This is a genomic window from Bradyrhizobium hereditatis (genome assembly GCF_020329435.1).
GTDB lineage: Bacteria > Pseudomonadota > Alphaproteobacteria > Rhizobiales > Xanthobacteraceae > Bradyrhizobium > Bradyrhizobium hereditatis.
The window spans coordinates 112,479-342,029 of record NZ_JAGKJK010000007.1; the positions used below are offsets into that span (position 1 = coordinate 112,479).

At 60.0% G+C, this 229,551-nt stretch carries 208 protein-coding genes, 15 pseudogenes and 3 riboswitches (2 of these 226 running past the window's edge); of the genes and pseudogenes, 149 read left to right on the top strand and 74 right to left on the bottom strand.

The genetic code is table 11. From position 1 onward, the window contains the following. The 7 genes from fliR to J6524_RS17775 all read left to right on the top strand — a co-directional run. Positions 1-759: the 3' portion of a flagellar biosynthetic protein FliR gene (fliR, locus tag J6524_RS17745; protein WP_225672803.1), read on the top strand. The gene continues 12 nt to the left of window position 1, outside the view; only the last 759 of its 771 coding nucleotides appear in the window; its start codon lies beyond the left edge, outside the window; it ends in the stop codon at positions 757-759. 50 nt (positions 760-809) lie between these two features. Next, complete coding sequence (gene flhB / locus J6524_RS17750) at positions 810-1,883, top strand: flagellar biosynthesis protein FlhB (protein WP_225672805.1); 1,074 nt, start codon at positions 810-812, stop codon at positions 1,881-1,883. 146 nt (positions 1,884-2,029) lie between these two features. Then, positions 2,030-4,594, top strand: a complete 2,565-nt coding sequence (gene cckA / locus J6524_RS17755; RefSeq protein WP_225672807.1) for a cell cycle histidine kinase CckA — start codon at positions 2,030-2,032, stop codon at positions 4,592-4,594. A gap of 203 nt (positions 4,595-4,797) precedes the next feature. Continuing rightward, positions 4,798-5,769 carry a Tim44 domain-containing protein gene (locus J6524_RS17760; RefSeq protein ID WP_225672810.1) on the top strand — a complete coding sequence of 324 codons (972 nt, stop codon included), beginning with the start codon at positions 4,798-4,800 and terminating at the stop codon, positions 5,767-5,769. Positions 5,770-6,108: 339 nt separating this feature from the next. Next, positions 6,109-6,753 (top strand): lectin, encoded by a 645-nt coding sequence (locus J6524_RS17765; protein WP_225673219.1) that lies wholly within the window; start codon positions 6,109-6,111, stop codon positions 6,751-6,753. A 216-nt stretch (positions 6,754-6,969) separates the two neighbouring features. Next, the gene (locus J6524_RS17770) at positions 6,970-7,251 is read left to right on the top strand and encodes a hypothetical protein (RefSeq protein WP_225672813.1); all 282 of its coding nucleotides are present in this window, start codon (positions 6,970-6,972) and stop codon (positions 7,249-7,251) included. A gap of 250 nt (positions 7,252-7,501) precedes the next feature. Continuing rightward, positions 7,502-8,209, top strand: a complete 708-nt coding sequence (locus J6524_RS17775; RefSeq protein ID WP_225673221.1) for a glutathione S-transferase — start codon at positions 7,502-7,504, stop codon at positions 8,207-8,209. Between the two features lie 138 nt (positions 8,210-8,347). Here J6524_RS17775 and J6524_RS17780 read toward each other — a convergent pair whose 3' ends face one another. The 5 genes from J6524_RS17780 to J6524_RS17800 form a co-directional block, all read right to left on the bottom strand. After that, positions 8,348-8,707, bottom strand: coding sequence for a GFA family protein (locus J6524_RS17780; RefSeq protein WP_225672815.1), 360 nt, complete (start codon positions 8,705-8,707; stop codon positions 8,348-8,350). Between the two features lie 21 nt (positions 8,708-8,728). Then, the gene (locus J6524_RS17785) at positions 8,729-9,397 is read right to left on the bottom strand and encodes a methyltransferase family protein (RefSeq protein WP_225672817.1); all 669 of its coding nucleotides are present in this window, start codon (positions 9,395-9,397) and stop codon (positions 8,729-8,731) included. A 94-nt stretch (positions 9,398-9,491) separates the two neighbouring features. Next, complete coding sequence (locus tag J6524_RS17790) at positions 9,492-9,677, bottom strand: hypothetical protein (RefSeq protein ID WP_225672819.1); 186 nt, start codon at positions 9,675-9,677, stop codon at positions 9,492-9,494. Positions 9,678-9,831: 154 nt separating this feature from the next. After that, positions 9,832-10,308 (bottom strand): hypothetical protein, encoded by a 477-nt coding sequence (locus J6524_RS17795; RefSeq protein ID WP_225672821.1) that lies wholly within the window; start codon positions 10,306-10,308, stop codon positions 9,832-9,834. Between the two features lie 74 nt (positions 10,309-10,382). After that, the gene (locus J6524_RS17800) at positions 10,383-10,907 is read right to left on the bottom strand and encodes a hypothetical protein (RefSeq protein ID WP_225672823.1); all 525 of its coding nucleotides are present in this window, start codon (positions 10,905-10,907) and stop codon (positions 10,383-10,385) included. A 215-nt stretch (positions 10,908-11,122) separates the two neighbouring features. On the opposite strand from J6524_RS17800, the gene J6524_RS17805 reads away from it, so the two are divergent. Next, complete coding sequence (locus J6524_RS17805; protein ID WP_225672825.1) at positions 11,123-12,775, top strand: fumarate hydratase; 1,653 nt, start codon at positions 11,123-11,125, stop codon at positions 12,773-12,775. Next, positions 12,772-13,446 (top strand): DUF429 domain-containing protein, encoded by a 675-nt coding sequence (locus J6524_RS17810; protein ID WP_225672827.1) that lies wholly within the window; start codon positions 12,772-12,774, stop codon positions 13,444-13,446. The genes J6524_RS17805 and J6524_RS17810 overlap by 4 nt, the downstream gene beginning before the upstream one ends. A gap of 152 nt (positions 13,447-13,598) precedes the next feature. Here J6524_RS17810 and J6524_RS17815 read toward each other — a convergent pair whose 3' ends face one another. The 4 genes from J6524_RS17815 to J6524_RS17830 form a co-directional block, all read right to left on the bottom strand. Next, complete coding sequence (locus J6524_RS17815) at positions 13,599-13,895, bottom strand: hypothetical protein (RefSeq protein WP_225672829.1); 297 nt, start codon at positions 13,893-13,895, stop codon at positions 13,599-13,601. A 128-nt stretch (positions 13,896-14,023) separates the two neighbouring features. Beyond that, complete coding sequence (locus J6524_RS17820) at positions 14,024-14,581, bottom strand: inner membrane-spanning protein YciB (protein ID WP_225672831.1); 558 nt, start codon at positions 14,579-14,581, stop codon at positions 14,024-14,026. A 42-nt stretch (positions 14,582-14,623) separates the two neighbouring features. Continuing rightward, positions 14,624-15,202, bottom strand: a complete 579-nt coding sequence (locus tag J6524_RS17825) for a hypothetical protein (RefSeq protein WP_225672833.1) — start codon at positions 15,200-15,202, stop codon at positions 14,624-14,626. Positions 15,203-15,448: 246 nt separating this feature from the next. Beyond that, entirely contained in the window at positions 15,449-16,849 is a 1,401-nt protein-coding gene (locus J6524_RS17830) for a carotenoid oxygenase family protein (protein ID WP_225672835.1), read from the bottom strand. Between the two features lie 114 nt (positions 16,850-16,963). On the opposite strand from J6524_RS17830, the gene J6524_RS17835 reads away from it, so the two are divergent. Beyond that, the gene (locus J6524_RS17835; RefSeq protein ID WP_376712037.1) at positions 16,964-17,698 is read left to right on the top strand and encodes a TetR/AcrR family transcriptional regulator; all 735 of its coding nucleotides are present in this window, start codon (positions 16,964-16,966) and stop codon (positions 17,696-17,698) included. A 495-nt stretch (positions 17,699-18,193) separates the two neighbouring features. Here J6524_RS17835 and J6524_RS17840 read toward each other — a convergent pair whose 3' ends face one another. After that, entirely contained in the window at positions 18,194-18,775 is a 582-nt protein-coding gene (locus J6524_RS17840; RefSeq protein WP_225673223.1) for a hypothetical protein, read from the bottom strand. Between the two features lie 202 nt (positions 18,776-18,977). On the opposite strand from J6524_RS17840, the gene J6524_RS17845 reads away from it, so the two are divergent. Beyond that, positions 18,978-19,658 (top strand): SET domain-containing protein, encoded by a 681-nt coding sequence (locus J6524_RS17845; protein ID WP_225672838.1) that lies wholly within the window; start codon positions 18,978-18,980, stop codon positions 19,656-19,658. Here the strand turns inward: J6524_RS17845 and J6524_RS17850 are convergent. Beyond that, positions 19,655-19,951 (bottom strand): DUF6522 family protein, encoded by a 297-nt coding sequence (locus J6524_RS17850; protein ID WP_225672840.1) that lies wholly within the window; start codon positions 19,949-19,951, stop codon positions 19,655-19,657. The genes J6524_RS17845 and J6524_RS17850 overlap by 4 nt on opposite strands. Before the next feature lie 26 nt (positions 19,952-19,977). Further along, complete coding sequence (locus J6524_RS17855) at positions 19,978-20,406, bottom strand: RrF2 family transcriptional regulator (protein WP_225672842.1); 429 nt, start codon at positions 20,404-20,406, stop codon at positions 19,978-19,980. An 87-nt stretch (positions 20,407-20,493) separates the two neighbouring features. Between J6524_RS17855 and J6524_RS17860 the strand changes: the two genes are divergently transcribed. Continuing rightward, on the top strand, positions 20,494-20,964 hold the full coding sequence (locus J6524_RS17860; RefSeq protein ID WP_225672844.1) for a group III truncated hemoglobin: 471 nt from the start codon (positions 20,494-20,496) through the stop codon (positions 20,962-20,964). Further along, positions 20,964-21,098 (top strand): hypothetical protein, encoded by a 135-nt coding sequence (locus J6524_RS37380; protein ID WP_283843322.1) that lies wholly within the window; start codon positions 20,964-20,966, stop codon positions 21,096-21,098. The genes J6524_RS17860 and J6524_RS37380 overlap by 1 nt, the downstream gene beginning before the upstream one ends. A 103-nt stretch (positions 21,099-21,201) precedes the next feature. Here J6524_RS37380 and J6524_RS17865 read toward each other — a convergent pair whose 3' ends face one another. Together J6524_RS17865 and J6524_RS17870 are read right to left on the bottom strand one after the other, a co-directional pair. Continuing rightward, positions 21,202-21,600, bottom strand: coding sequence for a hypothetical protein (locus J6524_RS17865; protein ID WP_225672846.1), 399 nt, complete (start codon positions 21,598-21,600; stop codon positions 21,202-21,204). A gap of 38 nt (positions 21,601-21,638) precedes the next feature. After that, positions 21,639-21,860 (bottom strand): hypothetical protein, encoded by a 222-nt coding sequence (locus J6524_RS17870; RefSeq protein WP_225672848.1) that lies wholly within the window; start codon positions 21,858-21,860, stop codon positions 21,639-21,641. Between the two features lie 280 nt (positions 21,861-22,140). Between J6524_RS17870 and J6524_RS17875 the strand changes: the two genes are divergently transcribed. Then, positions 22,141-23,526 (top strand): tyrosine-type recombinase/integrase, encoded by a 1,386-nt coding sequence (locus J6524_RS17875; RefSeq protein WP_225672851.1) that lies wholly within the window; start codon positions 22,141-22,143, stop codon positions 23,524-23,526. Between the two features lie 8 nt (positions 23,527-23,534). Here the strand turns inward: J6524_RS17875 and J6524_RS17880 are convergent, their stop codons facing one another. Continuing rightward, positions 23,535-23,744 (bottom strand): helix-turn-helix domain-containing protein, encoded by a 210-nt coding sequence (locus tag J6524_RS17880; protein ID WP_225672853.1) that lies wholly within the window; start codon positions 23,742-23,744, stop codon positions 23,535-23,537. Positions 23,745-24,792: 1,048 nt separating this feature from the next. Next, positions 24,793-25,074: a hypothetical protein gene (locus J6524_RS17885; RefSeq protein WP_225672855.1), complete on the bottom strand. Its 282-nt coding sequence runs from the start codon at positions 25,072-25,074 to the stop codon at positions 24,793-24,795. Positions 25,075-25,115: 41 nt separating this feature from the next. On the opposite strand from J6524_RS17885, the gene J6524_RS17890 reads away from it, so the two are divergent. Next, positions 25,116-25,295, top strand: a complete 180-nt coding sequence (locus J6524_RS17890; RefSeq protein WP_084029968.1) for a hypothetical protein — start codon at positions 25,116-25,118, stop codon at positions 25,293-25,295. A gap of 308 nt (positions 25,296-25,603) precedes the next feature. Here the strand turns inward: J6524_RS17890 and J6524_RS17895 are convergent, their stop codons facing one another. Together J6524_RS17895 and J6524_RS17905 are read right to left on the bottom strand one after the other, a co-directional pair. Continuing rightward, the gene (locus tag J6524_RS17895) at positions 25,604-25,966 is read right to left on the bottom strand and encodes a metallophosphoesterase family protein (RefSeq protein ID WP_225673263.1); all 363 of its coding nucleotides are present in this window, start codon (positions 25,964-25,966) and stop codon (positions 25,604-25,606) included. A 252-nt stretch (positions 25,967-26,218) separates the two neighbouring features. Then, the gene (locus tag J6524_RS17905) at positions 26,219-26,707 is read right to left on the bottom strand and encodes a hydrogenase maturation nickel metallochaperone HypA (RefSeq protein ID WP_225672859.1); all 489 of its coding nucleotides are present in this window, start codon (positions 26,705-26,707) and stop codon (positions 26,219-26,221) included. A 247-nt stretch (positions 26,708-26,954) separates the two neighbouring features. Here J6524_RS17905 and J6524_RS37385 point away from each other — a divergent pair, with 247 nt between their 5' ends. The 9 genes from J6524_RS37385 (at position 26,955) to J6524_RS17945 (ending at position 41,920) form a co-directional block, all read left to right on the top strand. Continuing rightward, positions 26,955-27,083, top strand: a complete 129-nt coding sequence (locus tag J6524_RS37385; protein ID WP_283843323.1) for a hypothetical protein — start codon at positions 26,955-26,957, stop codon at positions 27,081-27,083. Between the two features lie 148 nt (positions 27,084-27,231). After that, complete coding sequence (locus J6524_RS17910) at positions 27,232-28,566, top strand: Wadjet anti-phage system protein JetA family protein (protein ID WP_225673225.1); 1,335 nt, start codon at positions 27,232-27,234, stop codon at positions 28,564-28,566. After that, a complete protein-coding gene (locus J6524_RS17915; protein ID WP_225672861.1) occupies positions 28,556-29,197 on the top strand; it encodes a DUF4194 domain-containing protein in 642 nt (213 codons plus the stop codon). The genes J6524_RS17910 and J6524_RS17915 overlap by 11 nt, the downstream gene beginning before the upstream one ends. Beyond that, complete coding sequence (locus J6524_RS17920; protein ID WP_225672863.1) at positions 29,194-32,694, top strand: SbcC/MukB-like Walker B domain-containing protein; 3,501 nt, start codon at positions 29,194-29,196, stop codon at positions 32,692-32,694. Before J6524_RS17915 ends, J6524_RS17920 begins: the two co-directional genes overlap by 4 nt. Then, entirely contained in the window at positions 32,691-33,902 is a 1,212-nt protein-coding gene (locus tag J6524_RS17925; protein WP_225672865.1) for a Wadjet anti-phage system protein JetD domain-containing protein, read from the top strand. The genes J6524_RS17920 and J6524_RS17925 overlap by 4 nt, the downstream gene beginning before the upstream one ends. A 282-nt stretch (positions 33,903-34,184) precedes the next feature. After that, positions 34,185-36,548, top strand: coding sequence for a TerB N-terminal domain-containing protein (locus tag J6524_RS17930; protein ID WP_225673227.1), 2,364 nt, complete (start codon positions 34,185-34,187; stop codon positions 36,546-36,548). Further along, positions 36,545-37,879: an ATP-binding protein gene (locus J6524_RS17935; protein ID WP_225672867.1), complete on the top strand. Its 1,335-nt coding sequence runs from the start codon at positions 36,545-36,547 to the stop codon at positions 37,877-37,879. Before J6524_RS17930 ends, J6524_RS17935 begins: the two co-directional genes overlap by 4 nt. After that, on the top strand, positions 37,848-40,085 hold the full coding sequence (locus tag J6524_RS17940; RefSeq protein WP_225672868.1) for a DEAD/DEAH box helicase: 2,238 nt from the start codon (positions 37,848-37,850) through the stop codon (positions 40,083-40,085). The genes J6524_RS17935 and J6524_RS17940 overlap by 32 nt, the downstream gene beginning before the upstream one ends. Before the next feature lie 641 nt (positions 40,086-40,726). Continuing rightward, the gene (locus tag J6524_RS17945) at positions 40,727-41,920 is read left to right on the top strand and encodes a Fic family protein (RefSeq protein ID WP_028348691.1); all 1,194 of its coding nucleotides are present in this window, start codon (positions 40,727-40,729) and stop codon (positions 41,918-41,920) included. A gap of 573 nt (positions 41,921-42,493) precedes the next feature. Here J6524_RS17945 and J6524_RS17950 read toward each other — a convergent pair. The 5 genes from J6524_RS17950 to J6524_RS17970 form a co-directional block, all read right to left on the bottom strand. After that, a complete protein-coding gene (locus tag J6524_RS17950) occupies positions 42,494-44,377 on the bottom strand; it encodes a TRAP transporter large permease (protein WP_225672870.1) in 1,884 nt (627 codons plus the stop codon). A gap of 5 nt (positions 44,378-44,382) precedes the next feature. Beyond that, positions 44,383-45,408, bottom strand: coding sequence for a TRAP transporter substrate-binding protein (locus J6524_RS17955; protein WP_225672872.1), 1,026 nt, complete (start codon positions 45,406-45,408; stop codon positions 44,383-44,385). Positions 45,409-45,571: 163 nt separating this feature from the next. Continuing rightward, positions 45,572-46,582 (bottom strand): transketolase family protein, encoded by a 1,011-nt coding sequence (locus J6524_RS17960; protein WP_225672874.1) that lies wholly within the window; start codon positions 46,580-46,582, stop codon positions 45,572-45,574. Further along, entirely contained in the window at positions 46,579-47,424 is an 846-nt protein-coding gene (locus J6524_RS17965; protein WP_225672876.1) for a transketolase, read from the bottom strand. The genes J6524_RS17960 and J6524_RS17965 overlap by 4 nt, the downstream gene beginning before the upstream one ends. A gap of 18 nt (positions 47,425-47,442) precedes the next feature. Then, positions 47,443-48,192 (bottom strand): SDR family NAD(P)-dependent oxidoreductase, encoded by a 750-nt coding sequence (locus J6524_RS17970; protein ID WP_225672878.1) that lies wholly within the window; start codon positions 48,190-48,192, stop codon positions 47,443-47,445. Between the two features lie 138 nt (positions 48,193-48,330). On the opposite strand from J6524_RS17970, the gene J6524_RS17975 reads away from it, so the two are divergent. Both J6524_RS17975 and J6524_RS17980 read left to right on the top strand, forming a co-directional pair. Beyond that, on the top strand, positions 48,331-49,221 hold the full coding sequence (locus J6524_RS17975) for a LysR substrate-binding domain-containing protein (protein WP_225673229.1): 891 nt from the start codon (positions 48,331-48,333) through the stop codon (positions 49,219-49,221). A 752-nt stretch (positions 49,222-49,973) separates the two neighbouring features. Continuing rightward, positions 49,974-50,150, top strand: coding sequence for a hypothetical protein (locus J6524_RS17980; RefSeq protein ID WP_225672880.1), 177 nt, complete (start codon positions 49,974-49,976; stop codon positions 50,148-50,150). 1,024 nt (positions 50,151-51,174) lie between these two features. Here J6524_RS17980 and J6524_RS17985 read toward each other — a convergent pair. Then, a complete protein-coding gene (locus J6524_RS17985; RefSeq protein WP_028348705.1) occupies positions 51,175-51,864 on the bottom strand; it encodes an IclR family transcriptional regulator in 690 nt (229 codons plus the stop codon). Between the two features lie 47 nt (positions 51,865-51,911). After that, positions 51,912-52,202, bottom strand: coding sequence for a hypothetical protein (locus J6524_RS17990; protein WP_225673265.1), 291 nt, complete (start codon positions 52,200-52,202; stop codon positions 51,912-51,914). On the opposite strand from J6524_RS17990, the gene J6524_RS17995 reads away from it, so the two are divergent. Next, complete coding sequence (locus J6524_RS17995; RefSeq protein ID WP_225672882.1) at positions 52,140-52,286, top strand: hypothetical protein; 147 nt, start codon at positions 52,140-52,142, stop codon at positions 52,284-52,286. The two genes, J6524_RS17990 and J6524_RS17995, sit on opposite strands and share 63 nt — an antisense overlap. A gap of 128 nt (positions 52,287-52,414) precedes the next feature. On the opposite strand, the gene J6524_RS18000 is transcribed toward J6524_RS17995, so the two are convergent. Beyond that, the gene (locus tag J6524_RS18000) at positions 52,415-52,618 is read right to left on the bottom strand and encodes a hypothetical protein (protein ID WP_225672884.1); all 204 of its coding nucleotides are present in this window, start codon (positions 52,616-52,618) and stop codon (positions 52,415-52,417) included. Positions 52,619-52,650: 32 nt separating this feature from the next. Between J6524_RS18000 and J6524_RS18005 the strand changes: the two genes are divergently transcribed. From J6524_RS18005 to J6524_RS18020, 4 genes are all read left to right on the top strand, one after another. Further along, positions 52,651-52,794, top strand: a complete 144-nt coding sequence (locus J6524_RS18005) for a hypothetical protein (RefSeq protein ID WP_225672886.1) — start codon at positions 52,651-52,653, stop codon at positions 52,792-52,794. Continuing rightward, positions 52,778-53,041 carry a hypothetical protein gene (locus J6524_RS18010; RefSeq protein ID WP_225672889.1) on the top strand — a complete coding sequence of 88 codons (264 nt, stop codon included), beginning with the start codon at positions 52,778-52,780 and terminating at the stop codon, positions 53,039-53,041. Before J6524_RS18005 ends, J6524_RS18010 begins: the two co-directional genes overlap by 17 nt. A gap of 42 nt (positions 53,042-53,083) precedes the next feature. Further along, positions 53,084-54,346 (top strand): CaiB/BaiF CoA transferase family protein, encoded by a 1,263-nt coding sequence (locus J6524_RS18015; protein ID WP_225672891.1) that lies wholly within the window; start codon positions 53,084-53,086, stop codon positions 54,344-54,346. A gap of 63 nt (positions 54,347-54,409) precedes the next feature. After that, positions 54,410-55,237 (top strand): citryl-CoA lyase, encoded by an 828-nt coding sequence (locus tag J6524_RS18020; protein WP_225672893.1) that lies wholly within the window; start codon positions 54,410-54,412, stop codon positions 55,235-55,237. A gap of 824 nt (positions 55,238-56,061) precedes the next feature. Here the strand turns inward: J6524_RS18020 and J6524_RS18025 are convergent. The 4 genes and pseudogenes from J6524_RS18025 to J6524_RS18040 form a co-directional block, all read right to left on the bottom strand. Further along, positions 56,062-56,645 (bottom strand): annotated as a pseudogene (locus J6524_RS18025) (anthranilate synthase component II). After that, positions 56,642-58,036, bottom strand: coding sequence for an aminodeoxychorismate synthase component I (gene pabB / locus J6524_RS18030; RefSeq protein WP_225673230.1), 1,395 nt, complete (start codon positions 58,034-58,036; stop codon positions 56,642-56,644). Before pabB ends, J6524_RS18025 begins: the two are co-directional and overlap by 4 nt. 102 nt (positions 58,037-58,138) lie before the next feature. Beyond that, positions 58,139-58,498 (bottom strand): Dabb family protein, encoded by a 360-nt coding sequence (locus tag J6524_RS18035; protein ID WP_028348711.1) that lies wholly within the window; start codon positions 58,496-58,498, stop codon positions 58,139-58,141. 173 nt (positions 58,499-58,671) lie between these two features. Then, positions 58,672-59,307, bottom strand: coding sequence for a GntR family transcriptional regulator (locus tag J6524_RS18040; protein ID WP_156908677.1), 636 nt, complete (start codon positions 59,305-59,307; stop codon positions 58,672-58,674). Between the two features lie 312 nt (positions 59,308-59,619). Here J6524_RS18040 and bioB point away from each other — a divergent pair. The 10 genes and pseudogenes from bioB (at position 59,620) to J6524_RS18090 (ending at position 71,275) form a co-directional block, all read left to right on the top strand. Then, positions 59,620-60,613: pseudogene (gene bioB, locus J6524_RS18045) on the top strand (biotin synthase BioB). A 54-nt stretch (positions 60,614-60,667) separates the two neighbouring features. Further along, a complete protein-coding gene (gene panD, locus J6524_RS18050) occupies positions 60,668-61,021 on the top strand; it encodes an aspartate 1-decarboxylase (protein WP_065749189.1) in 354 nt (117 codons plus the stop codon). Between the two features lie 78 nt (positions 61,022-61,099). After that, positions 61,100-62,254 carry an 8-amino-7-oxononanoate synthase gene (locus J6524_RS18055; protein WP_225672895.1) on the top strand — a complete coding sequence of 385 codons (1,155 nt, stop codon included), beginning with the start codon at positions 61,100-61,102 and terminating at the stop codon, positions 62,252-62,254. After that, the gene (bioD, locus tag J6524_RS18060; protein WP_225672896.1) at positions 62,251-62,883 is read left to right on the top strand and encodes a dethiobiotin synthase; all 633 of its coding nucleotides are present in this window, start codon (positions 62,251-62,253) and stop codon (positions 62,881-62,883) included. The genes J6524_RS18055 and bioD overlap by 4 nt, the downstream gene beginning before the upstream one ends. Next, positions 62,880-64,142 carry an adenosylmethionine--8-amino-7-oxononanoate transaminase gene (locus tag J6524_RS18065; protein ID WP_225672898.1) on the top strand — a complete coding sequence of 421 codons (1,263 nt, stop codon included), beginning with the start codon at positions 62,880-62,882 and terminating at the stop codon, positions 64,140-64,142. The genes bioD and J6524_RS18065 overlap by 4 nt, the downstream gene beginning before the upstream one ends. 1,071 nt (positions 64,143-65,213) lie before the next feature. After that, entirely contained in the window at positions 65,214-65,414 is a 201-nt protein-coding gene (locus tag J6524_RS18070) for a hypothetical protein (RefSeq protein ID WP_225672900.1), read from the top strand. A 2,400-nt stretch (positions 65,415-67,814) separates the two neighbouring features. Beyond that, positions 67,815-68,010: riboswitch (cobalamin riboswitch) on the top strand. Positions 68,011-68,112: 102 nt separating this feature from the next. After that, positions 68,113-70,440: a 5-methyltetrahydropteroyltriglutamate--homocysteine S-methyltransferase gene (metE, locus tag J6524_RS18075; protein WP_225672902.1), complete on the top strand. Its 2,328-nt coding sequence runs from the start codon at positions 68,113-68,115 to the stop codon at positions 70,438-70,440. Between the two features lie 101 nt (positions 70,441-70,541). Beyond that, on the top strand, positions 70,542-70,778 hold the full coding sequence (locus J6524_RS18080; RefSeq protein WP_225672904.1) for a hypothetical protein: 237 nt from the start codon (positions 70,542-70,544) through the stop codon (positions 70,776-70,778). After that, positions 70,765-71,037 (top strand): Rieske 2Fe-2S domain-containing protein, encoded by a 273-nt coding sequence (locus J6524_RS37970; RefSeq protein ID WP_225672907.1) that lies wholly within the window; start codon positions 70,765-70,767, stop codon positions 71,035-71,037. Before J6524_RS18080 ends, J6524_RS37970 begins: the two co-directional genes overlap by 14 nt. Before the next feature lie 34 nt (positions 71,038-71,071). Then, positions 71,072-71,275, top strand: a complete 204-nt coding sequence (locus J6524_RS18090; RefSeq protein ID WP_028348719.1) for a cold-shock protein — start codon at positions 71,072-71,074, stop codon at positions 71,273-71,275. 424 nt (positions 71,276-71,699) lie between these two features. On the opposite strand, the gene J6524_RS18095 is transcribed toward J6524_RS18090, so the two are convergent. The 4 genes from J6524_RS18095 to fixL all read right to left on the bottom strand — a co-directional run bounded on the left by J6524_RS18095 (position 71,700) and on the right by fixL (position 75,120). Further along, the gene (locus tag J6524_RS18095; RefSeq protein ID WP_225672909.1) at positions 71,700-72,389 is read right to left on the bottom strand and encodes a helix-turn-helix domain-containing protein; all 690 of its coding nucleotides are present in this window, start codon (positions 72,387-72,389) and stop codon (positions 71,700-71,702) included. Positions 72,390-72,505: 116 nt separating this feature from the next. Beyond that, positions 72,506-72,901: a response regulator gene (locus tag J6524_RS18100; protein ID WP_225672911.1), complete on the bottom strand. Its 396-nt coding sequence runs from the start codon at positions 72,899-72,901 to the stop codon at positions 72,506-72,508. Positions 72,902-72,986: 85 nt separating this feature from the next. Next, entirely contained in the window at positions 72,987-73,604 is a 618-nt protein-coding gene (gene fixJ, locus J6524_RS18105) for a response regulator FixJ (RefSeq protein WP_225672913.1), read from the bottom strand. Continuing rightward, positions 73,594-75,120: a sensor protein FixL gene (fixL, locus tag J6524_RS18110; protein WP_225672915.1), complete on the bottom strand. Its 1,527-nt coding sequence runs from the start codon at positions 75,118-75,120 to the stop codon at positions 73,594-73,596. The genes fixJ and fixL overlap by 11 nt, the downstream gene beginning before the upstream one ends. A 195-nt stretch (positions 75,121-75,315) precedes the next feature. Between fixL and J6524_RS18115 the strand changes: the two genes are divergently transcribed. The 11 genes from J6524_RS18115 (at position 75,316) to J6524_RS18165 (ending at position 86,581) form a co-directional block, all read left to right on the top strand. After that, entirely contained in the window at positions 75,316-75,756 is a 441-nt protein-coding gene (locus J6524_RS18115; RefSeq protein WP_225672917.1) for a CBS domain-containing protein, read from the top strand. Positions 75,757-77,027: 1,271 nt separating this feature from the next. Then, positions 77,028-77,747, top strand: a complete 720-nt coding sequence (locus tag J6524_RS18120; RefSeq protein WP_376712038.1) for a cyclic nucleotide-binding domain-containing protein — start codon at positions 77,028-77,030, stop codon at positions 77,745-77,747. Between the two features lie 402 nt (positions 77,748-78,149). Continuing rightward, the gene (gene ccoN / locus J6524_RS18125) at positions 78,150-79,772 is read left to right on the top strand and encodes a cytochrome-c oxidase, cbb3-type subunit I (protein ID WP_225673234.1); all 1,623 of its coding nucleotides are present in this window, start codon (positions 78,150-78,152) and stop codon (positions 79,770-79,772) included. An 11-nt stretch (positions 79,773-79,783) separates the two neighbouring features. Beyond that, complete coding sequence (ccoO, locus tag J6524_RS18130; RefSeq protein ID WP_225672920.1) at positions 79,784-80,518, top strand: cytochrome-c oxidase, cbb3-type subunit II; 735 nt, start codon at positions 79,784-79,786, stop codon at positions 80,516-80,518. 11 nt (positions 80,519-80,529) lie between these two features. Next, a complete protein-coding gene (locus tag J6524_RS18135) occupies positions 80,530-80,694 on the top strand; it encodes a cbb3-type cytochrome c oxidase subunit 3 (protein ID WP_225672922.1) in 165 nt (54 codons plus the stop codon). 6 nt (positions 80,695-80,700) lie between these two features. Then, positions 80,701-81,570: a cytochrome-c oxidase, cbb3-type subunit III gene (gene ccoP / locus J6524_RS18140; protein WP_225672924.1), complete on the top strand. Its 870-nt coding sequence runs from the start codon at positions 80,701-80,703 to the stop codon at positions 81,568-81,570. 77 nt (positions 81,571-81,647) lie between these two features. Next, positions 81,648-83,111 (top strand): cytochrome c oxidase accessory protein CcoG, encoded by a 1,464-nt coding sequence (ccoG, locus tag J6524_RS18145; RefSeq protein WP_225672926.1) that lies wholly within the window; start codon positions 81,648-81,650, stop codon positions 83,109-83,111. Beyond that, entirely contained in the window at positions 83,108-83,629 is a 522-nt protein-coding gene (locus J6524_RS18150) for a FixH family protein (RefSeq protein ID WP_051379508.1), read from the top strand. The genes ccoG and J6524_RS18150 overlap by 4 nt, the downstream gene beginning before the upstream one ends. Positions 83,630-83,640: 11 nt before the next feature. Beyond that, positions 83,641-85,833 carry a heavy metal translocating P-type ATPase gene (locus tag J6524_RS18155; RefSeq protein WP_225672928.1) on the top strand — a complete coding sequence of 731 codons (2,193 nt, stop codon included), beginning with the start codon at positions 83,641-83,643 and terminating at the stop codon, positions 85,831-85,833. Then, a complete protein-coding gene (ccoS, locus tag J6524_RS18160; RefSeq protein WP_028348734.1) occupies positions 85,833-86,018 on the top strand; it encodes a cbb3-type cytochrome oxidase assembly protein CcoS in 186 nt (61 codons plus the stop codon). Before J6524_RS18155 ends, ccoS begins: the two co-directional genes overlap by 1 nt. A 155-nt stretch (positions 86,019-86,173) precedes the next feature. Then, positions 86,174-86,581 carry a DUF6455 family protein gene (locus J6524_RS18165; RefSeq protein WP_051379509.1) on the top strand — a complete coding sequence of 136 codons (408 nt, stop codon included), beginning with the start codon at positions 86,174-86,176 and terminating at the stop codon, positions 86,579-86,581. A 32-nt stretch (positions 86,582-86,613) separates the two neighbouring features. Here J6524_RS18165 and hemN (J6524_RS18170) read toward each other — a convergent pair whose 3' ends face one another. Continuing rightward, positions 86,614-87,966, bottom strand: coding sequence for an oxygen-independent coproporphyrinogen III oxidase (gene hemN, locus J6524_RS18170; protein ID WP_225672930.1), 1,353 nt, complete (start codon positions 87,964-87,966; stop codon positions 86,614-86,616). A gap of 546 nt (positions 87,967-88,512) precedes the next feature. Here hemN (J6524_RS18170) and J6524_RS18175 point away from each other — a divergent pair. After that, a complete protein-coding gene (locus J6524_RS18175; protein WP_225672932.1) occupies positions 88,513-88,833 on the top strand; it encodes an ATP-binding cassette domain-containing protein in 321 nt (106 codons plus the stop codon). 176 nt (positions 88,834-89,009) lie between these two features. Beyond that, positions 89,010-89,585, top strand: coding sequence for a hypothetical protein (locus J6524_RS18180; protein ID WP_156908680.1), 576 nt, complete (start codon positions 89,010-89,012; stop codon positions 89,583-89,585). A 2,158-nt stretch (positions 89,586-91,743) separates the two neighbouring features. On the opposite strand, the gene bluB is transcribed toward J6524_RS18180, so the two are convergent. The 3 genes from bluB to cobU form a co-directional block, all read right to left on the bottom strand. Further along, positions 91,744-92,376 (bottom strand): 5,6-dimethylbenzimidazole synthase, encoded by a 633-nt coding sequence (gene bluB / locus J6524_RS18185; protein WP_225672934.1) that lies wholly within the window; start codon positions 92,374-92,376, stop codon positions 91,744-91,746. Continuing rightward, positions 92,376-93,164, bottom strand: coding sequence for an adenosylcobinamide-GDP ribazoletransferase (gene cobS / locus J6524_RS18190; protein ID WP_028348738.1), 789 nt, complete (start codon positions 93,162-93,164; stop codon positions 92,376-92,378). Before cobS ends, bluB begins: the two co-directional genes overlap by 1 nt. Positions 93,165-93,236: 72 nt before the next feature. Then, on the bottom strand, positions 93,237-93,740 hold the full coding sequence (gene cobU, locus J6524_RS18195; RefSeq protein ID WP_028348739.1) for a bifunctional adenosylcobinamide kinase/adenosylcobinamide-phosphate guanylyltransferase: 504 nt from the start codon (positions 93,738-93,740) through the stop codon (positions 93,237-93,239). Positions 93,741-93,870: 130 nt separating this feature from the next. On the opposite strand from cobU, the gene cbiB reads away from it, so the two are divergent. Both cbiB and cobD read left to right on the top strand, forming a co-directional pair. Then, positions 93,871-94,812 (top strand): adenosylcobinamide-phosphate synthase CbiB, encoded by a 942-nt coding sequence (gene cbiB, locus J6524_RS18200; protein WP_225672936.1) that lies wholly within the window; start codon positions 93,871-93,873, stop codon positions 94,810-94,812. Between the two features lie 11 nt (positions 94,813-94,823). Next, the gene (gene cobD, locus J6524_RS18205; protein WP_225672938.1) at positions 94,824-95,789 is read left to right on the top strand and encodes a threonine-phosphate decarboxylase CobD; all 966 of its coding nucleotides are present in this window, start codon (positions 94,824-94,826) and stop codon (positions 95,787-95,789) included. A 10-nt stretch (positions 95,790-95,799) separates the two neighbouring features. On the opposite strand, the gene J6524_RS18210 is transcribed toward cobD, so the two are convergent. Together J6524_RS18210 and cobO are read right to left on the bottom strand one after the other, a co-directional pair. Continuing rightward, the gene (locus J6524_RS18210) at positions 95,800-97,248 is read right to left on the bottom strand and encodes a cobyric acid synthase (protein ID WP_225672940.1); all 1,449 of its coding nucleotides are present in this window, start codon (positions 97,246-97,248) and stop codon (positions 95,800-95,802) included. Positions 97,249-97,273: 25 nt separating this feature from the next. Beyond that, on the bottom strand, positions 97,274-97,927 hold the full coding sequence (cobO, locus tag J6524_RS18215; protein ID WP_225672941.1) for a cob(I)yrinic acid a,c-diamide adenosyltransferase: 654 nt from the start codon (positions 97,925-97,927) through the stop codon (positions 97,274-97,276). Between the two features lie 39 nt (positions 97,928-97,966). Beyond that, positions 97,967-98,183, top strand: a riboswitch (cobalamin riboswitch). 90 nt (positions 98,184-98,273) lie between these two features. On the opposite strand from cobO, the gene J6524_RS18220 reads away from it, so the two are divergent. Genes J6524_RS18220 through cobJ form a run of 7 tightly spaced genes read left to right on the top strand, consistent with a single transcriptional unit; the run spans position 98,274 to position 106,172 of the window. Continuing rightward, positions 98,274-98,645 (top strand): DUF1636 family protein, encoded by a 372-nt coding sequence (locus tag J6524_RS18220; protein ID WP_225672943.1) that lies wholly within the window; start codon positions 98,274-98,276, stop codon positions 98,643-98,645. Continuing rightward, positions 98,642-99,676, top strand: coding sequence for a cobalamin biosynthesis protein CobW (cobW, locus tag J6524_RS18225; protein ID WP_225672945.1), 1,035 nt, complete (start codon positions 98,642-98,644; stop codon positions 99,674-99,676). Before J6524_RS18220 ends, cobW begins: the two co-directional genes overlap by 4 nt. Continuing rightward, positions 99,676-102,918 carry a cobaltochelatase subunit CobN gene (cobN, locus tag J6524_RS18230; protein ID WP_225672946.1) on the top strand — a complete coding sequence of 1,081 codons (3,243 nt, stop codon included), beginning with the start codon at positions 99,676-99,678 and terminating at the stop codon, positions 102,916-102,918. Before cobW ends, cobN begins: the two co-directional genes overlap by 1 nt. Beyond that, the gene (gene cobG, locus J6524_RS18235; protein WP_225672948.1) at positions 102,915-104,078 is read left to right on the top strand and encodes a precorrin-3B synthase; all 1,164 of its coding nucleotides are present in this window, start codon (positions 102,915-102,917) and stop codon (positions 104,076-104,078) included. Before cobN ends, cobG begins: the two co-directional genes overlap by 4 nt. After that, a complete protein-coding gene (locus J6524_RS18240) occupies positions 104,078-104,707 on the top strand; it encodes a precorrin-8X methylmutase (RefSeq protein ID WP_028348748.1) in 630 nt (209 codons plus the stop codon). Before cobG ends, J6524_RS18240 begins: the two co-directional genes overlap by 1 nt. A gap of 2 nt (positions 104,708-104,709) precedes the next feature. Beyond that, complete coding sequence (gene cobI, locus J6524_RS18245; protein ID WP_225672951.1) at positions 104,710-105,441, top strand: precorrin-2 C(20)-methyltransferase; 732 nt, start codon at positions 104,710-104,712, stop codon at positions 105,439-105,441. Then, positions 105,438-106,172 (top strand): precorrin-3B C(17)-methyltransferase, encoded by a 735-nt coding sequence (gene cobJ / locus J6524_RS18250; protein ID WP_225672953.1) that lies wholly within the window; start codon positions 105,438-105,440, stop codon positions 106,170-106,172. The genes cobI and cobJ overlap by 4 nt, the downstream gene beginning before the upstream one ends. On the opposite strand, the gene J6524_RS18255 is transcribed toward cobJ, so the two are convergent. Further along, positions 106,148-106,897, bottom strand: coding sequence for a cobalt-precorrin-6A reductase (locus J6524_RS18255; protein ID WP_225672955.1), 750 nt, complete (start codon positions 106,895-106,897; stop codon positions 106,148-106,150). The two genes, cobJ and J6524_RS18255, sit on opposite strands and share 25 nt — an antisense overlap. Here J6524_RS18255 and cbiE point away from each other — a divergent pair. From cbiE to cobT, 8 genes are all read left to right on the top strand, one after another. Further along, positions 106,896-108,077 carry a precorrin-6y C5,15-methyltransferase (decarboxylating) subunit CbiE gene (gene cbiE / locus J6524_RS18260; RefSeq protein WP_225672956.1) on the top strand — a complete coding sequence of 394 codons (1,182 nt, stop codon included), beginning with the start codon at positions 106,896-106,898 and terminating at the stop codon, positions 108,075-108,077. The two genes, J6524_RS18255 and cbiE, sit on opposite strands and share 2 nt — an antisense overlap. After that, positions 108,074-108,442, top strand: coding sequence for a cobalamin biosynthesis protein (locus J6524_RS18265; protein ID WP_225672958.1), 369 nt, complete (start codon positions 108,074-108,076; stop codon positions 108,440-108,442). The genes cbiE and J6524_RS18265 overlap by 4 nt, the downstream gene beginning before the upstream one ends. After that, the gene (gene cobM, locus J6524_RS18270; protein WP_225672961.1) at positions 108,439-109,221 is read left to right on the top strand and encodes a precorrin-4 C(11)-methyltransferase; all 783 of its coding nucleotides are present in this window, start codon (positions 108,439-108,441) and stop codon (positions 109,219-109,221) included. The genes J6524_RS18265 and cobM overlap by 4 nt, the downstream gene beginning before the upstream one ends. After that, complete coding sequence (locus tag J6524_RS18275) at positions 109,221-110,531, top strand: cobyrinic acid a,c-diamide synthase CobB (protein WP_225672963.1); 1,311 nt, start codon at positions 109,221-109,223, stop codon at positions 110,529-110,531. The genes cobM and J6524_RS18275 overlap by 1 nt, the downstream gene beginning before the upstream one ends. After that, on the top strand, positions 110,528-111,256 hold the full coding sequence (cobA, locus tag J6524_RS18280; RefSeq protein ID WP_225672966.1) for a uroporphyrinogen-III C-methyltransferase: 729 nt from the start codon (positions 110,528-110,530) through the stop codon (positions 111,254-111,256). Before J6524_RS18275 ends, cobA begins: the two co-directional genes overlap by 4 nt. Before the next feature lie 48 nt (positions 111,257-111,304). Then, positions 111,305-111,522, top strand: a riboswitch (cobalamin riboswitch). 37 nt (positions 111,523-111,559) lie between these two features. Beyond that, positions 111,560-112,237: an energy-coupling factor ABC transporter permease gene (locus J6524_RS18285; RefSeq protein ID WP_225672968.1), complete on the top strand. Its 678-nt coding sequence runs from the start codon at positions 111,560-111,562 to the stop codon at positions 112,235-112,237. A 50-nt stretch (positions 112,238-112,287) separates the two neighbouring features. Continuing rightward, on the top strand, positions 112,288-113,037 hold the full coding sequence (gene cobF / locus J6524_RS18290) for a precorrin-6A synthase (deacetylating) (RefSeq protein WP_225672969.1): 750 nt from the start codon (positions 112,288-112,290) through the stop codon (positions 113,035-113,037). 52 nt (positions 113,038-113,089) lie between these two features. Next, positions 113,090-114,145 carry a nicotinate-nucleotide--dimethylbenzimidazole phosphoribosyltransferase gene (cobT, locus tag J6524_RS18295; protein ID WP_225673236.1) on the top strand — a complete coding sequence of 352 codons (1,056 nt, stop codon included), beginning with the start codon at positions 113,090-113,092 and terminating at the stop codon, positions 114,143-114,145. Here cobT and J6524_RS18300 read toward each other — a convergent pair. Beyond that, positions 114,140-114,715: a histidine phosphatase family protein gene (locus J6524_RS18300; RefSeq protein ID WP_028348759.1), complete on the bottom strand. Its 576-nt coding sequence runs from the start codon at positions 114,713-114,715 to the stop codon at positions 114,140-114,142. The two genes, cobT and J6524_RS18300, sit on opposite strands and share 6 nt — an antisense overlap. A gap of 2,581 nt (positions 114,716-117,296) precedes the next feature. Between J6524_RS18300 and J6524_RS18305 the strand changes: the two genes are divergently transcribed. The 20 genes from J6524_RS18305 to J6524_RS18400 all read left to right on the top strand — a co-directional run bounded on the left by J6524_RS18305 (position 117,297) and on the right by J6524_RS18400 (position 137,896). Next, positions 117,297-118,772 (top strand): coproporphyrinogen-III oxidase family protein, encoded by a 1,476-nt coding sequence (locus tag J6524_RS18305; protein WP_225672972.1) that lies wholly within the window; start codon positions 117,297-117,299, stop codon positions 118,770-118,772. Positions 118,773-118,791: 19 nt separating this feature from the next. After that, a complete protein-coding gene (locus tag J6524_RS18310; RefSeq protein ID WP_028348761.1) occupies positions 118,792-119,982 on the top strand; it encodes a hypothetical protein in 1,191 nt (396 codons plus the stop codon). Positions 119,983-120,038: 56 nt separating this feature from the next. Beyond that, complete coding sequence (locus J6524_RS18315) at positions 120,039-120,566, top strand: GNAT family N-acetyltransferase (RefSeq protein ID WP_051379510.1); 528 nt, start codon at positions 120,039-120,041, stop codon at positions 120,564-120,566. A gap of 463 nt (positions 120,567-121,029) precedes the next feature. After that, complete coding sequence (locus tag J6524_RS18320; RefSeq protein WP_225672974.1) at positions 121,030-122,121, top strand: hydrogenase small subunit; 1,092 nt, start codon at positions 121,030-121,032, stop codon at positions 122,119-122,121. Positions 122,122-122,142: 21 nt separating this feature from the next. Then, positions 122,143-123,933 (top strand): nickel-dependent hydrogenase large subunit, encoded by a 1,791-nt coding sequence (locus J6524_RS18325; RefSeq protein WP_225672976.1) that lies wholly within the window; start codon positions 122,143-122,145, stop codon positions 123,931-123,933. A gap of 10 nt (positions 123,934-123,943) precedes the next feature. Continuing rightward, positions 123,944-124,672: a Ni/Fe-hydrogenase, b-type cytochrome subunit gene (cybH, locus tag J6524_RS18330; RefSeq protein ID WP_225672978.1), complete on the top strand. Its 729-nt coding sequence runs from the start codon at positions 123,944-123,946 to the stop codon at positions 124,670-124,672. 12 nt (positions 124,673-124,684) lie between these two features. Further along, on the top strand, positions 124,685-125,269 hold the full coding sequence (locus J6524_RS18335) for a HyaD/HybD family hydrogenase maturation endopeptidase (protein ID WP_028348765.1): 585 nt from the start codon (positions 124,685-124,687) through the stop codon (positions 125,267-125,269). Between the two features lie 16 nt (positions 125,270-125,285). After that, a complete protein-coding gene (locus J6524_RS18340) occupies positions 125,286-125,576 on the top strand; it encodes a HypC/HybG/HupF family hydrogenase formation chaperone (protein WP_028348766.1) in 291 nt (96 codons plus the stop codon). A gap of 472 nt (positions 125,577-126,048) precedes the next feature. Beyond that, positions 126,049-126,867: a hydrogenase expression/formation protein gene (locus J6524_RS18345; protein WP_225673238.1), complete on the top strand. Its 819-nt coding sequence runs from the start codon at positions 126,049-126,051 to the stop codon at positions 126,865-126,867. Continuing rightward, positions 126,864-127,079 (top strand): rubredoxin, encoded by a 216-nt coding sequence (locus J6524_RS18350; protein WP_225672980.1) that lies wholly within the window; start codon positions 126,864-126,866, stop codon positions 127,077-127,079. Before J6524_RS18345 ends, J6524_RS18350 begins: the two co-directional genes overlap by 4 nt. Then, a complete protein-coding gene (hybE, locus tag J6524_RS18355; protein ID WP_225672983.1) occupies positions 127,069-127,599 on the top strand; it encodes a [NiFe]-hydrogenase assembly chaperone HybE in 531 nt (176 codons plus the stop codon). The genes J6524_RS18350 and hybE overlap by 11 nt, the downstream gene beginning before the upstream one ends. A 137-nt stretch (positions 127,600-127,736) precedes the next feature. Further along, positions 127,737-128,690, top strand: coding sequence for a nickel-dependent hydrogenase large subunit (locus tag J6524_RS18360; RefSeq protein WP_312002416.1), 954 nt, complete (start codon positions 127,737-127,739; stop codon positions 128,688-128,690). Next, positions 128,683-129,024, top strand: a complete 342-nt coding sequence (gene hypA / locus J6524_RS18365; RefSeq protein WP_028348771.1) for a hydrogenase maturation nickel metallochaperone HypA — start codon at positions 128,683-128,685, stop codon at positions 129,022-129,024. Before J6524_RS18360 ends, hypA begins: the two co-directional genes overlap by 8 nt. Beyond that, on the top strand, positions 129,024-129,983 hold the full coding sequence (hypB, locus tag J6524_RS18370; RefSeq protein ID WP_225672988.1) for a hydrogenase nickel incorporation protein HypB: 960 nt from the start codon (positions 129,024-129,026) through the stop codon (positions 129,981-129,983). Before hypA ends, hypB begins: the two co-directional genes overlap by 1 nt. Next, positions 129,980-132,244, top strand: coding sequence for a carbamoyltransferase HypF (gene hypF, locus J6524_RS18375; protein ID WP_225672990.1), 2,265 nt, complete (start codon positions 129,980-129,982; stop codon positions 132,242-132,244). Before hypB ends, hypF begins: the two co-directional genes overlap by 4 nt. Position 132,245: 1 nt before the next feature. Further along, on the top strand, positions 132,246-132,482 hold the full coding sequence (locus J6524_RS18380; protein WP_225672992.1) for a HypC/HybG/HupF family hydrogenase formation chaperone: 237 nt from the start codon (positions 132,246-132,248) through the stop codon (positions 132,480-132,482). Next, a complete protein-coding gene (gene hypD, locus J6524_RS18385) occupies positions 132,479-133,618 on the top strand; it encodes a hydrogenase formation protein HypD (protein WP_225672997.1) in 1,140 nt (379 codons plus the stop codon). Before J6524_RS18380 ends, hypD begins: the two co-directional genes overlap by 4 nt. Further along, a complete protein-coding gene (gene hypE, locus J6524_RS18390) occupies positions 133,618-134,664 on the top strand; it encodes a hydrogenase expression/formation protein HypE (RefSeq protein ID WP_225672999.1) in 1,047 nt (348 codons plus the stop codon). The genes hypD and hypE overlap by 1 nt, the downstream gene beginning before the upstream one ends. Before the next feature lie 384 nt (positions 134,665-135,048). After that, positions 135,049-136,383 (top strand): oxygen-independent coproporphyrinogen III oxidase, encoded by a 1,335-nt coding sequence (gene hemN, locus J6524_RS18395; protein WP_225673000.1) that lies wholly within the window; start codon positions 135,049-135,051, stop codon positions 136,381-136,383. A gap of 1,312 nt (positions 136,384-137,695) precedes the next feature. Further along, entirely contained in the window at positions 137,696-137,896 is a 201-nt protein-coding gene (locus tag J6524_RS18400; RefSeq protein ID WP_225673240.1) for a hypothetical protein, read from the top strand. A 528-nt stretch (positions 137,897-138,424) separates the two neighbouring features. Here the strand turns inward: J6524_RS18400 and J6524_RS18405 are convergent. Then, a complete protein-coding gene (locus J6524_RS18405) occupies positions 138,425-138,721 on the bottom strand; it encodes a hypothetical protein (RefSeq protein WP_225673003.1) in 297 nt (98 codons plus the stop codon). Between the two features lie 104 nt (positions 138,722-138,825). Here J6524_RS18405 and J6524_RS18410 point away from each other — a divergent pair, with 104 nt between their 5' ends. Further along, positions 138,826-140,418, top strand: a complete 1,593-nt coding sequence (locus J6524_RS18410) for a carbohydrate porin (protein ID WP_225673006.1) — start codon at positions 138,826-138,828, stop codon at positions 140,416-140,418. A 21-nt stretch (positions 140,419-140,439) separates the two neighbouring features. On the opposite strand, the pseudogene J6524_RS18415 reads toward J6524_RS18410, so the two are convergent. The 4 genes and pseudogenes from J6524_RS18415 to J6524_RS18425 all read right to left on the bottom strand — a co-directional run. After that, positions 140,440-140,756, bottom strand: a pseudogene (locus tag J6524_RS18415) (IS630 family transposase); the annotation flags it as partial. A 518-nt stretch (positions 140,757-141,274) separates the two neighbouring features. Then, positions 141,275-141,730 carry a hypothetical protein gene (locus J6524_RS18420; protein ID WP_225673008.1) on the bottom strand — a complete coding sequence of 152 codons (456 nt, stop codon included), beginning with the start codon at positions 141,728-141,730 and terminating at the stop codon, positions 141,275-141,277. A gap of 163 nt (positions 141,731-141,893) precedes the next feature. Continuing rightward, positions 141,894-142,112 carry a thioesterase, FlK family gene (locus J6524_RS37975; protein WP_376712039.1) on the bottom strand — a complete coding sequence of 73 codons (219 nt, stop codon included), beginning with the start codon at positions 142,110-142,112 and terminating at the stop codon, positions 141,894-141,896. Between the two features lie 80 nt (positions 142,113-142,192). Further along, a pseudogene (locus tag J6524_RS18425) lies at positions 142,193-143,098 on the bottom strand (TauD/TfdA dioxygenase family protein); the annotation flags it as partial. 1,424 nt (positions 143,099-144,522) lie between these two features. Here J6524_RS18425 and J6524_RS18430 point away from each other — a divergent pair. Both J6524_RS18430 and J6524_RS18435 read left to right on the top strand, forming a co-directional pair. Continuing rightward, positions 144,523-144,933, top strand: coding sequence for a hypothetical protein (locus J6524_RS18430; RefSeq protein ID WP_225673012.1), 411 nt, complete (start codon positions 144,523-144,525; stop codon positions 144,931-144,933). A 1,143-nt stretch (positions 144,934-146,076) separates the two neighbouring features. Next, the gene (locus J6524_RS18435) at positions 146,077-146,244 is read left to right on the top strand and encodes a hypothetical protein (protein ID WP_156908684.1); all 168 of its coding nucleotides are present in this window, start codon (positions 146,077-146,079) and stop codon (positions 146,242-146,244) included. Positions 146,245-146,537: 293 nt separating this feature from the next. Here J6524_RS18435 and J6524_RS18440 read toward each other — a convergent pair whose 3' ends face one another. From J6524_RS18440 to cysD, 6 genes are all read right to left on the bottom strand, one after another. After that, positions 146,538-146,927, bottom strand: coding sequence for a response regulator transcription factor (locus tag J6524_RS18440; RefSeq protein ID WP_028348784.1), 390 nt, complete (start codon positions 146,925-146,927; stop codon positions 146,538-146,540). A 97-nt stretch (positions 146,928-147,024) separates the two neighbouring features. Next, a complete protein-coding gene (locus J6524_RS18445; protein ID WP_376712040.1) occupies positions 147,025-147,699 on the bottom strand; it encodes a response regulator transcription factor in 675 nt (224 codons plus the stop codon). After that, positions 147,696-150,230 (bottom strand): PAS domain S-box protein, encoded by a 2,535-nt coding sequence (locus J6524_RS18450; RefSeq protein WP_376712041.1) that lies wholly within the window; start codon positions 150,228-150,230, stop codon positions 147,696-147,698. Before J6524_RS18450 ends, J6524_RS18445 begins: the two co-directional genes overlap by 4 nt. Before the next feature lie 924 nt (positions 150,231-151,154). Next, complete coding sequence (locus J6524_RS18455) at positions 151,155-151,610, bottom strand: transposase (RefSeq protein ID WP_312002414.1); 456 nt, start codon at positions 151,608-151,610, stop codon at positions 151,155-151,157. Positions 151,611-151,853: 243 nt separating this feature from the next. Next, the gene (cysN, locus tag J6524_RS18460) at positions 151,854-153,740 is read right to left on the bottom strand and encodes a sulfate adenylyltransferase subunit CysN (RefSeq protein ID WP_225673017.1); all 1,887 of its coding nucleotides are present in this window, start codon (positions 153,738-153,740) and stop codon (positions 151,854-151,856) included. Next, complete coding sequence (gene cysD, locus J6524_RS18465) at positions 153,740-154,765, bottom strand: sulfate adenylyltransferase subunit CysD (protein ID WP_283843324.1); 1,026 nt, start codon at positions 154,763-154,765, stop codon at positions 153,740-153,742. The genes cysN and cysD overlap by 1 nt, the downstream gene beginning before the upstream one ends. A gap of 1,316 nt (positions 154,766-156,081) precedes the next feature. On the opposite strand from cysD, the pseudogene J6524_RS18470 reads away from it, so the two are divergent. The 3 genes and pseudogenes from J6524_RS18470 to J6524_RS18480 all read left to right on the top strand — a co-directional run bounded on the left by J6524_RS18470 (position 156,082) and on the right by J6524_RS18480 (position 162,167). After that, a pseudogene (locus tag J6524_RS18470) lies at positions 156,082-157,322 on the top strand (cytochrome P450). Between the two features lie 505 nt (positions 157,323-157,827). After that, positions 157,828-159,924 carry a prolyl oligopeptidase family serine peptidase gene (locus J6524_RS18475; protein WP_225673019.1) on the top strand — a complete coding sequence of 699 codons (2,097 nt, stop codon included), beginning with the start codon at positions 157,828-157,830 and terminating at the stop codon, positions 159,922-159,924. A 278-nt stretch (positions 159,925-160,202) separates the two neighbouring features. Further along, a complete protein-coding gene (locus J6524_RS18480) occupies positions 160,203-162,167 on the top strand; it encodes a glycoside hydrolase family 127 protein (RefSeq protein WP_225673021.1) in 1,965 nt (654 codons plus the stop codon). Positions 162,168-162,199: 32 nt separating this feature from the next. Here J6524_RS18480 and J6524_RS18485 read toward each other — a convergent pair whose 3' ends face one another. Next, complete coding sequence (locus J6524_RS18485; RefSeq protein ID WP_225673023.1) at positions 162,200-163,279, bottom strand: hypothetical protein; 1,080 nt, start codon at positions 163,277-163,279, stop codon at positions 162,200-162,202. Between the two features lie 2,646 nt (positions 163,280-165,925). On the opposite strand from J6524_RS18485, the gene J6524_RS18490 reads away from it, so the two are divergent. From J6524_RS18490 to J6524_RS18525, 8 genes are all read left to right on the top strand, one after another. Beyond that, complete coding sequence (locus tag J6524_RS18490) at positions 165,926-166,114, top strand: hypothetical protein (protein ID WP_198028115.1); 189 nt, start codon at positions 165,926-165,928, stop codon at positions 166,112-166,114. A gap of 277 nt (positions 166,115-166,391) precedes the next feature. Continuing rightward, a complete protein-coding gene (locus J6524_RS18495; RefSeq protein WP_225673025.1) occupies positions 166,392-166,784 on the top strand; it encodes a hypothetical protein in 393 nt (130 codons plus the stop codon). Positions 166,785-167,951: 1,167 nt separating this feature from the next. Beyond that, positions 167,952-168,146: a 4Fe-4S binding protein gene (locus tag J6524_RS18500; RefSeq protein ID WP_225673245.1), complete on the top strand. Its 195-nt coding sequence runs from the start codon at positions 167,952-167,954 to the stop codon at positions 168,144-168,146. A 10-nt stretch (positions 168,147-168,156) separates the two neighbouring features. Beyond that, a complete protein-coding gene (locus J6524_RS18505) occupies positions 168,157-168,342 on the top strand; it encodes a hypothetical protein (RefSeq protein ID WP_225673027.1) in 186 nt (61 codons plus the stop codon). Then, positions 168,336-169,832, top strand: coding sequence for a Fe-S cluster assembly protein SufB (sufB, locus tag J6524_RS18510; RefSeq protein WP_225673029.1), 1,497 nt, complete (start codon positions 168,336-168,338; stop codon positions 169,830-169,832). Before J6524_RS18505 ends, sufB begins: the two co-directional genes overlap by 7 nt. Positions 169,833-170,050: 218 nt before the next feature. Beyond that, positions 170,051-170,806, top strand: coding sequence for a Fe-S cluster assembly ATPase SufC (gene sufC, locus J6524_RS18515; RefSeq protein ID WP_225673031.1), 756 nt, complete (start codon positions 170,051-170,053; stop codon positions 170,804-170,806). 17 nt (positions 170,807-170,823) lie between these two features. Then, entirely contained in the window at positions 170,824-172,149 is a 1,326-nt protein-coding gene (sufD, locus tag J6524_RS18520; RefSeq protein WP_225673033.1) for a Fe-S cluster assembly protein SufD, read from the top strand. A 2-nt stretch (positions 172,150-172,151) separates the two neighbouring features. Further along, entirely contained in the window at positions 172,152-173,393 is a 1,242-nt protein-coding gene (locus J6524_RS18525) for a cysteine desulfurase (RefSeq protein WP_225673247.1), read from the top strand. A gap of 950 nt (positions 173,394-174,343) precedes the next feature. Here the strand turns inward: J6524_RS18525 and J6524_RS18530 are convergent. Together J6524_RS18530 and J6524_RS18535 are read right to left on the bottom strand one after the other, a co-directional pair. After that, positions 174,344-174,634: a hypothetical protein gene (locus J6524_RS18530; RefSeq protein WP_225673035.1), complete on the bottom strand. Its 291-nt coding sequence runs from the start codon at positions 174,632-174,634 to the stop codon at positions 174,344-174,346. Positions 174,635-174,671: 37 nt separating this feature from the next. Then, complete coding sequence (locus J6524_RS18535; protein WP_225673038.1) at positions 174,672-176,969, bottom strand: NADP-dependent malic enzyme; 2,298 nt, start codon at positions 176,967-176,969, stop codon at positions 174,672-174,674. A gap of 722 nt (positions 176,970-177,691) precedes the next feature. On the opposite strand from J6524_RS18535, the gene nifD reads away from it, so the two are divergent. From nifD to fdxB, 8 genes are all read left to right on the top strand, one after another. Continuing rightward, positions 177,692-179,194, top strand: coding sequence for a nitrogenase molybdenum-iron protein alpha chain (gene nifD / locus J6524_RS18540; protein ID WP_028350531.1), 1,503 nt, complete (start codon positions 177,692-177,694; stop codon positions 179,192-179,194). Positions 179,195-179,265: 71 nt separating this feature from the next. Then, positions 179,266-180,825 (top strand): nitrogenase molybdenum-iron protein subunit beta, encoded by a 1,560-nt coding sequence (gene nifK / locus J6524_RS18545; protein WP_225673039.1) that lies wholly within the window; start codon positions 179,266-179,268, stop codon positions 180,823-180,825. A gap of 98 nt (positions 180,826-180,923) precedes the next feature. After that, the gene (gene nifE / locus J6524_RS18550; RefSeq protein WP_225673042.1) at positions 180,924-182,588 is read left to right on the top strand and encodes a nitrogenase iron-molybdenum cofactor biosynthesis protein NifE; all 1,665 of its coding nucleotides are present in this window, start codon (positions 180,924-180,926) and stop codon (positions 182,586-182,588) included. A 9-nt stretch (positions 182,589-182,597) separates the two neighbouring features. Further along, positions 182,598-184,004: a nitrogenase iron-molybdenum cofactor biosynthesis protein NifN gene (nifN, locus tag J6524_RS18555; RefSeq protein ID WP_225673044.1), complete on the top strand. Its 1,407-nt coding sequence runs from the start codon at positions 182,598-182,600 to the stop codon at positions 184,002-184,004. Continuing rightward, entirely contained in the window at positions 184,001-184,396 is a 396-nt protein-coding gene (gene nifX, locus J6524_RS18560) for a nitrogen fixation protein NifX (RefSeq protein ID WP_225673046.1), read from the top strand. The genes nifN and nifX overlap by 4 nt, the downstream gene beginning before the upstream one ends. Positions 184,397-184,403: 7 nt before the next feature. Next, on the top strand, positions 184,404-184,874 hold the full coding sequence (locus J6524_RS18565; protein ID WP_225673048.1) for a NifX-associated nitrogen fixation protein: 471 nt from the start codon (positions 184,404-184,406) through the stop codon (positions 184,872-184,874). 9 nt (positions 184,875-184,883) lie between these two features. After that, positions 184,884-185,084 carry a CCE_0567 family metalloprotein gene (locus J6524_RS18570; RefSeq protein ID WP_171580741.1) on the top strand — a complete coding sequence of 67 codons (201 nt, stop codon included), beginning with the start codon at positions 184,884-184,886 and terminating at the stop codon, positions 185,082-185,084. 13 nt (positions 185,085-185,097) lie between these two features. Continuing rightward, a complete protein-coding gene (fdxB, locus tag J6524_RS18575) occupies positions 185,098-185,397 on the top strand; it encodes a ferredoxin III, nif-specific (protein WP_225673049.1) in 300 nt (99 codons plus the stop codon). Positions 185,398-185,581: 184 nt separating this feature from the next. On the opposite strand, the gene J6524_RS37980 is transcribed toward fdxB, so the two are convergent. The 5 genes and pseudogenes from J6524_RS37980 to J6524_RS18590 all read right to left on the bottom strand — a co-directional run. Next, positions 185,582-185,785 carry a DUF6894 family protein gene (locus J6524_RS37980; RefSeq protein WP_035727945.1) on the bottom strand — a complete coding sequence of 68 codons (204 nt, stop codon included), beginning with the start codon at positions 185,783-185,785 and terminating at the stop codon, positions 185,582-185,584. Positions 185,786-186,637: 852 nt separating this feature from the next. Further along, positions 186,638-186,775 (bottom strand): hypothetical protein, encoded by a 138-nt coding sequence (locus tag J6524_RS18580; protein ID WP_249789522.1) that lies wholly within the window; start codon positions 186,773-186,775, stop codon positions 186,638-186,640. A gap of 3 nt (positions 186,776-186,778) precedes the next feature. Then, positions 186,779-186,829 (bottom strand): annotated as a pseudogene (locus tag J6524_RS37720) (hypothetical protein); the annotation flags it as partial. Positions 186,830-187,164: 335 nt separating this feature from the next. Then, a complete protein-coding gene (locus J6524_RS18585) occupies positions 187,165-188,829 on the bottom strand; it encodes an MFS transporter (protein ID WP_225673051.1) in 1,665 nt (554 codons plus the stop codon). A gap of 760 nt (positions 188,830-189,589) precedes the next feature. Further along, positions 189,590-189,836 (bottom strand): annotated as a pseudogene (locus tag J6524_RS18590) (IS5/IS1182 family transposase); the annotation flags it as partial. 1,559 nt (positions 189,837-191,395) lie between these two features. Between J6524_RS18590 and J6524_RS18595 the strand changes: the two are divergent. The 3 pseudogenes from J6524_RS18595 to J6524_RS37985 all read left to right on the top strand — a co-directional run. Beyond that, positions 191,396-191,933 (top strand): annotated as a pseudogene (locus tag J6524_RS18595) (biotin synthase BioB); the annotation flags it as partial. 459 nt (positions 191,934-192,392) lie between these two features. After that, a pseudogene (locus tag J6524_RS18600) lies at positions 192,393-192,614 on the top strand (dimethylsulfone monooxygenase SfnG); the annotation flags it as partial. 417 nt (positions 192,615-193,031) lie between these two features. Continuing rightward, a pseudogene (locus J6524_RS37985) lies at positions 193,032-193,205 on the top strand (GNAT family N-acetyltransferase); the annotation flags it as partial. Positions 193,206-193,359: 154 nt separating this feature from the next. Here J6524_RS37985 and J6524_RS37990 read toward each other — a convergent pair. Beyond that, positions 193,360-193,467: a hypothetical protein gene (locus tag J6524_RS37990; RefSeq protein WP_376712050.1), complete on the bottom strand. Its 108-nt coding sequence runs from the start codon at positions 193,465-193,467 to the stop codon at positions 193,360-193,362. 95 nt (positions 193,468-193,562) lie between these two features. Between J6524_RS37990 and J6524_RS18615 the strand changes: the two genes are divergently transcribed. From J6524_RS18615 to J6524_RS18635, 5 genes and pseudogenes are all read left to right on the top strand, one after another. Continuing rightward, positions 193,563-196,292: a DUF5695 domain-containing protein gene (locus J6524_RS18615; protein WP_225673054.1), complete on the top strand. Its 2,730-nt coding sequence runs from the start codon at positions 193,563-193,565 to the stop codon at positions 196,290-196,292. A 30-nt stretch (positions 196,293-196,322) separates the two neighbouring features. Then, positions 196,323-196,478: pseudogene (locus J6524_RS18620) on the top strand (transposase); the annotation flags it as partial. A gap of 811 nt (positions 196,479-197,289) precedes the next feature. Next, positions 197,290-197,514: a hypothetical protein gene (locus J6524_RS18625; protein ID WP_225673056.1), complete on the top strand. Its 225-nt coding sequence runs from the start codon at positions 197,290-197,292 to the stop codon at positions 197,512-197,514. 265 nt (positions 197,515-197,779) lie between these two features. Continuing rightward, positions 197,780-198,040, top strand: coding sequence for a hypothetical protein (locus tag J6524_RS18630; protein WP_225673058.1), 261 nt, complete (start codon positions 197,780-197,782; stop codon positions 198,038-198,040). After that, positions 198,016-198,627, top strand: coding sequence for a Fic family protein (locus tag J6524_RS18635; RefSeq protein ID WP_312002417.1), 612 nt, complete (start codon positions 198,016-198,018; stop codon positions 198,625-198,627). Before J6524_RS18630 ends, J6524_RS18635 begins: the two co-directional genes overlap by 25 nt. Before the next feature lie 113 nt (positions 198,628-198,740). On the opposite strand, the pseudogene J6524_RS37995 reads toward J6524_RS18635, so the two are convergent. Together J6524_RS37995 and J6524_RS37390 are read right to left on the bottom strand one after the other, a co-directional pair. Next, positions 198,741-199,067, bottom strand: a pseudogene (locus J6524_RS37995) (hypothetical protein); the annotation flags it as partial. Between the two features lie 918 nt (positions 199,068-199,985). Next, on the bottom strand, positions 199,986-200,108 hold the full coding sequence (locus J6524_RS37390) for a hypothetical protein (protein ID WP_283843325.1): 123 nt from the start codon (positions 200,106-200,108) through the stop codon (positions 199,986-199,988). A gap of 580 nt (positions 200,109-200,688) precedes the next feature. On the opposite strand from J6524_RS37390, the gene J6524_RS18640 reads away from it, so the two are divergent. Together J6524_RS18640 and J6524_RS18645 are read left to right on the top strand one after the other, a co-directional pair. Beyond that, a complete protein-coding gene (locus tag J6524_RS18640; RefSeq protein WP_225673059.1) occupies positions 200,689-200,925 on the top strand; it encodes a DUF6894 family protein in 237 nt (78 codons plus the stop codon). Between the two features lie 271 nt (positions 200,926-201,196). Next, positions 201,197-201,652 (top strand): GNAT family N-acetyltransferase, encoded by a 456-nt coding sequence (locus J6524_RS18645; RefSeq protein WP_225673062.1) that lies wholly within the window; start codon positions 201,197-201,199, stop codon positions 201,650-201,652. A gap of 687 nt (positions 201,653-202,339) precedes the next feature. Here J6524_RS18645 and J6524_RS18650 read toward each other — a convergent pair. The 4 genes from J6524_RS18650 to pdxR form a co-directional block, all read right to left on the bottom strand. After that, positions 202,340-202,939: a hypothetical protein gene (locus tag J6524_RS18650; RefSeq protein ID WP_225673064.1), complete on the bottom strand. Its 600-nt coding sequence runs from the start codon at positions 202,937-202,939 to the stop codon at positions 202,340-202,342. Positions 202,940-203,313: 374 nt separating this feature from the next. Beyond that, positions 203,314-203,934: a LysE family translocator gene (locus tag J6524_RS18655; RefSeq protein WP_225673065.1), complete on the bottom strand. Its 621-nt coding sequence runs from the start codon at positions 203,932-203,934 to the stop codon at positions 203,314-203,316. 70 nt (positions 203,935-204,004) lie between these two features. Next, on the bottom strand, positions 204,005-204,634 hold the full coding sequence (locus J6524_RS18660) for an FMN-binding negative transcriptional regulator (protein ID WP_225673067.1): 630 nt from the start codon (positions 204,632-204,634) through the stop codon (positions 204,005-204,007). Between the two features lie 100 nt (positions 204,635-204,734). After that, the gene (pdxR, locus tag J6524_RS18665) at positions 204,735-206,207 is read right to left on the bottom strand and encodes a MocR-like pyridoxine biosynthesis transcription factor PdxR (RefSeq protein ID WP_225673070.1); all 1,473 of its coding nucleotides are present in this window, start codon (positions 206,205-206,207) and stop codon (positions 204,735-204,737) included. A 356-nt stretch (positions 206,208-206,563) separates the two neighbouring features. Here pdxR and J6524_RS18670 point away from each other — a divergent pair. From J6524_RS18670 to J6524_RS18680, 3 genes and pseudogenes are all read left to right on the top strand, one after another. Next, positions 206,564-206,659 (top strand): annotated as a pseudogene (locus J6524_RS18670) (HipA domain-containing protein); the annotation flags it as partial. A gap of 209 nt (positions 206,660-206,868) precedes the next feature. Next, the gene (locus J6524_RS18675) at positions 206,869-207,654 is read left to right on the top strand and encodes a YopT-type cysteine protease domain-containing protein (protein ID WP_225673072.1); all 786 of its coding nucleotides are present in this window, start codon (positions 206,869-206,871) and stop codon (positions 207,652-207,654) included. Between the two features lie 1,034 nt (positions 207,655-208,688). Further along, a complete protein-coding gene (locus tag J6524_RS18680) occupies positions 208,689-209,468 on the top strand; it encodes a TlpA disulfide reductase family protein (RefSeq protein ID WP_225673074.1) in 780 nt (259 codons plus the stop codon). Positions 209,469-210,154: 686 nt separating this feature from the next. On the opposite strand, the gene J6524_RS18685 is transcribed toward J6524_RS18680, so the two are convergent. Both J6524_RS18685 and J6524_RS18690 read right to left on the bottom strand, forming a co-directional pair. Beyond that, positions 210,155-211,462, bottom strand: a complete 1,308-nt coding sequence (locus tag J6524_RS18685; RefSeq protein WP_225673076.1) for a type II toxin-antitoxin system HipA family toxin — start codon at positions 211,460-211,462, stop codon at positions 210,155-210,157. Further along, complete coding sequence (locus tag J6524_RS18690) at positions 211,462-211,713, bottom strand: helix-turn-helix transcriptional regulator (protein ID WP_225673078.1); 252 nt, start codon at positions 211,711-211,713, stop codon at positions 211,462-211,464. Before J6524_RS18690 ends, J6524_RS18685 begins: the two co-directional genes overlap by 1 nt. A 528-nt stretch (positions 211,714-212,241) precedes the next feature. Between J6524_RS18690 and J6524_RS18695 the strand changes: the two genes are divergently transcribed. Then, entirely contained in the window at positions 212,242-212,445 is a 204-nt protein-coding gene (locus J6524_RS18695) for a hypothetical protein (RefSeq protein ID WP_225673080.1), read from the top strand. A 262-nt stretch (positions 212,446-212,707) separates the two neighbouring features. Then, positions 212,708-212,980 (top strand): hypothetical protein, encoded by a 273-nt coding sequence (locus tag J6524_RS18700; RefSeq protein WP_225673082.1) that lies wholly within the window; start codon positions 212,708-212,710, stop codon positions 212,978-212,980. 379 nt (positions 212,981-213,359) lie between these two features. Here the strand turns inward: J6524_RS18700 and J6524_RS18705 are convergent, their stop codons facing one another. Then, positions 213,360-213,605 (bottom strand): hypothetical protein, encoded by a 246-nt coding sequence (locus tag J6524_RS18705; protein ID WP_225673085.1) that lies wholly within the window; start codon positions 213,603-213,605, stop codon positions 213,360-213,362. A 221-nt stretch (positions 213,606-213,826) separates the two neighbouring features. Here J6524_RS18705 and J6524_RS18710 point away from each other — a divergent pair, with 221 nt between their 5' ends. Then, positions 213,827-214,234, top strand: coding sequence for a Rieske (2Fe-2S) protein (locus J6524_RS18710; protein ID WP_225673087.1), 408 nt, complete (start codon positions 213,827-213,829; stop codon positions 214,232-214,234). 14 nt (positions 214,235-214,248) lie between these two features. Here the strand turns inward: J6524_RS18710 and J6524_RS18715 are convergent, their stop codons facing one another. Beyond that, on the bottom strand, positions 214,249-214,839 hold the full coding sequence (locus tag J6524_RS18715; protein WP_225673089.1) for a hypothetical protein: 591 nt from the start codon (positions 214,837-214,839) through the stop codon (positions 214,249-214,251). Positions 214,840-215,117: 278 nt separating this feature from the next. Between J6524_RS18715 and J6524_RS18720 the strand changes: the two genes are divergently transcribed. From J6524_RS18720 to J6524_RS18810, 19 genes and pseudogenes are all read left to right on the top strand, one after another. Further along, the gene (locus J6524_RS18720) at positions 215,118-215,441 is read left to right on the top strand and encodes a HesB/IscA family protein (RefSeq protein WP_225673091.1); all 324 of its coding nucleotides are present in this window, start codon (positions 215,118-215,120) and stop codon (positions 215,439-215,441) included. Positions 215,442-215,457: 16 nt separating this feature from the next. Next, positions 215,458-215,748 carry a NifU family protein gene (locus J6524_RS18725; protein ID WP_171707710.1) on the top strand — a complete coding sequence of 97 codons (291 nt, stop codon included), beginning with the start codon at positions 215,458-215,460 and terminating at the stop codon, positions 215,746-215,748. Between the two features lie 11 nt (positions 215,749-215,759). Beyond that, positions 215,760-216,944 (top strand): cysteine desulfurase NifS, encoded by a 1,185-nt coding sequence (gene nifS, locus J6524_RS18730; RefSeq protein WP_376712042.1) that lies wholly within the window; start codon positions 215,760-215,762, stop codon positions 216,942-216,944. Positions 216,945-216,948: 4 nt separating this feature from the next. Continuing rightward, positions 216,949-217,173, top strand: a complete 225-nt coding sequence (gene nifT, locus J6524_RS18735; protein WP_225673094.1) for a putative nitrogen fixation protein NifT — start codon at positions 216,949-216,951, stop codon at positions 217,171-217,173. Beyond that, positions 217,170-218,033 carry an SIR2 family NAD-dependent protein deacylase gene (locus J6524_RS18740; protein WP_225673096.1) on the top strand — a complete coding sequence of 288 codons (864 nt, stop codon included), beginning with the start codon at positions 217,170-217,172 and terminating at the stop codon, positions 218,031-218,033. Before nifT ends, J6524_RS18740 begins: the two co-directional genes overlap by 4 nt. 340 nt (positions 218,034-218,373) lie before the next feature. Next, complete coding sequence (gene nifB, locus J6524_RS18745; protein WP_376712051.1) at positions 218,374-219,873, top strand: nitrogenase cofactor biosynthesis protein NifB; 1,500 nt, start codon at positions 218,374-218,376, stop codon at positions 219,871-219,873. A gap of 11 nt (positions 219,874-219,884) precedes the next feature. Continuing rightward, positions 219,885-220,097, top strand: a complete 213-nt coding sequence (locus tag J6524_RS18750; protein WP_028350583.1) for a 4Fe-4S binding protein — start codon at positions 219,885-219,887, stop codon at positions 220,095-220,097. A 26-nt stretch (positions 220,098-220,123) separates the two neighbouring features. After that, the gene (locus J6524_RS18755) at positions 220,124-220,465 is read left to right on the top strand and encodes a HesB/IscA family protein (protein WP_225673100.1); all 342 of its coding nucleotides are present in this window, start codon (positions 220,124-220,126) and stop codon (positions 220,463-220,465) included. Beyond that, positions 220,462-220,988, top strand: a pseudogene (locus J6524_RS18760) (hypothetical protein). The gene J6524_RS18755 and the pseudogene J6524_RS18760 overlap by 4 nt, the downstream one beginning before the upstream one ends. Beyond that, positions 220,978-221,751 (top strand): 4Fe4S-binding leucine-rich repeat protein, encoded by a 774-nt coding sequence (locus J6524_RS18765; RefSeq protein WP_225673102.1) that lies wholly within the window; start codon positions 220,978-220,980, stop codon positions 221,749-221,751. Before J6524_RS18760 ends, J6524_RS18765 begins: the two are co-directional and overlap by 11 nt. Next, positions 221,748-222,068 carry a nitrogen fixation protein NifZ gene (locus J6524_RS18770; RefSeq protein WP_225673104.1) on the top strand — a complete coding sequence of 107 codons (321 nt, stop codon included), beginning with the start codon at positions 221,748-221,750 and terminating at the stop codon, positions 222,066-222,068. Before J6524_RS18765 ends, J6524_RS18770 begins: the two co-directional genes overlap by 4 nt. Continuing rightward, positions 222,065-222,304 carry a nitrogen fixation protein NifZ gene (locus J6524_RS18775; RefSeq protein WP_225673106.1) on the top strand — a complete coding sequence of 80 codons (240 nt, stop codon included), beginning with the start codon at positions 222,065-222,067 and terminating at the stop codon, positions 222,302-222,304. The genes J6524_RS18770 and J6524_RS18775 overlap by 4 nt, the downstream gene beginning before the upstream one ends. A 15-nt stretch (positions 222,305-222,319) precedes the next feature. After that, positions 222,320-222,679, top strand: coding sequence for a DUF3024 domain-containing protein (locus tag J6524_RS18780; protein WP_225673108.1), 360 nt, complete (start codon positions 222,320-222,322; stop codon positions 222,677-222,679). Positions 222,680-222,713: 34 nt separating this feature from the next. Next, positions 222,714-222,983, top strand: a complete 270-nt coding sequence (locus J6524_RS18785) for a DUF6129 family protein (RefSeq protein WP_225673110.1) — start codon at positions 222,714-222,716, stop codon at positions 222,981-222,983. Positions 222,984-223,048: 65 nt separating this feature from the next. Next, entirely contained in the window at positions 223,049-224,182 is a 1,134-nt protein-coding gene (locus J6524_RS18790; RefSeq protein ID WP_225673255.1) for a DegT/DnrJ/EryC1/StrS family aminotransferase, read from the top strand. Positions 224,183-224,780: 598 nt separating this feature from the next. Further along, on the top strand, positions 224,781-225,230 hold the full coding sequence (locus J6524_RS18795) for a Rieske (2Fe-2S) protein (RefSeq protein ID WP_225673112.1): 450 nt from the start codon (positions 224,781-224,783) through the stop codon (positions 225,228-225,230). A gap of 1,384 nt (positions 225,231-226,614) precedes the next feature. Continuing rightward, a complete protein-coding gene (locus J6524_RS18800; protein WP_225673114.1) occupies positions 226,615-226,866 on the top strand; it encodes a hypothetical protein in 252 nt (83 codons plus the stop codon). A gap of 141 nt (positions 226,867-227,007) precedes the next feature. Beyond that, on the top strand, positions 227,008-227,211 hold the full coding sequence (locus J6524_RS18805; protein ID WP_376712043.1) for a hypothetical protein: 204 nt from the start codon (positions 227,008-227,010) through the stop codon (positions 227,209-227,211). A 75-nt stretch (positions 227,212-227,286) separates the two neighbouring features. Next, positions 227,287-227,633, top strand: a pseudogene (locus J6524_RS18810) ((2Fe-2S) ferredoxin domain-containing protein). Between the two features lie 86 nt (positions 227,634-227,719). Here the strand turns inward: J6524_RS18810 and J6524_RS38000 are convergent. Next, positions 227,720-227,860 carry a hypothetical protein gene (locus J6524_RS38000; RefSeq protein WP_376712044.1) on the bottom strand — a complete coding sequence of 47 codons (141 nt, stop codon included), beginning with the start codon at positions 227,858-227,860 and terminating at the stop codon, positions 227,720-227,722. 337 nt (positions 227,861-228,197) lie between these two features. Then, on the bottom strand, positions 228,198-228,935 hold the full coding sequence (locus tag J6524_RS18820; RefSeq protein ID WP_376712045.1) for an OmpW/AlkL family protein: 738 nt from the start codon (positions 228,933-228,935) through the stop codon (positions 228,198-228,200). 502 nt (positions 228,936-229,437) lie between these two features. On the opposite strand from J6524_RS18820, the gene J6524_RS18825 reads away from it, so the two are divergent. After that, positions 229,438-229,551: the start of a hypothetical protein gene (locus J6524_RS18825; RefSeq protein ID WP_225673116.1), read on the top strand. Its footprint extends 126 nt past the window's final position; 114 of the gene's 240 nt are visible here — the first part of the coding sequence; it begins with the start codon at positions 229,438-229,440; its stop codon lies beyond the right edge, outside the window.

Genomic DNA, 229,551 nt, shown 5'->3' on the forward strand with positions numbered 1-229,551 from the left:
ATATCGTTCCTGCCGGCTCTTGCCGCCACCTTCATGCTGGTTTTTGCGCGTGTGGGAGCGATGGTGATGCTGTTGCCGGGATTTGGCGAAAGCAATATCCCGGTGCGCATCAAGCTCGCGATCGCGCTTCTGTTGACGCTGATCATCCTGCCGCTGCACCGCACCGCCTACCAGGTCGACCTGACGTCGATGGCCGCGCTCGGCGTGCTCCTGGTGCACGAGATCGCCATCGGCATCGTGCTCGGCGCCACCGCGCGCGTGACGCTGGCGGCGCTTGCGGTGGCGGGCTCGGTGATTGCCCAGCAGCTCGGCCTCGGCTTCGTCACCGCCGTCGATCCGACCCAGGGCCAGCAGGGCGTGCTGATCGGCAACTTCCTCTCCATTCTCGGCATGACGCTGCTGTTTGCCACCGATACGCATCATCTCGTCATCGCCGCCCTCAACGAGAGCTACCGGATCTTTGCGCCGGGCCAACTGATGCCGAGCGGCGACGTGGCGGCGCTCGCCACACGCGCCTTCGCCACCGCTTTCAAGATCGGCCTGCAGCTCTCGGCGCCATTCCTGGTGTTCGGCCTCGTCTTCAATATCGGGCTTGGCGTGCTGGCGCGGCTGATGCCGGCGATGCAAGTCTATTTCGTCGGCGTGCCGCTTTCGATCATGGCGGGCTTTCTGATCTTCGCCCTCGTCCTCACAGGAATGATGGCAACTTATCTCAACTACTTCATCGGCGTGATGCACGAGCTGACGCCGCTGAAATAGAGCATGATTCCGAGAGGATCATGCTCAAACAAAAATGCTAGGACGCCGCGATGGCCGAGGATACCGACGACAAAACAGAAGACCCTACGCAAAAACGTCTCGATGACGCGCTTGCCAAGGGCGATGTCGCCAAGAGCCAGGAAGTCAACACCTGGTTCATCATCGCGGGCGGCACGCTGATATTGTCGACATTCTCGGGATCGATCGGCGGCGGCATCCTGATGCCGCTGCGCAACCTGATCGCCAATGCGGGCCAGCTTCGCACCGATGGCGCAGCGCTGCTCGCACTCGGCAATACGCTCGGCTATGCCGTGCTCGGGGCGATCGGTGTGCCGCTGCTGATGCTGGCTCTCGCCGCGATCGCCGGCAACATGATCCAGCACCGGCTGGTGTGGTCATCGGAATCGCTGAAGCCGAAGTTCAGCAAGGTCTCTCCCGGCGCCGGGCTGAAGCGCATCTTCGGCAAGCAGGCGCTGGCGAATTTCTTCAAGGGGCTATTCAAGCTGATCGCGCTCGGCGCGGTCATGATGGCGGTGCTGTGGCCCGAACGGCATCGGCTGGAATCCTTCCTGATGTTCGATCCGTCGGCGATCCTCGGGGTGACCACCAACCTGACCCTGCAACTGATGGGCGCGGTAGCGGCGATGCTGGCCGCGGTCGCGATCGCCGATTACTTCTTTCAATACCGGCAATGGTACCAGCGGCAGAAGATGTCGCTGCAGGAGATCAAGGACGAGTTCAAGCAGTCCGAAGGCGATCCCCACATCAAGGGCCGCATCAGGCAGTTGCGGGTCCAGCGGATGAAGAAGCGAATGATGGCCGCCGTTCCCAACGCCAGCGTGGTCATCACCAACCCGACCCACTATTCGGTGGCACTGTCCTACGACCGCGGCATGTCGGCCCCGGTCTGCGTCGCCAAGGGTGTCGACAACGTCGCGTTCAAGATCAGGGAAATCGCCAAAAAGCACGACATTCCCATCGTTGAGAACGTCCCGCTGGCGCGCGCGCTCTATGCAACGGTCGATATCGATGAGGAGATCCCGGTCGAGCACTATCACGCGGTCGCCGAGGTCATCGGCTACGTCATGCGCCTGAAGAACGGCCTTTCCAGGCGGCAAATGTGAGGGAACAGCCAGAAATCCCCTTGAAATACCTTCAATACGCCAAATTGCTGCCTGATGGACTTGCGTTTGCGGGTCCGATTCAGGCACTCAGGAGGGGCGCGCAAATCGGCGCGTTACCCTCCATGCCGGAAGGCGGCGCCTCTTTCATGACCGTCGAAACCGATAGCCATTCGCCGACCGAGCCCCTCGCGGCCCACGAACCGGTGCGGCGGGGCGGTAGCATCGTGCTGGTGCTGCTGGTGGCAGCCGGCATTGTCGCGGTGGCGGTGGCGCTGATGACCATCGGCCGCGCCCAGGCCCAGCCCTATATTCTCGGCGTGCTAGCGCTGCTGGCCATGGTCGGCCTGTTCAATCTGTTCGCCTTTGCCGCCGGGATCATCCGCTTCACCGACCGCACCGCCGACGACCCGGTAATGGGGCGCATTGCCGATCATGCCTATGATGGGTTGGCAGTAACAGATCCCAAGGGTCATGTGGTCTATTCAAACGCCGCCTATCTGGCACTGACGGGCGCTGCGAGCCCGCAGGATGTGCGGCCGGTCGAACGTGTCTTCATCGGCAATCCCGACGTCTCGGAAGCCGTGTTCCGGCTGCTCAAGGCGGCGCGCGAAGGCAAGCGGCAGCAGGAGGAGGTCCGTACTGCGGGCTCCGACGGCGCACAGGGCCGGTGGCTCAGGATGCGGGTTCGCCCGCTTGGCCAGGGCAAGCGCGAAGCAAAATACGCGGTGTGGTCGATCGCCGACATCACGCGCGACCGCGAGCGTCAGGAAGACGTGTTCCGGGAACTGCAGCACGCGATCGAATATCTCGACCACGCGCCATGCGGCTTCTTCTCGGTCAATCCGGCCGGCGACGTCATCTATGTCAACGCTACGCTCGCGAACTGGCTCGACTACGATCTCGCCGAGATTGGCTCGGGCGGGCTGAAGCTCACCGATATCGTGTCCGGCGACGGCGCTGCGCTCTTGACCTCGATCGTGGCGGTGCCGGGCGAGGTCAAGACCGAAGTGTTCGACATCGACCTGCGCATGCGCGGCGGCAAGACCATGCCGGTGCGGCTCTATCACAAGCTCGCCTTCGGCGCCGATGGCTCGCCGGGCTCCTCGCGCACGCTCGTGATCAGCCGTACGCGCGACGAGCATTCCGACCCCGAACGCGCCGCCGAAGTCCGCTTCATGCGCTTCTTCGACCATACGCCGATGGCGATTGCGACGGTTGACCGCGGCGGCACGGTGGTGCGCGCCAATGCGCGCTTCGCCAAGCTTGCGCAGAGCCTGAGCGCGGATGGCGCCGCCAACAAATCGATCTTCCGCACGGTGAACGCGCGCGACCGCAGCCTGTTGATCTCAGCGATCAACCAGGCGGCCGAAGGGCAGGGGGATATCGCGCCGGTCGAAGTCATGCTCGACGGTGCCAAGGAGCGCTGGGGGCAGTTCTTCGTCACTGCGGTTGAGGAAGACGAACGCGATACCGAAGCTGCCATCGTCTATCTGCTCGAGACCACCGAGCGGCGGACGCTGGAAAACCAGATCAACCAGTCGCAGAAGATGGACATGGTCGGCCAGCTCGCCGGCGGCATCGCGCACGACTTCAACAACGTGCTTTCCGCCATCATGATGGCGAACGACTTCCTGCTGAACGCGCACAAGCCGACCGATCCGTCGTTCCAGGACATCATGCAGATCAAGCAGAACGCGACCCGTGCGGCGACGCTGGTGCGACAGCTGCTCGCGTTCTCACGGCGCCAGACGCTGCGGCCGCAGGTCCTCGACCTCGGCGACGCGCTCTCCGATCTCACCATGCTGCTGCGGCGGCTGATCGGCGAGAAGGTCAAGCTCGACCTCGTGCATGGCCGCGATCTCTGGCCGGTCAAGGTCGACGTCTCGCAGTTCGAGCAGGTGGTGGTTAACCTCGCGGTCAACGCGCGCGACGCGATGGCCGATGGTGGCAAGCTGACGGTGCGAACCGCCAATGTGACGGCGGAGGAAGCCGCCCAGCTTTCGCACAAGGGCATGCCGGCCGCCGATTATGTGCGGATCGACATTTCCGATACCGGCACCGGAATCCCGCCCGACATCGTCGACAAGATCTTCGAGCCGTTCTTCTCGACCAAGGAGGTCGGCAAGGGCACCGGTCTCGGGCTCTCCACGGTGTACGGCATCGTCAAACAGACCGGCGGCTTCGTCTATGTCGACTCGACGCCGGGCGAAGGCACCACCTTCCATATCTTCCTGCCGCGGCATCGGCCCGAGCTGGAAGCACAGCCCGAGCCGCAGGCCACCAGTGGGGCAGCCAAGGAAGGGGCAGCCGAGCCGCCGAAGCCGCGACCCGACCTGACCGGGCAGGGCACCATCCTCCTGGTGGAAGACGAGGACGGGCTGCGCTCGCTGAATGCACGCGGCCTTCGTTCGCGCGGCTACAGCGTGATCGAGGCCTCCAACGGCATCGAGGCGATGGACGCGCTCGACGAAAAGGACGGCGCGGTCGATCTCGTTGTCTCCGACGTCGTCATGCCGGAAATGGACGGTCCGACGATGTTGCGTGAAATGCGCAAGCGCAATCCGAACCTCAAGATCATCTTCGTCTCCGGCTATGCCGAGGAGGCCTTCGACAAGAGCCTGCCGGAGAACGAGCAGTTTGCCTTCCTGCCGAAGCCATTTGCGCTGAGCGCGCTGGTCGAGAAGGTTAAGGAGACCATGACGGCGTCGTGAGCCCGGAACTGGCCGGCAACCCCAAGAAAACCGCAAGAATGTGACTGGTCCTGGAAATCTCCTGGAAATCACAACTCTCTGCCAAATCGTCACATCCCCGCGACTGAGGGCCGCAGCGGCAGTTCCTGATAATGGCTTCACTTTTGAGCAGCTGTGCCCATCTTAGGGGCGCTTCCCCATCCTGGGAATTGAGGAAAAAGCACATGAATTTCTCGCAAGGCACGCGCGGAATTATCCGGACACTGGCGATCGTCCTGTCCGTGGCGCTCCCGTTGGCGATCACGATCTCCGAAGCCGACGCCCGCGTTGGCGGCGGCGGCAACTCGGGTTCGCGCGGGTCGCGTACCTATTCGGCGCCCCCCAGCACGACCACCGCGCCGGGCACGGCGCAGCCCATGAACCGTTCGTTTACCCAGCCGGGCACTCCGAACGTAGGCACGCCCGCGGCGGGCGCGGCCAACAAGGGCGGCTTCTTCAACCGGCCCGGCATGGGCATGCTCGGCGGTCTCGCCGCGGGCTTCCTCGGCGCCGGCCTGCTCGGCATGCTGTTCGGCGGTGGCCTGTTCTCCGGTCTCGGCAGCTTGTCTTCGATTATCGGCCTGCTGTTGCAGATCGCGCTGATCGTCATCGTGGTACGTCTGGCAATGTCCTGGTGGCAGCGTCGCCATACGCCAGCCTCCGCCTATGCCGGCGGACCTGCCGAAGGCCCGGGCGCGCAGACCAGCTTCCGTACCGGACTGAGCGGCTTCGGGCTGGGATCGAGCCAGCCGGCGCTGGAAATCCAGCCGGCTGACTACGAAGCCTTCGAGCGGCTGCTCGGCGAAGTCCAGGCGGCATGGTCGAACGAGGATGTCGAGAAGCTTCATACGCTCGCGACGCCGGAGATGGTGTCCTACTTCTCCAAGGACCTCGAGGAGAACAAGGCCCGCAACGACATCAACAAGGTGTCCGACGTCAAGCTGCTGCAGGGCGACCTCGCAGAGGCCTGGCGCGAAGGCGAAACCGACTATGCCAGCGTGGCGATGCGGTTCTCGCTGGTCGACAAGACCCTGGAGCGCACCACCGGCCGTCTGGTCGCGGGCAGCGAAACCCCGATCGAGGCCACCGAGGTCTGGACCTTCGCCCGCCGACGCGGCGGCGATTGGGAACTCTCGGCGATCCAGCAGACTAGCTAATCGCCCCTGCACACGACGACGAAGGCGCTGCGGTTCATTCCGCGGCGCCTTTTTCTTTGTCGTGGTGTCCCGGACGCGGTGGAGCGTTCTCTCGGCGATGCGGATCATCGTCCGAACGCTGCATTGCCGGCCCTGAGCGAGCTTGGGTCCCGGCTCTGCGCGGCGACACTTCGTGCCGCGCCGCATCGAGAATCCGAGATGGGTTCCGTAATCCATTGATTTCACGATCAGGTCACCGCGACCGGAATAATGGAGTCGCCTTGGGTTTGATCTCAACGAACAAAAAACACAGGGAGAAACCAGATGAACAAGCTTGCCAGGATCGTCGCACCGGCCGGCATGATGCTTGGCGCCATGTCGATTATATCGCCCGCGCCCGCGCAGGCGCAGTCCGCCGACATCAGCTTCTTCGTCACCAGCAACGGCATCGGCAATGGCGGCAATCTCGGCGGTCTCGCCGGCGCCGACAATCATTGTCAGACGCTGGCGCAGGCGGCGGGAGCAGGGGGCAAGACCTGGCGCGCCTATCTCTCGACCCAAGCCGCTGATGGTCAACCGGCCGTTAATGCGCGCGACCGCATCGGCAAGGGACCGTGGAAGAATGCAAAGGGCCAGGTCGTCGCCAAGGACGTAGCAGAATTACACGGCGCCAACGGTCTGACCAAGCAGACCGCGCTCAGCGAGAAGGGCGAGGTCATCAATGGCCGCGGCGATACGCCCAATCGCCACGACGTGTTGACCGGATCGCAAGCGGACGGCACCGCGTTTGCGGCCGGCGAGGATCGCACCTGCAAGAACTGGACGAGCTCGACGCAGGGCGCGGCAATGGTCGGTCATTCCGACCGCGTCGGTTTGCGTGATGACGATGCCTCGAAATCCTGGAACTCCTCGCATCCCTCGCGCGGTCCCGACGGCGGCTGCTCGCAGGCCGATTTGAAGAGCACTGGCGGCGATGGGTTGTTCTACTGCTTCGCTGCGAACTGATGGCGGCAGACCCTTGTGCTCGCACGGCGAGTGACGCAACGGGTCGACCAATCGAGGTCCGTTCGCGCGAATGCGCGTCCGACGACGGTGACATCCGAGTGTTCGTCTCGATGTCGCGAAACTCCCGCAGCCTCCTTGTTCATTCGGGAAACCCGGCAGTCGATCACGGAACTTCTGAGTGCATGGCGGGTTCTAATCGGGATCGGAGACCTTGCGATGAAACGTCTGTTTGTCCCGTTAATTTTGACCGTGGCGTTCACGTCGGCGGCGCTGGCCGGCAGCACGTCGTCGAATTCCAGCTCCAACTCATCGAACGGTGTTCACACCCGTGTCGATACAATCACAACCCACGACGGCCGGGGGCGGACAGTTTACGAGCGGCGCAGCGTCCGCATCGATGCTGATCGTGGACGACCGACCTATATGCGCAACTCTGTCCACGAAGGCTACGGCTATCGCTCGATGCGCCGCTGGCACCCTGTTGACGATGACGATTGAGACCGAGGGGCACTGCCCAAACGGTCATTGGAGGTTTCGTTCGCTACTGGGCGATGCACTCGTGAAAAGCCGCGGGTGCTGATGGCGATAACCGTTCGGGTTTGGGGCCGTCGTTAGGCGGCCTTTTTCTTTGCGCCTGTCACGTAGAGCGAATCGACCGCGCAAGCCGTCCAACCGACACCGCATTCGGCGCAGCCAACGAGCCGCGCGATGATGTGCTATGGTCAAACCGGCAGCGGAGGTGTCATTGATGGGTTATGAGCTCTACTACTGGCCGATGATTCAGGGCCGCGGTGAATATATTCGCCTCGCGCTCGAAGAGGCGGGCGCCCGCTACGCCGATGTTGCGCGCCATGGCAACGGCATGGCTGCAATGATGCGCATGATGGAAGCGGGAAAGGGGACGCCGCCATTCGCGCCGCCGTTCCTCAAAGACGGAAAGCTCGTGATCGGGCAGACCGCCAACATCCTGCTTTACCTGGGATCGCGCCACGGGCTGGCGCCGAAGTCGGAGGCCGGCAAATTGTGGGTGCATCAGTTGCAGCTCACGATCGCCGATCTGGTGCTCGAAATTCACGACACCCATCACCCGCTCGGGCCGTCGCTCTACTACGAAGACCAGAAGGCGCCGGCGAAGAAACGCACGGACGAATTCTGGAAATCGCGCGTGCCGAAATACATGGGCTATTTCGAAGACCTGCTGAAGGCCAATGGCGGGACTTACGTCACCGGCCGTCGCCTGACCTATGTCGACCTGTCGCTGTTTCAGATCGTCGAGGGACTGCGCTATGCTTTCCCGAAACGCATGAAGGCTTTTGAGCGCAAGATTCCCGGTCTGGTCGAACTGCGCGACCGCGTCGCGGCGCGGCCGAACATCAAGACGTATCTGGCGAGCGATCGAAGGATTCCGTTCAACGAGGAGGGGATCTTCCGCAGGTACAAGGCGCTGGATGCCTAGTCTGCATAATTCCAGGATGGTCCGTTAGGACCAAACCACAAATGCGCATCGCGCATCGGGGAATCTCGAGAATCATAGCTGCGCAACTGCGCACCATAGTTCGATGCTACGCATCGCCCCGGAATGACCGCTCTGCCGTCACAGGCTCCGCCCATCGATGGGCGTCATCTGCAGCTTGGACAGCTCGATGCCGTCGATGCAGCTCACATTCAGCGCCACAACATCACTGCCGTCGGGCTTCTTGCCGCGTGCGAACACCTCGACCCCGCAGTCGACGCAGAGCTGGTGATGGATCGCGTGCTTGTTGAAGAGATATTCCTTCAAATTCTCTTCACCGGCGCGGAGATGAAAGCTCTTCGGATCAAGGAAGGTGAAATGCAGCCCCTTCTTGGTGCAGATCGAGCAGTTGCAGGCGGTGACCATCGCAAGATCGGTGGTGCATTCGAAGCGTACCTGTCCGCAATGGCAGCCGCCGGTGTAGGTCTTGCTTTCGGGCATCGCGACTATACTTTCGTTGTCTCACCAAAGTCCGGGCACTAGACGATAGCGCATGCGCGCCACATAGTCAGCCGGCAAGCCCTCGACCAGCGCGCGCTCCTCGATGCGGGCTCGAATCGCGAACAGGACAGCGAACACCGGCGCGATCGCGACGCCCCACCATGATCCCAGCAGCAGCGGCACGCCGAAGAAGAACAGCATGATGCCGCTATACATGGGGTGACGGACGAACGCATAGGGCCCGCTCGAGATGACATGATGGTGACGCTCGGTCTGTACCTTCACGATCGGGGCGGCAAAGGAGTTTTCGCGGAACACCCACATGATGAAGGCGGTCGAGAGCAGGTACATCGCAAGTCCGAGCGCCTGCAGCACAAGCGGAACGTCGGAGGCGTGAGTGCGCCGGTCAAGCTCGATCGCAATCAGCCAGACCAGCGCCACCACCACGAAGACAAGCATGAACTTCTTGTCGGCGGCCGGCTGGTCTGCCTGAAACGTCGGCCGCATGCGCTCGGCGAGCAGGGCAGGATCGGTTTTCGCCAGCCACAATCCGCAGGCAGGGCCGATGATGGCGCTAACGATCAGGAACACCCATGCGGCCGGCCAATGCAGCGAGCCGGCCGTGGCGAACAAGAGCGCGCCGAGCGCAACGACCCAGATGGTATTTTGCAGCAAAAGTTTTGCGATCATGTCCGGGTTCCGTTCCCCCCGTGGCGACACGATCGCGCAATTCTTCGGCGAACTTGCGGCGCTGGTTTTCGTCCCTGGCCGGGACGTTTAGTCGTTACGCTAGCTGGTCGATGCGCGTTCCCTGACCGGGCGGCAAGGGAGCGATCAGCGTCGGCTGCGCCTTGCGGGTGCCGTCGGCCGGCGCGCCGTTCTGGACGTCAGACGTCTTGTCGGGGGCCTTGAACACCGGGACTTCGGGCGCTTTGACCACCACCGTTGCGGGGACAGCAGACACATTCATCGGAAGCATCCTGTTGGTTGCCTCCGACCCTGGCTGGGTTGAAACGAACGATTGGTGAATCCGGCAAAGCAATCCCGCGCCGACGCCGTCAATCCCGTCCAATGGTGAAAGGGCGGCTCGCGGAATCGTTAGAATGCGACTGATCGGGTTAGGCCTATTCGTCCTTGCCGCGGGTCACCACGATCGAGGCCTCGGTCTTGGTGCGCGTGCATTCCATGTTGAGCCGGCGAAAGCGCATGGAAACCTTGTCACCGCGGAGTAAGCCCATGCGCTTGATGCAGCGCGAGGAGCCGGTCGCAACGTCCTGCTTTGGGATGGTGAAGATGATGGCGCCGGCCGATGCGACCAGAGCGAAGAATTCCGGCTTCGGCTTGCGGTCGGCCTTGGCATAGAGCTCGTTGGTGTAATTGCGTCCGCGGCAGCCAAGCGACAGCTCCTTCGCCGCCGGGTGCGTCAGATAGATCATGTTGCCGGTGTTGACGCTGATCTTCAACCCGTCGATCTGGTTCTTCAGCTCCTTGGCGATATCCTCGCAGCGGTCTGCGCGCGCGGGCGAAGTACTAACCGCTGCGGCCAGTGCCAGCGTTGCGGCAAACAGGATTGGTCCTCGAAGTCGTGATCCCAAAGCCATTGTGAATTCCCCCATGCGCATAAGCCCGCGCGCAGATTTCCTGCAAGGAGCGCGCACGGAAGTCAACTTTGTTGTCAGAAACCGTAGAGGATGACGCCGATCCCGAAGGCGATCACGGCGAGGACGCCGAACAGGGTGGGGATGCTGACCAGTATTGCGGCAAGCCCCAGCCGCTGGCCGCGTGCGGCGAGCGCGATGGCGCAGGCGCCCATCAGCGGAAACGCGATGATCTGGACCGGAGTCTGGAAGGAGGAAAAACCGTCGAAATCGAGGCCATGCCGCACCACCGAGGGCATGTAGTTCAGCCAGTTCATCAGCACCAGCGCACCAAGCGCCATGATCGCGTAACGCAGCCGACCGACGGTGGCGAAGGCCAGCGCGGCGAGCGCCAGCACAGGGTGACTGGCAATATAGGCCTTAATGATTGTGCCGCCGACACCCGGGCCCGGAATTGCCGACGTGTCGCCGAACAACATTGGCGCATGCGACAGCCCCTCGAACGCTTCGATCGCGGCCACGATGATCAGAAGCAGATATAGCCCAAGCAGCCGCGCAGGGCGGGTCGGGCTAGCGTCAGGCACTGTCGTTGCGGAGCTCATTACAATCGCAAGTCTGTTCCGGAACCATCGAAAATCTCGGGTTTGTCTGAAGAGGGTCCGGAACGGTTCAATCGCCGACTCGCGGCCGCAAATGGCTGGATTCGGCCGGATCTGGCAGGCAAGCAAAACCTTCCTTTTGGTCGAAAAATGCTTAGAACGGGTCTGTCTCCGCCGCGCCGTTCCGGCCGCTGCCGGCTCCAACCCGAGATGTCAACATGAACGCCCCGACTGCTTTTCCCGACCAGAAGCCCGTTCCGCCTTACAAGCACACGCCGCTATTTCCGCTGGGGCCGGACACCACGCCCTACAAGAAGATTTCGACCGAGGGCGTGCGGGTCGAGAAGGTGCTCGGCAAGGATATGCTGGTGGTGTCGCGCGAGGCGTTGCGGGCGCTGTCGGAAGCCGCCTTCGGCGACATCAATCACTATCTGCGGCCGGGTCATCTGAAGCAGCTTCGCTCGATCCTGGACGACAAGGAAGCCAGCGACAACGACAAGTTCGTTGCCTTCGACTTCCTGAAGAATGCCAACATCGCCGCCGGCGGCGTGCTGCCGATGTGCCAGGACACCGGCACCGCGATCATTATGGGCAAGAAGGGCTGCAACGTCATCACCGATGGCGACGACGAGGCGGCGCTCAGCGAAGGCGCGCGTGACGCGTACTTGCGCCGTAACCTGCGCTATTCGCAGGTGGCTCCGCTCTCGATGTACGAGGAAAAGAACACCGCCAACAACATGCCGGCGCAGTGTGAGATCTACGCTGAGGGTGATGACGCCTATAAGTTCATGTTCATGGCCAAGGGCGGCGGCTCTGCCAACAAGAGCTTCCTGTTCCAGGCGACGCCCTCGGTGCTGACCAAGGATCGCCTGCTGGCGTTCCTGAAGGAGAAGGTGCTGACCCTCGGCACCGCGGCGTGTCCGCCATATCACCTCGCCATCGTCATCGGCGGCACTTCGGCCGAGCTCTGCATGAAGACGGTGAAGCTCGCCTCCGCGCGCTATCTGGATGCGCTGCCGACCCACGGCTCGGCCGACGGCAACGCATTCCGCGATCTGGAGATGGAGCAGGAAATTCTGAGGATGACGCAGTCGCTCGGCGTCGGCGCGCAGTTCGGCGGCAAGTATTTCTGCCACGATGTGCGCGTGATCCGGATGCCGCGCCATGGCGCGTCGCTCCCGATCGGGCTTGGCGTTTCCTGCTCGGCGGACCGCCAGGTGCTCGGCAAGATTACGAAGGACGGCATCTATCTCGAAGAGCTCGAGCATAACCCGGCGCAGTATCTGCCCGCGGTCGAGCAGTCGCTCGGCGGCGAGGTCGTCAAGATCGATCTCAACAAGCCGATGAAGGAGATCCTGGCGACGCTGTCGAAATATCCGATCAAGACGCGGGTCTCGATGACCGGCACGATGATCGTCGCGCGCGATTCCGCGCATGCGAAGCTGCGCGAGCGGCTGGAGAAGGGCGAGCCGCTGCCGGATTACTTCAAGAACCACCCGGTGTATTACGCCGGCCCCGCCAAGACGCCCGATGGCTATGCCTCCGGCGCGTTCGGCCCGACCACCGCCGGGCGAATGGACTCCTTCGTCGATCAGTTCCAGGCGGCAGGCGGCTCGATGGTAATGGTCGCCAAGGGCAACCGCGCCGTCGCGGTACGCGAGGCCTGCAAGAAGCACGGCGGCTTCTATCTCGGCTCGATCGGTGGTGCGGCGGCAAACCTCGCCGAGCACTGTATCAAGAAGGTCGAGGTCGTCGAATATCCCGAGCTCGGCATGGAAGCGATCTGGCGCATCGAGGTCGTGGACTTCCCCGCCTTCATCATCATCGACGACAAGGGCAACGACTTCTTCAAGGAGCTGAACCTGGGGTGAGGGCGCTCGGCCTCGATGGATTCAGCAAAGGCTGGGTCGCCGTGCTTCTTGACGGCGACCTTCACGAAATCAGGTTCTGTCGCGACATCGCCGAGGCGCTGTCTGTTCGCTTCGATCGCGCTGCGATCGACATTCCCATCGGCATGACCAATGATGGCGAGCGGGCTTGTGACCTGCTCGCCCGCGAGCGGTTGCGGCCGCATTCTTCGCGCGTGTTCACCGGCGCACGCCGCCGGCTATGGCTCGAATTCTCCGATCCCGACAGCGCCAATCGAGATGCCTTGCAGCGCGGTCAAAAGCGCGTGTCGCGCCAGCTCTGGCATCTCGGGCCGAAGATCATGGAAGTGGATACGTTCGTGCAGGCCAATCGCGCGCACGACATTCGCGAGGCTCACCCGGAACTGGTTTTCTTGCGCCTTAACGATCGCAAGCCGCTACCGGCGAAGAAGTCGGAGGCTGGAATTCGTATCCGCCGGCTGCTGCTGAAGCGGGCAGGGATCAGGGCGATCGACAAATGGTTGGCCAATGAACGCCTCGGTACCGGCGCAAAATGCGATGACGTGCTGGACGCTTGCGCCGTTGCGATCGCTGCACGCGATGCGACTGGCTGCTTTCCGGAAGGCGTGGCGCCACGCGATGCCCACGGCCTGCCGATGCAGATCTGGTCGTGATCCCATCGATCGCAGCTCAACGGCAGTTCGTCACCTGGTTCGAACACAACGAACGCCACCAGCCGCCCCCGCCAGCGAGACGAGGGCGACCATTGAACCCTGCGCTTTTGCATGAGTTAGAGGACAAGGAGGCGCGGCGGCCTCCTCATCCGTCAGGCGCGCGATCCCGTGAAGGGGAAGCTGCCCATCGGGCCGATGCCCATTTCGCCGGACATGCTGTCGCCGGAAACCTTGCCGGTGAAGGCGAGGGTGAGCGGCATTGGGTTGGTAATCGAAATCTTCCAGGCGACGTCGTCGCCGTTGACGGTGCCGTCAAAAATCTCACCGGAATTGCCGTCGGCGCCCTGCGTGCCCGTCAGCGTGTTGCCCGAGCTCTGCAGCGATAGCGTCGCCTTGCGCTCGCCCATCGGCGTGCTCATGGTGATGTTCCAGTTTCCGTCCACGGCCATTGCTGTCTCCCCGACATTTGTCCCGGCAAACCTGAATGGCTTGCGAGATCCGCTACACTCGATCGGCGGTATAGCCTATCTCGCCACACAAGCCCAACCGTCTCAAGCATCCTTTTGACGCGTATTGCCTAGGCCTGTTGGACGGCAGCACGAAGGCGGCTGCCGACCAAAACACGAAACGCGATGTATTGAACTGCAAAGGCCGCGATCTTGGCGCCGACCAGAACGACCGTCACGTAGAACGTCCACAGCTTCATGTCGCCGGTCATGGCAATGCCGATGGTGCCGGCGGCGAGCGCGAAACACAGCGCGGCCCAGGCATAGCCCGCGAAGGTGACGTATTCGGGGATAGTCTGCGACACGATCGGCGGCATATAGCGCAGCATCCAGCCGCGCTTGAGCATGATGAGGCCTATCGCGAAATGCCCGATCGCAGGCTTCGCGAGCACGAAGCGCGGATCGTGGGTCAGGAGCGTCGCACTGCCGAGCACGATAACGAGCGCGAGGCTGGCCCATGTCATGTAGCCGAGCTCCTTGCCCCTGGTGCGCGAGTAGATCACCTGGCCTATGGCGCCCGCGATCGCCACGCCCGTTGCCAGTAAGACGTTGTCGGTCGCGAGATAGATCGCGATGAACACGATGGTAGAGAAAAAATCGGCGCCCAGTCTGGCGAATACGTCCTTCATCGTGTTGCTCTCTGCTGATCGTGTTGCGGCTGGTGATCTGGCTTAGTTGGTGCCGGGGAGGGCGTTCGCAGGCGGCGCACCATACTTTGACTTGCGATATTGCGGATACCATGTCGTGAAATAGGCGGCACCGTTGCGGGCGGCGAAGGCGATCACGAGGCTCGACCAGAGCGGCAGGCCCGGCACGTAGATTGTCAGCACGTTGCCGATGATCATCAGGACGAACGCAGCATTCCAGGCCCAGGTGATGAGATAGACTGCCTTCAGAAAACCGGGCTGCTTCGTCGTCTCGGCGTCGACCGCTTCAATCGCATATTGCAGGATGAACGGCTTGCGGATGATCAGCGAGGCCAGCGAGATCGCGAGCACGCCAACATCGACCGAAAGCTTCACGGCGGAGCTGCTCAGGAGCGGATCGATCAGCGCGACATAGGCGCCCAGCCCGCTGAACAGGATGACACTACAGGCGCCGAGTATCTTGATTGAGCGGCCCCGATAAATGTCGATGCCGATAACCGCAAGACAGATCGCGGCCGCAGCGAAGAGGCTGATCTCGGCCGTGGTCACCAGCATCAGCAGGGCGAACGAACCGAACGGCGCGAGGATCAGGAAGATGGTCATGAGAGCCTCTCGAGGCTAATCTTTACATCGTAAAGATACCGTAAGGCTGCGAGTTGGAGCCGTCAAGGAAAATCTTTACAGTGTCAAAATTAAGTGAGGGCTGAAAAAAGCTTTATTACAACAGCATAACGGCGTCATCCGGGGCGCGTGTTAGCGCCGAACGCGGAATTTCGAGATTCTCAGGGGCGCAATTGCCCACCACAGCTCGATGCTGACGCATCGCCCCGGAATGACGAACGTGTACGCTTACTCCGCGCTGACCCAATTACCGTGAAAGCCATCGGGCACGCGGTGGCCGAGATGCACCAGCGCAATGGGGCCGGCTTCGACATCCTGCGCGTTGAATACCGCAAGATCACTGCGGTTCTCTCGCGCGCGCCAGACGGCGGCGAGTAGCCAGCCATCTCCCTCGGCGGCGTCAGGCCCGCCCACGAACACCGGCTCGGAAATCGTGTCGCCGGCGGGCAGCCGGTAGTGGCCGAGACGTTTGCCCTTGCCGTCGACATGGACGATGCCGGACAGCGCGCCGAACATCGGCAGCTCTGGATTGGCGCAGGCGTACCAGCCATGGCGGTTCGCCAGCCCTGCGCGACGATCGTCGATGCGCGGAAATTCGCCGGTGAGATCGTCGAGATAGGTTTGCTTGAAGCGATCGGTATTCCCTCCGAGATCGAAGGTCCAGCGGCAGTACCGCGCCCGCGATTTCTGCGGATCCGTCTTCGTGCCGTCGGGATGATTGAACAGCGGAGCTTCCTCGAACTGCATCACGTCGGCAATGATGCGGCTCTCTTCCTCCCACGCGTTCATGACGTGGAAGACATAGCAGCTTTCGGCACGGAACCAGACGATATCCTTCGCCGAACCGTTGCGCTTCATGACACCGACATAGGCGCCTTTCTCCGGCTCCCAGGCGTAAGGCGCCTTGCCGCGCATCGCCCGCTCCATGCTGCCGGTAATGGGAAGGATCGGAAACAACAGATGATTTTCGGTGACGATGAAGTCGTGCACCATGCTGGCATAGGGTGCCTCGAAGCGATCGAACCGCGTCACGACGCCAGAGGCATTGACCGAACCGAAGGAGAGGGCGGGCGTGAGCGGGCCCATCGCATTGTAACCGAAGAATACCAGCTCGCCCGTTACGGGATCGATCTTGGGGTGCGCCGTGAAGGGGCCTTTGATGGCGCCGTTGTAGTCGCAATAGCCGAGACGATTGAGCGTGCCGGGCTCAATCTCGGTCGGCAGATGGCCTTCTTCGAGCGCCAGGAGCTTTCCGGCATGGAAAATGACGTTGGTGTTCGCGACGCCGCCATCGTCGGTGATCCCGGCCGGCGCGTCCGGCAGCTTGCGGCCGAAACCGCCGAATAGCGCGCGGCCGGCATCGTGCTCCGCTAGCCATTTCGGAGTGCGGACCCAGCGATTGCGGTAGCTGGCGCGGCCGTTCTCCAGATGAAATGCGTGCAGCATGCCATCGCCGACGAACCAGTGGGCGCCTGGCGCATCGAACTGCGGATTGGGACCATTGCGATAGAGCGTGCCGTTGAGTTCGCGCGGCAACTCGCCGGTCACCTTGAGATGCGGCGCGTCGCATTCCATCGGAATCGGTGCCAGATTGGTCCGTGCCCATTCGGTATTTACCTCGTCGAGCATCTCACATCCTCCTCCGGTTATAATCTTTACATCGTAAAGATATCAGTAGGGACGTTGCGCATCTTCGTCAAGCAAAATCTTTACACTGTAAAAATTGCGGCTATAAAGAGTCGTATGGCAGGAACATCAAGAGAAACCAAAGTGAATCGTCCCGCCGCCAGGCGCAGGCCGGCAAGGACCGCGACCGAAAGGCCGGCCAGCCGCCGTCGCCGGCCGGCAGGCGAGAGTCCTTATCATCACGGCGATCTGCATGACGCCTTGCTGGCCGCGGCCGAGCGGGTGTTGGAGCGCGATGGATTGCCGGGCCTGACGCTACGGGCGGTGGCGCGCGAGGCCGGCGTGTCGCACGCCGCCCCGACCCATCATTTCGGCGATCTCACCGGGCTGTTGAGCGAGCTTGCCGCCATCGGTTTCCGCCGCTTCAACGAGGCGATGATCGCAGCGGGGAACACCGAAACGCTGCCGCTGATGAAGGCGATGGCGCGCGCCAAGGCCTATGTCGCCTATGCGCAGGCGCGCCCGGGCATGTACGGGCTGATGTTCCGGACCGAGCGGCTCGACATGACGCGGCCATCGCTGCACGAGGCGGCAACGGCTTCGTTCGAAGGACTTGCGACCGCCGTGAGGCTGAGCCGCAACGAGAAGGTGACGGGCGAGGCATTGGAAAAGCTGTCGCTCGAGCAGGCGGCGGCGATCGCGCGGGCGTGGTCGTTGGTGCACGGCTTCACCACGCTGCTGCTGGACGGGCGACTGAAGGACATTTTGCACCGGCTGCCCGAAGGCACCGGGGTAGACCAGCTCCTGGATGCCATGCTGCGCTCGACCGTGCCGCGACCGCCGGCGTCGTAGGATGTGTCAGGACGGAGCTGCGCGACGGCGTTGTGTATGGCGTGCCGCTCAGCAACCCCTGCAAATCTTAGTTTGCCGCGCGAGCCTTGCGTCGGCTTCCGCGTCTTCGTTAGGCTGCCGCGTCCAATCGTCATACCGCGCTTTGGCATCCGATGTCGGAGCAGTCTCATTCAGCGGGCCAAGAACGATCTCGCGATCGCGATTGCGCGCCGTCCTTCGCTTCGGCTTCGCCGGCCCGGCTTGCTCGCCATCTGCCGTCGGTGGTTCACCCAGCCCGTCCCAGGCGATCGGCACGCCGGCGCCGGCCGTCGGAGTCGAGCAGCCGGTGCCTGAGGCGCAGCAGCCAGTGAGGGCGGTGCCCGCGATGAGGAGAACCAGAAGTTTCATGTGCATTAATGCCCCGCGTGACGCCGCAGCGAAATATCAGATATGAAAGCACTCAATCTTGAAGCTTTGACGTTAATACGGCGAAAACACGCCGGGCAACCGACGTGATCAGCGTTTGGCGAGGCTCACGGCCGCGCCCTTTTCGCCGACAACTTTGACCTCGTCCTTCCCGCACTTGAAATCACGCGCAAATTCGTCTGCCGCCTGGCGCGCGAGCTCGTTGGCGTTGCGGTTGGCCTGGCCGTCGATATAGGCGACGTGGCAGACCGGCCCCGGTGGTAGCCTGGTGACGGCCAGCATCGGCTTGGAGGTCGGGCGGCCGTTCTTGTCCAGGTCGCCATTGTCAGCGATCAGCCAGCGCTGGATGATGGCGAACGGCTTGCCATCAGCGACTCGCCACTCGACGGTGTGTGCCGTGGAGTTGAACGGCCCAAACCAGAGTTCTGCGGCGGGTTCCTTGGCGGCGGCCATGCGGCTACGGCCGACCGAGACGATTTCGCGCAGATCGTCCTCGCTGATCAGTACCACCGGGCCCGACTTGCCCGGACATACCCGCGTGACGCTGCCGTCGACATCGCTCGGCTTGCCGATCGTCCGGCAATCCTTCGGCGCGGTGGACGTGTAACTGCTGCTGAATGTTTGGGCGTTGGCCGGTGCTGCCAGACCCGCCACGGCGCTGAAAAGGGCCATCGCGGCCAGCCCCGCAAGTCGCCGATAGGGAACGAATTTCATCTGCCGCCCTTGCTGTGGAAGCCCTTCGGCCAATGTGACGTGTGCAATCTGGGGAAGGTTCAATGGAACAGCGCGAAACACCTGACATTGCCGCGGATTCGTCCTAGAAGAGCGGCTTCGCAGCTCCTCGTTTCATAAGCGTGCAGTTCATTCAGTCGTCATGCCGTCCATACCTTCGCACAAGCCCTATCGCGTCGGGCGCTCCCGCACCGGACTTGGCCTCTTTGCCACCAAGCCGATCAAGAAGGGCACCAAGATCATCCGCTACTTCGGGCCGCTTCTTGACTCCAAGAAGAAGGAGGAGGACGCGATTGAGAACAAATATCTGTTCGAGCTGACCAACCGCTGGACCATCGACGGCTCGGTGCGCGAGAACATCGCCCGCTACATCAACCACGCCTGCAAACCCAACGCGGAGTCGGACGTCAAGCCTCGCAAGCGCAAGGTGTTCATCCGTGCCATCAAGGACATCGAGCCGGGCGAGGAGATCAACTACGACTATGGTACCGATTACTTCAAGGCCTATCTGAAGCCGATCGGCTGCAAGTGCGACGCTTGCGAGAAGAAGCGCAAGAAGAAGCGTGCCGAGGCACGGGCGGAGCGTGCGCGTCTGAAAGCCAAGGCCGAGCGCAAAGCGCTGAAGAAGGCAGAAAAGCAGGCGAAAGCGGAAGCCGAGCTGAAAGAGAAGTTGAGAGCGAAAGCTGCGCGGAAGCTGAAGAAGAAGCTCAATGGCCACGCGCTGGACGGCAAGTCGCTGAACGGCGGCAGCCGGGCCAAGGTTGCCGGTAAGAAGTCGGTGGGACGTAAGCGACCGGCCCCGGCGCCCGCCCTTCAGGCCTAAGCCTCATCCACTGGTCTGCGCGCCGATTTCGGCAGCAGCGCATCGCCGAAGTCCACCGCCGTACGCTGAATGATCGCGCCGGTCGCGTCGACCACGACGCGAAACCGCCGGTGCCCGGAGAAAAAGGTCAGGCGATGCCGGCCGGCATCTGCATCGACCCCGCGTTCAGCCAGGCTCGTGACCCTGCGGGCCTGCATCTCTTGTCGCAGCAGGGACGGCGTCAGGCCGAGGCCCTCGGCAACGATGGAAGCGTCGATCTGGACGGCGCCATTTTCAAATTCGATCGGTTTCATGCATACCTGATGCTTTGTTGTAGCCCTCATGCATGGGCTGGGCTTCGCTTGGCCGGCGCGGGATAGGCGCACTCCGCCAGGGTCGTGGTGTCGAGTTCGCGCATAAAGGCCTCGCGCGCGGCAGCGAGTTTGGCTTTCAAACGGCAGCGCGGCTTCAGCACGCAACTGCCGCCGTCCTCGCGAAAACATTCGACCAGCGGCGGCCCCTCCAGCGCGCGCACGACTTCGCCGATCGTGATCGAATGGGCCGGGCGGGCCAGCATGAAGCCACCGCCGACACCGCGCTGGGTCGAGATGAAGCCGCTATCGGCGAGGTCGCGCACCACCTTGGCCAGGTGGTTGCGGGATATGCCGAACTCGGCCGCAATTTCGTTGGTCGCGAAGGAGCGGTCGGGCTCGCCCGCCAGCCGCATCAGGGCGCGCAAGGCAAAATCCGTAAACGACGTCAGGCGCATGGGAGCCCTTTCAAAAGATCTGCTTGCAAATCATCTATAGCCATCTAAATAGGCATTTGAAATACCTATTTAGGGGCAAGCCTGGAAATGGAAGCGATCGTGGCAGGGCCGGCGCGTCGAGAGCAGTTGACCGCCGAGATCATGGAGCGGACGGGCATCGATGAGGCGATGATTGAGCGCCTGGTGCGAGGCTTCTACGCCAAGGTGCGCGAGGATGCCGTGCTGGGGCCGATCTTCGACGCCCGTATCAAGGATTGGGAACCGCATCTGGCCCAGATGTGCGCGTTCTGGTCGTCGGTCGCGCTGATGACGGGCCGCTACCACGGCACCCCAATGGCCAAGCACCTCCCGCTGCCGGTCGATGGCGGCCATTTCGACCGTTGGCTCGCGCTGTTCGAGGAAACCGCCCGCGAGATCTGTCCGGGCGAAGCCGAAGCGCATTTTGTTGAGCGGGCGCGGCGGATTGCACAGAGCCTCGAGCTCGGCATCGCCGGCGTCCATGGCGTCATGCTGGGCAAGGGCGAACGATTTCGACGCAAGCAGGCAGGAGCAGTCTAATGGCCTATCGTACGCATGCCGTCACCAGCAAGGAGCAGGCCAATCCATATTCCGGTACCAGCCTGGTGCCGATGCTGGTGATCGGGTTGGTATTGACGTTTGCGGGAATGATCGCGGCGTTGGTATTGAGCTGAGGTGCTTCCACCGTCATTGCGAGGAGCAAAGCGACGAAGCAATCCATGCCGCCGCAAGTGGAGAAGTGGATTGCTTCGCTTCGCTCGCAATGACGGCTGATGCTTACGCCGTCACCGTCTCACCGCTCTTGCGCAGCCCGATATACTGCAGCTCCGCAAATACGCCGGTGGCAATCGCCTGCGCCACGATGAAGACCTGTCCGAGCAGGTTCGGCGACACCGCGCCGGAGAACAATAGTGCGATGCTGCCCAGCGTCCACGCGGCGTTGCCTACGATCACCAATAGCACCAGCGCCTTCGCCACCGTTGACCGCGAGGCGAGCCAGCCGACCAGCCCGGTATAGGCGATCAGGAACAGGCCGGTTTCGCGCAACAAGACTTCCGGCAGATTGAGGAACGGCGCCAGCGCGCTGGCGCCCAGCGTCAACGTAACAGCGGCGACGCCGCTGAAGATGGCGTCGGCGAGCAGAGCGCGACTCAGGAAGGTGGACGGACGGATCATGACGATTCTCCTTTGCTTGGGGTGGCTTCCATAAGGGATCAGCGTTGCAGCAGCGACCGGAACTGTCGCAACAGCCGCATGGAGCAGAGCGCCTTGCCGATCTTGTTCTCGATCGTCTGCACTCGCACGAACACGAAGACGCCAGTGTCGTGCACGACCGGCTGCGGCATGTTCAGCGAACGCGCCAGCAACCAGGTGGCCAGATTGATCACAAAGGGGATCACGGTGGCAGCGAGACGGAAGAGGATAAGCATCAGCATGGGTCATCTCCTGTGTCCCCAACATGAGCCAGCCCGTGATCCGTTTCGATTACCTCGGACGTAAGAAGGCAGACTGTTCGAAGACGTTCTAAGATGTTCGATGGTGTTCGCACACGCTCGGAAACGCTTGAAAAATAGGGGTTTCCGCGTACATTCATGTTCGTCACTGTTTGTTCTCGTTCGCGTCCAACCGCCGACTTTGTTGGTATTTTTGTTGGTATCGGAAGAACAAACGTCGCGGCACAATTCCGATCTTCCGAGACGCGAGAAGTCGAAGCAGATGGCACGCAGTCAGGTTGGCGAGCACGCAAACCCCCAGCAGATAAGGACCGACGTCGACTGTCGCGCCGCCAAACCGAAATTCGAGAACGGCGCTTGGACCGCCACGAAAATTTCTGACGTGACAGGCGGCGGTCTCTATCTCTTCATCAAGCCGGACCTGAACAGGCCGGGCAAAGCCGCCTCCAAGCTCTGGCAGATGGCCTATCGCTTTCATGGCCGACAGAAGACCTACTCCATCGGGCCTTACGGCGATGGCAACGACGGCACCTTTTCACTCGCCACTGCACGTCAGAAGCGCGACGTCGCAAAGGCGCTGCTCGCCCAAAGCCCACCAGTCGATCCCTCCGTCGAAAAACAATTCGAAAGACATCGTCGGGCGGCCGAACGCCCTCTGGGCGTGTGGATCGATGAATGGCTTGCAGAGAAGAAGATCGAGAAGATCAAGCGCGGCAGACTTGTCACAGTTCGCAGTCCTGAAACCATCGCGCTGCTCGAAAGATGGGCTGGTTATCTGAAGGGTCGTTTCGGCAAGCTCTGTCGGAAAGACATCAAACGCCCCGACGTTCTCGCTTTCTTTCGGGCGATGCAGGCTGAAGGCAGACTAGAGACCCGTGACCGAGTTCACAGTATCGGTTCGCAAGTTTGCGACTACGCTGACCTCGAAGGGGATGGCTACAATCCGTTCCGTGCCTGCAAGAAGCAGCTTATTGCCAACGTCTCGACGCCGCGGCCCGGCGTCACTGATCCGCAGGATGTGATTCGCCTGTTCAGGCTGATCATGCCGACATGGGCGAAGGCCAGATTTGGTGATGTCGTCGGTGATGCCCTTCGGCTCGATGCACTTACCATCCCGCGCCCCGGCATGATCAACAACATGGAATGGTCAGAAGTCGACTGGGATGCCGAACGGTGGACTATTCCTGCTGCTAAGATGAAGACCGGCTGGGATCATGTCGTGCCCCTGTCGCGACAAGCCGTCGCTATCCTGCGACGCGTGCGGAAAATCAACGGCAATCGGCGCTACGTCTTCGCTTGTGCCGAAGATGCGCCCTTGTCCGGTAGATCGCTTTGTTCTCGGCTGCGTGCACTCGGCATCGACACCAAGACCGAACATTGCGCCCATGGCTTCCGCACTACATTCTCGACCCTTTGTCACCATGAGGAGATCAAGGAAGCCAAGGCGTGGGATGGCGACGTCATCGAGTTGCAGCTTGCGCATCTCGAAAGTGACTCGGTGAAGGCGATCTACAAACGGCACGGACCGCTGGCTCTGATCGGCTCGCGGACCAAGCTGATGCAGCATTGGGCTGACCGGATCGATCGCTTTGCCCTCCCAAAAAAGATTCTGCCGATCAAGGAAATCCTTGAAAGCTGTGCGAACTAAGAGCGCCTTCACGTTTTCGGCTCAATGCGAGGGAGGGTCATATGATAGGCCTCGATGGAATCGGCATCGACCATGGTCTGGCCCTCCATTTTGTAGGCGATGATCTTTCCCTTCTTGATCAGCTTGTAGGCCTTGGTCCGGCCGAAACCACCCCGCTCCAACGCCTTTTTCAACGGAATCAGGTTCCGTTTTTGGCGGGGCTCATCCGTCATCGCCATCGATCGCTCCCTGCTCGGTTGTTCGTTCTTCTCCGTCGCCCAATTGAATCAGCATCGGCGGTCTCGTGCGGCTAACGGCCGCGCTTTCGGAACAGCGCGCGCCTGACTTGCCTTTGTGAGTTTGGTTCTCGACACCAGATTGGTGACCGCAAGATTGGTGACCGCAACATAAAAACGAGTGGCAGGGAAGAACGCTCCGCGTCGATTCATTCAATCACGGCGTTCGCTCCTCTCTCCAGTGAAAGCTAAGAAAGCTTCGAGTATTATGGGACAGCTGAAGGAGCCGAGGATCATTGAGACCCGGTGAGATCGGAGAAGAACACAGCGATCATTTTCCGGTGACTGGATTTTCGCATCATTTTTGGGTGTGACCAATTTTGCTGAACGCGCATCAAGCCGTCGCCTTTGTTGCTTTAGCTCGCACAATTTTGGTCATGATGAACTGGACAGGCCGACGGCTGGCCTAGCTGGCTGCTCTTGGATCACGTGAAGTGATGATGTGGTGCGGAGAGATGGCCAAAAAATGCGCGTGATGATTCACCGGCAGAGAATTTGCCCATGGTCGTGTTTGAGAGAGCCAATGCTCCAAGTTGCCAGAGGGGCCGTAATTGTCCTGCTGAGTGCTATTTGGATTGGTCGCTATCTAAGGCTAATCGTAAGGGGGCAGATGGCCCGCCGGGCGCAGCACTAAGGGTGATGGCGCGATCAGGCCAGACGGGAAGAAAGTGCAGGTACAAACAAACTATGCCGCGTCGCAAATTGGCTTATTTAGATCGACTTGAACGGTGACTGCACCGAAATCTACTATAGCCATTTTGAGCTTGTGAAAGCGACGGCGCGATATACGGCGCGCGATAGTAAGCACATGGTGCCGGTAAGCGCGCTGCTCAAAATCGCGACTCTGGATGCCGCCGGAAATCTTGCCATTTGTTGAGGCAGGTCGAGGTCGCCCATTTTGCGGATATGAATAATTTTCGACCCGCCGTTCGATGCCCGACGACACTACACAGCAAAAAGGGTCGGCTAATCTGCGGCCTGACTTTCGAATTTAGAACTGCTGGCTTTTTTTCACGTGATCACGCGTTGTCTGCTTTCGCATGCCGTCGTCATTATTCGCAAGGCGCAGAAGCCGTTTCTTGACCAAGGGGTCTGCCTCCTCCGCAAGCGCCTGAACGACGCGCGCTCTAAAAATCGCTCGCCCATGCTGGTCTCCCTTGATATGAGAGGGCACATGCCCGTTTTTGCGCCCGACAATAGTAATCCAAATCTCAGGCGACGAAGTCGCATTCACATTCTCGCCTTGTTCATTGTCGCCAATGCAGACTGTCATGATAGAAGCCCGGCTCTGTCCCAATCCGATTCGGAGAAAGAATGGCAAAAGCAAAGAAAGTAGTTCGCCGCGCGTGGACGAAAGACGATGTTCGAACAATGAAGACCATGGCAAAAGCAAAGTTAGGCGTCGCCAGGATCGCAAAAGCGCTAAAGCGGACTCCCGCTGCCACCACTGCGATGGCAGCAAAGCTAGGCGTTTCATTATCAACGCGCGCTTAACCTGTAGGCGACCGGCCGGAGTGCGGCCTGTCGCCCATTTCCCGCATCGGTGATTCTGAGCGATTGGTGGCGGTCACGTCGGGGCCAATCAAATGTGAGTCGGCTAAGCTGCCGAGCATTCGGAACCTCGCCGCCCTTGTGAGGCGTTCGTTGAAGTCGGGGTGGTCCCAGGTGCCACAGCCCGTATCCCTTCGCGTTGGATACCACACGGCTTTCGCTGATCGTGGCGTCGAAGGACTCGTGCGTGTGGCCATAGAGCCAGAGGTCGGCCGGGCGCAGCGCGCCCCGTCCGTCGTCACGCAGTCGCGTTAGATCGCTGCGGTAGGCGGCGTCGAGGGCGAGGTCGCTCTCCGGACGCTACGCTGTGGCGGCATCTGTCGCACCGGCGCATGGTGCATGACGAGGACCAGGCGGTCCCCGCCGCGGGGCTTGCGCATTTCGGCGTCCAAAAACGCCACAGAATTGAGATGCCTCATGAGGACGTTATGCGGCAGGAAGCGCGGCTCATAGTTTGAAATCCGGATCTTCTTGAAGTCGTTCATCCGGTCGCCGGCGGTCATCATCGCGCGATGCGCGTGGCCGTTGAGGCCGACGTCCGTCCAGAGGGTCGCACCCGCGAACGTGACATCGCCGACGCGGACGGTCTCGTTCTCCGCAACGTGCACGTGCATTCCGTCAGCCGCAGCCCTGGCCTTCTCAAGCGTCCTTCCCAGGTCGTGCCGTAACCTTCGTGATTGCCCATGAGGTAGATGTGGGGCCGGTCTGTCATGCGGTCGAGCAACCAGCGGACGCCGCGCTCAGCCCTGGGGACCACGTCGCCGGCGACGATCAGCCCGTCGTAATCCGGACGCACCGCGTCGGACGCAGGTCCCAGCCCCGCGTGAGCTCGAGATGGAGGTCGGACATGACCCACAAGCGCATGGTCAGTCCTCCTCGCCTTCGCGGTCGAGGGGTTCGGCCCGGCTCAGGCTTTCGATGATCTCATACACGAGCTGGTCGGGAGCGCGAAACTGCACCTCGCGCGAGCCGCAGCGCGGGCACTCGTGCCGCTTCGGGTCGTAGACGAAATCGCCTTCCTGGCCGCAAGCGCGACAGCGGAATCTGGTCATCCCATTCCTCCTCGATTCCGGGGTAGGCGGGATCGACGTCCACGAACGCATCGTTCTCCCGGTCGTAGCGTCGGCAGGTGGTCCGGCGCTGATCGCCGATGCCGTACCGGACGATGCCGATGTTCTCGAAGCCGGGCGGACCTCGGCAGGGGGCCGGCCCTCGGCGTACCGGTAGCAGCGAGTCGTCAGCCAGCCGCCGCCGCGGAGGACGCCGACCTCGCCGCACACTTCACAGGTGCAGGCGCTGCGGGCCTCGGCCAGATCGATCGCCTCCTCGACCTGGCCGTTCGCGTCAAGAGACAATCGGTCCGTCCAATACGGGGGGCGAGCCATATTCTCTCTGATTTGCGTCAACTGGAAGGTGCCGCCGTCGGCTTGGACAGCCGTCCGGATCTGGACGCAGCACCGGTCGATGAGATGCTGCCATCCGGGCCCGCGCCCCCGCTATGGTTAACGAAAGGCTTCTCGCAGCGGAGGGGTCAATGGTCGGAAGGAAGAGCCGAAAAAGGGCAAACGAACCCCCATAGGGGCCCGGGTTACGTTCATTGCGATGATGGACAAGGACGTCATCGCGGACATCAAGCAGGTGGCCATCGACGAGCATCGGGCAGCCTGGGATATCATTGAGCAGGCCGCGACGGAGTTTCTGAAGCGGAGGAAAGCAAGGAGAACGCCCTGAAACTCTACTGTTTTTCCTTGCAGTTGAAGGAGCGTAACGGTTCAATCCATCGGCTGAAGGACCGATGATGAAGCTGTTTGGTTATCTTCCGGAGACCCTCTTCAAGCCTCTATCGGGGCCGAAGAAGCACGTCTACGCGCGCCTGCTGATGCGTCTCTACGAGAGGGTCTATTCGGCACGGATCCTCGAGACGCCGCTCAGGGAAGAGGTCGTGAAGCAGATCGAAATCGGCCTCTCGGAGTTCGGCATCGGATCGATGGGCGAGCTTTCCGAGGGCGACCCTGAGGAAGATCAGACCACGAGCCAAGCTCATTACCTTGCCTACTATCGACTGCGCGACACCGGTTGGCTCACGGAAGAGACCGAGAAGTGGCGCACCTACGTTGACATGAATCCGGACGCGTTCATGGTCCTGGGCGCGATCACCGACTTCGGCAACAGCCGGGTGCGCGTCGCCGGAGCCGTTGTCGACGTCAAGAACAACCTTGAGGCCGCGAACCGCGAGCCGGAGACCATGGCCCAAGGTCTGGCCAACGCGCACGACACGGCCCTGCGGTTCGCCCGCAGCATGCGCCGGATTCTCGCCGGCATGCGCGAGATCGAGGACCGCATTCTGGGCAATGCAAACGCGGCGGCCATCCTCCGCACTTTCTTCCAGGACTTTGTCGACGGGCTGCTGATCGCTGACTACAAGCAACTCAAGACGTCCAACAACCCCTACCGTCATCGCCGCACGATCGCATCGCTCGCGGGCGACATGCTTGCGGACGCCCAGTGTCTCGGCAAGATCGCGCGCGCCTACATCGAGCAGGGTGTGATGGCTGCGGGCGCCACGATCGCCACAGCCGAGGAACGAGTCATCGCGGAGCTCGAGAAGATCAAGAGCGTGTTCGAGGACGTCGGACCGTTCATGGACAAGATCGAGGACTTCCGGGACCGCCTCGAGCGCCGCATCCGCACCACCGTCCACTACATGGACGTCATGGGGGAGGGGTCCGCCGAGCGGATCGTCCGGCTGATCGAGCAGATCTCGAAAGTCGACAGCGACGAGGTCGAGATCCGTTTGAGGTCGCCGGATGTCGCACTTCCGATCACATCACTCGCGCTGTACACCCCGCCGCCGCCGAAGGCTCCGCCCGAGCGGACGCGTTTCAAAGTGCCGAAGCAGGATCCCTATCTGCGCGCCTATGTCCAGGCCACGACCGAGTTCGACCGGATGGTGCGCGTGTCCGATCAGAAGCTGCTCGAGTTCGCTCGCCGGCAGATGCAAGGTCGAGATGCAATGTCCTCTTCCGAGATCGAGATCCAGAGCGTTCCGGATCTCTTTGCTTACCGAGCCCTTCCGAATCTGGCGGCGGTGGGCCGCTCTGTGCGTTTGGGTGAATTCACGATCGCGCTCGAGGAGGAGCGCACCTCTAACGACTGGATTGACGTGACCGCATTCCGTATCGAGAGAACGAGGACCTCGGCCGATGCTGCGTGATCTTTCAAAACTGATCGACGACGAGGATTCCGAGGGCGGCGACGGCGACCGGTTGCAGAAGGATCTGCGCCAGGCCGCGCAGTCGCTCTGGCGCGCCCAATTCATCTATGAAAACGACTGGGGCATGAAGACCTCTTACGAGGTGCTCCGTCGCTACATTGGCTACTTCGAGAACCTGTTTGACGCCCTGGGTTACCGCGTCGTGGGCAGGCCGAACGACGGATACGTCGGCCTCGTGACGAACGAACTGCCTCCCCGTCAGAGCATGAAACTCGACGAGAGCCTGCTCCTGCTGGTGCTGCGGCTCCATTACGAGGAGGCGTTCACGCGGTTCGAGGCTAAAGAATTCGGCGAGGTGGAGGTCGAGAGCGAGCAGATCCTGCAGATCTACGAAGACCGGACCCATCGGGAGCGACCGAACTTCGGGCGCGTGAAGGAAATCCTGGCCGGCTTCAGGCAGCGCGGGCTCGTCCGGATTGAGGATCGTGACGATAGGAACTTCACCCTGTTCCTGCGGCCTGCCCTGCCGATCGTGGTCTCAAAGGACACCCTCGGCTCTCTGGAGGAGTTTGTCTCGCGCTCCACCGCGGCGACGGCAAAGACCGACGCCGCGAGCGAGGTGCAGGCGTGATCGAACTGCGTCGCATCATCCTGATCGACTGGTACCTGTTCCGGGCACAGCAGGTCGACATGCGCGGCATGACCGCGATCATCGGCCCGAACGGGGCGGGGAAATCGGCGATCATCGACGCCGTGCAGACCGTGCTCTCCGGCGCGAGTATGGCCAGCATCCGGTTCAATCCGAGCGCCCAGAGCAACGTCAGGAGCAAGCGGACGCTGCGAGACTATTGCCTTGGCGTGGTCTCGCTCGACGAGAAGGGCGAGCGGTCGGAGCCGACTCGCCAGCATGCCTACACCTACATCATCCTGGGCTTCGAGAATCTGGAAGACGGCTCGGCGGTAAGCCTGGGTGTGGCTTTTTCGGCATCGGCATCGAGGAGCGACGAGTTCTGCGAGGCGCGATTCATTGCCAAGGGTGCGATGATGAAGGAAGACATCCTCGCTGCGGTTGGCGACGATGAGGTCGAGACGCTGCAGTGGCATGCGGTGCGCACCGCGTTGCGCGCCCGGAATATCGAAGTGGACGACGCGTTCTCCAGCGCCACGGACTTCATGGCGGAATCGCTCCGGGTCTTATCGCCGACAGGCTTCCCGCTCGACCCGAGGCGCTTCCAGAAGGCGTTCCGGAACGCGCTGCTGTTGAAGCCGGTGGACAATCCCACGGACTTTGTCCGGAACTACGTTCTCGACGTTCAGCCCCTCCAGGTCGACAGGCTTCGGCGCGGGATCGAACATTGGCGTTCGCTGACCCGCCGTATCGAGGAGTTGAGGGCGCAGAGCGCGAGCCTCGCCGGAATCCTCCGCATCGTCGGCCGCGCCGTCGAAAACGAACGGGTTATCGCGGTCACCAATTGGCAGATTGCCTGCCTTGAGTGGGAGAAGTTCCGGCGGGATGCGCGACGTCAGGAAGAGAACATTGCGCAGCTCAAGAGCGTCGCTGCAAAAGCGGAAGTGGAAGCCGTCGCTGCCTCGACCCGGCACTCGACGCTCGAAACGGAGCTCAAGGCCGTCGAGTTGTCGATCAACACTAGTGACGGCGAACAACTTGCCCAAATGTATGAATCGGACAAGAATTTCACCCTAGGTCAGCGGGCCAATGCAATGGCGCCGATCAACGAGATCGATGGGCTCATCGCTTCGATCAAAAAGGCCGTCGAGCGCAATCTGCTGGTCCGCCGGGACGATCTACTGCATGCACTGCTGAGTGCAGTCGTGGTCGCTCGTGGAAGGGCGCCACTTTCCGAATGGGACAAGACGCTCCCGGAAGACTGGAAGGATAGCGCCTCGCATCTGGATGCGGCGCTCGCCGCAGTCGATCAGGAAAGGCTCGTGACGGTCCGCAAGACGTTCTCAGATGTCCATCTCAACGCCCGCATCGCGACCAAGGATCTTCAGGATCGCATTGATCAAATCGACAGCAATCTCAAGCGAATGGACCAGGGACTGAGCCCCATCGAGCGCGGCACCCGGGAGCTGATCGACCAGCTTCGTTCGCATGGCATCGAAGCTGAACCCTTGTGCGATCTGGTGGAAATCCGCGACGATAAGTGGCGGATGGCGGCTGAAGCCGTCTTGGGGCGGTCCCGGGAGGCGCTGATCGTCGACCCTAGTCGGGCGGTGCGCGCCCTCGAAATCTATCGGGAAGGCGGGGAGTACTCGTTTCAGCACGCTGAGGTCATCAACACGACGAAGACCGACAGTACCAGGCCGCCCGAAAAGGGCTCGCTGGCACAGATCATCAGCACGGATAACCGGCACGCGCGGGCCTTCCTCAACTATCGCCTCGGCCGACTGATGATGGTGGAGACCATGGACAGGATGGTTGCCGCTGAGAACGCCATTACGCCCGATCGCATGATGCAGGGCGGCAGGACGGTCCGGCGGCTTCCTAAGCCGGAGTACCTGAAACTCGGTCGCGCCACCCAGGCCCAAATGCGCCAGCAACTTCAGACCGAGCGGGAAGAGCTCGAGCTCAAGCTCGCCGAACAGGCTCGCGAGGTGGGGCGCTTGGAAGAAGAGGACCGTCTCTTCGAGGGCATGTTCGCGCAATTCCAGAAAGTACAGGGCGCGGGGCTGAGCTGCTTGTTGTGCGGCGCTACGTTGGTCGAATTCGATCGCAAGATCTCGGATGCTGAGAAGAATATCCAGGATGCCAGGCGTAATCGCGATCCCAAGCTCATATCAGGGCGAGATCGTCTGCGGTCTGAAGCGGCGATGGTCGCCCGGCTGAAAAACACGACTCAAGTGACCTTCAACGGGGCACAAACGGCGCGGGACCGCGCCGAGGGCGCATACGAAATCTATGTGAAGGAGAACCGCGACCACTTGTCGTCGGTCCGGCGCGGTCGCGCGCGCCAGATGCGGGATAGCTTTCCGCAGTCGACGGCCATGCGCGAGTACCGGGGGCAGGTCCCTGCGATCGCCACTGAATCTATACAAAACCTCATCGCTGGCTTCGTGGCCGATCGGGATCGCCGCTCGACGGATCGCCGCTCGAGTCTCATGCGCGAAATGACCGGCGCAATGAACAAGCATGGTCAGGAATTCCATGTCGTGCCGCCATTCACGGCTGAAGAAGCGACGCCGGCGGCCGTTGAGAAGTGGGCCGCGGCGGAAAAGCAGCGCCTCGACGCACATGAACTGGTCCAATACGAGGAGCAGTGCCGGAACGCCGCGACCGAGATGACCTCGGCATTCCGCGATGATCTCCTGCATCGCCTCGACGACGCCTTCACCGGCATTAAGGCCACCCTGAACGAGCTCAATCGTCACCTCAAGGATCGTCAGTTCCACGGGCGCGACTACTACTCGTTCAAGGCGCTGGATGCCCCGACCCATGTCGACATGATCGAGCTCGTCGCGGAATCCAGGAAGCCAGAGTTCAATCTGTCTCTCTTCGGGGATCGCAGCGGCGACGCGAACTCTGCCATGATCCGGGCGGTTCGCCAGATCGAGGAGATCCTGTCGAATGTGGAGGCGCGGACCGAGGATATCGAGGACCCGCGCAAGTATTTCAATTTCGAACTCTACATCCAGGATGCCGAAGGCAAGATCCGATCGTCGCTGACGAGCCGTGCGGGCACGGGATCCGGTGGTGAAGGCCAGTTGCCCTTCTACATCGCCATCGGTGCCTCGTTGGCCGCCACGTACCAGAACCGGCGCACCGGCGAGAGCGGACTGTCGCTCGCCATCTTCGACGAGGCCTTCAATCGACTGGACACGAAGGCGATCGGTCAGTGCTCGGAATTCATGCGGGATCTCGGGCTCCAGGTCATGCTGGCCACCCCCGACGAAAAGCGTCACGTGTTCATGGAAGTGGTCGACACCGTCGTGAATGTGAACCGGCTCGGCAACCAGGTGATGATCGACACTGAATTCCTGACCGAGAAGGCCCGCGACGCGATCGTTGCGATCGACCCATACCGGAAGGGCTTCGACGTGTTCAAATCCGAGCTGATTGCTGTCGAGAAGGCTGCGGTCATCCCCCAGGACCAGGCGGCGGAATGACCGACGTTCGTACACCGGATGCCGGCGTCGAATTCCTTGACCGGCTGCTGGAGCGGAGCGAGCGCAACCCTGATCGCTCCCGGCCGGCTTCCGCGGCTCCGGAGTACGACAGGCTATCGACCGCGCAGCAGGTCAGCCGCTTCCACGATCAGATGGCGGCGGCGGAGAGGTTCGGCGCCGTCGAACTGCTGCAGGGCAAGAGAGACCGGAGCCATCTGATCGAGCGGGTTCGCGTGCGCGATCCTAAACTGCTGGCCAGACACCTGGGGCGTCCGCCGGCGCCAGCGACCGCGCAGCGCGTCAGGAACGAGCTGCTTCCGGTCGCTACGGCCGGTGAGCCGTGGGTGGTCGGCCTATTGGATGAAATGACGGCTCGGTGGACCCGCAACGAGCCCGCCTATCGCCTGACGGCCGGCCAGGCCGATGCCTCCAAGGAGTTCTTCACGCTGTTGGCGTCCATCTCGCGGCAGGAGGCCAAAGGACTGGACGCGCGAACCTTCTCCCAAAAGGCGACGAACGACACGAAGGCGTTCGATCGGCACGCTTCGCGGCTCGCCGCCGTTCTCGGCGTCCAGATCGGGCAGCCCGGTGCAGCGGCGGACGTAGTCTGGGCGCACATCGGCCTGGAGCGTTTCAGCCACCCTGTTCATCTGAAAGGGCCTATTGCCGTGGACGGGGCCAGTGGCCGCGTGGTCGACGGTCGCGCCAAGCCGTTCGCATCAATCCATCCGGAGATGCTCTCGCAGCTATCGGTCTTGGTGCGGCCGACGGCCGTCCTGACGATCGAGAACTACGCAAGTTTCAATCGGCAGGTTCGCGAGATCGAGGACGGCAGCTTGGTCGTCTACACCGGCGGTTTCCCGGCGGCGGGAGTCATCGAGCTCCTGTCGAAGGTTCTGGTGACCGTGCCGGCCGAGGTGCCGTTCCTTCACTGGGGCGATGTAGATGCCGGCGGTCTGCGGATTTTCAGGTATTTGGAGGAAAACTTGCCGCGTGGGCCGCGGCCGCACCTGATGACCAAAGAGCTGGCGGAGAAGGCCGGGCAGCCGGCCGACCCGGAACCGAGCCTAGGGTCGATCGCGAGATCCGAAAGCGCTATCCGCAATTTGGCTGACTGGCTGGCGTTTGGATCCGATGTGCGCCACCTGGAGCAGGAGGCGCTGGAGCCGCGGTCCGTCGTGCCAGCTGCGGATCACGGCCTAGGCTGAGCGTCAGGAAAACAGGCGCAAGGGGGAGCAGGTGTGCAGATGGAAACGAAACGGTTTTGGGGCATGACGGCCGATCGTTCGCGCCTAATCTTCTTATGAAGTCAAAGTCATACATCGCATAGGCCTTCAAAACAGGTGGAAACGGCAGTGGAGTTTCTCGATTGCGCTTGCGACAATCGGCAACTCCATGGGACGGTCTCGTAATTACGGCGCCCATTTGATCGGTGCCTGCATTTATGACGAAACTGAGCGATGGGGCGACGTAGCAATAATTCGGCGGGGATGGGCCTATTGATCGTTTTGGGTCTCGTTTATTGGGCCCTGAGCGCGGCGTATCACTTCGTCCTGCAAAATGGCGCCGCCATCGCAGGGTTTGCAATTGTTGTGGGGGTGCTACTCCTGATCTGGGCGATAGGGTCGCGGGCGCTGTTTTCGGGCAAAGCTCCCCCGCCGTTCCTCGCGCAGACCGACCAGGGATCAGTCGCCGCGCCGATGAACCGGCAGGCAGCAAAGCGGGCTCCAGCGCGGTGGGTTGATCCTTCGGAAACTGTGGTCGTGCAGGGCGCGCAGATCTCGGGCGGGTTGTTCTATCTGGGCGATTTCGTGCAGCTGGACGACCGGCGCTCGACTGATCAGTACGCGATCAATCCGAAGCTCTCCGCGAGGGCAACTCGGCCTGACGTCGAAGGAAGTTCGATGCCCTATTGGCCGTCCTATGCCGCCATCACTCCTGCCGCCCGCCGCGGCTTCCTGAACTGGATGGCCGAAGGGCGCAGCAGCCGAGCTTACGGCGTGGGACACGTGTTCCTTTTTTTCTACGGTCTGGAGCACCGCGCCTTCATCGAGACGAATCTTGCGTCGTTGCCTGCTCTCATTCAGGAAGTGGAGCGGCTGCTGACTGTCTATGCGGACAACAACTCCTTCCGCGGCTACGCCATGCGCTTTTTGAGCTATGCCAGAATAGCCGCCGGGATTCCGATCTTGCCGCCAACTCCTTCCCCGGAGCGGACAGTCTCCTCGGAAGTGGATGTCGCGATCCGACTGCACCTCGGGCGGGCGCTTCAGCAGGATGGAGCGCTCGGCCCCCACGACGCCTTGCTGTGGGCGCTTGCAATTCCGGACGTCTATCTTCGGACGCCCGCAGTCCGGTGCTTCGAGGAATTCGAGCGGCTCTTCCGCTATCGGTTCAACGAGCGCTATCCCAGCGGCCTTGCGCTTCGAGCAACAGGCAACATCCGCCTCAGCTATAAGGCCGCGAGCGGCGCGTTCGAGGTTCTCATACCGGGTAGTCACGAGAGATATCCGGACATTTGCCAGACTTCGGGAAAGGGGCCGGCCGATCTGAAGAGGATCGTTCAGGAGTGCACGGACGAACTCGACAGCTTCAGTCGCTTCGTCGGACGGCGTCCCGACTCCCGCGAGTCTATGCAGGCCGCGCTTTTGTTACCGGAACCGCTGCAACGAGACCCTGCGGATGGACGCATTCACCTCTTTGGCCAGAAGATGCACCGCTCGATGGGCGAACACAAACGCGCCAGCACGAAGATGCGCAACATGCTGGAGGCGGCGGGCTTCGACATGCCCGCAAACGGGAAAGTCACGCCCACGCTTGCCGACCAGCTCGGCTCGGCTCTGGACCGCATCGACATCGCGATAGAGCCGGATCGCCGCTATGGGAGCGGCGTCCCTCAACTCGAGGATCAGGTCATCATCTTCAAAGCGGATGGCGGTGGAAAGGTCGATTCCGACCGATCCAGCTACAGAGCCGTGAAGGCTCAGGTCGAGGTGGCCGTGTTGGCCGCGGCCGCTGACGGCGGTGCCTCCGCCGACGAGTTGAAGCGCGTGGTCGCAGGAGTTCGAGACGCCTCGGATCTATCCCCGATCGAGCAGGCACGGCTGATCGCCTACGCCGCGACCGTGTTCAACAGTCCGCCCAAGCAGGACCGGGTAATGCGCAAGCTGGGCGAGCGCAGCCCAGCGGAGCGTACGATCATCGCCGATGCCGCACTAGCGATCATCGCTGGCAACGAGAACGTGGATCCGAGCGAAGTGCGCTTTCTGGAGCGGCTCCACAAGGCGCTCGGTCTTCCGAAGGAACGAGTGTATTCCGCCTTGCATCGCGCAAGTCCAACCCAGGCAGCCGACGAGCCCGTTGCCATCTCACAAGAAGTCCGTGCCGAGGGGGTACCGATCCCCGTCTCGGAGAATGCGCCCATTCCGGCCGAGACGGCCAAGGCGCAGGCGGAGTCGGCCCCGGCATCGACGATCCGCATCGATGCCGCCCGGCTTGCACGTACGCAGCGCGAGACCCAAACGGTTTCGGCGCTCCTGGCGAATATTTTCGAAGAAGACGCGCCATCGCTGCCCGAACCATCCCCCGCCGTCTCCGGCACGACCGGCTCGCTCGATGGGCTCGACGCCGCCCATGCCGAATTGGTCGAGCTCCTCGAAATTAAGGGATCCCTGCCGAGGGCGGAGTTCGAGCAGCGCGCGAAGGACCTCAAGCTGCTGCCGGACGGGGCCATCGAACGGATCAACGATTGGGCCTTTGACCGGTTCGAGGAGGCAATCATCGAGGAAGGCGAGGACGTCGTCATGGTAGAGCACCTGCGCAACAGGCTGGCTGAACTGAGAGAAGCGGCATGAATCCATCCACTGCACGCCCGATCAAAGCGAAGGACCGGGACACCATCATCCAGGCGCTCGCCGCCGGCGTGGTGCCACGCATAGGGCTGCCGCACATCCAGGTCGGCCGCGCGGCGGAGATCACCGCGCTGGTTCGCGACATCGAACGGATCTCCGACGGCGGCGCCGGCGTGCGCTTCATCATCGGCGAATACGGTGCCGGCAAGACGTTCTTCGCGAACCTGATCCGTCTCATCGCGTTGGAGCGGAAGTGCGTCACCGTCCACGCCGATCTTGCGCCGGATAGACGCATCCACGCGGGCGGCGGACAGGCGCGGGCGCTGTACTCCGAGGCCATTCGCAATATGGCCACTCGCACGAAGCCGGACGGCGGCGCGCTGGGTGCGGTAATCGAAAGGCTGGTCACGGACTCCGTTAAGGAGGCCGCCGATCGGCAGCTTTCGGTCGAGACCATGATCGATCAGAAGCTCGCTCCCATTCAGGATTTCGTCGGGGGATACGATTTCGCCGTCGTGCTGAAGGCCTATTGGCGCGGCAGCGAACATTCCGACGAGTCTTTGAAAACTTCGGCCCTGAGGTGGCTCCGCGGGGAGTTCTCGACCAAGACGGAAGCCCGCCAGGCGCTTGGGGTGCGGACCATCATCGACGATGATAACGTCTACGACTCGCTGAAATCCCTCGCCTGTCTGACGCGGTTGGCAGGATATGCCGGCCTGATCGTGATGTTCGACGAGATGGTCAACATCTACAAGCTGCAGAATTCCCAGGCCCGCAATCAGAACTTCGAGGAAATCCTTCGCATCGTGAACGATGCCTTGCAGGGCAATACCACCGGCATCGGCTTCATGATGTGCGGTACGCCGGAATTCCTCCTAGACACGCGGCGCGGCCTGTACAGCTACGAAGCGCTTCAATCGCGTTTGTCCGAAAACCGCTTCGCGGCGAACGGGCTAGTCGACTATAGCGGTCCGGTCATCCGACTGCAGAGCCTCACGCCGGAAGATCTCCTCGTGCTTCTGTCCAACATCAGGAACGTCTTTGCTGGCGGTGACCCCGCGAAGTTTCTGGTGCCGGACGAGGCCTTGACCGCTTTCATGGATCACTGCAATCGCCGCATCGGAGAGGCGTATTTCCGGACGCCACGCACCACCGTCCGCGCGTTCGTGCAGATGCTCGCCGTTCTTGAACAGAACCCAGGCGCACGCTGGCAGGACCTGATCGGCGGGATCCAGATTGCGCCCGATGCGCCCGATATCGCCGTCACGGAGGAAACGACGCAGTCCGCGGGAGGGGAGGGCGATGAGCTCACCAATCTCCGTATCGGCAACTGAAGGGGCCTTCGATCGGCTTCATCCGAAGATCAGACGTTGGATACGCGACCAGGGCTGGGATGAACTTCGCGAAATCCAGGCACGCTCCATTGGCACCATTCTCGACGGGGCGGGGGACGTCGTAATCGCTGCTGCGACCGCCGCCGGAAAGACGGAGGCGGCGTTCCTGCCGATCCTGACTTTGATCGCGGAAAGGAAGGGCGGCGGATTCTCTGCAATCTACGTTAGCCCTCTGAAGGCGTTGATCAACGACCAATTCCGGCGGCTGGATGAAGTCTGCGAAACGATGGAGATTCCTGTCGTGAAATGGCATGGGGACGCCTCTCAGGCGGAAAAGCGGAAAGCCATCGCGAAACCTTCGGGTATCGCGCTGATTACGCCTGAATCGATCGAGGCGATGTTGACGCGGCGCCCGGGCGATGCGCATCGCCTTTTTGCGTCGGCAGACTTTATCGTCGTCGACGAACTCCACGCATTCCTGCAGGGTCCGCGCGGACTGCATGTGGCCAGCCTCCTGAAGCGCATCGACGCGATGGCTCAGAAGCCAGCCCGCAGAGTCGGATTGTCGGCTACCATCGGTGATCTGACCCAAGCTACGGCCTGGCTTCGTCCGTCGGCTCCGCAAAATGTCGACCTTCTCGTCGCGAAGGCGGATTCTCCAGAGTTGCGGCTCCAGATACGTGGCTACGTCGAGCCGCCGGATCTCGACGATCCCGATCATGCGGAAGGAAGCAGCCAAGACGCTCAACCGCCTAAGCGCATCGCGCTGGACGCGATCTGTGACCATCTATTCTCGACCTTGCGCGGCACGAACAATCTGGTCTTCGGCGGGTCTCGGCGAACCGTGGAGTCGGCCGCCGACCGTCTTAGGCGTCGATGCGAGAAAGCGGGCGTTTCGAATGAGTTCTATCCTCATCACGGCAGTCTTTCGAAGGTTCTCCGAGAGGATCTCGAGATTCGGCTGAAGGACGGCAGCCTGCCGACGACGGCGGTATGTACGTCGACCCTCGAGCTTGGCGTCGACATCGGCTCCGTCAAATCGGTCGCCCAGGTTGGCGCGCCTCGCTCTCTTTCGTCTCTGCGACAGCGTCTCGGCCGAACTGGTCGGCGGCGCGGGACCCCGTCGATCCTACGCGTGTACGTTCGCGAGCCCTACGTCGACGTCAAGTCGGGCATCCTCGACCAATTGCGTCCGAATACTATCCGGTCGGTGGCTGTGGTCCGCTTGCTGCTGGCTGGGTTCGTCGAGCCTGCTGCGCCCAGCCCGGAAATGACCTCCACGCTGATCCATCAAGTTCTGTCCGTCATCGCCGAACGGGGCGGCATCCGTCCGAAGCCGTTGTTCGATCTGCTGTGCGGGCCGGGACCGTTCAACTCGATCGATACGGCGGACTTCGCGCAGCTGCTGCGTCATCTGGGATCCGGTGAGGTCCGGATGATCGAACAGGCGCCAGACGGCGTCCTGATGCTCGGTTCGGAGGGCGAGAAGATCGTGCAGTCGCGCGATTTCTTCGCTGTGTTCGAGAGTTCGGAGGAATGGCGTCTCACCGCGGCCGGGCGCACGCTCGGCACTCTCCCGATCTCGTTCCCGGTTCACAAGGACAGCCTGGTGGTCTTCGCCGGGCAACGGTGGATCGTTCTCGACGTCGACGAGGCCGGAAAGGTCCTGTCGGTCGCTCCGCATCCGGGAGGCATGGTGCCACGGTTCGAGCCATCTCACGGTGAGGCCGCGCACGACCGATTGTTGGCCGAGATGAGGGCGGTCTACCTCGACAACGATGTTCCGGAATACCTGGACAAGGCAGCCCAACAACTGTTGGCCGAAGGGCGCGATACCTTTCGGGCGCTCGACCTCGATCGGCGCTCCCTCATCCAGGAAGAGCGCGACCTCCACCTCTTCGTCTGGAGGGGCTCGCAGACGACGGCCGTCTTCAGCGCTGCGCTCGGAATGGCCGGCTTGGAGTGCGGTGTCCACGATTTGGGAGTGACCGTGCCCGAGACCACGCCGGCGCAGATGGTGCCGATTCTCGAGAAACTCGGCTGCATGTCCGCGCTCGACCCTATGGACGTCGCAGCTTTCGTGAAGAACGTACGCTCAGGGAAGTTTCAGGACTTCGTGCCGGAGGCGCTCGCTCAGAAGCAGTGGGCACTTCAGAACGGGCAGTTCGTTGGCACGGCCACGGCAATCGCCAAGACTTTGCGCTGACCATCCGACGATCCTCACTGGACGCGTGTGTAGCTCCGGGAAAGGAGATCGAATTCCCCGGAAGCCGCGGTAAAGCCGTAGGACTGGCTTTTCGGATTTCGAGCGGCATGCTTTTTACCGATCACGGCATCGAGTCCTTAAAAGTGATGCAAACCGGCGCCGTCTTGATCGGGCGAAGTTGCCGAAGAGTTCAACCGATGAGAGTGCTCCACGCTTTTGAAGATTCAGGCTGCGCCAAAGTACTGTCAATTCGAGGCGCACCAAAGGCGGGACTTTTTGTCGGCAGATGTAATTGTGCAGAAGGGTGGTCGTTCATACGACTCTCGTGCGCGTTGCAACGAACCCGGCGTGCACGTCATGACCATGGGCCAGCTTGCCGAGAGGCTTGCAGGTGGCACGAGGTGCGGGTAAGGGCGTGCTGCACCCCCAAGTGACCGGGTGGTCTGGGGCAGGATCCCGGAGCGCTGAAGGGAGACCTGCAGGCATGTTGCCGCTGGCAAGTTTGATGGAACGTATCGGGAACAGAGCCCGTTGAAACTTTCGAAAAGCCAAAACAAGCGCCCCTGCGATCGCAGCCTGTTGTGGCTTTTTGCAGGAACCCAAAATATAAATAGGAAAATATGACCTTATTTTGGGTTCCCATGAAGCGCAGCGATCTCAGCCACACGATCCGCGAGACCCTTAAGAGGCTACCGCCGCCCTACGACTCCCATTACGGGATCGTCCCGCCTGCCCCCCCGGAGGCCGGCGTCTTCGTTGGAGGAGCGACGAAGGCCTTGGAAGCCGCTCAAGCGGCCTTCGGCAAGGTCGACGCCATCGCGGCCCAGATGAAGGACCCCTACATCGTCAGTCGGGTCCTTACCAGACGCGAGGCAGTCAGTTCCTCGTCGATCGAGGGTACCCAGAGCACTCTCGACGAACTGCTTTCCGTCGAAGAGTCGGGTGACGACGGCGCCCGGGACGAAACGCGCCAAGTCCGCAACTACGCCGTTGCCTTGGACGGATTCATCCCGAGAGCCGCCAAGGACGGCTACAGCGTCTTCACGATGGACCTGATCAAGGATCTCCATCGCGCCGTGATGAAGGACGACCCCGACTACCAGGACGTTCCCGGCGACCTCCGCACGCGCGTTGTGTGGATCGGCGGAAACAAAGACATCGCATATTCTAGTTTGAATCCTCCCCCTCCTGCCGACGTCCCCGACTGCCTCGCCCAAACGGTCGATTACCTACGGAACGAGGGGATGCAGCAGATGACGCAAGGGTTCATCACGCGCATGGCGATCGCGCACACCCATTTCGAGGCAGTGCACCCCTTTCGCGACGGCAACGGACGTGTCGGTCGCCTTCTACTTCCACTCATGATGGCGGCGGAGAAGCATGTGCCTCTGTACCTTTCGCCTTACATCGAAAGCAAAAAGGGCGCGTACTACGCTTCGCTTAAGGATGCTCAACAACGGCTCGACTGGGAGCCCATCATCACCTTCATGGCCGACGCCGTGACCGGTACCGTCGAAGAACTCATCCGAACCCGGACGGCACTTTCGGAATTGTCCGAGCGCTGGAGGCAGCGCCGAAAATTCCGAAAGGGATCTGCGGCCATGCGAGCCTTGGACGAACTTCATAACTATCCGGTCGTGACTGCGAAGCGGCTCGGCCAACTGCTCGATATCTCGCCTGCACAGATAAATCAGGGCATTGCGCAATTGCAAGAAGCCGGCATTCTGCAAGAGAGGACCGGATACGCGCGCAATCGAATCTACGCCGCTCCCGAAGCTCTCACTATCATCAACCGTCCGTTCGGCGAAGAGCCTATCTTTGCCGAGGTCGATTGATCCGGACGCGGTTTCGGCCGGCCCAAAAGGGCCGTGATCCGCGTTACATTCGAGGACCAGGCAGTCGATCTTCCCTGAGGTCGGGGGCTAGTAGAAGCGACGGCACGCTGACGATCATCACCGGCACGATCGAGATGCTGGCATCACGATCATGGTGGCCGGCACCAGACGATCATCATCATCGGTGGTGCCGCCGGCGATCAGTAGCGCCTGATTCATCGAGTTCGATCTTCCTAGCACTGAGCGGATCGGCGTGGTGCCTGCCGGCGGGAGTCATTCTCCGGTAACCCTGCACGATCGTTGATGCGCGGGTGAGGGCGCCCCGAATTCAGGTCGGGTCTTTGTTCCAAGAGTTGCACGGCGATCTGATCGATACGTGATCCCTAGTCGCGGATGTCCCTGAACGCGCTGCGTCGCTTCGTGCCCGGAGGAAGGCGAATCGTTGCCTCGACTAGGGCAAAGAACTGCTCGAACAGGCTGTCAAGCTCGCCGAAGCTCACCTTTTATCCTTCCCAAGCTGCAGGGAACGCGGAAAGGTGCGGACGATCTCCGCACCTCAAGCTTTTCGCGGACTTACAAGAACCCGACGGAAATCCATGGCACTGCAGCCACTATAAGTGTGCCGAGGAGCAAGGCCACTATGTAGGCGACGATCGGACCCATGCCTTCGTCGGGATGAATCCGACTGATAGCGCACGCCGCGTAGTAGCCGACCCCAAATGGCGGCGCGAAAAGCCCAATTCCCATCGCCAGAACGACGACCATCGCGTAGTGGACCTCATGCACGCCGACTTGACGCGCAATGGGGAAGAGCAGCGGGCCAAAGAGCACGATGGCAGGAATGCCTTCGAGGACGCTGCCCAGGATGACGAAGGCAATGATGGTGACGATCAGAAAAACCGGCACACCACCAGGCAAGGAGGTCATGAACTTCGCAAGCGACGCCGAGAAACCCGACTGGGTTAAGGCCCAGGCCATCCCTGTCGCCGCACCGATGATGAAGAGGATCGCGCCGGAGAGAGCCGCGGTCTCAACTAACATCGGATAGAGGCGACGCCAGTCAAACTGGCGATAGATGAGAAGCCCAGCCAATATGGAATAGACGATGCCTATCGTCGAGACCTCGGTGGCAGTCGCGACCCCTTCGACAACCGCGGCGCGGATCACAAAAGGAAGGGCGATAGCGGGAATCGCAATCAGGAACGCACGACCAATTTCTCGGCCCGTCGCCCGCTGAACGTGCGATAGGTCCTCCCGACGATATCGCCACCACACGACTGCACACAGTCCTATTGCGAGCACGATGGCTGGTAGCAACCCGCCGGTGAACAGGGCCGCGATTGACACGCCGGTCACCGATCCGATCGTGATCAGCACCAATGACGGCGGGATCGTCTCGGTCTGGGCACCGGTGGCCGCCAACAGTGCGACGAGGTCGCCGCGCTTGGCGCCGCGCTTGGTCATTTCGGGGAAAAGCACGGGGGCTACTGCCGCCATGTCGGCCGCCTTGGATCCTGAAATACCTGAGACCAAGTACATCGCACCGACCAGCACATACTGGAGCCCACCCCGAACGTGGCCGAGCAGGCTGGCAAGGAACCCCACCATGGCGCGGGCCATGCCGGTCATTTCGATCAGCAAGCCGAGGAACACGAACAGCGGCACCGCCAGAAGAATGAGATGGCTCATGCCTTCGTCCATGCGGCCGATGACCACAACATCTGGCGTGCTCGTGGTCAGCGAGATGTAGCCGATGGTGGCAAGGCCGAACGCGAAAGCAATCGGTACCGCAGCAAAAACCATCGCTCCAACGATGAATACAAAGAAGATCAGCAAGTTGAGATTGCCAAGCGGCTTCAACACCGGCCCCAAGAGTGCGAGAATCCCGATCAGCGCTCCGACCGCGGCGACGGCCGCCAGGAGGTGCTTGAGATCGGCCGTGGCCACCAATCTCAGAGTTGCGACGATCAACATCAAGCCAATGCCGACGGGAAGCGCGGCGGCGCGCCAAGTGTTGACTATTCCCAAAGCGGGAGTGGTCACAAACACCTCGTCGGCCGCGAACTCATACGCTGGGTGAATGACCAAAAGCAGGAACACGAACGATGCGGCCGTAGCGAAGACGTCAAGGAACAACCTCGCTTCCGGTCGGATCATGCCAACGATTGCCGTCATCCGCATATGCTCGGCTCGCTGGAAGGCGACAACCGAGCCCAGCATCGCGAGCCACAAGAACAGAATGCCGGCAAGCTCGTCGGACCAGACGATCGGCGCGTGGAGTACGTAGCGGGAGATGATGCCTACAAAAAGGACGATCACCTCCGCAACGACCAGTAGCGCGGCTGGAATGGCGACGACAGGCTTGAGAGCTTTGTTCAGGTCCACAATGGCCTTACGCCACCCGATGGTCGGCTCAGGGAGGGCAAGTCTCGCTCCGTCTACGTGTGCGTGCTCCATGGTGCTCACCCCAACTTGCCGGCGGCTTTTTCGAGTTGAACCCAGGCTTCCTCACCGAACTTGGTTTTCCAGTCGGCATAGAAGCTCGTCTTCGCCAGCGCCTGGCGGAAGATGGACCGGTCGACCTCGAGAAATTGCATTCCCTTGGCGGTCAAGTCGGCACGCAACGACTGACTGAGCTTCGCGATGTCTGCTCGTTCATCTTCGGCCGAGCGGTCGAACGCGCGCGTCACGATTGCCTGCACGTCCTGAGGCAGCTTCTGGAACGCGCGCTTGTTGCCGAGGATCCAGTAGTTGTCCCAGACATGGCCCGTCAGGCTGCAGGTCTTCTGCACTTCGTAAAGGCGAGCGGTCGCGATAATCGGAAGGGGATTTTCCTGACCGTCGACGACCTTGGTCTGCAACGCGGAATAGACCTCGTTGAAGTTGATCGGCGCCGGTCCTGCCCCGAGCGCAAGGAACAGCGAGGTCAGATTGGGGGCGGCAGGTACCCTGAGCTTGAAACCCTTGAGGTCCTCCGGCGTCCTGATCTCTCGACCGGACGATGTGATGTGGCGGAAGCCGTTGTCCCACGGCTTGGAGACCGTCATGATCGGCGTCTTGGCGATCTGCACCCGGATGTAAGCACCGAGCTCACCATCCATGGCTCTCCAGACCGCATCGTAGTTCGGAAAGAGGAAGCCCAGGTTCACGATCCCGGCGGCCGGCACGAGGGTGGCGAGGATCAGCGAAGACAGGTTGAAGAACTCGACGCTACCGTTGCGGACCTGCGTCAGCAAATCGGTATCCGAGCCGAGCTGATTGGCCGGAAAGAGATTGATCTCCAGGCGCCCGCCCGTCGCTTCCTTGATGCGATCGGCGGCCTCTTTGGCTCGAACATTCACCGGATGCGTCGGGTCCTGCCCGGTCGCGAGCTTGTAAGTAAACTCCGCCGCCGCAGCGGGGCGGCTGAGTACGGCGCACAACGGAACGGCTGCGCCGGCCAGGAGCAACTTGCGACGAGTTATGCCAGTTGGTCTGCGTTGGGTCATTGCTTCCTCCTTGTTGAAACGAATCGGTTCATCGGCAGCTGCACTTGTCTGCAGCTCCGGCCGGTTCTCGGACGCCGCCGTCAGGGCAGTGGCCATTGTTCTCCGCGGCGATGCCGCGTAGGCGATGTTTCCTCAATCGAACTTGACGAATGGCGCTGCGTGCTTAGCGCAGCCACCACTTGATCTGCCGCGCAACTTCGGCAGTAGAAATGCCGTAGCGATCATGCAGTGTAGGCAGTGCCCCGGCGGCAAGAAACTCGTCCGGCAATGCGATCTGGCGGAAAGCCGGATGGACGCCGGAGCGCATCAACAATGCTGCAACCGCCTCTCCAAGGCCGCCGATGATCGTATGGTTCTCTGCGACGACGACGAGACGACCGGGCTTGCCGGCTTCGCGCAAGATCGCTTCGTGATCGAGCGGCTTAATGGTCGGTACATGCAGCACGGCCGCATCCACGCCGTCGCCGGCGAGTTCCTTTGCGGCTTCCAGCGCACGCATGGTCATGATCCCAGAGGAGATGATCAGGACTTCCCGACCGTCGCGAATGAGGGACGCCTTGCCGAGCTTGAACTGATAGTTGTACTCGTCCAGTACAAGCGGCACCTGACCACGCAAGAGCCGCATGTATACCGGCCCATGATGGGCCGCGATGGCCGGAACGATCTGTTCGATTTCAAGAGCGTCGCAGGGATCGATCACGGTCATGTTCGGCATTGCGCGGAAAAGGGCGAGGTCTTCCGCCGCCTGGTGGCTCGGGCCGTAACCGGAGGTGAGGCCGGGCAAGGCGCAGACGATCTTCACGTTGCGGTCTTCTTCCGCGATGGTCTGATGGATGAAATCGTACGCCCGGCGCGAAGCGAACACCGCATATGTCGTGGCAAAGGGCATGAAGCCTTCGGCCGCCATGCCTGAAGCTGCACCGTAAAGCAGCTGTTCCGCCATACCCATCTGATAGTAGCGATCGGGAAACTCCCTCGCGAAAATATGCAGATCAGTGTACTTGCCGAGGTCGGCGGTGAGTCCCACGACCTCGAGGCGGCTCCGCGCCAGCTCGACCAGTGCGTGACCGAACGGTGCAGGCTTCGTCTTTTGGCCCTCGGCCGCGATCGAGGCGATCATGGCAGAGGTGGTGAGCCGCGGTTTTCCGGGCGTAGCTGAGATTGCTGATTTCATGACCTGTCTCCCGCATCAAGTTCTGCCAACGCCAGCTTCCATTCGTGCGCCTCGACCCGAATGAAATGATTCTTCTCTCGCTGCTCCAGGAATGGAACTCCCTTTCCCATGAGGGTGTCAGCGACGATCACGCGCGGTTGCGGTTGGGGGTGCGAACTCGCCGCATCGAAGGCGGCCACGACGGCGTCGAGGTCATTGCCGTCAACCCGGCGTACGAACCAGCCAAAAGCCTCGAGCTTGTCGACCAGCGGCTCAAATCCCATCATTTGCTTCGAGGGGCCGTCGGCCTGCTGGTTGTTTACGTCGATGATCGCGATCAGATTGTCGAGCTTGTGGTGTGCAGCCGACATCATGGCTTCCCACTTCGAACCCTCGTCGAGTTCTCCGTCGGAGAACAGCGTGAAGACGCGGCTCTTGGAGCCCTTCCGCTTCAATCCGAGGCCCATGCCGACCGCGATACTCAGTCCGAGCCCCAGGGACCCGCCGGACATTTCCATGCCGGGCGTGTAGGAGGCCATGCCCGACATCGGAAGACGGCTTTCGTCGAAGCCGTACGTCTCGAGTTCGGTTTGGGGGATGATGCCGGCCTCGATCAGTGCGGCATAAAGGGCGATGGCGTAGTGGCCGTTGGAAAGAAGCAAACGGTCGCGATCTTCCCAGGTGGGCTCCTCGGGCCGGTAGCGCATCGCGTGAAAGTATGCGACCGCCAACACGTCGGAGATGTCGAGCGCCTGCGCGATGTAACCCTGGCCTTGAACTTCGCCCATGCGCAGGGCGTTTCGGCGAATGTTGCGCGCGCGCTGCGCAAGGGTCGGCGCGTTGACAAGCGTATTTGTGGACATCCTTCTCTCCATCGCCCCCTAGTGAATGAGCATCCCGCCGTTGACGTCGATCACGGCGCCGGTGACGTAGGACGAAAGGTCCGAAGCGAGGAACGTGTAGATTCCCGCGACGTCCTTCGCTTCCCCGAGCCTTCCGAGCGGAATGCCCTCCAGGATCTTTGCCCGCATATCCTCTGTGAGCTTGCCGGACGTGATGTCGGTGCCGATCAATCCCGGCGTGACGCAGTTGACGCGAATTCCATCGGGACCGAATTCCCGCGCCATCGCCTTGGCAAGCCCAAGAACGCCCGCCTTCGCGGCCGAGTAGTGTGGACCACCGAAAATGCCGCCGCCGCGCTGGGCTGATACCGACGACATGCACGCAATCGATCCGGCCTTTCGCTTCTGCATGTGTGGAATCACCGCCTGAGAGAGGAACAGTATGCCCTTGAGGTTGACGTCCTGGATCAGATCCCAGTCGCCCGGCTTGATGTCGAGGAATCTGACCGGCTGGGTAATGCCGGCGTTGTTGATCAAGATGTCGATCTGACCGAAGGCGCCGGCAACGATTTCGACTGCCTTCAGGCAAGAAGCCTGGTCGGCGACGTCACACGCAACACCGATATGAGCGTCGCCAAGGTCTTGTGCGGCGGCTTGGGCAGCGGGCCCATCGATATCGAGGATGGCTACCCGAGCTCCCTCTTCGACAAACCGTCTGGCCGTCGCGAGGCCAATGCCGCGGGGCGAAGCCGCACCTGTAATGATGGCTGTTTTGCCGCGAAGCAGCATTCGATCCTCCCTTTGTCTATTCTTCCAGGCGCTGCGGTAGGCAGCCGGCCCTCTTGATCCCATTCCTAGGTCCGAGGCGCTTCAGGGACAAACGCACTGTTGTCTTGCATATGTGAATCTGGTTCACTCATGGGCATGTTGCTGTCAAGTATCCCGATCTCGGCCATCCGAGCCTTCGAAGCGGCTGCGCGCACTGGCTCGTTCAGCGACGCGGCAGACGAATTGCATTTGACGCCGAGCGCAGTCAGCCATGCTATCCGCAAGCTGGAAAGCACGATGAGCACCACTCTATTCGAGCGAAGTGCCCGTTCCGTCCGTCTAACGCCCGCGGGCGAAAACCTGATGCGTCACGCGGGCGCGGCTTTTGACAATCTGCGACGCGGCATCGAAGAGGTTGCCGGTCGCGGGCCGCAGCTCCTGAGGGTGCACTGTGCGCCAAGTTTCGCAGCGCAATGGCTGGCTCCGCGCCTGACCAAATTTCTGGCTGCCGAACCGAAACTGGAGGTTCGTCTCGCCGCCAACACCGAGTACGCCCGCTTCACGAACGACGATTTCGATCTGGACATCATCTACGGTTCGCCTCGCGGCGAGGGTCTCGAAGCGATCCCACTTGGTGAGGAGACCGTCACCCCGCTGTGCGTTCCTCAGATCGCAAAGAGAATTCGCCAGCCAACGGATCTGTTGAGCCAGGTGCTGATCCGCTCGGACGTTAAGCAGGTTCAGTGGCATCAATGGTTCACCGCGAACGGACTTGAAGCCCCAGCGATCCACGGAATGCGATTCGACCGCAGCTTCCTCGCCATAGCTATGGCATGTGGCGGCGTTGGCGTGACTTTGGAATCAACTCGCTTGGCCGAGCGCGAAATGGAATCGGGGCGCCTGATCGCGCCGCTGGCCGGTCGCTCCACCGACATCCGCTATGTCGGCCATCATCTCGTCTTCCCTCGCGCGGGCCGTCAGCGTCGCGCCCTGCGAACCTTCGTGGAATGGATCACGTCTGAACTCGCGCAGGCCGATAAGAAGGCGTAGTGCAAGCCCGGCCACTGGCCCACGTCAATGCCGGCGCAAAGCTTTGGCGGACATGGCGTCGAGCTGAGGTCGACTTCTGACCCTGGCTGTGTAAAAACGCAATAAGTCGAAACGCGACGAGAATGACATTCTTCAGATCGATTTCTAAGTTGAATGCGCTTGCGAATCGAAGGCCTAATGCGGCCTTGGACGAACAACTTCTTCTATAACCATTGAGCGTCTTCGGTTTTTCACACAGGTGCGCCGGGAGACCGGCAAGGAGTAGGTGGTGCAAGTCCACTACGATGAAGGAATAGCGAACCGCATCGACCCCAAGCCGTGCGCAGGCATCCGCGAGGATGCCGGCGAAGCGTCGGTAGGGGACGTGCAGGCCAACCATTGAGCCGCGATAGAAAACTAATTCCGGGTGCCGACGCTGTCTGTGTAGCGGAAGGCAACATGCCCAAGAGCGTGATCGCAAGCGCTTGGGTGACCCGGCGTGGTCGAAGAACCTGGCATGCACGCACGCTCCTCGCACGGGAACCGGGAGATCTCCGGGTCGGCCGAAAGCCCCCTTGGGCGGACGGTCCGCGGCGGGAAGGCGAGGAGCCGTAGCCGCCGATGCACGATCCGGAGAGGTCAGACTCTGCCGTAGTAGCTGGGAAGTCGCCGAACAAAGCCGGGCCTCCGGCAGCGGAGGTGGCGGAGCAAAGGGCAGGGACCAAGAGGAACGCGTATCAGCAAAGCACCACCGGACGCAGACCCGGACGCGCGTGACCCAGGCGCTGAACCGCGTACGGCAATCCGCAAGGCAAAGGAAGAAGGAGCGGTTCACTGCGCTTCTCCACCATGTCAACGTCGACACGCTCTCGGCAGCATTCTACGCGCTCAAACGCAAAGCCGCCGCTGGAGTCGACGGGGTGACCTGGCAGGACTACGAGGTGACCTGATCTTCTTCCCACTGTCGATCGCCGCTTTGTAGAACTTGCGCGCGGCGTGTTTTGGTTGGCCGAACGTCGGTGGTTTGCGCATCGCCCTTTGGCGCAACAACGCTGATTTGATGACGAAATCCCGGGCGCAACGTCGCCCTTTGGCAGATCGCGCGATTTCACTTCAGTTACGAACGACCAGCGCGATTTGCCTCAAGGCGCTGACTCAGCTGACGGCACTGGAGTTCGCCGCGCGTTCGATTTGGTTGATCAATCGGGCGGACTCAGCAGGCAGGGCAAGGCCTCTACGGCGTCATCATCACCCTCAGCTCCTCGCGATGGGCACCACCACCATCATGGCAATGGGAAGACGACACTCAGAGGACCCGCCGCGCGGACGGGACAGTTCGTGGCTGGGACGGTCGGCACAAGACGCGCAGCGGGCAGCTGCATGTGCTTCGAATAAGGGCCAGTGTTCCGGCTAGCCGGTCTCAAGGACGAAGTCGGCACTGACCTACGGCTCTGCTTTCGAGGGCGAAGCGGAAATGTTGTCCTTGATCTGAGACGCACCGATTTTGAGGCTGACCTTCGCCTGGTCCAGAAGTGCCGACAGGAACATCCCGATCAGAGGAAACTTCGGAATCTGGCGAGTTCCGTGATGTGATCGGCTAACAAGATTTCCGTTACGAGCGGAGGCTGTGGCGCTGTGTGGATCTCGTAAAGATGACGTGTGACCTCAGGCTTCGTCATAAACTCTCGTATGCAGTCGTCCAGCGTGCCTTCCGCCAGCAGATAGGTGCTTCTGTCTGCACGACGTTCGTTGTTTATGGACGGCCATTTGCGAAGCATGGCGGGCGCATCGAATCGCATGTGAATGTCATTCGCCTCCATCATCTCTGTTGTCGATCGTTCAACGTGGCTGCTCCGCCTCTGAACAGTCGGGAACTGCCTGATTGCCTCATGCTGCGCCATAAGACATTGCTAGCCATGGCCGAAGCCGCGTCTGCTTCTTTACAAAATGGCGCAAAGCGGACGCCCTCAATGATTAGCATTCGCTTGCGGGCAGTAACCCCGCTAAGGCCTTGGCTTCCGATTTGAGAGCATCGATTGCCGACTTGCGGGCTACAGCATCGAAGCGCGTCTTGATCGCTGATAGCGAAAGGGCGCCCCTCAGTTTGCCGTGTACGTCCATCAACGGCACGGCTGCCGCGGCGACCTCCGGATCCCGCTCTCCGATCGAAACATAAAAGCCTCTATCGCGGATCTTCTTCCCTTCTACGTTCGTTGGCTCGCGGTATGCAGTGAGAATTCGACCGGCGGCGCCGCAATCAATCGGCAATCGCTGGCCTTCTTCGAGGTGGTGTCGAACTGAACGTGGAGAATTGACGCGGTAAAGACAGATGCGTTCGTCGCCATCTGCAACATAAAAGGATGCAGTTTCTCCCGTTGCCTCAACCAGACGCCGAAGGGATGGCCGGATGACTTCGCCAAGATCCAGACCGCGCTGATAGAGCGCCCCAAGACGCCACAATTCCGGTCCCGGTCGAAACAACCGGTCCGCGCCGCGGACGAGAAAGCCATCAGCTTCCAAGGAAGAGGCCAATCGGAGCACTGTGCTCTTGTAGAGGTCTGTCATTTCCGCAATCTGCGTCAGCGTCATCGCAGACTGCTCCGCGTCGAAACTTTTCAGGATCGCGAGCGCTCTCCTTACCGCGTCAACTCCTATCTTGCTCATCTCTGCTCCAGGTTCTGAAGAGTAGAACCGTCATAAAAATTGAGGTGTTAGAGGCCATCGGGTAGGGAGGATGTTGGTTCTGTACGCCAGAACAGATTGACTTTTTTCACACGCAGGACTATGGGTGCACATAACAGAACGAGTTCTGAAATGCGAGACAATGGAAGGCCACCAACGCTGGCCGCTGACTTGCGCGAGGTGATGATCCGCTTCGGCGCATTCATCGCAGCCAAAAGCATGAACTTCCAGGTACGCGACGCGAGTTCGTTGCGGTCGTGGGCCCAACCGGTTGCGGCAAGTCCACCATCCTGAACACTGTCACAGGTCTCTTCAAACACTCGTCGGAGACGTTCAGATCTTCCGCAAGCCGCTCACGGGACTCAATGATCGGTCCGGCTACATGCTCCAACAGGCGGGCCTAATGCCGTGGAAGATCGCGCAGGACAACATTGGGCTCCGGCTCGTTCTTCAGGGCAAGTCAGTCGAGGAGGCGTGCGCCGAGGCTCGGTTCGGCCCGACGGGGTTTGAGCAGCGTTATCCGCATCAGCTATCAAGGCGGCAACGCAAGTGCGCGGCGATGCAGACGCTCATCACGGAGCCGAGAATTGTTCTTCTGGACGAGACCTTCTCGGCGCTCGACGTTCACACGCGCCGGTTGATGCACCGCATCCTGCTTGATCTCTGGCAGGCCGAGCGCCGCTCCTTGATCTTCATCACCCATGATCTCGATGAGGCGATCACGCTGGCTGACCAAGTCGGCGTGACGTCCGCGGGGACTGCAAGCGGGTGGTCGGCGAGGTCAGGATCTCGCTGCCTGATCGCCGGGACGTCTCCGCGCTGCAGACCACGGACGAGTTCGTCGCGCTCTATCGCGAAATCTGGTCGCCGCCTGGCGCTGAAGTGGAGAAGAGCTATGCCGACCGGAACTAAGCTCGTTGTCACGCAAGTCGCCATATTTGTTGATCTTGTCCCGATCTCGGAGCTCGGGGTGCGATCAGGTCTCATCGACGCCTTGTTTCCGGCGCCGTCGACCCTCGTCGGCAGGATGAGGAAGTGGACGTCGACGCCGGATTTCCGGGGCGATGTTGGCATAACGCTGGTCGAGACGATCCTGTCGACTTCAGCCAAAAACTTCACCAATCGCTTCGCCGAGCTTGCGGCCCAGCAACTGAAGTAGCGACCGCAGCGGCCGAAGATACCGCAAAGAAGGCTTCGTCGGATGTCCCTGCCGCTCACCGGTATCCGTGTCCTCGACCTTTCGAACGTATTGGCAGGCCCGTTCTGCGGCTACCATCTCGCGCGCCTCGGCTCGGAGGTTATCAAGATCGAAAACTCCAATGGAGGCGATCTCGCGCGGCGCCTTGGCGCAGATCCGCAAAGGGCAGAGCGCCTTCAGGGGCTCTCGTTCGTCGCCGTGAACGCCGGTAAGCAGTCGGTGGCGCTCGATCTGAAGTCTGAAGCGGGCAGAGAAGTGTTTTTCAGGCTGGTGTCCAAGGCCGACGTCCTTCTCGAAAACTTCCGGCCCAAGGTCATGGAGCGGCTTGGTCTCGGTTTTGACGCGTTGTGCAAGCGCAACCCGCGGCTCATCTATTGTGCGATCTCAGGCTTTGGGCAAAACGGTCCTTGGTCCGCCCGCCCGGCCTACGACCAGATCGTCCAGGGCCTTTCCGGCGCGATGAGTATAACCGGTGATGCAGCCACGGCTCCGCTGCGGACCGGCTTCCCGATCTCTGACACCATCGCCGGGCTAACGGCCGCCTTTGCCATCTCCGCCGCCCTCGTCGAGCAGCAGCAAATGGGCAGGGGCCGGTTCATCGACGTGTCGCTGCTCGAGGCGACAATCGCAGCCATGGGATGGGTGGTTTCCAATCACCTGAACGGCGGAGTCGAGCCGCGGCCGATGGGGAACGAGAATTTCACGGCCGCACCCTCCGGCACGTTCCGCACGGCGACCGGCCCGCTGAATATAGCCGCTAACGAGCAGAAACAGTACCGGACCCTTTGCGATCTGATCGGCCGGCCGGATCTGAAGACAGATCCGCGCTTCGCTAAGCGCGAAGCACGTAAAATGAACCGCGGGGCGCTTAGCGATGAGTTGAATGCGGCCTTGAGCTGCAGGCCTGCGGAGGAGTGGGAGGCACTGTTGAATGCCGCCGGCGTTCCCGCTGGCTGTGTGCTGACCGTTCCGCAAGTTTTGCGCGAGCCGCAGTTGCTGGAGCGCGGCTTTGTCGAGACGCTTGCGCTCGACAGGGCTGGCGAACCACCATTACGCATTACGCGCCCTGGTTTTCGGTTGGATGAGGCGTTTCCTGTCCCCGCACTCCCTCCGTCGCTCGGTGCGGACACAGAGCGATGGCTGGCTCGGCTCGGTTATACCTATCCGGAAATTGAGCACCTGATCGCAAGCGGTGCCGCCGGAACTGCACGTCAAGGAGGAGCGGATTCTCCGCGGGTCCGCCCGGCGACGGATGGAGCAGCGTGACGGGCAGGTAGTTGCGCCAAGCAAGCTTCGGCCGGACATAGCCTGACGAGATTGGAGAACAGAATGAGCGAAACGCAGCTGCGAGAGCAGGCCGCCCATTGGTGGCGGACCTCCATATGCGACATTGCGCCCGGGCGGATCGCCTATCGCGGATACACGATCGAGGAATTGATTGATCAGATTTCCTTCCCCGCAATGATCTGGTTGATGCTGCGCGGCGAGTTACCCACACCGGCGCAGGAGCGGCTGTTGCAGGCTGCACTGGTTGCATCAGTGGATCATGGCCCGCATGCACCTTCTATCGCCATCGCGCAGATGGCTGTCAGTTGTGGGCTGCCGCTCAATGGCGCGATGGCTTCCGCGATCAACACGCTCGGCGACCTGCATGGCGGAGCGGGGGAGCAGGCGATCGAGCTCTACGACGAGGTCCTACGACGGAGCGAGACCAAGGATATGGATGAGGCTGCCGCTGAGGCAATCGATCATTTCACCACCACGCGAAGCAAATATCTGCCCGGCTTCGGTCACCGGTTTCATCCCGTCGACCCGCGCGCTGACCCGCTGCTCGCACTAGTCGATGCCGCGGTCAGTGATGCTGCCGTCAGCGGTCGCTACGCCAGCGCTGCGCGCGCGATCGAGCGCGTCATGCGCGAGCGCAAAGGTAAGCTCATCCCGATGAACGTCGATGGAGCCACTGCAGTCATCTACGCGGAGCTGGGCTTTGCTCCACCCCTAGCCCGCGGCATCTTCTGCTTGTCACGCGCGGTAGGCATCCTGGCGCATGCATGGGAGCAGACCGGACGCAAGGACCGCAATAAAGGGCCAATGCCCAAGCAGTTCGCCTACAAATATCAGGGGCAGCCAAAGCGCAGCCTGAAAGAAGCGCCATGATCTACCTTGAGGGACTGCCCCAACTCATCCAAACCCGCGCCTTTCAGCCGTGCCGCCAAATTTCGCCGGCCCGGAGTCCGCTCCGATTGGACGGACGTCAACCGTGGAGGCAAGCCCGGCTGACTGCTTCATCGAGGAGCTGTCGTTCGATGCGTCTGGAAATCTTCATCTTGTCGATGTTCCCTTGGCCGCATCTTCAGCATTGCACCCGATAGCTTCTGATCCTTGATCATCGAATCGAGGTTGGCCGAATGGGTTGAAGATTGCGCTGATGGCCACGTTCTGGTCGCCGACTACATGAATGGGCTCATGCGAGCTTAATGCTGGTCGCGGCATAATCCATTACTCGGTCACCTGTATTCCGAGTCGTTCATGGGCGCAACGGCCTGTGTATCGCCTCAATCGTCGACATCTACTTTAACGATCAAGGTTACGAAGACTATGACTAAGATCTTATCGTCTGAATCGGTGAGCCGCTCAAAAAGGTTGTGATCCAGGCTGAGCGCATCGCAGCGCCGGGACCGATATTAAGCTGAAAAACGTTCGCCCTGCGACTTGGCGGGGTTGCGCGAGCCAACGCCGTGCCGCGGGCCACTGGTCACTAACGTCCGTAACACCCGCGCACTGGCGCATCTGGCTCAAGGCGCAGAGCCGCCGCTTAGTGCCCGCCAAAGCTTCGCCGGGTGATCGCGGCACGGATTTGATCTAATTTGATGCCATTACCTGCCCTAAGGCATCTGCTTAGTATCTATCAGACTCGTAGAAGGTGACGATTCGCTTCCGTGCGTTGAGCTGGCAAGTGTGCGACACGCTCTCCGATATGCTCACGATTGGCAAATCTCTGCGAGTCGCAAGAAGTTCATCAGTAGCACCTGCCCTTGTTGGGTAAGTATCGATTCCGGGTGGAACTGTACGCCATAGGTCGGGTGGGAGCGATGTGCGAGGGCCATGATCTCGCCCTCATCCGAACGCGCTGTTACCGTTAGTTGCAGTGCGCATGACTCATCGAGCTCAACAACAAGAGAATGGTAGCGGCCAACGCAAAGTGGGAGGGGAGGTCCTTGAACAGTCCGCGGCCGTCATGGGTGACGTATGAGGACCGGCCGTGCATCGGACGACGGGCACGCGCGACGCGTCCGCCGAACACGCTCCCAATACACTGATGTCCGAGGCAGATGCCGAGAATTGGGAGATGACCTGACAGCTCGCGGATTACGGTTGTCGACAGTCCGGCCTCCATTGGCGTGCAGGGACCGGGGGAGAGGACCAGGGCGTGCGGCTTGAGGCAGGCAAGATCGCTGACGCTGACGACGTCATTCCGGATCACTGCCGTTGCGGCACCCAGCTGGCGAAAATAGCGGGCAATGTTGAAGACAAAGGAGTCGTAGTTGTCGATGATGACAATCAAGATGCACCAGGTGTGTCAGCACGAAACGCGTCAAATATGCGCTGCGCCTTGGCGAGCGTCTCCTCGTATTCGGCCTCTGGATCCGACATGGCCGTGATCCCGCTCCCTGCATGAAATAGAGCCAAGTCATCGTCGATCGTGACCGTGCGGATCGCGATATTTGTATCCATGTGCCCGTTGAAGCCGATAAAGCCGATCGCCCCGCAATAGACCTCTCGCGCCAACCGCTCGATCTCTGCAATGATCTCCATCGATCGCACCTTGGGCGCCCCGGTGATGGAGCCGCCGGGAAAGCAAGCTCGCAATAAGGTGACGGCGTCTTCAGCTACGGCAAGTTCACCCGTCACGGTGGACACGAGGTGGTGCACTGAGGCATAGGATTCCAGGGCACACAGCGCTGGAACCTCGACCGAGTGCGGCGTGCAAACGCGTGACAGATCGTTGCGCAGGAGGTCGACGATCATGGTGTTCTCGGCACGGTCCTTTTCGGACGCGAGGAGGAGTTCAGCGCGGCGCCGGTCGTCTTCGGAATCAGCGGAGCGCGCGATCGTGCCCTTGATCGGCCGCGTTTCGACCTGCCGTCCATCAAGCTTGAGGAATCGTTCCGGCGAGCTCGAGGCAATGGTCAGCTTGCCGTACCGCAGGAGGGCTGCAAAGGGAGCCGGGTTCAATGACCGCAACTGGCAATAGAAGGCCAGCGGATCAAATGAGCTCGATAAGCGGGCGCTGAAGCGCTGCGCAATGTTCGCTTGGAAGACGTCGCCAGCCAGAATCAAGTCGATGACGCGCTGCACCGCCGCAATGTAGCCCTCACGGCTGAAGTTAGAATGCCATGCGCCCGCTGTGGCGGGGAAGTCATTCCGCGGCGTCCTTGGGCGGTCGAGCAGCGCTGCAAACTCATCGGCCCGACGACGTGCACGCTCGCGCCGTCGTGCGGGATCCTGCTCCGGCCATCCGGTCGAGACGATCCAGCATCTGTCGTCACGGTGGTCGAAGCTGATGACCACGTCATAGAAATGCAGGATAGATTGCGGAAACCTCTGACCGGAGATTGCCGGCGCGGGCAGTCGCTCCAGTGTCCTGTTCAGATCATAAGCAAAGAAGCCGGCCGCACCGCCCTGGAACGGCGGCAGATCAGGACGATGCTCTTCTGGGCACCTCGCGAGCAGGGTGCGAAGAGCTCGCCACGGATCGCCCGCGAGAGCCTCTGTGTTGTAACTCGCCTGTCCGTCCGTGACCGTATAGGTGCTGAACGGCTCGCAGCTCAGATAGGAATAGCGCCCAAGCAGCTCATGCGTTGCCGCGCTGTCAAGAAACGTCAGGTGCGCTCGATGCGCGAGACAGCGCATCGCGGTGACAGGCTCAATCCACCGCAGTTCGCGGACGTGCATCGCCTTGTCAGTCACCGACAACGGGCGTGCTGGTGGGACGCGCTGCGATTGCGAATCCCACCCTCGTCTGGCACCCACAAGCTTTTGAGACCGATTGCCAGATTAACCCCCGCCAGTTGACCCGAAGCGCTCACTAACTTCGCTTATCGCTGCCGTCGAGGCGAACCGCGCATCGGCTGATACATTATAGTCGGCCGCGAACCGTAGCTCCCGAAGGGGGCGTACCCGCCTGATCGATTCCTGATACAGATCATGCGCTTTGTACGCCGCCAGCTCCGTCTCGTTGTCGAACTCACCATACACCACCACGTCGATCTCGTTACCGAGCTGGTCGGTCTTGCAATTGCGCGCAATCTCGAGCCGACGTGCATGCGGGATTGTGGTGAGAACCGATAGGCCTTCGATGATTTGCTCGATATGGGCCTGATCCTTGGCGCTGAACAAGACGATGTGACGAATCATGGGTGGCCTTAAGGAGTGATGTCGCAAGGAGGTCGCTTTACTATCTTGGGACCGACCCCGCTGCAACGGGGCCGCAGCCGCAAGCCGCGTCGCGCGGCAAAAAGGTCGGAGGTTTGGCGCTCTTGCGCTTTGCCCCGGGGTTTGCAACGGACCTCGCCAGATCTCGTTCGCGGTCATGACGAGGGAAGGGCAAGGCGCTCAATGGTTTGAATGTGGCGCGCGAGCAGACTACAGGCTTGATCGACGTTGCGCGCCCGCAGGGCTTGCAAAATCAGGCGGTGATCCTGATTGGACCGCGGTCGCCAGCCGCTACTGCGCGCCATCGCGAACACGAGTCGTGAATTTGCAAGCTGTAGTCCGTCAAGGCTCGCGAGCAGGCGCGGCATCGCGCAGGGCGCCACCAGCGCGTGGTGAAAAGCGCGGTTGGCCATTTCAAACTCCTGAATGGTCTGGGCGGCGTCTCCTTCAATCAGAGCGAGCTCGATCCGTGCCAAATGGCTAGAGGTGAGCTTTGGCGCCGCATTGCGCAACGCGACCACTTCGAGCGCGGCGCGCATCTCGGCGATCTCCTTCACGGAATTGATATTAAGTGGGGCAACTCGCACACCGCGACGGGGCACGGCGACGACAAGATGTTGGGCCTGAAGTTGCCGAAAGGCCTCGCGCACCGGGACGTGGCTCGAATTGAATTCTCGCGCAATATGGTCCTGCCGGAGTGGGGCGTCCGGCTGCAGCTCGCCGCTGATGATGCGCTCGCCGATTGCCTCTGCGATGCGCCCCGCGGTCGTCGTATTCTCGTCGTCAGTCATTATAGATTATCTATCATAAACGTTTGCACTCGGGAAGCAGGCGAGTGCCCGGCCATGCGCAATGGCCAGGCGTCAAGATCTAAGAGGTGCCCTCATTTTGCGGCATTTCTCCAAACTTTGGCTGATTTCGCGGTCTTTACGCGCCAACACACTTTACACCATTGCGTTGAGCGCTAATTGGGGCGCCTGCACGCCGCTCCAAGAGTTCTTGAAGGTCATCTCCTGAACGTCCAAGTACTGTTGCCGTGAGCAGTTGTCATAGATTATAGCTTCCATTATCTACGGTAATCGCTGATGGGAAAGCAAATCTTAATGGTTGGTGGAGCGGGAGCGCAACGGAACGAAGGCGGCAACAACGCGCCGGTTCGCAGTAACTGGGAGCGCGCCGAGGCCGAAGCACTTTATGGCCTGCCGTTTGCCGACCTGATGTTTCGGGCGCAGAGCGTTCATCGCGAGAACTTCGATCCAAATCACGTCGAAACCGCAAGCCTGCTCAGCATCAAGACCGGCGGCTGTCCCGAAGACTGCGGCTACTGCGCCCAGAGCGCGTATTATGACACTGGCCTGAAAGCCAGCCGCCTCAAGGCTCGCGCCGATGTGGTCGCCACCGCCCAGCGCGCCAAGGAGGCCGGCGCGAGCCGCTTCTGCATGGCCGCCGCCTGGCGCAGTCCAAAAGACCGTGATCTCGATCAGGTCTGCGAGATGGTTAGCGCGGTCAAGGCTCTAGGCATGGAGACCTGCGTCACGCTTGGCATGCTGACGTTGAGGCAGGCCGCGCGGCTCGCTGAGGCCGGGCTCGACTTCTACAATCACAACGTCGACACCTCGCCGGAGTTCTACGGCAGAGTCATCACCACTCGCACCTTGCAAGACCGCATCGACACTGGCGCAGGTGCGCAAGGCCGGCATCAAGGTGTGCAGCGGCGGCATCATCGGCATGGGCGAGTGCGTCGAGGACCGACTCGGCATGCTTGTGCTGCTCGCCAATCTCCAAAAGCATCCGGAAAGCGTGCCGATCAACCTCTGGAACGAGGTCAAGGGAGTACCGGTCTACGCCACCGCCGAGCGCCCCGATCCGATCACGCACGTGCGCCTGGTGGCGACGGCCCGGATCATGATGCCCAAGAGCGTGGTGCGGTTGTCCGCCGGACGGCAATACATGACCGATGAACTACAGGCGCTGTGTTTTTTGGCCGGCGCGAATTCAATCTTCATTGGCGATGTGCTGTTGACCACCGAAAACCCGAAAGCCGACCGGGATGCCAATTTGCTGAACCGGCTCGGTATCACGTCCGGGCTTGCCTGAGTAAAGCAGACCAGCGGCGAGCACCCCCCGCGGAAACTTCAGTCTAGGTGAACAATGCAGATTACTTTGATGAAAGGTAAAATCCATCGCGCGTCGGTAACCGAAGCCGATCTACACTACGACGGCTCGATATCGATCGATCGTACGCTGCTGGATGCGGCGGGATTTTTGATAAACGAACGCGTTGAAATCTATAATATCGAAACCGGAGCACGCTTTGCTACTTATGTGATCGAGGCGCCCAAGGGCTCTGGCACGATAAGCCTCAACGGTGCGGCCGCTCGAATCGCGATGCCCGGAGAGAAAATCATCATCGTTGCATATGCCTCCTTCGATGAGGCGGAAGCGAAAATCTTCAGACCACGCGTTGTTCTGGTTGATCAAGAAAATCGCATCTTACCAGGTTGAAAACATGAAGGCCGATGGATGAAGCCTTCTTGGCTGCCAATGGAATATCTGCGCGTAAATGCGACGTGGGAGTGAAGGATGAGCTCGACCCATGCGGCCAAAATGAGAAATTTTGCCACGGCCCTGCATGCCTTAAAAGAGGACGACCGGCTGCGCTGCCTCAAGCCGCGCGCTGGCGTCGACTTTTCTTCGAACGATTATCTTGCGCTGGCGAGCGCGCCTCGTATGAAAATGGCCGTCGTGGCCGCGCTCGAAGCCGGCACCCCAGTAGGAGCCGGCGGCTCGCGGCTCTTACGCGGCAATTGCGAGGAACACGAAAGTCTGGAAGCAGATGCAGCTCAGTTCTTTGGGGCGAAGACGGCCCTTTTCTTTAGCGGCGGCTACTTTGCAAATTTTGCCGTCCTGACAACGCTGCCGCAGCGGGGCGATCTGCTCGTTCTCGATTCTCTTGTGCACGCGAGCATTCATGAAGGCGCGCGCGCTGGCCGGGCGCAGTTTCGGATAAGCGATCACAACGACGCCCAGTCGGTCGAAGACAAAATTCGTGACTGGCGGGTCAAGGGCGGAACGGGCCGGGTCTGGATCGTGGCCGAAAGTCTCTACAGCATGGATGGCGATTTCGCACCACTTAAAGATTTGGTCGCGATCGCGGACCGGCACGACGCCTTCCTGATCGTGGATGAGGCCCATGCCACAGGCGTCTACGGCAGGCAGGGACGGGGGCTCACCGCGCCGTACGAGGGGAGCGAAAATCTCCTGGTCGTTCATACCTGCGGCAAGGCGCTGGGCGCTGCCGGTGCGCTCGTCACTTGCACACGCGTGCTGCGCGACTTCTTGGTCAATCGTTGTCGCCCGTTTATCTTCGCCACCGCTCCCCCACCGTTGATGGCTGTCGCCGTGCGGGAAGCACTCTCAATTCTGCAGGAGGAACCTGAGCGTCAGCAGCGTCTGGCCAAGCTGGTCGCCTTCACGCATCGGGAGATTCGTTTGCGCGGTCTGCGCAGTCCTTCGGACTCGCAGATCGTGCCCTACATCACTGGCGACAACGCCCATACGATGCGGCTCGCCTCTGCACTGCAGGCGCGCGGCTTCGACATACGTGGAATCCGGCCGCCAACCGTGCCGGCGGGAACGGCACGATTGCGAATTTCACTCACGCTTAACGTCAGGGAAGGTGATGTATCCGAGATGCTTGATGCGTTGGTCGAAGAGACGTGGGGCGATTCGCGATGACTCAGCGGATCGTGGTGACAGGCACAGATACCGGGATTGGGAAATCGGTCTTTTCCGCAGGGCTCGCCAATCTCCTCGGCGCAAACTATTGGAAACCGATTCAGGCCGGCCTTGAAGGAGAGACTGATAGCGAGCTCGTGGCGCGGCTGGGCAGTCTCTCACCCGATCGCATCGTGCCGGAGCTTTACCGGCTTCGAACGCCCGCTTCGCCCCATTACTCAGCCGAAATCGACGGAGTTCGCATCGACGCAGATGCGATTGATGTGCCGGACAGCGCGGAGCGCCCGCTCGTGATCGAGGGCGCCGGCGGGCTAATGGTCCCGCTGAGTGGCGGCACACTTTTTGTCGACGTCTTCGAGCGCTGGCGGCTTCCCGTGGTGCTTTGCGCAAGAACGCGACTTGGCACCATCAATCACGCGCTGCTGTCGATAGAGGCTCTGCGAAAGCGCCAGATCAGCATTCTCGGAATTGCATTCATTGGCGAACGAAATTTTGAGCCGGAGAGGGCAATTTGCGAAATTGGACGCGTGCGTTGGTTGGGGCGATTGCCTTGGCTTTCTCCTCTCACGGCAAACGCGCTGCAGGCGGTCTTCAAAGACTCGTTTGTCCCTTGGGACTTCAAACCATGATCAAGACGAAGTCGCCGATCTGGCATCCTTTCACGCAGCACGCGCTTCAGGATGAAATGATCAAGATCGTGCGTGGTGACGGCGCTTATCTCCACACCGCGGACGGTCGCCGTATCATAGATGCAATCTCATCTTGGTGGGTCGTGACCCATGGTCATTGCCATCCACATATCGTGCGCGCGATTCAGAAGCAGGCAGGCAAGCTCAACCAGATGATCTTCGCCGGCTACACCCATGATCCAGCTGAAGAGGTTGCTGCGCTAGTTTTGAAACTCGCGCCTCGCGGCCTCGACCATGTCTTCTTTTCCGATAGTGGCTCAGCCAGTGTGGAAGTAGCTTTAAAAATGGCACTCGGTTATTGGCATAACATCGGCAAGCAGCGAATACGCATTGTCGTGATGCAACATTCCTATCACGGCGACACGGTTGGGGCCATGTCGGTAGGTGCTAGAAGCGTGTTCAACGCGGCGTACGGGCCCCTTCTATTCGAGGTTACCTCAATCCCGTTCCCCGCGAGAGGTCGTGAGCAGGTGACGCTTGATGCGCTCGAGTCCGTTTGTCGAAACGAAATTCCGGCCGCCTTTATTGTGGAGCCTCTGGTATTGGGTGCGGGCGGAATGCTGATGTACCCAGCCTGGGTGCTAAAAGAGATGAAGCGAATCTGCGAAGCATCCGAGGTTCTGTTCATAGCCGATGAGGTCATGACGGGCTGGGGCCGTACCGGAACCTTATTCGCCTGCGAGCAGGCCAATGTGACGCCCGATATTGCCTGCTATTCAAAGGGCCTCACGGGAGGAGCGCTTCCGCTCGCGGTAACAATCTGCCGCGCGGATATTTTTGATGCGCATTATTCGAAGGACCGTACACGTACGTTCTTTCATTCGAGTTCATATACCGCCAATCCAATTGCCTGCGCCGCCGCAAAGGCCAACCTGGATCTCTGGCAAAGTCAGGAACCTCGCCAGCTCGTGGCGTCGGTTGCCGCCATGCAAGAGCGGGCCATTGAGCCATTCCGCGCCGACCCGCGCTTTGCAAACGTCCGTCGGGCGGGCACCATCACAGCACTCGATCTGCAAACGAGCGATGCCGGCTATCTCGCTAGCACCGGACCGAAGCTTCAGGCCTTCTTTAAAGACCGAAATCTGTTGCTGCGTCCGCTCGGCAATACGATCTATGTGATGCCGCCTTACTGCGTCACGGCGACAGATCTTGACCAAATCTATGCCGCCATCAGGGATTCTGCTGATGCGCTGGCTTGAGGATGCGCTTGGTGCGTGTAGCCACTAGGAGCTTTTAACCGTTTCGGCGCTTGGCCGATCGTTATCTAGCTGAATATCAATCTACAGCAAGCTTTAGAACCGATCTGAGAGAGTGTTGCTGATACACCAGATACCAAACGCACCTGTAGATGGCGTGAATTCTGCTAGTGTTGCTGGTAGCGCTCCCACAGGGTGTACGGCAGCGCGACCCAAAGACGCTCCCCATGAGGAAAGCGCGGCTGAGAAGTTCTTATTCGATGGTCCGCGGTCAAAACGTCTCCGCACGTTCTTGTGAGGAACGCGAACACCTCGGCTCCCCAAGGCAGCCGCAATATCTACATCTTACCCAGCCCACAGTGCCCATGCATTTCGAGCAGCAGAACGTAAATATCGAATTGCCGCCCTTTGACAGCGCAAAAGGATGAGGCGGCAGTCACGAGATCGGGCGAGCGCTGCCACACGCCCCCTCAGTTCGGGTAGTTGAAATTCGTCGAAGGAAGTCGTTCGATCGCAGGATTTAACCGCCGACGCGACGCTCATTGCATTAATCAAGACGAATACATTCGTTACAAATTGGAAATCTCAGCGAAGCACTCCGATTGAGCGGTCGCTTCACCAAAGCGGCGCACATCAGGGTCAAACTCTTGCGCCCAGTGCCCGTACGCTACCGGGAGACTTGGCATCGCCGACGCGGCATTTCACGTGCGGGCGTCGTGCTGAGGCGAAGAAAGTGCAGGGGCTATCCACCTAACTCCGACAGGAGGCGAAATGCGCAACACCTCCCATATTTCCTACCACGGTCCAGTGAGGTGCTGTGCGATATGCGGCGGAAAGTTCGGGCTGATCCGCTACTACTGCTGGCGAACGGCCCTTTGTTCCATGAAATGCGTCGACCGCTTCAAGGCGCGGCGGGAGGCCGACCACAAATGGCTTCGCTGGTTGCGAGCGGCTTAATACGTGGCACCGAGACGCCGCGGGAGACGGGCTCGGGGCAGAAGTGCATTAGCGCAGTTGAAAAAGTCGTCATTAGAATTCGGTGTGACGCGTTAAAGAGTAGCATGGAAGTATCAAGTGACAGAGACGTCAGCAACAATCATCGACTTTACTGCTTACAGGATGAACAAGCGTGCTGCGGCTGACCTGTCGCGCGACGAAATTTGGTTGACCGCGCCGTATCCAGCAGTCGCATCCTTCTATTTCTTCTGGCCATTTCTGGCCTGGATCCCGTTTGGTTTGCTGGATCCGTCCGTGTCGGAACAGGAAACTTCGTGAGCAGTCCCCGGACGCGGCGCAAGGAGCTAGTGACCGGAGATGGATGCGCCACTGTTAACTTTGTGCGTAGGTCACCAATTTTGGAGACGAGATCGTTCTTGCCACCATTGACGGTTTTCTCTCGACTTCCATAGGACGCACTGACTGCAGGGATACGAGACAAGCGATCGATCGAGATCTAAAATAAGTCACAGTTAAGAGCAGCCTCCTTGAACGTGTCGCGATTCCAGTGCTGCAGCGGTGGATGGTGGAGGGACGTCGTGTCGCCTGGGCCACCGCGTACGACATTATACGGCACGCATGGCCGATACCATCGTCGAAGTATGGTCGGAGATAGTCGGCAACGTCGGCCTGGGATTCGGCAAGACAGCGTCTGTCGGCATGGCCTAGGGAATTATCACTTAGATGCGGCTGCCGCCCAGACAGGCAGACCCATGCCTTGCTTCTGGCGGAACGCCGGAGGACCATCTCGGTCTCACCCCCGGAGCGTTAATGTCATGCGTATATCCGAGGTGCAGGGAATGAAAGCCGACCAAACGACTGAGTGTGTGTGCTAAGATATACGTAGACTTGCACTGAATAGGTGTTTTCGTGGATGAGCAGTTTTTAAAGGACCGGGCCCAGATCATTCGCGATCTAGCGGACAAAGCAGACCCTTTCACTAGAAAAAGGCCGCTTGACCTAGCGGAACGGTATGACAGACGTATGAGACCGACGGTCTCAGATGACAAAGCGCGGCGAAACTAATTGGTCGTGGAAGTGTTCCGACCGATCTGGCGGCTCACCATTGATTGCACGTGGCAGATTTCGTGGTCGACATACATGAGCAACGCTCTGGAGTCCGCCTGAAGAGACCCGACCGCACCTTTTCTTGCTGAGTCGCTCGCCTGAAAGACGCGGAAGCGGCTTATTACATTACGAGGACGTCAATCGCCGGTCTTGCGGAGGCGTCCTCTTCTCGAAATTAGGATGGGTGACCGTGCGCCGGCATTTATCAACAACTGTTCGCCGAGGCTAATGACCCTGTATCTGCGCGAGAACCTACTCGCACCATGCGTTTTTGCGTTCAAAGCCCATTAAATCCTGCAAATCGATCTCTTGCCGGATACAGAAAAAAGGCCGCGCGAACGGTACGCGCGGCCAAGTCAGGGAGGAACGCCCCAAGGGGCCGCTGAAGGAGCATCGAGATGAGTAGATCGATCACTCATCGAGAACTCCAAGCTTGTGAGAGCATCAGTGCTACGAGATGCCTTTTTATTCGTCTCTAGTCGCGCGAAGTGATCGAATACTTGGGTTCTTGCGCGGTTTGGCGGTAATTTTTGTGCATGTCTCGCATCTTTTGTGCAAAGATGATCAACTGGACGCAGCGTGCAGCTCAACGTATCGATCGGTCTACTGCGATAAGCCCGGATACCTAGGGAGGTCACCGTTCCCTTCTTTGTTCAGGCGGGATGTCGTTTCGGCGACACTCATCACGGGTTTCGGTGATCTATTATAAGTCTGTACGTGACGTGCATTGCGAGTTCAGAATCGTGAGCAGCTACAGGCCGATGGGAATGTCAACGTAGCGCATCGATGGCTCGTCGGCGTCCGCCGGACCGAGCTGATTCGAGGCTGACAGGCAAGCCGCAAGCACTGCCGATGTGTGCTCCATGGCCTGCAACTGGCGAAGCGTCACGCGGATATGGCGCGGGCAAAAAAGGTCGTTTCGGAGTGCGACGGTGGACGGTTCAAGTCCGCAGACGACAGAATGGATGACATGCCGCTCGAAGGCCACGAGATCGGAATTGCCCGTAACTTTCAAGCAAGGGCCCGGAAGGTGATGCGGCAGTCATGCCTGGATGGCGTTTTTTGGCCTAGTTGGTTGCGGAACGGATGCAGGGGATAGATATGCGCGCAGGTGGGCAACCCTCGGGCATTGGGCATGGGTACGGCGATGCGACAGTAGTTTCGGCAAGATATGGGTGTGACTCGCGATACAGCACATAAGCGCGTGCAGAGTTGAAGGCGGGCGCCTACCGAGTTTCCTGGCGCGCTCAACACCGCGGAAATGGGCGTGCCTTTGCCGAGCTGATGCCGGGCGTGCCGCTGCTCGCCAACATGACCGTTTTTCGACAAGACGCCGCTTCCTGGCGGTGGGAGAATTCGAGGTAACTATTCAATGGTGATCTCACCGGTGTCTGCGCTGCGGTTGGCGAATAAGGCGCAGGAAGATGTGTAAGCTGCGATCGAGTCACCGCCGCACCCACAAGATTGTCGATCGAATCCAGACGTGCGCCAAATCTATGCCACGATCGGGCCGCACGACGACGAGGCACTAGATGCCTCCGTTCTCCAGACAATCGCTCCCGAGAACCGCACAAGCAATTATCGAGAGGTTGACGGAACAGTCCTCTTGCAGGTAATCGGAGATGTCGAGGTTCTCCGGATCAATCCGGAGCTAAGAGGGAAGCCGGTGCGATGCCGGCGCTGCCCCCGCAACTGTAAGCGGCGAGCCACTGTCCAATAGAAGTCACTGAAGCCACGCGGCTTTGGGAAGGCCGGATAGCGGCGACGACCCGCGAGCCAGGAGACCTGGCCCGACAACATATTCGTCCACGGGCGGGGTGTCCCGGTGGTGCGCCAAGCAGTTGCCGCTTCGGCGGCTTTTTCTGCACGCGTCCGCCATGGCCTTTGCTCCTAACATGGAGTTGAAGCTATGTCTCTTCTCTCGATTCCTGTCGCTACACTCGGCACGCCGCGCATCGGTCCGCGCCGCGAACTGAAACTCGCGCTCGAGAGCTATTGGGCCGGAAAGTCTGACGAAACGCAGCTTCTTGAGACTGCGGCTGCGCTTCGCGCCGCTAACTGGTCGCGGCAGAAATCGCTCGGCGTAACCGTTATTCCTTCAAACGACTTCTCGCTTTATGACCATGTGCTCGATACCAGCGTGATGGTCGGTGCCATTCCGGAAATTTACGGTTGGAGTGCAGGCCCTGTTTCGCTCAAGACCTACTTTGCGATGGCACGGGGCGCACAGCGCGATGACCATGATGCGAATTGCGGTCACGCCGAGCACGGCGCGGCAGCGCAGCAGATGACCAAATGGTTCGACACTAATTATCACTACATCGTGCCGGAATATCACAAGGACCAGACCTTCACGCTTTCCTCTCGCAAGCCGATCGAGGAGTATGAAGAAGCGAAAAGCCTGGGTTATCAGACGCGCCCGGTGCTGGTTGGTCCAGTCACCTTTCTCAAGCTCGGCAAGAGCGCCGATCCTGCATTCGATCCGCTGTTGCTACTCGATAGGCTGCTGCCGGTCTATGTAGATGTTCTCCGCGAACTCGCCTTAAGGGGCGCCGAGTGGGTGCAACTGGACGAGCCATGTTTGGTCCTGGACCTCGATGATGCCACACGCGACGCGCTGCGCCGGACCTACGCCCATCTGGCCAAGGAAGTTCCCGACATCAAGATCATGCTCGCTACCTATTTTGGAACGATCGGCGACAACCTGGAAACCGCTTTGACGTTGTCGGTCGCGGGCCTTCACATCGACCTGGTCCGCGCCCCGGAGCAGTTGAACGCGATCGTCACCGACGCTCGAAGGGATCTTGTCATCTCCCTCGGCGTCGTCGATGGCCGCAATGTCTGGCGTTCGAACCTTCCAGCGGTGCTCGATCGGCTCGAACTTGCGATCGCAAAGCTCGGCAAAGACCGCGTGCAGATTGCACCCTCATGCTCGCTGCTTCACGTCCCGATCGACCTCGAACTCGAGATGGATCTTGATCCCGATGTGAAAAGCTGGCTTGCTTTCTCCGTCCAGAAGATCGGAGAACTCGCAACGCTGGGGCGCGTGCTGGCTAAAGGTTGGGAGGAAGCGGCGGATGTACTTGAGGCCTCGGAAGGCGCGGCCATCGCGCGCGAAACGTCACCCAACGTTCACAATGCGAACGTCGCCAAGCGAATGGCTGCAATCGATGACAGCATGCGGCGTCGTCACAGTCCTTTCGCCCGGCGCGCCGAGGTTCAGCGCGCGCGGTTCGGATTGCCGACATTTCCCACGACGACGATCGGATCGTTCCCGCAGACGGTGGAGGTTCGCAACGCTCGCGCAGCCTATGCGCGGGGAAGGATGAGCGAAGCACAATACGAGCAGTTTCTCAAAGTGGAGACGGCGCGCGCGGTGCGCTGGCAGGAAGACATTGGTCTCGACGTTCTCGTGCATGGCGAGTTCGAGCGCAATGACATGGTGCAGTATTTCGGTGAGCGGCTGTCCGGCTTCGCATTCACCAAACATGGCTGGGTTCAGTCCTACGGCTCGCGTTATGTCCGGCCGCCCATCCTGTTTGGCGATGTCTCCCGGCCGAAGCCGATGGCGATGGAGTGGTGGCGCTTCGCGCAATCGCTGACCAAGAAGCCGCTGAAGGCGATGCTGACAGGGCCGGTGACGATCCTGAACTGGTCATTCGTCCGTGATGATATTCCACGGAGCGAAGCATGCCATCAGATCGCGCTAGCGATACGTGACGAGGTGATCGATCTGGAGAGGTCCGGCGCGATGATGATCCAGATTGACGAGGCTGCGCTCCGAGAAGGACTGCCGCTGCGCAAGTCACAATGGAAGACCTATCTCGGCTGGGCCGTAGACAGCTTCCGCATCTGCTCGTCGGGCGTGGCCGACGAGACCCAGATCCACACGCATATGTGTTATTCCGAGTTCAACGACATCATCGATGCGATCGCGGCAATGGATGCCGACGTCATTTCGATCGAGACGTCGCGGTCAAAAATGCAACTGCTTGATGCCTTCAAGAGCTACAAATATCCAAACGAGATCGGACCCGGCGTTTACGACATCCATTCGCCGCGCGTGCCGGACGTAGCCGAGATGAAAAACCTCATTGCGCTGGCGCGGCAGCGGCTTTCCGATGCGCAGCTCTGGATTAATCCCGACTGCGGCCTGAAAACGCGCCGATGGGAGGAGGTGCGTCCCGCGCTCATCAATATGGTCGCGGCTGCCCGTGAATTGCGGGCGGTGTCCTGATCCCGAGGCAGCCGCCGATCTCCAACGTCTTTTTTCACAGGGAGCCCCGATGCGTTTCTGAATCAAATGCACCCCGCTTTGGAAAGGAGGAGCCCTGTTGCGTGAATTTCTCGCTTGTCAGGGCGATGTGGCGTGACGGCGAGAAAACGATCCTGGAGTTCGTCGGAAGCAACGCCCAAACGATCGAGGTGGACGAGGCGCCGGGACGAAATCTCTCGATCCGTGTCAGTCGGGTTATTGAGTCGATTGTTGCAGACTTCGGGAACCGGAACCGGCGAAGTGTCGGTCGGTTGCGAACGGGCGATGCGCATCCGGACCATTGGCATGCTCTTGCCTAGTCGCGTGAGATCAGGCCGGAGAACGGTTTTTGCTCCCTCGTCTCGCGAGGGAACCGTTGTCGTTCGCCTGATACAGGGTGAACTGTTCGCGCTGGAACATCGCTGCGCCTATCGGCAGGTGCCATTGTCGAAAGGCCTCGTCAGAAACCGGCTGCATTGCTGCTATCACGGCTCAACGCGGCGGAGCTGGCGCACTAAAGCTAATCCTAATTCCGCAAATCACTTGAGGCGAGCAGGTCTGTCGAGTTTAATGGTCTGATACGCCGTTAATTAGGTGATTCGGAGAGAAGAACATGCCCCAAGGCAAGGTGAAGATGTTTAAGGACGATAAGGGTTTCGGCTTTATAGCGCCTGATACCGGCGGTGAAGACCTATTCTTCCACGTGAGCAGCTTGTTGCCCGGTGTAACGCCCAAGCAAGGAGACCGCGTCAGCTATGAAATTGGTGTAGACCGCAGGAGTGGACGTAGTCGAGCCGAAAAGGTCGTGATCGGTTGATCATAGAGACTTGGGCTGATTCATTTCCCGGCCGCCATACGAAGGCTTTCTTATCATCGCGGGCGTTTCAAAGCGCCTCTAGCTTCTCCCACTCCATGAACCCGCAATCCCGGTCGCCCCGCAATCACGCCTTTTCATCAGGACCGAGCAAGTCATTATGATTTCGGATAGGCATTTGCGGTTACCTCGCAAGGTAAGTGGCCAGGTCTGGGCAGGCGGTGCAACATCAAGCCCCTGCTCGCGGACCAAGCGGGCGGAGGCGAGGCGGCGGTGGCGTAATTTCGATCTCCCGTCGGCCGCGCTCCCGTTACCTCGAGCCGATCGGATGCAACGTCCAATCGCGGAACGCTTCAGGTTGGATTGACTGCTTATTCACATCGACCAACCTGAATTCACTCGACTTGGCCTCGCCATATGAGGCCGATCAGATATCCATGTTGCGCAGGCGCTGGCGGTTGCGAAGCACGATCTGGCGGGCGCCGGAAAAGCCCAACACGCCTTCGTCGTTCAATTGCGACAGGGCACGTGACACCGTTTCCAGCGTAAGGCCGAGATAATCGCCGATGTCCCGGCGGCACATCGGGAGCGCCATCGTGCCGGCCACCGTAAGGCGGCGATCCATCTCCAGGAGGAAGTTGGCGACTCGTTCGATCGCGCTTTTGCGACCAAGCAGCAGGATGTGCTCCTCGGCGCGCTTGAGGTCATCAGCCGTCATGGTCCAAAGCTTGTGGGCGACACGGACGTCGGTGCCAGCCGCCTGTTCAAGGCTGCGGCGCTTCACCAGGCGCACGGTGCTGTCGATGATGGCTTCGGCGGCCAGGCGGTGCTTGGTGCCGGACTCCAGCCCGAACACGTCGCCAGGCAAATGAAACGCGCCGATTTGACGACGTCCGTCGGACAGCAGCTTGTAGGTGCGCACCGCGCCGCGAACGACTTGGTAAACATATTCCGCCGGCTCCTCCTCACCATAGATTTCCTCGTCCTTGCGGTAGGTGAACTCCGCGGCGATCAGGCCAGCATGGCCTGTGATGCCGAAAAACGGTTCGACAGGCCCAAAAGCGCCGGGAGCGGCTCGGTTGACGTTGAGGGACGGGGCAGTCGATCGAGTGAGCATGAGCCATCTCCTGTGCAGCGGATGGCGAATTCGTAAGTGGAACAAAACGGCTGGGAAATTTCGCTCCATCCCTTAAGGGCAATGCCTTACGTAGGATCCCGGAGCTGTGCCGGTTTTCAGGACGCAGAGGGCCGCTCCGTATTGATCGCGTCCCAGATATGGGAGGAAAGGCTGTCCTCGACATGCGGCTTGACCAGCACATGGCGAATACCGGCAACTGCTGCTTTGGCCGGAATGGACGCGTCGGGGTGACCGGTGATCAGGATGATAGGCGTATCGATATCGCGCCGGCGCAAGAGACCGGCAAGGTCGATGCCGCTCATGCCCGGCATCTTGTAGTCGATCACGAGGCAGTCGGCGCCGCTCATAGTCATGGCGTTCAGGAGCGCCTCGCCGCTGCGGAAAGTGCGTACACAAAAACCGTCGGCTTCCAGGAGAAAGCGCAGCGATCGGAGCACGTCGGTGTCATCATCGACGACGTAGACAAGGGGCGTTCTGCTAAGTGAGGGCATCACAGGTTTTATGCGGCTTTCTGATCAGCCATGCGGTCGATCAGAGCATCCATAAGGTCTTCCTGCGGGGCCGACTTGATCCAGCTCAATCTTTAAGCGCCCCGGCTCGCATGGCGAGGCGGACGAGTTCCGAAAGATTCGAAGCCTGCATCTTGGTCATCACGTTGGCTCGGTAGACCTCGATGGTGCGCGGGCTGATATTGTAGTCGCGTGCGATCATCTTATTGGACAGGCCAGCCACCAATCCCTCCATCACCTGCCGCTCGCGCGGGCTCAGCGAGGCGACCCGCGCGGCGATGTCCTGCGTCATTGCCTCGTCGCGGGCGCCGGCTTCAGCCTGCCGGAGCGCGGCGTCGATCATCGCAACCAGGCGGTCATCCTCGAACGGCTTCTCCAGGAAATCGACCGCACCGAGTTTCATCGCCTCGACGGCGAGGGGGACGTCGCCATGGCCGGTCATGATGATGACGGCCAAGGAGGCGCGGCTCACCTTCAGGCGCTTTAGCAACTCGACGCCATCGATGCCGGGCATGCGGACATCCGAGACCACACAGCCGAATTCGATGCTGGAAAGGTGATCGAGGAATTTCTGCGCAGTCTCGAATAGACTGACATCAAAGTCCGCGGAATCGAGCAAGAAGTGCAGCGAGTCACGCATCGCCTCATCATCGTCGATGACGTAGACATTTCCTCTAGTTGCCATCAGTCAAAATCTCGTTGGGTGCAGCCGGCAGAGTGAAGCGAAACGTCGCGCCGAATGCGTGATTGGATTCGGCCCACATCCTGCCGCCATGGGCCTCGATGATGGAGCGGCTGATCGACAGCCCGACTCCCATGCCGGTTTCTTTGGTCGTAAAGAAGGTCTGGAACAGGTGCTTCTCCACATCTTCGGGGAATCCGTGACCGGTGTCGAACACCGAGACTTCTGTCATATCGTCGTCGATCGGCCGGTTAGAGACGATGAGCTCGCGCCGTGCGGACTGGGCCATGGCTTCCAGCGCGTTACGAAACAGATTGACCAGCACCTGCTGGATCTGAACGCGGTCGACCAGGACATGGTCATGCTGCGGGTCCAGGCTGAAGCGGATCCGCACGTCCTGTTCGCGCGCACCGGCCAGGCCAAGCGCGCCGGCTTCTTCAACCATCTTCGAAAGGCTCTCGACGCGCTTTTCGGATTCGCCGCGGGCGACGAAATCGCGCAGCCGCCGGATGATCTGCCCGGCGCGGATCGCCTGTTCCGCCGCGCGAGCCATCGCGTTCTCGATTCTTGCGCGGTTCGGATCGGGGCTCGTGGCAAGCAGCCGGCGCGAGCCCTTCACGTAGTTGCTGATGGCAGCAAGCGGCTGGTTAAGCTCATGTGCCAATGCAGAACCCATCTCTCCCATCGCGCTCAGCCGTGACATGTGGACGAGCTCCGACTGCAGTTCCTGCAGCCGCGCCTGGGTCTGCTGATGCTCGGTGAGGTCACGGACGAAGCCGGTAAAATAGGGCATGCCGCCGGATTGCATCTCGCCGATCGACAGGTGCATCGGGAAGGTGGTACCGTCCTTTCGCTGACCGGTGACGATGCGGCCGATGCCGATGATGTGCCGTTCGCCGGTGGCGACGTATCGTGCCATATAGCCGTCATGGCGTGAACGGTCGGGCTCGGGCATCAGGATGCTGACATTCTGCCCGATTGCCTCGCTCTGGAGGTAGCCGAACTGGCGTTCCGCCGCGCTCGAGAAGAACTGCATGATGCCGAGGCCGTTGATGACGATCATCGCGTCCGGAATGGTCTCCAGTATCAATTGCAGGTGCCTTTCGCGCGTGCGCAGGTCCTCCTCGAGCCGCTTCTCCTCGTCGAGGTCGAGCACGACCCCGGAAAGGTGGGACGGAATGCCATCCTTGTCCCTGATGACGCTGCCGCGGGCGCGGACCCAATGGCTGCCGCCGTCCTCGGGTCTTAACCGGTAGGAGAGGTCAAACGAGGCGCCGGTCTCGAGTGAACGGGAGATCGCCTGCTCGGTTCGCTCGCGGTCCTCAGGCTCGAGCAGCGAAAGGAACAGATCGTAGCTGACCGCAGCGGCATTGGAAACGCCGAACAGTTTTCGCGCGGTATTCGACCAGAACAACTCTCTGGTGGACAGGTCCATATCCCAGCCGCCGACGCCAGCGCCGTCGGCACCCAGCCGAAAGCGCTGATCGTGGCTGCCGTCGTCACACGGGAAGGGCGCCATGCCGCTCAATTGTCCTTTTCCAATTCCGGAGCGCGGATTCGGTTGAGATTTTCCCGATTATGGGCCGAATGCCCGGCCCTACTCAAGGGCGAGAAAATTTGTACGATCGCGCTGATTTCATCCGTTTGACCTTGCTCAATGTGCGCGGCCGCCCCGCGTGCTTGAAGTGGCGCCGTCGACAGCGAGGATTTCGCCTTGTACAAGTTTATCGAGCAGACGGTTGCCAATTACATGACGCGCGAGCCTAGGACGGTTGCCCGCGATATGACGATGTGTGAACTCGGCGATCTTTTCGAGAAGCAAGATTTCAACGCCTATCCGGTCATGGACGAATCGCAGGTGGTCGGCGTCATCTCGAAGTTTGACTACCTGTCCTGCTTCGTTTTCACGCCGCCGCGCATCATCCCGCGCTACCGCGACCTGATGCAGCGGGCCGCCGTTGATCTGATGACAGCGGAATTCATTTATGTCGCTCCCGAAACTAGGCTGACCCGCGTGCTGGAGCTGATGGTCAACCACCGACTCCGCAGCATGCCAGTGCTCGACAACGAGCAGCGGCTTGCCGGCATTATTTCGCGGAAGGACGTGATGCGGGCGCTGCAGGATTGCGCCGCGGCGGACGCTGACCGAGTCTGATCGCAGCAGTGCCGCGTATGACCGGCAGTCGCTTGAGGTCAATGAGTTGAGCAGCGTTCGGATCGGGCGCGCCATCCTCCGAACTATCCCGGCGGGGAATGTGGGCCATCCGGATTGTCGTCTTGAACTGCGACGTCTGGTGGAGCATTGGTTCGTATGGGTCTATAGCGGCCTGCCCTCTCCGGGGGCCAGGAGTTCAGTCGATTCCGAGCAACGTAGCCAAACGTTAGCGCTCCGGTGAGCACGAATCGGGTGCTCGCCAGGCATGCTTGATCGGTCGTTTCTCCCAAGAGGTGCTGCGCTGTCGATTTATCCAGTACAACACCAGGGTGACTGGAACCACCGGTAGCATAGCCTCGAAAGGATAGTCGCGCACTGGCCGGTGACTCCAACACGAAATCCGAGATTGGATTGATCCGGGCAATCCAAACCAACACAACTTCCACAATTCGGATTTGTGAGGTGAATGGCACTGCCGCCTTCCTTGCTCCTCGCGGACCCGGCAGGGCGGCGACGCGATCAGACCGTCGATCGAGGCATATTCGCCGGGAGCGAACGCTCGTCCTTGAATGAATCGGACTTCGTGGGGGCCGGCGGAGTGAGGAATCATAGTGCAACACCAGCCGCCTCCTTGACGGCGAACGAGTTGGCCGAGCGCGTTTGCCTCATAGGGCCGCAGTCTTGCGAAGCGGCACGCTGCGCGGCGGGCCCGCCAGAGTTTGGCGTCGATCCTGAAGTCATCGTCCAGCGGCGCAACGATCACATGGCCCGTGCCCTCACCGCCTTCGGGGTGACCCGACTGTCGCCCAGGCTCCAGCCGGATGTTGCGAAAACTGCGATGGGAGGGAGGATCAAGGATCGGCTTCAGGGAGGGTTTCTTCGTGGCGATCTTGCTCTGTTCAACAGGCAGCTTAAGTGGGATCTTTAAGTGGGAGCTGGCTAGCTGCGGGCTTGGTCAGGCCTTGATAATGATGCTGACCAGCGGCACGAGCAGGCTGACCGTCCGTTCAAGGGATGGTGCAGCAGGCCCGAGACCCACGATAGCGGGGCGCCTCGATCTGGAGCGCGTCAAGGGAGGTACCGTGGATCTCATTGGCAAGCTCGAGCTCGCGCCCTTAACGACCTCCGCGGGGCGCGGAACGACGCAGCCTCAGGGCTTCTCCGGCGATTGATCTGCATCAACAACATCTCATCCCTACGGACGCTACACTGCATCGACCCGCAGGGAAACGCGCCCATGAGGCGCCTGCAGGCGGCAATCGGAGGGACGTGTGAAGATTTCGGTTTTGGGGGAAGGAATGCATTTTCGATCGTGTCACGATTGCACGGCGAGGGGCTTTGCCATCTGCGCAGCGCTCGACAAGACTGAATTGCGCGAATTGGCGCAGCTGTCGCGGCATGTTCGTTTCGAATCAGGCGCCACCGTGTTCGCACAGGCAAACATAGCAACGTCGTTCTTCAGCGTGCATGCGGGTACCCTGCGCCTCTACAAGCTGTTGCCGGACAGTCGGCGGCAGATCGTCGGTTTTGCATTGCCAGGCGATTTCCTCGGGCTCCCCGGCTTGCCGCACCACGAATTCTCCGCTGACGCGGTCGGCCGTGTCACGCTGTGTCAGTTCCCCAAGGAGTCATTCGCGACATTCGCCGAGAAACGGCCGCAGTTGCTGCGCCGCATGGTCGAATTGGCGGGCCACGAGCTGGCCCGGGCACACGAACATATGGTCTTGCTCGGACGGCGCTCCGCCGAAGAGAAGATAGCGAGCTTCCTGATCGGCTGGCGCGACCGACTGAGTGGAATTGGACGTGGCGGAGAAATTCTGCCGCTGCCGATGAAAAGGCTGGACATCGCGGATCATCTGGGGCTCACCATCGAGACGGTGAGCCGCACCTTCTCGAAGCTCGAACGTGATGGTGTGATCCAAACCTTTGCGAGTGGCGTCGTCCTGTTGGATGCCCCGCGCGCCGAAGCGTTGTCTGCGGGCGTAAGTTGAAGCGCGTCGCGTAGGGTTCTTTTGTCCTGGTTTGATCAAGGTCAAAGACGTCTCTGTTGAAACGGCGTTATATCCGCATCAGCTTTAATGGAGGTCGTCATGCCCGCCGATGCGCTCTTGGTTTCCGCAGCCGTCATCTCGGTCTTCATGATTTTCGCCGCTGCTCTTGCTTGGGCCAGTGTCCAATCACCAAGGTCGCATCAGGCAACACCGGGAGCGCGCAAGCGTCGTCCATTCTGATTCCTTCAGGCAGCTGCTGGAGCTGGTGCAAAACGCTCGCCGGCCGCAGGGGTAGCTGACGGGTTGATCTCAATCAAGGACAACACAGCGAGACCCGGGCTGACGGGGCAGGCGTCCATGCAAAGAGAATCACACATGCAGCAATCTCAATGCACGAAATGGATGACTCACGGCGAAGCCGGGCTGATGCTATTCTTCTCGATGGCGGCCTTCGTCTGCGCGTTCGCAGCCGCCAAGGCGCTGGACGCGCCGTTCGCGTTTCATGCTTCGCTCGCTGCCGTGGCAAGCGGCGTCGCCTCCTTCGCCATCATGAATCGGTATCTCGACCGCCCCGCGTCGTTGCCGCCGGAGGAGATCAACGGGAAGCCGAACTATAATGTCGGTCCGATCAAGTTTGCTTCCTTCATGGCGATGTTCTGGGGCATCGCCGGCTTCGCCGTCGGGCTCTTGATCGCATCGCAGCTCGCCTGGCCGGCGCTGAACTTCGATCTACCGTGGACCAGCTTCGGCCGGCTCCGGCCGCTGCACACCTCGGCGGTGATCTTCGCCTTCGGTGGCAACGTGCTGATCGCGACCTCGTTCTATGTGGTGCAGCGGACCTGCCGGACGCGGCTCGTGGGCGATCTCGCGCCATGGTTCGTCGTGCTCGGCTACAACTTCTTCATTTTGATCGCGGGCACCGGCTATCTACTTGGCGTGACGCAATCCAAGGAATATGCCGAGCCCGAATGGTACGCCGATCTGTGGCTAACGATCGTCTGGGTCGTCTATCTCGTCGTGTTCGTGATGACGCTGGTGAAGCGCAAGGAGCCGCACATCTTTGTCGCCAACTGGTTTTATCTCGCCTTCATCGTCACCATCGCCGTGCTGCATCTCGGCAATAACCCGGCGCTGCCGGTCTCGGTGTTCGGCTCGAAGTCCTACATCGCCTGGGGCGGTGTGCAGGATGCGATGTTCCAGTGGTGGTACGGGCATAACGCGGTCGGCTTCTTCCTGACGGCCGGCTTCCTCGCCATCATGTACTACTTCATCCCGAAACGCGCCGAGCGGCCGGTCTATTCCTATCGACTGTCGATCATTCACTTCTGGGCCCTGATCTTTCTCTACATCTGGGCCGGCCCGCACCATCTGCACCACACGGCGCTGCCGGATTGGACGCAGACGCTCGGCATGACCTTCTCGATCATGTTGTGGATGCCGTCCTGGGGCGGCATGATCAATGGCCTGATGACGCTGTCCGGCGCCTGGGACAAGCTCCGCACCGATCCCGTGCTGCGCATGCTCGTGGTGTCGGTCGCCTTCTACGGCATGTCGACCTTCGAAGGGCCGATGATGTCAATCAAGGTCGTGAACTCGCTGAGCCACTATACCGACTGGACCATCGGCCATGTGCATTCCGGCGCGCTGGGCTGGGTCGGCTTCGTTTCCTTTGGCGCGCTGTACTGCCTGATTCCATGGCTATGGGATCGCAAGGGTCTCTACAGCTTGAAGCTGGTCAACTGGCACTTCTGGACCGCCACCATCGGCATCGTGCTCTACATCTCCGCGATGTGGGTCTCCGGAATTCTGCAGGGCCTGATGTGGCGTGCCTACACCTCGCTCGGCTTTCTCGAATATTCTTTCCTCGAGACGGTGGAAGCGATGCACCCGTTCTACGTTATCCGTGCCGCCGGCGGCGCGCTGTTCCTGATTGGCGCGCTGATCATGGCCTATAATCTATGGATGACGGTGCGGGCAAGCGAGGCGGATGTCGGCACAGAGCTCGCGTTGCAGGCGGCGGAATAAGGAGCGATCGGATGTCCTTCTGGACCCGCCATCAAATCTTCGAGAAGAATTCGGTCATCCTGATCGCGGGCATTCTGGTTGTGATTGCGATCGGCGGCCTGGTCGAGATCACGCCGTTGTTCTACCTGAAAAGCACGATCGAGGTGGTCGATGGCGTCAGGCCCTACACACCGCTCGAACTAGCTGGCCGCAATATCTATGTCCGCGAGGGCTGCTATCTCTGCCACTCGCAGATGGTCCGGCCGCTCCGCGATGAGGTTGAGCGCTATGGCCACTTCTCGCTGGCTGCCGAGAGCATGTACGACCATCCATTCCAGTGGGGTTCGAAGCGCACTGGGCCGGATCTCGCGCGGGTCGGCGCAAAGTATTCCGATGAGTGGCACGTCACTCACCTAACCAATCCGCGCGCCATTGTGCCGCAGTCGGTGATGCCGGGCTATCCGTTCCTCGCCCAGACCGAGGTCGACACCGCTGTTGTCGCCGATAACCTCAAGGCCAGCCGCGTCGTTGGCGTGCCCTATTCGGACGAGCAAATCAGGAACGCGGTCGCCGACCTGAAGGCGCAGGCCGATCCGGACAATGTCGGCACCGATGCGCTCGCGAAGCGCTATCCAAAAGCTGTGATCCGCAATTTCGACAGCAAGGCCGGTGCGCCGACCGAGATGGATGCGCTGGTCGCATATCTGCAGATGCTCGGCACGCTGGTCGACTTCAAGCTCTACAACGAAAAGGCCAATCTTCGCTGAGAGGCAGGACGATGAAAGCAATCTTGACCGTGCACAACATCGCGTCGGACCTCGTCACCAGCGTGTGGACGCCGGTCTTCGTCGGCCTGTTCATTGCGATCGTGATCTACGCGCTTTGGCCGCGCAACCAGGCGGTTTTCGACCAGGCATCTCGGATGCCGTTGCGGGAGGACTGAGAGGTCATGGCGGAAAGCGAACTCGACAAGGTTTCCGGCAAGACCACCACCGGTCACCAGTGGGACGGCATCAAGGAACTCAATACACCGCTGCCGCGCTGGTGGCTGATCACCTTCTACGCCACCATACTGTGGGCGATGGGCTATTGGGTTGTGTACCCGGCTTGGCCGCTTCTGTGGAGCTACACCAGGGGCGCGCTCAACTATTCGACGCGCGCCGCGGTCGCCGTCGAGCTTGCCAATCTGGAAAAGATCCGCGGCGACAAGATGATTGCGCTGGGTGCGGCTTCGCTCGCCGATATCGAAAAGGATCCGGCGCTGTTGGCGCTGGCGCGCGCTCGCGGCAAGGCCGCGTTCGGCGACAATTGCGCGCCTTGCCACGGCTCGGGCGGCGCCGGCGCAAAAGGCTATCCCAACCTGAACGATGACGACTGGTTGTGGGGCGGCTCGCTCGACCAGATTGTGCAGACCATCCAGTTCGGCGCGCGCTCGGGTCACACCAAGACCCATGAGGGGGCGATGCTCGCCTTCGGCAAGGATGGCATCTTGAAGCCGGACGAGATTGGCACGGTCGCCAACTATGTGCGCTCGCTCTCGGGCTTGTCGACGCGCCAGGGTTACGATGTCGCCGCCGGCGCAAAAATTTTCGTCGAGAATTGCACGAGCTGTCATGGTGAGGCGGGCAAGGGCAACCAGGAGCTCGGCGCGCCCAATCTCACTGACAAGATCTGGCTCTACGGATCGGATGAGGCGACCCTGATTGAGACCATCACGATTGGTCGGGCCGGCGTGATGCCGGCGTGGGTGGGCCGGCTTGATCCCTCCACCATCAAGGCGCTGGCGGTCTACGTCCACACGCTCGGCGGCGGCAAGTAGCGGAGCAAAGGGAAGCGGCGTTGGGTTTGCGCTGGATCAACCTGGCAGAGAGGAGGAGACTAGGAGAGCGCGGGCCCATGAACAAGATCGTCCAAATAAAACCCGACCAAGTCCAAGATGTTGGGTCGCTTTACGCGGCCCGCAAGAAGGTCTACCCGCAGAGTGTTTTCGGGACTTTCCGTCGGATTAAATGGGGCCTGATGGCGTTCTGCCTGGGCGTCTACTACGTGTTGCCTTTCGTGCGCTGGAATCGCGGCCTTGGCGCCCCAGATCAGGCGGTGCTGATCGATCTGCCGAACAGTCGCTTCTATTTCTTTTTTATCGAGCTGTGGCCGCAGGAGGTCTATTACTTCACCGGCCTCCTCATCATCGCCGCGCTCACACTATTCCTGATGAATTCGGTCGGCGGCCGCATCTGGTGCGGCTATCTCTGCCCGCAAACGGTCTGGACCGACCTGTTCTATGCGGTAGAGCGCCTGATCGAGGGCGACCGGCGCGAGCGCATGAGGAAGGCGGCTTCCGCCGATCCCCTAAAACTCGAGCGCATCTCCGAAATCATGCTCAAGCATTCGATCTGGCTCTTGATCGCCTGGTGGACGGGCGGCGGCTGGGTGCTCTATTTCACCGATGCGCCGACGCTGGTGAAGGAGCTCGTCACCTTCCAGGCGCCGGCGATCGCCTATATCTGGATCGCAATCCTCACCGCGACAACCTATCTGCTCGCTGGCTTCATGCGCGAGCAGGTCTGCGTCTACATGTGCCCCTGGCCACGTATCCAGGCGGCGCTGACCGATGAGTGGGCGCTGAACGTCACCTATCGCTACGACCGCGGCGAAAAGCGCAGGTCGGTAAAGAAGGCGAACGAGCTGCGGGCGCTCGGCCTGCCTGCCGGCGACTGCGTCAATTGCTATCAATGCGTGGCGGCCTGCCCGACCGGCATCGATATCCGCAATGGCCCGCAGATCGATTGCATCCAGTGCGGCCTGTGCATCGACGCATGCGACAACGTGATGAAGAAGATCGGTCGGCCGACTCGGCTGATCGGCTACGACAATGACATTAACATCCAGCGCCGGATGGCCGGCAAGCCGCCGATCTACGGTATCGTGCGGCCACGCACGATCATCTACACCGCGCTGATCGCACTCGTCGGTGGGATCATGCTGTATGCGCTGCTCACCCGTTCGCTGCTCGACATCAACGTGCTGCACGATCGCAACCCGGTTGCTGTGAAGCTCAGCGACGGCTCGATCCGCAACGCCTACACGGTCCGTTTCCTCAACAAGCGCAGTCTTGACCGCGTGGTGACGATCGATGTCGATGGTCCGCCGTATGCTGTGCTGCACGTCGTGGGCGACGATTCGATCATACCTGATAGGCCGATGGTCGTGCTCGGACGCGACGGCACCACGGAATTGCGCGTGCTGGTGACCGCCCCATCTGAGAAGAACTCCGAAAGATCGATCCCGATCAAATTCCGGATCACCGATATCGGTCTAGGCGAGGTCGCTTCCGCGATCGACAATTTCGTCTTGCCATGAGAACAAGTGGAGCTGTCGTGAACAGAGCCAGTGCATCGCCAAAGCCGCTCACCGGTCGCAAGGTGCTTTTCATGCTGCTTGCGTTCTTTGGCGTCGTCATCGGCGTCAACCTCACCATAATAAGTCTTGCTTCCATGACGCTGCCCGGCACTGACGTCGAAAGCGCCTATGCGGCGAGCCTTGCCTATGAGAAGGAGATCGCCGCCGCACGCGAGCAGGATGTGCGCAGCTGGAAGGTGGACGCGCATCTTGCGCGCAGTGCGGACGGCGACACCGCGCTGGAAGTCAAGGCACGCGACGGGAGCGGAAAGGCGCTGACCGGACTAAAGTTCACCGGTCGCCTAGAACGGCCGACCGATCGGCGGGCGGACCGGGTGATCGCGCTGTCGGAGGTGACGGGCGGCGTTTATCGGGGCAGCGGCGGCGCGGTCGGGCCGGGACAATGGAATCTGGTGCTGGAAAGCGAAGCCGACGGCCGGCGTCTGTTCATGTCTAGGAACCGCGTGGTACTGAACTAAGGGAACTCTTCATGCAGGCGACGCGGGACTTTTCGCATTATGTCAAGCATCTCGGCTCCGGACTGGCGCATATTGATCTCGCGGTCGAAGGCGTCAGCTGCGCCGGCTGCATCTCGAAGATCGAGCGAGGCCTTTCAGCCATCCCGGACGTGACGCTGGCGCGCGTCAACCTGACCGACCGCCGTGTCGCGCTGGAGTGGAAGGAGGGCGCGCTCGATCCGGCGCGCTTCATTGATCGCCTGGCCGAGCTCGGCTACAAGGCCTATCCGTTCGAGGCTGTCACCGCCGAAGCAGTAGAGGCCGAGAACTCCCGCTTCCTGCTACGCTGCCTGGGTGTTGCGGCATTCGCGACCATGAACGTCATGATGCTGTCGATCCCGGTGTGGTCCGGCAATGTCAGCGATATGCTGCCGGAGCAGCGAGATTTCTTCCACTGGATCTCGGCGCTGATCGCGCTGCCCGCGGCAGCCTATGCCGGCCAGCCTTTCTTTCGCTCGGCGTTCAACGCGCTGCGCACTGGCAACGTCAACATGGATGTGCCGATCAGCATCGGCGTGATCCTGGCGCTTGCGACCTCGATCGTCGAGACCATCGGCCATGCCGAGCACGCCTATTTCGACGCCCCGATTATGCTGCTCACCTTTCTCCTGGTCGGGCGATACCTTGACCAGAACATGCGGCGGCGGACCCGCGCGGTGGCCGGCAATCTCGCCGCGCTGAAAGCCGAGACGGCGACCAAATTCGTCGGTCCAGACGAGATATCCGTGGTGCCGGCCGCGGCGGTCATGGCCGGCGACATTGTGCTGCTGCGGCCGGGCGAGCGTTCGGCGATAGATGGCATTGTCATCGAAGGCAGGTCGGAGATCGACCAGAGTTTGATCACGGGTGAAACGCTGCACGCGGCGGTCGAGCCCGGCAGCGAGGTCTATGCCGGCTCTCTCAACGTTTCCGGGTCCTTGCGCATCCGTGTCTCGGCCGCTTCCGAAGGCACCCTGCTTGCGGAAATCCAGCGGCTGCTTGACCATGCCGTGCAGGTGCGCTCGCGCTATGTGCAGCTCGCCGACCGTGCCTCGCGCCTCTACGCACCGGTGGTCCATGCGACCGCTTTCCTGACCATGACCGGCTGGTTGATCGCCGGCGCAAGCTTCCATGACTCCATCATCACCGCGATCACGGTGCTGATCATCACCTGTCCCTGTGCGCTTGGGCTTGCCATCCCGACGGTGCAGACGGTGGCGTCGGGAGCAATGTTCCGCGCCGGCGTGCTGCTGAATTCGGGCGACGCGATCGAGCGTGTCGTTGCGGTCGATCGTATCATCTTCGACAAGACGGGAACGCTAACGTTGCCTGAGTTCGATGTGGTGAACTCGGCGGCTGTTCCTGCCGACGTGGTTGAGCTCGCGGGCCGGCTTGCGTTGGCAAGCCATCACCCCGTCGCCGCTGCGCTGGCGCGTGCGGCCGGTGCGAAATCGCCGCTGCCCGGGATCACGGAACAGCCGGGGCAGGGCGTTCGCGGCATTCTTAAAGGTGAAGAGGTGAGGCTTGGAAGTCCAACTTTCTGCAAGGCCGATGGTCTCGCGAACGAAATCCTAAGCCGCGATCCCGAGGCTTCCGTCGTTGCCTTCGCGCGTGGCGAGAAACGTTATGTGTTTGCGGTCTGCCAAAGCATGCGGCCGGACGCGCGCGCGGTCATCGCGGCGCTTCAGAAGCGTGGCGTGGCGGTAGAAATTATTTCCGGTGACCGCGAGCCGGCGGTGCGCGCCGCGGCTGAGATGCTTCAAATCCCCGAATGGCGCGCCGGCGTCACGCCCGCCGACAAGATCGCCCGGATCGAGGAACTGAAGCGGCAGGGCTTTAAAGTCATGATGGTCGGCGATGGGCTCAACGATGCGCCATCGCTGGCGGCGGCGCATGTCTCGATGTCGCCGATCTCGGCGGCGCATTTGAGCCAGGCGACGGCCGATCTCGTTTTCCTCGGCAACCGCCTCGCGCCGGTGATTGCCTCGCTAGACCATTCGCGGAAAGCGCTGCACCTGATGCGGCAAAACCTCTATCTCGCCCTTGGCTACAATTTCCTCGCCGTGCCGATTGCTATTCTGGGCTTCGTAACGCCCCCGATCGCGGCTGCCGCAATGTCGGGCTCATCGATTCTGGTGATGCTGAATGCACTGCGGGGCCGCCATGTCCCGCAGGAGACTCTGTGATGGAAGTGATCGTGTTCCTGGTGCCGCTGGCGCTCTTACTCGGACTGTTCGGGCTGCTCGGATTTCTGTGGTCATTGAAGAACGGCCAGTATGACGATCTGGATGGCGCGGCCTGGCGGGCGATTTCTGACGACGACGGAACGCCGGCTCGCCCCGTCGAGCTGAGGTCGGAATCGCGACCGTAACGCCTCACCGTAACGCCTTGTCGTCGCGCGTCCCGGAATGCTTCCAATTTTGATCTGACGCAATACGGTCGGCTATTTCGCCCCGCATACTTGACGTGCTCAAACCGTACCGGAAGGGTACTATGGCAAGAACGGAATCCATCGGCGGTAGGCTCATGGGCAAGTTGTCGGAGTGGCTCGGCCGGCTCGGTGATACCGCCGAGCTCCGCGCCCTTGGAGCCGCCAAGCTCGATTGCATCGCGCGCGACGTTCGCGTCTCACGGACCGAGCTCGAAACCCTCACTTACCAAGGGCGGCGCGGCGCTGATGAGCTGTCGGGACTACTCAAGGCGCTCGGCATCGACGAGAGGGCCATTGCGCGCAAGGAGCCGGGCGTGCTGCGCGACATGACGCTGGTATGTGCATTGTGCGCCGAAAAGATCCGATGCAACCGCGAGATAGAGGCGGAAACAACGGCGCAGCACCTTCATGAATACTGCGCCAACAGCTACACGATCGATGCGCTCCGGACGAAGCCAAAGCCAGATGCGATGGATCTCCTTCGTGGTCCGAGCTGCTGCTGACAAGCTACAATGGTCTAAGCGCCTCTCAGCCTTTAAACCGCGCGACTGTGCACGCCTGTTGACCGCGAAAGGTGCGCATCAAACGCTGAGGCGACGCTACGCACCAGGAATTCCGATCCTTCGCTGACGGTTAGCCGACCTTGAGACATTGTCGCGACTCCGTCCGCTAAAAGCCGGTCCATGCGCGCGCGATCGACGACTGCTGTCCGTAGATCCCGACGATGGATGCGGGATATCTGCTCCAGGTCAACGGTCAAATCGCACATGATCCGCTCGATGATGTCAGCGCGGAAAAGATCATCCTCGGTGAAAGCATAACCCTTCACCGTGGCTAGCCGGCCCTCCGCGATGCGGTTCAAGTAGTCGCGGATGGCCACCACATTTTGGACAAAGCCGTGCGGCATCCGGCCGATCGCGCTCGCCCCGAGGCCGATGAGTGTGTCAGAGCCGTCATCGGTGTAGCCCTGGAAATTGCGCCGCAATCGGCCATCGCGCTGCGCCGTCGCGAGCGCATCGTCTGGGAGCGCGAAATGATCCAATCCGATGCGCATATACCCCGCGTCCTGAAGGGCCTCTGCGATGGTCTCGGACTGAACGTGTCGCTCGACACTGTCAGGTAAGCTCTCCTCCGCGATATTGCGCTGATGCTTCTTGAATGAGGGGACGTGCGCGTAGCCGAAAACCGAAAGCCGGTCGGGGCGCAATTCGACGCACTTGGCAATGCTGTCTAGACAAGAGCTGACCGTCTGAAAGGGGAGACCATAGAGAAGGTCGAAGTTGATTCCCCGCACACCTGCCCGGCGAAGCCTTTCGACTGCAGCTGCCGTCTGCTCGAAGCTTTGCAATCGATTTATTGTGCGCTGCACTCTTGGGTCGAAGCTCTGAACTCCGAGGCTCGCGCGGGTGACCCCGCAGTATTTAAAAGCCTGCGTCAGGTCATTGGTCAGAGTTCGCGGATCGACCTCCACGGCAATCTCGGCATCCGGAGTTACGAAAAAGATATAGCGCAAGGCGTCAGCGAGATCGACGAGCAGTTGCGGAGCCATGATGGTCGGAGTGCCCCCGCCGAAGTGCAGATGCGCGACCGGCAGGCTTTTCTCTATCGTGTCCGCGACTAGTTGCGCCTCCCGACGCAAAGCTGCGATGAACGCGGCGATCGGCTCGTCGTGCGTGGCCACCGATGTATGGCATCCGCAGTACCAGCACATTGAGCGACAGAAAGGTATGTGAAAATAGAGCGAGACGGGTCGGTGGACCGAAACCGATCTGAGCCAACGCCGATACACCTTCTCGCCGATCGCAGAAGAGAAGTGCGGGGCTGTTGGATAGCTGGTGTACCGGGGGAGCTTGTCTTGCCCGTAGATGTCAGCCAAATCCGATCGCATATTCGAGTTCCCCCATTCCTAGCCACATAACAGGCTTGGCGCCGACTGGACTTGCGCTGGGTCAACTGGATTCCGAATTAGCCGGGCGGCTTCGGGCCCCGCTTGCCGCGGAGCTTCCACTGCACCCGACCTGCAAAGTCAATTCGCTATGATCGCTAAGCGTCCCGTCCTCATTCATCACCGTAGTCTGCTGATGTGACAGCGCAGCATGATATTGGCGGCGTCCATGATGGATGTATCATGAGATCTCTCTCCGGTATCGGTGTCAACCATTAGTAGAAGGTGAGTGGGACATGAGCATCGGCACGGTCATGGACTGAAGCATTGCTCGCTGACACTGCCGAGCACGGTTTCCTTGAGGCGCGAATGCCCGTAGCCGCCGGACGGATTCAACATGGCAGCGCGATCCCAATTGTTGACCCACATCAAAGCCGCCGGCCTTTCTTGCGTTATTTGGCAAAGATGCAGGTCACGAAGACGGGAGAGAGATTGGCATGGCACGCATTACATTGGATACGGGCAGCATCCGGGGCATCGGCGCCGTAGTTGCCCGCGGACCTGATCCGCGGGCCACCGCGTGGCCGTCACCTGTGCCGGCAACACCACAGCCGCCGGATTGGCAATGCGAAGATCGATATGGTGAGGCTGCAGCGGACGCTGAGCTTCATCGTCTTTATGGTTACCCACGACGTCAAAAGCCTCTACGACCGTGTCGCGGCGCTGGTGGACGGCAGGATTGCCGCGCTCGGCCCGCTGCAGTCAGTGCTGGCGTCCGATCACGGCGCGATGATTCCGCCAAAGGCCACGCTTGAGGGAGAGGTGGTTGGGCTTGGCGTTGCAGGAAAAACAAATGAACGAGCGCGCTAGATGCTCGAGCATTCCGCTGAACAGACGCGATCTTAGGTTCGCACCATTCACGACAGACAACGCAAGCGCCCCGAAACGCTCGCAGGAGCTAACTCCGACAGAATCGGTTCGCGCTCGCATCAAGGTAGCACCGCCGACATGGCCTGCGATAAGGAGCCCGGTGCTGGAGGCGAAAAATGCCGGATCTCAGAGCAAAACAGCCGTTTTCGGCTATCGTCCGGGCCGCGATCAGCGCTCCCGTGCGGTTCTTGATTGCGCATTCGCTTGTAGCGAGGCGGAGAAAGCTAACGTTTGAAATAGAAGAGACGCTGGATCTAACGCGCGAATTGCGAAACGCATTTAAGAGCAGAGAGCTAGGAGTTGGATTCGACGGAGGCACGCTTCGGTCGCTGACCCGCGTCATCACTCGGGTGCGGAACGACGGCAATACGGCTATCGAGGGATTCTCATTTGAGATTGAAATCCCGGGTGAGCATCACAATTGCTTAACATACATTGCAGCGCGCAGTCGCGAGCTGGATCGAGTGGCTTCCATCAGCTTCACTGGGAAAGCGGCCAGTAACAGCATGACCGGCGAGATCAGTGATTCAAAGCCAATGGGCTTGATCGTCAAGGTTATGGTTGGTAGCGTTCTAAACCGAGGGGAAATTATCAATTTGGGAATGTTTTTCGATGGCTCCCCAACCGGTTGTCTAGTGCATTGTCGCATCCCGGATACGAAAATCCGGATACGGAGCAGCGTGCACTTCTAATCGGATTGGACGCTACCGAAAGACCTATTGAAGGTGATCAATCTAGGGAACTGCACTTTTCAGCGCCGCGACGCTCTGGCGCAAGCGCTGCCTCCTGCTCACCCTGAGCGTTACCGCTGCGTCTGGCGAAGGAAGTGGACCTAATCTCGGCGACCACAATGCCGCTGGTCGCCGAGAGCATCGCCATGCATCGGGTGTTTGGCGCCGACATGGATTCGTTCGGCGTCTCCTAAAATGTGCGCGTATACTTCATCGGCGTTCCAATTTGCATTCACCGGAGGACAGGCAGATGTGTGGAAACTTGCAAGGACGTGTCTGTATGACGACCGAAAAAGCCCGACGCACTTTGCAAGAGAGGACCAAGAGGTGCGTCGGGCTGCAACCTTAAGGTTGCGGGCATCGGCACGGGTGACCATCCGTGTCCACGCCCAACATCATCTTTGCAAATGACGTGCCGCTCGAAGGCTGCCGATGATGTGCGTCTTGTCGGCCCGGGGCACGGCCGCGCGATATTCTTGGATTGAGAATAGTGTCGCAATTACCACATTGCTGAGTGAGACTTTGTCCGCCATCAAACAATCTGCGCCATGATGAGCCGGTGCCTCGCCGTTTGCGAGCCATGTCCGTGCAAGCCTTGCTGATTACCTTCGCCGCACCAGCCGTTGGCCAACGCGCCCCCTCAGCGGTCTTCCGAGATTGAAGCCCTAAACGCGCAATTGTGAGGTTTCCGCGGCGTGCCCTGGCTGATCCGTAAAAGTAGCGCAAGCCTCGCAGCGGGTCTTGCAGGTGGGAAAAGCGCCAAGGCCGCGTAAAGAAGTCGGCCACCGCGAGGTCTTGATAGAATAGATTGCTATGCGGCCAGAGCTTACGCCGGGTCATCAGAGCGTCCGGCACGAACGACGCGACTTAGATTAAGGCCGCTGAACGCATGTCTTTATGTATCAACAGTATAGATGTATCCCATCAAAACAATCGATTTCACCAATTTTACGGAATACTGCATAGAAAAAGCGCATAGGCTGGTGCAGATGGCGCGCACACTCGGCGGATTTTCGTCGTGGATGACGATCAATCGATGGGTGAAGCATTGACGGATAGCCTCTTTTCCGTGGGTTTATCTCAGAAGCATGATCTTTGGCGACCGTCCTAAGATTACGTGAAGGGAAGAACTGACGCCGTTGTTGATCTTGCCGCGAGCGTTGGGCCGAATTCCCTGAAGAGAGCAGAAGGAAGCGAAACCAGATTTCTTTGGAACGGATATCGGCCTTCCCGTGGCTAAAGTTAACGGCGAATGCCCTCGCCGTAAATGAACCGTCGGCACCCTCCCTCTGCCGACGGAAGCTGGTGCGATGTGTAGCAGCGTCGCTCCTCCCAGACTGACTTCGGCCCGGCCGCCGAAAGGCGGGCGGGCATTTTTTCTATGGCGAGTATTGAGCGCCGGCTTGCAGATCTTGAATTTGATCTAACTCACACCCATAAATTCAGTGGTTGGCCGCGTCCTCGCACCAATCCATCGCTAAATCAGAACGGCCCATCGGATTAGTTGATGTCTGTCACCGGCCTATTACTTCGCAACGATACTGGGCCGGCAGAAAAGCGTTTTGAAGGACAGGCATGGCATTACCAGTTGTGGCCTCGCATAGCTGAAGTGGCGACCGGTATTATTCTTTCCCGTCGAATTGCGAGCACATTGATCGATCGTCGTGCGAGCGTACTCTGTAGATGGCTGTGGGTGCCTTCTCACGCGCTCTACCCATCATTGCTGGGCGATCGATGTCGGTTAGCGCCTAGCTTTAAGCGCGAGGCCAACCGGTTTCGGCGGCAGCCAGCAACAGGGGCAGCATCGATCGCGCCGATCCGGGGCCTCAACCCGAACGAGTTTCTCGCTTCTTAGCTGCGCACGGAGTATTGCGAGCGAACACAGACGTCCGGAACGGGAAATTCTCCCTCTCTCTGGAAAAACATCGCAGTCCGGGTCTGCAGTGCCAAACAAACCAGTGTGGGGCCAATATCTAGCCGAGAAAAATCTAACGTTGCCCTTCGGCCAATCGCCAGGTCGTTAGCATCATGATGCATCGCGACCAGCATCCTGGTTGGTTGACCTACACGACGTTGAGGCGCGACGAAAGCTCCGGATGGAAACTTGAAATTCTGGGCGCTAGCGTCGAGTGGTAAATTCCTTTGCCGATCGCCGATATTCCCAGTTGGCGCGCTCAAGCTCGGGTCGATCAAACTCTTTCTGGGGATAGCCGACGCAGAGATAGCCGATGAACTTCCAGGTCTCCGGCACTTCAAGAACCTCGCGGATGCGAGCCGGGTTAAGGATCGATACCCAGCCAAGTCCGATGCCGTCGGCACGTGCGGCGAGCCACATGCAGCAGATGGCGGCGGCGACGGAGTATTCGACCGTATCCGGCATGGTTGCACGCCCGAGGCGGTGCCCCATATCGTTCGTTTTGTCCGCAAACACGGCCAGGTGACCCGGGGCCTCTTCGAGGCCGGCGAGCTTGAGGCTCGCGTACCGCGCCGCGCGTTCGCCTGAATAAGAATGCAACGCATCGGCGTTGCAGGCCCTGAAATCCTCGACCACGGCACTGCGCCTTGCGCTGTCTTCGACGATCACGAACCGCCAAGGCTGGCTCAAGCCGACCGACGGGGAAAGGCAGGCGATCTCAATCAGCCGCTCCATGGCGCCGCTCGGCAGAGGATCGGGACGAAAGCGCCGCACGTCGCGGCGCCACACGAAGAGCTCGCGCAGTTGCCGGCGAAAGGCTTCATCGAAAGCGACCATCAGGGTCCTGGTTCCGTGTGGAGGAGGGCGGCTGTCATCAGCAAAACCACGATCTCGCCAATCTGTTCGAACGCACCCAATATATCACCTGTCTGTCCGCCGACCTGCCTTGTGGCAAGCCATGCCAGCACCAACCCGGCCAGTGAGAGCAAAATCACTCCGATCATCGCCTTGCTTGGCCCGGCACCGAAAACAAGGCAAAGAGCCCCGAGAGCAAATGCAATGGCGGCGCTTCGCCCCGGCGGCCGTCCGGCTCGGGCCGAAAGCCCATCCGATCGCGCTGGCGGAATCAGCCACATGAAGGCGGGCATGCCGGCGCGTGCCGCCGCATGTGCAACTGAAAGCGCCGCCGCAATTGACTTTGGCTCGGCGATCGTTTCGAGCGCGCTCCATCGCAAGATGAGCGATGCGATGAGCGCGCACGCACCGTATGTACCGATTCGGCTGTCGCGCATGATCTCGAGCTTGCGCTCGCGCGTCCGGCCGCCGCCGAGCCCGTCGGCGGTATCGGCAAGGCCGTCCTCGTGCATCGCGCCGGTGACGAGAACCGTGGCCGCCAGCGCCAGCATGGCTGCAGGGCTTGGCGTCAAGCCCACCTCACATGCGATCCAGTAGACCGCCGCACCGGCAAAGCCAACCAGCAATCCTGCCACTGGCAACGCCCAGCTCGCGCGGGCAACATCGCCATCGCCGACCGGCGTCGCCGGCCCAAGAGGCAGAAGCGTGGAGAGCGAAATGGCGATTCTCAGGTCAGCGACGATGCCCCTGAGAAGCTCGGAATGATACATGTGTCTTCAGCCCTCGAACCGTCAACTCGCTCGCGCTCACTCCACGACGCGTCGCTTCCGCCAAGCGCGGCATTACTTCAGCTTCATCGGCAATCCTGCCACGACGAATTCGACCTCATCCGCAACGGATGCAATCGTCTGGTTCAGGATACCCGCTGCGTCCCGAAACGCGCGCGCCAGGGCATTGTCCGGCACGATACCGAACCCGACCTCGTTCGTGACGATGATGACCGGGCTGCGCTGGCGGGCAAGCGTATCAGCGAGTAGCGAAGCCTCATGCGACCAGTTGCGTTCCGCGTGGAGCAGGTTCGAAAGCCACAGCGTTAGGCAATCGACCAGCCTTGCGCCACCGCCATCGGTTTCGATCAAGGCCTGCACGAGATCGAGCGGAACCTCGCGCTCGATCCAGTCCTTTCCTCGCCGCGCGCGATGCTTCGCTATTCGCTCGCCCATTTCCTCATCGAGCGCCTCTGCCGTGGCGATATAGACGGGCTGTTCCGGAAAAGCGCGGGTGCGGACTTCTGCGCGTAAGCTTTTGCCGGATCGGGCGCCGCCCGTGATGAGTATGATGGCCATGACGTCCTCCAGTTAAGGCCAGCACTAATCACCAATTCTCGACAAAGACAAAGGTGAAATCACGCGATATGGGGCTTGCCTTGATACCGAATTCTTGTGCATCAGGGCCAGGCACGACGGGAGATGATGCGTGGTCTTTGCGGGAGCGATGGCGGTGGCAATGACGGTGGACGCCCTGTTGGGCTGGCCCAACGCGCTGTTCGTCCGCATTGGTCATCCCGTCACCTGGCTCGGGAGGCTCATCAACATTCTCGACATCAGCTTCAACCGGCCCATCGATCCGCCTGCAGTTAGGCGGATCGCTGGCGCAGCCGTGGCGCTTTTCGTGATTGGAGTTTCGGCCGGAATTGGATGGGCGGTTCAGGCCGCGCTCGCCTTTGAATGGAGCCGCATCGTCCTCTTGGGAATTCTCGCATGGCCCCTGGTCGCGCTGCGTTCGCTCTATGATCATGTCGCCGCCATTGCGAACCCCTTGCAATCCGGTGATATCGCAGCCGCGCGTGCCGCGGTCGCGCACATCGTGGGACGCGATCCCACAGCTCTTGATGAGGCAGGCATTGCGCGCGCAGCCATCGAGAGCCTGGCCGAGAATGCTTCCGACGGCATTGTGGCGCCCGTGTTCTGGGGAACGTTGTTCGGGCTGCCCGGCATTGTCGGCTACAAGGCAATCAATACGCTCGACTCCATGATCGGCCATCGCACGGCGCGTCACGAATCCTTCGGTTGGGCCGCCGCGCGCATCGACGATCTCGCCAATTTCGTACCGGCGCGCCTCACAGGCTTTTTGTTTGTAGTGCTGGCGACGCGGCCTTCGAATGCGTTGTCTTGCATGGCGAGGGATGCGCGCCGCCACCGCTCGATCAATGCCGGCTGGCCGGAAGCAGCCATGGCCGGCGCGCTCGGCGTGCGGCTCAGCGGGCCGCGCATCTATCACGGTGACACCGCCAACGAACCTTGGCTCAACGAGGGAGCGCGCGATCCGTTCGCTGCGGACATCCGGCAAGGATTGAAGCTCTACGTCTGCGCCATGGTTCTTTTGGCCGGTGCGCTTGCGATTCTGGCCTTCGCGTGACGGAGAGGGCAATGCTCGAGCATGGTGGAAATCTCGATCTCGCCGTTCGCCGCTTCGGCGGGCGTGCGCAGGACTGGATCGACCTCTCAACCGGGATCAATCGGCAGCCTTATCCGGTGGGTGAGGTCGAGCTTAGGTACTGGAGCGCGCTACCTTCGCGATCAGATATCGCGTCCCTCCACCAAGCTGCCCGAGAGGCCTACGCTACCCGGGCGCCACTCGTGGCGCTTACTGGCGCACAAGCGGCCATCCAATTGTTGCCGAATCTTTCATCGCACGGCTGCGCGCGAATTCTTGCGCCGACCTACAACGAGTACGCGGCGGTTCTTTCAGCCGCAGCCTGGGACGTGGCCGAAGTTTCCGAACTCGAAGGACTGGCGGGAGCGGATCTTGCCGTGGTCGTCAATCCCAATAATCCAGATGGTCGACGCCATAATCCGACCGAATTGGTGGCGCTCTTGCCGAAGGTCGGTCGGCTGTTGGTTGACGAGAGCTTCGTCGATGCCGTCTCCGGCCTGTCGTTGGCACCGGAGGCGGGACGGTCAGGGCTGTTGGTCCTGCGCTCGTTCGGAAAGTTTTACGGGCTTGCCGGACTGCGGCTCGGTTTCGTGCTCGGCAGCGAGGCTGACGTCGCGGCGCTGGCGGCGATGGTGGGTCCGTGGCCGATTTCCGGCGGAGCGATTGCGATCGGACGGCGCGCCTTGCTCGATCGCGAGTGGACAAAGGCAACCGCGACGCGTCTGGCGCGCGATTGCCTCCGGCTGGATGCCGAGGTGCGATCGCAGGGCTGGCAACAGGTCGGCGGCACGCCGCTGTTCCGGCTCTATGAGACCGGGGACGCGCAGGCTGCGCAGGAGAAGCTCGCGCGCGGCCAGATATGGTCGCGTGTTTTTGAGCAAAAGCCGGGATGGCTCAGGCTGGGCTTGCCGGGTAACGGGGCGGAATGGTCGCGGCTTGCTGCCGCGCTCTCGCGTTGATCAATAATACTCAGCGCGCGAGCGCAAGCAGCCCATTTACATCGAGATGGTTGTCGATGTGATCGGCAAGCGCATCGAGCGCGCTCTCCACCCTGGCGCGGTACTGCTGGTCTGCGGCCGGAATGTCCAGTTGGGCGAGAAATGCGCTGCGGAAATTGTCTGAAGCAAACAGGCCGTGCAGGTAGCTACCGTACACGCGTCCGTCGCTGGAAACTGCGCCTTCCGGCGCGCTGCCAACCAAAGCAAATGGCCGTGCACGGTCCGGCCCGTCGGTATGCCCGATGTGAATCTCGTAAGCCTCGATCGGCCGGTCCGTCGCGGCATGGACCGCCGCAACGCGCGTGAGAGTCTTTTGTGGCGTCATCACCGTCGTCACGTCGAGGAGTCCGAGGCCGGGCGTTTCTCCCGCCGGTCCCTCGATTCCTGTCGGATCCGCCACACTGCGTCCGAGCATCTGGTAACCGCCGCAGACGCCGAGCACATGGCCGCCGCGACGATGATGCGCGAGAAGATCGATGTCCCAGCCCTGCGCGCGCAGGAAGGTGAGGTCGCCGCGTGTCGACTTCGAGCCGGGAAGGATCACGAGTTTTGCATCGCCCGGGATTGCCTCTCCAGGCCGGACCATCACAAGGTCGACATCAGGCTCGAGCTTCAGCGGATCGAGGTCGTCAAAGTTCGCGATCCGCGACAGCACGAGAAAGGCAATCTTGCCCTTGCTTACCTTGCGGGCGTCAGCAAGCCCCAGCGCATCTTCAGCCGGAAGCTCGCTAGCGCGGGCGAAATAGGGGAGAACCCCAAATCCCCGCCAGGATGTGCGTGCTTCTATCAGCCGGTAGCCGTTGTCAAACAGCGTCGGATCGCCGCGGAACTTGTTGATGACGAAGCCGCGGATCATGGCCGCATCGTCGGCATCCAGCACAGTCTTAATGCCGACGAGCTGCGCTATCACACCGCCGCGATCGATGTCGCCGACCAGCACGACTGGCACGTCGGCCTTGCGGGCAAAACCCATATTGGCGATATCGGCGCTCCTCAGATTAACTTCGGCTGGGCTGCCGGCGCCCTCGACCAGAACAAGATCGGCACGATCCTTCAGGCGTCCGAAACTTTCGAGGACCGGCTCCATCAGCGATGACTTCATCGCAGCGTACGCGCGGGCTCGCAGCGTCGCCACGCGCCGTCCCTGCACGATGATCTGGGCGCCAACATCTGTTTCCGGCTTGAGCAGGACGGGATTCATGTCGGTGTGCGGCTCGACACCTGCGGCCTGCGCCTGCAATGCCTGCGCGCGTCCGATCTCGCCACCGTCGATTGTCACGGCCGCATTGTTCGACATGTTCTGCGGCTTGAAGGGCAGCACCCGATAGCCGCGCCGGGTCGCGGCGCGCGCAAGGCCGGCGACGATGAGCGACTTGCCCACGTCCGATCCCGCACCTTGGATCATCAATGTGCGCGCCATCGAATCGGATTCCGCGGTTGATTCGTCAGTACTCGACGCCGGGCTGCGCCTTGATGCCGGATCGGAAGGGATGCTTCACGAGCGTCATCTCTGTGACGAGGTCGGCGGCATCGATCAATTCCTGCCTGGCATTGCGCCCCGTGAGGACGACATGCGTCATCGGCGGCTTTGAATTTTTCAGGAACTCGACCACCTCTCCGATCTCCAGATAGTCGTAGCGAAGCGCAATGTTGATCTCGTCGAGAACGACCATGCGCAAGGCTTCATCGGCGATCAGCTGCTTGGCCTTTTCCCATGCGGCGCGCGCCGCGGCGACGTCCCGGGCGCGGTCCTGTGTTTCCCAGGTGAAGCCTTCACCCATCGCGTGGAATTGGCATAATTCACCAAAATGTCCGGTCAGCAGGCGGCGCTCGCCAGTTTCCCACGCACCCTTGATGAATTGCACGACCGCGCAGGGAAAGCCATGCGCGACGCACCGCATGATCATGCCGAAAGCCGAGGAGGATTTTCCCTTGCCCGCACCGGTGTGGACGAGGACGAGACCCTTCTCGCCGCTCTTGGCGGCCATCATCCGGTCGCGCGCTGCTTTTTTCTTCGCCATTTTGTCCGCATGACGGGCGTCCAGCGAGGCTTCGGAGGTCACGGTTTCATCCTCAGCGGCATCAGGTTCGGAAGTCATCGGCACGCTCCTTTGGCTTGACAAGTTGCACGCTTGGGCAAATGGTGGGGTGGCGTTGGTTCCTGTCCTACGACAGGCGAAGAGGGAATGCGATAGGGGTCTAGCCTTGAAAGCTTGAGCCTGAAACGCAGCCGCCCCCGCGACCGTGACCGGAGAGATCTCTAGGAGCCACTGACCCGAGAGGGTTGGGAAGGCGGAGATCGAAGGGAAAACCTGCTCCGCAAGCCGGGAGACCTGCCAGCGCAGAGACTTGAGACCGGCGGACGGGGTGCTCCGCGACGGCAACGAACCCTTATGTCTATGGTTCGTGCGCCTCATCGCCTCCGCCAAAACGTCGAGGAGGGCGATGACCGTCACGCTTCATGTCTGCATCACCTGCCGTGCCGGCCAATCCTTGAGGGAAGGCGAAATCACGCCAGGCGCGCGTCTGCACAGGGCCATTCTCGCCGGCGTGCCGGAAGACATCCACGTGGTTCCGGTCGAATGCCTGTCCGCTTGTAGCCAGGGTTGCTCGGTCGCGCTCAGCGCGCCTGGACGGTGGTCTTACGTCTACGGCCGCCTGTCCGACCTAAATGCGCCGGACGTGATCGCCGGTGCTGCGGCCTATGCGGCGGCGCCCGACGGCATCGTGCCGTGGCGCAGCCGGCCAGAGATCTTCCGCAAACAATCGCTGGCCCGCATTCCACCCATCAACATCCTGCCGGAGGCAGCAGAATGAACACGCTCGCCAAGGTTCCGGTCACGGTCGTCACCGGCTTTCTCGGTTCAGGCAAGACGACACTGATCCAGCACCTGATCGCCAACGCGAACGGCAAGAAGCTTGCGGTGCTCGTCAACGAGTTCGGCAGCGAAGGCGTGGATGGAGAGATCCTGAAATCCTGCGCGGATGTCAATTGTCCCGCCGAGAACATCGTCGAGCTCGCCAATGGCTGCATCTGCTGCACGGTCTCTGACGACTTCATTCCCGCCATGGAGCAGCTGCTCTCGCGCCGCGTGAAGCCCGACCATATCCTGATCGAGACATCGGGATTGGCCTTGCCAAAGCCGCTGCTCAAGGCGTTCGATTGGCCGGAGATCCGCTCGCGGATTACGGTCGACGGCGTGATTGCGCTTGCGGATGCCGAGGCTGTGGCGGCCGGCCGCTTTGCGCCAGACCCCGTCGCGGTGGAAGCACAGCGTGCGGCCGATGAAAACCTCGATCACGAGACGCCGCTGTCGGAAGTGTTCGAGGATCAGATCGCGTGCGCGGATATCGTGCTGCTCACCAAGGCGGACCTTGCCGGCGATGAAGGACTTGAAGCGGCCAAGGCGGCGATCGTCGCCGAAATGCCGCGTCGCGTGCCGATGCTGCCGGTCGTCGACGGCGCGGTCGATGCGCGTATCATCCTTGGTCTCGAAGCGGCGGCAGAAGACGATCTCGCTGCGCGCCCCTCTCACCATGACGGCGAAGAAGAGCACGAGCACGAGGACTTCGCCTCGGTTGTCGTTGAGCTTCCGGAAGTTGCTGACATCGATGCGCTGGTCGGATCGATCCAGCGGCTTGCGCGCGAGCAGAACGTGCTGCGCGCCAAGGGATATATCGCGGTCGCGAGCAAGCCGATGCGATTGCTCTTGCAATCGGTCGGGGAGCGGGTGCGGCATCAGTTCGATATGCCCTGGGGCACGCGGCCAAGGCAATCGAAATTGGTTCTGATCGGTGAACACGACGATATCGATGAGGCCGCCATCAGGGCGGGACTTGGTGTTTGATGCACGTCGTGTTTCGCGAGAGCCGCGGTCTTGAGGAGACCGCGATCCCTAAGGATCTCGGCCAGGACCCGGCCGACCTTGTCGTGCTCTCGTTCTCGGACAGCGATCTGGCCGCGTTCGCGTCCGGCTGGCGGCGTGGGCGTGCTTGCCTGCCGTCGCTGAGGCTCGCGAACCTTGCGGAACTGCGTCATCCGCTTTCGGTCGATACCTATATCGAGCGGACGCTATCGCATGCGCGCGGCGTACTGGTGCGCCTGATCGGTGGCGAGTCCTACTGGCCATATGGACTGGCTGCCCTGCATCAATTGGCCAAGGACCGCGACATCGCGCTTGCGGTGCTGCCAGGTGATGGTCGCGACGACCCGCGGCTGAATGCGCTCTCAACAGTGCCTACCTTGACGCTCGGACGGCTAAGGGCCTTGTGCGACAAGGGCGGAGCAATGGCGGCGCAGGCTGCAATCGCCCAGCTCGCACTAGCCTCGGGCCGTTATGCGGGGGCTGTAGCCGGCGAGATCGAAATATCCGAGATCGGTTTTTATGATCCGGCTCGTGGCGCAATCGCGGCGCTGCCAAATTGCGACCGGCGGCCGCGCGCGCTCGTCACCTTCTATCGCTCCTATCTCACCGCGGCAGATACCCTCCCGGTCGACGCGCTGATCACAGCACTGCGGCAAACGGGTTTTGATGCCTATGGCGTATTCGTCACATCGCTAAAGGCCGCCGGTGTAGCGGACTGGCTGAAGGGGCAGTTCGAGCAATGCCCGCCTGCAGTGATCGTCAATGCAACCGCCTTCTCTGCGGCCGCCGACGGCACGACGCCTTTCGATGCCGCCTCCTGTCCGGTGTTCCAGGTTGCGTTGTCGACGGCCCGGCGCGAGGATTGGGCGGAGTCGCTTCGCGGTCTCTCGCCGGCCGATCTGGCGATGCATGTAGCGTTGCCGGAGATTGACGGCCGGCTATTTGCGGGCGTGGTCAGCTTCAAGTCGGCGGGTGAGCGCGATCCCGATCTGCAATTTGCGCATCTGGCGCACAGGCCTGACGACGAACGTGTCGGTTCGGTCGTGGATCGGGTGGTAGCTTGGCACAGGCTCGCGGGCAAGCCGGCAGGCGTGAAGCGGCTGGCGATTGTGCTCTCGAACTATCCGGGCCGTCCGCACCAGCTCGCGCATGCGGTTGGGCTCGACGCGCTCGCTTCGGTCGAAACGCTGCTGTCCGATCTCGAAGCTGCTGGTTACGACGTGAAAGCGGCGGGAGCGTTCGGTGAAACTCTCCAGCGGGAGGAATTGACCTTTAGCGTCGCGGATTACCGCGCGGCGCTGGCGAGGCTTCCGCGCCCGTTACAGGATGACCTTGCGCGCGCCTGGAGCGCGCCGCAGAACGATCCCGCCTGTCGTGGTGGCGAATTTCATTTCGCAGTGATCCAATGTGGCAAGGCGATTATCGCCGTTCAGCCTGAACGCAGTGACGTTACCAATCGTGACGCCGAGTATCATGATCTTTCCCGCACGCCTCGCCACGCCTATGTCGCATTCTATCTTTGGCTCAGGCAGCAAAAGGTCGACGCGGTCGTCCATATGGGCGCTCACGGAACGCTAGAATGGCTGCCCGGCAAGTCCGTGGCGCTGTCCGCTGCCTGTTGGCCTGAAGCGCTGATCGGCGACATGCCCGTGATCTATCCCTTCATCGTCAATGATCCCGGCGAGGCCGCGCAGGCCAAGCGGCGCATCGGCGCTGTCACGATAGGGCATTTGCCGCCACCATTGGCTCGGGCGGCGTTGCCTCAAGGCCTGCGCCGGCTCGAGCAACTGCTCGATGAATATTCGACGGCCGATGGTCTCGATCCCGCGCGCCGCCAGCGCCTAATCGCGTCGATTCGCGATGAAGCGCGTGCCGCGGGACTGGAAGAGGATCTCGGGCTTGGCGCCTCGGCTGCGGCGGCTGAGGCAATTCCCCGGATCGATCGCTTTGTCTGCGACCTCAAGGAAAGCCAGTTCGGCGATGGCCTGCATGTGTTCGGCCGCGGGGCTTGCGGCGAGGCGGAGAAGGGCGCGCTGCTTGACGCTCTCTCTGGTAGGCGCGTTGCTGCGGGGCCGGCAGGCTCGCCCTATCGCGGGCGGCGCGATGTGCTGCCGACCGGACGCAATCTGTTCGCCGTCGATCCCCGCGCAGTGCCGACACCGTCCGCGCATGTACAGGGGATCAAGCTCGCCGAGGAATTGCTGCGCCGTCACCTGCAGGATCACGGCGACTGGCCGAGGGGGCTGCTGGTTGATCTCTGGGGATCATCCACCATGCGCACCGCAGGCGAGGATTTCGCGATGGCCCTGCACCTGGCAGGCATCGCGCCGCGCTGGGACCACGGATCGGGCCGCGTGTCGGGTTATGAGATCATCGCACCAGCGGCTCTTGGTCGGCCGCGCATCGACGTGACGCTTCGCGTGTCGGGACTGTTTCGCGACGTCTTTTCATCTCTTGCGCAATTGTTCGAGGCGGCAACGGAAGCGCTTTCTGAACGCGACGAGGAGGGCGAGGAAAATCCCTATCGTCATCGCGCGGCGCGTGTGTTTGGACCCCGGCCGGGGCAGTACGGTGTCGGTATGGCATCGATGCCGGATGTCTTCACGGCGACGACGCGCGAGGCGGCCGGTGAAGCCTGGCTGTCGGCTTCGTCCTGGGCATTCGCGTCCGACGGCACGATGCGGCCTGATCGTACAGGTATCGAGGCAAGGCTCGTCGCCGCTAATGCCTTTGTCCATGTGCAGGACCTGCCGGAAACGGATCTGCTGCTCGCCGCAGACTATGCCGTGCATGAGGCGGGCCTTGCGGCCGCGGCGGCGCGCCTGGGCGCGGCCACACCATCGCTCTACCACCTCGACGCGACACATCCCGATCAGCCGCGTGCTCGCTCGTTGACCGAGGAAATCTCGCGCGTCGTGCGTGCGCGTGCGGCCAACCAAAAATGGATCGCCGGCATGATGCGCCACGGCTTTCGGGGCGCGGCGGAAATCGCTGCCACGCTAGAGCATATGGCCAGCTTTGCACATCTTGCCGATGCGGTACCCACGCATCTCTTCGATCTCTATTACGACGCGACGCTTGGCAGCGACAACGTGCGAACTTTCATGGCGCGCGAGAATCCGGCGGCGCTCGCGGCGATCGAGGCTTGCTTCACCCGTTTGCATCAAGCTTCGCTCTGGAGGACACGGCGCAATTCGATCGCGGCTGCGCTGGAGGCCTCATGAGCGCCGTTGCGATCAAGGGCTGGTGTCCCGGCGCCTTACGGCCGATGCTGTCGGGGGATGGGCTTGTGGTTCGCATCCGGCCGCACGGTGGCCGGCTCGATGCGAAGCAGGCAGCGGGAATTGCGGTGCTGGCCGAGTGCTACGGCAACGGCCTGATCGATCTGACCAGCCGGGCCAACCTGCAAATCAGGGGTGTCAGTGATCAAGGTCATCGGCCCTTGATCGAGGAACTCTCGCGGCTGCACTTGCTCGATCCCGATCCGGACTCGGAAGCGCGGCGCAACATCCTTGTCACGCCCTTCTGGAGCGAAAGTGACGATACCTGTTTTCTCGCAGCAGAACTTGAACACGGGCTTGTGATGGGACCGCCCGGCCTGCCGACCAAATTCGGCTTCGCCGTTGATTGCAGCACAGAGCCCGTGCTGGCCGGCGCCTCCGCCGACATCCGCATCGAGCGCAGCATCGCGGGAGAGCTGATCGTGCGTGCCGACGGTGCGGAGCATGGGCGTCCCGTCTCGCGGACAGAAGCGGTAGGCGTTGCGCTCGCGCTTGCCGAGTGGTTCGTCGATTCGGGCGGAGCCAGGGAGGGCAGAGGGCGAATGAGAGCGCATGTCGGTGCTGGCGCAAAACTGCCCGACGCGCTTCGTGGCAACGTCAAGCCGGCTTGCATGACCGCGGAGCCGCATCCCGGACTTTATCCGCAAGGCGCGATGGTCGCTGCGGCTTTCGGACAGCTGACACATGCCGCGCTCAGCCATCTTGCCGGATGCTCGCAAGGATTAAGGATGACGCCCTGGCGTATGATTGTGGCGGAAGAATTGCGCGAAATGCCCCAATGCGAGGGCCTCGTCACCCAAGCGGACGATCCCATCCTGCGCGTCGTCGCCTGCAGCGGTGCGCCCGCCTGCTGTGAGGCGCATTCCGATACTCGTGCACTTGCAGCGGCGCTTGCGCCGCATATTGCCGCGGACGAGAGGCTTCACGTCTCTGGCTGTGCCAAAGGCTGTGCCCATTTGGGGGCTGCCGCGCTCACGCTTGTTGCGACCCGCGAGGGATTTGATGTCATCCGCAGCGGCTCAACGCGGGATACGCCTAGCCAGCGTGGAGTAAGCGCAGGCCGAATGATCGCGGATCCTTCCGTTCTGACGGGAGCGCACTGATGCCGCACGTCTATGAAACCGATGGTGCGGCGATCTACCGTCAATCCTTCGCCACCATCCGTGCCGAGGCGGACCTTGAGCGCTTTTCGGCCGACGAGGAGCCGGTCGTCGTTCGCATGATCCATGCCGCTGGCATGGTCAGTCTCGAATCCTGCATCCGCTTCACGCCCGGCATGGCGCGCATCGCGCGCGCTGCGCTTCAGAACGCCGCGCCTATCCTCTGCGACGCACGCATGGTGTCGGAGGGAATTACGCGTGCGCGCCTGCCGGCCGGCAACGCCATCATCTGTACGCTTGACGATCCCGCGGTTCCCTCCCTCGCGCAATCCATGCGCAATACCCGCTCAGCCGCGGCGCTGGAATTGTGGAGGCCGCATCTGGACGGCGCGATCGTCGCTATCGGCAATGCGCCGACCGCGCTATTTCACCTGCTCAACATGCTAGAGGATCGCAACTGTCCAAGACCTGCAGCGATCATAGGTTGTCCGGTCGGCTTTGTCGGCGCGGCTGAAGCCAAGGTTGCGCTGATGGCTGACCAGCCTGCGCCGGCGCTGACGGTCGAGGGGCGCCTTGGCGGCTCGGCAATCACGGTGGCCGCCGTGAACGCGCTGGCGAGCCGGAACGAATAGCCATGGGGCGCATCATCTGTTGCGGCCTCGGGCCAGGAAATCCGGACCTCATGAGCGTGCGCGCCGATCGTGAGGTCCGTGCGGCCAAGCACGTTGCCTATTTCCGGAAGAAGGGACGGCCCGGCCAGGCGCGCCGCATCGTCGATGGACTACTGGCAATGGACGTCTGCGAATATCCGATGGAGTATCCGGTCACGACTGAGATCGCCTTCGACAGTCTGGAATATATTCGCCTCCTTGCCGGCTTTTACGACGAGTGGGCGGAGCGTCTTGCGCGGATCGCCCGCGCGGTCGACATCGTCGTTCTCTGCGAGGGCGATCCCTACTTCTACGGCTCCTTCATGCATCTGCGTGCACGTCTGCAGGGCCGCGTCGAGATCGAGGTGATCGCCGGCATTCCCGGTATGGCTGGCTGCTGGAATTCGGTCGGCCTGCCGATCGCCCTCGGCGACGATGTGATGACGGTGCTGATGGGTACGCTGTCGGAACACGAGCTCGAGCAACGCGCGCGCAGTTCCGATGCGCTCGTCATCATGAAGACCGGGCGCAATCTGAAGAAGGTGCGCCGCGCGCTCGCCGCCGCCGGCCGCCTTGGCGAGGCATGGCTGATCGAACGCGGCACCATGCCTGGCGAGCGCGTCGCGCGGCTGAAGGACGTGGACGAGACCGAGTGTCCCTATTTCGCGATCGTGCTCGTGCATGGGCAGGGACGCCGGATGGAGGCGGCCGAATGACGGGCATATTGACCATCGCGGGACTTGGGCCGGGGGACCAGGCGCTAGTCACGCCGGAAGTCTCCGCCGCGCTCGCCGCCGCGACGGACGTCGTGGGCTATGCGCCCTATGTCGCGCGGGTGCAACAGCGTGAAGGACTGACGCTGCATCCATCAGACAATCGCATGGAGTTGCAGCGCGCAAGCGATGCCTTGCAGCTGGCATCGGAAGGACGCCGCGTTGTCATGGTTTCTTCCGGCGACCCGGGTGTTTTCGCCATGGCAGCGGCTGTATTCGAAGCCCTTGAAGTCTCGCCGCAATGGCAGGGCCTTGCAATCCGCGTTCTGCCCGGCGTAACTGCAATGCTGGCAGCGGCCGCGCGCGCCGGCGCGCCGCTCGGCCACGATTTTTGCGCGATCAATCTCTCCGATAATCTGAAGCCGTGGCCGATGATCGAGAAGCGCTTGCGGCTTGCTGCCGAAGCCGACTTTGCGATCGCGATGTACAATCCGCGCTCAGTGAGCCGGCCCGAGGGTTTTGGACGCGCACTTTCGGTTCTGAAGGAGGCAGGTTGGGGCGAACGCCTCGTGATCTTTGCCCATGCGGTCAGCACGGCCGCGGAGCGAATTGAAACGGTGATGCTGCGCGAGGCACGGCCCGAGATGGCCGACATGCGAACCCTTGTCATCGTCGGCAATTCGGCAACGCGCCGCGTCGGCCGCTGGGTCTATGCACCGAGGCATGTCCGATGACCGAGCCATTGCATGACATCCGCCACGCTTTCGACCCGCGGCCTTTCAGGCAATTCGGGCCGCTTGAGCATCACGACGGGAAGGCCGAGCTCGCGCGCGGCGTCGATCTTGGCGCGCGCGCCCGCTCCACCGGAGTTGCGGGCAACAACCCATTCGATGCCGCGCGTGCGCATCACCTCCAATTCGCCGGCGAGGGTGAATGGTCCGCGCGACACGATGACATCGACGTCCGGAAACGGCAGTGGTCCATCGGGGGGATCGACAAACCGCAAAGTGTAGGCATGCTGCGGTCTGGCGCTGAAAGCTGCGATGTGCTGCCGTCCGATCGCAAGAAATATCCGCGCGCGATTGTTCGGCAACGCTGCCGCAGCGGAGGAGATATCCGCGGCCTCGATCCAGGTGTCGCCGGTCCCTTTTGCCCAGGGCGCACGCTCGAGCGCGATCAGCGGTGTTCCGGTCGTCTCGCACGCTGCAACCGCATTGCGGCTCATCTCGGCCGCGAAGGGATGGGTTGCATCGACAAGGTGCGTTATTCCCTCGCGTCGAATGAACTCGGCAAGGCCATTCACGCCGCCGAACCCCCCGATGCGGGTCGGCAGCGGCTGGTTCGCGGGGGCGCGGGTGCGACCTCCATAGGAATAGATCGCAGTACACCCCGCGCACGCCACAGCGTCCGCGAGCAGATTGGCCTCGCTTGTTCCGCCCAGAATGAGGGCGCGCATCATGCATGATCCCTGGCTGACGATTATCGGCATTGGCGAAGATGGCCTTGCCGGCCTCTCGGATGCAAGCCGAAAGGCGCTTGCGGAAGCCGAGACGGTGTTTGGCGGCGAACGGCATCTCGCGCTGGCAGGGATTGCCGACCGCGGCCGTCCATGGCCGGTGCCGTTCGAGACAGATTGCGTGCTGACCTGCCGCGGTCGTCCGACGGTGGTGCTCGCCTCGGGCGATCCGTCCTGGTACGGCGTAGGAGCCAGTCTCGCGGAACGGCTCAGCAAGAGCGAATGGATTGCGCATCCCGCGCCCTCGACATTCTCACTTGCCGCGGCGCGGCTCGGATGGCGGCTCGAATCTGTCGTCTGTCTTGGACTCCACGCGGCGCCATTCGAACGCCTGGTGCCGCATCTGACACGTGGAGCGCGCATTATTTGTCTCGTGCGCGACGACAAGGCGCCCGGCGATCTGGCCAAATGGTTGACGGCGCGCGGCTGGGGCGATTCACGGCTGTGGACGCTCACCGCGCTCGGCGGTGCCCGCGAATCCGTGGCGCAATATCGGGCCGACAGCTACGCCGCCGATGGTGGCGCGGGTCCGGTGACAGTTGCGCTGGAAACCAATGGACCGCACGGCGTTCCGCGCAGCTCCGGCCTTTCGGATGCGCTCTTCGTGCATGACGGCCAGTTCACCAAGCGGCCGATGCGCGCGCTCGCGCTTTCGGCGCTGGCGCCGAGATGCGGCGACAGATTATGGGACATTGGCGCCGGTTCAGGTTCGATCTCGGTAGAATGGGCTCTCTGTGGTGGCACGGCGATCGCCATCGAAGCGCGGGCTGATCGCGTAGCGAATATCCGCGGCAACGCGGCAACCTTCGGTCTGACGCATCGCATCGCCATCGTTGAGGGAATAGCGCCTGATATCCTCTCAGGCCTTGGGACACCGCAAGCCGTTTTCATCGGCGGAGGGTTCGACGCCAGGATGTTCGATGCGGTGTGGTCGCGCATTGAGCCGAGAGTAAGGTTAGTTGCGCATGCCGTCACGCTGGAGACCGAGGCGCTGCTCTCGGACCTTCATCAACGCCACGGTGGCGAGTTGATCCGAATCGAGATTGCGCATGCAGGTCACCTCGGCCGCTACCGCTCCTGGGAAGCCGTGCGGCCGGTCGTGCAATGGAGTGCAGTCAAGTGAAAGTCGCAGGTCTGGGGTTCAAGCGGGAGGTCACACTGGCTGCGCTGCGCGAAGCTCTCGCCGCCGCGGGCGGTCCTGAAGATCTCGCGGCAGTTGCAACGGTCAGCGACAAGGCCGAAACCGCCGCGCTCAAATTGCTGGCGCGCGAACTCAACGTGCCGATCCGGCCTGTTTCGGCGGATGTCCTGGCCGGCATTGCCACGCCCACACAGTCAGAATCCATCAAGGCAAAGTTTGGTACGGGCTCCGTCGCCGAAGCCGCAGCGCTTGCGGTCGCCGGCCGTGGTGCGCGCTTCGTTTCGACGCGGGCCGTTTCGCAGGATCGGACGGCGACCGCAGCGATCGCGGAAGGAGACGGCGAATGACGGTGCATTTCATCGGCGCCGGACCGGGAGCAGCTGATCTGCTCACCTTGCGCGGTCGCGATCTGATCGCCGCCTGTCCGGTCTGCCTCTATGCCGGCTCTCTCGTGCCCGAGGGCGTTCTTGCCCATTGCCCAAAGGATGCACGGATCGTGAACACCGCGCCGCTGTCGCTCGACGACATCATGTCGGAGATCGTCGCCGCGCATCATAAGGGCAAGGACGTCGCACGGCTACATTCCGGGGATCTCTCGATCTGGTCGGCGATGGGCGAGCAACTGCGCCGCCTGCGCGCGCTTCAAATCTCCTATTCAATCACGCCCGGCGTGCCGGCCTTTTCCGCCGCCGCGGCCGCGATCGAGGCCGAGCTCACGCTGCCGGGTCTTGTGCAATCGGTCGTCCTGACGCGGATGCCGGGCAGGGCGAGCGCGATGCCGAAAGGCGAGAAGCTCGCCACCTTCGCCGCGACCGGTGCGGTGCTCGCCATCCATCTCTCGATCCATCTGCTTTCCAGGGTAATTGATGAGCTGACGCCGCACTACGGAGGAGACTGCCCAGTCGCAATAGTCTGGCGCGCAAGCTGGCCGGATCAGCGCATCATTCGCGCTACGCTCGGTACGCTGGATTCTGCTGTAAGCACTGAGCTCGAGCGCACGGCCGTTATTCTGGTTGGCCGCACACTGGGTTCGGAAGATTTCGGAGAGAGCCGCCTGTATGCCGTCGACTATGACCGCCGCTATCGGCCGCTCGGGCCGACGCCGCGCTTTCCGGAAGGCTTGTGATGACGGCGAGCCTCGTCATCTCCGCGCCTGCATCCGGTGTCGGCAAGACGACGCTGACGCTGGCGTTGGCGCGCGCCTATCGCGATCGCGGGCTGAAGGTCCAGTGCTTCAAGAGCGGGCCCGATTATATCGATACCGCCTTTCATGCGGCCGCCGCGGGGCGCACCTCCGTCAACATCGACAGCTGGGCCATGCACCGCGATGAGATCGAGGCGCTCGTTTCGCGCGGTGCGAATGCGGATCTCGTCCTGGCCGAAGGTTCGATGGGCCTCTTCGACGGCGTTGCCGCAGGGGGCCTCTCGGGGACCGGCGCTACCTCCGATATCGCCGAGATGATGGGCTGGCCGGTCCTGCTTGTGATCGATCCCTCCGGACAGGCGCAAACCGCCGCGGCGGTGGCTGCGGGACTGCGCGATTTCCGCGCAGGCGTGCGTCTTGCCGGCGTCGTTCTCAACCGCGTCGCCAGCACCCGGCACGAGGACCTGGTGCGCCGTGCCATGGCAGGCGCTGGCATTGCCGTGTTCGGGGCGTTGCCCCGCCACGCCGCGATCAGCTTGCCGAAGCGGCATCTTGGCCTGGTGCAGGCTGAGGAGCAGGGCGAGGTCGACGGCCTGATCGCGGAAGCCGCCTGCTTCGTCGCCGAGCATGTCGATCTCGATGCAGTGTTGCAATCGGCGGCATGCGCCTGGACGGCGCCATGCGCCGCACGCCCGAGCGTCAAACCACCCGGCCAGCGCATCGCTCTGGCGCGCGACGGCGCATTCTCGTTCGTCTATCCGCACATGCTGGAGGCCTGGCGTGCCGCCGGTGCCGAGATCGCGACCTTCTCGCCGCTCGCCGACGAGGGTCCTGATGATAGTGCCGACGTCTGCTGGCTGCCCGGCGGCTATCCGGAATTGCACGCCGGCCAACTCGCGGCAAATCGCCAATTCCGCCGTGCGCTAAAATCCTTTGCCGAGATACGGCCGGTGCATGGCGAATGCGGGGGCTACATGGTGCTGGGCACCGCCTTGACCGACGGTGGCGGCACACGCCACGAGATGACTGGACTGCTCGGCCTGCATACGAGTTTTGCCCAACGTCGCATGCATCTGGGCTATCGGCTTGCGGAACTCGCTCTGCCGATGCCCGGATATCAGGCCAGAGCGCTCCTGCGCGGCCATGAATTCCATTACTCCACGATTGTCTCGCAGCCCGATACACCTCTGGCTATCGTGCGCGACGCGACTGGCGTGGTCGTTGCGGAGACGGGCTCGCGGCGCGGTTACGCCACCGGCACGTTCTTCCACCTCATTGCGGAGGACAGGTGAGCGGCTTTGTTTCCTTTGTCTCGGCCGGCCCAGGCGATCCCGAGCTCCTGACGCTCAAGGCGGCTGCGCGTCTGCGCGCTGCTGATGTCGTGCTGGATGACGACCTTGCCTCGGGCGCGATCCTCGATTACGCCCGAGCCGGGGCCAATCTGGTAGCGGTTGGCAAGCGTGTGGGTCGGCCCTCAGCCAAACAGGAGCACCTCAACCGGCTGCTCATCGACTACGCCGCCGCAAACGCCCGCGTTGTACGTTTGAAATCGGGAGACGCCGGCATCTTCGGCCGGCTTGAAGAAGAGATCGAGGCGCTGCGCGCGGCGGGCATCGACTACGAGATCATTCCAGGCGTCACCTCAGCCTGCGTTGCGGCAGCGCGCGCCAGCATTCCACTCACCCGCCGCCGCACCTCGCGCCGCGTCCAGTTCGTGACCGGCGCAGATGTCACCGGGCGGTTGCCCGCGAATCTCAATTGGGCGGCACTGGCCGATCCGGAATCGACGACCGCGGTCTATATGGGAAAGCGCACATTCCCGGCGCTCGCGGCAAAGCTGATAGAGCACGGCATGGCTCCCGACACGCCGGCGCTATTTGCGGAGTCTCTGGGCCGCGCCGAGGAGCAGATTGTCCGCACCACGATTGCACAGCTCGCAGAGCAGCTCGCGCAAGCGACCGCCGCAACGACGGCGGCGGTCATTCTTTTCGGCGCGCTGGCGGGAGAGACTCTATGATGATGCCGTCGCCCGATCTCGCCAGCCCCTTGACGTCTCCTCGGAAGGAGCACACAGAGCAGGCATGGTGCTCGAAGCGGCGGAAAGCGCCGGAGCATAATCGGGAACGGGCAAGGGCGGACGTGAATGCGGCGCCCAAAGCTCCGGCCGCGCCCGCGCCTGTAAGCGGTGAGGGGCTTCGATCCGCCACTGGGCCGTCAAGCTTGGGAAGCCGGGACCCGTTTCGAACCGCGAGCGAGGAGACCGGCCCTGCAATTTTTAACACCAGCGCCGTCGGGTGTGACGGCAGAAGGGACGTAAGTCGTGCATATCGAACCAGGTATCGTTACGGGCGCCAAGCTCGTGCTGAGTTACGCGACGGGTGCCGTTGCCGGCGGCTGCGCTCTCAAGCTCACGGTCGAAACCGTGCGCGAGCAGGGGGTTGTTTCATTCGCGGTGCGCACCATCGCAACAACGATCCTGGTTTTCTCATTCTTCGAACTCCTGCCGCATTTCCGGATGGGGGTCTCGGAGGTGCATTTCATTCTCGGCTCGACGCTGTTTCTCCTGTTCGGCGCAGCGCCAGTCGCGTTCGGGCTGGCGCTTGGTCTTCTGCTGCAGGGGCTGTTCTTCGTGCCGACCGACCTGCCGCAATATGGTATGAACGTGACTACGCTGCTGGTGCCTTTGTTTGCGATCCAGGCGCTGGCCGGGCGGATCATTCCTCGCAACACCGCCTATGTTGACCTGCAGTATCGGCAGGCACTTGCGCTTTCGACCGCCTATCAATCCGGCATCGTAACGTGGGTCGCCTTCTGGGCGCTGTATGGTGCGGGCTTTGCGGCCGAGAACCTCGCCTCCATCGCGTCTTTCGCCGCTTCCTATGCGCTCGTGGTAGTCTTTGAGCCGCTGGCCGATCTAGCCGTGCTGGCACTGGCGAAATCACTGAGAGCTGTGACGGCCGATGGTCTTGTTACTTATCGGCTTCACAACGCCGCCTGAGATGGCGTAAGGGCGGTCGCAATTCGCGGCCGCCCCCGTTTCATAACGCGATGCTGACACTCTCCCTGATAGGCATTGGCTGCGGCGATCCCGAGCAGCTCACGCTTGCTGCGATCCGCGCAATCAATGCGGCTGACTTGGTGCTGATTCCGCGCAAAGGTGCCGCGAAGTCCGATCTCGCCGACCTGCGCCGGCTGATTTGCGCGCAAGCCCTGACGAACAGCCGTACGCGCGTTGCCGAGTTCGACCTGCCCATTCGCGACACGGCGCAGGAGGGCTACCGCAAGGCAGTGGACGAATGGCACGACGCCGTCGCAGTGACCTGGTCCCGAGCGATTGCGGCGCATCTCGGTGATGACGGACGCGTTGCCCTGCTGATTTGGGGCGATCCTTCGCTATACGATTCGAGCTTGCGGATCGCACGAAAGCTTGATCCGTTGCCAAGAATCGAGGTCGTGCCAGGCGTCACGTCAATCCAGGCGCTTTGCGCCGCATATTCACTGCCGCTGAACGACATCGGGGAGCCTTTTCTCGTCACCACCGGTCGGCGGCTGCGCGAAGGCGGTTGGCCGTTCGGCATCGACACCGTGGTCGTCATGCTCGATGGTGGTGCCGCGTTCCAGTGGCTCGATCCGACCGGACTACATATCTGGTGGGGCGCCTATCTCGGGATGCCCGAGCAGATCACAATGTCAGGTCCGCTCGCAGAAGTGGGGCCAGGCATCGTCGCCGCACGACAGGAAGCACGCGCCAGGCACGGCTGGATCATGGATAGCTACATCCTCAAGCGCGTGTCGTAGCACTCGTGGGAAGGCAGCTGGCATCTTGAACAATCACCAAGGGCAGGACGACATGCTACCCGAGTGGGTCTACCAGGAGTGTCCGGGCGTTTCGACCGTCCATCGCGATGCCGCCCTGGCCCGTCAGGCCGAGCTCACCAAGCCGACCGGTGCGCTGGGTCGCCTCGAGCACCTCGCGATCGACCTGGCCGGTCTGCAACAAGCCGACCGGCCTCGTGCCGAGCGCGTGCCGATCATCGTCTTTGCAGGGGATCACGGCATCGTCGCGCAGGGAGTATCGGCCTATCCTCAGGAAGTTACGATCGCGATGATGTCGAATTTCGCGGCAGGCGGTGCAGCAATTTCGGTTCTCGCGCGCGAACTGGGCTTAAGTCTGGAGATCGTCGATGCCGGGACGCTCGCCGAACTGCCCATCCCGGGAGTCGCGACGGACAAGCCGCGCCGGGGCAGCCGGGATTTCAGCAAGGAAGCGGCGCTCGAGTTCGGGGAGGTCGCGTTCGCCTTCGACTGCGGCAAGCGCGCCATCGCACGCGCGGCCTCAACAGAGCCAGATCTTCTGATCCTTGGCGACATGGGGATCGGCAACACCACGACTTCTGCCGCAGTCGCCGCCGCCCTGCTTGGCATGGGCGCCGAGCAGGTGGCCGGCAATGGCACCGGAATCGATGCAGACAGCCGTGCGCGCAAGGCGCACCTGATTGATGCAGCGCTGGCTCGTCATGACCTTACAAGACCAGGAACTTCTGCCGAGCGGATCCTGTGCGCGGTCGGCGGTCTCGAAACTTCTGCGATTACGGGCGCGATCATCGCCGCCGCACAGCGTCGCCTCCCGCTCCTGATCGACGGTTTCATCGTGTCCGTCGCGGCGTTGACGGCGGTGCATCTTAATCCGTCGTGTCGGCCCTTTCTCTTATCCTCGCATCAATCGGCCGAGCAGGGGCACCGCCTAGTTCTTGAGGCGCTCAATGTGCAGCCGTTATTCAATCTGGACCTCAGGTTAGGGGAGGGATCGGGCGCCGCGCTTGCATTGCCGATCCTGCGGCTTGCATGCGCTCTGCACAACGGCATGGCGACCTTCGCGCAAGCCAGCGTTCCGAATCGCTCATAACGCGACATTCTGATTGACCGACACAATCCGCCAATCGTTCCGTAGCCGATCAATTCGGGTGATCGACAGCGGATCGATTACGAAGCGCAGTGCTGCTCGCGGTGTGATGTCGAGGGCTACGCAGAGCGCGGCGCGAATAGTGCCGGAATGGACGACGAGCGTTGCTGGACCAGCAGCTATTTTACGAAGTCCATCCCGAACCCTCGCTACCTGATCTTCGAAGCTCTCGCCGCCGGGTGGGTTTGAACGAGCGGGATCCTTCCAGAACTCGGCGTATCCTTCTTCTCCGAGAGCGGCGAGATCGTCGTGACGTCGACCAGTCCAATCCCCGAAGTCCTGCTCCCGGAACTCAGGCACCAGGATTGGATCAAGCTCGAATGCGTGTGCGGTATCGACAGTCCGTCGAGACGGACTCGCATAGCTTGCGGCGTCCCGCGGCAAGCGCCTTCGGACGGCTTCCAAATGCGCCCGATCGCTGAGATCGGCCGATGCGCCCGAAGGAGAAATCGTTCCTTCGATAGAATCGACGACCGCATGCCGTACCAACCAAAGAAAGGCTTCCCCTTCCATCCCTATATCTCCGATGCTTATCAATGCGACAAGCATTTTTAACATTCGCCCGCGGAGGCTTTACCGCGAAGGACTGATATCACGGCCAGAGAAAAATGCGTATCTCAACACCCCCGGCGCCGACCTGGAACGAAGGCGCGTTGCCTCGCGTCAGACCACTTTCTCATGACCGCGCTCGTCCCTTCTCGTTAATGCGACGGCGATGGGCGCTCGCGCCGAAGTGTAGCAACTCGTTGCGAGTGTGGCGGTCGTCTAACCAACCTGCGCAAGCAATTTCCGAAAGAATTGCGGGGTGTCGCCACAGCGGCGACCTAGAAAAAAAGGCCGCTTGTAATGAACAAGCGGCCCAAGTCTAGGGAGGAAACGCCCAAGGAGGGCTGCGATAGCGCATCGCGCTACCGTGGTGCATATATGCGTTCGCAGTGCACAAAACGCAAGAGTTGACTTCCGGATCGGCATCAAAGCGCATAATTTCCCGAGGCGCGCTCACGCCTTCGGGTGAAGCCGTTTGCAGTCACATGCTATTAACGTCAACTTTCTCCTTATCCACTCGGCAACGATATCCCTGTTGATGCTGCCTTGAAATTATGGCGCGTGGCGAAACTGAGGCGCCAGCGGCTCTGACTTGAAATGCGAAAGGAGACGACGGTTCCTGCACAAAAAGCGAGCGACGAGCAGATCCGTAAGCCGAAAGTTCTCACAAATTCGTGCGAAGACCCTCAAGTGACACTTGAATCGCACGTAGCGTCAAGTTGTATGCTTCAGAGCAGTGTTTCCGACTTTGCGAATGATGTCGTCACAGTGCGTTTGAAAAGACGCAAGGAAGAAGTCCGGAAGCTGAGATGTCCCGATGGCGCGCCACTTCTCATGCTTCCAACGTTCTCGCTTCCGCATATGTTCCGCCGTGCTCGCAGGGCATTCTCGTAGCGACGTGAGCGTCATTGGCCGTGCGCATATAGCAACCACCGTGCCGGAGGCGTCCTTAACGTGTAAGCTGCCGAGTTAGCCTCAAAACAATTGCGGACTAACGAATATCTTTGCCTGGCTCTGAGAACGTGTTCAGGTGTTACTCAGAGCATCAATCGAGACGCATCTTCAGTGGAGCCGGCATTAGTCGACGGCCACGCAAGTTGCATCCCGCTGGCCCGGCGTGGACAAGCGCCCCCAGTCTGCATCGGTGCTCACTAACCAAGGACGGACCCTCGTGTAGGCTTTCGGCCGCTCCATCGGTATAATTGAGTCCACCTCAACCGCGCTTTCACTGCGCGATCGGTCGGAACAGCCGAATTCAGCTCTCGAATGCTTCTGAAAGGTGGTCAACAGGATCGAACGTTATCGCAGTCAAAATCATCTGGAAGATGCAGGCGAAGTCGTTGGCAGTTTGGGCGCAGATTGGCATACACACTCGACGTCATTTCCGTCGTGGATCAGGATCAGTCAGTAGGTGAAGTATTGCCGAATATCCGTTTCCGTGGGGTTTATCGGAGAAGCATGGTCTTTGACGACCGTCATAAGATTACGTGAAAGGAAAAACTGAGGCCGTTGTCGACATTGTTGATGCGAACGTTGGGCTGAATTCCTTCGATCTTGTTTCGAGAAAAGAAAGCGAGCTAGATTTCGTTTGGAACGGATATCGGCCTTCCCTTGGCTAAAGCTAACGGCGACGCCTCGCCGCGAATGAACCGTCGGCACCATCCCTCTGCCGACGGAAGCTGGTGCGATGTGTAGCAGCGTCGCTCCTCCGAGGCTGGCTTCCCGCTCGGCCGACGAAAGGGACCTGGCTTCTTTACTGTGGCGAGTATAAGCGCTCGCTTAGAGATCTTGCATTTGATCTCACACCCCTGAAGTCAGGTGGTAATACTATTCCAAAGACCATTCGCCAACTGCCGCGGAGCTCCGGAAAGTTGGAAAATGCTGCCAGAGCCCGGCAACGCCCCAAAACCCTGGCACCGCCGTACTACGGGGCTTCTTTGCGGATCGATTACGAAGCGCACCGCCGCTCTCCCAGGCCTACCTCCCGCTCGGCCTCCGGAACAGCGCAACTAAGCTCGTCGAGAGAGGACATCATCGTTTGATGCTCCTCGTGTCGTGTTCAACGTGTCCGGTTGAAGACACGTATGTGCGGAAACCCACACCACGGCGCAAACATGCCTCGCCGCGGCGCGAAGTACATGGTTTTCGCTCTTCGAGGAAGACTCGCACGACGTGCTTGGTGGCACGTAGTTTGCTGGAAGGGATCCGCACGACTATGCCGCTCTCCCAGTCGTAGGCGCACGAGCGAAATGAAACCTACTCGATTGATCCAAATCAACGCCGGAGACGCCGCACTGAGTGCCGTCGTGTTTCGCAACGCACGAAGACGCATTGGCCGCGACATCTGCCTGTCCTCGACAAACTGTACTCATCCCGCGCGCCGCGCCGGCGCTTGGCGAGGTGCGATCTGACCTGCGTCGAGCGACGGGAGACAAATGCAGTTCGCTGATCGAAATGCGCTTCTCAGTAAGAGGCAAAGAGATGTGACGCCGGCCGCAGCTGCCATCGCGGCTTGCCTACACACGAACATTAATGGGAGTCCGAAGGCATGAACACGCCAAGCTATTCCGAGGCCCTGGAGTTCGCGATCGACCGCTCGTACGAGATCAACCTAGACATGTTGAGATCGCGAAACTTGCACCTTGATTCATACAACGATTATCTCGTCGGCACATATCCGCCTCTCAAAGCAATGGGGGACCTGAATGCCGAAAGATTGTTGAATAAGGTCGCGTCGTCAATTGATCTCTATTTTCACATTCCCTTCTGTAATCAGTATTGCACCTTTTGCCACTTCGCCAAGGAAATCAATCCATCTTCCGAACGAGTGGAACGTTATCTGGCGGCTTTGAATAAGGAGATGAGTTGGTCAGAGGCGGCGCTTGCTGGCAAAGATATTGAAACTGCGTTCTTTGGAGGTGGCACGCCCTCCTTTTTGACGAACCGTCAACTCAAAACGCTGTTTGATATGACTAATCAGCGCTTCGATTTATCGAAATCCGAAGTAAGTTTCGAGTTGCATCCCTCTCTTGTGAAGCATGCGGACGCTGCCGATTGCATATCCACTCTAATTAGAGGTGGGGTAAACCGATTTGTGCTGGGCGTGCAAAGTCTAGACCCGACTATTTTGCGCATTCTGAACCGCGGACACGGTGTAGAGGAGGTGATACAAGTCGTAAAACTGCTGAATGAGATGGGCATTGAGAATCTGTCGCTTGACCTCATGTATGGGCTGCCGCAGCAAACGCTCCGGAGCTGGTACGACTCGATTGTCGGCCTGTTGGAAATGGGAATTGAGAAGTTCAATGTATTCCCATTGATGTTCAAATCGACTGACCCCGTAGCCCGCCATTTGGCCAGAGGGCGATATCAATTCGCGGGGGCTAAAGAGCGCATCATAATGCACTTTATGGCAGAGCACATTCTCACGAAACTCGGCTATCGCCACGGGCCGATTTTTTATTGGACTAAGAGGTCGCAGCCCCACTCCGTTCAACAACGCCGTAAGTACGATTCCTGGAATGATAACAATCTTGTCCCATTCGGGGTTGGTGGATTTGGCTACATGAGCCAGTGCCAGTTCTATAACGAAGCAGATTTGGATCGCTATCTTTCTAGGGTTGAGGCAGGCGAGAAGCCGGTATGGAAGGGAGCTGTACTCTCGCAGGACGACCTCATGCGGCGAACGTTAATGTTTGCCTTGCGAAGCAGCGGAGTGTTGCTCTCCCGCTTCAAGCGGGAGTTTGGGGTATCGGTTGAGGAATACTTTGGCCGCGAGCTTGAGATCTTAAGGGAGGCAGGTCTCGTCTGCATCTCAAAAGACGGAGTGATGTCGTTAACTGCCGCCGGCAATATCAACTCGGGCGCCGTATCACTGCTATTCTTCTCCGACAATGTGCTTGAGCGGGTCGCGTACAACGATGGCAGGATAGCAGATAAGCGAACCGATCTGCTCGAAAAACACGACTACTCGCCCGCCGCAAGATACGGGACAAGTGCAGAAATGCAGGCTGTCTTTCGATGAAATCAGGGCGCGCTCTTCCATGGTCGCTCACTTATCCTTTTCCACTCCGAAGCCGCCGCCCAATCGGGCGCAGCAGATATTTTCTCATCTAACCGATCGCATTGACCGCGAGCAGCGAAAACGCCCGCTGGGGCTCGTCAGCAACTTTGTCGCCGATCAGCTGCCGCATCGCATTGCCGAGATCAAAGACAGTAAACGGCCAGATGAAGGGGTCAAGGCGCTTGGACGCAGCATTAACGCGATGATTGCATCGGCTGATTATGAGGTACAGCTGCTGAATCTACCGCAGCCCGACTTCGCCATCGCCAAGACAGACATCCACTATCTCGTCAACTGTGCTTATCAGATGTCAGCGTTTGCTGGTCTTCATCCGGTAGAAGCGGAGTTGACCGTGGGAGAGGAGCTGAGCCGTCTTGCCCGATTGAGTTGTCATCGGCAGCCTAGTATTGAGGTTCTCTCGTATGAAGATATGATTCTTACAAACCCGGTGCAGAGCGATCCACGCGTATATTGCCTCGGCGCGGCCGGTGTCGAAGAGCGAGATTTTTGCTTGGGTCACCAACTCATCGAGAGCGAGCTACAGCTGGCAATCGAAGCTCTACTTGAATTGCGTGACACGGCTGAGGCGGACGCTGGCCACTGTCTTGCGGTATGCTTGGAGTGCCTTGAGTCAGCAAAGTTCATTCTGACGCGCTTTTACGAGCATATGTCACCTGACCTATTTGGCCAATTTCGTGTGTTTTACGGAAAAAACCCTTACAAGAATAGGCTTGGCCCGAGCGGCCGGTTCTCTGCGCGGATCGTGGCGGTCTCGGTGCTATTGGTCGGTGATGATCTCTTCCAACAGAAGCCGCAGTTTTATAGGGATGTATATCGGCTGTCTGAATACTATCCGCATGAATGCATTAACGAGGTGTTTCGCTGGTTGTCGCCGGGCAATGCAAGCGCGGAGCTCACGCCAGCTTGGCTAAAAGGGAAAGCGGACTTTCCCAGGTCTGCAACCATTTCACCCGTCATCAAACGCCATGGTAATGAAATCGCAAAGCTATGCGCGTCTTGTGTTTATGCGCTGGATCAGTTTACGCGGATGCACCGTATTACTGCCTTAAAATATACGGTCGAACCGGGTCGTCCAATTGTCGGAGTTGAGGCGTCTGAAAGTGTTGAGGCTGTTCTTTCACAGCGGCTGTTGACCGGGGCGCGTTTCTAAGCTGACGGTGTGCGTCAGGCGTGTGGTGTCCGACATCGGTCGAAAGGTGATGTGCGATGTCCAAAGAAAGGGTGATCTTTCGTCGGTTTGAGTCGGGGGATACTGATGATGTGTGGCATATGCACAGAAGCGCATCGGAGGATGTTGGTGTGCGCGGCCCTGAAGGGGCGTGGGAGGATGATCTACGCAACATTAGGGAAGTATATATCGCGTCAGGCGGAGACTTCGTGGTTGCGCATATTGGTTCCCAGCTCGTTGCTATGGGCGGATTGAAACCTATTGGCGGTGATGTCGTAGAGCTGAAGCGGATGCGAGTCGATCCCACCTTTCAACGACGTGGGCTTGGGAGGCGAATTCTTAATGAATTGGAATTGCGAGCCGGTGCTCTAGGGTTCAAGTGGATAATTCTTGACACGACAAAGATCCAGGTAGGGGCTCAAAGACTTTACGACACCGCTGGCTACATTCGCCGCAAGGAAGGGATGTTGCATGGATATGCAGTGATCTTCTACGCTAAGCGGCTCACCGGCCGGGATGACCCACCTGACGACATTGCGAGCGTGGAAATCCAAATCCACTCTTGAGAGGCCAGCTTCGTGAAAACTTAAAGAAGGTGAAGGCGCCGGATTTCGGCGCGCGACGACGAAGAGAAGCGCGTAGGGTGAGCTCGACGAGTAGAGAGGTGGCGATATCCTCCTATAGCATGATGTTTAGCTATGAGGCAGTGTCGAACAGAGACTTGGTTATGCAGATGCTGCGGCCGCACACCGTGCGTCCGTTCGGCTTCGCGTCATTTGAACGGCAGACTGATCGCAAAGTCACCGAGCTCTAGCCAGCAGCTTGCTTGCGCTTCTGATCGAATGCGTGCCGTTTCCTCGGCTCTCATCGCGCTTGCGTGACGTATTTGAGCGCGTCTTCTGGAACCGGCCTGGCATCTCTCAAGTGTTTCACGTGTGGTGTTGGCCTGCTTCTTGCTATCAGAGCGCCAGTAAGTCGTGGATAACTGTCGAACGGGCGGGCTGAATAGCCAACAGCGTGGAAGGGTTTATGGGCGGGGCAACGGAAACGTTTTACAGCGTCATCAGACGTCAGGGTATCACACGTCGCAGTTTCCACAAATTCTGCAGTTTGACGGCAACGAGCCTCGGGCTCGGTCCGCTTGCGGCAAGCCAGATTGCCAACGCGCTGGAGACAAAACCGCGTGTGCCCGTGATCTGGATGCACGGGCTCGAATGCACATGCTGCTCGGAAAGCTTTATCCGTTCGGCCCATCCGCTGGCCAAAGACGTGGTGCTGTCGATGATCTCGTTGGATTATGACGATCCAATCATGGCGGCGGCAGGACACCAGGCCGAAGCCATCCTTGAGGAGACCCGCGCCAAGTACAAAGGCCAGTATGTGCTTGCGGTCGAAGGTAATCCTCCGCTTAACGAAGGCGGCATGTTCTGCATTGATGGCGGCAAGCCGTTCGTCGAAAAGCTTAAGGCGATGGCGGCAGATTCCATCGTGATCATCGCTTGGGGGACTTGTGCTTCCTGGGGTTGCGTGCAGGCAGCTAAGCCCAACCCGACTCAGGCGACCCCGATTGATAAAGTGATCACGAACAAACCGATCATCAAGGTGCCCGGCTGCCCGCCCATCGCAGAGGTAATGACCGCCTTGGTGACCTTCATCACCACGTTCGGGAAGCTTCCCGAGCTCGACCGCCAAGGGCGTCCAAAGATGTTCTATTCTCAGCGGATCCACGACAAGTGCTATCGGCGCCCCCATTTCGACGCCGGCCAGTTTGTCGAGAGGTGGGACGACGAGTCCGCGCGCAAGGGCTATTGCCTCTACAAGATGGGATGCAAGGGGCCCACCACCTACAACGCCTGCTCGGCCGTTCGGTGGAACGGCGGCGTTTCCTTTCCGATCCAATCCGGCCACGGCTGCTTCGGCTGCTCGGAAGACGGCTTCTGGGACAAGGGCTCATTTTACGATCGACTGACGACCATCAAGCAATTCGGCATCGAGGCCAACGCCGATCAGATTGGCATGGCCGCTGCCGGCGCGGTCGGCCTAGCCGTTGCCACGCACGCGGCGGTCACGGCCGCGAAGCGGCTGACCCGTAAACCTGGCCGCGTAGCTCAGGAAAAATAACTAATTCAGGGAAGGACAACAATGGGCGCCCAGACACCCAATGGGTTCAAGCTCGATAATTCCGGCAAACGCATTGTCGTCGATCCGCTGACCCGGGTCGAAGGCCATCTCCGCGTCGAGGCCAATCTTGATTCCGATAATGTAATCTGCAACGCGGTCTCATCCGGAACCATGTGGCGCGGCATCGAGACGATCCTGCGTGGACGCGATCCTCGCGATGCCTGGGCGTTCACCGAGCGGATTTGCGGCGTCTGCACCGGCACGCATGCGCTCACCTCGGTGCGCGCGGTAGAGAACGCGCTAGGTATCATCATTCCTGAGAATGCTAATTCGATCCGCAATATCATGCAGCTCTGCTTGCAGGTGCACGATCATCTTGTGCACTTCTATCACCTGCACTCGCTGGATTGGGTCGACGTGATTTCCGCCCTCAAGGCCGATCCCAAAGGGACCTCTGCGTTGGCGCAATCGATCTCCTCCTGGCCGCTATCATCGCCAGGCTATTTCAAGCATCTGCAGATCAGGCTGACAAAGTTCGTTGAATCAGGACAGCTCGGCCCGTTTAAGAATGCCTATTGGGGGCATCCGGCCTACAAGCTTCCGCCGGAAGCGAACCTGATGGCCTTAGCGCACTATCTGGAAGCGCTGGACTTCCAGAAGGACATCGTCAAGATCCACGCCATCTATGGCGGCAAGAACCCGCATCCGAATTGGTTGGTCGGTGGCGTGGCCTGCGCCATCAATGTCGATGGTACCGGTGCAGTGGGTGCCATCAATATGGAGCGGCTAAACCTGGTATCCTCGATCATTGGCCGTGCGATCGAATTCGTCGAGCAGGTTTATCTGCCCGACGTTGCCGTGATTGGCTCCTTCTACAAGGACTGGCTCTATGGCTGCGGTCTCTCGGGTAAGAGCGTAATGTCCTATGGCGACATTCCCGAGAACGCCAATGATTATTCCGCGAAAAACCTCAAGCAGCCGCGCGGCGTGATCCTCAATGGCAATTTCAGCGAAGTTCTGCCGATCGATCACGGCGATCCCGAGCAGATCCAGGAGTTCGTCGCTCATTCCTGGTACAAGTATCCCGATGAAACCAGGGGGCTGCATCCCTGGGATGGTATAACCGAGCCGAATTTCCGGCTCGGGCCCAACGTTAAGGGCACCAGGACCGACATCAAGGAGCTCGACGAGGGCGGCAAATATTCCTGGATCAAGGCGCCTCGCTGGCGCGGCAACGCCGTCGAGGTGGGACCGCTGGCGCGATACCTCATAGGTCACGCACAAGGCAAAGTGGAGTTCAAGGAGCCGACCGAGAAGCTGATGAAGAGACTCGATCTTCCTTTCGCTGCACTCTTCTCGACGCTCGGCCGCACTGCGGCGCGTGCGCTCGAATGCCAATGGGCCGCGCACCAGATGCGCTATTTCCAGGACAAGCTTATGGCGCATATCAAAGCGGGTGACACCGCTACCGCCAACGTCGATAAATGGAAGCCGGAGAGCTGGCCGAAGGAAGCCAAGGGCTACGGTTTCACCGAGGCGCCGCGTGGTGCGCTCGGGCACTGGATCAAGATCAAGGAGACCAAGATCGACAACTATCAATGCGTCGTGCCGACGACATGGAACGGCTCGCCACGTGATCCAAAGGGCAATATCGGTGCATTTGAGGCCGCCCTTGTGGATACGCCGATCGCTGATCCGGAGAAGCCGCTGGAAATCCTGCGCACGATCCATTCTTTTGATCCATGCCTGGCCTGCTCGACCCATGTGATGGGGCCGGATGGCCAGGAAATGGCAACGGTCAAGGTCCGCTAGGGGAGGCGGCATGTTGGACAAATCTCTGCAAGCGCTAACCGCCGCTGTCACGCTCGACCCCGTGCGCTCCAGCAGCAGCGAGCGTGGCGTCGTCTACGTCTACGAGGCGCCCGTGCGGCTGTGGCATTGGATCAACGCGGCGGCAATCCTGGTGTTGAGCCTCAGCGGCTATTTCATCGGCAGTGCGATACCAACCATGCCCGGAGAGACAAGCGACAATTTCCTGTTCGGCTATATCCGTTTTGCGCATTACCTCACAGCCTATGTGCTCACGCTCGGCTTCCTCTTGCGCATTTACTGGGCGATCGTGGGAAACCCCTATGCTAAGCAGATTTTCTACGTGCCGCTCTGGCGCAAGAGCTATTGGCGCGAGGTGTGGCACGAGATTCGCTGGTACGCTTTCGTTGCGGCCGAGCCGAAAGAATACGTCGCGCACAATCCGTTGGCCCAGTTTGCAATGTTCTTCATGTTTACGCTGACGATCGCATTCATGATCGTCACCGGCTTTGCACTGTACGCGCAGGGCACCGGCAACGACAGCTGGCAGTACAGGCTGTTCGGCTGGGTGTTTTCGATTTGGCCGAACAGCCAGGACGTCCACACCTGGCATCATCTCGGCCTGTGGATGATCATGACATTTGCGCTCATCCACATCTATACAGCAGTTCGCGAAGAGATCGTGTCGCGCCAGAGCATCGTCTCCTCGATCATTTTCGGCGAGCGCGAATTCCGCGATTGATTGACGATGCAGATGCCAACTCCGGAGAACACCAAACGAATCCTGGTGCTCGGCATCGGCAATATCCTGTGGGCCGATGAGGGGTTCGGCGTTCGGGTGGTGGAGCAGTTCCACCGCCGCTACGCCGTCCCTGGCAATGTCACCATGCTCGATGGCGGCACGCAGGGGCTCTACCTCGTCAACTTTCTCCAGGAGGTCGATTGCCTGATCGCGTTCGATGCCATCGATTATGGACTCGCGCCCGGGCACTTGAAGCTCGTGCGAGATGAGGAGGTGCCGAAATTCACCGGCGCCAAGAAGGTGAGCCTGCATCAGACCGGTTTCCAGGAGGTCTTAAGTGCGGCCAACCTCCTTGGCCGCTGCCCGCGAGAGCTCGCTCTAATCGGCTGTCAGCCACTTAATATGGAGAATTGGGGCGGGCCGCTGACGGCTCCGGTGCGCACTCAGATTGCGCCTGCGATCGAACTGGCTTGCGAACTGCTGGCGCAGTGGGGTTCTCCGGCAAAACTGCGGACCGCGCCGCTACCTCAGTCGGATCGTCTGCTCGCGAACGATATCGACCACGCAAACTATGAGAGGAGGGGGCGACCGATCTAGCGGCTCGCGGATTACCATGTGCCTTGGCTTGCCAATGACGATTATTGAGACCGACGGCATGTCGGCGCTTTGCGAATATGGCGATGAACGGCGGCACGTCTCAGTCATGCTGCTCTCCGAGCCGCCGGTCGGTGCCAAGGTGCTTGTCCATATCGATACCGCGGTGCGGCTCTTGGATGACGACGAAGCTCGGCTGATTGCGGACGCGCTTGAGGGCCTTTATGCGGCCCTCAATGACCATGATTGCGATCTTTTCTTTGCAGATTTGATCGCTCAAGAGCCGCAATTGCCCGAGTACCTGCGCTAGCCCGGTGCCGCCTCCCGGTCACTGCCTGCCCATCTTTGCCCATATCAGCGGAATCCGAATTTGAAGCCGAAACAAGCTTCACGAGGAATATCTCGAGCGGGTGCTGATCCGAGCGGGAACGCAATCGCGGAAGAGCAACGATTGGCACGTCCCTTGCTACACCTCATCCAGCAGAACCATGGAATATCAGAGTGGCGGCTAATGGACCTTCAGTCCGGGAAACATGATCTGACGCGGCTCCGTCTGTTCGAGGTGGGGACCGCAAGCGTCCCACAAGCGCGAGACACTCGGCATGATCGCCAAGATCCGGGAGATCTCTATCGACCGCATTTCGAAGCTCATTGATCGCCCGCGCGCCAATGGCGCGTTCGTGGACATAAGTATCATCCCTCTCAGCACACCATCGGAACGTCGCATTATGAAACAGGTTTCCGGCTCGCGCCCGATAGCGCCGAGAAAATGCGAGCGGCCGATGCGCGTGTTTCCTATCGCCGCGGAAAGTCTCCACGCAGCCCATAGCGGACTAACGGCTGCGGGGGCGCTCGCGAAGCCCGCTGCGCTCAATGCCATCGAGCTGGCAAGGAACTGTCCGAACGCCATCGCGCTGTTGTATTCCGTCGCGGCTGCCGTTGCCGGCCAGAAGAGCGATGTGCCGACGCAGCTTTTCCGGATCGGAAATCTCAGCGATCTCGAGCGCAGGCTGATTGCGGAAGTGCTTGGGGAGGGCGATCTCGCCGGCGTCGTTGCGCTGCCGGGTGGCCGCGTGGCGCAAATCCAGGAATCGGTACTTGCGGGAATCTGGCGCGTGCGCATCGAGACCGACACCGCACATGAGTATGTCGAGGTCGGTGCGATCCCGGAGATCGTTCGGCGCGCCGCAACCGATCTGACGTCGAGGGATCTCATGATCGGCGCGGCACCCGACGGCGCGATGAACGTGCTACCGGTGCTCACGGAAATCCGCGAGCGGGCACTGGCCTGGCAGCCCGGTATGCGCTCGCACATCATCAACTTCACCCTGCTGCCGATGAGTCCGGTCGACCTGGCTTTTTTGCAGCAAAGCGTCGGAAACGGTCCGATCCAGATCATCTCGCGCGGCTACGGGAGTTGCCGAGTGCTTGCGACGGGCATCCGGAACGTCTGGTCGGTGCAGTTCTTCAATGCCATGGACACCATCATTCTGGATACGCTGGAAGTCGGCGGCGTGCCAATGGCTGCCTTGGCCGCCGAGGAAGATTTCTGGGGTTCCGCCGAACGCCTGCAAGAAATCATCAAAGCTTACGTCGAATGACGAGCTTCGAGAATTTTGGTGTCCGGAAGGATATCGCAAACGGCGCGCGCATGGAGTGCGGCATCTGTTGCATCGTCTACGACCCGGTTGAGGGAGATGAGGCAACGCAAATTGCAGCGGGAACGCCTTTCGGCGGGTTGCCAGAAAATTGGCGTTGTCCAAACTGCGATGCGCCCAAATCGAAGATCATGGCGATTGAAGATGACGCCTGACCGCGAACGGCATTCCCGCAGGAGCATGCACCTCGCTGCGTCGGCGTGGGGCGAGATACTCGCGGCAGTCTATCGGGATATCGCCGATCGTACCATGCGCGACCTGCCGATCTTCAACGAGGCCTTGAGCATCGAAGCGATCGGCTTTCGCGCGCGCGAGGGCAGGGTCGTCGGCATGATGGTCACGCCCTGGTTCATGAACGTGGTCACACCCATGCGTGACAGAACTTCGCATTCGCCTCCGAGCCCGGGATCGAACCTGCGCTTGCGATTTCCGGCCGGCGAGATCGAATTCACCGTCAGTGAGCTGGCGCTCGTGGGCTCGATCGCGAGCTACTCACTGTTCTCGCCGATGTTTGAGTTCAAGGATATGACGTCCGCGCGCGCCACCGCCGAAGCAGCGCTGGCGGCGCTGATGTCGCCGGCCAATCGCCCGGCGTCACATGGGCCCGATGCGCGACATGGTTCGATCGACCGCCGGCATTTCTTGCGCGGTGTACTGACGGAGCGGCGCGCATGAGCCTCGCCGTCCGCAACCAGATCGATGTTACCGTATCGCTTGCTGGCGACGCAATTGCCGCGGTCGAGATTCTGCCGCGCGTCCGCCCGCCACTGGGGCGGCTGTTCGCCGGCCAGCCGGCCGCTTCGTTGCTCAACGTGCTGCCGCGAATCTTCTCGTTGTGTGCCGCCGCGCACCAGGTGGCATTCCTGTCCGCGATCGAGGCGGCGCGCGGCGAAACCATCAGCCTTGCGACGCGACAGCATCGTATCGTTATGGTCGTTGCCGAGCGGCTGGCGGAATTGCTGCGGGGCCTGTTTGTCGGGCATTGCGCGCTGGATACCACCAGCGCCGCAGCGATCCGCGCCCTGATGGAGGGGGTATCGGCACTTCTCAGCAGCGCAGAGCCCAGCTGCGGCCAGGTTCGACGCGAGGTAACAGCGCGGGTTGCGATTGCGCTGGCAGCGCTTGGCATAACGAACGAAGACGGAGCGCCGGCGCTCGGTAACCCACTAGCGCTTAGCGTCGCGGCTCTCGAGGAAGACGCGTTGAACCCAACGCCGATGCAGCAGTCGTTTTTGTCCGTTGCTGACGACCGCGACGTCATTGAACGGCTCGTGGATGATGCAGGATTTTGCCGCTGTCCCCACCTTGAGGGCCGCGTTCCCGAAACAGGTGCGTGGGCACGCCAAATGATGCGTGATCAGCTCACGCTAGGCCGGTCGGGGCCGGCCGAGCGGCTGAAGGCGAGGATTGCGGAAATCGTGCGGCTGCACGCTTGGCTCGGCCCCGGTGCTCATGTTGAAACAGCAGAGGATGGGATCATCGAAAGCTACAGGCTGGGGCCGGGCCGTGGTGCGGCCGCGGTCGAATGCGCCAGGGGACGTCTCTATCACGCGGTTGAGCTTGATCGTCAGGGGCAGATGTCGCGCTTCCAATTTCTTGCCCCGACCGAGTGGAATTTCCACGCGCGCGGACCGCTTGTCCGCGGCCTGCAAGGCGCGGTGCTGGCCGCGAAACCACAGGCACAGGGTGCCGTTCGCGCGATGGTCGGATCCTTTGACCCTTGCGTTGGGTTCACTCTGAATTTTCGCGAAATTGGCGATGCATGAAATGGCGCTTTGTGAGGGTATCGTCGAGATCGTCGAGGAGGAGGCGCGCCGGCGATCATTTTCCAGGGTGAAGACCGTGTGTCTGGAGATCGGGGCGCTGAGCCATGTCGCTCCCGAAGCGATGAAGTTCTGCTTTGCGGCCGTTGCCGCGCGGACCATCGCCAATGGCGCGGTTATTAAGGTCGTCGAATTGCCTGGTGTCGCCTGGTGCATGGCCTGTTCAAGGAGCGTTGAGATTGCGCAACGCTGTGAGCCGTGTCCCTGCTGCGGCAGCTATCAGCTGCAGGTGACCGCGGGCGAAGAGATGCGGGTCAAAGAGCTGGAGGTCGACTAATGTGTACCGTATGTGGCTGTAGCGAAGGAACGCCCTCCATCGAACGCGCCGACGCGCAAAGTGCGCAAACCCAGGGGCATCACCATGATCATACGCATGATCACTGCGGTCACCACCATGATCATAGGCATTGCGGTCAAAAGATGCATGATTCTCAGAACCATTACCACGGCCATGATCACCATCATGATCATAGCGGTCAGCATGCTCAGCGCGGAGGGGCGCTTGGGGATTGCGGCGCCGACCCGGCCGGCTTGAAGATCGCGGGTATGAGCAGCGAGCGAGTCATTCAGATCGAGCGCGACGTCCTTGGCAAGAACAATAGGATCGCCGCCGACAACCGCGCGCGCTTCCTGGCCGATGACCTGCTCGTATTCAATCTTGTCTCCAGTCCGGGCGCAGGCAAAACCTCGCTGCTCGTCCGCGCCGTCTCCGAGCTCAAGGGTAGCCGCCCGGTCGGCGTCATCGAGGGCGACCAGCAGACCTCGAACGATGCCGATCGCATTCGCGCAACCGGCGTGCCCGCAATCCAGATCAATACCGGCAAGGGCTGCCATCTCGATGCTGCCATGGTCGGCGAGGCTTATCGCCGCTTGCCGCCGCTCAAGGGCGGTATTCTCTTCATCGAGAATGTCGGGAATCTAGTTTGCCCCGCGGCGTTCGATCTCGGCGAGGCCTGCAAGATCGTCGTGTTCTCGACCCCCGATGGTGAAGACAAGCCGCTCAAATATCCGGATATGTTTGCCGCATCGTCGCTGATGCTGATCAACAAGATTGATCTGGCGCCGGTGATCGACTTCGATTTAGCCCAGACCATCGAATATGCGAGACGCGTCAATCCGAACATTGAGGTGCTGACGGTTTCGGCGCGTACGGGCGAGGGCTTTGCCGCGCTCTACGCTTGGATCCGGAAGCAGGCTGCGTATCAGAGGCGTCCGGTCCAGGACGCATTGCGATGAGCGCGAGCAGCGACGCCATCATCCGCGGCGGAACGCGGCTGCGGGTGCGCGTTAGTGGCGCCGTGCAAGGTGTCGGCTTTCGTCCATATATTTATGGTCTCGCTACCCGCTATGGGTTGACCGGGTTCGTCGCCAACGATCCCGATGGCGTGATCATCGAGGTTGAGGGCGACCGTACGTGCGAGTTTGTGGTCGCTTTGCCACTCGAAAGGCCTCCATTGGCGCGGATCGACCACATCTCCGTTCAGAAGATTGGCGCGCTTGCAGCGAAAGACTTTTCGATCCGCGCCAGCGAACACGGGAGGGTGTCCACCCGAATCGTCGCCGATGCCGCGACATGCCAGCAATGTCTTGATGAGTTGTTCGACCCGAACAGCCGCCATTACCTCTATCCCTTCATCAATTGCTCTCATTGCGGCCCGCGCTATACCATCGCCGAACGGCTTCCCTACGATCGCCGCAATACAGCGATGAGGAAGTTTGCGATGTGTGCCGCCTGCGCGAGCGAATATGCCGATCCGGCGAGCCGCAGGTTTCATGCGGAAGCGATTGCGTGTCCGACATGCGGTCCTCGGCTCAGTCATGGGATCAACGACATTGCCACGGCGGTCGACGGCGGCCAAATCGTTGCGATAAAGGGAGTTGGCGGGTACCAGCTGCTTTGCGACGCTCGCAACCATGACGCCGTGCAGCGTTTGCGCAGGAGGAAGCAGCGCGACCAGAAGCCGTTCGCGGTCATGGTCGGTTCCGTAGAACAGGTCAGCGAGATTGCGGAAGCGAATGCCGCCGAGCTGCCACTGCTCGAATCCGTCGCCCGCCCGATCGTTCTGCTGCCGTCGCGCAACAATCTAGCGCCGGCGATAGCCCCCGGCCTGTCGCGCGTCGGCGTCATGCTGCCGGTGGCCCCGTTGCATCACCTCATCTTCCATGCGCTTCGTTCGACAGGTGCATGGCATGGGGTTGAAGGTCCAGTCATTGTCAGCACCAGTGCTAATCCCGGCGGCGAACCGCTCCCGATCAACAACGCGGAGGCGCTGCGGCGGCTCGCGGGCATCGCCGATCTTATTGTGACCCATGATCGCGATATTCTGACGCGCGCCGATGATTCCGTGGTGGCGGTAGTGGCGGGGCGGCGCCAATTCATTCGTCGAGCCCGCGGCTATGTTCCCGAACCGATCCGGCTTGCGAGGTCTGTGCCGCCCGTGCTCGCCGTCGGCGGCGCGTTGAAATCGACCATCACGGTTACCCGGGGCAGTGAGGCCTTCGTCTCCCAGCACATCGGCGATCTCGATACGGCTGAAGGCATTCGCTTCTTCGAGGAGACGATCGGGCACCTCACATCGACCCTCGACATCGATCCTGTCGTCATTGCCCATGATCTGCATCCCAACATGGCGACTACCCGCTTTGCGGAAGCAAGCGGCCGCGCGCTGGTCGCTGTCCAGCATCACCACGCGCACGCTGCCGCCGTCATCGCGGAGCATGGCCTTGGGCGGCCTACGCTCGCCCTTCTCCTCGACGGCTATGGTTATGGCTCCGACGGCGGCAACTGGGGTGGCGAGCTATTGTTGTGCGAAGGCGCCGGGTTCCGACGGATCGGGCATCTCGCGCCCTTGAAAATGCCTGGCGGAGATCGCGCAGTCCGCGAGCCTTGGCGCATGGCGAGCGCCATATTTCACTTGCTGGGACGGAAAAACGAAATCAGGCTGCGCTTTGCAGCACAGCCGCAGGCCGAGCGTTTGCCGTCATTGCTCGATCAGCCCAGCGTGACGACCACCAGCGCGGGCCGGCTGTTTGACGCAGCAGCGGCGCTGCTGGGGATCGCGACTTTGCAAAGCTATGAGGGCGAAGCCGCCATGAAGCTCGAGGCGTGTGTGCGGCGGACTGCGGTGCTTGAAGCGGGCTGGATGATCGATGGCGACGTGCTGTCCTTTCGCCCGCTGTTTGCGCGCTTGATTGCAGACAACGTCGGTGCCACGGAGGGAGCCGGGCTGTTTCATGGCACGTTCGCCGCTGCCTGCGTTGACTGGATCGCGCGCGCGGCGCGGACAACGGGCGTTGCCACCGTCGTTCTGAGTGGCGGCTGCTTCCTGAACGCGGTACTCGCGGAAGAAATCCAGCGCGGCTGCATTGCGGCCGGCCTCACTCCGCTGCTCCCACGGCGGGTTCCGCCCAATGACGGTGGCTTGAGCCTCGGACAAGCCTGGATCGCCGCTCTGCAGATTGCAGAACGGCCGTCAGTCCTGGAAAGAATAGCGTGATATGTGTCTCTCGGTACCAGCTGAGGTCACGAAGATTCTTGCCGACGACCTTGCCATCGTATCCATCGACGGCATCAGCAAGGAGATATCGATCGCGCTCATCGACGATCTCGCGGTGGGAGACTACGTCCTTGTCCATGTTGGCTACGCCCTGGCTAGAATCGACCCGGCAGAGGCCAAGCGCACGCTGCAGCTCCTACACGAGCTAGGCAGCGTGGGGCATGAGCTCCGGTCATGAAATATGCCGACGAATTTCGCGATAAGACCATCGCGCAGGGGCTTGCGCGCGCGATTGGCGCCGAAGCCGAGTCGCAAAGGGAATATCGGTTCATGGAATTCTGCGGCGGACACACGCATGCGATTTCCCGCTATGGTCTGGAGGATATACTGCCTGCGAATGTTTGCATGATCCACGGGCCGGGTTGTCCCGTCTGTGTTCTCCCCGCCAGCCGGATCGACATGGCGATCAGGCTCGCCGAGCGGCCGGAGGTCACTCTCTGTGTTTATGGCGACCTGATGCGCGTGCCCGGTTCGCAGGGAAAATCCCTGCTGAGCGCCAAGGCGTACGGCGCCGACATACGGATGGTCTACTCGACGCTCGACGCAATCCGGATCGCAGAACAAGCGCCGAATCGGGAGGTGGTCTTTTTTGCCATTGGATTTGAGACCACGACGCCGCCGACGGCGGTGATGATCCGGCTTGCCGAGAAGAAATGGCTGAAGAATGTCAGTGTGTTCTGCAATCACGTGCTAACTCCCGCCGCGATGCATAATATTCTCGAGGGTCCGGATATCCATAATGGCGGGCGGATCGAAATTGATGGCTTCGTCGGGCCTGCGCATGTCAGCACCATCATTGGCACGAAGCCTTACGAGGTCCTCGCAGAACAATTCGACAAGCCGATCGTGATCGGGGGATTTGAACCGCTCGACATGATGCAGGCAATTCTGATGCTGGTGCGGCAGGTGAACGAAGGCCGATATGAGGTGGAGAACCAATACAGCCGAGCGGTGACGCGCGAAGGCAATCGACGCGCCCAGGAAGAGGTGTCGGATATCTTCGAACTGCGTGACCAGTTCGAATGGCGCGGGCTCGGGCTCGTCCCCCATAGCGGACTGAAGCTAAAGCAGGCTTACGCTCAATTCGATGCTGAGATGCGTTTTGCGATGCACGAAGTGCGTGTCGCCGACAATTCGGCGTGCGAGTGCGGGGCCATCCTGCGCGGCGCGAAGAGGCCGGTCGACTGCAAGCTGTTCGGAACCGTTTGCACGCCGGAAATCCCAATAGGATCCTGCATGGTCTCATCGGAAGGCGCCTGTGCCGCGCATTGGACGTATGGACGGTTTCGCGATCATCAATTGAGGCGGGCGTGATGAGAGCAACGGCCTATCAACGCAAGCTCGATATCAAGAACGGACGTGTCGACCTGTCCCACGGCGCCGGAGGGCGCGCGATGGCGCAGCTGATCTCCGGCCTGTTTCACGAAGCCTTCGGCAATGAATGGCTCGCCCGCGGCAACGATCAGGCGGCCTTCGATGTTGACGCCGGCAGGATGGTGATGACGACCGACAGCTATGTCGTTTCGCCGCTGTTCTTTCCCGGCGGCAACATTGGATCGCTCGCGGTCCACGGCACGATCAATGATGTCGCGATGGGCGGCGCGCGTCCGCTCTATCTGTCGGCAAGTTTCATCATCGAGGAAGGTTTCCGCTTCTCGGATCTGAAGACGATTGCGGATTCGATGGGCGAGGCCGCGCGCGCCGCCGACGTTTACATCATCACGGGTGACACCAAGGTCGTCGAGCGTGGGAAGGCGGACGGAGTGTTCATCTCGACGACAGGGGTCGGGGTTTTGGCCGATGGGCTCGATCTCTCCGCCGAGAAGACAAGGGCCGGAGACCGCGTGCTGGTCTCCGGCAGTCTCGGCGACCATGGTGCGGCGATCATGTCGAGGCGCCAGAATCTGGCTTTCGACACCGAGATCGCCTCGGATTCCGCATCGCTGCATGATCTCGTAAGTCTAATGGTTGCGGCCGGCGGCAGCAGCATCCGGGTGATGCGTGACCCCACGCGCGGCGGTCTTGCGGCGCTACTCAACGAGATTGCGCATCAGTCGGGCCTCGGGTTCCGTCTGCAACAAGAGGCCATTCCGGTGAAGCCGGCGGTTGCCGCCGCCTGCGAACTCTTTGGGCTTGATCCGCTACACGTCGCCAACGAGGGCAAGCTCGTTGCTATCGTGGCGCCTGACATGGCCGATGCCGTGCTTGCAGCTATGAGGGCGCATCCGCTCGGGCGCGATGCGGCTGATATCGGCGAGGCCGTTACCGACAATCATCAGTTTGTGCAGCTGTCAACTAGCTTTGGTGGCGGGCGAATTGTCGATTGGCTATGGGGAGAACAATTGCCACGGATCTGTTGAGCACAATTGCAACTTCTGCCATTTCGTTTGTTGCTTTGAGGAGATCGCCCGGGCGAGTCCTCGTAAAGCACTCGTTCGCCTGGAGCGCATCTATCAAACCGAAGATGCGGGATGGACCTCGAATGCAAAATGGCGCGCAGGTCAATCCTTCACATCAAGCACTGCTTCAACATCAGTCGTGTAATAAAGTCACTTCTCTTCACAAACATCAAACGAGTGTCAGGGAGTGGCTATCGCTCCTGCTATCATACTAACCGATTTACCTTAGCATGGACTTTGACGGAATGCAGAGTTCTGGGCTAACGCCGATCGTTTGACATGGCGCAAAGACACAGGGGAGCGTAGCGGTTAGGGTGATTCTATATCACCCTGGGAAAGTATCCGTTGCAGGCCTCAATCCTGAAAAAGTATTGCGATGCCCGCCTGCCTTGGTACACCATCTATCCAACCGTGCCAGAGTTCTCCGCGGAGGTCGGTGCACAGGATTGTGAGGAATGGCTGAGGCGCCTGCCGCCTGACGAGCCCGTGTCGCTCTATCTCCACATTCCGTTCTGCCGATCGATCTGCTGGTATTGCGGCTTTCCTACGGCCATCACTCGCCGGGATGCGCCGGTCCTCAATTATTTGTCGGTGCTGCGTGAGGAGATCCGTTTGGTCGCGGAGCAAGCGCCGCAAGCGCTGCCCGTGAGCGACGTGCACTTCGGCGGCGGAACGCCGACCCTCATCGCGCCAGCGGATTTCCTGGCTCTGATGGAGCTCCTGCGCCGCCGCTTCGCGTTCAGGAAAGCGGCTGCGATCGCCGTCGAGATCGACCCGCGCACGTTCACGGTCGAGATGGCCGAAGCCTTAGGAGCAGCCGGCGTGAACCGCGCGAGCCTCGGCGTGCAGAGCTTCGATCCCATTGTTCAAAAAGCGATCAACCGGGTCCAGAGTGAGGCGCAGACCGCCGCTGCCGTCGAAAATCTTCGCCAGCACGGATTTAGCCGCATCAATTTCGACCTTATTTTCGGTCTCCCACATCAGACGGTGCAGTCCTGCGTCGAGAGCGCGAAGACGGCGGTCGCCATGCGCCCGAACCGGGTTGCGGTTTTCGGCTACGCGCACGTTCCTTCGTATATGAAACGTCAGCGTCTGATCGATGAGGCGGCGTTGCCGGACAGTGCTGCCCGCGCCGACCAGGCCGCGGCTGTGGCCGATACGCTGATCGCCGCCGGCTACCTTCAAATCGGGCTTGACCATTTTGCCTTGCCGCACGATGAGCTCGCGCTGGCGCAGAAAGCCGGTCGGCTGCGGCGTAATTCCTTGGGTTACTCAGCCGACACCTGCAAAACCTTAATCGGCTTCGGCACGTCGGCCATCGGCCGTCTCGGCGACGGTTACGTCCAGAACGATGTTGCAACAGGCTCGTACAGCCGGCACATCAGAGCAGGCCGTCTGGCGACGTCAAAAGGCTACCGTCTCACCGATGAAGACCGCGTCCGAGCCGCGATCATCGAGCGGCTGATGTGCGATCTGGAGGCCGACGTGCCGGCAATCTGTACCAACCACGGATTTCATGCGGTCCCTTTTCTGGATTCAGCTGAACGCTTGGCGACGCTTGCCGAGGACGGGATAGTCGACATCAAAAAGGGTTTCATCCGCGTGAGGCAGGAGCACCGTTTTGTGATTCGCGCCGTTGCTGCCGCATTCGACGCCTATCTCAACCGTTCACCTTATTAACAAGCCGCGTAAGCGGATCCAAAAGCATCACCGCTCGTCGTTAACAGGACGGCGCCTCGACCATGTAGAAATGGTTCTATGCAATCTGATCCAGACTGCCCTCGGTGCGGCAACGATGTCGACGGCCTCTGCGAGCGTCACGTTGGAGACCTGGCACTGCCGTAAGCCTTGGCGCCGTAATCGCCCGGCTGGCCGCCTGGCGAGAAACGATCAACCGCGTTGAGTGGGAGCTGGCGGGCTGGATTAGCCTGTAGCACTCTGGGAAGTTATCAAGGCTCGTCCGCCTGCGGTCCTGAGATCAGTGGCGCGCCCCCGACGGAAACCGGCCCTTGTGATTTAGTCGATCGCACAGGTTTCCTGGCCGACTCCGAAACGGCATGGCCAGGACGATGAACATGAGGAGGAGAAGGCGTGGGTGCCGGATTCTGCAACGAGTCGACCCGTAAAGTGAGCGCTGCGATTTGATCCGAGATTCGTGTTAAATCGGCCAGCTGGGCACTGATGCTGCGGCTGAGTTCCGCGAGCTCATCGCTAGTCTTCTGTTGTCCCGACTGAATCTCCGACAGGGCCGCTCTGTCCTCAGGTGACAAGCCTGGCATTTGGGCAACTTCACGGGCCGCCAACGTCTCGACAAAGTGTCCGACGTTGGTCCAAAAATAGGCTCCTGCAGCGCACAGGCCAACCAGGATAACTACGAGCACTAACACCCACGGAACGCGTCTCGGCGACGTGTGCAATACCGGCGGCAACTCCGAACCGGTTGCTTGATCCATCATCTCCATCATCCCTCGCTCGATGTCGCGGCCCGTGTTGGCTTTTCTCGTTGACGCGCTATCACACGATGGTCAAGAGCTGCAGCGAGCCGCGACCGTCGATAAATCGTTATCCGCAACGCTGCCCTCATCGTTTGGTCATCCACTCCTATGATCGGTGCGTTGACACTTTTTGCGCATGGCCGGCTCCTACATCATAGCGCTACTGCAAAGCAATACTTCTCGTCTTCATCGGCCATGGCGCAGCATTTCCTCGCCATTCAGAAAAACTCTGCGGACAATCTCCATTTGCCGGCCCCAATGCGAGCCAGTCGTTATTTCCTGAATTATCCTTCAGGCTCGTATCGAGCCAGGCATCGCCACTTACCGTGGCCCGCAAGTCCAATACTCGGCTCGTGCCCAAATACTCTTGAAGCTATCCTGGCCTGCGCAGTCGAATACGGAGCACAACGCCAACTGTGTTGAGCCCAATTACACAGAACAATCTTGGGGAAAACAAACCCATTCGGCGGGGCCGGCGGCCGGCATAAATCTGCAAGATCAATGATGCCCGTCCTCTCGCCTACGTCACCGACATGCTGAGGATGATCGTCAATGGTCACCCGAACGACGAACTCAGCCAACTTCTTCCCCGGGCCTATCCGGGCAACCCTTCAAAGCCGTCGCTTGAAAACGACGCTAATGATGCAGATCAACAAATCGCGGTTTCACTGCGTTCCCGCCGAGAGATGGGCGCGTAAAGAGCTGAGCGGCTGCAGCGCTCACGAGTGACCGCCGCCCGGTTTCCGCCGGACCGATGCCACCATCGCCGGAGTTCGTCTAGTTGCCGAGGAGACCTCATCCGGAGCAGCGAAACAGCCACGATCCTTGCATCGACAGGTAACGCCTTGCCACCCAGTCAACTACTAACGTTAGCAGTTGGAGGAGATGACGGACACATGGCAATCGGCGGTCGATGAAGGTCGCGCGGGTCACACGTCAAGGAGTTGGGATGCAATATAGAACTGGCCGCTCCAACGGCCCTGATGGATGTGCCAAGACGTCTGCGGCTATCAAATCGGCTCCAACCGCGATCTCTCCTTTCTTATGCATGCCCATGATGGACCTTGCACAGGTTTCAAAGGTCTCTGGGCTTCGGGCCTCTCAGTTGCCTCGTCTCTCCGCTGCCGCGATGCCAGTCAAGCATCATGGAGCCAACGCGTCGTGGCTGGCGCGCGAGCTCTGCCTTCTGATGACTGCTAACTTCTCGAAGGAGGCTTCTTCTTCGATCAGAATGCTACACGGCCGAAATCGTTATGCTTGTGGTGTAAGAGGCGGGTCGTTCGCAGTGTATTGGTGGCGAGGACAGCAAGGCGTCGTCCGCCCCTCGCCACTATCTCGCCGAGCGAAGGCACCGAATAAAGCCGGCCGCTCTCGACACCGAGGCAGCGCAACAGAACTTCGCGGGCGTATGGCGTGCTCGACACGTGCGTCGCCGATGAAGCCAATAGCGTGCCGGCCGGTGACGAGGTCGGGAAGGCGCAGCGGGTATTCCTGACATAGACGGGCCGATTGCTGCCAAGCATCAGCCCCGGAGCCTACGGACATAAGAAGGGTGGGGGGCAGCTCCGGGCCAATCAGGCCGGAGCGCAATCCATTCAAGACTAGCAATACGGACGCGGAGTTCACTATGCATGGTTACTTTGTCGTGGCGACGGCTGCGGCACACGTTTTCAGCTTTCGATCAACTACGAAGCAAAGGGGGTTTGCTATCGCACTCTCCCTAGCAGCGAGTCTCGTCGGCAGTTCGGCGCTGGCACAGACTGCCAATGGGCCTAAGCCAAAACGCGACATTCCAGATGAGGTTGCTAAAAGAAGAATTGAGAGGGAGTCCGATTCGGTCACAAAATTCCGAAGCCGCCAGCTCAAACGAGCAACGCTTCTTGTCGGTAACTCGGCGCTAGCACAAACTGCCAATTTGCCTTCCGCAAAGCGGGGCAGTGCGCATGAAATTGCTAAGAATAGAACTCAAAAGCAGATCGACCCATTCGCAAAGTTCGATAACCTCCGCGAAAAAGGCATGTGGCTCAATATCCCTGGTCCTGCCGATACGATAGATCAAGATAAAGGAGGCGTCAGATCCGCGCTGGCAGACGTCGGGATCGGCTACGTTGGCGGGACAGTAGTCAGCGTCATAGACAATCAACTGCCAAATGCAGCCAGAGCCACCACCGCCAATCAGCTATATATGGGCCAGAATCCGACATTTAGTACCGTAAGTTTCATGATAGTGACCTACGATCTCAGCCGCTTTGGAATTCCCGATGGTCAGATCATCGTGGGAGCCGAGCAGCAATACTGGACATGGAAACCCGGCGGGCCAGATAGAGCAGGTCTCAATACGCTGGCCTACTACCAGACGTTCTTCGACAGGAAACTCGAACTCAAAATGGGCTACCTCAGAAATGTAAATGAGTTCGCAGGCACATTGGTCGGAGGGAACGCAGGAGCAGGCGTTTTGGCCCCCTCGTCGAATATCCTGTATCAAGCTGGCATGAGCAACAATGCCGCGCCTACGCCAGCTCTCAACGTGAAGTACAATTTTGATGATCACCTATATGACAAGGTCTCAATCCAGCGCTCAATCAGTCCAGACGGTCAGTATGCGCAGATCAGCGAAAATCCCGCCGGCTTAAGCTGGAGCACGGCCAACGCGGGCATTCTTTTGCTTGATGAAATTGGCTACAAGAACAAAGCTGCTCCGGGCTCACCCGAGACCTGGTTGCGGGCGGGCGCCGGTTTCAATAACAGCAGCTACAAGAACTTGCAGTATCCGCAGCAATCGAGAGCCGACGCGAACGGCGTCTACTACGTCGCAGCGGACAGGCAACTCTGGCAATCTGATATAGAGGGCTCGGCATATCGTGGTATCTATGGTGGGTTCTCTGTAATGTACGCTCCACCTGACCTAAATAAAGTCAGTCAATATTACGAGCTTCGTCTCTATGCGAAGGGACTGTTCGACAGCCGGCCCAGTGATCAGATTGCTATTGTTGCCACTAACACCGTCTGGAGCAACTTTGCAGTGGACGCTGCCTTGGCTAAAGGGAATCTCGTGCATCGCGATAGCACAGCGATCTTGGGTACCTATACCGCGCATCTGGCACCCGGGATATATGCAAGTGTAGGACTGGCATACATCAACAACCCGACGAGCATTACACACACGCGCCAAACGGGACATGCTCTGAATTTGTTGGTGTCTACCTCGATATTCTTCTAAGTCCTCAAGGCTAGTATGACTCTAAAGTTCGCCACATAAAGTCTCCTGGGCTTTGTGGCAGAAGCGTTTGACGGAAGACAAAATCTGGTGCGCCGACTTGGTCCATTGAAGCGCTTCTGATTTCTGCTGTGCTGGTCGATGAAGGTACGGATGTCGGCCTCGAGTTGCCCGACAGAGGTGTGGACACCTCGCTGGATCTGCTTTCTGGTAAAATAGACATGATAATGAGGCCGGCGGGCGAGCCATGCTTTGATCTTGGGCGTCTTGTGGGTGGCGTAGTGATCGACGACGATATGGACATCCAGCCCTTCAGTAACTTGAGCATCGATCTCTTCTAGAGAAAGTGGCGGGAAACAGCCTGGAATCGTTTGTCACCAAGCGGTTCACCCAAGGCGGAGATTATTGGCTCCGGCGCGATCTCAAATCCCCTTTCTATGCGGCTGATTGAGGTTCGACACCCTTGTGCTCTTCTGATCACAATCGTCGGATCCGCCACGCGAGGCGGACACGTTCGAGTTGGGCCCATGAGCATCGGTCAAAGGCCAGCACCAACACTGTCCGATTCACCCCAGAGAGTGTTGCAAAAGTCGAAAGTCGCAGGGCTCAGGAATTTTCGCGAACGCACTAAGCAGCGAGCGATCGCTGATCGTATGACGTCAACCGCCTTATTGAAGTCGCCTGTGAAATTTTGACGCCGTGAGGTCCCTCACATTTTGTATAGGGAAGTCGCGCCCACGGCCCGCAGAATTTTGGTCATCGGTGAAAATCGAGTTTTGCAATACAATCCCCAGAAAGCGGACCGCGCGTCGTTGGTGATGGTCTTCGGCTTGGGGCCAAGAGCGGGCATAGCTTGCTCCTAGCCCTGGGGGCCCTGCCGCGGCTGAGGATTGTTGGCGGGGTTGGTATCATACTTCGATATTCGCGTGATGAGCCCGCTAGTGGTGAGCGGTTGCAAGTCCGCCTCCAGCGCGTCGGCAATGTCCTTGGCATAGACCTCCCGCTCGTCTACGTAGAGCGCAAAGGACTTTAAATACTTTTCCTTCTTCGCTGCATTCTCGATCGTCGCCTTTGTCCACTGGTAGAGCGGGTAGTGTTCGACGCCGTGCTCTTCTGCTGCGGCAACATACTCCGCAAAGGCATCGAACTGGCATTTCGGTGCAGCGCGATGCTTGGCAAGAATATCGAACAGCGGTGCCAGTGCCGGAACACGGAGTTTTCGGCCTACCGATTCCGCCGTAGCGGAATCATTCACGTCGAACCTAACCTGATACTGCCAGTGAGAAGCCGCGCTATGCTCACCTTCTGGTCGCACCCGATTTCCTCCTTTTTGCCATCGCAAGGCGCTATCGCTTCCTCACGAGCAGGTCCGGCATGGATTGTATCACAAGCTGGCCGCAATGTCAGGCCGACCGTTGGGTTAGTAGCTCCTCATTTTCAAGGCTCTCGTTGGGCGAACGAAAGTCGATCACCATTCGTTAAGTGCCGCTGCCGATCTCCTCTATGCCATCACTTGCCGGCACCTTGAACTCAACTCGCTGTCCCTCGAGGTTGATTACCTCGGCCGTCGCGCACGCGTGGTGGCCTACAGGCGTGGCGGCGCAGTGCTGTACGTCTACTGCAGCGCCGATCGCGCTCTTGATGAGGCTCGCGAAAATCAGATCTTCGTCAGACCCGCGCTGTCCGTTTGACCTCAACTAGTACAAGCAGCGAACGCGGGAGCATAGTCCATAACGGCCGGATCTCCGTGAATGTGCGAACGCGTCATGGGCGGCTGCTTGGTGATCTTTACGCGCGTTACACTGCACCGGCCATCAATGCTGACGGGCACGTCACCCTGGATGGTGGCGCGACGAACGACGCGATGCTGGTCGCCGTAATCATTGACAGCATAATGGTGCGTGGCGCGGTTATCCCAGATCCCGACATCACCCTCCCTCCAGTTCCAGCGCACGGTGTTTTCGGGCGCGGTGATATGAGACTGGAATATATCAAACAGCTTTTGGCCGTCATATTTGTGGATGCCAAGAAAACGCTGTACCAAAGCGCCGAGCACTAGCGTCCGCTCTCTGGTCTCGGGGTGGACACGCACCACGGGATGCTCGGTTTCGAAGATGGTTCTGGTGAAGACCTCGTCAAAATGCTTCTTATCGACCTCACGGACTCGGGCCATTCCGGCATAGTCGAAGACGTTGCTGTGAACGGCCCAGAGCTCGTCTGCAAGCCGTTGCAGCGGTGGCGGCAGATCGAGATAAGCGGCCGCGGTGTTCGACCAGACCGTATCGCCGCCGAATAGTGGGATCACAACGGCCCGCAGCACCAAAATCTTGGGATAGGCATCGGCGAAGGTCCCATCGGCGTGCCACACATCGGCCCGGCCACCACCGCGAGCGGAGTCAAGCTCGAGGAGCGATGCCGTTCCCGTGGCAACGCCAAGCATCGGATGCGGCACCAGCTTCCCGAAACGGGCAGCAAATTGCTCCTGCTCGGCGTCACCGAGATGACTTTGGTCGCGGAAGAAGATCACCTTGTGGTCGAGCAGCAAGCGGTTGATTGCAGCGATCGTTTCGTCCGGCAAATCGCTCGAGAGCTTGATATTTCTGATTTCGGCGCCGATGCGCGCTGCGCGTCTGACGATGTCGGTACGCGGAATGACATTCTCGATCAAGGTCGTTTCGCTCATGGATGTTCCAGCCTTTGCGGTTTCTTCACCAAACGAACGTATATTCAGCTGCGACCCGGAATCGGTGAACGCTAGATTGCTAATCATCAAAATCCGCGGCAATCGGCCGGTCGGAGCGCTGTTCGTGCGATGCCCAAGCACGTATCGCAGCTGATCCGTACCATCCCCGATGGGATGCGCCTGAAACTCGCCGGTGCTCCTTGCCTCCGTGCAGCATTAGCTTGATTGAGGATCGACGATCCCGCAGGTTCAACTTCGAAAAGTCTCATGGAGACTGCCTTCGATCATTGGTTTGGTGAAACTTCTCTACTATCGCGGATACAATCTCATCCTTCTAAGAACATACGAAGCGCCTGGTTGGGGGCGGATGGCAGGTGACGTCACCGGGTTTCAAGGCAGACCTCGCATTTAGCGAGTGATCTCCAGCAAGCACCGTGCCAGCCGCGAAAACGAGCCGCGAACGATTACCTGCCGGCAAGAGCGCAAGGAATCGGGAAAACCGCCACGACGGTCACGGATTAGGCCGATAATTCGACCAGATAGCCGGCTAGCCCGATGGCCAGCGCGCGCGAAGAAGCAGAGCCTAACGATACGTGAGGTCGAGCGCCTAGGTCGGCGCCAACGCACAGGGAACGCTGATCGTCAGGCATCCGTCCGGCTCAGCTGCACGAGAGGCGATAGTCATCAGATGAGCTTCCATGTTTCAACATCAGACACGTCGGGTTCAAGACGGAGGTGTCGGAGATCTGACAACCTGCAGCGTCGATCCAAAGGCATGCTGGCGGCTGCGCGTGTTTTTTCTCGTGAATCAAGGCACACACCAAATTCCGGCACCATCGCGGCACCCCTGATCTCCATGTGGTGGCACCTGTCATTCCTGAGCTGCTCCGGCGATAGCCGACCGCCCGATGCGCGTAGACCCAGATCAAGTTACGGGTGCTGGTCGACAATACCGCCGGCGCATCGTTTGCAGCTCTCCGCGAGTGATCGAAGATCCCGTCACGAGAACATCGCGGTTCACGTTTGCCGAGGTCGTTCCCAGGAGAAGAGGACCGTGACCCCGCCTCGCTGCTAGTGTTCTGTCCCGCAACTTCGTAGCATGGTTATTGCATGAGTTCCGGGTATCCCGATGAAGGAGATACCGATGCGCACCGGACGGGAAGGCGATGCTGACGATTTCCAGCGACGAAGACACGCAGCTCACGGCCATAACACGGTCGCGCTCGCTGTCGCGGCGCTGACGCAGCGAACAGAGATCGTGCTGGCCTGCCAACGTGAGCCGAGCAACATCGTCTTGGCGACGCGGCTTGGTGGTCGGCCCCATAGGATCGGCAAACGACCCAATCGCTTTATCGCCAATCGAATCGCCGATCATCTACGATGAGACGCGTACCAGCGGACCCCGCGCGGTTGAGAGTGAGGCTGTGGCCGAGCTGATCAGCAAGACACTGCTCGCAGGCCCAAAGCCGCAATCCATTGGACCGTGCGCCGATCTAAAGGGACGGACATTGCTAAAAGCACCGTTCATCGCCTATTCCAACTCTCCGGTTTGCGGCCTCACTGTACCCGCAGCTTTAAACCCTCGACCGATGCTTTTTTGTCGAGAAGTCCCGCTTCCGGAAGATTGGAAGGCGATGGAGGAGATTGCTCGCATGAGTGAGAAGGGCGATGACGCGGCCGCCATCGAGGAGCTGCTCCAACTGCTGATCGACATCCTATCGTCAGCAACTCGGCTTCCGCGCGGCCCAGAAAGCGATGCAGCGTTACTGCAGATAGGGGAACTTCAAAAAAGTGTAGGCGTGGTCCTGCTGAAGCGGTTTTACGATAAAGCATAGCGAGCTCTCATTGCCGTGGGGCAGGGGCTGCCTGCGGACAATCTGCTTCAACTTACGACGGAGCCGCCTAAGGCCCGCAACGAGATGTCGGATCTCGCTTGGCGCTGATGACTCCAGGCGAATCTATACCCGCCCATCGGCCGCCAAATCGTTACAGTCAGCAATCTCGGCGAAGCACAGTGATGGAGCGCGCAGCTTCGGCACGGAGGCGCACATCAGAGTCGAGCTCTTGGGCTGCCGCGAGACTTGGCATCGCTGCACTTCACGTGCCAGCGTGGTGAAGACGTGAAGAAAATGCAAGGGGCTATCCGCCGAAAGGCGAGAATGCGCAACAGCTCCCATACTTCCTCCGCGGTCCGAGAAGGGGCCGCGATATGCGGCAGAAAGTTCGCTGGTTGCGAGCGGCTTGATGAATGGGGCCCATAACCAGGCAGACCTTGAAGGGAGCACATTGCATATTGCGGACAACGTTCTGTTCGGATTTTAGCTTCTAGACACTCGTGCTGAAGCACCATCGGCTATTTTGTTTCAGGGGAGGGTGAGAGATAGGACAATGCAAGCGCTAAGCGTCTGCGGACTACCGGCGCGACCGTAAAGTTCTGAACGCCGCCGAGCGGCGGCGGTTTGCTAGAGCCGGCTACTCGGGTCGCTTCCGAAATCGGTCGGTTGTGCCGCCCTTTTCACTAATCGGCAACAGGACCTCCGAAATTCACCTATCGGTACCGGCCGCATTGAACTCGATAGCTGCATCGTAACTGTCCCGACGCTCAAACGCCTCAAGCCCGGTACGCGAAAAAGCCCGGCACTTTCCACCATGTGTGCTGTGATGATGCCGATCGATTACGCGCTCATAAAGGGCCCCACCGCTCGGATCGAGTAGTGCATCGAGAAGCTTGCTGAGGCTGTCGAACCCGTGATCTTACGGGGCTATCACGGCTGCAGCACGGCCGACGCCGGCATTTATCACCGTGAGGAACTTCGCACGAACGACCGCGGGGTGATGACCGAAAGATTGCGGGTCATAACCGATGGCTGGCAGTCCAATTGCAAAGAACTCTTCGATTTCTTGCAGCATATATTGCAAAATCCGAACGTGCGCACTGTCGTGCTTTACGGGTCCTACCATGACGATGGAGTCGGCCCTTGAAGGAGCTCTTGCAGAGGCCCGAACAGCGCTCGCAGCGGCAGTCTCCAGCAGCCCTGACCAAGAAAGTTGAGGAGGCGGGCAGCTTAATCGAGCCGGCTGTGCTTTTCGGCAAGCCAAACATCAATTTCTTTCTTCAACGTGCGGGTTTTTGGCCAAATTCATAAAGCTGAAGCGAGGCGAGCAAGTTCGGTTAGCTAGTGCAACGGAGGACTGGCCGGATGGCTTCATCGGAGACCTCAAAGCACTCACGACCGTAGGGGATGCAGGCCCGACGCAAGCAAGGTGACGAATAGCGAACGAAGAATGTCAATAAAAGAACCCGATTGCCAAGGATTGCTGATGAGTTGCGCGTGAGGCCGAGGTCCTCATCGATTTTGTGGTATGGCGAAGCGCGCGGTTCCGCGGGCCGCGCTCACAAATCAGACCCGAAGTTTGAGCAGACTGCGTGCTCATCGTCTCATGCGCTGGCTCCGCCGCGATGCTTATCCAGTGCAGTATCGAGGCACCTTATCAAGTGCTGTCCGGAGAAGGGCTTGGCCAGGAAGCAAATCGCTCCGGCGCTCAGCGCACGATCGCGAACGCGATCATCGGGAAAGGCAGTGATGAAAATGAACGGTGCACCGTAGCCCTGGTCCCGCATATGTGTCAGCAGGTCCAAGCCGCTCATAATCGACATCTGCACATCCGCAATCACACACGATGTTCCGTTCAGGTGGGGCGAGCGCAAGAACTCCTCGGCTGACACAAATGTATGAACGATATAGCCGCGGGACTTCAAAAGATTATTTATCGCAGCACGAACCGACCCGTCGTCGTCGACGATGGCAATGAGCGGAGGCGTGGACAAGAGGATCCCCTTTATCGCGGGAAAGGCGCTTGCCGAAGCACAGCCGCCTGGACAAAGGGTGAGCTTGCAGGATGAGATTGTAAACTCATACTTAGGCTTATTCGGGGTGGTTGGCACAAATTCCGAGGGTCTCAGCCATTCTGATTAAATCGGCCAGCGTCCGCGCGCGCATTTTCTTCATCACCCGCCCGCGATAGATCTTGACGGTAATTTCGGCAAGCTCGAGCTCTGCGGCTACTTGTTTGTTCATCAGGCCAGCAGCGACCAGTTTCATAACTGCCTGTTCGCGTGAGCTTAGGGTGTCATACAAGGACTGCAGGTTCGCAACTGTCTTCTCAACCTCCCGCCTCTTGCGATCCCGTTCGGTCGCGGCGACGACGGCGTCAAGCAACTCCTGATCGCGGTACGGCTTGGTAAGAAAATCGACCGCTCCACCCTTCATGGCCTTGACGCTCATTGGAATGTCGCCATGGCCAGTGATGAAAATAATCGGAATGTGAAGGTTCAACTTGGCTAGCTCAGTCTGCAGCTCGAGGCCGCTCAATCCCGGCAGCCTGACGTCAAGGACGAGGCAGCTGGCAACCTCCGGAAGGTCGCCTTGCAGCATTTCCTGAGCCGATCCGAACGCAGCAACGTCCAAGTTCACCGATTGAAAAAGATTCGAAAGCGAACGACGGATTGAGACGTCGTCGTCGATCACGAACACGATCGCCCTTCCGCTGGGTTTCTCGGCCTTTACGTCTTGGTGCGGCAAGTCGGAGCGCCCGGTCACGACACGACCTCCTTATGCAACGGCAGGACGAATTGAAAAGTCGCGCCCGGCTCTTGCTTGCGGGCGATCGACAGGCTTCCTCCGTGAGCCTCCACGATCGAACGGCAGATCGAAAGCCCCATTCCAAGGCCGCTTGACTTAGTGGTAAAAAAGGGATTGAACACGCGATCCGCGTCGTCCTCGGTGATCCCGACACCGCAATCAGCCACGGCGAGGTGCACGCGTCCCATATCGTCATGGGATGACCGAATAACCAGTTCACGCGGTCGGTCGCTGACCGTTTGCATGGCCTCAATCCCGTTCATCACCAGATTTGTAATCACCTGTTGCAGTTGAACCCGGTCACCTAAGATCAGGGGGAGGGCCGGCGTCAACTCGGTTCGCAAGGACACCTGATGGCTGACCAGCTCGCGTGTTACCAGCGCGATTACCTCCTTGACGATGTCGTTGACATCGAGCGGAACCATCTCGATCTCGCCTTTCTTCGCAAGCGCGCGGATGCGGCGGATCACCTCGCTCGCCCGGATTCCGTCCTCGATGATCCACTCCACTGAGCGGCGCGCCGCGGAAAGATCAGGAGTTTCGCGACCAAGCCAACCCAGACAAGCCTCGCCATTGGTGACAATGGCGGCGAGCGGCTGGTTTATCTCGTGGGCGATGGAGGTTGTCAGCTCGCCCAGCGTCGTCACGCGCGTCACGTGCGCGAGCTCTGCCTGTGCCTTCCGCAGTTCTCGTTCGGCCTGATCTGCGCGGATGGTTGCGGTGATGTCGGTGCTGACGCCGCGGTAGCCGAGGAAATTGCCGTCAGCGTCAAAGAATGGCTTGCCGCTGGTCCGGACGTAAATTGTAGATCCCATCTGGGTGACGGTGCGATAGATGAAATCGCGAAATGGAAGACGTGCATCGATCGTCGCCCGATGCTGTCGCCACTTCTCGGGTTCTGTCTCGACATCGTGCGCAATTTCCCAGCGAAGCAGGCCGACGACCTTTGTGGTCAGAATTGCTGCGCTGGTGTGCTCCGAAATCCGGGTGATCCGATGGTCCGGTCCGGTCTCCCAGAGCCAGTCGGAGGCTGTTTCGGCGTAGTCGCGAAACCGCTGCTCGCTTTCGCGCAACGCAGCAAGAGCCCTTTCCAGTCGTTCCCTGGCCGCATGTTGCTCGGTGACATCCATATGCGTTCCGATGAGCTCGCTGACGTTGCCATCGCTGCCGACCACGGCGTGCGCAACGGAATGTATGCGCCTCATCGCGCCATCTGGAAGAAGGATTCGGAAATCATATTCGAAGTGCCCTCCCTTGTCTTTGATAGCCTGCCGCGGCACTTCCTGAAGCAGCGGCAAGTCGTCTGGATGGATACGCGAGCGGATGGTCTCTATCGATACAGCCTGTTCCGGATCGAAGCCAAACAGACGATCTATTTCGGCGGAGCGATACACAAATTCGAGACGGTGGAGGTCCCAGGACCAACTGCCCGTGTGGCTAAGATGCTGGGCTTCGGCCAGATAGGCCTCGCTACGACGCAACTGCTGTTCCGCCTGCTTTGCAGCCGTAATATCCGTCACTGCGCCGACAAACTCGATATCACCAGAGGCGGTTCTAATGGCTCGTGCCACCGCGTGGAGGTGCTTCACCGAGCTGTCCGGCATCAACAGTCGGTATTCGTGCTCGAAATCCTCTTCGTTTTGGACCGCTCGTTCGATGGTCTCTCGCACGGCAGCCCGATCTTCTGGATGGGTTCGATCAACGACGAGTTGCGGCGTCGGTTCGGTCGACGGATCGTATTGGAAGATACGAAAGGTCTCCTTTGACCAGTGGACCTCGCCGGTGGCGACGTTCCAACCGAAGCTGCCGGTGCGGCTCAATTCCTGCGCCTGGGCCAGATGGGCTTCGCTCCGCCGCAGGGCAGTTTCCGTCCGCTTTCGCTCGGTGATATCTTCGCAGGCGATAAGGACGACGAGCTTGTCTTCTGCCCACTGCATGGCTTTGGCGTTTTCGCGCACCCACAGCACCGAGCCATCCTTCCTGATCTTCTGGATCTCCCAAGTGTGCGATTGGCCGACCGTTTCAATGCACAGACTGACGCGTTCGCGAACGAACGGACGATCGTCTTCCAGAAATACGTTCAACACGGAATGCCCGACAAGCTCCGAGGGCGCATAACCGAGCTGTGTTGCGCCGAACGTGTTCACGTTCAGGACCATTCCGGTGGTATTGACCATGAAGTGCATGACCGGGCTATGCTCGAAGATTTCGCGCCAGTGTTTCTCCGGGTCGCGCGACTCATCCTCGCCGCGCCGGAGCCTCGCTGCGGCCTCAAGCGCAACGTTCCTTTCTCGGCGGACCTTTTCGATCAGGTGCTTTCCGACAATTGAGACAACAACAAAGGCCACAATCACAGGAAGAGTCTGCGGATTGTCAATCCGTAGATTGAAAGGAGGCGGCGCAAAGAAGTAGGCCAAAACAGCGAAGGGGAAGACGAAAAGCGTGGCAGAGGCGATGAGGCTGCCCATCAGTGAAAACACCAATATCATTTCCAAATAGCCGAACGCCGTCGCGGCGAAAGTGAAGGTACAACGAAGTTAGCGTCATCAACGCCCGCGCAAAAAAACTTCGTGAGCTTGCGAACTTGAATCTAGTAAGCTGATCACCCATCAACCTAAACTATCGAAAGCAGCTGGAGAATTATACGAATGTTTAGGCTCTCTTGCGCTCGCACTGATTCAGCAGCTAGCGCTAGCATTATCAGGTTGCCTCGGTGCGATTAATCCATTGATATCAATGGCATGAGCGGAAGAGCGAGTTCCGGGCTTTCGGGCTTTGATGACGCCGAAAGAAAACTTTCGTTTAAAGAAATTGGCTGATCGAGGCGGCCATGAGGGCCCTTAGAACCCACACGGCAGTGCGCTTAGAACCAGTGGAGCGCAGCAGCCGGGCCGGCACTTCCACCGAAAATAAACCGAGTAACAATCAGGGAAAGCCTTTGGGGGAGATGTCTATCGTTGGCCCGTCTCCTTACTTAGGATTTGAAAAGGTGTGTGGATGGCTTTCGGGGGCCATGACACGATCGTCTCTCGTTTGGCGGCAGCCTTCGCCAAATGCATACGGTGGACAAGACCATAAGAGAGCGCTTCAAAACAACAAAATGAAGACCGCTTCATCAGAAGACCCTCTGCTTTCATGCTCAGTTACGTAAGCCTCTTGTTGTTGATCGGCCTGGCCGGGGGCTAGACGCGAGCAGAGACCCGCACGTGACCGGGGAAGTTATAGAGGGCTTACGCGCTTCTGCGAAATGAAAGGAGATCGACGCGCGTGACGGCCGAGGGAAGGCGTATCGCGCACGCGAACAATGGAGCCTCCGGGGTCGCTGTGCACGAGGCTAGCGTTGTGCGGATGCTGACGCTGAAGCCCTCAGTGCTTTTGCGATCTCGGTCGCTTGCACGTGCAGACAACCGAGTTCAGCGCTGCAACACAAACCGATTTATATCCTCCTTAGCCCTGATCGAGCTGGGTCGCTCGGCTTCTACGATATGCCGTGTCGTGGCCAAAAACCTTTGTGAGTTCGCCATCAACTCGGGCGAGGGTTGCTGAGAGGCCCGAGTCTTGATCGCGACCGTTTCGGTTTTCGGAGCTCGGCGGTGACAAACTGATGCACCCACCGCGGCTTCGCGAGTCGAAAACCGCGACGAGGCCCGAGCATCGCGACGGATCCAGGTGAAGAGCTGCGACGGGTGAATGCCGATCCGATGGGCGATCCCCGATACACTCCCGCCGGGCTCCAGCGCCTCTGCCACGACTTGTGCCTTGAACTCATCCGACCAGCGTCGGCCAAGTTGTCGCGGGGCTCCCTCAAGACGCTCTGCGACCGCTTCGATCATATGGAAGGTTCTAGTTTCAGAACTAGGCGCAGACATAGAAGCTCACATCGGCTCACACACTCCGCAGCCGATAGCCGATCGCTCATCCACTCCGCCAGATGGGGTCTCTTTGCCATCTACCGTTGTCATAGGACTACTCCTAGTGCTTGCAATAGGAGTTGCAGCCTGCAGACCCTCTGAGCAAGGCGGCCCTCGCCGGACCTCGCCGGATGATTACAGCGCAAGTATCTAGATCTCGTCGGGTGGAGAGTTCCGGCAAAGGCATAAAATTTGGCAGTACTAGTGACCGTGGACGATTGCGCGCGCCTTCAGGACATCTATGACGGCCTCCGCAAGTTGCTCAGGCGTCTGATCCATGGTCCTGAGATGAAATTCGGGTCTCATCGGTATTTCGTAGGGTGCATCGATACCCGTGAAGTTCTTAATCTTGCCAGACTTCGCCTTCGAATAGAGACCCTTTGGATCGCGCCGCACGCATTCTTCAAGCGGCGTGTCGACAAAGATTTCGATGAACTCCTCCCTAGCAACCAGGTTGCGCACCATGTCTCGCTCCGCTCTGTAGGGCGAGATGAACGAGCAAATCACGATCAGGCCACCGTCGGCCATCAACTTGGCGACTTCGCCGACACGTCGAATATTCTCGACACGATCGGCCTCGGAGAAACCGAGGTCTCGGTTCAACCCGTGCCGCATGTTGTCGCCATCCAGCAGGATGGTGTGACACGACATTGCGAACAGCTTTTGATCGACGATGTTGGCGATAGTCGACTTGCCGGCACCGGACAGGCCGGTGAACCAGATGATGCAAGGCTTTTGGTTCTTCAGGGCGGCCCGCTCGCTCTTTCCCACTGAAAGCGGTTGCCGAGCAATATTGGTAGCCCGCCGCAGCGGGAACGCAATCATGCCGGCGCCAACGGTGCGATTGGTAAAGCGGTCAATGACAATGAACGATCCGGTCTTGCGATTGACCTCGTACGGATCGAAGGCCACGGGCAGTGCCGTCGCGACATTGCAGAAGCCGATCTCGTTGAGGCTAAGCTTCCTGGCTGCCAGGTGCTCACGTGTGTTGACGTCGATCCGATGCTTGATCGCGGTAATGCTACCGGCGACTCCGGTCCGAGTTCCGATGCGAAAGATGTAATTGCGTCCAGCAACGAGCGGATCGTTGTCCATCCAGATCAGATGGGCCGCGAACTGGTCGGTGACCTCAGGCCGCTCGTTCGGACGCGCCAGAAGATCGCCACGGCCGATATCGATCTCGTCTTCGAGGGTAATGGTGACGGCATCGCCAGCGTCGGCGCGGGGAAGATTGCCGTCCTGGGTCACGATTCGCTTGACGCGCGTGGTCCGTCCAGACGCTGCGACAACAATCTCATCTCCCGCCGAGATGCTCCCGGAGGCCACCGAGCCGGCATAACCGCGGAAGTCCAGATTGGGCCGATTCACCCACTGAACCGGAAAGCGGAAAACCTGGCGCGCGACGTCGGATTGAATATCGATGCTCTCCAAATAGTCGAGCAGGCACGGGCCTTGGTACCACTTGGTTTTATCGGACTGGTTGATGACGTTGTCGCCGTACCGGGCGGAGATCGGGATCGGAACGACCGAGGTGAAGCCAAGACCGGCAGCAAAGGCCATATAATCGCCTACGATCCGATCAAATCTCTCCTTGTTGTACTTGACCAGGTCGATCTTGTTCACTGCCAGCACCACATGGCGGATACCTAGCAGCGAGCAGATGAAGGAGTGACGCTTGGTCTGGACCAACACGCCCTTGCGGGCATCGATCAGGATGATGGCGAGCTGGGCGTTCGAGGCGCCAGTTGCCATGTTGCGGGTGTACTGCTCGTGGCCGGGCGTGTCTGCCACCATGAACGATCGGCGCAGGGTGGTAAAAAAGCGATAGGCCACATCGATCGTGATGCCTTGTTCCCGTTCAGCTTCAAGCCCGTCAACTAGCAGAGCAAAATCAACATCATTGCCGGTGGTGCCGTGCTTGGCGCTGTCGCGTGCCAGCGCCGCGAGCTGATCCTCGTAAATCACCTTGCTATCATGCAACAGCCGTCCGATCAGCGTCGACTTTCCGTCGTCTACCGAACCACAGGTGATGAATTGCAGCTGGTCCTTGCCGGCCTGGACACGGTCGATTGTTGCCTTGGAAGGCATCAAAAGTAACCTTCCCACTTCTTCTTCTCCATCGAAGCGGCTTCATCGGTATCGATCAAGCGTCCCTGGCGCTCAGATACGGTCGCAGTGTGCATTTCCGCGACAATGTCCTCAATTGTGGTCGCGTCGGAGTCGATGGCCCCGCTCAGCGGATAGCATCCCAGCGTGCGAAAACGGATCATGCGCATCTCCGGCGTCTCGTTGGATTGAAGACGCAATCGTTTGTCATCGACCATGATCGTTGCGCCGCTTCGCCGCACCACGGGTCTTTGCTTTGCGAAGTAGAGCGGGACGACCGGGATCTTCTCGAGCATGATGTATTCCCAGATGTCGAGCTCGGTCCAGTTCGACATTGCGAATACACGCATGGTTTCGCCCTGGAGGAGTTGGGTGTTGAAGAGGTTCCAGAGCTCCGGCCGCTGGTTGCGGGGATCCCACACGTGCCCGGCCGAACGGAAGGAGAAGATCCGTTCTTTCGCGCGGCTCTTTTCCTCGTCACGTCGCGCCCCACCAAACGCAGCATCGAAATGATAGAGATCGAGCGCCTGCTTCAGGGCATCGGTCTTCATCACCCGCGTATGAAGAGCTGAGCCGGAATCGATCGGGTTAATCCCGCGCTCAAGGCCCTCCTTGTTCACATGGACGATGAGTTCGACGCCTAGCCGCTTGGCCGTCTCATCCCGGAAAGTGATCATCTCGCGGAATTTCCAGGTCGTATCGACGTGAAGGAGGGGAAACGGCAACTTCGCGGGATAGAACGCCTTGATTGCAACGTGCAGCATGACACTCGAGTCTTTACCGATCGAGTAGAGCATAACCGGATTTTTGAACCCGGCGACTACCTCACGCATGATTTCGATCGACTCAGCCTCGAGGCGACGCAAATGTTTCGGCAGCATATGGTTCTTCTTTGATACAGAATTGTTGTTCGTTAGATGCCATTTGGCGCAGCGCTTCCGCTTGGGACGATAACCCTGCCGCAGCAGCAAGCAGGACCGCACGACCCGGCAGCCGCTTTGCTGCATCCTCGGTGCTAGTCAGGGGTAGGCATCGGCCTCGCTTTCAATCATACAGAACTCGAGCGACCATCCGGACCGTTTCAATTCTTGCACCGCGTCTTCGTCCATCCACGTTTTGGTGTTGCGACTGGGAGCTGGCGCATGGACCGATCCAGCCGAGGGCATTCCCTTCTCAACAAGACCAATAATGACGGTGTGCTCGAGTTCTTGAGCTGCTGTCAAGCATCGGAACCGGGATCGGCAGCTTTCGCTTGCTCGCAAAGCTAAGGACAAGTCGAGGATTGGCTCAACTGTACGAAGATAAGCGGGCCAACATAAAAAGGTTGGGAAAACCATACGGAGGTTTGTTCGTAGTAAATGCCTACGCGACGTGAGCGACACTTGATGCCCCGCGCCAGCGCAATGCTGCTTGCGTAGAGCATCGAAGAAGATGGCCCCATACGCCTCGGCTGGTGCTCGGCTTACAAATGAGAACACCTCTTAGAGCGACAACAAAGGTTGATAGCCATCCTGATGCCTGAGGCTTTAAGAGCGTCTTCTCCTCTGCGGACTGAGATGTCCGAGCGCAAACGTGGCGACGCTGCCGTGTTTCTTTTCAGCTGGATGAGATGCTGGGCTCGATTGCCTCGCGCTAGAAGGGCCTGCGGAGATGGTTCCGGAAATCTGGCGACGCGGAACAGCATTTGGCCCGCCCAAACGGGACATTCTGTTCTCTCCCGATCGCGGCGGTGAAGTTTTCTTGTTTGGTTGCGCAGGCGATACCGTCGCGAACGGTCCGGACGATATGGAGGTGATGGAGCAGGTGATCGAGCGTTGCAGCCCTCGTGTCCGCGGAAGCTTCCTGCCGCGCCTAATTCAACTTGCTAGTCAGGATGATGGATCGTCGCAGGCTTGTTGCTGTGTTGGAAGAACAAGTTGGTTTTTGTCGACGGAACGGCGCAACCGCGAGCGTCGAAGACGATGAGGCTTTTGGTGGTTGTCACCGCAGGATCGTGCGGCCAACTGTGAGGAGCCAAAGACGCCGCGTTTGGTCATTTCAAAAAAGCTGGAAGCTGCGGTCACATTTCGTCTCGTTGACAACGCAGCGACGATGCAGCTGCCATTGCGCGATGCCTGGGTAGCAGTGCCAGCTCTCATCCATCCACCGGAGCAGATCGATTTGGAAAGTCAATGCGATCCTTACTATTGGATTTGGTAGGGGAGGCTGCCTGCACTTTGAGATACTCTGTTCGAGGAACGACCCGCGCAACCCGAAATGTCACGGCAGCTCGAACCATGAATCGCGACCAGATCCGTATATCTCAAGAGAGAACAATCTGGTCATGAAAACGCGATTGGCGGACTTGAGAGCCGATGATGTGTGTCAGATCCCGCTGAGCAATCTGGATGTAAGCGAAGCCAAGCGCTTTCAGGATGATAGCATATGGAGGTACTTCGAGCGGTTGCGAATGGAAGATCCCGTTCACTACTGTCAAGCCAGCCCTTATGGTCCATATTGGTCCGTAACAAAATACCGAGATATCGTAGCGGTAGATACAAATCACAAAGCGTTCTCATCGGAGCAGGGTGTCGCTATTGTCGACGTGCCCGACAAGCACTGGACTCAGAGTTTCATCAAGATGGGTCCTCCCAAACATGGCGAGCAGCGCCATACTGTAAGTCCGATCGTCGCACCGGAAAACCTGATTAAGCTCGAAAGCTTGATCCGCCGACGGGTCAAGACGATTCTGGGCAGCTTGCCGCGCAATCATGACTTCAATTGGGTGGACATGGTCTCTATCGAGTTGACGACGCAGATGCTGGCCACGCTATTCGACTTTCCATTCGAGGATCGGCGGCTCTTGACCTATTGGTCAGACGTAGCTGTTGCAATCCCGAAAGCGGGCCACGCGATCGACAGCTGGGATAAGCGAAGCACGATCTTGTCCGAGTGCCTGGAGTATTTCACGCGGCTTTGGAACGAGCGCATCAATGCCGAGCCACGCATGGACCTGATTTCCATGATGGCGCACTCGCCTGCAACTCGACAGATGGAGCCGAGCGAGTTTCTCGGGAATCTGATTCTGCTGATCGTCGGGGGAAATGACACCACGCGTAATTCGATTACCGGGGGCCTCCTGTTCATGAACCAGCACCCCTCCGAGCTGCGAAAACTACGCGATAATCCCGAGCTGGTATCGAGCGCGGTGTCCGAAATTATTCGGTATCAGACTCCCATCGCACATATGCGCCGCAACGCCGCGACCGATATCGTCGTAGGTGGGAAACAATCAAGAAGGGCGACAAGGTCATCATGTGGTACATCTCTGGTAACCGCGACGAAGAGGTCATCGAGAGCGCCGACAGATTCCTCATCGACCGCAAGAACGTCCGGCAGCATCTCTCGTTCGGATTCGGCATCCATCGCTGCCTTGGTCGACATCTTGCCGAACTGCAGCTGAAAATCCTCTGGGAAGAAGTCTTGAACGCGCGGCTCGAAATCGAGGTTGTCGGCGAACCCGATCGAATTGCGTCTAACTTTGTGCACGGTTATTCCGCTCTTCCTGTGCAGATTAGAGCTTAGGCTGTGATGCGCTTGGACCCCCAGGCCATGAAGAGAGGTTTTTCTGCACCCGACCTGAATGAGCGGATAGCTTTCGTCGAAAATGAGGGCGAGGCTTGTCCTCGCGCCGCTATGCAGAACTCATTTTTCATTGAAAAAGCAGCGCCCGTAGACCGATCGTTTGCATCGCCACTACGGAGAGAAGAAAACTGCGGGCGGCGCTTCTCTCGCGCTTTTTGGACATTGAGAGTCGCCCGCTCGACCCGATGCGGCTCGCATGGAAGATGAAAGTTGCCACCGGCGGCTTCGGTTGGAAGTGTGGAGGATGCGCGTCATGGCCGGATGCGTCAGAGCGCGCCCAATCAACTACCAAATTCAGCAATTGATGGAACTGACGGACACATGGCAATCAGCATCAAGGAACCCACGCGGCGACCGAATCAAGGAAGTATGGATGCAACATATTAAAAGCTTTGATGCAATGCCATTTCGGGATTGCGCGTCAGTGCCAGGGATGGAGTGAAGTTTGGTCAAAGCAAGAGCGACGACAAAGTCGCGGGTTGGAAAGCCCACGCTTTCCGCTCCAGACGATGATCCCTATCTATGGTTGGAACAGATCGAAGGCGCACGGGCGCTGAAATTTGTCGAGCGGCAGAATAGCAAGACTCTGCAGGTGTTTGGCGGCGCCGCATTCGAGCGGGATCGCGATGCGCTGACCTCGATTTATGACCGACCGGACAATATCCCCTATGTCAGCCGGTGCGGCGACTATCTCTACAATCTCTGGAAGGATGCCAATAATCCACGCGGCCTTTGGCGACGAACCACTCTGGAAGAATTTCGTACGCCGAAGCCGTCATGGGAAGTTCTGCTCGACGTCGATCAGCTTGCTATCAGCGAAGGCGAAGACTGGCTTCTGAAAACGACGGCCTCACTCGCCGGGGATCGTAGACGGACGATTTTAAGCCTATCGCGCGGCGGCAGCGATGCCGTCACTTTGCGTGAGTTCGATACGGACTCGAAGGCCTTTGTGAGCGATGGCTTCGTCTTGCCGGAAGCCAAGGGCGCGGTTGAATGGCTCGATCCCGATACGCTGGTGCTGTCGAGCTCGCATGGGCAGGGCATGGCGACGACCTCCGGCTATGCGTGTAGGGTGCGGCTGTGGCGGCGCGGTACGGAGGCGGATCAAGCACCAGCGATCTTTGAGATCGCAGCCGATCATGTCGGAGTCAGCTGCAATGTCGACCACACCGTTGCGCCGCCGCGGATGTGGTTCGTCGATGGGGTGGACACCTTCAATTTTGCCTTCTGGCTTGGCGACGAATTCGGTGCCACGACTAAACTCAATCTGCCAAGCAACATCTGGATGCTCCCCCATCGCGATTGGCTTGCCATCAAGCCGCGCGAATCCTGGTCTGTGGCGGGGCAGACCTATGCCGCGGATACGGTGCTCGTCATCTCGTTGGCAGCGTTCCTTGAAGGCAACCGTCAGTTCGAGGTTCTTTTCGAACCAGGCCCGCGCCGCGCGCTGCAGGGGTTCTTTTGGAGTGCCGGCAAGCTTGTTCTTTCCATTCTCAACGAACTGCGGCCGCTCTTCGAGATATGCACGCCGTCCGAAAAGGGGTGGAGCCGCGCGCAGCTGCGCGGGTTTCCCGACATCGGGGTCGTCGACCTCTGGCCCCTTGATTGCGATCCATTCGAAGGCAACGGCGACCTGCTCGCCGGGAGCCAGGATCCGCTCACGCCAGCTTCGCTTATGCTGATCGAGAAAAACGTCGCCAGTCCGACCGTGCTCAAGCAGGCGCCGAAGACCTTTACCGCGGATGGGCTGGTGGTCACCCAACATGAAGCCATTTCGATTGATGGCGAGCGCATTCCCTATGTACAGACCGGTCCGGCCGACGAGACGGGCGATGCGCCCGTCCATATGAGCGGCTACGGCGGCTTTGGGATCTCCGTGAGGCCGTACTACAATTCAGCGCTTGGCAAGCTTTGGCTCGAGCGCGGCGGCACCACGGTACAGGCGAATTTACGCGGCGGCGGCGAGTTCGGTACGCGCTGGCACGATGCCGGCCGGCTCGGTGGTAAGAAATTGTCGCACGACGACTTCGCTGCCGTTGCCGCCGATCTCGTGCGTCGTGGGGTGACGGTGCCGAAGCGGATCGCGGCCCAGGGAGGATCAAACGGCGGCATCCTCATTACTAATATGCTGACGCGCTATCCAGAACGCTTCGGCGCACTGTTCTGCACGATCCCGCTGATCGACATGCGCCGCTACACTAAGCTCCTGGCAGGAGCAAGCTGGATTGCAGAATATGGTGACCCCGATAAGCTCGAGGAGTGGGAGTGGCTCAAGACCTATTCCGCGTATCATGCCGCCAAGCGCGGCCAAAAATACCCCCCGATCCTGATCGCCACTACGCGGCGGGACGATCGTGTTCATCCCGGACACGCGCGCAAGATGGCCGCGAAGCTCCAGGCAATGGGCTACGAGGCCTATTTCTACGAGCCGGCGGCTGGCGGCCATGGTTACGGCCGGGACAACAGGGAGCGCGCCGGCTTCGAGGTGCTGGGCTTTCGATTCCTGAAGAGCAAGATCGGCTGGCTTGACGGTGAGGCTTAGGCGGGCCCGGCGTTTGTGATCCGACAAACTCCAGCGTGATTGTTGCACGACGTTTCAGCGGTAGGAGATTGGAAACAAGTCCGGTTTGACCCGCCATTTCTTAGGCCTACGCCGTCCAGCGGCATAGGGAGCAGCCTTTCCATTTCTAGCGCTTCAACGTTCGCGTGGAGAATACGATTGCGCAGCCGCCAATTTCGAAGCTGCAACCTCAACAACGATCATGGCGAGGCTGGCTTGCCTGAGCTAGGCGCCCGTTTGCCCCGCAAAGGAGAAACGAGATGAATCAGCGGGATGTGGCCGAAGTCAATCTTCACGACCTACAGGTCTTGGATCCGCTGATTGGGAAATGCCAGCACTTGGTGAGGGAAGTGGCGATTCCCTATCAATGGGATGCGCTGAACGACCGCAATCCCGAAGCGACACCGAGCCACGCGGTAGAAAACTTCCGTATTGCCGCCGGACGTTCGAAGGGTGAGTTCTACGGCACGGTTTTTCAGGACAGTGATGTCGCAAAATGGCTAGAGGCGGTTGCTTGGTCGCTGTGCCACGCACCGAATCCGGACCTGGAGAAAGCCGCCGATGAGCTGATTGAATTGATTGCAGCCGCCCAATGCGGCGATGGCTATCTCAACACCTATTTCATGCTAAAGGCGCCTCAGGATCGCTGGAGCAACCTAGCCGAATGCCATGAGCTTTATTGTGCCGGGCACTTGATTGAAGCGGGTATCGCTTTCTTTCTGGCTACTGGCAAACGACGCCTGCTGGACGTCGTTTGCAAGCTTGCTGACCACGTCGGCAAAGTTTTCGGCCCGGACCGCGATCAGTTACACGGCTATGATGGCCATCCAGAAATTGAACTTGCATTGACGCGCCTCTACGAAGTGACGCAGGAGCAGCGATATCTGACCCTAGCCAATTATTTCGTGGAGCAACGCGGCACAGAGCCGCACTTCTATGACATAGAATACGAGAAACGCCGGCAATCTTGCCACGTCAAACCATCTGGCACGCCCTGGATGGTGGAAAATAAAGCCTATAGCCAGGCGCACCTGCCAATTTCGGAACAGCGAACCGCAACCGGTCATGCGGTACGTTTTGTATACCTCATGACTGCGGTCGCTCATCTGGCGCGTCTGCGTCAGAACGAGCAGCAACGCCAGACTTGCCTGCGGCTATGGCAAAACATGGTGCAGCGCCAGATCTATATCACCGGCGGTATCGGCTCGCAAAGCTTCGGCGAAGCGTTCAGCAGTGATTACGATCTGCCGAACGATACAGCGTACGCGGAAAGTTGCGCGTCGATTGGCCTGATGATGTTCGCGCGCCGTATGCTGGAGATGGAAGTGGACAGTCGATATGCCGACGTGATGGAGCGCGCCTTATACAATACGGTCCTGGGCAGTATCGCTTTCGATGGGCGTCACTATTTCTATGTTAACCCGCTCGAAGTTCATCCCAAAACGCTGCGGTCCAATGGCATCTACAGTCATGTCAGGGCGGTGCGGCAACGCTGGTTTGGCTGCGCCTGCTGTCCGCCGAACATCGCACGCATTTTCACATCAATTGGTCATTACATCTATACGCCATGCTCCGACGCGCTGTATATCAATCTCTATATTGGCAATAGAGTGGCGGTATCGGTCGGCGGGCATACGCTGCAGTTGCTCATGAGCGGCAACTATCCTTGGAGGGACGAGGTGGAAATCGCTGTGGAATCTGCACAGCCAATCGTCCACACGCTCGCCCTGCGCCTGCCGGAATGGTGCAGCGCGCCGGAGACGACCCTGAACGGCGAACCTGTCAATTGCGAGTTGCGCAAGGGCTATTTGCACATTCACCGTACGTGGCGGCAGGGGGATCGGGTCAAACTATCGCTGCCGATGGAAGTCCGCCGCGTATACGGTCATCCGCAACTTCGCAATTTGGCCGGCAAGGTGGCTATCCAGCGTGGCCCTTTGATTTATTGTATGGAAGAAGCCGACAACGGGACCGAGTTACACAACGTTTGGCTTCCTGCAGAAAGCCGGTTTTCGCTTATCGAAGGCACTGGTCTCTTTAGCGACAAGATTTTGCTGCAGGCTGATGGGGCCCGGTTGCAACACACGCATTCTGAAGAAAGGGCGCTTTATCATTACGACAAAGTGCCAGGACAGCTACAACCGCAGCCGCTGACATTCATTCCGTGGTTCAGCTGGGCTAACCGCGGCGAAGGCGAAATGCGGATTTGGATTAATGAGCGTTGACGCGAACGCCTGAGTAGCACGTCGAGGTGCGATCAAGCTTGGCCGTGATGAGGCCGTATCGTCTCGGGCGCATCGGAGCTCACCCTTGCTTTCTTGAGGGGCGGACCATCTTGCAGTGCGTCAGCCGTGTTCGGATTATCTACGCTGGCCGTCCGATAGTCAGCTAGATTGCCGCCCAGAAACAAGATCTCGGTCTCCTCGGTCGGTATTCCCCCTACCCAAGCTCGCAATTCCTCATCTCCAGGAGCATGCCCGCGCTCTAAAATAGCGTTGATTTTTTTGGTCGGCCAAGCGGTGACACTCGGTACCGTGTAGGTGTGTAACTTCTTAGCGTTCTCTGCAATTGCCTTCGCGCCATGCTCGGTCTCGTCCTTTGAAAGGAGCAGTCGTGAGGGGTCCTCGCACAATGACACAAAAGCACTCTCTGTAACGCCTTGGGTGTGCAATGCAGCGAGGCGCGCCATATCAATTTCGTCCTCCCTTTCGTCGTCCGAGCAGATAGCGGCCTTAGCAACATGCGGGCTAGCGTGAGCACGCAAATCCGCTAAGGAACGCACATGCGCGATGGCACTCACCTCCTTACCTAAGAGCGGCTCGCAATCGATTTCCTCGTTCTGAAAACGATGTAGCGGCAGGTATGATGATGCCAAGACGTCTTCGAGAATGCGGTCACCATCGATACTGCCCGCGGAAGATCCGGTTGTTCTCGGCCACTGTGCTGTTCGCTGTTCAGCCAGCCTGATCTCGTTCCTGAGCGCCTCAACGTTCGCTCCGGCCAGTGATGCGGCAAGTTCGGCGCGCCCTCGGATGAACGATAGGGCCGGGCACCGTTCGCTTTCCTGGATAGTGCACGCTCCCAGATTGCCTTTCTTCATGATCGAGGGCAAGCCAACTTCGGAATCTGTCAAAGCGGTGGCTGAATCAGACGTTTGGTGGATTGGCCGAATGTCACTTAGCTGCTGCTCAAATTTCGCTTGGTCTGCGGACGGGTGTGCTGGTGACCTGGTTTGTCCGCTTAGGTCGCCCGGCTGTTCCGGCGCCCGTTGATGCTGCTGAAGGAGACCGTAAGCTTGAACAAAGTCTTCTGCGGTGTTCGGTGTATCGATATTCATTATTTTCCCCACGAGCATGCTACATCAGGTCCCATTTCAGTAAGGGGGGCGGCTTTCGAGAAGCTGACGAGTCAGAGAAAGGAATGCCACTGACGCCGAAAGTTTTCGATCGCTTCCCGCTCAGCTGCCATCACTGCGGAGGAGAGCGCCCCACGAACCTGCATCGGCGGCGCGGATCCACCCTCCGCCACGAAGCGGACGATTAGGAGCCTGCAACAGCACCACCACAGGATGTCAGAGCCGTGCGGCTAGAGGGTTATCTCCTCTAGTTGCGCTCGGCGTCGTGGCTCGCTGCGGCGCCTGCGGCCGAGGCACCCGCAAGATCTGTCGAGCTCAGCCGCAGCGCAAGCATCGGCCGGGCAAGGCTCATGATTTTGATTTCGAGTTCAGCATGATGGCCTGTACGGCCATAGTGCGATCCGCTGCGCCGTACTGGGCTCCTAGTGGAGCGGCAAACGGAGGTTGGAATTGCTTTCACTTTCCCGACTCAAAACGCTCTCATGCTCATAGCAGCCTTTCTTCGGCAGACACCAATCCTGCTGCACCCGCAGAAAGAACACTTTGGCCATTGGCTCATATTCTATTTTCTCTAAACCGCGTCAGCTTCTCGAAAGCTAACGGTAGTAGCGCGGGAGGTGTCAAGCGACGTCCGGATTTGACCCCGCAGCGACATGAGGAAGTGACCCCTTGTTGTTTTGCAGGACTGAACTTCTTCTCCGATTTGGCTTCTGGTGTAGCAGGCTTCTGCAGAAGTCCGCTGCGGCGCTTCTCCTTCAAGCGGTAGCTGTCGCCGCGGATAACGAGTGCGCCATCGCGTTGCACATGGTTCGAGTTGCGTGACGCTGCTCATTCTGTGCCGGCGCCTGACTTTCCACCCTCGTCGGCCAGGCCAGCACGAGGGCATCACCAGGTCCCGCAGCTGCCTGATGTCGGAGAGTTCGTCGGCCACGGCTGGCGCCACGGCCCCGAGAGGCCTGGTCCATCCAGATCGACATGCTCTTGGCCTGCTGCCGAGCCAGGACGGCCCAATGACATGTTTCTTGATCAGTCGACCCTACAAAAAACCTGGCCTGAGCGCAAACCCAAAACCAAAGCGATCCTGAGGATCCCAGGAAATCACACCATCGCTGTTGCGGGAAGGAGAAGCGCGGCATTCCGCCTTCGGCCGCCAGTGCAGCAGTTCAAGTGCCCGGGCGATACGCAAGATGTCGCGCGCAGGTTACCACCCTTCACATCCGTAGCAGCTACGACAGGATTCCTGCACTGTCCGCACCGCGACACGCGCCAAGATAGTCGGATCCGATTCACCCTCTGCGGCCAGAGTTAAGACCTTCTCAGCAAGGCATGCCTTCAACGAAGAGGTTCGCCTCGCTTCGGGCACCATCCGGACAGCATGCTCCAGAACACCCCTCAACTCAGCACACACTTTATTTTGCGAGGATTTTGCAGGCGTCATGATGCTACTCCACAAAATAGAACCTGTTCATGCGGACTCCGGCCTACCAGCCAGTGTTCCCGAAAAAGCTAGAACTCGGCACCTGATGGCCCGTTCCGCCGAGTGAGTGTGGCAGTCGGGTGGGGGACGGTCACGCCGACGAATACAAGAGATATGATGAGCTGATGTGACAGTTGGACGAAGGAATCACTGTGGCTCGCTGGGACGTAGTACCACTCGATCTGCCGGTGCTGCGATCAGCGCAACATTGCAATGCTGGTGAGCCCGGTGTCGCTATCAGACACGATCATCGCTGGAACAAACGTGCGATGCAATCACAGCATCGAGCTCGCCCGCCCCCCAAGACTGTGCGGCGCACTACTGAAAGATAAGCAAGACATTCCCGCGTGAAGTCATTGACAATAGCCAGGATGCGGAAGCCAAAACAGATCTCAAATTCTAACTGGTTGAGGGCGACCGGGCCCTCATCGCGTTCTTGGGGAGCTCAGTTCATTTAGCCGAAGACCGAAGCGCTCCGGCACCCCGGGGACGGCGCGCAGCCGGCCAGCAATGGCTTCAATGCTCTTTTGATCGCGTCCCGATCAGCCAACAGCTTTACCTTCGTCCACCACCAGATCGTCGTCTTGTCCATGCCAATACCAGTCTAGAGAAGAATACGATGCGCTGGCTGCCTCCGCCTCGTTCTACGCGCGAAGTTTGCGCCACAGCCCCTTGCCGCTCACCACAGCTAGCCCAAATCCACCCGGTATCGCACTACGGTTCACCCGAAGATGTGCTCGATGCCTCCTTTGGGCAGACGAGAAGCGTGTAATCATATCGTCATAACCGTTGGATATGTGTGATCAAATTTCCCCGGCGCTTCGCGAGGTAACGGCTATCCTGCATAGATTGTGTGTCTGGACAACAAACTAGCGGCGCTGAATCAGGTAGACGAAAAGTCGGTCGGCGGCCAATCGGAGGATTTGCCAGGTGGCGGCCGCATTTTCAGCCACTCTGATTGCCTGCTGCTGACGAACCGCAGCGTTGTATCGAAGAGACGCTGCGATGAGTGGCATCGATCGATATAAACCTCGCGCAGACCGAATTATTCGAGATGAAGACGCCAGGCAAATGTACGGTGGCTTGCTGAAGAATGGCGCGATTGGTCAGTTTTCAAAGGTTAGGTTCTAAACTAAGTATCGGAATCCGGGATGACTTCGATTGATGATAGCTTGAGTGAGATCAAATCCGTGCGGAACGACATTTGGCGTGTTCGTACGCTGCTTCGAACCGAGTTGCCTGATGCGGAGCGAAAAATCGCTGAGAAGCGCCTGCTTGAACAGCGTTCCGCCTTTGAACGGCTCTTAGCGACCACATTTCCTTTGACGTTGAGGCTCTGAAGTCAATTCGGAGCCTGTGCCGCTCAAAAGGTAACTAAACGACGGACGTTTGAACTTCTTAAGAGCATCTCGTGACTGGGAGTGGATTGTATGCGGGCTCCGGCAAAGCTCAGATGGAGGCAAAAACCGAATCGCCAAAAAATGTCGCGGTGATAACCTGCCTTGTTCCTTGTCTTGCTTTCCACAGGTTTGATTAATTCTCCGATCCGCAGTCTGCCGATCCCTGATCAGCGGCAGACCGATCTGCACTCTTTTCGGCCGCCTTCGATGGTCGATCTTGGCGATTGCCCGTTGCATTCGGGAGCTCAGGACACCAATTCGGCAGAACGATAAGCAGGTAAGGGCGAGGTTTTTTGCGATCGTGACGAATCCGGTGTTTGGCCCCGACAAGAAAGATGCGCTCGGCGCTTCCAAGAAACGCGCGGCCTTCATCGGTGTTCTAATTCGCAATGATGCAACGGTTGCGGGCAGATCGGTTGCTGGAAGACCGCTCGCCATGTCGGCTGTCGATTCCGACGGCCGCCCTCTGGCCATGATGAGCAATCTGGTCGGCCAAACCGTGAAGCTGCATTTCTTGGTCGCGCGCGTCCTCCAGCTATTTGGCGCAGCGCTCCTCCAGAAGAGGCTATCAGAGCTGAAGCCCACCCTCGACTGCAAGAGGGTCCATTAAGACATCATCGGCAACAGTCCCCGCGGGCCTCTCGAGAAAATCGCGGTCGTTGCCCAGTCCAACAGGATCGTGTTGTTGCGGGGCGTTCTGCGACCGGCAAGGAGCTGGTCCCCACGCGTGCACGAGCTGCCGCCGCGCGGCGGGGGACCCTATATTAGAAGAGTTGCGCCGGACTGCCTGAGACGGTGCTTGATCGAAATTGTCCGCCCGTGAGAAGAGGTCTTCACCTAAGCGCTGGACCCGCGCCAGATGATTTAACTCGCTGACAAGGCAACCCCTCGACGAGATCGGTGAGATCTCGCCACCGTTCCAAAAGCTGCTCTGTATCCTGGAGGAGCACGAGTTCCAGCGCGTCGACACATCGGTGTATTAAGATCGACGTACTGTCACTGACTCGATCAGCCGCAATCTCGAGAGGCGCTGGCGCGAAACAAATTACGCGCTAGACCTCTACCATCGCATCGTTGTGTCCATCCTGCTGCCGCCCTTGCGCGAGAGCCGCAGTGAGATCCCGTTGCTCGCGGCCGAGTTCTTTCAATGGCGAGAACGGTCGTGCATTGAGCTTCGCTACACTGCAATGGACGTGCTAGTGGTGAATTGCGTGTTTCCCCGCAACGTGTGCGAGCTCGAGAATTGCGTGTAGCGGACGCGACGCTGGCCAAGAAACCTGCGATCATCAGAACCGACTTTGCCAGCTCCTCAGGGTGCCTGTTGGCGACGCTGTGGAGCCGCCGATCGGACGAGCTATCACTGCCGCAGCTGCTGGTCGTGCCGATGTCGCCGAAGCGCCGGCGCGGCTTCCGGGGGAACTGGTCACTGCATCCGATTTCGAGTTCGCAAGTTGCGGCCGAACCGGGGGCGAGACCGCCGAGCATTTGGGGCGGCGCGAAATTGACCGACCGCGACCACGTTACCGCGGCCATCGAGAAGTCGGGCTGGGTGCAGGCGGGAGGCGACTCGCCTCCTTGGGTTAACCTACGCCGGCTGCGCGCTCAGGAAGTACGGCCACCAGATCAAGCGTCTGTTAGCCGAGTGTCGCGGTCGCGACACGCTGTCTGGCCCAGGACATGCACAAGAGGGAAATAGCCGAGATAAATCAGCTTGGCGTTTGGCACGAGCCTTGAAGGGAAGAAATCGTCCCGTCGCCTGCCCAAGGAATCGGAGTTTATGGCCTACAAGATAATCGCCTCCCAGTGCACCGTCTGCGGCGCATGTGAGTTCGAATGCCCGAACGCAGCAATCAGCCTCAAGAACGACATATATGTAATCGATCCGAAGAAGTGCACCCAATGCGAGGAGCATTGCGACACGCCGCAATGCGCTGCTATCTGCCCGGTGCCCGGCACGTGCGTGCAGGCATAAGGAGCGGCCGATGAGCGGGTGCGCCGCGCGCAGCAAGATTGAAACACTATCGGCGGCGTTTCTGATTAGCGGCCTGGTTGGCCGCGAGCTGCGTGTGACTTACGCGATCGCCCATGCGGTGAAGGGGGCGCGCCGCCGCCGTCGTCGGACATGGTGGGAGTCGTCCTTGCGCGAGCGGCGGAGCGGGCAATGGTAGCAGCCGTAAGAGACACGGTCGACCGGGTGCGCTCGATCGACGTCGACCAGTATCGATATGGCTTTGAGACTCTTATCGAGTCCGAGAAGGCCCCTAAGGGGCTGTCGGACGAGACCGTCCGCTTCATTTCCGCGAAGAAGAACGAACCCGCCTGGATGCTGGAATGGCGCCTGGAGGCCTATCGCCGCTGGCTGACCATGACCGAGCCGACCTGGGCGCGCGTCAACTACCCGAAGATCGACTACCAGGACATCCACTATTACGCGGCGCCGAAGCCGAAGAAGACGCTGTCGTCGATCGATGAGATCGATCCCGAGATCCTCAAGACCTACGAGAAGCTCGGCATCCCCCTGCGCGAGGTCGCCATTCTCGAAGGCGTCGAGCCGCCGCCGGAAGGTGAGTCAGCCAACCGGAAGATCGCGGTCGATGCCGTGTTCGATTCGGTCTCGGTCGCCACGACCTTCAAGGAAGAGCTGAAGAAGGCCGGCGTGATCTTCATGCCGATCTCGGAGGCGATCCGCGAGCATCCCGAGCTGGTGAAGCAGTATCTCGGCTCGGTGGTGCCGACTTCGGACAATTTCTTCGCGACGCTGAATTCGGCGGTATTCTCCGATGGCTCGTTCGTCTACGTGCCGCCGGGCGTGCGCTGTCCGATGGAGCTGTCGACCTACTTCCGTATCAACGAGCGCAACACCGGCCAGTTTGAGCGGACGCTGATCATCGCTGATAAGGGTTCCTATGTCAGCTATCTCGAAGGCTGCACCGCACCGCAGCGAGACGAGAACCAGCTTCACGCCGCCGTCGTCGAGCTCGTTGCCCTCGACGATGCCGAGATCAAGTACTCGACGGTGCAGAACTGGTACCCCGGCAATGCCGAAGGCGTCGGCGGCATCTACAACTTCGTCACCAAGCGTGGCGACTGCCGCGGCAACCACTCGAAGATCTCCTGGACCCAGGTCGAGACCGGGTCGGCGATCACCTGGAAGTATCCGAGCTGCATCCTGCGCGGCGACAATTCGCGCGGCGAGTTCTACTCGATCGCGATCTCGAACGGTCACCAGCAGGTCGATAGCGGCACCAAGATGCTCCATCTCGGCAAGAACACGTCGAGCCGCATCATCTCCAAGGGTATTGCGGCCGGTAAATCGCAGAACACCTATCGCGGCCTCGTTACAGCGCATCGCAAGGCGACCGGCGCGCGCAATTATACCGCCTGCGACTCGCTCCTGATCGGCGATAAGTGTGGCGCGCACACCGTGCCTTACGTCGAGGCGAAGAATTCCTCGGCGACGTTCGAGCACGAAGCGACGACGTCGAAGATTTCCGAAGACGTGCTGTTCTACTGCACCCAGCGCGGCCTCAGCCAGGAAGAAGCCGTCGGCCTCGTCGTCAACGGCTTCGTAAAGGACGTGCTGCAGCAGCTGCCGATGGAGTTCGCAGTTGAGGCGCAGAAGCTGATCTCGATCTCGCTGGAGGGCAGCGTCGGGTAAGCCAGATGATCAGCAACATCTTCGCACTGGTTCGGTTTGCGCCGCTTGCCATCTTTTATTCGTTGCAATCGCTGGAGCATTTGCGGGTCGGTGGCTTGGTGGATGGGGTGATGTAACAGAATTCGGCAAATTGGCTGCCGGTGGTGGAGCATTGGGCTCCTTCGTCTGGCTCTTTCTTCCGGCTTTTATTCGGGCGTTGTAGGCCACAAGGAAACAAGATGACTGCGTTGCTTGAAATGAAAGATCTGAAGGTCCGTGTCGAGGATAACGAAATTCTCCACGGGCTGACGCTCACGGTGAATCCGGGCGAGGTGCACGCGATCATGGGGCCGAACGGCTCCGGCAAGTCGACGCTGAGCCACGTCATCGCCGGTAAGCCCGGCTATGAAGTGACTGACGGGCAGATCCTGTTCAGGGGCGAGGACCTCCTGGAAATGGAGCCGGACGAGCGCGCCGCCAAGGGACTGTTCCTGGCATTCCAGTACCCGGTCGAAATCCCCGGCGTCACTACCTGGAATTTTCTGCACACGGCGTTGAACGCCCAGCGCAAGGCGCGCGGCGAAAGCCAGCTTTCGTCTCCGGAGTTTCTCAAGAAAGTCCGCGAGGTCGCAAAGTCGCTCAACATCCCGCAGGACATGCTCAAGCGCGGCGTCAATGTCGGCTTCTCCGGCGGTGAGAAGAAGCGCAACGAGATCTTGCAGATGGCGCTGTTCGAGCCGGCTGTCTGCATCCTGGACGAGATGGATTCCGGCCTCGATATCGACGCGCTCAGGATCGCGGCCGATGGCGTCAATGCGCTGCGCTCGCCCGACCGCGCCATGGTGGTCATCACGCACTACCAGCGTCTGCTCAACTACATCATCCCCGACTTCGTGCACGTGATGTCGAAGGGCAGGGTGGTCAAAAGCGGCGGCAAGGATCTGGCGCTGGAGCTCGAGGCTTCAGGCTACACCCAGTTCGAAGACGCGGCCTGACGCAAAGCGGATTTGTGATGAACCTAGTTTTAGCAAAGAACGAGACGGGACGCGCGGTGAGCGACAGTTTTGCTGTCGCGCGTGACCGGCTGCCGGGCGCCGGCAAGGTGGCGGAGGCGCGAAGCGCTGCCTTCGAAGCCTACGAACGCACAGGCCTGCCGCATCGCCGGATCGAAGACTGGAAGTATACCGATCTGCGCGCGCTGATGCGCGAAGTGCTGCCGCTGGCCGATGCGCCGGATGCCGCTGCGCTGAAACGCGCTGCCGCGGCCGTAAAGCTGCAGGCGATCAACGGCGCTCGCGCGCTCGTCCTCGTGGACGGCGTGTTCGTACCAAAGCTTTCCGAAGTCGGAGGCCTGGAGAAAGGCCTTACCATTCGCACGTTGCGGGATGTGCTGGAAACCGGCGAGGCGGCGCTGCCGGCGCAGCTCTTCTCGCCGGACAACGACAACCCGATGGTAGCGCTCAACAGCGCGATGATAACCGATGGCGTGGTGATCGAGATCGCCGATGGCGTCGTGCTGAAGCAGCCGCTGCAGATCATTCATGTCGCGAGCGCGCCTGCGGCTGTGGCGATGTTTACCCGTTCGCTGCTGCGTCTTGGCAAGGACGCCGGCGCAACTCTGGTCGAAAGCTACATTGCGGCCGATGGCACCACGGCCTATCAGGCCCATGACTCCCTGGTTGTCGCGATCGGCGACAATTCTCGGCTCGATCATGTTCGACTGGTCGAAGACAGCCGTGACGCCTTCAACATCTCCTCCGCCGTCGTGACTCTGGGCGCGTATGCGCATTTCAACACCTTCGGCATGACGTCGGGCGCTGCCGTCAGCCGCTATCAGGCGACGATTGCGTTCGCCGGAGAGCATTCCGGGGTCGAGACCAACGGCGTCAATCTGCTCGACGGCCGCCAGCACGCCGACACGACGCTGTTCATGGATCACGCGGTGCCGCACTGCGCCAGCCGCGAGGTGTTCCGCGCCGTGGTCGATGACCGCGCCCATTCCGTGTTCCAAGGCCGCATCATCGTGCGTCCCGACGCGCAGAAGACCGACGCCAAGATGATGACGCGGGCGCTGCTGCTCTCCGATGAGGCCGAGGCCAACAACAAGCCGGAACTCGAAATCTTCTCCGACGACGTCACCTGCGGCCATGGCACGACCACCGGCGCGCTCGACGAGAGCCTGTTGTTCTATATGCGCGCCCGCGGCCTTCCTGAGAAGGAAGCCCAGGCGCTGCTGATCCAGGCGTTCGTTGGCGAGGCGATTGGGTCCGTCGTCAACGACGATCTGCGAGAACTCGCAATTGCAGCTACGCAGCGCTGGCTGGAGGCGCGACGATGAGCATGCATCCGGCAGTCGCCAACGGCGCCTACGATGTGAATCGCTTGCGCAAGGACTTTCCAGCGCTGGCGACGCAGGTCTATGGCAAGCCGCTGGTCTATCTCGACAATGCCGCCTCGGCGCAGAAGCCAAAGGCGGTGCTCGATCGCATGATGCAGGCTTACACGTCCGAATATGCCAACGTGCATCGCGGCCTGCATTATCTGGCCAACGCCGCGACCGACGCCTATGAGGGCGCCCGCGCGAAGGTGGCGCAGTTCGTCAACGCGCGCGGCACCGAGGAGATCATCTTTACTCGTAGCGCCACCGAGGCGATCAATCTGGTCGCCCAGACTTTCGGCCGCGAGCGCATTACAGCGGGTGATGAGATCGTTCTCTCGATCATGGAGCACCACGCCAACATCGTGCCATGGCATTTTCTGAGGGAACGCTATGGCGCTGTCATCAAATGGGCGCCAGTGGACGGGGAGGGCAATTTCCTCCTCGAGGAGTTCGAGCGGCTTCTGACCGAGCGCACCAAAATGGTTGCGATCACGCAGATGTCCAACGTGCTCGGCACCGTGTTGCCGGTGAAGGAAATCGTGAGGATCGCGCATGCACGTGGCATCGCGGTGTTGGTCGACGGCTCGCAAGCCTGCGTTCATCTGGATGTTGATGTCCGCGACATTGATTGCGATTTTTACGTGATGACGAGCCACAAACTGTATGGGCCGACCGGCATCGGCGTGCTTTACGGTAAGTATACGCATCTGGCGTCGATGTCGCCGTTCAATGGTGGCGGCGAGATGATCCGCGAGGTCTCGCGTGACGGCGTCACCTACGGTGATCCGCCTCACCGGTTCGAGGCTGGCACGCCTCCGATCGTCGAGGCTATCGGTCTGGGCGCGGCTGTGGACTATATCAATTCAATAGGAAAGGCACAGATCCACAAGCACGAGAGCGCACTGCTCGCTTACGCGCAGAAGAAGCTGCGGGGCATCAACTCCTTACGTATTATCGGAACGGCGGCTGAGAAGGGCGCGATCATCTCCTTCGAAATAAAAGTCGCGCATGCACACGATTTTGCCACCGTCATCGATCGTGCAGGCGTGGCGGTGCGCGCCGGTACCCATTGCGCGATGCCGCTGCACGAACGTTTTGGCGTGCCAGCGACCTGCCGCGCTTCGTTCGCTCTCTACAACACGCATGAAGATATCGATGTGCTGGCGGGCGCGCTTATCAAGGCGCAGGAGCTGTTCTCATGAGCGAAGGGGCTGGCCCCAGACCATGAGGCGCGTCGTGTATACGCGAGTTGCCGCAGCAATGCGCTAGCATTGTCGCAGGACTTCCGCCCGGGCGAGTGGGTCCGCTACGTGATGCTGACTAAGAACGGCGCATGGATTCGCCCAAGGATGTTGGTGAGCCGCTGGTCTTTGCGGGCGAGACTAGAACCGTGCGCCAGATCTGTCCTACGCCCTTGGGTTCATAGCGCGGGCCGTCTTCATCATCAGTCGCGCTCACGGGACGATTCGTCTCGGCGAGAGGGCGGATCTCTCGGTGGAATCGAGGTATTAAGCCTAGATCATGATCCGGAAAAGTGCAAACCGGTTTCCCGAAAGACCCTGCTCAAACAAAGACATGGGATCATGATGCGAATTCCATCCAGTCGCATCATGATCGAGACGCCTGCCCGGCGTGCCGCCCGAATTGACCGGTATGCCGCCGGCCGAACCATTTCCGAAGGCGGACTACCGTTCATCGTGACGCGGCTTGATGCGCTGATCGAGCCGCCCACCTCTTGCGCACCCGCATGTGTGGTCTGCCGGCAACAATGGCGCGAGAGGGAAGATCTGGGGTAGATGCTGCAACGTTGTGCAGCAGGGGGCTCGTCCTCAAGTTTGATCTGAGCACGGCAGCGCCCCAATTGGGCGCGGTGGCCTGCCGATCCTCGCTCGCCATCTGCCTGTCGCGCGAAACCAAGAGCCGCGGGGCCTACACGTCCCCGTAGGCAGCCTCGACATTCTTCCGGCGGCGGTCATAGCTTGCGATCATGAACAATGCGCCGATTGTCGCGAGATTCTTCAAGACATCGACCAGCATCCTGCGTTGCCGTGCCCCGGCTAATTCCGGAAGTCGTACAAATAACAAGTCGAGATCCCGACATGGAGGACCGAGACAAACAGAAAGAAGCGCGCACCAAAGTTCAACGCGATCATCAGCGCCGCGAGGAGTTCGAGCGAATCGACCACAACCGCCAGAAGTTGCGGCGTCGGCCGGTCGCGCTCTCACGCGGCGCGATGTAAAGCGCGAACGCCTCGGGAACTGAAAATTTGGTCGCGATGAGATCGGCGGTCTGCTGTATGCCGAACAGCTTCGTCGCCCGCGTGTAGATGAACAGCAACGCAAACAGAACTCGCCCGAAGGTAACGAACGCTGGCTGGTGGACCTGACTGCAGTGCGGACGCCGGAAGAGCGGAACGTTTATGGTCGTTCCGCTCTCCGCCATCAAATCGAATCCGTCTGCGCCCGGAAGGCGACCGCCTTCAATTAGCCGAGTTGCGGGCGCGCTCCTGGGCCTCGACCGCGGCGACCGCCGTCATGTTGAGGACGCCGCGCGCGGTCACCCCGGGCGTTAAGATATGCGCTGGCCGCGCCGGACCGATCAGGATCGGCCCCACGGGAAGCGCATCCGCCAGGACCTTTACCGTCTGATAGGCGATGTTGGCAGCATCCAGCGTCGGCATGATCAGGATGTTGGCCTCGCCATCCAACGTCGATTGCGGCAGCACCATCCGTCGTGCAGCGGCCGACAGCGCGGTGTCGCCCTGCATCTCGCCGTCAGCCTCGAGCCCCGGGTGCTTCTCTTTCAGAAGCTGGGTGGCGCGGCGCATCTTGCGCGAGGAATCGGTGTCATAGCTGCCGAAGTCGGAATGCGACACGAACGCGACCTTCGGCTTGAAGTTGAAGCGCTGGACGTGGAGCGCCGCCAGCGAGGCCATTTCCGCCAGTTCCTCCGCGCTTGGGCTGGGCCGCACCTGGGTATCGGCGATGAAATAGGAGCCCTTCCTGGTGATCATCAGCGCCAGCGCCGCATAATCGCTGATGCCCGGCAAGAAGCCGATGATCTCGCGCACATGCCGCAGGTGGCTCATGTACCGCCCCTCGACGCCGCACAGCATGGCGTCGGCTTCCCCACGCACCACAGCGAGGGCCGCGATCACCGTGTTGTTGGTGCGCACCACCGTGCGCGCCGCATCCGGCGTGACGCCGTGGCGCCCTGCGACGTCGATATAGGACTGCACGTAGGAGCGATAGCGCGGATCGTCCTCAGGATTGACAAGGTCAAAATCCTCGCCCGCCTTGATCGAGAGGCCAAACCGTTTGATGCGGGCTTCGACCACCGAGGGCCGCCCCACCAGGATCGCCCGCGCCAGCTTCTCCTCGAGGACCACTTGCGTGGCGCGCAGCACGCGCTCGTCCTCGCCCTCGGCGTAGATGACGCGCACCGGCTGCGTCTTGGCCTTGGCGAACATCGGCTTCATGACGAGGCCGGAGCGGAACGCAAACCGCTCGAGCAGCGCGCGATATTCGTCGAAATTCTTGATCGGCCGCGTCGCGACGCCGGAGTCCATCGCAGCCCTCGCCACGGCCGGCGCGATGCGCAAGATCAGGCGCGGGTCGAACGGGCTCGGGATCAGCGATCCCGGCCCAAAGCCCTGCGTCTCGCCGGTGTCGAAACCGGAAGCCACCGCGTCCGACGGAGGATCGCGCGCAAGCTGCGCGATTGCATCGACCGCCGCGTGCTTCATCTCCTCGTTGATTTCGGTGGCGCCGACATCGAGCGCGCCGCGGAAGATGAAGGGAAAGCACAGCACGTTGTTGACCTGGTTCGCGAAGTCCGAACGTCCCGTGCAGATCATCGCGTCGGGACGGCCTTTGCGGGCCTCGTCCGGCATGATCTCCGGCACCGGGTTGGCGAGCGCCATCACCAGCGGCTTGTCGGCCATCTGCTTGACCATTTCCGGTCTCAGCACATTTGGCGCTGACAACCCCAAGAAGATATCCGCACCGGGAATGACATCCGCGAGCACCCGCGCATCAGTGTTCTGCGCATAGACGGCCTTCCAGGGATCCATCGAGGTATTGCGGCCTTCATGGACGACGCCATCGATGTCGCAGACCCAGATGTTCTTACGCTGCGCACCCATCGACACCAGCAGGTTGAGACAGGCGATCGCGGCCGCGCCGGCGCCGGAGCAGACGATCTTCACGTCGGGCAGCTTCTTGCCGTTGAGAAGCAGCGCGTTGGCGATCGCAGCGCCCACGATGATGGCGGTGCCGTGCTGGTCGTCATGGAAGACTGGGATCTTCATGCGCTCCTTCAGCTGCGCCTCGATTGCGAAGCATTCCGGTCCGCGGATATCTTCGAGATTGATGCCCCCGAAAGTCGGCTCCAGCGCCGCCACGGTGTCGACCACGCGCTCGACGGTGTCGGCCTTGATCTCGATGTCGAACACGTCGATGCCGGCGAACTTCTTGAACAGCACCGCCTTGCCTTCCATCACGGGCTTGGACGCCAGCGGGCCGATATTGCCGAGGCCGAGCACGGCGCTGCCATTACTGACCACGGCAACCAAATTGGCACGTGCCGTCAGAGCGGCGACCTCAGCGGGGTCTTTGGCTATCTCGGTGCAGGCGGCGGCAACGCCGGGCGAATAGGCGAGCGCAAGGTCGCGCTGGTTGACGAGCGGCTTGATCGCCTGGATTTCGAGCTTACCGGGTCGCGGCAGCCGGTGATAGGCCAGCGCCGCCGAAAGGAGATCTTCAGAATGGGATGACATGCTACTCTCGCGTTTCCTAACCCCAAGTTTCTAATTCTGTGCTCGTCTAACCAAGGTCAGTTGTCCGGTGGATGGAGCCGGATGTGAAGCACGCCCGGCAGCCTGGATGCAACATCCGATCGCGCCCCCATCAACAGCCCCCAATACGTCAAGGCGCATCAGCTAGGGCGTCTGGGCGTCGACGCGCATGCACAAGCCCATGGAGCGGAAATCCCACGAGCGCTGTGGCTTGAGGTGCTCAGGCAGTCGAGCAACGCCTGCGGGCAGGCCGCGACGATCTCTCTGGCTGGTCAGCCCAATAGGATTGGGATCAGGATGGCGAGGGAGGCTAGGCGCAATTTGCGCACCACCGTCGCCAACGAGCTGAGCAGCGGTCAGGCTTCACGACGATGGTGATCCAGACTGGCTGACGCAGCCTTGCAGCTGGGTCGCCGGGTCACGTGCCATTTCCGGCAGCGGGCCCGTGTCGCAATGTTCTCGCGGGCAAATGCGGTGCAATATCGCGCGCGCCCGCCCTTGTTTTTGTTTCGAACAGGATCAAACGAGCACGGTAGACACGCTCGATGTCGGGTTTGCAACAACAGTCCGGTTACCCGCGCGAAGGTGCCTATCTACTTTCAACTGCACTGTTTTTTGCGCTCACGTCGCGGCTGGCACGGTCGTTGCAAAACTCTTGGCCGAGAGCCGCCGTCGCAACAGGAAACCTTTTGAAGGATATCAGCATGAGTCTCGCCACGACCCAGAGCATTGCAGAAATCAAAGCCCGCAACAAAGAGCTGATTCAGGAGGTGCTGAGGGTCTATCCTGAGAAAACCGCAAAACGGCGCGCCAAGCACCTCAATGTTCACGAGGTCGGCAAGTCGGACTGCGGAGTCAAGTCCAACCTCAAATCCATCCCCGGTGTGATGACGATCCGCGGTTGCGCCTACGCGGGCTCCAAAGGTGTGGTCTGGGGACCGATCAAGGACATGATCCATATCAGCCACGGTCCGGTCGGCTGTGGACAGTACTCGTGGGGCTCGCGGCGTAACTATTACGTCGGCACGACAGGTATCGATAGTTTCGTGACCTTGCAGTTCACATCCGACTTCCAGGAAAAGGATATCGTGTTCGGCGGGGACAAGAAGCTCGTCAAAATCATTGATGAAATTCAGGAGCTGTTCCCGCTCAACAACGGCATCACCATCCAGTCGGAATGCCCAATCGGTCTGATCGGCGACGACATCGAGGCGGTCTCCAGGGCAAAATCGAAGGAATATGGCGGCAAGACAATCGTGCCGGTCCGCTGCGAGGGTTTCCGCGGCGTGTCACAGTCGCTCGGCCACCATATTGCCAACGACGCGGTGCGCGATTGGGTGTTCGACAAGGTCACCCCCGAGAGTAAGCCGACATTCGAGCCGACGCCCTACGATGTCGCGATCATCGGCGACTACAATATCGGCGGCGACGCCTGGTCATCTCGAATTCTGCTTGAGGAGATGGGCCTGCGCGTGATCGCGCAGTGGTCCGGTGACGGTTCCCTGGCCGAGCTCGAGGCAACGCCGAAGGCGAAGCTTAACGTGCTGCATTGCTACCGCTCGATGAACTACATCTCGCGCCACATGGAGGAGAAATTCGGTATTCCCTGGTGCGAATACAACTTCTTCGGGCCCTCCAAGATCGTGGAGTCGCTGCGCAAGATAGCCGGTTATTTTGACGACAAGATCAAGGAGGGTGCCGAGCGGGTGATTGCAAAATATCAGCCGCTGGTGGACGCGGTGATCGCTAAATATCGCCCGCGCCTGGAAGGCAAGAGCGTGATGCTGTTCGTTGGCGGACTGCGTCCGCGCCATGTGATCGGCGCCTACGAGGACCTCGGAATGGAGGTCGTCGGCACCGGCTACGAGTTCGGCCACAATGACGATTACCAGCGCACTGCCCAGCACTACGTCAAGGATGGCACGCTCATCTACGACGACGTCACGGGCTATGAGTTCGAACGCTTCGTCGAGAAGATCCAGCCTGACCTGGTCGGCTCTGGCATCAAGGAAAAATACGTCTTCCAAAAGATGGGCGTACCGTTCCGCCAAATGCACTCCTGGGACTATTCGGGTCCGTATCATGGCTATGACGGATTTGCGATCTTCGCGCGCGACATGGACATGGCCATCAACTCACCGATCTGGAAAAAGACCAAGGCGCCGTGGAAGGAGGTCCCGAAGCCGAAGCTGTTGGCTGCCGAATAACCCAAGTGGCCCGGCTCACTGCTGAGAGCCGAATCCAATATTGATCACGATTTTCGAAAGGAATCCTACCAATGCCGCAGAGTGCAGAACACGTGCTCGATCATTTCGAGCTGTTCCGCGGTCCGGAATACCAGCAGATGCTGGCCAACAAGAAGAAGATGTTCGAGAATCCCCGCGATCCCGCGGAAGTAGAACGCATCAGGGAATGGACGAAGACGCCCGAATATCGCGAAAAGAATTTTGCGCGGGAAGCGCTCACGGTAAACCCAGCCAAGGCTTGCCAGCCGCTGGGCGCGGTGTTCGCCTCAGTTGGCTTCGAGGCCACGCTGCCCTTCGTGCATGGCTCCCAAGGCTGCGTGGCCTATTACCGCAGCCATTTGTCGCGGCACTTCAAGGAGCCAAGCTCCTGCGTCTCCTCGTCGATGACGGAGGACGCTGCGGTATTCGGCGGGCTGAACAACATGATCGATGGGCTCGCCAACAGCTATAATATGTATAAGCCCAAGATGATCGCGGTCTCCACCACCTGTATGGCGGAGGTGATCGGAGACGATCTCAATGCCTTTATCAAAACGTCCAAGGAAAAAGGCTCGGTGCCAGCTGATTTCGATGTGCCGTTTGCGCACACGCCAGCCTTCGTGGGCAGCCATGTCACCGGGTACGACAATGCGCTCAAGGGCATCCTCGAGCATTTCTGGGACGGCAAGGCCGGGACAGCCGCGAAACTCGAGCGCGCGCCCAACAAGAAGATCAACCTCATCGGCGGCTTTGACGGCTATACCGTCGGCAACATCCGCGAGATCAAGCGCATCTTCGAATTGATGGGCATTCACTACACCATTCTTGCCGATAATTCCGATGTGTTCGATACACCGACCGACGGCGAGTTCCGGATGTATGACGGCGGCACGACTTTGGAAGACGCCGCGAACGCGGTTCACGCTAAAGCAACGATCTCGATGCAGCAGTGGTGCACGGAAAAGACACTGCCGTTCATCGCCGATCATGGCCAGGAGGTCGTGGCCTTCAATTACCCGGTGGGCGTGTCCGCAACGGATGAGTTTCTGATGGCGCTGTCGCGCATCAGTGGCAAAGACATTCCGGAGGAACTGGCTCGAGAGCGCGGCCGCTTGGTCGACGCGATGGCCGACTCTAGCGCGCATATCCACGGCAAGAAATTTGCGATCTATGGCGATCCAGATCTCTGCTATGGGTTGGCTGCCTTCCTGCTCGAGCTTGGCGCCGAGCCGATTCATGTGCTGTCCACGAACGGCAACAAGGCCTGGGAGGAGAAAATGCAGGCGTTATTTGGGACCTCGCCGTTTGGGCAGAACTGCCATGCCTATCCGGGGCGAGACCTCTGGCATATGCGCTCGCTCTTGTTCACCGAGCCGGTCGATTTCCTGATTGGTAACACCTATGGCAAGTATCTGGAGCGCGACACTGGTACGCCGCTGATCCGGATCGGTTTCCCAATCTTCGATCGGCATCACCATCACCGCTCTCCGGTGTGGGGCTATCAGGGGGGCATGAACGTGTTGGTGAAGATTCTCGACAAGATCTTCGACGAGATCGACAAGAAGACCAACATTGCCGGCAAGACCGACTATAGCTTCGACATCATTCGTTGATGACGAACGGCGCACGCCATCGCCGGCAAACGTCGGCGATGGCCTAAGCGCACGATGGACTGATCTTCGCGAACAGGCTCGGTTGGGAGGAGAGACGGATGAGTTCGCTATCGGCCACGATCCAGAACATCTTCAACGAGCCGGGCTGCGCCAAGAACGCCAACAAATCGGATGCCGAGCGCAATAAGGGTTGCACCAAGCAGCTGCAGCCGGGCGCCGCCGCAGGCGGCTGCGCCTTCGACGGCGCCAAAATTGCGCTGCAGCCTTTTACCGACGTCGCCCATCTCGTGCACGGTCCGATCGCCTGTGAGGGTAATTCCTGGGATAACCGCGGTGCGGCTTCGTCTGGCGCCAGCATCTGGCGCACCGGATTTACCACTGACATGAACGAAACCGATATAGTATTTGGGGGCGAGAAGCGTCTATACAAAGCAATCAAAGAGATCATCAACAAGTACAACCCGCCGGCCATTTTCGTCTATCAGACCTGCGTTCCCGCCATGATCGGCGACGACATCAATGCGGTTTGCAAGGCGGCTTCGCAAAAGCTCGGCAAGCCGGTCATTCCCGTAAATTCGCCGGGCTTCGTCGGCTCCAAGAACCTTGGCAACAAGCTCGCCGGCGAGGCCTTGCTCGAGCATGTCATCGGAACGCAAGAGCCGGACTACACCACGCCCTATGACATCAACCTGATTGGCGAATACAACCTGTCCGGCGAGCTTTGGCAGGTCAAGCCGCTGCTTGACGAGCTCGGTATCCGCATCCTCTCCTGCATCTCGGGGGACGGCAAATATCGCGAAGTCGCCTCTTCGCACCGGGCGCGCGCTGCCATGATGGTATGCTCGAAAGCGATGATCAGTGTCGCGCGCAAAATGCAGGAGCGTTACGGCATCCCGTTTTTCGAAGGGTCGTTCTATGGCATCCAGGATTCCAGCGATTCGCTGCGTCAGATTGCCCGGCTGTTGGTCGAACGTGGGGCGCCTTCCGAACTGATTGAGCGCACCGAGGCGGTGATCGCGCGTGAGGAGGCGGGCGCCTGGGCCGCGATCGAACCGTACAAGCCCCGCTTTGCCGGCAAGAGGGCACTTCTGATCACTGGCGGCGTCAAGTCCTGGTCCGTGGTGGCGGCGCTGCAGGAGGCAGGGCTCGAGCTGGTCGGCACCAGCGTCAAGAAATCCACCAAGCAGGACAAGGAGCGCATCAAGGAGCTGATGGGACAGGATGCCCATATGATCGAGGACATGACGCCGCGCGAGATTTACAAAATGCTGAAGGACGCGAAAGCAGATATCATGCTCTCGGGCGGCAAATCGCAGTTCGTTGCGCTGAAAGCGGCGATGCCCTGGCTCGACATCAACCAGGAGCGCTGCCACGCCTATATGGGCTACCTCGGTATGGTGAAGCTGGTCGAGGAGATCGACAAGGCGCTGTTCAACCCGATGTGGGAGCAGCTGCGTCGACCAGTGCCGTGGGAGGAGGTGGCCAAGAATAGGCAGACCAAGGTGATGGCGCAGATGGACGCGCAGGCCGCCGAGGTCGCCGCCGATCCGGAGACGACCCGGCGCGCGAAAAAGGTCTGCTTGTGCAAGGAAGTCGATCTCGGCACCCTCGAGGATGCAATCCGCTCCCATGGCCTGACCAGCGTCGAGGCAGTCAGACAGCACACCAACGCGTTCGGTGGCTGCTGCAAGAGGCGTATCGAGGACATCCTGGCGAAAATGCCAGTGTCCTCGCCGCCTGCCATGCTGCAGGCCGCGGAATAGGACGGCGTCATGGCGATCGTCACCACGCCGAAGAAGGCCTGCGCGGTCAACCCGCTGAAGATGAGTCAGCCGATTGGCGGCGCATTCGCCTTCATGGGCCTGCGTGGAGCGATGCCGCTTCTGCACGGCTCGCAAGGGTGCACATCCTTCGGGCTCACGCTGTTCGTGCGGCATTTCAAGGAGGCGGTGCCGCTGCAGACGACTGCGATGAGCGAGGTAGCGACCGTGCTCGGCGGTTATGAAAATGTCGAGCAGGCTATCCTCAACATATACGATCGTGCCAAGCCGGAGATCATCGGGATCTGCTCGACCGGAGTGACCGAAACTAATGGCGATGACGTCGACGGCTACATCAAGCTGATCCGCGAGCAGCATCCGCAGCTCGTCAAATTTCCTTTAGTCTTTGTCTCGACGCCCGATTTCAAGGACGCCTTTCAGGATGGGTGGGGGAAGACGGTGGCATGCATGGTCGAGGTACTGGTGGAGTCGCCGGCGGGCGGGGCGGAGCGTGATCCCGCGCGGGTGAATGTCCTCCCCGGATGTCACCTGACGCCGGGTGACCTCGACGAACTCAGGACGATCCTGGAGGATTTCGGCCTGAAGCCATCCTTCCTGCCTGATCTCGCGGGATCTCTGGACGGGCATATCCCGGACGAGTTTACGCCAACGACCATTGGTGGCATCGGGGTTGACGAAGTAGCGGGCATGGGCCGGTCCAGCTGCACCATTGCCATCGGTGAGCAGATGCGGCGGGCGGCAGAAGCCATGCAGGCCAAGACCGGGGTGCCGTTCCGCCTGTTCGAGCGGCTGTGCGGCCTCATCCCCAACGATGACTTCATCGCTTTCCTGAGCGACATCAGTGGCCGCCCTGTGCCAGCAAAATATCGGCGCCAGCGCGGCCAGCTCGCCGACGCGATGCTGGACGCCCATTTTCATGTTGGCGGCCGCAAGCTCGCGATTGGTGCCGAGCCTGACCTCCTGTTCGATCTGTCTAGCATGCTTCACGAGATGGGCGCGCAGGTGACGGCAGCCGTAACGACCACGCAGTCGCCGGTGCTGGAGCGGATCGGAACGAACGAGGTGCTGATCGGCGATCTCGAGGATCTGGAAGAGCTTGCTAGGACGAGGAATTGCGACCTGCTGATTACGCATTCGCATGGCCGCCAAGCGGCGGCGAGGCTGAAGATTCCGTTTTATCGCGCGGGATTTCCGATGTTCGATCGAATCGGCGCGGGACACCAGCTATCCGTCGGCTATCGCGGCACGCGCGATGTGATCTTCGATATCGCCAATCTCGTGATCGCCGACCGCGAGGAAAATCATCAGCCTACGCCCGATAGCTGGCGGACCTCGAGACAGCCCTTAAAGCCCAGCCGCCGCAGCTTCATCGCCTCAACAGAGGAATCGATTGCATGAAAGTCGCATTCGCTACCCAAGACTTGAGGCGCGTCGATGCGCATTTTGGCTGGGCCAAGTACATCGCGATCTATGATGTTGGGCCGATCGGGCACGTATTTCTGAAGGCAGTTCAGTTCGACGGCGATCTCAAGGAAGACGGCAACGAGGACAAGCTCGCGCCCAAGATCGAGGCAATCAAGGATTGCGCCATCCTCTATGTCGCGGCCATCGGCGGCTCCGGTGCCGCGAGGGTAGTGGCGAACAATATACATCCGATCAAGGTGAACAAGCCCGAGAACATCCTGGTGCTGGTCGAGAAGCTTCGGCACGTGCTGAAGGGTACGCCGCCACCCTGGCTGCGCAAGGCGCTGGCAAAGGACCAGGAGCGCACGCTCGATTTCGAAGAATGAGGACGACATGACTGAAGTCGCGGATATCGTGCAAACCGATCGCGCGCTCGATGCGCCATTCGTGAGGGAACTGATCAAGATCTGGCGCGCCCAGGACGTCCATGGCGCGTGGGACGGCAAGAGCGATCTCGATTTGCTCGAACCGTATATTCTGGACAAGGAAAAACGGCGCGCGCTGCCGATCGTCGGCGATCCCGATCCGGATACGGTCTGGCGGCTGGAGCTGTTCTTCGATGCAGTCGCGCTCTCGATCGAGAAGGCGACGGGTGTGATGATCCAGCCGATGCTGAAGATGCACCATGAAGGCTTTGGCCGCATCGTGCTGATCGGCGGGCGGCTGATCGTGGTGAACAAGCAGCTGCGCGATGTGCATCGCTTTGGCTTTGACAATCTCGCAAAGCTCGCCGCCGAGGGTGGCAAATACGTCGAAGGCGGCATCGAGATGACTCGGAAATTTTCCGACGTGGCGAACTATTGAGGGCAGCTCATGAGCGAACTTGAAATCCTGAAAGCAGAAATAAGAAAGCTGTCGGTGAAGGCGACCAAGGCCAAGATGGATCTGCACGATTTGTCCGAGGAACTTCCCGTCAACTGGACCTCGATCTTGGCGGTGGCGCAGAAGGCGCACGATGCCTTTGCCGAACTGGAGCGCAAGCGCGAGGATCTCAAGGCGCTAGAAAAGGCCTAAAGGGTATCCGATCATGTCATTTGCAACGCGCGACGGCCGCGACTGGACGCCGAACTACCTGATTTCAATTGATCCCAAGAAGTGCATCGGTTGTGGCCGCTGTTTCAAGGTCTGCGGTCGCGACGTCATGACGTTGAAGGGGATCAATGAGGAGGGCGATCTTGTCGATCTCGACGATGACGATGACGATGAGATCGAAAAGAAGATTATGGTGATGAATGACCAGGGCGCTTGTATCGGCTGCGGCGCCTGCGCCCGGGTTTGTCCGACCAACTGCCAGACCCACCAGCCCGCCGGAACGGAAGCCGCTTGACAGCGCCTCTGTCCGCCTTTCCCGCAGGCAAGCGGGAGTTGGACGGCAAAGCCTCGCTGAAGGAACTCTCCATATGCTGCGCTCGGGGATAGAGCCCTTGGCGCCGATCCATTCCCGCCAGCTTGCGGTGCCGAGCCGACCCCAGGGTAGAGTCGCCCGCAATTCGCTTTGGATGGAATGCCGATCACACGCTTATGTAATACACTTCATCTCGGTCCTTGCATGTTACGACTACACTGGTGGTACCCCGTAGAAGAGGGTGAGTTCTCGCTAGCTCCTCTGCCAAGCGCTCGGCCGCACGGAAGGCTTGCACCTCGTTTTCGAATGCCAACCCGCAGGGGTCGTCGACATTCCGCTTTCCTGCGAGATTGAAATAAAAACGAAGCATTGCTCGCCGGCCTTGTTGCACGTGAGAAAGAAAACAGATTTTTATAAACGAGATGCGGTGATCGCATGTCACCCATAACGAAGTGTGCGCTTCCGGCTACCTAGCTCGAGGCTACTACGGGGCGTCAGACGATGAGCGGAGTGGGCGCCAATCACTTAGGCGGCGCAATCTCGGCGGAATTGTAGCTCATGGGTTTATCCTTGGTTGTTTTCGCCTACCGCAAATGAGGAAAAGGCACAATGCCGCTGGAGAAAAACAACTCAGATAGTTGGTACGCTTCGGACGAAAGTGAAGCATGCCGACTACAGCAACGACTTAAACGGCGCGTTCCGTGCAGTACGTACAAGCTTAACGATCAGGACGGCTCTCAAGAGGTCCAATAAAGGCCGAAGCTTCGTTCTCGCGAAGGGGTGACTCCTTCGCAGAACCAGAGTCGGACGATGCTCACGACGACTCGGTCGGAGAGGAATTCTCAATAGATATGACGGACGGTAGGGATCGCCCTGAATCATCAGTGACGACAGACGAACAGCGCGAGCTGGAGTGCTGCAAGCAGGAGATTGCGCATCTCAAGCAGTTGGTTGTGCGGCTTTCGGAGATTGTTATGCGCAACGTCGTACGGCACACCGAGGACCGAACATCGGAACGCTTGTGAATTCTGAGCCTGCGCGCGCGGTGAAGCTTAACCTCGCGAGCGGCCGCTATGACGTCGAAGGCCGAAAATCGATCAGACATGATCAGGGCAGCGCGGTCATTGGATTGTGGCGGTTTTGTCCTCAGAGCTCCAGAACGGCCTTCAAGCGAGCTTTCTCTAACGATGCTTGAGCGCAGTAAGCCTGTTAGCAAACTCGGTCACCTAGCGAGATCACCAAAAACAAACTCGTCGAGTGCTTCCTGTTGTGCGGCGAAGCTCGCAAAATGCTTGTAAGTCTTGTCCGTCAGCGACATCTGGACGACCCGGGCATCGCTGGTAGAGGGCTTGCGCCGCAAGAAGCCCTTCTTCTCCAGCAGCTTTGATTGCGTAGTGACGAATGAAGCGCGCAGGAATGCGTGCGCGCCACGCTCTTCCCGGTCCGCAAGTCGTGTTGGCGCGGTTCATGGCAGCGGACAAAAGCTTTCGGAAGGCTCGCCGGGCGCCACAGCGCAACCGATGCATCTGAGCAAGATCAACGACGAACTTGCCGTAGTAGTCTGGTAGTAGTCTGGAGGAGCTGCATCATTGTGGCTTGCCTGCTTTGTATTCCTCAGTCAAAGCAGAGAAGTTGATGAAAAAGCATCCTGCGGAGATGCACAAAGGCTTATGAATACCGATCGATTATCTTCGAGAGTTTGATTCAGCTAGACGCAATCTGAATCGCGCTGGAACGCGATGATCGCGATCAGAAACGCGAGATTTCTTGCTTCCCAAAGGCCTCGGACACGTTTTCCTTCCAGCGCACCGATCCGAACGGGCGTTCCAACATGCGTCGGACCCGCACGGGCTCAGGGCCAATGTGGAAAGCAATTGCCTGCTGTTCAATCGCGCGCTCCGACGGAGTCGAGCGGTTGCGCTGGCGCAAATAATCGAGCCATGTCGGGCAGTGATAGCGCTCGGTCCATAGTTCGGGATCGGCGATGTCGCGCGCTATCGACCAGCCATAAGCGCCATTGCGCTGCCGGAACAGCTGTACGTCCTGCATCATGTTGTGAAAGGACCGCGCATTCCCCTGCGTTACGCGATATTCGATCTCGACAACCAACGGGCCGCTGCGTCCGGTCAGCGCCAGCCGCACCTCAGGATCCTCAAGCACCTCGGCCTCTTCGCCCCACGCGCCGACGCGCGGCATGCGCCACCAAAGGCCTAGGAGCGGCGAGACCAACATCAGGGCGGCCGAGACCAGGAGCGCAGTTTGGACCCCAGCGGCATCGGTGAGATGGCCCCAACCCCAACTGCCGACAGCAATCCCGCCGGAACTCGCCGCCTGATAGGCCGCGAGCGAGCGTCCCGCCACCCAGCGTGGCGCCGATAGCTGCACGCCAATATTGAACAGCGCCCACGCCATCATCCACACGGCGCCCGCAAGAAAAAGCGCGGCCGTCGTCAGTATCGGCTCTCGGCTCAGCGCCACCGCGGCAATCGCACAGCCCATGGACAGCGCACAGGCGCGGATCGCCGCCTCGCCACTCATGCGCTTCCGCACCTCAGTGAGATTGAGAGCGCCGATCACCGCGCCCAGGCCAAAGGCGCTCAGCATGATGCCATAGGTCTGGGCATCGCCATGGAGGAGATCGCGCGCCACTAGCGGCATCAGTGCGATGATCGCGCCGCCGATCGCGCCTGTTACCATGGAGCGGGTCAGAACGATCTTGATCGATGGCGAATTGGCGATGTAGCGCACGCCCGTAACGATGGCACGGTTAAACCTTTCAGGCGGCAGACGCGAAGGTTCGGAGAAAGGTTTCCACAGGAACAGCGCCAGCATTAGTGGCAGATAAAGCAGCGCGTTTAGTGCGAAAGCAGCTACTGCGCCAGCGGTCACAACGACAATGCCACCGATTGCCGGACCTACACTGCGTGCGATATTGTAGCTGATGCTGTTCAGCGCGACGGCCGCGGGAAGCGTTTCCGACGGTACCTGTTCGCTGACCGAGGATTGCCAGGCCGGATCCATCAGCGCCACACCGCTGCCGACCACGAAGCATAGCGCCAATAACAGGTTCGGCGTGACTAGGCCGAGCCAGGCGAGGGCCGCCAGCGCGGCCGCGCCCGCGAGCGCGATACCAAGCGAAAATAGCATCACGATGCGCCGGTCATGCATGTCGGCAATGGCACCGGCCGGCATCGAGATCAGCATGACCGGCAGCATCAAGGCGGTCTGGACCAGTGCGACCTTGTCGGCCGACGATGTCATCTGCGTCATCGCCCAAGCCGCGCCAACGCCCCGTATCAAGGCGCCAAGATTAGAGAAAAGACTCGCCAGCCATATGCGGCGGAACGTGACATGGTGGAACGGCGCAGTGATGCTATCGGCGCTGAAGGTCTGCGACTGGGGCAACTCGGTCATTTGGCTCCTGCTTCGCCTCCGATAATGTGAACCTGGGCCAGATCAGTGATGGTCCGGGCAACCTCGACGCTACCAGGCAACCTCGGTCTGCCTTGTCGATTTGGTCGACCCAGCAGCGGCATTGCTCGGTGAACGCGATCATCGTTCCGGTCTGGGCAGGGTTCGCGGTCAAGCACGGCATGTCCCGCTCGGTGGCGGTCTTGACTTCGAGATTGATGCTGATCGCGTAGCGGATGGACATGGCATTAGATCACGGCGACGTGAGGCGAGATCGCTGTCGCAGGCAAATCTCAGATGAACCTCTTGAACGGCCGAGTTCCGATATTTTGATCTCGTCAGGGTGGATGGGCCACGCGAGTGAATGGCGATACGATATTCGCGATTCTCAATTTGCCTTCGAACACCGATCTAAAGGAATTCTCCTCAGCTCTGTCGGCCGCAGCATAGAATAGAGTGACCAAACGCGGGTTTTGCGCGTTGTATGCGAGTGAGCGATGAAAAAATGCGTAAACGCAGCTCGCGCCTTGGATAGCGGCATCAGCCTATACTTTGGTTTTCGGACGAAGCATCATTGCAAAGGGCAAAGTCTGCACTTGAGTACTTGAGGAGTTCATCGGACTGAATATCGAGCAAGACTTCTGCCACGGCCGCAAAGCGGGCGTAGCACTTCTCAAATACGACTGTCGTCCTGAAGAGAAGCCGAATGATTTGACGCTCGCTTCGAATTTCCATCGAGTGGGCCCGTGGGTCGTGTGGACACTTATCGCATCCATAGGACGATGGCAGCGAAAGTGACGACGGCACGGTAATTTCGGGCGGTCTTTTCGAAGCGGGTTGCGACGCGGCCGGAACTGCTTGAGTTTGAGAGGCACATTCCACGAGATGGCGCTGGACATAGACATGCTTGTCTCGCGGATATTTGAGCGCGCGCGACGTGTTGGTGGGGATGATGGCGAGCCCGCCTTTGCGATAGTCTGGCGCAAGTGATCGGCCTCGTAGGCTGTATCGGGCCATGACGACCTCAACGGCGCGACGGAAACTGGAGGAGCTTCGATGCAAGTGCTGATGTCTGCAGAGCAGCTGTCTGAGGAAATGCTCGGCTGACGCGCGAACAGCTTCCTGGGCAGGAGTCAAGCGGCTTAGGTTGGCATGTCACAAGCTCCAGAAGCCTAAACATTTACCTTCTTCGAAGCCGAATTCGATCCAGCTGCTCGGGGATCGGCGCGCTAACGCTCCGGCGTTCAGTCAGAAGCACACCTCCAAAGAAGGCCCCTCAATGTTCCTCAAGCGCGATTTTCCTGAGGTTCGCCGCAAAACCGCGAATAATTGCGTAATTTCGCTGGGAAAATGCAATCTGTCCCCGAAGCAGCGGGAACAAGGCACCGGATTCGAATAATGATTTATCAATTAACCGGTCAACGGCGCAAAGCAGCGACTGCTGCTCTCCTTGTAATGGAATCGAGAGTTTTTATGCGCAATCAAGACTTTGTCTCCGGTAGTCTCCTGGCCCTGACGGCGGCCGGCCTCGCGCTGCTCTGCTCGAGCCTGCTCGCGTTTGCATTCATCTAAAGGCAGCGCGCTACTTGCGCTGCAAAAGCGCTCGCCGTGCGCAAAAATGCACGAGTCCCCTGAATCCAAAAGAAGATAACTTTGACGCTGAAATGGCTTTAATCTGAATGAAGGCCGAGAACACAAGGCTGAGGCCGCTGGTATCTAAACGGAAATGACTAAGGTGAGAGGTTTCGGGGAGTCGCCGACACGGTTTGCCTTTACTCGCTCGATCTTCTTTCTGGTGTCACGATTTTGAGCCCGCCGGCAATGCCATTCCCGCAACTTCTTCGTCGTCAGTCCGGCTCGACGGTTTGCCGGGATGGATGATCCGAAAGAAAAGCGCGCCGGTCCTATTCATCGCGCAACCGCCAGCACTGCCCGATACTCGCAACTCATCTCATCTAGCCCCACGTTCCGCTTTTGATCGCTCCTGCTCCAGAGCTTCCATACCGTTTCGATGCAGCCAAAGAAGTCCCCTTGCGAGCTGACGGAGATCGTTTCGCTTCGGACCAATGGGCAGCCGTCTTGCGCGACGAAGAGCGTCCGCAGCTTGCTTCTCCAACGGCGAGAATTCCCGCTCTGTCGGCATCACCTGATCTACTCTCAATCAAACGCTCCGTTAGCTACGCCGCTCAGGCGCCAAGTTTTGTGAAATGGTTCACAAAGGAAAAGCGTCGTGAACTGGTCAGGTAGCCCCCAGTCGTCTGTTTTCCTTTTGACGCAAGCGTTCACAAGAGACGCGGCATGAGCTTCGTGCAGACTGCAAACACATTCAAAGATGTGGATGGAGGCGAACGCGCGACAATGCACGACAGCTTGTCGGCGATCGTGATGCTTTGGAGGGCCCCGACCGCGCGCCTTAACGCTGCACCATTCTGAGAGCTGCGATTGATCGCGTACAAATGCGGCTCTGGCCGCTATCGAGGAGCTAGGCTGCCCCTAGCAAGAAAATAGCGTTTCTGCACTAGGCCGTCTGCGATGTGGCGCTGCGCTGTAGGAGACCAGCTCAGACAAGCAGAGAGCGAGCCAAGCGAATTGCCCAGTGCGCCTGGCGCGCAATCCGAAAGACCGTGACGTTAAAGGTCCGCGATATGGTCAGCGCTGTGAAAGACCTCGGCGTGGAGACCTACGTCACGCTCGGCATGCTGACTCCCTGGGCAGGCCGCACGGCTCGCCGAAGCTGGGCTCGACTCCTACAATCAGAATGTCGACACTTCGCCTGAGTTCTTCGACAAGATCATCACCACCGCACCCTGCAGGATCGCATCGATACGCTGGCGCACGTGCGCAATGCCGGCATCGAGATCTGTAAGGCATCGTCGGCCTGGGTGAACGCGTTGATGACCGAATGGGCTTGCTGGTTCTGCTCGCCAACCTGCCGAGCTATCCGGAGAGCGTTCAATCACCTTTGGAGTCAGGTCAAGGGCGTGCCCGTCAACGATACCGCGGAGAGGCTGAATCCGATCGCCCTGGTGCGGTTGATCGCGGTCGCCCGCATTCTAATGGTGAGAAGCCCTAGTGCGGCCCTCCGCCGGAGGTGTCGCCGGCAATATTTTTTCTCGCACGGTAACAAACGATCCGTTCGTTGTGGATATTGGAAAGCGGGTTCTCCGACTGCGATGAAAAATAGCTTGTCTTCGACTCGCGCAGCCGCTCTTTCTCTGAGACTATTGATGTCAATCAATGGTGCTTAGAGAGGGGAACACTGATGGTTTGGAATGACGTCTTCGACGAAGCCAACAACTCCGGTCTGCGCACACCTCCGCGTCGTATGACTTGCGCGTCGTGTTGTTGACCTAATCCATTTCGCGTCAGCGTGCTGACACCGCAGATAGCGAACGCTTCTACAAGCCGTACCCTGCCGTCGGATTTTGAATAGATGCGTAGCCGCTTGTCTGAGCGGCGTGATGCAAGTTGCTGCCCGCTTTAATCAATCGTCCCGAGTCCCAACTCCAGCTTGCCGAGGAAAACAGGATGACCACGATAACGATCCCATCAAATTCGCTTATTGGATGCCGAATGTGTCCGGTCGGCCCCGTTATTTCGTCGATTGAGTAACGCACCAGCTGGGAGATCGACTACAATTGAAAGCGCGGCCAGATCGCCGAGAAGGCCGGCTTCGACTACGCCTTGACCAAATCCGTTTCACCGCTGGCTATGGCGCCGACAAGCAGCACGAATCGGTCAGCCTCTCGCACGCGCTACCCACCAGCCCATGGAACTCAGGGCTGGCCGTACTCATTCGGACGAAGTTCAACGTGGGCGACAGCCAGGTCCAAAGAGGAAAGAGCGCTCCGTACGACCATGACAATCTTGCCGACAGGTTATCTTTCGATTTTTCTGGCGATTATTTCAGTTGCCTTCGACACGAAGACGTTATCACCTCACCAATAGTGTGAACTAAAGCGTCATTTGAACTTCAAGATCGCAGCATATCTGCTTTGGGTCGGATGCTGCGGCAGCCTCGCTGCCCCGATGCTACTACGTGGTACGTTGAGCTTGGAGGAGGATGTGACATGGTGACCATGCGTGAAGTGTCTGTCGACGACGCCACAACGGTGACCCAAATGGTTGCTGCCCTACTTGCCGAACTTGGGGCTGGCCAAGCGCAGGCCGGATTAGATAGCCAGCTGGTTGCCAACCTTATCGCCATGAAAGAGCGCGTTTACGGGTTTCTCGCCTTCACCGAGGAACGGCCTGTCGGTATCATCATGGTGTCGGAAAGCGCTGCGCTTTTTGCGCGCGGAACCTACGGCATTATCACCGAACTCTACGTGGTGCCGGATCAGCGATCGTCTGGGGTCGCGATGCACCTTATTGAGGCTGCCGCGGCCCTGGGGACGGTAAAAGGCTGGGGCCAACTTGAAGTGGGAGCGCCGAGGCAGCCGATGTGGAGCCGCAGCCCCAACTCAGCATTGTACCTGAAGGCTGGTTTTGCAGAGATCGGCCCACGCCTCAAGTTGCCGTTGCACGGCCTAGTTAGCCAACGTGCGCAAGGCAATCCTGCGGGCGATCCGCGGTTAGATCCTCGGCGGCAACGCGCCCGATACCGCCGTGTCTCGGATTCATCTGCTGCAGGGTTTGCATCAGTGTCGATTTGCCGGCGCCCGATTGACCCGCGATGAAGTTTGTGACGCCGGCACGCCTTGATCATCCGTATGTAGCGATACCGGATACGGTTGATGACGAAGACCAAAGGCATGTCTAAAGCCTGGACGTATACGCGTCGTACGATGCTGTTGGGCAGTAGCTTCTTGGGTAGCGCGTTGTTCGGGGGCGTTACGGTGCCCACACCCAATCGGCCGCAGCGCAAGGTTACCATGGTGTTGAAGGCGGCCGACTCTCCCTTCGTCGTTGGGTGCACACAAGACGGCATTACCTCGTTGCGTTATCGTAACGATGCGTATGACACGGATTATGTCCTGCCTGGAGCCGTGCTGGGGACGGCTCACGCTAGAGTTCGGCGTGCCGGATCCGAGTGGCATACGCTTCGAACCGGCGTTGATGCAACGAAGCCGATGCATAGCGCGGCCCTTGAACTAGCAGCCCGCGATGCCGGCGTCCTTCTCACGACCCGCCTCGCAGTCGACGAGGCTGGATTGACCTGGGAGATCATGCTGCGGAACGACGGCATGGCGAGCGTGGAGGTTGGCGACCTCTATTTGCCCATGCCGATGAACACCGAATTTCCGGCAGGGCAACCGGTATCGGTGGCTGTTTTGAAGCACAGCTTCGTCTCGGGGCATGGATCGCACATCTTCTGGATTCGCGGCAACAGCACCGGTCCCTTCCTCATGCTCTTACCGGAAGCGGACACGTCACTGGAATATTGGGATGTCCACAAGGATTCGGCCGAAGCCAGTGGGACGTGGTGCGCCTACATCTTGGGCGGGGCGGCCGCCGGCGAGGCAGTGGCGGGCGGGACTCGCTGGCGACAGCCGACCCATTCCCTGTCCCTGTCGCCGGCCGAGCAACGGCGTTACCGTCTCCGCTTCCAGTGGGTTGCCGATTACGAGGCGGCGCGCAGGGCTATCGCGGACGCCGGTCTGGTGGACGTGGAAGTAATGCCGGGCATGACGGTTCCCAATGACCTGCATGTCGACATCGCGCTCGCGTCCTCCATTCCGGTGGAGCGAATCGAAGCGGAATTTACCGGCGACACGGTGGTGCAACGGTTGCCAGATCGGGCTGGCAGGCGACTGTGGCGGGTTCGCTTTTCGCGATTGGGCGAGAACCGGCTGACCCTGCACCAGCCGGGTGCGCGCCAGACCTTTCTTGAATTCTTCGCTACCGAGCCCGTCGAGACGATGATGAAGAAGCGCGCAACCTTCATCGTGAAGCGGCAGCATCGTGACCCGTCCAAATGGTACGACGGTTTGTTTGGCGAGTGGAATATGGAGACGCAGGTCCTGCTTGGCCCGGACAATTACGACCGGATCAAGGGCTGGCGCATCTACGAGGTGACGTGCGACGATCCCGGGCTGAGCAAGCCCGCTTACCTCGCGACCAAGAATGCCGAGCATCCTGATGTGGCGGAAGTGGCGGCGCTGGATCGGTATATAGATACGTTCGTCTGGGGCGGGCTGCAACGTACCACACAGGAGGCATACGCCTACGGCCTCTACGGCATACCGGATTGGAAGCAGAACAGGGAAAGCAGCGATCCCGGCCCAAAGGGCCGCCTGCATATCTGGCGGCCTTATGACTATCCGCACATCTTCGCGATGTATTTGGCCATGCACCGCATCGCGCGTGACCATCCCGCGATACCCACCCGCCAAAGCGCACGAGATTATTTGGTACGCGCCTACGGTACGGCGCTGGCCATGTTCACGGTGCCGATGCGCGTGGTGATGTGGTCTGCCTACCGCACCGGCTTCTACAACGAATGTGTGATCCCCGAACTGGTTTCGGCGCTCACGACGGCGGGCTTGACGCGCGAGGCGGCGACGTTGGAGGCGCACTGGGCGCGTAAGGTGCGCGCCTTCGTCGATCCGAAGGCGGACCTGTTCAAGTCTGAATATCCGTTCGATTCCACAGCCTTCGAATCAACGCAGGCACTGGCGCGCTCGGCCCTTGACGACCCTGTCGCCATGGGGGTTTCGAAGGCGGCAGCGCGTGCCTTCGCGGAGCGTCAGATCGCTGCAAATCTGTTCTGCCGTGGCTGGCTGGAACCTGCTTATTACTACCTGGGCAGCGATTATCGCGGGACTGCGGGCGACGCCTATACGCTGACTTACATGGCGCAGATGGGTGGCTGGGCGCTGCTTGATCATGCGCTGAACGATGCAGACGACCCGCATCCGCTCCTTCGTCTCGGCTATGCGTCACAACTCAGCGCGTGGGCTTTGCTGAACAGCGGCCCTGCGTCGGCCGGTCATGGCTATTGGTATCCGGGCGAGGAGAATGACGGCGCGGCCGGTGGCGGCTTCGAGCCGGCGCCGAGCGGGACCACATGGCTCGGTCAGCCGCATCACCGTGGTCCGTGGTATTACTCGTGCGAGATCGACCTGGGATTTTGTGGCGCTGTCCGCGCTGCTGCGACGATCATTGCCGACGATCCCATCTTCGGCCAGGTTTGTCACGGTGGCATCATGGAGACGTTCGCTCACACCCTGCGTATCTGGCCACGTGATGGCGTGCGGCGACGGCTCAACGTGCGGCTACAATCTCTCCGACTGGACTTGGTGCTGCTCGACGCCCGATTCGGGGCGGATCGACCGATCATTCTGAATTTGGGGGAGGGGTGGATCAGCCTTACGCCTGAGCCCTTTGCCCCATCTGCATCGGGAGTGACGTTCGAATTGCGGTACGATGACGGGAGGAAGCGCAAGGAAGTCGTCGACATCACGGACAGCCAGATCGTCGTCCGCTTGCCTGCGGCGCGCTTACCGCGGGTTCAGGTTCGCTAGTGTTGCCGATTATCGGGTGCGATCGGCACTTATGGCCTGCTGTTCCACGCGGCTTCCGAGGCGATGACGATCATCGCCGCAAATCCCGAGCATCTCGGCGCACGAATCCGCATCGCCGCGGTGCTGCATACCTCGGGTTCGGCGATGACCCACCATCCGCACATCCACATGATCGTGCCGGGTGGCATCGGCGGCAAATTCAATAATCGTCGAAATATGGAAAAAGTGAATGCCGTGGCCGCCCTCTCCCGGGAGAATCGCCTCTAGACTATCAATCGGCACTGGAATGGGACTCCCATCGGCGTCCAAAAGGGGCTCTGACTCATATGCGGAACGGCCCGGGCTGCAAGATCTTTCTCTGGTTGAACAAGGGATGACGGTGCGGTCATATGTTCGGCCTGTAAACGCGGCACTTGGCCGCTGGCCACGATGATATCCGCGGAAGCAATCGCCCAATCAATTTCTTGCGCTCGAAGCGCAGTGAGTCAGGCGGTCTGATTGCTGCCGGGAATAACGAGCCGCGTGAGGGATTTTCACTTCCTCGTCGAGGACGAGGCCGGGCATGAATTGCAGTTTGAGGATGTCCGCTTTTTGCTCAGCGAGGCTTAGCACGAAGGGCCAAGTTCGAGGCGGATCCATTGCTAGCCGGGAGTGAAGCAAGGATGTCCAGCCCTCGCTCATGGCGCCATCTCTTTTTGTCTTTTTGACAAACTGTGCCAATTGGCCCGATCACTTTGACCCACAAACCGACAAATTGGATTGATTTTCGACCTGCACGCTGAGTAAGTGATTTTCGACGAAATCACCATTTTTGCGGCATAATTCGACGCTCAATATGGATTTTCGACTATGCAGCTGAACTTAGCGGAGACAAGGGCTTTCCAGGACAAGGAACTGCCTACCGAGGCCCAACTTGTCGGGCAGTCCGCATTGGTCCAGACGCTGTCGGTTGTGGCACCCGTCCGTCGGCCTAGCGCCGTGTCGGAAAAGCATATCCGTGGCAGCCACCGGGATGAAGGCGACTGGCGGCTGTTCGACAAGTGATATTTGGCCCGGCGATAATTTTGCAGATCACCTCACCTTTGCCCTGCGCCACGAGGACCTCGATCTCCTCGTGATCAAGCGCGTGTTCAAGGCAGTCCCGAAGGCAGAAATTCGTGACTTTGTCACGGCGGCACCAACCGGTGCTCGCGCCGGGTCTGGTTCCTCTATGAAATGCTGACTGGTGAGACGCTCGACATTCCGGATAACCCGAACGTCGCAGCTGTCGATTTGTTCGACCCGAAGGCTTACTTCACAGGCAAAGCCCAAGCTGTCAAAACGGCACCGCGTTCGCGACAATCTGCTCGGGACGAAAGATTTCAGCCCCTTTCATCCGAAGGACTTCCGCGCTCGTTGCCCTCACAGAGAGTGGCCTTGCGGAAAAGGCCCGCGAAACCGTCGGGCGTACCGGCGGCCATGTGGTCTCCCGCGCCGCGAGTTTTCTGTTGCTCGCCGATAACCGCGCAAGCTTCGAGATCGAAGGCGAACGCCCGCCCAGGAACCGGCTGGAGCGGTGGGGACGCGCTGTCGTGCAGGCAGGCAAGCATGCTCTGACCCTTGAAGAGATCGTGCGGCTACATGGGTCCTCATCGAAGACATCCGGCTCGTTCATCCAGGCCTTCGGCCAGATGGCGTTTTTCTGGGTGAGCGAGACCATGAGAATAATCCGCTGCCTGAGTTCATCGACGCCAGACCCGACGACCTGAATAGCCTCATGAAAGGCCTGATCGACGCTAACGCGCGTATGCGCGATGACGGGATTGATGCCGTTCTACAGGCGGCAAGCACAGCTTTCGGGTTTGTCTATGTCCATCCGCTTCAGGACGGCAACGGACGCCTGCATCGCTGCCTCATCCACCATGTTCTGGCGGAGCGGAAATTCACGCCGCCAGGCATGGTGTTTCCGGTATTGTCCGTCATGCTCGACCGGATTGATGACTACCGCAATACCATACAGTCCCATTCCCGGCCCTTGATGGACTTTATCGACTGGAAACCGACAGCGGACAGGAATGTCGAAGTGCTGAACGACACCGCGGACCTCTACCGCTATTTCGATTGCACCGACGAAGCGGAATTTTTGTATCAGTGCGTCAAGAGAACGGTGGAGCACGATCTGCCGCACGAAATCGATTATCTGCGCCGTCACGACGAAGCCCGCCGCAAAATCATGGACACGGTTGAAATGCCGGATCGCCTTGAAGACAGATCTGCTTCTGTTCATCCGGCAGAACAAGGGCGCGCTTCCCAAGAAAAGAAGAGAACGCGAATTCCAGAAGCTAACGGACGATGAGGTTGCCAGCATCGAGGCCGTTGTCCGGGATGCATTCGAAGGGTTTGAAGTTAGCTCAAACGAGCAAAATCACGCCCCGTAAGCTTTCGCGACAAATCCCCTTATGTCGCTGATCAAGCGTGTGCAGCCGATCGAACAAAAAACTCGGGACAGCAGAAACCGACAATCTGAAGTCGATTCCCGCGACGGCCGTCGCGAGCCTCTCTGGCGGCCGGCTTAGTGATAGAGCAAGGACGATGCTGCATTTGGTGACAAAAACCGTCAGCCCCGCTCGTGAGCGGGGCCTTTTCTTTGATGGGACCGCGAGCACCCAGTACTCGTCGGACCGCGTGATCGTCATCACGCGCTGAGTAACTGCCGAGTGGGCCGGATCCGGCGAACCAGCTGTACGCGTCGATCTTGAAGAAGTAGCGGTCTGAGCCGAGATCGATAGAACCGAAGTCGTGCTCACCTTACGATCGTTGCTCGAGTAAACCGATCGAACTTGCGCACGAGCTCAAGCAGCTCGGCCTAGCGCTGCCGTGACAGGCTGGTGCCCCTGTTTCAGGAGGACGGTGCCGCTGAAGTCTGGCGAAAGCTGTCGTTCAAGCTGCGGACTGTTGCGGTCTCGGTGTTGTCGGTCGTTGGGGTTCTTCCCTCGGTTATCGGCCACCCCCTTCGCGGCCGTCAGAAATGCAAAAGGCCGGTGGTCATGAGCGGACGCGCAACGGAGGGTCCGACCGAGGGTTCCGACTTTCGGTATGGGGTTGGATACCGTGCGCGTTAGCGCTCCCGGCCTATGACCGACATCCAGGCTGCAGCGTGGACGTGCCCAAGGGAGCCTGAACGAGGAACAGACAATGCTCAAACTCGAGACGCGTCTAGAGACGATAGCGCCGTCAGGTCGCGGCCGGAACGCTTTCGGAAGCTGCACTTTCCGATGATCGAAATCGGAAGGCCATTCAGGATCGTCGAAAAAGATGCGAAAGGTGAGTGCAGATGACTGTGATGCCATGGCGGGCGTACAACGCTGACAATGAGCACAATGAGGAGCGCGCTTTATCAGCGGCCTACCGATCTCGCTCTGCGGGGCGATGTCAAAAGTTTGCGCGAACTCGAGCTAGTTGGGGCAGGTGCAGCGCATTCCGCAATCTTCGTTGAGGAAGGGGCGATCATCTCCAGTCTTTACCAGCGGGTTCGCACGACGGGTGTCTTGACCGGCGCTAATGCGGGCAGATCGTCATCCACGCGGATGTTGCGAGGTCCTCGATCAATTTTCCGCGACTCCCACTTACGGATATTCATGCCGTCGAGCTTCGGTCGGCCGCACGCACATTCATTCCAATCCGATATTAATCACTCCGAAATTGGTATTGGCGTCACCAGTGGCGATTGCGTAGCGTATCGATGCGGTCGATTTCTTCGATGAACTTCAGCGCGAATATGAAAATTCGCCTGATATGTGCGGTGCCCAGCAGAAATTGGCTAATTTTCTTCTTCATGACGAGGTAAGTTTTCCTTTGTGGACGGTGCCTGCCGGAGGGCTCGGTCCGGTCGCCCGGATGAAAACTCAAGCCGACTGAGCGCACGCAGCAACAACTTTCTGTCGGATGCCGAGCGCGACGTTGTTCGAGATGCTGCACATGGGAGTCAAGCTCTTCGCTCCCCGCACTTACCTGCCGCAAGATTGGCGGATCACTACGATCTTGGAGCTGAACTTCACCTGTGCACGCACAGTGACTCAGCGACTCCGGAGTTCCACTACCAGGGTGGGGCCACAAAGAAGATGAGGATGCGCGATGGCCACGAACGCTTTGAGTGTCGCCCAGCGGCGGCAAGCTGCGCCGTCTGTGACAGAAAGTTTGGCCTGATCAGGTACTACTCATGGCGGGCGACGCTGTGTTCCAAGAAGTGCCTGGACCGCGTTAAGGCACGCCGGGAACGAGACCGCCGCTGGCTGTTTCGATTTGAGGCGGTGGGCTATGCAGCAGCCCCTCAAAGGCGGCCGCAAGATGGATCTAGAGCTGCAAGATCGATCTGGAGCTGCAAGATCTGTTCGACGGCGCGCCTCGTGAGTCGCCGATGAAGAGGTACTATTTTGATATCCGCGACGGCAGCCACTTCATCCGCGATGATGAAGGTGCGGAGCTGTCGAACATCGAGTCGGCGCGGGAAGAGGCGACCACTGCACTCTCGGAGATGGCCCGCGAATGGGTCAAAGGCAGGCCGCAGCACCGCATAGCAGTTGAAGTTCGCGATGATCACGGCCCAATCTTGGAAGCGAGCTTCAGCTTCGTGATCAAGGCGTGCGCGACGTGAAAGCCATTCGATGGGATCGAAATGCAATCGTCGACGCCGATTGATAGCTGAAATCGCGGGTCATCACGGCGTTTCATATAACCACGACCTACAGCAGACATCAGCTGATTGGGAGGCTGGTCCAGGCGCATGGGAAGCGTCAATTGGCTCTGGTCTGAGGTGTTCGCGAATCTCAGCTGGCCTTGTCCTTGTCTAGCGGATCACAAATGTCGCGTTGACACTTGTGGCGCAGAATGATTCAAGGCCGATGAAGAGCAGACAGGGGAGAAAGATGCCGACCATATCCACACGGCGCGCCGAAGTCACAGATGCCGCAACCGTCGCTCGCTTCGTTCATGCTCTCCTCGACGAGCTCTCAGGCGGGAAGGCCCCCGGGATCGAAATCGTCAAGCAAAACGCAGAGACAGTCCTTGCGGATATCAGCGTCGTCGCGGTGATCGCCAGCGCAGACAACGAGCCGGTTGGCGTCATGGTCCTAAACGAATGCACCGCGATCTACGCGGGCGGCAAGTTCGGAGTAATCTCGGAGCTTTATGTTCGCCCCGACATGAGATCGCAGGGCATTGCGCCTCATCTGATCGCTGTCGCTCTGGCGGAAGGACGCGCGCGGGGATGGAAGCGGCTGGAGGTCGGAGCACCGCGACAGCCGAAATGGAAGCGCACCGTCGACTTCTATCTGCGCAACCGCTTCGAGGAAGTCGGCCCCCGGCTTCGTCGCATGATATGAGCCCGTGGTGTCCGCTTAGCATAGTCTTCAAAAAGTCCCCTAGTCCTAGGCTCGCATGTCTTCCGCCATGCATGTGCGCTCAGCGTGCTGCGGGCATCGGTCCTGGTAAGTGATCGGAGACGCCTTGGGCCATCGTTCAACGGAGGGCAACTATTCCTTACCTGAAACTGGCGACGCAGCACCTGCGTGCAATCGCCCTCGAGATCCCGGGACAGGAGATGCGCTCATGAATATCTGGCCGAATACGGACGGCAGAGCCATCGCAGCGACGAACATGGAGCGCATTCGCTGAGCGCGCTCGTAATCCGCAACTCGACTTCGCGTCGGGGAGCTGCCCGCAGAAGGCGTTTGCTGGTCCCGGCGGGTAAGAGTTCCGGCACTTGGACTACATCTCCCACAAACGGGATCTGGCTGCCTGGCAAACTCAGAGCGAAATAGTTGTTCGGCGTGGGATTCACAATAAATCCAAAGCCGCTCAAGCTGCGCCTTGAATCCAAGCTTCTGTCTGGCTCTTCGCTGCGTTGAGATTCTGCCATCCCACGCTCGAGATCAGGGGCATCAACGTCGAACAAATCCATGCCATGCCCCGAACGCGTCAGGCGCTCGAAAGCTTCATGCGAGTGCGCCTGTCTCTGTCGTCGATGTGCCCTTATTGTGCTCCAGCTTTTTAGGCACCCTGCGAGGGAATTAAACCATTAAGTCATTGAAAGGCTTAATGGTGGACGCACAAGGAATTGAACCTTGGACCTCTCCCGTGTGAACCGTGAATTCGGTTATCACTGGGAGGGCGACTTTGTAGCTGTGATAGCTTACGGTTGAATTTATTCCAGCTTTTTGGCGACGGCCGGTGCACTGCAACCCATCGCGGCTTGCTATACATTTAGCCCAGTTTTCGGCGACGCCCGGTCCGAGGTACTGCTCGGAAAGAGAACCTGCTGCCGTTTCGTTCTGCTGACGATCAGTCCTTAGGCAGTTCAGCCGCTTCCAGGCATCGATTTCGTCGGTGTTACTATGATCGGCGACGAGCGTGCTGTGAGAGCCTTGATATAGTGACACCCGCGTACCCACCGCCTTCGCTAGCCCCAGTTTGCCAGGTTTTTGACATTTGAAAGTGGCGCTGAATTTCGCTGCTGTTGGCGCTGCACGCCCATAATGCTCTGCGGCTTGATAACTTCGGTCGTTTGCCCCAACCCGCTTTGTTAGTAGTGCATCGGACAATATGGCGTTGCAAGAATCCACGCCTTCAGCCTGTAACGCAGCTGGATAGGCGAGTTCCAGCAGTGCCAAAGATCGTGGACTTCCTGCCCATTGACGCGTTCATGCCACTCGAGGTGGACTAATCCAGAGCCACACTGAGGGCATTTTTCGTGATGTGCTATTGAGGCCGGTGCCGTGTAGAACGTGCGTCATTTCCCAGGTGCAGCATACGATTCCTGGTAGTCTCGGGAAATGATCTACATCAACGATTTGCTCTTTTTGGGGGACGCGCAGCGCGCCCGGAATATCCGGGTCAGATCCGGAGCGAATTTCGGGATTCAACTCGGCCATTCCCGAACTCGCAGAAGGGGCATTCGCGTCGATTTCGTCTCGGCCATGGCCGGTCTAGCGACAGAAGACATTCAGATACACGAAGTCGATCGATACTGAGCCCGCTGCGGATATCAACTCGCGCGACGGGCAATGACTAGCGTAGCTCCCAGTGCGCACATGATGGTACCCGACACCTGTCGCATCTTGGTAAGGATTAACGGTCGAAGGCCGGCTCTCGCTCTTGCAGCCAAATGGGTCGCAACCAAATCGACACTGGTGTTGAGTGCAACCGAGATGAGCCCGAGGACGATGAACTGCGCGGCGACGTTCGCGGATGGGTCGACAAACTGGGGAATGAAGGCGAGAAAGAATGCGGCCGTCTTCGGGTTTAGTGCCTCGACGATGATGCCGTCGCGGAAGGCCCGACGCACCCCGGTCGTCTGCACCTCGGTCGGCTCGACAATGCGCGCTTCGCGCCAGGTCTTGAGCCCGAGCCAGATGAGATACAGGGCGCCCGCGATCTTCAAAAAAGTGAATGCCTCGGCGCTTGCGATGACGAGCGCAGATATGCCGACGGCGCCGCCGAATACGTGCACAAGGCCGCCGAGACCTAGGCCAACACTCGATGCCAACCCTTCCGTTCTGCCGCCGACAAGCGTTCGCGCCACGATATAGAAGATTCCTGGCCCCGGCGTGATCGCCACAAGCAGCGACGCTGCCAAGAACAGGAAGAACGTCTGGAAGTCCGGCATCGCCCACCCCTCTAATCGCGTCAACCAGTTCGTCTAGGGCCGGTCTTCGCACACGATGACTACGCTAACCTCAGGCCGGAATCGGAATGAGGGAAGCCACTTCCCGATCCCGCGGCTTTTCGCACGCCGCAAGGCCGGCGGCGACGCCGATGCGGTCAGCCTCGGGCCGGTTCTGGCTCATCTTGCGCTTGCCCTCGAACCTGGTGACCGGAATGCGCACTCCGATGATCCCTCGCAACTGGGAGGCAATGAAGTCGGTGGGGGCATCGCTGACGGCCCAGGGCTTCGCGCGCGACTTCTCATGGGTGTTCGTTAGCCGCGTGACCACCTCGAGCAGACGTTCGGGCTCGTGGAAGAACTCAACCGGCCCGTACGCGTGGACGGCGATGTAATTCCATGTCGGCACCACCTTCCCGGTTTCTCGCTTGGTGGCGTACCATGAGGGTGTCACGTAGGCTTCCGGACCCATGAAGATGGCCAGAGCTTCGCCGGTCGGAGCCGAAAGCCATTGTGGATTGGCCTTCGCCAAGTGCCCGTACAGCACTCCGTGCTCTCCTTCGGTCTCATCGAGGAAGAGCGGCAAGGGCGTCGCAATCGGCCCGTCCGCGGTGGCCGTGACGAGGTTGGCGAGGCCGGCGGAGCAAATGGTCGCTCGGATGCTTTCGACCTCGTCATCTTTAAAGGCGGGGGGCACATACATGGTGGTTCTCCTCTTTCGGTCCTGAGATAGACCGAGCCTGGTGCGGTTAGAACTGCCAGTTATCACTGATTTTGATGGTCCAGTTGGAGGGGCATGGCGACTAGGACAATCGCCGCGAACGAAGCTGATCGACCGCCTGAGCCAGAAGCTGACAGCCGCGTTCAATCTGGCGCGCCTCCAGTGCGGCGTAACCCATGACAAGCCCGACAACGTCCGGCTGATGCCGGCGGTCAGGACTGAAGAGGGGGGTGACCGGATAGATGCCTACGCCCTTGACGCGAGCGGCTTCGATCAACGCTGCTTCGGACGTTCGGGGCAGATCGCGAAACCAGACCACCACATGCAAGCCGGCGGCTGCGCCGTCGATTTGGATTCGATCGCCAAATCTGCGGCGCAAAGCGTCGAGCAGGATTTGCCGCCGCTCGCCGTTGCGCCGTCGGACTCGCTTGACGTGCCTGTCGTATGCACCGGTCTCGAGCATCGTCGCGAGCGCTTCCTGCTCGATCAGCGGCGTGTGCCTGTCCATGATCTGCTTGGCCGCGGCGAACAGGGACTGGAGTTGAGAGGGCACCACCAGATAGCCGATCCTCAGCGTAGGCGAGAGCGTCTTGGAGACTGTCCCAAGATAGATGACGTCCTGGCTTGCTGCGAGCGCGTGCAGCGGGGGGACCGGCTTAGTGTCGTATCGGTACTCACTGTCGTAGTCGTCCTCGATTACATAGGCGTCGAACTTCCTTGCCCAGGCGAGCAACTGGTGCCGACGCGCGATCGGCATGACGCCGCCCAGCGGAAATTGATGCGACGGCGTTACGTACGCGAGCCGCGCTTCGGTCTTCGCAAGCTGCTCCGTGTCCAGCCCGTCGCCGTCGACTGGAATCGGCACGGCGGCAGCCCCGTTCGCCGCGAAGACGTGCCTTGCCATCAGGTAGCCAGGGTCTTCCATCACGAACCGATCGTCGGAGTTGAGCAGCAGTCGCGCACACAAATCGAGCCCTTGCTGCGAACCGTTCACGATGATGATTTGATCGACGTCGCATCGCACGGTCCTCGAACGCCAGAGATAGGCCTGCAGCGCCATTCGCAGGCGCCGAGAGCCGCAAGGATCGTTGTAGGCCAATCTCGCGGGCCGCCGTGTCATTGCAGCGACCACGGCCCTTTTCCACGCGAGCAGGGGGAAATCAGAAGGTGAGAGGTCCCCATATCGAAAATTTGCGAGCAGGTTGCGAGATTGCTCCTCCGAGCGCGGCGCGACCTGTCTCAAACGCTCGCCGTACCCCGACAGTCGCACCTTCCGTGAAAACGGCCGCGACGGAGTGCGCACGCGTTCCCTCTCGATAACGCGCGGTCGTGCGCCATGGCGGATCTCGATGAAGCCTTCAGCCGCGAGTTGCTCATACGCGATCGTCACCGTACCGCGAGATACGCCGAGTTCCGCGGCGAGGGCGCGGGACGACGGCAGCAGCCCATCGGCGCCGTACGCGCGCCCTACGATCTGATCCCTAAGCGCTTCGTAGATCTGACGCGCTCCCATTCGCGGGGTGCGGTGCCCAGGGGGCGTCTTGATCTGTGCCATCGAAAGTTCGCATAACTAGGCTTGCTTGATAAGCCACTCTCTGACTATTCGCCTTGAATGCCAAGCTGTTCTGAGGAGTTAGCGGCGCAGGAAACCCCGGGGGCGCTATTCCGGGCGTTGCCGCAGAATCCAATCCAGCAGGTCTTCGTTTCGTGCGTACTAGTCAACGGCGGCCGGTGCGGTCGCAAGCGCCATACGGCGCAAATGCAGTTCGCCCCCGGGTGGCAAACCGTAATCTTTCTGCTAGTGCACTTTCAACGAACTCAGGCGCTGCATAGCGGCGGTTCTCACCGAATTATGGATTGCCTCGGGAAAGCCCTTTGGCAGCTCGCGTTCGATTTTCCCGAGCGCAGGCGGATGATCAGGCGACGCTGCTCAGAGCGCAAATCTTCTTTTGGCTGATCGTCGCGACCGATGGCCATGCGAAGAATTTCAGCATCTTCATCACGCCGGCGGCCGCTACCATCTGACACGCGCCGCTTCGCCTATCTGCAAGAAATGCCGGCCGTCTAGCTAGAACGTATCGCCTTTACCGCTCAAGCTGTTGAGTAGCGCCTGGCCGTCAGCTTGGGATCAGCTTTTCTGACTATCATTCGGAGCACCCCTGAGCAGTCCGAAGGTATTGCGAAGGGAGTTTACGCTGAAGGAAAGGCGAACGCCCATGTATGATCGAATCAGTGGCTTATCCACACCGCCGACCCAAGCTGTCGAACCGAGTCAGTCGGTGAATAGTGACAGCTTTATGGAAACAGTTGCGGATCTCTCGCTGCGGCGGACCCCGCTGCCTGGCGACTTGCCCGACATGGGGTGCTGTGCCAGCAAGCCCAATTTCTCGGATCCAAACAACCCCAGTACATCCGGTCCAGTGAGGCCGAACGCCCCACTGTTCGAGTACAGGACGGCCGAATTGGCTGACGCGAATGTAGAGGGCATATGCGTTGGGCTGACTGCGGAGTGGCTCGGCAATCTCCAGAACAGCCCCAGATCCCGAATGACTGCGCTAACACCCGGATCGGACGGGCACGACTCAGCGGCTGTGTGGCAGCAGCGCTATCTAGATATCAGGGGGGACTTGCGAAAACAGGGAGCAGAACCTCCTCAGGCCAACAGTGACGCAAAATGCGCCATGTTGCAGGAAGCGGGTTTGCAACCATCCCAAAGAGAGAAGGTTTACAGCTTCGACGACCCTGCGAGCATCTCAAGGATGTTGGGCAAAATCACTGCCGACGGGTCGAGGTATTTGCTTAGTTTGAAGTTCGTCGAGGGTGGGAGACACACAGTTGCGACGTCGACGTTCGATGGAACGACCACGCTCTTCGATCCAAACTATGGAGAATTCAGTGTTCCATCAGACCAGGTGGATAGCTTGCTCCAACGCCTCGCGGACCGATATATCGACCCCAACGGGCTGTATTTGAAATCAATTGCCACACGAAAAATGTCTTGAGCCGCGCCTGCAGGCACCACCGATTGGCGCCCGCGCGCCCGAATGGGCCGATCGTGCTGATACCAACCCCCCGACGATGCCCCGTTGCGGTCGCCGTGGGTTTTCGAGCATGTTCGGATGGGGGCTCCGAAAGATGCTCGACCGGGCTCGACCTGCCAAGCTGCTCGTTCATGGGGATTGCGATGATCCCGCCCGGGTGTACCCATTTGATCTCGCCCGCGTTTGAACGAGCCCGCTGGACGGGAGTGGAGGCAACCCTTCCGAACCGAGGTGTCCTATCTGAGAGGATGTTGGTCTTCGCACCACCCTCTCAAGACAGAAGACCCAGATGGCCACGATGAGCCCTCTTTGGCAGCGAATGATCGAGAGGACATGATGGTCCGCAGCAATCTGTCGCCGTGGACTCACCAATCTTACATCTGCGCGATTGCAAAGTTTACCCGACTTTCCGCTGCGTTCCGGACGCGGTAGTTACTGGCAGGTCCGAGCTTACCGAACCGCATCTCATCAGCCAAAAACGTTTGTGGTCCCACATCAATCAGGTTGCCTGCGCGCCGCGCTTTTCTACGGCAGGCAAGTCGACCATCCTGGACATGGCCAAGTCGTTCTCACCGGCGGCAATCGGCGCTTCCTGCGCCTGATAGCGGAAAGACCCGTAGCGGATCCAAGCGCAGCGTCGTCGACTCTGCAACGGCACGACGTTAGCGCTCGTGCCGCCGGCTTAGTCAGGGTTGCGCAGACGGCGCGAGGCTGAAGGTGAGTTGCCAGTTCAGGGCTCTGGCAGGAAGAGGGACCAGCAAGTTTCCGTTCGATGGCGCATCATCAGCTTTTCGGGCAGCGCGAAGCGCGCATTGTGTTCAATTTCGGACAGCGGCGACAAATCCAGTCGCGTTCAAAACACTGGTCGCCGTAGAGTGCCGTTGAGCTTTTCATGGCGTGATCAGGCGCTTAATGCGAGCAGACGATGCTGGCACGGACATTGCTCGTAAGTCCAGCAATGAATGACTGCTGAGTGCACACAGACGAGACGAGCGATGCTCTCCTTCCTTGAACCCATGTGCCCCGCTCCTGCGAGGAAGAACTTGTTGCTTGTTACTTGGAGCTTCGTCGCGCTTAGCGCGGTGACGCCGACATTCGCCGCGGATCTCGCGGAGCAGCCTGTCTACACCGAGGCACCACCGCAAGCGGCCGCGGCCGTGGCCGCGATCAGAGATCAGCCAGCGCAAAAAGTCGCGCAATCCATGACAATCGGTTTGGAGAGTAACAGGGTGGTGGGCTTAGAATCTCCAGCTCCTCCGATCAAGGTGGAGAACTGGCTGCGTGGCCAGCCGCTCACGAGCTTCCAGCCCGGGAAAGTGTACATCGTCGAATTTTGGGCAACTTGGTGCGCACCGTGTGTGGCGGCGCTGTCCCATCTGGTGCAGCTGCAGGAGAAATACAAAGACAGCGGAGTTGAAATCGTCGGACTCGCAGCTCGTGAACGCGCTCGAACGGCGGATGACGCCAGAAGCAAGTTGGACGCATGGTTGACCGAAAAATTGCCGAATCTCAACTATCGGATCGGGTTTGACTACACAGGTGAAATGAACAAGCTTTGGATGGATCCCAGCTTTTCTGTCGGAACTCCCACATCGTTCGTCGTCGACCGTGACGGCCACATCGCCTTTATCGGGTCTTCGATGCAACTCGATGACGTTTTGCCGAAAATTCTGAGCGGCAGCTGGCGCACCAGCGACGAAGCTAAAGCCGCCGATACCGAGCGGCTAAAGGCGAACGCGGAAATGCGCAAAATGATGAGTAAGCGAGCGCACTGAGCCGATCTTCGCCAAACTTGCGCAAGCGATGAAGGCGGGGAATTGGGCGAAGACGCTTTCCGCGGTCGAAGAGGCCGTCGCTGTGATGCCGGACGGACTTAACTTCTGCGTGCTCCATGCGGATCTGTTGCTTCACAAAGTACGCGACTTGCAGACCAGCTTGCCGGTCATGAGGCAATTAGTTCGCGAGGGGATCGACAAAAAACTCGCAGCTGTGGATGGCCGCAACTCTCTGATGCAGCGAATGACAACTGTCACTTCCCGACTGCCGAGCGCCTTGCGATGGGCAAGGAATTGTCCGAACACATTCGAGCGCTGAATCCCCCGCAACGGGGCGATGGCTTCAAGGTCCTGTCCTATGGGCGGTCGCTCAACATTGTTACGAGAGCGGCAATAAGGATCCGGTCGAGTTGATCGAGCTGGCACTGAAGTCGCTGGGACGATTCTGAGCTTACCCCCGGTTGAACTGACACAGCACGTTACCTCGTTGTTGGTCCAAGCGCTGGCCAACTACGAGGGTGAGGAGGGCTTGCTACGGCGCTCTTTGTGCAACTCCGCAAGACGGATTTCCGAAAAGCGTCAAAGCGATAGTCGGAATTGGTCCAAGGATCGAGCGCTTCTCGTTTTGCGACGCACGGCGGATTCCCAAAAAGATGCAGCTGTTGATGAAGCCCTGACGTGCCAGCTTATACTTTCAATGAACGCAGGCGCTTCATAGCGGCCGCCTTCACCGAAGTATGAATTGCCTCGGGAAAGCCCTTTGGCAGCTCGCTTTCGATTTTGGCGAGCGCAGCTTCAGCGGCAGCGGCTAGCCCTTCGATTGACTCCTGCACGAGCTTTTTCGGTACGCCCGCCGCTTCGCCGGTCTGTACGAAATGCCGACCCTGCACCTTGGCGATCCTGTAATGGTTGCTCGTCCCCACCGACATTGCGAGCTTCATCTGCTTGCGCTGGATTTGGCCTGTGTCGAGGCTGGGCTGTGCCGTGAGCACGTCATAGAGCGGTGTCAGATGATAGCGGCCGCCCGGTGTTATGAAGATGCTGAAGTTCTTCGCGTGGCCGTCGGTTGCGCCGATCAGCCAAAACAAAATCTGTGCCTTCAACAGGGTCGCCTGATCCTCGGAAGGGTTATCGCTGCCTTTGAGCAGGCCAAGAAGCTTCACCAGGCCGGGGCCGCCATCGCTCTGGTATTTGCGCGTCGCCGGTACCGACAGGGCCTGACAGCAATCCTCTTGCGGAAGGCGGAGCAGACGGCCATCCCGGGTCCACCGCCGGTCGAACCGCTCGATCACGAGCGCCGTTGTCTTGCCGAAAGTGGCAATCTCGGCTTGGTTCACCGGCAGGCCGAAGGCGGCGGCAAGTTTCAGGCAGTAGTATTCATTCTTGACGCTGTTCGCGAGCTCGATGCCATTGGGCAGCTCCCCGATCTGCGTCTTGAAAATATGGGTGGTCGGCGTTGTGCCGTGCGGCTTCAGCCATTTGCCGCCGTTCCGCAGCAGGGCCGTCTTCTCCTGCGCGCCTGCCAGCGAAATCCGGAAATCATCGTCGCGCCTGAGCCCGAGCGGAGCCTGGGCAAGCCCCTTGAGAAGCTTTTCGATCGCTTCGTCGTCGACGGCGTCGCCGGCGATAGTGTGACCATCGCCATGGCGATCATCATCCTCGGCGACGAACTGCAGGGCGCCCACACAGTCCCTGCCGATCGCAGCGAGCAGGCTGTAGGCATCGGTCCCGGCGGCGCCGACCTTTTGCGCCACCCGGCGGCGCAGGGCGTCCGAGTCGGGGAGGAGGTTGTCGAAGACAGCCGTAACGGCTTCGCCTCGGAAGGCATCCTCGCGCAGCGGCAGCGACAGCGAGACGGGAAGGGCATGTTCCCACCCGAGCCAATCATCCTCGTACCGGAATTGAATAGCACCGCTTGCCGCCTTGGTGAGGTGGCCAACAAGTCGGTTGTTGAGGAGCACACGCAGCGGCGCATGGCGAGGACGGCGGGCCATCAGAAGATTTCCTCGATGTCCGCCGGGCCAGCCTTGCGACGGGCCACAATGCGAAATTCAAGGTCGAGAGCGGCCAGCACGGCAAGGATAGTCTCGAGCCTTGCCGCCGGGTTGCCGGTCTCGATCAGGGAAATGGTCTCCTGCCGCACTCCCGCCTGGTCGGCGAGCTGCGTCTGGCTGAGGTCGCGCTTTTTGCGGACGCGGCGTACCAGATTGCCTATCTGCTGCGGTGTTCTTGCGAGGTCGGTCATGGCTCACGCTCCGGCCCCATTATGCGCTAAATCCGATAAATGTAGCAATATCGGATTTGGCGCATAAACAAAAGTTATGCGTCCGACCGCATAAAATCAGTTTATCGGAAATGGCGCATAGACTACCATTTTGGCGCCGACTCCTGAATGGCGTAATGGTCCGATGCACCGCTGTACGCGAAAGCACCCGCCGGCGCGCCCCCAATTGCTTACCGGCCTTTGGTGGGGCGGGGTTGACCGCGACGGTCTCGCTAGCAATGCGAGACGCTGCCACAGCGCGTCCCGGTTCGGCGGTAATACTGCGATCTGTTCGAGGATTGTCTTGCGGACTTGCAGATCGCGTGTCACGCGCAACGGAAGCCCGACGGTCTCTGCTCTAAAACGCCTGGTCATCTGCTCGATGATCCCGTCGCTTCGTCGATCCATTCCGTAGATAGGTCCAATCAAGAGAATGTATTTTACCAATTGTGCGTCGTCATCTAAGACTGTTGAGGACGGCTGGGGCCAATCTAAGGAAGCGAGTCTCGAATGAAAAAATTGCTGTTTGTTACTGCGAGCGCCGTCGCGCTTGCAGCGGCGGTACCGACTTTCGCCGCTGAGGGTGCCGCGCAACCGGTCGATACCAAGGTACTCGTAGCCGATACATCATATCCCGAATGCGTGGAAGACCCGTTGGATGGCATCTGCGATCTCTTTTTTTGCTTAACCGACCCCGCGTGCATCGCGCGCTAACAACGGACAGCAACTAAGCAGAAAATGAGATAGAGTCTCAGTACACCGCCGCTTGCGGGGACGGCGGCAACGTCCTCTTTGCGTGCGGATACGCGGCCATATGATACAAGGGGCGCCGTCTTCGGTGTTCTCTCGGACGACAATTCAGCCAGAGCAAGTCCACAACGTGGGGTGAGGGCGCTGTGCAAGCAGCGCTTGCGGATACTGCCAACCCTCGCCCTCAACCAAGGGAGTTGACATAGCAAATGCTGGGTGAACGACGATGATCTACGAGTCCCTTGCTCGCATGCGCACGCATCGCAGCAACATTCACCGCTATCGGGCGGGCGAGCGCCCCTTCGGCGCTGGCCCGCCCGATACGCGCAGCGCGCAATTGTTTCAAACCGAGCTGACGGAGCTGGAGAGACAATATGTCGAGCGACGGCTGTCGGAAGAACGGGCGGCGCTCGATGCCGTCGCCAACACGACCCTTCCGTTTGGCTTGCCCTCGCCGAGGACACTTCCCGAGGGCGTGAGCACCCAGCAGTCGAACTGAGGCCTCGCTAAAGTGCCGGTCCCGCCGGACGCGGCGTGGCGTGACATGCGTTCCTCGGACGGAGAGCCGAAAGGATGGCGAAGTTCACAGTCTACCACGTCGCGTTCTATATATTCAGAATGTTGAGATAGTGCAGCTCGCGGCGCTGGTTCACTCGTGCAGGCGCCGGCGCCTATCGAGTGAGAAGGCATTGCTTTGGAGCCGGAGGCCGATTCCGGCGGCAGGTAACAACATAGACCCTTCCGGCGATCGGGCGGTGGGCCAAAAACCCCGGCAGGCTCTGCCGGGAGATTCGAAAATATCATCAGCTGACAGAATACCATGGATTAAAGCCCAGAACGCAATTATTTATTGCGAACATTTCTTATTAGGAACCGGTTCACATCTGGATAGCGGCTGTGGAAAGGTGCGAGAGCTTCTCTTTCAACATATGCTGCGCGGTTCCGGTGCAGTCATGTTCTTGATGAACTGATGGCTTGGTTTGAGCGAGCCGGTGGTGGCCGACTTCTATAAGCTTCTCGTCTACGAAACCGGCGGATTCTTCGTCGACCATTGCGATACCGCGGAATCTTGGCGCACGATGGTGCTCCTGCTGCCTTCGGACCATCGTGGCGGCGAACAACATAGATCGCGTCTTGCTCTACGTGGTCGAGCGCGCCGCTTTACGATGCGATTCCTAAACAGCCAAGAAGTGCCTGATCCCACAAAGCTCGTTGGTCCGATGATCGAGCGGTTCTCGTTTTGCGACGACGCGCGCCGGACTCCAAAGAGAGGTAGGGCGATCCGGTACTTTGCGCGATTCTTGCAAGAGTCATCGCAGGATGATCAATTGAAGGTTCTCTTGTCATGAACGAGCGGCGGACGCAGTCGAATATCGCCTATGCAATCTGCGGCTTCAACGATATTCCAACCCAGCGCGCCATCGGCTTCCACCTCATGATAGTGGACGAAGACGGCGGCCACAGGCCGTGGCCCATTGTCGTGGTGCGCTGGGGCAAGCGGGTGTTTGCCTATCTCAACAAATGCCCGCACACTGGCGTCAATCTCGACTGGGAACGCAACCAGTTTTTCGATCCCCTCGGTATGCGGCTGATGTGCGGCAAACACGGCTCGACCTTCGAGCTCGGCACGGGCCGCTGTGTGGATGGCCGGTGCAAGGGCAGCAGTCTCACGCCGGTCGCGTTGACGGTGCTGGACGGCGATATCTGCGCGACCGGCGTGCGGCTTGTCGAGGAGGAGAATTCCTCTGGCTAAGTTGAAGCCGGTGCTCAGACCGGCCGGTTCTCGTTACGGTTTCTTACGGGTTCCATCCTCTTCAGGCCGTCTTCGTAAGAGATCTCATCATAGGACGCATCGATACCCTTGGTTGCGTCGAGCAGGTAGTCGAGCTTGCCGGGCGCGTCGAGCTTCTTAATGTCATTTTTGTCGACCCCGGCAAGGTCCATCATCTCCTTCCAAACGGTGGATTCATCGCACGGCAGCACGTTGAAGGTGATGCCACGGAGCTTGATTCGATATTTCGCCAACAGGTCTATGTTGTTGCAAAACATGAAGTAGCTGCCATCAGGACTTAGCGCGCCGTCAAGAACATTTGCGACATCAGCAAGATAAGCGAAGCAGTGCAGATAGCCGGCAAGCACCGGAATGCTGCGTTCGCCTTCCTGCACGACCGTCAGTACCTGCTCGATCGAATAGTGGGGCGGCCGCTTCTCGTCGGCGACCTGGGCCTGGAATTTTAGGGCGATATCGCCGCGAAAGCCGAACCGGCCCTGCTTGGTGGTCCCGCCCTTGAATATGGCATTGAGCAGGCGTCCCTCCTTCTCCAACCGCCCTAGCGCGGTGTTCTCGATTGCAGTCATAAAAAATCATCCCTCGATCCAAGACAATCGCCGGACACTCCGGCGGCAGGAGACGCAATGCAAATTGTTTGCCGCCGCGTTCGTAACGCTTCATCGGGTAATCCATAAAGAAGACACTTAAAAGCTCCGCGATCCCTCGAAAACCTTTGTCAGCAACCCGACACGCGTCGCAAAGCCAACAGGCGCGACTTCGAAAAAGGTAAGCATTGTCAAGCTCGTGCGCGCTGGCATGCGACTTGCCAATTCTCATGCAAACGACGTGGGAAAATAAAGGTGCCATGATCAATCTGACGAATAGCGCAGTGAATGCGCTCAAGAGCGCCATCTCGGCTTCGGCGCAGCCGACGAGCGGCCTGCGCATCATGGTCGAGGCCGGCGGCTGCGACGGATTCAAATACAAGATGGGTTTTGCCGACGAGGCAAAGTCCGACGACACCGTCATGGACCGCGACGGGATCAAGTTGTTCGTCGACAATAAGAGCCATGAGCACCTCGCCGGCACGACGATCGATTTCGTGGTGGCGCTGGAGGGCTCCGGCTTCACCTTCGACAACCCAAACGCCAGCTCGAGCTGCTCCTGCGGCAAATCCTTCAGCAGATGAAAAGAGAAATCGAAGCATGCTGCTGGAACCAGAACAACTAAAGCAATCGCCGGTCATTGCGGCCGATCGGGAGCAACTCATTCGCGCAGTGATCGAGGAGATCCGGCCCAATCTGCAACGCGACGGCGGCGATTGTCAGCTGGTCGGTATCGAGGGCAGCAAGATCATGGTCAAGCTGACTGGTGCCTGCGTATTCTGCAGGCTTTCAAGCGCGACGCTAGAAGGCATTCAGGCGCGGCTGGTCGAAAGGCTCGGTGAATTCGTTCGCCTGATCCCGGTCGCCGGCGTCGCTAATGCGCGGCATTGAACGAGGCGTTTGTGCCGATCTATCTCGACAACAATGCGACCACACGGGCAGATCCGTGTGTCTTGCAAGCCATGTTGCCGTTCTTTACAGAGCGGTTCGGTAATGCCTCGTCCACCCATGCCTTCGGCAGCGAGATCGCGGGCGCGGTCGGGAAGGCGCGCCGCAGCCTGCAGGATTTGCTGGGAGCCGCCCACGATCATGAGATCGTCTTCACCTCCGGCGGGACCGAATCCAACAATACCGCCATCCTTTCTGCGCTTGCGACCCAGGAAGGGCGCGACGAGATCGTCACCACTTCCGTCGAGCATTCCGCCATCCTCACTCTGGTCGAGCAATTGGCGACAAGGGGCATCAAGACGCATGTGATCCCGGTGGACTCGCGCGGACGGCTTGACGTCGAGGCTTTTCGCTGGGCACTTGGACCACGCACGGCGATTGCGTCGGTTATGTGGGCCAACAACGAGACCGGAACGATTTTCCCGGTGGAGTTTCTGGCTGGGTTGGCGCGTGCGGCAGGCGCGCTGTTTCACACCGACGCGGTGCAGGTCATAGGCAGAGAGCCCATCGACCTGAAAGACAGCGCTATCGACATGCTGTCGCTGTCCGCGCATAAGCTGCATGGCCCCAAGGGGATTGGAGCGCTCTATTTACGCCAAGGCACGAAATTCAGGCCGCTGATCTGGGGCGGGGCACAGGAACGACGGCGCCGCGGCGGAACCGAGAACATCCCTGGCATTATCGGTCTTGGAAAAGCTGCAGAGCTTGCGGCCGAGCGGCTCGAGCCGGAGCGCGTTCGCATTGGTGCGTTGCGCGATCGCCTGGAGCAGGCAATTTTGCACAACTGCCGCTGCATGGCGCTCGGCGATGTCAGTAACCGGCTGCCGAACACGGCTAACATCGCGTTCGAAGATCTCGAAGGGGAAGCAATCGTCCACCATCTCAATCGCGCGGGCATTGCCGCTTCGCTGGGATCAGCTTGCAGCTCGTCTTCAATGGACCCGTCTCATGTGCTGCGCGCCATGAACGTGCCGGCGAGCAGCCTGCGCGGCGCGGTGCGCTTTTCCTTATCGCATGAAACCACCTTCGAAGAAATCGATCAGGTCGTCCGCGTAATGTCCGGCATCGTGGCTCACCTGCGCGCCATGTCACGAGAGCATCCCCATCCCACCAGCAATTCGCCCCGATACACGAGTTGATCTCATGAAAGTCACGATTCGCCGCTCTCCGGAGGCCGGCCTGTCGATTTACGTGCCGAAAAAAGATCTCGAGGAGCCGATCATTGAATCGGAGCACGAGAGGCTGTGGGGCGGTTGGATCAGAATAGCCAATGGCTGGGTGCTCGATCTGCCCGAAATGGCGAGCGATACGCCGCTGCCGATCACGGTCAATGCCCGAAAGCGTGGCGAGGGCGCGGACGAGCGATGAAGACGGCCCCGCAAATCGACTTTGTCAACGCGGCCGATGCGGAGGCGATTCTCACCGACGTCGCGAACCGGCTGCGTGCCGGCAGCATTGTTCCCTATCTCGGACCTGGGCTGGCCGATTTGTCCAAAACGGATGCGCCTTCGACTCCGGAGGCCTTGGCTGGCTTCTTCGCTACCAAGGTCGCGCTGCCGCGCCGGGCCAAGGGCAACGTCTGGGCGTCGGCGCAGCACATCGAGAGCAACAAGCATCGCTCCACCGTGACGGCATTGATGGCGCAGGCCTTTGCTGCGCCGGTCGAGCCGACACCACTGCATCACCATCTCGCCGCGCTGTCCCTGCCTGTCATCGTCGATGCCTGGTATGACGGCGACATGCGTGCGGCGCTTGGCAAGCACGAGTGGTGGGGCGAGGTGCAGGGCGTTAGCCGCGCCGGCATCGGCGAGGATCGCTGGTATCGCTTCTATGATGCGGAGGGCAGAGAGGTCGATCGCGCTGTGGCGCAGAGCTGGACCACGGTCCTCTACAAGCCGCACGGCGGCGTGCTGCCTGCCAGGAACTTCCTGATCTCTGACGCCGACTATGTCGAGGTGCTGACCGAGATCGACATTCAGACGCCAATCCCCGATGTGGTGAAAGAGCGGCGCAATGGCCGAAGATTTCTCTTCATCGGCTGCCGCTTCAACGATCAGCTGCTGCGAACCTATGCGCGGCAGCTCACCAAGCGCTCGGCCGGTGTTCATTACGCCATCGTGGAACCGGATGTGCTGTCCAGGAATGAGCTGCGCTTTCTGGTCGAACAGGGCCTGACGCCGCTTGCGATCCCGCTCCCGCGCGCGATCGAGATACTGCTCGCCGGCTGACAGAACTTGTATATGGGTCGATGTTGCTTGCGTGCCGGGCGCACGCGAGTTGTCTTGCGTTTCGCGCCAGGAAATGACTGCGCTCATCTCCATGTCAGGATCAAGACGCCTGTCACACTTCGAACATTTCTAATGTCGTGCAAGGCTTCGCTTCCACGGTCAGCCCAGGCAGGCGGCTTACTTTTTTGGCTTAGATCAAAATTGCTCACCATTTCGGCCATGGCACGCGAGTTGCAAATCTTGATTTCAGTTTCCGCCTGCAGGGAGAATGGTTAGGATGGACGTATCAGCGCTGGACGAAGCAAGCTTGGCAGGGAGCGCCGTCAACGTCGGCGAGATCATGCAGGCGATCGCCGAGCACAAGGGCTGCGGCACGTCCGGCGGCAGCGGCAAGGCGAGCTGCGGCTCGCAAGCCGGCCAGGGTGAGCTGCCGACCGAGATCTGGGAGAAGGTCAAGAACCATCCCTGCTACAGCGAAGAAGCGCATCATCACTACGCCCGCATGCATGTTGCGGTTGCGCCCGCCTGTAACATCCAATGCAATTACTGCAACCGTAAATATGATTGCGCCAATGAATCGCGCCCGGGCGTGGTGAGCGAAAAACTAACGCCGGAGCAGGCGGCGAAAAAGGTGCTGGCGGTCGCCTCCACCATCCCACAGATGACCGTGCTCGGCATCGCGGGGCCTGGCGATCCCCTGGCCAATCCGAAAAAGACGTTCATGACCTTCGAAGTGGTGGCCAGGGCCGCTCCCGACATCAAGCTGTGCCTGTCGACCAACGGCCTCATGCTGCCCGACCATGTCGACACGATCGCCCGCTTCAAGATCGACCATGTCACCATCACCATCAACATGGTCGACCCCGCAATCGGCGCCAAAATCTATCCGTGGATTTTCTACAACCACAAGCGCTACACGGGCCTCGAAGCCGCAAAGATCCTCAACGACCGCCAGCTGCAAGGCCTCGAGATGCTGACTGAGCGGGGCATCCTCTGCAAGATCAATTCGGTGATGATCCCAGGCATCAACGACCAGCATCTGGTTGAGGTCAACAAGGCGGTCAAATCGCGCGGCGCGTTCCTACACAACATCATGCCGCTGATCTCCGCGCCCGAGCACGGCACCGTATTCGGGCTCAACGGCCAGCGGGGTCCGACCGCACAGGAATTGAAGGCACTGCAGGATGTCTGCAAAGGCGAGATGAACATGATGCGGCACTGCCGGCAGTGCCGCGCCGACGCTGTCGGCCTGCTCGGCGAGGACCGCAGCGCGGAGTTCACTACCGAGAAGGTTATGGCCATGGACGTCAAATATGACCTGGAAATGCGCAAGGCCTATCAGGCCAAGGTCGAGGAGGAGCGCGTCGCCAAGGTTGCTGCCGAGCAGGAAGAGCTCGCCGAGCTCGCCAGCGAGATGAGCGGCATCAAGCTCTTAGTTGCAGTGGCGACGAAGGGCTCGGGCCTGATCAACGAGCACTTTGGGCATGCCAAGGAGTTCCAAGTGTACGAACTATCGACTACGGGCGCCAAATTAGTCGGCCATCGCCGCGTCGATCACTATTGCCGGGGCGGTTATGGCGAGGAGGAGAGCCTTGCCACCATCATCCACGCCATCAACGACTGCCATGCGGTGTTCGTGGCCAAGATCGGCGGCTGTCCGAAGAGCAATCTGTTGAAGGCCGGGATCGAACCAGTCGACCAATACGCCCATGAGTTCATCGAAAAATCAGCAATCGCCTGGTTCAAGTCCTATCTTGAGAGGGTCCAAAGCGGCGAGATCCAGTATGTCGACAGGAGCGAGGCGGCGATCCGGCAGAGCGCGCTGATTTCGGCTGCTTGAGGGAGACGTCGATGCCGTTCAAGATCATTGCCTCGCAATGCACGAGCTGCTCGGCTTGCGAGCAGGAATGTCCGAATGTCGCAATCTCGGAGAAAGGCGGGACGTTCGTCATCGACCCGAAGAAATGCACCGAGTGCATCGGCCATTTCGAAGAGCCGCAATGCGTCGCGGTGTGCCCGGTCGATAACACATGCGTCATCGACACCTCATTGCCGCGCTACTAGGCGCGGGCGTAAATAGGCTCGAGCCTATGACCTTCACGCTGGCGCCCACCGCTGAAAAACTCGCGAGTTTCGTGCTGCGTGCCGATGGCACCGCTGGCGCCAGCGTCCGGCTCGCCGTCACGGCAGATGGTTGCTCGGGATTACCCGCCGATATGGGTGTTGCGCCGGCACCTCGGCCCGGTCAGCAAGGCGTCGAGCGCAACGGCCTAAAGTTGCTTCTCAATGCCGAGAACCAGCTAATGCTTGGGGGGCTCACGATCGATTTGACCGACACCACTGTGCAGACCGGGCTGATCTTCCCAGAAGCGGGTGTGCTGCTCCAGCAACACCGCAAAGGCTGCCCATTAGAAGAGGAAAGCTGCCGATGAGCCTCGATGTGGCAGGCGATCCGCTGTCCGGGAGCGAGGGGACCCTCATCGCGCACACGCTACTCGGCGACGGCCTGCCGCGCGAAGCCGATCATCTGTGGCAGGCCGGGCTCTCCTATCACCTGGACAAGATCGCGGAAAAACACCTGCACGAAGCTCAGGCGCTGGCGCCGGGACACGCCGCCGTCCTGATCGGACTCTACCGCTTCTATTTCTACAAGACTCGCTTGTCGGAGGCGTTGGAGGTCGCCAAGCTCTGAAGGCAGCGCGAGAAAACGGTCTCTCAGACGCCTGGCGGCGGGTTAGCGCGACCGATGCTGCTTTCGATTGCTACGACAACAGCCTGCCGCGCTTCTATTTATCTTCACTGAAAGCCTACGCCGACCTACAGATGCGGCTCGGCGAACTCGGTGAAGGACACGCGGCCGCCAGCAAGCTCGTGGAGCTCGACCCGACCGACAAAATCGGCGCCAAGGTGCTCTTAGACGTGCTGGACCAGATAGGACAGGACGATGACCGATGACATCGATGAGGCCCGCGACTGGCTAGGCAACGAGATCGACTGCGGCACCTGCACGCATCTCGGGCTCAGGGCCACTGGTGGCTGCTGCTTGTTACAAGCCTGCGTCAACGACCGCTATGGCCGGCGCATAGACCGCTTCTTCAACTGGAATCCGGCGCTGGCCGACGCTTACATCACACATCCGCATTTCGAGGTCCGCGCGATCGCGGCCAAACACGCTAACCTGTTCCTATTACCGATGCTGCTCGATGACGCTGAGGAAACCGTGCGCTGGAACGCGGCGCGCCGCCTTCCCAAGCGCTTTGTGCTGCGGCTACGCAGCGACCCGCATCGAGATGTGAGGATGCGGGTTGCGACCTTTCTGGAAGGCGAGGAGCTGGCGCCGATGCTATCGGATCAGGACTATTGCGTCCGCCTGGTGGTGGCGAGCCGGATCGCGCCGGCGCTGCTTGGGCCTCTCATGAACGATGACGAGCCCGAGGTGCGCCGCGTGGTTGCGCTCCGCATTCCCTATGACTGGCTTCTCGGCATGGTCAATGATCGCGATTCGAGCGTGCGGCTCGAGATCGCACGGCGGCTGTCTCCGGATTCGCTCAGCGTGCTGCGCCGCGATCCGGATTGGCGCGTCCGCTATGAGGTGGCAAGCCGCATTAGAGCGGCCGAACTGGCTGAGTTGACCGAGGACGCGGACTCGATGGTGCAGGAAGTCGCCCGCGGGCGCGTGGCGATCCGGCCCAAACGACCGAGAGAGAGTGGGACATGAGCAACATCGTTCGCGACAGCGAGGTTGTCGAGCTGACCGGGCCGCCTTTCTTCAGCTTCGGCGAAAAGGTGCGGGCCAACCGCACCATCCGCAATGATGGCACCTATGCCGGCAAGGAAGTTGGCGAGATCCTCGCCAAAAAGGGGGAGGTGGGTTACGTCGTCTCAATCGGCACTTTCCTGCAGCAGTTCTACATCTATGGTGTCGAATTTCTCGAAAGCGGCAACCGCGTCGGCATGAAGCGTAAGGAGCTCGAGCCGGTGGTGGCGTGCGAGGAGCTTGAGGACCTGCCGTTGCCGGAAGAGGCCGCGCCGTGATCGACCCGAGGCTGCCGAAGTACCAATGGGGCCAGCGCGTCAAGGCGGCGGTCGACCTCATTAACGACGGCTCCTTTCCGGACGCACCGGCGAACGGACTCTTGATCAGCGCCGGAGCGATCGGCGAAATCGTGCAGGTCGGAAGGCATACCGAAGCGAACGTGCCAATCTATCTTGTCGAGTACGGCGAGCGGCTGGTCGTCGGCTGTCTTGAAGATGAAATCACAGTGCTTTGAGGGGAGCCGTTCGCAATGAATGCCGCGGTAATGAGAAAAGTAGGGATCGGGATTAACCCTCATCCGAACGAGCTCGATTGCAGGCGGATCGAGCGCGCCTTGAGCTCGCGCCAGCGCTATCGCTATGTCTCGCCGAATGTGAAACCGGTGAGGGGTGGCTATCTGATCGAGAGTCCCTGCTGCTCTCACAATATCGACAAGGACGGTGGCCTCATCGACGTCGCGCTAGTCCACTATGACACGGTGAACGGGATGTGGAAGCTGTTTCGAAAGAACCACGCAAACGGAATCTGGGAGTTTTATAGCATTTACTACCGCCTGATCTCAGCAATCGAGGAATTGAACACGGATCCCGAGCGGCTGTTCTGGCAATGAAGCTGATTTGGGGGCCACTTATAAGGGAGCCGCGATGGCACTTGGCACAGACGAACTGATCGAAATCGAACGAGTGCTTGCGGAAGCGCAGCCTGATGCAAGCTCATTCTCCGAGCTGCGGCGCCGCTTTCCGCAGCTCGCCGTGACGCGCTGTGATGCCTCTGACGTGACGGAGCGGCCGTTCCTTAAGTTTTCGCATTTCGACCTGCATCTGATCGATGGCTGCGATCGCTGCGTGCAGATCACGACTGATCCTGCGCGGGCGATTGGCATCCTGCTGGCGGCAAGGAGTACTGGGCGGTGACCGGCGTTGGACTCGCAGGGCATTGCGACGATGGCGCAGACGCGGCCGAGACCGATGTTTCCTTCATTCCGCTCTCCGATCCCGATATCACCTCCGCCGAGCTCTCTGCCGTTGAAGCGCTGCTGTGTTCGCCGCGAGTCTCCAATGGACCGATCACTGACGTCTTCGAGAAAGCCTTTGCCGCCTATCTTGGCCGCAAATATGCCGTTGCCGTCCCCAGCGGCACGATCGGGCTCTTGCTTGCGCTAAAAGCGCTCGGCGTCGGACCCGGGCAGGAGGTGATTGCCTCGCCTTATTCGTTTCGCGAGACGGTGCATGCTATCAGTCTAGTGGGCGCGCGGGCCGTATTTGCCGACGTCGACTATTGGTCGGGAGCCTTGGCTCCGGCGAAGGTCGAAGAGCGTGTCACGGCCAACACGCGGGCTATTATAGGTGGCAACCCCAATGGCCATCCAGCGCCATGGTCGGAGCTGCGCGCGATCGCGCAGCACCATCGGCTGCCGCTCCTGGAGGATTCGACCGAAGCGATCGGATCGCGATACAAGGGCGAGCTCGTCGGCCGTTTTGGTGATATCGCCGTGTTCGACTTCGCCCAGCCACTAGCCCTGACCTGCGGTGAAGGCGGGATGGTGGTGACCGATGACATCGACTTGGCCGTTGGCTTACGTCGCCATCGCGCACATCGGCTGGATGAACGCTCCTCCGTTGTCATCAGCAGCGCAGCGCCCCACCAGGCCGGCATGAGCGATCTCACAGCTGCGCTGGGCCTTGCGCAGCTAAGGCGCCTCGAGGAAATCTTGGAGCGGCGCCGGCTCGCCGAACAGCTTTACAACGCGCATATGCAATCCTTTGAGGGTATCAAGCCGCCTTATGTGGCTCCCGATGCGACCGTCGTGAACTGGTTCCTCTATCTCGTCCATCTCGGGACGCGCTTCACGCGCTCCAGCCGCGATGCCATCGTCGATGACCTGCGCATCGAGCAGGTCGAGGCCGCCGCCTATTGCCATCCGTTGCATTTGCAGCGGCATTATTTTGATCTCGGCTATCGGCATGGCGATTTCCTGGTCACGGAGAAAATCGCCGATCGCGCCCTGGCACTGCCGTTTCACACCCATCTGACCAGCGACCATATCGAGTTTATCGTGGAGACGGTGAAGGATGCGTCAATCAACATCGGCGCTGGCGCAGCAATTTATTAAACCGAAGAATCATCAATGGGACGCAAAGGGAAAGCTTGAATGTCGACAGTCAGGGTCTCACAATGGAACAAGATAATGGAGGTCATTCAGGCCACATCACTATTGGCGGTGCTGCAGAACCCGAATATTCCGGACAAGTACAGGGGCAGACCAAAGACGGATCCTCCGACCTCCAGCAAGGCCGCAAGGAACTCTCGAGGATAGGTCCGAAGAGCGAGCGTGGAGAATGAGAAGCTCAAAACGATCGGAGCCGTCGGCTCCGAGTTGCGGCTCGCCCGCGAGCCCAAGGTGCTCGGAACGAAGACGTGAACATCGAGCCCTTGGGCTTCGGCTCGGGCTTCTGCAGGCTCGGCGCTAAATAGCAGGGAAGGCAAATGAATTTCGCAGCAGGTCACTGTTCCCTGAACGGGATAGTGGTCGAGATTGGCGAGCGCCGGCCGGCCTTAGGCCGCACGATGGTTTTGGTTTTCTCAGCGCGCCGTCGGTGCCTGCCAGGAGCTGGCCGGTGAACTTGGCGCGCTTCGGCTAACCCGTGCCGCCGTCGATGCCTTCAGGCAGGAAAACGTGACGACAGCATGGGCCAAGGGAGCACCGCGACATGGGCAGCCAAGAGATTGAGGTGTTCACCGTCTGTCACGCCGATGCAATCGAGCGGGGCGGTGCGAAGGGCTTTAGCCTGTCGCGGATCGACGAGAGCGGCGAGAGCCGGCCGTTTCCGATTGTCGTGGTGCGGACCTTCGGAAACGACTACTACGGCTACCTCAACCGCTGCCCGCATGACGGTGTCTGGCTCAACATCGGCTCCGGAGAATTTTTCTCGTCGGACCGCGCCTTTATCAGATGCGGCCGGCACGGTGCGATCTTCGAGATCGACAGCGGGTTTTGCATCGACGGCCCCTGCAACGCAAAAGCCCTGGAGCCGGTCGCGCTCGCCGTGGTCGACGGCGACGTCTGCCTATGTGGCGTGAAGCTGGTGGAGGACAACGGGTTTCCCGATCCGTTCGAGGACAGCGATGAAACCATGGACATCATGATCCATCCGGATTAACTGGCATGATCTCATGACCGTGGCTCAGGAGTCTTTCGGGAAAGCGCCGTCCTTCGGATGAACATTGGCGCAGGCCTTCGCCTGTCGCTGCTTTCGAAGTCGTGAGAGATCAAAGTGCCGGCACGCCGGCGGAAGTCATCCTGTAGCCCGGCATGAATGAATGGTACTGGGACACTCGAACAACGAGACGCGCAGCGATTTCGATGTTCGAGCGCATTGGCGGCCTTGTGAGGACCGATCGGCCGTCGACAGCTCTTATAGCGCATGGAGGCATCACCCGAAACGAAGATCATCGGCGCCGTGCATCCGGCTGATGTCCGGGGCAGCAAGCAGGTGTTCAAGTGCTATCTCACGGAGTGGACGGCGGGCCAAGACTCGACACGCCCGAGCAGGGTACGCCAGCGCCATCTCGGTTTTCTCATTGGCGGCGCCGAGCTCAACCCCGCTGGCTCGCTTGCATCTGCGGCGCATTGCTGGGACGATTGACAACGAAACCGCGCTCGCCGAACTGAACCTCCCGTTAGCAACGCTCGGCCGACTGGGGGCGCAACCAGGCGGGCAACCCGGGATGATGAAAGACGGCGGCGATTCCTAAAGACTCGCTAGAGGCGCTGACCTCGTCCCGCTTGGCTTTTGCTTTCCGTTCGCTCTTGGCCTGCGATAAGACGCCGGCGTCCTTTTAGGAGAATTGGCGGCTACCTCTCCATATATTGCTAGATCCACAACTCGCGTGCGGCGAGCGCGAGCTGCACGGTTCCACCCTGTGTACGGAGTGAGGCAGGCCGGCAAAGGGGGTGAACATCGACGCCAGCACTTTTTGGTCGGGTGAAGCCGGGTGCGGCCTTTGCTTCCGATGACAACCGCGCTTATGGAGGGCGCCGAGACCGAGCAGGTGCTAGTGACATCCAAGGCGCGCTTGAAACGGAGAAAGCCCCCGGCGGTCACAGCGCCGCCGAGGGCTCCGTCTGGGCTGGAGGGGGAATGTTTGAGCCCAGACGTAACAGGACCGTTAGGGTGAGATAACGATCCTGTATCAGGAGTTCTTTCAGACTCGCTGAAACCAGATTGGCCGTGCGTGCAGCGAGAGGGGGAACAACCCTGCGAAGTACCAATCCCAGTCACGCACGGCAATTCAAAGGGCATATCCATTGACCGTAGTCTTGTAATCGATGTCTCCGCCCCAGGAATCAAGGCAAGCGCCTCAAGGTGTACAGCGCGAAGCGCCAGCGCCACTGGCAATCGCTGATTGCGATTGCCACTGGCGCCAGTCGGGCTCCTAGCCGGCGTGGCTTGCGATCTCGCGCAAGCCACGACTCGGCGATCACGCGCGCCTCGTCGTACGGTGCAACGCTCACCGAAAGATGGGGTCGGTTCGCGCCGGATCATGCCGGTAGGCGACCACGCCTTGCTACAGCAAAGCGTCGATATCATCAGGAAAATCGCCAAGATTGATGAGCTCCTCCAAGAAGACGACAATTATAGCAATCGCTTCATTCTTGAGATGACATTGCAAGAGCCGGGCCATCCAGAAGGACCGGTATTCTTTGTCTATTTGGGGCATCGCTGCGGAAAAGCTGGAGGCGCGAGTCCGGCTCGATCTTTGTTACGTCTGCAACAGAAGAGATCGCTGCTGTAGCAAACGTGACAGTGACTAGCAGTCGTACGTTGGCAGATTGAGAATGACCGGCGCGGACGCGCGCGTCGCGCATCCTGGTTCGAAGCTTGCATGGCAGACGCGAGAAGGCGGCCAAGCAAAGCGGGAGCAAGGAATATCGCGATGATGGGACCAGACTTTGAGGCCCTGATCAGGAAGGCCTATCCGGAGGCGGAGGTGTCCGTGACAGATATTGCCGGCAACGGCGATCATTATGGCGCCCGCATCATTCCGCGTGCCTTCCCAGTCAAGAGCCGAAGCAGCATCAGATTTTGCATGCGGCGCTCAAGGGGACAATGGGTGACGAACTTCACGCGCTCGCGCTGATGACCGCGGTCCGAGGGGCGATGCACTCGGACCTTGTCTCTCTTCATATAACCCAATCGAACGCGTGGCAGGCGCATGAACTCAGAAACGGAATTCGAGCTTCCTCAACTCTACAGGCATCACGTCTTTGTCTGCCACGTCCAGCGTCCGCCCACACATCCGCACGGCAGCTGCGGTGCAGCTGGCGCGCAAGTTCTGTGGGACAGGATGAGCAAGGCGATCGAAGCGCAAGGGCTCACCGATATCGGCTTCACGGCGGCGGGCTGTCTCGGCTTTTGCAACGTAGGTCCCTGATGGTGATCTATCCCGATGGCGTCTGGTACCGCCCGACCACGCCTGACGATATCGACGAAATCATCGAGTCCCATCTCAAGGAAGGCAAACGCGTCGACCGCCTGGTAATGGTGTTGAAGCGGAGCTAGACGAAAGGCTCGGTTAGCGCCGCCCGCGCGGGCTATCAAGTACGGCGCGGCTACACGTCCAAACGGAACGCCTCTGAAACGTCGGATTACCAGCTCACCAGGATGATGAGTGGTGGTGACCTTACGCCTCTCTTCAAGAAATCCGTCCGCAACACCGGGCCCTTGACCTTATCGGTGTGGACTTTGATCTCATCGGGATCTTCGGTGAGATGAATATTTCTGATCATGGTGCCGCGCGTAGAACGAGCCTTTGAGCTTCAAGTCCTTGATGACCGTGACGGTGTCACCCTGGTGGCGTACCGCTTGAAAACCTGACCTTGACGCCCATGTGGTGCTTTCCGCCAGTCGCGCCGAGATGAGAAAATGACTTAATCGATTGTACTTACCCAATTCGATCGTGTCTGTCGTCACCTAATGCTGGCTCCGCCAATAGCTCACAGCCAAAGCGGATGCGGCGCCGGGGCCCGGCTCCCGGCGCTGAGAGAGATGATGCTTCTTCGAATCGTCAGCTCGCTCGATCTTGCTGTTTGGAACCGGTTTCCACTCTTCCGGATCGTGCTCTTGTCAGTACTTGTAGGTGATGCCGCCGCCAACCAGCCATGGGTCGATATTGGCGCGCCCGGTGACGGGAATGGCGTTGTTGACGGTGGCCGAATAATCCGGCCGCAGCCACAACTTCTTCACGTCGACATTGAGGCCCCAGTGACTGTCGAGCATGTAGTCGAAGCCGAATTGGACCGCGGCGCCAACGTGGTTGCTGATGTGCAGATCCGTCATCGCTAGGCCGGCAAACGGCGTATTGGCCGCAGACTGGTTGAAAAAGACGGTGTAGTTGATGCCAGCGCCAATATAGGGCTTGAACGCGCCGAAATCGGTGAAGTGATACTGCAGCGTCAGCGTCGGCGGCAACAACCAGGCTGTGCCGATCTCGAGCCCGTTGAGCGTCCCGGTGCCGCTGATCTGATGCTTGGTCACGCCGAGAATGAGTTCGGCGGCGATGTTCCTGGTGAAGAAATAGGTGATGTCGAGCTCCGGTATGGCCTGATCGCTGATCGAGAGCCCGGAATTCGGCGACGACAGGGGCGGGATACCGGCAACATTGACCAAGCTGCCTCTTGCATCCGGCAGCACGCCGAGCACGCGCAGGCGGACCATCCAGGGATTGAAGGGGGCGACCGGCGGCGCTTTGGTGTAGATTGATGCCGATGCCAGATCCGCAGCCCGTACCGACATGGCGGCCCCACCGAACGCCGCCGCGAGCACGAGCAGCGACGCCATCGTTAGAATTGCTCTTGTTCTCATCGCATTCTCCATTCCCAGTCAGCGCGGGGAGTCGCGCGACGCCTATGTCAAACCACAAGCGGGCTGGTGAATGATGTGATGCGGATCAAATCGGGCGGGTGATGGCGCGATTAAGTCGACGCGTTGCAAAAGGATCACTGGCCGTGCAGCATAATCATTTTTCTTCGAACATTTCGTTCTATATTTGTCTGAGCAGGATTCTGTCTGTATTGTACCTCAGCCGGCGAGCTCTGACTCCACCAGTTTGCAGAGCGGTCGGAGGCAAGTATCTCGGCGTCACAGGCCGTGACCTGCACACGATAAGTCGTGGGCTGCGCTGCATTCGCAACTACGCTGTTGTGCGCACTGAGGTTTACCTATCGCCGACCAATATCGCTCTGCGCCGAAGCGGCAATCTCGAAGCCTCCATGCTGCTCATCCTCACTCATCACGGTTTGCGAGGCAGTAACGTTCCGTTTTCCGTCAACCAACTGAATGGCTCCAGGCGGATGAGGCGTCTCTAATGCGCAAAGACTTCTACTCCGCGGACGAGGCGGTCAGCAAATTTGAGCCTAAGAGATCGGCGCTCGCTCAACTTACCTGCTTGTCGATTTACCAAAAGAAGACAAGTGCCAAC

What these genes read in the sequence shown, in the direction of transcription:
- hypD (WP_225672997.1), top strand. Translation starts at nt 132,479, where the DNA reads ATGAAATATGCCGACGAATTTCGCGATAAGACCATCGCGCAGGGGCTT.
- J6524_RS17855 (WP_225672842.1), bottom strand. Translation starts at nt 20,406, where the DNA reads ATGCGCCTGACGTCGTTTACGGATTTTGCCTTGCGCGCCCTGATGCGG.
- fixJ (WP_225672913.1), bottom strand. Translation starts at nt 73,604, where the DNA reads ATGGCAACTAGAGGAAATGTCTACGTCATCGACGATGATGAGGCGATG.
- J6524_RS18405 (WP_225673003.1), bottom strand. Translation starts at nt 138,721, where the DNA reads ATGCTTGGCAGCAATCGGCCCGTCTATGTCAGGAATACCCGCTGCGCC.
- J6524_RS18310 (WP_028348761.1), top strand. Translation starts at nt 118,792, where the DNA reads ATGGTCGCTCACTTATCCTTTTCCACTCCGAAGCCGCCGCCCAATCGG.
- J6524_RS17965 (WP_225672876.1), bottom strand. Translation starts at nt 47,424, where the DNA reads ATGTCCACAAATACGCTTGTCAACGCGCCGACCCTTGCGCAGCGCGCG.
- J6524_RS17760 (WP_225672810.1), top strand. Translation starts at nt 4,798, where the DNA reads ATGAATTTCTCGCAAGGCACGCGCGGAATTATCCGGACACTGGCGATC.
- J6524_RS17955 (WP_225672872.1), bottom strand. Translation starts at nt 45,408, where the DNA reads ATGACCCAACGCAGACCAACTGGCATAACTCGTCGCAAGTTGCTCCTG.
- cobI (WP_225672951.1), top strand. Translation starts at nt 104,710, where the DNA reads ATGGGGCGCATCATCTGTTGCGGCCTCGGGCCAGGAAATCCGGACCTC.
- cysD (WP_283843324.1), bottom strand. Translation starts at nt 154,765, where the DNA reads ATGCAGCAAAGCGGCTGCCGGGTCGTGCGGTCCTGCTTGCTGCTGCGG.
- J6524_RS18785 (WP_225673110.1), top strand. Translation starts at nt 222,714, where the DNA reads ATGGCACTTGGCACAGACGAACTGATCGAAATCGAACGAGTGCTTGCG.
- sufD (WP_225673033.1), top strand. Translation starts at nt 170,824, where the DNA reads ATGAACCTAGTTTTAGCAAAGAACGAGACGGGACGCGCGGTGAGCGAC.
- J6524_RS18040 (WP_156908677.1), bottom strand. Translation starts at nt 59,307, where the DNA reads ATGACTGACGACGAGAATACGACGACCGCGGGGCGCATCGCAGAGGCA.
- J6524_RS17865 (WP_225672846.1), bottom strand. Translation starts at nt 21,600, where the DNA reads ATGATCCGTCCGTCCACCTTCCTGAGTCGCGCTCTGCTCGCCGACGCC.
- J6524_RS17880 (WP_225672853.1), bottom strand. Translation starts at nt 23,744, where the DNA reads ATGGCGATGACGGATGAGCCCCGCCAAAAACGGAACCTGATTCCGTTG.
- J6524_RS17925 (WP_225672865.1), top strand. Translation starts at nt 32,691, where the DNA reads ATGACCGACGTTCGTACACCGGATGCCGGCGTCGAATTCCTTGACCGG.
- J6524_RS18035 (WP_028348711.1), bottom strand. Translation starts at nt 58,498, where the DNA reads ATGATTCGTCACATCGTCTTGTTCAGCGCCAAGGATCAGGCCCATATC.
- sufB (WP_225673029.1), top strand. Translation starts at nt 168,336, where the DNA reads ATGGTAGCAGCCGTAAGAGACACGGTCGACCGGGTGCGCTCGATCGAC.
- J6524_RS17910 (WP_225673225.1), top strand. Translation starts at nt 27,232, where the DNA reads ATGCGTCTCTACGAGAGGGTCTATTCGGCACGGATCCTCGAGACGCCG.
- J6524_RS18455 (WP_312002414.1), bottom strand. Translation starts at nt 151,610, where the DNA reads ATGTCTGCGCCTAGTTCTGAAACTAGAACCTTCCATATGATCGAAGCG.
- J6524_RS18655 (WP_225673065.1), bottom strand. Translation starts at nt 203,934, where the DNA reads ATGCCGGACTTCCAGACGTTCTTCCTGTTCTTGGCAGCGTCGCTGCTT.
- fixL (WP_225672915.1), bottom strand. Translation starts at nt 75,120, where the DNA reads ATGGCGCCCTTCCCGTGTGACGACGGCAGCCACGATCAGCGCTTTCGG.
- J6524_RS17890 (WP_084029968.1), top strand. Translation starts at nt 25,116, where the DNA reads ATGGCAAAAGCAAAGAAAGTAGTTCGCCGCGCGTGGACGAAAGACGAT.
- J6524_RS17960 (WP_225672874.1), bottom strand. Translation starts at nt 46,582, where the DNA reads ATGAAATCAGCAATCTCAGCTACGCCCGGAAAACCGCGGCTCACCACC.
- J6524_RS17770 (WP_225672813.1), top strand. Translation starts at nt 6,970, where the DNA reads ATGAAACGTCTGTTTGTCCCGTTAATTTTGACCGTGGCGTTCACGTCG.
- J6524_RS18585 (WP_225673051.1), bottom strand. Translation starts at nt 188,829, where the DNA reads ATGACCGAGTTGCCCCAGTCGCAGACCTTCAGCGCCGATAGCATCACT.
- bioD (WP_225672896.1), top strand. Translation starts at nt 62,251, where the DNA reads ATGACTCAGCGGATCGTGGTGACAGGCACAGATACCGGGATTGGGAAA.
- J6524_RS18680 (WP_225673074.1), top strand. Translation starts at nt 208,689, where the DNA reads ATGCTCTCCTTCCTTGAACCCATGTGCCCCGCTCCTGCGAGGAAGAAC.
- J6524_RS18150 (WP_051379508.1), top strand. Translation starts at nt 83,108, where the DNA reads ATGAGAACAAGTGGAGCTGTCGTGAACAGAGCCAGTGCATCGCCAAAG.
- J6524_RS17795 (WP_225672821.1), bottom strand. Translation starts at nt 10,308, where the DNA reads ATGGCTTTGGGATCACGACTTCGAGGACCAATCCTGTTTGCCGCAACG.
- ccoN (WP_225673234.1), top strand. Translation starts at nt 78,150, where the DNA reads ATGACTCACGGCGAAGCCGGGCTGATGCTATTCTTCTCGATGGCGGCC.
- J6524_RS18450 (WP_376712041.1), bottom strand. Translation starts at nt 150,230, where the DNA reads ATGATATTGGTGTTTTCACTGATGGGCAGCCTCATCGCCTCTGCCACG.
- J6524_RS18345 (WP_225673238.1), top strand. Translation starts at nt 126,049, where the DNA reads ATGCGCGTGTTTCCTATCGCCGCGGAAAGTCTCCACGCAGCCCATAGC.
- J6524_RS18715 (WP_225673089.1), bottom strand. Translation starts at nt 214,839, where the DNA reads ATGACTGCAATCGAGAACACCGCGCTAGGGCGGTTGGAGAAGGAGGGA.
- J6524_RS18695 (WP_225673080.1), top strand. Translation starts at nt 212,242, where the DNA reads ATGAAAAAATTGCTGTTTGTTACTGCGAGCGCCGTCGCGCTTGCAGCG.
- J6524_RS18100 (WP_225672911.1), bottom strand. Translation starts at nt 72,901, where the DNA reads ATGCCCTCACTTAGCAGAACGCCCCTTGTCTACGTCGTCGATGATGAC.
- J6524_RS17805 (WP_225672825.1), top strand. Translation starts at nt 11,123, where the DNA reads ATGAACGCCCCGACTGCTTTTCCCGACCAGAAGCCCGTTCCGCCTTAC.
- J6524_RS37990 (WP_376712050.1), bottom strand. Translation starts at nt 193,467, where the DNA reads ATGCAAACCCTGCAGCAGATGAATCCGAGACACGGCGGTATCGGGCGC.
- J6524_RS18535 (WP_225673038.1), bottom strand. Translation starts at nt 176,969, where the DNA reads ATGTCATCCCATTCTGAAGATCTCCTTTCGGCGGCGCTGGCCTATCAC.
- panD (WP_065749189.1), top strand. Translation starts at nt 60,668, where the DNA reads ATGCAGATTACTTTGATGAAAGGTAAAATCCATCGCGCGTCGGTAACC.
- J6524_RS18210 (WP_225672940.1), bottom strand. Translation starts at nt 97,248, where the DNA reads ATGGCGCGCACATTGATGATCCAAGGTGCGGGATCGGACGTGGGCAAG.
- J6524_RS18530 (WP_225673035.1), bottom strand. Translation starts at nt 174,634, where the DNA reads ATGGCGGAGAGCGGAACGACCATAAACGTTCCGCTCTTCCGGCGTCCG.
- cobU (WP_028348739.1), bottom strand. Translation starts at nt 93,740, where the DNA reads ATGGCCATCATACTCATCACGGGCGGCGCCCGATCCGGCAAAAGCTTA.
- J6524_RS18700 (WP_225673082.1), top strand. Translation starts at nt 212,708, where the DNA reads ATGATCTACGAGTCCCTTGCTCGCATGCGCACGCATCGCAGCAACATT.
- nifN (WP_225673044.1), top strand. Translation starts at nt 182,598, where the DNA reads ATGGCGATCGTCACCACGCCGAAGAAGGCCTGCGCGGTCAACCCGCTG.
- J6524_RS17835 (WP_376712037.1), top strand. Translation starts at nt 16,964, where the DNA reads ATGGCAGGAACATCAAGAGAAACCAAAGTGAATCGTCCCGCCGCCAGG.
- J6524_RS18720 (WP_225673091.1), top strand. Translation starts at nt 215,118, where the DNA reads ATGATCAATCTGACGAATAGCGCAGTGAATGCGCTCAAGAGCGCCATC.
- J6524_RS18315 (WP_051379510.1), top strand. Translation starts at nt 120,039, where the DNA reads ATGTCCAAAGAAAGGGTGATCTTTCGTCGGTTTGAGTCGGGGGATACT.
- J6524_RS18525 (WP_225673247.1), top strand. Translation starts at nt 172,152, where the DNA reads ATGCATCCGGCAGTCGCCAACGGCGCCTACGATGTGAATCGCTTGCGC.
- J6524_RS18090 (WP_028348719.1), top strand. Translation starts at nt 71,072, where the DNA reads ATGCCCCAAGGCAAGGTGAAGATGTTTAAGGACGATAAGGGTTTCGGC.
- J6524_RS38000 (WP_376712044.1), bottom strand. Translation starts at nt 227,860, where the DNA reads ATGATCAGAAATATTCATCTCACCGAAGATCCCGATGAGATCAAAGTC.
- J6524_RS18300 (WP_028348759.1), bottom strand. Translation starts at nt 114,715, where the DNA reads ATGGAAGGGGAAGCCTTTCTTTGGTTGGTACGGCATGCGGTCGTCGAT.
- J6524_RS18675 (WP_225673072.1), top strand. Translation starts at nt 206,869, where the DNA reads ATGTATGATCGAATCAGTGGCTTATCCACACCGCCGACCCAAGCTGTC.
- J6524_RS17915 (WP_225672861.1), top strand. Translation starts at nt 28,556, where the DNA reads ATGCTGCGTGATCTTTCAAAACTGATCGACGACGAGGATTCCGAGGGC.
- J6524_RS18795 (WP_225673112.1), top strand. Translation starts at nt 224,781, where the DNA reads ATGGGCAGCCAAGAGATTGAGGTGTTCACCGTCTGTCACGCCGATGCA.
- J6524_RS18690 (WP_225673078.1), bottom strand. Translation starts at nt 211,713, where the DNA reads ATGACCGACCTCGCAAGAACACCGCAGCAGATAGGCAATCTGGTACGC.
- J6524_RS18615 (WP_225673054.1), top strand. Translation starts at nt 193,563, where the DNA reads ATGACGAAGACCAAAGGCATGTCTAAAGCCTGGACGTATACGCGTCGT.
- J6524_RS18660 (WP_225673067.1), bottom strand. Translation starts at nt 204,634, where the DNA reads ATGTATGTGCCCCCCGCCTTTAAAGATGACGAGGTCGAAAGCATCCGA.
- cobJ (WP_225672953.1), top strand. Translation starts at nt 105,438, where the DNA reads ATGACGGGCATATTGACCATCGCGGGACTTGGGCCGGGGGACCAGGCG.
- cybH (WP_225672978.1), top strand. Translation starts at nt 123,944, where the DNA reads ATGTTGGACAAATCTCTGCAAGCGCTAACCGCCGCTGTCACGCTCGAC.
- J6524_RS17830 (WP_225672835.1), bottom strand. Translation starts at nt 16,849, where the DNA reads ATGCTCGACGAGGTAAATACCGAATGGGCACGGACCAATCTGGCACCG.
- J6524_RS18155 (WP_225672928.1), top strand. Translation starts at nt 83,641, where the DNA reads ATGCAGGCGACGCGGGACTTTTCGCATTATGTCAAGCATCTCGGCTCC.
- cobN (WP_225672946.1), top strand. Translation starts at nt 99,676, where the DNA reads ATGCACGTCGTGTTTCGCGAGAGCCGCGGTCTTGAGGAGACCGCGATC.
- hypA (WP_028348771.1), top strand. Translation starts at nt 128,683, where the DNA reads ATGCATGAAATGGCGCTTTGTGAGGGTATCGTCGAGATCGTCGAGGAG.
- J6524_RS18380 (WP_225672992.1), top strand. Translation starts at nt 132,246, where the DNA reads ATGTGTCTCTCGGTACCAGCTGAGGTCACGAAGATTCTTGCCGACGAC.
- J6524_RS17945 (WP_028348691.1), top strand. Translation starts at nt 40,727, where the DNA reads ATGAAGCGCAGCGATCTCAGCCACACGATCCGCGAGACCCTTAAGAGG.
- J6524_RS17870 (WP_225672848.1), bottom strand. Translation starts at nt 21,860, where the DNA reads ATGCTGATGCTTATCCTCTTCCGTCTCGCTGCCACCGTGATCCCCTTT.
- J6524_RS18755 (WP_225673100.1), top strand. Translation starts at nt 220,124, where the DNA reads ATGACCTTCACGCTGGCGCCCACCGCTGAAAAACTCGCGAGTTTCGTG.
- J6524_RS18725 (WP_171707710.1), top strand. Translation starts at nt 215,458, where the DNA reads ATGCTGCTGGAACCAGAACAACTAAAGCAATCGCCGGTCATTGCGGCC.
- J6524_RS18480 (WP_225673021.1), top strand. Translation starts at nt 160,203, where the DNA reads ATGAATCAGCGGGATGTGGCCGAAGTCAATCTTCACGACCTACAGGTC.
- J6524_RS17935 (WP_225672867.1), top strand. Translation starts at nt 36,545, where the DNA reads ATGAATCCATCCACTGCACGCCCGATCAAAGCGAAGGACCGGGACACC.
- J6524_RS37390 (WP_283843325.1), bottom strand. Translation starts at nt 200,108, where the DNA reads ATGAAGAAGAAAATTAGCCAATTTCTGCTGGGCACCGCACATATCAGG.
- nifB (WP_376712051.1), top strand. Translation starts at nt 218,374, where the DNA reads ATGCAGGCGATCGCCGAGCACAAGGGCTGCGGCACGTCCGGCGGCAGC.
- J6524_RS18505 (WP_225673027.1), top strand. Translation starts at nt 168,157, where the DNA reads ATGAGCGGGTGCGCCGCGCGCAGCAAGATTGAAACACTATCGGCGGCG.
- J6524_RS18010 (WP_225672889.1), top strand. Translation starts at nt 52,778, where the DNA reads ATGCCGACCGGAACTAAGCTCGTTGTCACGCAAGTCGCCATATTTGTT.
- J6524_RS18320 (WP_225672974.1), top strand. Translation starts at nt 121,030, where the DNA reads ATGGGCGGGGCAACGGAAACGTTTTACAGCGTCATCAGACGTCAGGGT.
- hypE (WP_225672999.1), top strand. Translation starts at nt 133,618, where the DNA reads ATGAGAGCAACGGCCTATCAACGCAAGCTCGATATCAAGAACGGACGT.
- J6524_RS17940 (WP_225672868.1), top strand. Translation starts at nt 37,848, where the DNA reads ATGAGCTCACCAATCTCCGTATCGGCAACTGAAGGGGCCTTCGATCGG.
- J6524_RS18020 (WP_225672893.1), top strand. Translation starts at nt 54,410, where the DNA reads ATGAGCGAAACGCAGCTGCGAGAGCAGGCCGCCCATTGGTGGCGGACC.
- nifD (WP_028350531.1), top strand. Translation starts at nt 177,692, where the DNA reads ATGAGTCTCGCCACGACCCAGAGCATTGCAGAAATCAAAGCCCGCAAC.
- J6524_RS18340 (WP_028348766.1), top strand. Translation starts at nt 125,286, where the DNA reads ATGTGCCTTGGCTTGCCAATGACGATTATTGAGACCGACGGCATGTCG.
- J6524_RS17820 (WP_225672831.1), bottom strand. Translation starts at nt 14,581, where the DNA reads ATGAAGGACGTATTCGCCAGACTGGGCGCCGATTTTTTCTCTACCATC.
- J6524_RS17950 (WP_225672870.1), bottom strand. Translation starts at nt 44,377, where the DNA reads ATGGAGCACGCACACGTAGACGGAGCGAGACTTGCCCTCCCTGAGCCG.
- ccoG (WP_225672926.1), top strand. Translation starts at nt 81,648, where the DNA reads ATGAACAAGATCGTCCAAATAAAACCCGACCAAGTCCAAGATGTTGGG.
- J6524_RS17815 (WP_225672829.1), bottom strand. Translation starts at nt 13,895, where the DNA reads ATGGCCGTGGACGGAAACTGGAACATCACCATGAGCACGCCGATGGGC.
- J6524_RS17895 (WP_225673263.1), bottom strand. Translation starts at nt 25,966, where the DNA reads ATGCACGTGCACGTTGCGGAGAACGAGACCGTCCGCGTCGGCGATGTC.
- J6524_RS18240 (WP_028348748.1), top strand. Translation starts at nt 104,078, where the DNA reads ATGCCGCACGTCTATGAAACCGATGGTGCGGCGATCTACCGTCAATCC.
- nifK (WP_225673039.1), top strand. Translation starts at nt 179,266, where the DNA reads ATGCCGCAGAGTGCAGAACACGTGCTCGATCATTTCGAGCTGTTCCGC.
- J6524_RS17885 (WP_225672855.1), bottom strand. Translation starts at nt 25,074, where the DNA reads ATGACAGTCTGCATTGGCGACAATGAACAAGGCGAGAATGTGAATGCG.
- fdxB (WP_225673049.1), top strand. Translation starts at nt 185,098, where the DNA reads ATGTCATTTGCAACGCGCGACGGCCGCGACTGGACGCCGAACTACCTG.
- J6524_RS18705 (WP_225673085.1), bottom strand. Translation starts at nt 213,605, where the DNA reads ATGTTGTTCGCCGCCACGATGGTCCGAAGGCAGCAGGAGCACCATCGT.
- J6524_RS17840 (WP_225673223.1), bottom strand. Translation starts at nt 18,775, where the DNA reads ATGGCCCTTTTCAGCGCCGTGGCGGGTCTGGCAGCACCGGCCAACGCC.
- cckA (WP_225672807.1), top strand. Translation starts at nt 2,030, where the DNA reads ATGACCGTCGAAACCGATAGCCATTCGCCGACCGAGCCCCTCGCGGCC.
- ccoP (WP_225672924.1), top strand. Translation starts at nt 80,701, where the DNA reads ATGGCGGAAAGCGAACTCGACAAGGTTTCCGGCAAGACCACCACCGGT.
- J6524_RS18055 (WP_225672895.1), top strand. Translation starts at nt 61,100, where the DNA reads ATGAGCTCGACCCATGCGGCCAAAATGAGAAATTTTGCCACGGCCCTG.
- hemN (WP_225672930.1), bottom strand. Translation starts at nt 87,966, where the DNA reads ATGCGATCGGATTTGGCTGACATCTACGGGCAAGACAAGCTCCCCCGG.
- J6524_RS18570 (WP_171580741.1), top strand. Translation starts at nt 184,884, where the DNA reads ATGAGCGAACTTGAAATCCTGAAAGCAGAAATAAGAAAGCTGTCGGTG.
- J6524_RS17850 (WP_225672840.1), bottom strand. Translation starts at nt 19,951, where the DNA reads ATGAAACCGATCGAATTTGAAAATGGCGCCGTCCAGATCGACGCTTCC.
- J6524_RS17985 (WP_028348705.1), bottom strand. Translation starts at nt 51,864, where the DNA reads ATGAGCAAGATAGGAGTTGACGCGGTAAGGAGAGCGCTCGCGATCCTG.
- J6524_RS18490 (WP_198028115.1), top strand. Translation starts at nt 165,926, where the DNA reads ATGACTTCGATTGATGATAGCTTGAGTGAGATCAAATCCGTGCGGAAC.
- J6524_RS18180 (WP_156908680.1), top strand. Translation starts at nt 89,010, where the DNA reads ATGCCGGATCTCAGAGCAAAACAGCCGTTTTCGGCTATCGTCCGGGCC.
- J6524_RS18800 (WP_225673114.1), top strand. Translation starts at nt 226,615, where the DNA reads ATGCCGGTAGGCGACCACGCCTTGCTACAGCAAAGCGTCGATATCATC.
- cobG (WP_225672948.1), top strand. Translation starts at nt 102,915, where the DNA reads ATGAGCGCCGTTGCGATCAAGGGCTGGTGTCCCGGCGCCTTACGGCCG.
- J6524_RS18350 (WP_225672980.1), top strand. Translation starts at nt 126,864, where the DNA reads ATGACGAGCTTCGAGAATTTTGGTGTCCGGAAGGATATCGCAAACGGC.
- J6524_RS37970 (WP_225672907.1), top strand. Translation starts at nt 70,765, where the DNA reads ATGCTCTTGCCTAGTCGCGTGAGATCAGGCCGGAGAACGGTTTTTGCT.
- cobS (WP_028348738.1), bottom strand. Translation starts at nt 93,164, where the DNA reads ATGTATCATTCCGAGCTTCTCAGGGGCATCGTCGCTGACCTGAGAATC.
- pdxR (WP_225673070.1), bottom strand. Translation starts at nt 206,207, where the DNA reads ATGGCACAGATCAAGACGCCCCCTGGGCACCGCACCCCGCGAATGGGA.
- J6524_RS18565 (WP_225673048.1), top strand. Translation starts at nt 184,404, where the DNA reads ATGACTGAAGTCGCGGATATCGTGCAAACCGATCGCGCGCTCGATGCG.
- nifX (WP_225673046.1), top strand. Translation starts at nt 184,001, where the DNA reads ATGAAAGTCGCATTCGCTACCCAAGACTTGAGGCGCGTCGATGCGCAT.
- J6524_RS18485 (WP_225673023.1), bottom strand. Translation starts at nt 163,279, where the DNA reads ATGAATATCGATACACCGAACACCGCAGAAGACTTTGTTCAAGCTTAC.
- J6524_RS18275 (WP_225672963.1), top strand. Translation starts at nt 109,221, where the DNA reads ATGACGGCGAGCCTCGTCATCTCCGCGCCTGCATCCGGTGTCGGCAAG.
- J6524_RS18685 (WP_225673076.1), bottom strand. Translation starts at nt 211,462, where the DNA reads ATGGCCCGCCGTCCTCGCCATGCGCCGCTGCGTGTGCTCCTCAACAAC.
- J6524_RS37380 (WP_283843322.1), top strand. Translation starts at nt 20,964, where the DNA reads ATGGCCTATCGTACGCATGCCGTCACCAGCAAGGAGCAGGCCAATCCA.
- J6524_RS17930 (WP_225673227.1), top strand. Translation starts at nt 34,185, where the DNA reads ATGGGCCTATTGATCGTTTTGGGTCTCGTTTATTGGGCCCTGAGCGCG.
- hypB (WP_225672988.1), top strand. Translation starts at nt 129,024, where the DNA reads ATGTGTACCGTATGTGGCTGTAGCGAAGGAACGCCCTCCATCGAACGC.
- J6524_RS18165 (WP_051379509.1), top strand. Translation starts at nt 86,174, where the DNA reads ATGGGCAAGTTGTCGGAGTGGCTCGGCCGGCTCGGTGATACCGCCGAG.
- J6524_RS17800 (WP_225672823.1), bottom strand. Translation starts at nt 10,907, where the DNA reads ATGAGCTCCGCAACGACAGTGCCTGACGCTAGCCCGACCCGCCCTGCG.
- nifE (WP_225673042.1), top strand. Translation starts at nt 180,924, where the DNA reads ATGAGTTCGCTATCGGCCACGATCCAGAACATCTTCAACGAGCCGGGC.
- J6524_RS18640 (WP_225673059.1), top strand. Translation starts at nt 200,689, where the DNA reads ATGAAGAGGTACTATTTTGATATCCGCGACGGCAGCCACTTCATCCGC.
- J6524_RS18710 (WP_225673087.1), top strand. Translation starts at nt 213,827, where the DNA reads ATGAACGAGCGGCGGACGCAGTCGAATATCGCCTATGCAATCTGCGGC.
- J6524_RS18750 (WP_028350583.1), top strand. Translation starts at nt 219,885, where the DNA reads ATGCCGTTCAAGATCATTGCCTCGCAATGCACGAGCTGCTCGGCTTGC.
- cbiE (WP_225672956.1), top strand. Translation starts at nt 106,896, where the DNA reads ATGCATGATCCCTGGCTGACGATTATCGGCATTGGCGAAGATGGCCTT.
- J6524_RS17860 (WP_225672844.1), top strand. Translation starts at nt 20,494, where the DNA reads ATGGAAGCGATCGTGGCAGGGCCGGCGCGTCGAGAGCAGTTGACCGCC.
- J6524_RS18335 (WP_028348765.1), top strand. Translation starts at nt 124,685, where the DNA reads ATGCCAACTCCGGAGAACACCAAACGAATCCTGGTGCTCGGCATCGGC.
- J6524_RS17780 (WP_225672815.1), bottom strand. Translation starts at nt 8,707, where the DNA reads ATGCCCGAAAGCAAGACCTACACCGGCGGCTGCCATTGCGGACAGGTA.
- J6524_RS17765 (WP_225673219.1), top strand. Translation starts at nt 6,109, where the DNA reads ATGATGCTTGGCGCCATGTCGATTATATCGCCCGCGCCCGCGCAGGCG.
- flhB (WP_225672805.1), top strand. Translation starts at nt 810, where the DNA reads ATGGCCGAGGATACCGACGACAAAACAGAAGACCCTACGCAAAAACGT.
- cobM (WP_225672961.1), top strand. Translation starts at nt 108,439, where the DNA reads ATGACGGTGCATTTCATCGGCGCCGGACCGGGAGCAGCTGATCTGCTC.
- J6524_RS17970 (WP_225672878.1), bottom strand. Translation starts at nt 48,192, where the DNA reads ATGCTGCTTCGCGGCAAAACAGCCATCATTACAGGTGCGGCTTCGCCC.
- J6524_RS18410 (WP_225673006.1), top strand. Translation starts at nt 138,826, where the DNA reads ATGCATGGTTACTTTGTCGTGGCGACGGCTGCGGCACACGTTTTCAGC.
- J6524_RS18820 (WP_376712045.1), bottom strand. Translation starts at nt 228,935, where the DNA reads ATGAGAACAAGAGCAATTCTAACGATGGCGTCGCTGCTCGTGCTCGCG.
- J6524_RS18220 (WP_225672943.1), top strand. Translation starts at nt 98,274, where the DNA reads ATGACCGTCACGCTTCATGTCTGCATCACCTGCCGTGCCGGCCAATCC.
- metE (WP_225672902.1), top strand. Translation starts at nt 68,113, where the DNA reads ATGTCTCTTCTCTCGATTCCTGTCGCTACACTCGGCACGCCGCGCATC.
- J6524_RS18645 (WP_225673062.1), top strand. Translation starts at nt 201,197, where the DNA reads ATGCCGACCATATCCACACGGCGCGCCGAAGTCACAGATGCCGCAACC.
- cobD (WP_225672938.1), top strand. Translation starts at nt 94,824, where the DNA reads ATGCTCGAGCATGGTGGAAATCTCGATCTCGCCGTTCGCCGCTTCGGC.
- bluB (WP_225672934.1), bottom strand. Translation starts at nt 92,376, where the DNA reads ATGGTCGCTTTCGATGAAGCCTTTCGCCGGCAACTGCGCGAGCTCTTC.
- J6524_RS17785 (WP_225672817.1), bottom strand. Translation starts at nt 9,397, where the DNA reads ATGATCGCAAAACTTTTGCTGCAAAATACCATCTGGGTCGTTGCGCTC.
- J6524_RS18780 (WP_225673108.1), top strand. Translation starts at nt 222,320, where the DNA reads ATGAATGCCGCGGTAATGAGAAAAGTAGGGATCGGGATTAACCCTCAT.
- J6524_RS37980 (WP_035727945.1), bottom strand. Translation starts at nt 185,785, where the DNA reads ATGCTTCGTTTTTATTTCAATCTCGCAGGAAAGCGGAATGTCGACGAC.
- J6524_RS18765 (WP_225673102.1), top strand. Translation starts at nt 220,978, where the DNA reads ATGACCGATGACATCGATGAGGCCCGCGACTGGCTAGGCAACGAGATC.
- ccoO (WP_225672920.1), top strand. Translation starts at nt 79,784, where the DNA reads ATGTCCTTCTGGACCCGCCATCAAATCTTCGAGAAGAATTCGGTCATC.
- cysN (WP_225673017.1), bottom strand. Translation starts at nt 153,740, where the DNA reads ATGCCTTCCAAGGCAACAATCGACCGTGTCCAGGCCGGCAAGGACCAG.
- J6524_RS17845 (WP_225672838.1), top strand. Translation starts at nt 18,978, where the DNA reads ATGCCGTCCATACCTTCGCACAAGCCCTATCGCGTCGGGCGCTCCCGC.
- hypF (WP_225672990.1), top strand. Translation starts at nt 129,980, where the DNA reads ATGAGCGCGAGCAGCGACGCCATCATCCGCGGCGGAACGCGGCTGCGG.
- J6524_RS17790 (WP_225672819.1), bottom strand. Translation starts at nt 9,677, where the DNA reads ATGAATGTGTCTGCTGTCCCCGCAACGGTGGTGGTCAAAGCGCCCGAA.
- cobO (WP_225672941.1), bottom strand. Translation starts at nt 97,927, where the DNA reads ATGACTTCCGAACCTGATGCCGCTGAGGATGAAACCGTGACCTCCGAA.
- J6524_RS18740 (WP_225673096.1), top strand. Translation starts at nt 217,170, where the DNA reads ATGAAGACGGCCCCGCAAATCGACTTTGTCAACGCGGCCGATGCGGAG.
- J6524_RS18305 (WP_225672972.1), top strand. Translation starts at nt 117,297, where the DNA reads ATGAACACGCCAAGCTATTCCGAGGCCCTGGAGTTCGCGATCGACCGC.
- J6524_RS18805 (WP_376712043.1), top strand. Translation starts at nt 227,008, where the DNA reads ATGATGGGACCAGACTTTGAGGCCCTGATCAGGAAGGCCTATCCGGAG.
- ccoS (WP_028348734.1), top strand. Translation starts at nt 85,833, where the DNA reads ATGGAAGTGATCGTGTTCCTGGTGCCGCTGGCGCTCTTACTCGGACTG.
- pabB (WP_225673230.1), bottom strand. Translation starts at nt 58,036, where the DNA reads ATGCACGTCCGCGAACTGCGGTGGATTGAGCCTGTCACCGCGATGCGC.
- J6524_RS17825 (WP_225672833.1), bottom strand. Translation starts at nt 15,202, where the DNA reads ATGACCATCTTCCTGATCCTCGCGCCGTTCGGTTCGTTCGCCCTGCTG.
- J6524_RS18015 (WP_225672891.1), top strand. Translation starts at nt 53,084, where the DNA reads ATGTCCCTGCCGCTCACCGGTATCCGTGTCCTCGACCTTTCGAACGTA.
- cobW (WP_225672945.1), top strand. Translation starts at nt 98,642, where the DNA reads ATGAACACGCTCGCCAAGGTTCCGGTCACGGTCGTCACCGGCTTTCTC.
- J6524_RS17875 (WP_225672851.1), top strand. Translation starts at nt 22,141, where the DNA reads ATGGCACGCAGTCAGGTTGGCGAGCACGCAAACCCCCAGCAGATAAGG.
- J6524_RS18770 (WP_225673104.1), top strand. Translation starts at nt 221,748, where the DNA reads ATGAGCAACATCGTTCGCGACAGCGAGGTTGTCGAGCTGACCGGGCCG.
- J6524_RS18065 (WP_225672898.1), top strand. Translation starts at nt 62,880, where the DNA reads ATGATCAAGACGAAGTCGCCGATCTGGCATCCTTTCACGCAGCACGCG.
- cobT (WP_225673236.1), top strand. Translation starts at nt 113,090, where the DNA reads ATGCTACCCGAGTGGGTCTACCAGGAGTGTCCGGGCGTTTCGACCGTC.
- J6524_RS18500 (WP_225673245.1), top strand. Translation starts at nt 167,952, where the DNA reads ATGGCCTACAAGATAATCGCCTCCCAGTGCACCGTCTGCGGCGCATGT.
- J6524_RS18325 (WP_225672976.1), top strand. Translation starts at nt 122,143, where the DNA reads ATGGGCGCCCAGACACCCAATGGGTTCAAGCTCGATAATTCCGGCAAA.
- J6524_RS37385 (WP_283843323.1), top strand. Translation starts at nt 26,955, where the DNA reads ATGATGGACAAGGACGTCATCGCGGACATCAAGCAGGTGGCCATCGAC.
- J6524_RS18095 (WP_225672909.1), bottom strand. Translation starts at nt 72,389, where the DNA reads ATGCTCACTCGATCGACTGCCCCGTCCCTCAACGTCAACCGAGCCGCT.
- sufC (WP_225673031.1), top strand. Translation starts at nt 170,051, where the DNA reads ATGACTGCGTTGCTTGAAATGAAAGATCTGAAGGTCCGTGTCGAGGAT.
- cobF (WP_225672969.1), top strand. Translation starts at nt 112,288, where the DNA reads ATGCTGACACTCTCCCTGATAGGCATTGGCTGCGGCGATCCCGAGCAG.
- J6524_RS17775 (WP_225673221.1), top strand. Translation starts at nt 7,502, where the DNA reads ATGGGTTATGAGCTCTACTACTGGCCGATGATTCAGGGCCGCGGTGAA.
- J6524_RS18255 (WP_225672955.1), bottom strand. Translation starts at nt 106,897, where the DNA reads ATGATGCGCGCCCTCATTCTGGGCGGAACAAGCGAGGCCAATCTGCTC.
- hybE (WP_225672983.1), top strand. Translation starts at nt 127,069, where the DNA reads ATGACGCCTGACCGCGAACGGCATTCCCGCAGGAGCATGCACCTCGCT.
- J6524_RS18135 (WP_225672922.1), top strand. Translation starts at nt 80,530, where the DNA reads ATGAAAGCAATCTTGACCGTGCACAACATCGCGTCGGACCTCGTCACC.
- nifT (WP_225673094.1), top strand. Translation starts at nt 216,949, where the DNA reads ATGAAAGTCACGATTCGCCGCTCTCCGGAGGCCGGCCTGTCGATTTAC.